We start from the raw sequence: 230,686 nt of genomic DNA on the forward strand, positions 1-230,686 counted from the left end.
TGGGGGTGGAAGTGCAGTAATGCATGGAGCTGACCAATACTAATCGGTCGAGGGCTTATCCTAAAAATAAAACGCAATGAGTTTCGGATCCAGTTTTCAGGGTGTAAGTTTTGTATTGTATAAGCTCAAGTGACTTATATGAAACAAGCGAACACACAGCATTTGACGATGCTGATTCCTGAAAAAGAATTTACGATGTAAATTCATGTTTGGTGGCGATAGCGGAGGGGTTCCACACGTACCCATCCCGAACACGACCGTTAAGCCCTCCAGCGCCGATGGTACTTGGACCGCAGGGTCCTGGGAGAGTAGGACGTCGCCAAGCAAGATAAAAGAGCACAGCCTTAACGGGCTGTGCTCTTTTTCCTATAACCGATTCATTTATCATTCACATGAAAGATCTTTCTCATGGATTCGGTCAAAAGTTGTACGGTATCCTGGTTGTCCTTTGTATAGTGGTGCTTAGTCAGCATTTTTAACTGAGGACAGTATTAACTGGGGAAGTTAATCTATTTCAACCTGTTCTGTCTGAAGGACACTCAAGGCTTGAAGTTTACGGGTAATTTCTTTTTGCCACTTGGTATCTCCGACTTGTACGGCAAGATTGAGAAGGTCCAAATAATCATCAATATGCAGGGAGGTTTTACTGAAAGTTTCTTTCACTGCGGTCCTGCCTCCTTTAAAGTCTATGTGTATTTATCATTTAATAATGATAATCATTATCAAAATATGATCTTATTCATATTATGCCTGTGTTCTAGATAAATTGCAAGTTATGATATGAATGAATTTTGAAGCACGCAAATGAGGGCTTGAAAAAACAAACCCTTCTCCTTAAGTTCACGCATTGTTCACGTCTTTTCTATGGAACATAATGAAAAGAACAAGCGGGCATTGAGTGTCCACCAATAAGGAGGGCAAATTGCGCAATGCTTCAACAAGAGGAGGAAAAGGACCATGAGCAGAACAAAAATGAAAGCGTTTGCCGTTGTGATGGTGAGCGCCTTGGCATTGACGCTGGCAGCTTGTAATAACGGACAAAGCGCAAGTCCGGGAAATTCAGGAGAACCGAGCAGAAGCACCGAAATGAAAGATGTTACGATTACCTTTCAGAACATTAATCCTGATCCGAGCACCCCTTCGTATAAAATGATTAAGCAAATTGTAGGTCAATACGAGCAGGATCATCCTCATGTCAAAATTGAATTGGATTCGCTAAATACAGATCAACAAAAGCTTAAGCTGAAGACACAGGCAGCGGCGAAGGAAGTACCTGATATCACGATTGTAAACCCAGCTGCACAGATGAAGCCATTCGTAGATGCCGGGCTGCTGGCTCCATTAAACGATGTGGCTGATAAAGAGGGGTTAAAAGATACATTTCAGAATGGACTTCTTAATTACTATAGTTTCGACGATAAGCTCTACGCTTTTCCGGATGGCAACAATATAGAAGTGGTGTTTTACAATAAGGAACTGTTCAAGCAGGCGGGAATCCAGAAGTTGCCGACCACCTTTGACGAGCTGATTACGACGGTCAAAACGCTGAAGGCGAAGGGTATTACTCCGATTGCCATTGGGGAAAAGGATTCATGGACGGGGTCTCTCCTTTTTATGAACATTTTGTTGCGTACGAATGAAGGACCGAATTTTCTCAATGATGTACTGGACGGCAAAAAGACGTTTAACGACCCGGCTTTTGTGGAAGCGGTGGATGCATTTCAGGAATTGGTGCAGGCAGGAGCTTTCCCGGATGGAGCTACATCTATTGACTACAATGCAGGCGGTAATATTTTTAAAACAGGAAAAGCCGCGATGTATATCATGGGTACATGGGAAACGGGGTCAATTGATGCTTCTTCGGTAGCGGGTAAGGTAGGAGCGTTTCAATTCCCTACGGTGAATGGCAAGGGTGATGTGAATGAGTATGTAATTGCGCCGGGCAGCGCATTTGCAGTATCTGCGAACAGTGAACATTTACAGGAAACGAAGGATTTTCTGCACTATTTTATTAAGGAGATGCCCAAAATTCAGTTTGATCTAAAAAATGCGATTGGCAGCGGTCAGAAAATGAAAGGTGATCTGAAGGAAGCGGGCTACTCCGAGTTAGCGATTAGTCTTAATGAGCTGTTCAAGAATGTAAAAGGGGGCGATCTCGCTTTTGATAATACGATGAATCCGGCTATTGCGCAGGCGCATCTGAGTAGCATTCAAAACCTGTTCGTGCAAAAGGAAGACTCTGCACAAGTTGCCAAGGAACATCAGAACACTTTTGAAGCGAATAAATAAGTGAGGATTTTGCAAAAATCCAATAAGCGACTCCCAATGAACAATATATAGATCGAAATGGCCTAGTTCGTCTAGATATTGCACTTTGGAGCAACTGGAATCGAATTTTACAAAATCCTGAAGTAGCAGGCACTAGGGAGGGGGCGAAATGCTCCTTCCCTGATTGGAAATCATGTAGGTTGTGCATCCTCAGAAGATGTTCAGAATCAACACAAAGGAGATTAGAGCATGAATGTACTGAAGATGCCAGCACGTACCATTGCCGTTTTCGTGCTACCCTGCCTGTTGTTGTATACCTGTATGGTATTTGTTCCGATTCTGGTGTCGGTGTATTGTGGATTGCTGGATTGGAACGGTATTGCCGAGGCAAAGTTCGTGGGGCTGGCTAATTTTGAGCGGATTTTTACAGCAGATTCAGTATTCTGGCCATCCGTGAAACGGACTATGATGTTTGCTGTGTTTTCCATGCTGGAGATTCCGTTCTGTCTGCTGCTGGCGATCTTGCTTAATCGTTATGTGCGTAAGGCCAATACGCTGGTTACGATGTATTTTCTGCCGGTTATTCTGTCGGTGGTCATTATCGGGCAGCTGTGGAAGACGATTTATAATCCGGCCTCGATGGGTGGAATGCTGAACGGTATTTTGATGGCGATTGGGCTGAAAAGCTGGACACGCTCATGGCTGACGGAACCGCAGATAGCGATGTACGCCCTCTATTTTGTATCGTTGTGGCAGTATTTTGGCTATCATTTGCTTATCCAGTTTACCGGGGTGCAAAATATACCGAATGAGCTGTACGAAGCAGCCAAAATTGATGGAGCTGAAGGATTCAAAGCAGACCGCTATATTACGCTGCCGCTCATTGTACCTATTTTCAAGATATCAATTGTATTAGCATTTATCGGCTCCCTGCAATCGTTTGATTTGATCTGGGTGATGACGGGTGGAGGACCAGCCCATGCGACGGATACAGTATCCACGTATATGTACAATATGTCCTTTTTATCGATGAAATACGGATATGGCAGCGCATTGGCTTCAATTCTCGTAGTGATTTGCTTGTCATTTACATTTGTGATAAATTTTGTTTTCAAACGAATCGAAAATAAGGTAAGCTAAAGGAGATGGAACTGTTGAATGCCTTGAAAAAAACGGGAGTCTTTTCCTTATTAGCAATCTTAATTGTCACGCAGCTGTATCCACTCTTTTGGCTGCTGACCTATTCGTTGAAGACGAATGAAGAGATATTGAGCTCCAGCTTCTTTGCACTCCCTCAAGTGCCTCAGTGGCACAACTATCAGGAAGCCTATGAATCAGGGAGCTACTTGCGTTATTTAGGAAACAGTGTGCTGGTGACCGGGGTTACGATGATTTTCGTCATTTTATTAAGCTCGATGACTGCTTATGCGATTACACGTTTTCGTTGGCGCTTCGGGGCTGTTGTGCTGACTTTGTTTCTGATCGGGATGATGATCCCGATGCAAGCCACACTGCTGCCGCTGATGGTGGTGTTTAAAAACGTCCATATTCTGAATACGTATTTCTCACTGATTTTACCCTACATTGCTTTTCAGACACCGATTGCGGTCTTCATCCTATCCGGCTTTATGCGGTCCATTCCCCACGAAATTGAAGAATCCGCTTACATTGACGGAGCAAGCATTTATCGTATTTTCCGCAGTGTAATCTTACCCATCTCGATTCCGCCTATCATGACGGTATGTATTTTAACTTTCATTAACATCTGGAATGAATACATTATGGCTGCCACCTTTATCTCATCCGAGAAGCTCAAAACTCTCCCTTTCGGCGTATATACGTTCGTCAGCCAGTATTCTGTGAACTACGGTAATATTGGTGCTTTTCTAGTCATGGGTGCCTTACCGGTCATTATTATTTATTTTGTTCTGTCCGAAAATATCACCAAGGGCATGGTTGCGGGAGCGGTTAAAGGATAGGCGGCCGATGCGAAAGGAGCGCACGGAGGTATGATGCGCCGTTTTCAATCCATTCAATACCGCTTGTTTGTTCTGTTCCTATTGAGCATGTCCGGCATTGTGCTGGCAGTCAGTCTATTATTTTACAACCGTACTACGGTGCAGTTCCATGATAAGGTCAGCGAGCTGGCGCGTAAAAATGTATCCCAGACGGCAGGCCTATTCGAATTGCTACTCGGCAGCTATAACAGTCTCTCCAAATCGATCAGCAACAATATGGATTTGGTTCGTCTGTTGACGACGGATAGTAGTGATTTACCTGCTGTCAATTACATCAACGAACGTACGATTACGAATATTCTGGGGGCTATCTATTATTCGCGTGAGGATCTGATTGGCATCCATGTCATCACAGACACAGGCAAGGTATATAACTATGGCAATTATATGAATGTCATTGATACTCATTACGAACATACGGAATGGTATAAGGAAATTCGAAAGTCGGCGGGCAAAATTGCATGGCTGGGCGTGTATCCTCACTCTGTCATTGATCAGGTGGAAACCAGACCCGTGTTTGCGTTTGGGCGGCAGCTCTATGATCTGGATGAACACAAGCCGATTGGTATTGTCCTGTTTGAGGCTGAGCCGCGTTCTGTTTTGTCCGCTCTCCACAATTTGCGGTTAGGCACCAATAGTCAGGTATATTTGTTGGGTCATGAAAATCGAATTGTGTCGGCCACTTCCTCTGATCCGCCACCGGATTTGCAAAATCTAGAGCAGCAGGTACCGGAGGAGGATGTTATTGTAAATCGAAGTAATGAAAGAGTTGTAATCGCTTCCAAGTTGCCGTTTGCCGACTGGTCTGTGATTAGTGTGACACCTAGTGAGGATCTGAACGTGGAGCTGGTGCAAAATCAAAGGTACTTATTTATCGTGGCACCTATACTTATTATTGTGTCGGCGTTAATTGCATCTATCGTCTCCAGGGGCATCTCCCTTCCACTCAAGCGAGTCATTCGGGAAATGAAGCGGGTAGAGACAGGAAATTTCCGTCATACGGTAAACACCAAATCCTATGAAGAAATCAATCAACTAGCTACCTCTTTTAACCATATGGTAAGACGGATTGCAGAGCTAATCGAGCTGGTGCGTATATCATCGGTCAGTGAAAAAAATGCGGAGCTGCACGCGCTACAGACGCAGGTCAATCCACATTTTCTGTATAATACGCTGGATATGATCTATTGGATGCTGGATGAAAAGGGACAAGATCAGCTCGGAGAGGTGGTTCTCTCCTTATCCCATATGTTCCGTTACAGCAGCCATTGGGAAGAGGGGACCGATGTAAGCCTTCGTGAAGAAGTGGAGCAGGTTGGCCACTATCTTACCATTATCCAAGCCCGGCTGGAGGGCAGGGTATCCGTAGACATCAATATTGAAGAACGATGGATGGATATCCGCTTGCCGAAAATGACCTTACAGCCATTGATTGAAAATGCGGTGAAGCACGGACTGGAGCCTCTTCATGCGGATACAGGTGGCAAGTTGCTCGTCAGAGCGGAGGAATATGGCGGTGTATTGAGCCTGCACATCATCGACAACGGTGCAGGGATGGAGTACGAACGATGGGAGGTGGTCCAGGTCGCTTTGGCAGAACCCGGCAAACAGGCGGGCAGCGGGCAGGCGGGAGGCATCGGCCTGCAAAACCTAAATTTACGGCTACGGCACATGTTCGGAGAAGAGTACGGCCTACGGATCTCTAGCGCACCTGGGGCCGGAACAACAGTCACTGTAAGTGTGCCTCTGCCACAGAAGGAGGAGAAACATGAATATTCTGATAGCTGACGATGAAAATATGATTCGGCAGGGGATTCGGCGTACCATTGGCCAAGCTCTACCAACCTGCGGCATTCATCTCGCTGCTTCCACCGAGGAGGCAGCAGGCATTCTGGCGGAGCATCCTGTAGATATTGTATTAACTGATATCCTGATGCCCGGTATGGATGGTCTGGAATTCATGCGTATTTCTAAGCGAAAGCATCCTCATCTGCAGTGGGTTGTCATTTCGGCCCATTCCGACTTCCATTATGCACAAAGAGCAGTAAAGCTGGGTGCCAAAGACTACCTGTTAAAGCCGATTGGTAAAAGAAAGCTACTGGAATGCATTGAAATACTGGCAGCCGAAGCGCTTGTGGCCTCGCAGCAGGCGAACGAGGGTAGGCTTCTCAAATCCAATATGGTTTATTTGCGTGAAGCCGTTTTCCAACGCTATGCCCTTGGACTGGACACGGGCAAGCTGGATATACAGCCTTTTGTCGAAAATTATCCAGAATTCCATCTCTTCATGGTTCGCATGGAACCTGATCACAAGCAGACGCATCTGGAGCATTTTATGATTGAAAATGTACTGTCCGAGCTCATTGAGGCAGGAGGCAGCGGCTTTGTCGTCAGTCTAGACCGCCATAGTCTCCTGGGCATTGCAAGGCTAAGGGATGAGGCAGAGGCCGCACGGCTAGAGACGTTGCTCGAATCCCATTTGAAGCGTTATGTGAAGGTGCCCCTACAAATTACACGTTCGGGTGTTCATCACAATTTTGCCTCCATACCTGAAGAGGTGGCGCGACTAAGACGTACGCCAGAGGAGATTGCAGCCGCAGCAGCGGATACAGGAGAATGTCTCCGCAAAGGCATGCATACGGTAGATGTGGCATTGCAATACATTCGGGCTCACTTTACAGAGGAGCTGTCGCTGGAGAAGGTGGCTTCAATCGTATTTTTGAATCCGGTGTATTTCAGCCAGTTATTCAAGCAAAAGATGGGACAAGGCTACAAGGATTACGTCATTTGCTTGCGTATGGAGGAGGCGAAGCGGCTGCTCAGTGATCCTCATCTGCGGCTGGCTGATATTTCAGAGCGGATCGGTTATCAGGATATGAGGCATTTTACACAGGTATTCCGGCGCAAATGTGGAATGACTCCAACCGAGTATCGACATCAAGGAGTCAAATAAGGCGGTATCAACGACCGAATGAAGGAAGTTCTTCAAGCATCAGACTGTTTCAGGAGTAGAGCGGTAGAGCATCTACTCGGGAGCAGTCTTTTTCGTGTCTCCAGCTTGTAGCAGTTCAACAAATTTGCGAGCTGCATTGGATAAATAACGATCTTTGCGCCATACGACGGCAGGCCGTGTGAAGGGGAATGGCTCCTTAATGGAGAGTGTGCGAAATCTGTCCCCGTATTCTTGTCCCAAGCCAGCGTCTGGAATAATGGTAATTCCCATGCCTGTGGAAACGAGCGAGAGAATGGTCGATATTTCTGGACAGTCTAGTACGACGCGCGGAATAAGATGGTGTTCCTGAAATTTGCGGATGACGGTTTCGTATAGTCCGTGTCCTTCTGTTCGGCGTCCCAACAAGAGGTCATAGCTGGCAGCTTCCTGTAATGTAATTTCCCCACTGGGATGGCGATCTGCCCATTCACACGGAAGAACCGCAACAAAAGAAACGCCCTCCAGTTCAATCGTATGGTACGATTTGTCATCTACCGGAAGCAGCAGCAGGGCCAGATCAACTTTATTTTGGTGTAACAGCTCTTCCAGATGATGTGTGTCTCCGTGTCCTATTTTAACGTATACCTCTGGATAAACCTGATGAAAGCGACTGAGTTGTTCAGTAATCAGAGACATACAGGCGGATGACGTGCCTATAGCAAGTGTGCCGGTTACTTTGTTTTCAAACTCCCCAATTTCTCTACAGGTGTCCTCCATTTCAGCCAATAATCGTTTGGCGCGTGTATACAGTGTATACCCGGCCTCGGTAACTTCCCACTTCTTTCCTTCACGGTAAATCAGCTTTACGCCAAGCTCGTCCTCCATATTTTTGAGTTGTTGACTCAGTGGAGGCTGGGCCATGTTGAGCGTTCTGGCGGCCTTGGTGATTTGCCCTTCCTCCACGATGACGCAAAAGTAATGCAGATGCTTCAAGTCCATTGGGGATTCCTCCTCATTTCTAAACAACGCTTCGATTTGAATACTTTTAAAGTATGCATTACATATATTATATATATTTTTCGTGTGCAGGGAACGGGCGTATAATTTTTGACAGTAATGCATGGGTGAACATAAAACGATGGGATGGAAGGAGGGGACATATGAAGAAAATCATTGTAGGAATATCGGGAGCGACAGGGTCGATTTTTGGTATCCGTATATTACAACAATTACGAGAGGCTGGAGTCCAAAGCCATCTGGTGCTATCCCCGTGGGCTATTGCGAACATCCCCTATGAGACAGGCTACACGGTGAAGGAAGTGGAGGCAATGGCGGATGCGGTCTACTCGTATAAGGATCAGGCTGCGCGTATTTCCAGCGGCTCCTTTCGAGTAGACGGCATGGTCGTCGCTCCTTGCAGCATGAAGACCCTTGCCTCCATTCGTATTGGTATGGCGGACAACCTGCTTACCCGATCAGCGGATGTGATACTGAAGGAGCGAAAGAAGCTGCTGCTCATGACCAGAGAAACACCATTAAGCAGTATCCATCTGGAAAATATGTTGGAGCTGTCACGTATGGGCGTGATGATCCTGCCGCCGATGCCTGCCTTTTATAATCATCCTGCAAGTATCGAGGAATTGGTGGATCATATTGTTTTTCGTGCATTGGATCAGTTCGGTATTGTCACAACCGCAGCCAAACGCTGGGATGGAATGAAGCAGAATGACTCCAGGCTGCACCAGAATTGAGAAATCGAAAGACGAAGGAGAATGAATGATGGCCTATAAAGATTTCCGCGATTTTCTACACACCTTGGAAAAGGAGGGACAATTACTCACGATCAGCGATGAGGTAAAGCCGGAGCCGGACCTCGCAGCAGCTAACAGAGCATTAAACAATCATGGAGATAAGACGCCTGCTCTCTTTTTCAACAACATCTATGGATATACGGATGCTCGTATTGCAATGAATGTGATGGGCTCCTGGCCCAATCATGCCCTCATGATGGGAATGCCCAAAAACACGCCGCTCAAGGAGCAGTTTTTTGAATTTGCCAGACGCTATGAACAATTTCCGGTGCCCGTGAAGCGGGAAGAAACCGCTCCTTTTCATGAAGTCGAGATTACAGAGGATATTAATTTGTTTGATATTTTGCCGCTGTTTCGTTTGAATCAGGGGGACGGAGGGTTTTATCTGGATAAAGCAATTCTAGTTTCACGCGATCTGGATGACCCGGACACCTACGGTAAGCAAAATGTCGGTTTGTACCGGATGCAGGTAAAAGGCAAGAACCGTTTGGGCATCCAGCCTGTACCACAGCATGATATTGCGATCCATATCCGTCAGGCTGAGGAGCGCGGCGAAAATCTGAAGGTCGCTATTGCCCTCGGATGTGAGCCTGTGATTACAACGGCTGCTTCTACGCCGCTGCTGTACGATCAATCCGAATATGAGATGGCGGGCGCCATTCAGGGTGAGCCTTACCGTGTGGTCAAAGCGAAGGATGCAGATTTGGATCTGCCTTGGGGAGCTGAGGTCATTTTGGAAGGCGAAGTGTTAGCAGGTGAACGTGAGTATGAAGGTCCATTCGGTGAATTCACAGGTCACTATTCCGGCGGTCGCGCGATGCCAGTCATTCAGATTAATCGTGTATATCACCGCAAACAGCCTATCTTTGAGCATCTGTACATCGGGATGCCTTGGACGGAAACGGATTATATGATCGGTGTGAATACAAGTGTACCGTTGTTTCAGCAGCTTAAGGATGCTTTTCCTAATGAAATCGTAGCCGTTAATGCCATGTATACGCATGGGCTGGTCGCTATTATTTCCACGAAAACCCGGTATGGCGGCTTTGCAAAGGCTGTGGGAATGCGTGCGTTAACAACTCCGCATGGATTGGGGTATTGTAAGCTCGTGATTGTGGTGGATGAGGAGGTCGATCCGTTCAATCTGCCGCAGGTCATGTGGGCTTTATCCACCAAGCTTCATCCAAAGCATGATGCTGTCATTGTTCCTGGCTTGTCTATTTTACCGCTTGACCCCGGCTCTGATCCGGCAGGTATGACTCACAAAATGATACTGGATGCGACGACACCTGTAGCACCGGATATTAGAGGCCATTACTCGCAGCCGCTCGATTCCCCGTTGGGTGTAGCAGAATGGGAGAAAAAGTTGAGCCAAATGCTTCGTTGAATATTTTTAAAAATAAAGAAAGATTAAAGGAGTGCTGACAGATGCATATTTGTCCCCGTTGTGAATCTAATCGTTCGGAGGTTGTTACCCGCTCGCCAGTTAAAGGCGCCTGGGAGGTTTTGTTGTGCCCTGTATGCCTGTTCACATGGCGGACCTCAGAACCGGATAGCATTACTGATCCAGCAAAGTATAAATCGGCGTTCAAGGTAAACCCCCAAGATATTCCGAATGCTGCTCATGTTCCTCCTATTCCAGAGCGGATATAGGGTCGTTCGTAAGTAGCCGTAAATTATGGTACTTTGAAGTTATAGGCCAAATGTAAAGGGGATTATACTTCATGCAGACACCAAGGATCGGTAAGGAACTGTTCACGCTACTGGACGGTAAGGTATTGGAGGACAAGCAGCATGAAGCAATGATGCTGCTGACGGTCACGGAAGATCAGTGGCCGCACATAGCGATGATTAGTGTGGGCGAAGTTGTAGCGCTGGACGAGGGGAATTTGCGTCTGGCACTATGGCCAGGCACGACCACGACGGGCAACATGATTCGTACCGGGAAGGCGACGCTTGCGGTGTTTACCGGGGGGAAGGCGCATTATGTGCGGTTGTCGCTGGAACATCTGCCTGCTTTGCCCGAAGCCAAGCATGTACGTGAGCGATTTGCGGCTCATGTTGTTGCATCCAGAGAAGATTCGGCCCAATATGCGGATATCTTGACGGGTGTCACGGTCCGTCTCAAGGAACCGGAATCGGTGATCCATCGTTGGAAGGAAACGGTGGCCGAGCTGTTAATGTAAAGCCATCTGATTATGACAAATAATCTATGTATTTACCAAGTTTACCGTTAAAATAAATGCGGGGAATAAGCGCTTACAAGGGATCGCGCTGAGCTTGTTGGAACAGGAAATTAGAGCGCGAGGGGAAGCCTGTTTCTTTTGAAGGAAAAATAGGAGGGATGAATATGTCTCGTTTTGACAAAGTAGATCAGCTATTGAAACATTTCGTAGCAAATGGGCCAGCAGGTTGCGGTTGTGCCATTGCCCAGAATGGTAAAGTGTTGTATGAAGGATATCATGGATATGCTGATCTGGAAGCCCGAAAGCCAATCACTGAGGATACAGTGTATCGCTTGTTTTCCATGACAAAAGTTGTTGTCTGTGCGGCTGCACTTATGCTGTACGAACGCGGGCAATTTTTGTTGAATGAGCCTTTGTATGAATATTTTCCCGAATATCGTAATGCGCATGTATTCAAAACCGCTCCTAACGGATACACCTATGTGGATAAGGCGGAGAATCCCATTTTAATTAAGCATATATTCAATATGAGTGTGGGTCTTCCTTACGCTTCCGAGCCTTCAGAGACAGGACGGGCAATGCAAAAGGTCCTTAGAACGTTAAAGGAAAAGCAGGGGAAATATGATCTGCGCACAGAAATTAAAGCGCTTTCTGAGATTCCACTTTCATTTGAGCCGGGAACACGCTGGTTATATGGATATGGACATGACCTGGTTGCAGGTCTTATTGAAGTGATTTCAGGTAAATCATTAGGGCAATTCCTAAAGGATGAAATATTTGATCCGCTTGGAATGAACAATACAGGTTACCGATATTGTGGAGATATTGAATCGCGAATGGCCTCCTTTTACCAACGGACAGACGCCGGAGAACTAGAGAAAATAGAGGGTTTCTTGGATGAATATCATCAGCCAGATGCTCTATATGAAAGTGGGGGCGCAGGTCTGTATTCGACAGTTAACGAGTACCTTACATTTTCACAAATGCTGTCGAATGGAGGTATGGTAGATGGTGTGAGGCTATTAGGGAGGAAAACCATTGATTTAATGCGCACCAATCATCTGAATACAGATCAATTATTGGATTTTACTAATTCATATCATACAGGTTATGGTTACGGACTGGGCGTGCGCACGTTAATTGATAAAGCGGCTGGGCATGCAAATAGTTCTATTGGAGAATTTGGCTGGACGGGAGTAGCAGGCACTTGGGTTTCTATAGATCCAAGCGAACAATTCTCCGTCGTTTATATGCACCAACTGGCTCCTAATATGGAAGAATACCATCATTTGAGAGTTCGCGCAGCAGCTTATAGCTGTTTGTAAATGCGAGGTTGTGGGTCTGTTGGGTAAACTCTTCACTATGGCTCTGAAGCTACACAAATTGTAATGTCTAATCTTTATCAGAAATGATCTAGTTAATAAGGACCAAATTTCCTTCGAAGCCTAAACTATTCTTTTCCATATGACGACATAAAACGTAGGTGTAAGGATTTTGCGAAATCCTTAATTTAAGTTTTGGAATGGGAGGGAATTAGATTTTGAAGAATAGATGGTCCGGTTTTCTGGCGTTGGTCATCCTGATTTCAAGTTTTACATCATATGCAGGGTTTGCATCTGCTGCGGATGCGGTGCTTTCCAAGATTGTCCTTTCCTCTAACGAGGTAACTTTGCAGCAGGGAGATACGGCTGCGTTGACGGCTACTGCTGTTTTTAGCGATGGGACAACCTCGAATGTAACCGTAAGCACGGATTGGAAAAGTGATAATACAGCTATTGCTACTGTGTATAATGGTACAGTTTCGGCCAAGGCTGAAGGGGAAGCCACCGTGGTTGCGACCTATAAAGAGAAGGTGCAATCGGTTCAGGTACATGTAACGAAAAAGGTTAAGGCGCTGACATCCAGTGTACAAAGCCTGAACTTGCGTTCAAGCGGTACAGGACAGGTTGATTTGACAGCGACATACAGTGATAATACAACAGCTCAGGTTTCGGGTGATGCTACTTGGACCTCCGATAATCAAAAGGTAGCCACAGTAGTTAACGGATTGGTTACCGCTCAGGGAGCAGGTACAGCCAATATTAAGGCCGTATATGGTCAACAGACCGTAACCATTGCTGTGCAGGTGGAGCAGGTTAAACGTCTTGATGTCAGTTCATCAGAGGTTTCTCTTTTGTTGAAGGATACTGAGAAGGTTAAACTTTCAGCGACGTTCCCGGATGGATCGGTACAGGACGTGACAGAGTCCGCCGAGTGGAGTTCCAGTAATGCAGCCGTGGCGGATGTACTGAAAGGCACTATTACCGGCTATAGTGCGGGGAAGGCGACAATTACAGGTAAATATGGCACGATGTCTGCTACGATTTCGGTGGATGTCGATCAAACGAATAAGCTGAAAGCCAGTGAATCCAATATTTTTCTCCGTCTGGATGAATCTAAAAAAGTACAAGTTTCTGCCGTTTATCCGGATGGGACGGTAACGGATATCACAGATAAAGCTACTTGGACATCAAGTGATGAAAAAATTGCGACTGTGAATAAGGGAACGATTATGGCGATTGGAGCGGGTTCGGCTACGGTGACCGCTAAGTATGGAGATAAGACCGTTTCGATCAAGACAGATGTCGAAACCTCCAGATATCTGGATTTGAGTGAGGACAAGCTGAGCCTGAATGCCAAGGAATCCAAAAGGCTCAAGCTGACCGCAACGTATGTAACAGGTACGGAAGAAGATATCACAAGTAAGGCAGAGTGGAAGTCCAGCAATGAAGACATCGCTTTTGTCAGTGCGGGAGAAGTCACGGGTTATAAAACAGGTGAGGCTACGATCACCGCTTCTTATGGTGGCAAAACAGTTACAGCTACGGTATCCGTAAATGTACCCGGTGATCTGTCTTTGTCCTCCAAAACGGCAACGATTGATATTGATGAGGACTATACTGCAACTTTGACGGCTACTTATGCGGATGGACGTAAAGAAGATGTAACACAGGATGCAGAATGGACTTCAAGCGCAGAAGATATTGCCTCTGTGTCCAAAGGAACGATTACGGGTAAATCCGCTGGTAAAGCGGTTATTACAGCGACCTATAATGGCAAAAAACTGACGATTAACGTGCAAGTAGGCCTTGTAGACCGTCTGGAAACAGACTCGCGTGTAATTGCGCTTGGTGCTCAGGAAACGAAGCAACTGAAAGTAACAGGAGTTAAGAGTGGCGGTACAAAAACAGATGTAACTAAGGACGCCACCTGGACAACTAGCAATGTAAAAGTGGTTGAGGTTAGCGAAGGTTTGATCAAAGCGAATGGTAGCGGTAAGGCAACGGTGACTGCTTCATATGGCAAGCAAAACATTACGTTTACGGTAGAAGTGGACGTAGCGCAAAAGATTGAAGCGGATGCAATCGCGTTGTCACTTAAATCCGGAGATCAAAAAACCATCGCGATTGTGGTTAAATCGAGTGATGGTAAAGAAAAGGACGTTACGGCCCAAGCTGAATGGAAAACGTCTAATTATAAGGTAGCCACTGTTAAAAAGGGTCAGGTTACTGCGGTTAGCTACGGTAAAGCTAACATTCAGGCGAAGTTTGGCGGGAAGGTAATCAGCGTACCCGTGGATGTTGATACGCTTAAATATCTGCAAACAGACGAAGTTGCTTTGAATTTGAAGGCAGGACAGCTGGCCAAGGTTACGGCTACAGCCACGTATAAGGATGAGTCGGAGAAGGATGTTTCCAAACCGGCTGTCTGGTCCTCGTCCAGAATTGTTGTTGCGACCGTCAAAGACGGTAACATTAAGGCACAGGGCAAGGGCAAAGCAGTAATTACTGTGAAATATGCAGGTAAAATGACGAAGATACAGGTAACCGTTCAGTAAAAAAGAGAGCAAGCATACGTCCAAGGACGACATGCTTGCTCTTTTTTTTAAGGAGGCTACCGCTTATAAATTATGACTTATCCTTCTTGGTCGGTGTGTTGCGTGTAAGTGATTCGGTCAAACGCTTGCCAGTCGGCGTCTGAGCCAAGCCGCCTTTGGCGGTCTCGCGGTGCTTCGACGGCATCGCACTGCCGACTTCAAGCATCACGTCAATGACTTCGTCAGACGGAATAGCGCTGCGCACACCCGCCAAAGCCATATCCGCTGCGGCAAGCGCAGTCACGGCTCCCAGCCCGTTGCGCACGATGCACGGAATCTCCACGAGTCCAGCGACGGGGTCGCAAATCAGGCCGAGTGTGTTCTTAAGAGCGAGGCCCACGGCGTGAACAGCCTGTTCAGGCGTACCACCACGCAGCTCGACCATAGCGCCAGCAGCCATCCCGATAGCTGAACCAATCTCAGCCTGACAGCCTCCCTCCGCGCCAGAAATGAAGGAGTTGTTGGCGATCACGTAGCCAATGGCTCCAGCGGCGAACAGGCCGTTCACCATATGCTCATCATCCCAGCCGAACCGCTCCTGCGCACTGATGAACACACCAGGGATAACCCCACATGAGCCTGCGGTAGGCGTGGCGACAATGCGACCCATGGATGCATTAACCTCCGACACGGAGAGGGCATAAGCCATGGCGAGCGCGGAGGCATCACCGGAGCAGGTTTCCCCTGACCGCAGATACTCGGCTAGGCGCTTGCCGTCACCGCCTGTCAATCCACTGCGGGATACGGTGTCTTGTGTTTGACCGCGATGAACGGCTTCCTTCATGACTTCATAATAATCAGACATTTGGCGAAAGATTTCTTCCTCCGTTGTATTCGTCTCTTGTACCTGCTCTTGAATCATCAAGCGGCCAATTGTGGTGGATTCTTCAGCGCATAAAGCGCTGATTTCATGTAGATGGCTAAACCGCATCGGATTCAGCTCCTTTTTTCAAATTAATCATCTTAATTTCATACATATGAGGTAAAGAACGCAGTTCCGCAATCAGTTCAGCCGGAGCAGAACTGTCCGTTTCAATGGCGGTGAGTGCTTCACCATCCCGGCCTTTGCGATCTACGTGCATATAGGCAATGTTAATGTGGGCCGCGCCCAGCGCTGAAGTTATCGCGCCCAATGTACCGGGCTTATCCGAGTGGAGAAGCACCAGCGTAGGCAGCTCCCCGGTCAGATTGACCCGGAATTCGTTAAGCTGCTGGACATGGATGCTGCCGCCGCCGATGGAGGAGCCCAACAGTGTGCGCTGATCCTCGCCCTTCCACAGCTCGAAACGGACAGTGTTCGGATGAGGCGCGGGGAGTCCGCTGACGGCGAATTCCACGGCCATCCCGGCTTGCTCTGCCCATTGCTCGGCATCCGGAATCCGGTGATCGTCCGTATCGTAATTAAGCAGCCCTGCGATGAGCGCCAGGTCTGTACCGTGTCCTTTATACGTGTCGGCAAAGGAGCCGTACAGTGTCATGCGGGCACGGTCAGGCTGCGTCCCGAGCCAGTGCCGGGCAACGCGTGCGAGCCGCACCGCGCCTGCGGTGTGTGAACTGGAAGGTCCGGTCATGGCCGGACCGATAATAGAAAATACATCTTTGAAACGCATGGTGTGGCCCCCTGTATGTTCTAATACCATACTATATGGTATTTCCGCGTCTTTGCGCGGTTATGACGGTTCCTAATGCTGACGCACAATGTAAGCACAAAAAAGGACAGGATAAGGAAGTTTCCCTTATCTCTGTCCTCGTTACCTGAGAGTTTCGTGCGGTGTTCTTACCGCCTTACCCCTTGGGTGGCTTGCGCTCTCTCCAGAGTTGCGTCAGATGACGATACATGGACCTGAGAGATTATCCGCCAGCCGGGTGCTGGCGTCTTGCTCCTTCGGTGCCGCCAGAGCGTAGGCTCCCTGGACAGACTCTCCCGTCATCTTCATTCGCGTATACCGTTCTACATGTCTTTCTTAGCGTAATGTATGCCGTGCTCGGTGTCAATCACAGGTTTAATTTTTACATAAACAGGTGCGTTCCCAATAAAAAAGATTAAAATTTACATAATTATGGATGAAATCAGGAAGGAATTAGAAGATTGGCGGCTAATCTGATAAAGGACAAGTATATTTATGGAAATCATAGGAGGGATATTGACGTATGGTAAAAGGCTTGCGATTCACAGGTTCACGCTTAAAAGGGATGTTGCATCTAGCAGCGATCGTATCACTGCTGATTGGGATCTTCGTTCCATTCGGTCAGGTCAAGGCGGAGGGAGCATTGACAGTAGCCGAAGCACTTCAGCGCCAAAGCAGTGGAGGTACGGTGACGGTGGAAGGTTACATCGTCGGACATGCTACCGGATCGAAAACGGCTAATTTTTCTTCCCCGTTCGCGAATGATTTTAACGTACTGATTGCCGATCAGGCAAATGAACGTAATACGTCTAATCTGTTGGATGTACAGCTGACTTCAGCGTACAGAGGGCAATATGGGCTATCAGGCCATCCTGAGCTGATCGGCAGCAAAATTCGTGTGACGGGTACACTCGGCGCCTACAATAATTTTGGTGGAGTGAAAAGCCCAAGCGCTGTTGAACTGGTGAGCGGAAGCGAGCCGGGGGAACCAGGCGAACCTGGCAACCCGGGTCAACCCGGTACTACACTGCCGGATGGAAAAGGCAAAAAGGTGCTGTTCGATAATACGCACGCACAGACCGCTGGCGCAGCAGATTGGGTCATTGAAGGCGCCTTCTCCGACTTTGCCAATGGACTGCGTAATGTAGGCTTTACGGTAGACCAATTGAATCGTCCCATTCCTTTTACTTATGGAGAGCAGGCCATAACATATGATAAGCTGCGCCAATATGATGTGTTCATTATTGGTGAAGCGAATGTTGCCTTTAAGGCATCCGAGCAGGCTGCTCTGCTGCAATACGTGAATAACGGGGGGAGCGTCTTCTTCATCTCCGATCATTATAATGCGGACCGTAACAAAAACCGTTGGGATTCCTCCGAAGTTATGAATGGCTACCGTCGTGGAGCCTATACTAATCCGGCCAAAGGCATGACTGCAGAAGAAGCTGCATCACCGGCGATGCAAGGATTAACAAGCTCCGATTGGCTGGCGACCAACTTTGGTGTTCGTTTCCGTTATAATGCGCTTGGTGACGTGAATGCTACTGACATTGTAGCCGCAGATCAATCTTTCGGTATTACCAAGGGTGTGCGCTCGATTGCAATGCATGCAGGATCTACGCTGGCTATTATTGATCCTACCAAGGCTAAAGGCATTGCTTATATCCCTTCAGGCACGAAAAAATGGGGGAATGCTGTAGACCAGGGAGTTTATAATGGCGGGGGCCGTGCAGAAGGGCCTTATGCCGCTATCTCCAAGGTAGGTCAAGGCAAGGCAGCGTTCATCGGTGATTCTTCCCCTGTAGAAGATGCTACACCGAAATATGTGCGTGAGGAAAACGGACAGTCGAAGAAGACATATGATGGTTTCGAGGAAGTGGATGATTCCACCTTTCTGGTGCAAACGGTCCAATGGCTTGCATGGAAGCAGGACTACACGAAATTGTCCGATGTGGAAGGTTTGACTCTGGATCAACCAACGAAGCTTCTGCCATTCGAGGAGCCTGCGGCTTCCACGGAACCGCAGGCTGAGCCTTGGTCTGCTCCGGCAGCAGGCTACAAATGGTATGATCCTAGAACGTTCAAGTCTGGCTCCTATGGAGCGGCTTCGTAATTATCGTGAGGAGCTCAATGTGAGCTGGTGCTAGTTAGTCGTTTGATCCCTGTAGAGGGATCAGGCGACTTTTTTTGTGATGAAAATTAACCTGTGGTTGGTTATTTCATTACATTTTGTGCCAGAAAGGCCGCGCTACTGCTGGATCATTGATTTTTTAAATGAAGTTGATAGCATAATCTTAATTGATATATCCATATACTGGTGATAGGATGTATTCAAATTATTCCGACAAAAACGGTATGTAATGTTCATGAGAGGTTTTAAACATCAAACATGGTGAGAATAAGCGGGACAAGACCATGGAGAATGGAGGAAGCGCGCATTGAATACCGAACCCGTGTTGGAAATTAAAGGATTATCCGTCTCTTTTCGCATCAAGGATCAATATCACCCCGCAGTCGACCATCTGGATCTGACGGTCAACCCCAATGAAGTGCTGGCTGTAGTCGGAGAGTCTGGCTGTGGCAAAAGCGCGCTGGCGCTTTCTATCCCGCAACTGCATGACATGGAACGCACACGTGTAGAGGGAGAGGTCCTTTTTAAAGGCACGGACCTGAACCGTCTTTCTTCAGGGCAAATGAATAAAATCCGCGGAGCGGGCATTGGCATGATTTTTCAGGATCCGCTGACAGCACTCAACCCGTTGATGAGCATTGGCAAGCAGATTGAGGAAAATCTTGATTATCATACGTCACTATCTATGAAGCAAAAAAGGGAACGTGTGCTGGAGCTGCTGGAAAGTGTAGATATACCGAATCCTGTGCGTGTGTATGATCAGTATCCGCATGAACTGTCAGGAGGGATGCGGCAGCGTGTGATGATCGCGATTGCCATAGCTTGCCGACCTTCTCTTATTATTGCAGATGAGCCGACGACTGCGCTCGATGTAACGATCCAATCGCAAATTCTCGACTTGCTCAAACAGCTTCAACAGGAGACTGAGAGCGGAATTATCCTGATTACGCACGATCTTGGTGTTGTGGCAGAAGTAGCCGACCGCGTGGTGGTCATGTATGCCGGAGAAATCGTGGAGAGCGCTGATGTTTTTGAATTATTCAGGCATCCACAGCATCCGTATACACGTTCTTTGCTTGCTTCTATGCCGGGATCGCATACCAAGGGGGAATCACTGCATGTCATCGGCGGTATTGTTCCCTCATTACAAGATATCCCCCGCAATAGCTGCCGCTTTGCTCCGCGTATTCCTTGGATTCAGGAGAGAGTGCATGAAGACCATCCCCAACTAAATGAAATTTCCCCTGGACATTGGGTCCGTTGTACATGTTATCAGCATTTTCATTTTGAAGACGAGGCAAAGGGGGAGGCTGCTCATGGCACTACTGGAGTTAAATGATCTGAGGGTCCACTATCCGGTGCGCGGTGGTTTCTTCCAGCGTGTTATCGATCAGGTGAAAGCAGTGGATGGCGTGTCGATCAGCATTGAGGCAGGCCAGACATACGGGCTGGTGGGAGAATCCGGTTGTGGAAAAACGACGACAGGCAGGACGATCATCGGTCTAAATAAGCTGACGAGCGGACAGATTCTGTTTAAAGGAAAGGACCTTGCAGCTCTGAGCCGTAACAATCGCCATCCACTGCGTAGAGATATTCAGATGATTTTTCAGGACCCATACTCTTCGCTCAACCCGCGTAAGCGCGTATTAGATGTCATTGCTGAACCGCTGCGAAATTTTGAAAGGCTGAGCAGTGAGGAAGAACGAAGGAAAGTACAGACGTTGCTGGAAAAGGTCGGCTTGAATGCCGATGCAGCCTACAAATATCCGCATGAATTTTCCGGGGGGCAGCGGCAACGGATCGGGATCGCGCGTGCGCTTACATTAAACCCCAAGCTGATCATTGCAGATGAGCCGGTGTCGGCGCTGGACGTTTCCGTGCAGGCACAAGTGCTTAATTTTATGAAGGATGTGCAGCGGGAGTTTAATTTAACGTATCTGTTCATTAGTCATGACCTAGGTATTATCCGCCATATGTGTGACCAAATCGGTATTATGTATAGAGGACGTCTAGTGGAACAGGGGAGCGAGCAAGACATTTATGAGCGTCCACAGCATCTGTATACCCAGCGCCTCATTGCAACCATTCCCAATATTGATCCTACAAAACGACTGGAAAATGCCCAAAAAAGGCGAATGCTTTTATCCTCCTACAAAACAGAGCTACCCAAACATCTAGACGCGAGTGGAAAGCCGTTTGCACTAAAATCAGTAAGTCCATCCCATCAAGTCGCGCTACCATAAGGGGGGTACAGAATATGTGGAAATTTACACTGCGTCGGCTGCTGGTTATGATCCCTCAACTTTTTGCACTGAGCGTGCTTATATTTTTCCTAGCTAAGGCTATGCCGGGGGATGCCCTGACAGGACTTATTACTTCGACACCCAATCTGAATCCGGCCGCACTGGAAGAACAGCGACAAAAACTGGGACTGAATGATCCGGTGTGGGTGCAGTATGGGAACTGGCTCGTCCAGCTTGCTCACGGGGATCTGGGCAAATCTTATGTACATAAAATTAGCGTTACCGATCTGATTGGCAGCCGTCTGGGGAACACGTTCTTTCTGGGCGTAGTAATTCTGGTTCTGACGTATCTGATCGCCATTCCGCTCGGCGTACTCAGCGGTCGTTATCAGCATAGTCTGCTGGACAAAACCGTAGTGGGCTATACCTATCTCAGCTTTGCGACACCTTTATTTATACTCGCGTTGTTGCTGCTGTACGTATTCGGATTCAGGCTCGGCTGGTTTCCAACCAGCGGCAGTGTGGATGTAGGCGTGGAGCCGGGGACATGGTCATATTACGTGAACAAGTCGTATCATCTCATTTTACCGGCGGTTACAGGTGCATTGCTCAGTACAACGGCTACGATTCAGTATTTGCGCAATGAGGTCATTGACACAAGACTGAAGGATTTTGTGAAAACAGCGCGTTCCAAAGGGGTGCCCGAAGGTAAAATTTATTCCCGCCATATTTTCAAAAACTCTCTATTGCCGATTGCTGCCTTTTTGGGCTATGACCTGACGGGGGTAATTGCAGGCAATATTTTTCTTGAATCTATTTTCGGTTATCCGGGGTTGGGCCAATTATTTCTCCAGTCCATCACTCAACGGGATTTTTCAGTCGTGAACGCGCTGGTCATGATCTCTGGCTTCTTGGCGCTATTAGGAACTCTTTTATCTGATGTTATCCTAAGCAAAGTCGATCCCCGCATTCGAATTGAATAGCGAACAAGTCTAGAGAAAGGGAGGGATTATGGTGTCTATACAGGTGGAGGAGGTCTTCACGCCGGAAATCATTCGTAAATCACCATCCAGTTGGTCTGTACTGCGTCGTGAGCTGGTGCGTGACAAAATGTCCTTGGCTTCCATTGGCTTTGTAATTCTGTTCTTGATCTTTATATATGCCTCTGTCCTGTTTGTAAATCAGGATGTAGTCACGACGGTCGATTTGGGCGCGATCCGTGAAGCTCCAGGCTCAGTGCATTGGCTGGGGACAGATCGAGCGGGCAGGGATATTTTCGGTCAGCTGGTCATTGGAGCCCGCAATTCCTTCACTATCGGCTTTACGATTACATTGTTATCCGCCGCTATTGGCTTAACGTTAGGTTTGCTGGCTGGTTTTTATGGGGGACTGGTCGATAACATCATCATGCGAATCATTGATTTTATTCTGGTGCTTCCGTTTTTGATGCTGGTTATCGTATTTGTCAGCATTGTACCCAAAAGCGGCATAGGGTCCTTTATTTTCATTATGACTGCCTTTTTATGGATTGGGAAAGCACGTCTGATCCGAGCCAAGGTGTTGTCGGAGCGCGAACTGGATTATGTGCAGGCTTCCAAAACCCTTGGCACACCCAATTGGAAAATCATCTGGTTTGGCGTGCTGCCCAATCTTAGCTCGGTCGTGATCGTCAACCTAACCCTCAGCCTCGCGGGGAATATCGGGATTGAGACCGGGCTTTCTTATCTCGGCTTTGGCTTACCGGAATCTACGCCAAGCTTGGGTACACTGGTGAGTTATGCCAATGACCCGGATGTTTTGCAGAATAGCTGGTGGATGTGGTTGCCAGCCTCACTGCTTATTTTGGTGCTAATGCTGGCGATTAACTTTATTGGCCAGGCGCTCAAACGCGCCACGGATGCCAGACAACGATTGGGTTAACTGAAGTTCAAGGATAAGGACAATGACAAGGAGGGATTTACAATGGTTAAACACTGGAAAAAAGGAATTCTGCCTGTTCTATCTGCAATTTTGGTATTTTCACTGGCCGCATGCAGCGGTTCGCCTTCCGCTTCAAATGGAGGGAAATCGTCTGACGGTACAGGCGGCTCAGGGTCCGACAGCAAGCAGGTGAATGCGACAGCGCTAGCGAAGGCGGTCAAGAACGATAAGACGCCGATTAAGGGTGGCATCATCAATTATGCACTCGTGTCTGATACCCCTTTTGAAGGTATTCTGAATCCTGTATTTTATGATGGCAATCCTGATTTTGAAGTCTTCCAGTTTTTCTACCCTTCTATGTTTTCGATTGACTCCAATCTAAATATTGACGATAAAGGGGCGGCGACGATTTCCTTTTCCCCAGACAATAAGGCTGTGACTGTCAAAATTGATCCCAAGCTGAACTGGACGGATGGTAATCCCGTAACGGCAGAGGACTATGCTTTTTCCTATGAAGTGATTGGTCATAAAGACTACGAAGGTCCGCGTTATGATAGCTTTATGACCAACATTGTGGGCATGGAGGATTATCACGCGGGTAAGGCCAAAACCATTTCTGGCATCAAGGTGCTGAATGAGAAAGAGGTTACCATTCATTTCAAGGAACCTAATCCTTCGGTGAAATCGGGACTGTGGTCTACACCACTGGAGAAAAAGGTATTTCAGAATATTCCCGTGAAAGATATGGCCGGATCTGATCCTGTTCGTAAAAATCCGATTGGCTATGGGCCATTCAAAATTAAATCTATGGTCACAGGTGAATCTGTGGAATTCGTCAAAAATGAAGATTATTTCCGCGGTGCGCCCAAGTTAGATGGCCTTCATCTGAAGGTGGTGAACCCGAATGTCATTACCGAGGCGCTGAAAAGTGGAGAAGTCGACTGGGCCAGCTATCCAACCACCCGTTACAATGAGGCCAGCAATCCGAAAAATGTACAGTTTCTCGGTCAGGAGGAATTATCTTATAGCTATGTAGGCTTTAAGATGGGCAAATTCGATCAGGCCAAGAATCTAAATATCATGGACCCGAACGCCAAGCTGGCGAACAAGTCATTGCGTCAGGCCCTCGGCTATGCGCTGAATAATGAGCAGGTCGGCAAGCAGCTCTATCATGGACTTCGGATTCCAGCAACATCCCTGGTTCCGCCTGCCTTTAAGGGATATCATGATATAAATGCAAAGGGCATCGCGTATGACCCGGATAAGGCGAAAAAGCTGCTGGACGAGGCAGGCTATGTGGACACCAATGGAGATGGATACCGTGAGGACCCTAAGGGCAAGGAACTGGTACTCCATTATGCAGCAATGAGCGGGGATGCGACAGCCGAATCGCTGGCGAAGTTTTATTTGCAAAATTGGAAGGATGTCGGACTTCATGTCGAGCTGGTGGACGGTCGTCTGCTTGAGTTCAATTCTTTCTATGACCGTGTGCAAAAGGATGACCCCGGCATTGATATTTTTGGCGGCGCATGGAGTACAGGTACAGATGTAAACCCTAGTGGGCTGTATGGACGCGGAGCCAGCTTTAACTACTCGCGCTTTACCAGTGAAGAGAATGATAAGCTGTTGCAGGAAGGGGTGTCTGTGAAAGCCTTTGACGACAATTATCGTAAAGATATATACAATCAGTGGCAGGCGTATATGAGCGAGGAGGCACCCATCGTACCTACGTTATTCCGTTACTCGTTAGAGGCAGTGAATAATCGGGTAGCCAATTACGATATTACTCGTGGCAAGGAGTATGATGCAGACACGTTTGCGAATATTACGTTGACTGCGGAAAAAGCAGAAGTAGCCCAATAATCTAAAAAAGCGCAATAACCTGAAGAAGAAGCGCGAACCGGATGGATCCGATCTTGCGCTTCTTTGACCTTTTCATGCAATCATTCTGGGGATTCTCGAGAGGAGAGAAGGAAGACGGAAATACGTCAGCTTCAATACTTCATTGCCGTATGCGAGGAACTGCATTTTACGAAAGCTTCGGAAAAGATCGGAATCTCCCAACCCACGCTTAGCTTGCAAATTAAGGCGTTGGAGGAGGAATTGGGCATGACGCTTTTTGACCGTGCAGGCAAGAAGATTAAAATGACAGATGCCGGGAAGTTGTTGCTGCAACACAGTGCACATGCGCTCAAGGATTTACAGCAAGCAAAGGCTTCCATTGAGGAGTTGCGCACCGAGCAACGCGGGAGTTTGCGGATTGGTATTGCATTACCGGAGCTGGAGGAACCATTGCAAGAAATGCTTATCCATTTTCATCAGTTATTTCCTAGAGTCAGCCTGCACATCCATCCATCATTTGATGTAACAGAACAGTTGCTGGATAACCGAATGGATGTTGGCATTACGTTGCATTCGGGTACGGATGAAAGGCTTGTCCAGCTTCCTCTTCGTACGGAGAACTACTGTCTTGTTGTTCCGGTAGAGCATGTGTTTTCCAACCGTTCTTCCATTACGCTGGACGAATTGAGGCATGTACCCTGGGCGATGCAGCCAGAGTGTCATCCCGGCAGGAAGCTGATTGAGAAGTGCTTCCGGGATCGCGGGTATCCCTTTGCAACCGTCTTGGAGACAAATTCCATACCTTCAATCCTGCGCTGGGTGCAGGAGGGACTTGCCGTAACCCTACAGACGGAGTCCCTTGCGGCAGAATTGGATCGCTCACAATTTTGCACTGTACCTATTTTGTGCGGCGTGCTCCAGGGTCAGCTAGAGTTGATTTATCGGTCTGGCCGTTATCAGGGAGAAGCATTGAAGCGATTAATTGAAAAGATACAAGCTGTACTAACAGTGCGTTCCAACTAGTGGCAACGCTGATGAGTATCACGAGCTTTAATGTGTACGAACTTCCAGCCTGCGTGCAATCAGTGACATACTGTAATTGACAGCAAAGTACAGGAAAGCTGCGAACAGCAGGGCTGGAATGACAAAGGATTGATTTTGCCCACCGACAATCTGAATGTTATGCGTCAGCTCCGGCAAACTGATAATGACAGCCAGTGAGGTATCCTTGAATAGGGAAATGAACTGGCTGACAATCGGGGGCACCATGCGACGAAGCGCTTGGGGCAGAATGATATGCCATAAGGTTTGGGAGTAGCTTAGACCGGAGGAACGTGCGGCTTCCACCTGTCCTTTATGGACCGAATTCAGACCGCTGCGCACAATCTCGGCGATCATGGCTCCCTCGAAGATCGACAGGCCTGTAATGGCTGCCCACTTGAGGGAAATCGACAATCCGATGGATGGTAAAACCATACCGATGAAGAAAATAATGAGCAATAATGGAAGATTGCGAATGAGATCAATGATAAAGGCTGCAACCTGTGAAATGACAGGTAAGCGAGTATAGCGCAGGATGCCGAATAAGATACCGAGAACGAAGCTGAACACGATAGAGTAAATAGCAACCTCCAGCGTGAGCAGGAAGCCCTCCAGTATAAAACGCACATTAGGCCATACAAACAATCCACCGAAATCCATACGGGCTTCCCTCCTTAGGATGTTTTGGACAGACGCCGTTCCATATATAGTACAAGAAAGCTAAGCGGAACCGTCAAGATAAGATACAACAGCGCCGTGATGGCGTAGACTGTGATGGGCAGGAAGGTATCCGAGTTAATGAGGTCCGAGTAATACATTAGGTCCAGTCCGGCCACAATAGCCAGCACGGAAGAGTTTTTGACCAGATTAATGAATTGGTTGCCGATCGCAGGCAGTACAATTTTGATGGCTTGCGGTAAAATAATGCTGATCATCGTCTGGTTGTAACTCAACCCGGAGGACCTTGCCGCTTCAAATTGCCCCTTGGGCACAGATTGAATGCCGGCACGTATGGCTTCAGCAATAAAGGAGGCCGTGTATACGGTCAATCCAAGCGTTCCAGATACGAATCCGTCCAAAGGGATGCCCAAAGTGGGAAGCCCGAGATAAAAAAACAGTACGACGATCAGCAATGGGATATTGCGGATGACCTCTACATAGACGGTACCGATCCAGTTCAGCCATTTAAAAGGCGCAATTCGGAGGATGGCAATAATAGCCCCCAGAATAAAGCTTCCAACCAAGGCAATGACACTAGCTTGAACGGTATGAAGCAAGCCTTCTCTGAAACGGTCGCTATGATCAAAAAGTACGTTGATATCAAAAGTAAGCATCTGCGAATTTACCTCCTTATCCAGACCTAAGAAAGGAAGGAGCTCGCAATCGCGGCTCCTTCACAAGAATACTATTCGGGTTTAACCCCAAGCCATTGCTCGTGGAGCTTATCGTATTCACCGTTGCTTTTCAGTTCCTTGAGCGTATCATTAATGGCTTGCAGCAGTTCGGGTTGTCCCTTCTTCACTGCAATGCCGTAAGGTTCCTCTGTGAAGTTCCCCCCTACAAGAGTATAATTCGGGTCTTGCTGCTGCATGCCGAGCAGAATAGAGTTATCCGTAGTCAAGGCTTCTCCTTTACCTGCTTTGAGGGCGTTGAAAGCATCCTGATAGTTTTCGAATTCCAATATCGTTGCTTCAGGTGCTTTTTCACGGATATTTTTGGCGGAGGTAGAGCCTTTCACGGCGAGCACCTTGGTTTTTGGGGTCAGAGACTCCAGCCCGGTGATGGGGCTCCCCTTTTTCACGAGCAGAGATTGCCCGGCGTTAAAATAAACGTCGCTGAAATCAACCTGCTTTTTACGTTCATCCGAAATGGTCATCGTCGCGATAATGGCGTCAATGTCCCCATTTTGCAATAAGGTGATTCGTGTTTTGGACGTGACCTCTTTTAGTTCAAGTTTGGTTTCATCGCCAAAAATATGTTTGGCTACAGCCTTAGCGATGTCGATATCAAAGCCTTCTACTTTTCCGCTAGCCGGGTCTTTCAGTCCGAACAGCTTGGTATCGTATTTCACACCAACGACCAGTTTGCCACGCTGTTTGATCGCTTCCAGCCCGTTGGCTGCTGCCGGCTCATTCCCCGACGTTGCCGCTCCTTCTTTGCCTCCACAGCCTGCCAAGACGAGCAGACAAGATAAAGCTACCAGCACCAAAGTACTCCATTGAAATCTTTTTCTCATCAGAACATTCCCCTTTCGATTTACGCTACATTGGTAGTCTGTTTAATGATGAATCAGACGGCTCAGGAACAGGCGAGCCCGTTCTTCACCCGGATTCTGAAAAAATTCGGCAGGTTGGCTGTCTTCCAAAATCTGTCCTTTGTCCATAAAAATCACGCGGTCTGCTACTTCACGTGCAAAGCCCATTTCATGAGTGACAATGACCATTGTGATGCCCTGATGGGCGAGCGAGCGCATAACATCCAGTACCTCTCCGATCGTTTCGGGATCAAGTGCTGAAGTAGGCTCGTCGAACAACATAATTTTTGGATTCATCGCGAGCCCACGGGCGATCGCGACCCGCTGCTGCTGTCCACCGGACAATTGGGCGGGGTAGCTTTGTGCCTTTTCTTCGATTCCGACGCGCTTTAGATAGGTGATGGCTGTTTGAGTAGCTTCTTCTTTCGAGATGCCCAGTACCTTCATAGGTGCCAGTACAATGTTTTCAATCACCTTTTTGTGTGGATACAGATTGAAATGTTGGAACACCATCCCGATGTTGCGGCGGAAGGCATTAATATCAATCTTTTTGTCATGTACAGGGACCTCGTTAACGATCAGCTCCCCATCCGATATCGTTTCCAGACGATTGATGCAGCGAAGCAGGGTGCTTTTACCCGAGCCGGAGGGACCGATGATTACGACGACCTCGCCCTCCTTAATTTGAAGATTGATGTCTTTGAGTACATGGAAGTGACCGTAATGCTTGTTGACATTGCGAAACTGGATCAGAGAGCTCACCCCTTTTAGGCTTGGATACATAGCTTAGTAGACGGATTGACATGATCAAGCTCTATTAGAATTTCAAAATTTCTCTCATGATACTATAAGCTTACAATAAAAAACAAGATTTTATGTCATAAAACTTTACGTGTATTATATTTTGGTATGTCCTTTTGCTTGTTAACTGCTATTTATATGATAAAATTAAATGAATATTCACAATTTAATGTTATTTAATTTTACATGGAATAATAGCGTTCGACATGCCAAGGGAGAAACGTGACAAAAGCAACGCTATGTTTTACAGTAGGGAAGAAGGAATTTAGGGTAAAGGAAGGTTAGACAATGACGAAAGCTATTTCACCGCTAGTAACGGCATTGGGCATGGAGCCCCATCCAGAAGGCGGCTGGTACAAAGAGATGTGGAAGGCCCATTTCCAAATTCCGAAGCCTGTACTGCCGGATGTGTATTCCGGTCCGCGCTTTGCAGCTTCGTCTACGTATTTCTTGCTACATCCGGGCGAGTTCTCCGAGTGGCATGTGGTCCATTCTGATGAGCTGTGGTTATATCATAGCGGAAGCCCTGTAGAGTTGAAATTGGGTGGAAGCGGAGAAGAGCCTGGTGAAGAAACTGTGATTATCGTCGGTGCGGATGTGGAGGCAGGACAGCATCCACAAGCACTCGTCCCAGGAGCAGTATGGCAAACGGCACGTCCGCTTGGGGATGAGCCCGTGCTGGTAACCTGTGTGGTTGCACCAGGATTCCACTTTGATGATTTCAAGCTGATTGCCAAGAATCCAACTGAATCATGATGTGAGCATTGGCGGGTGTATTTCTGTAATGAACAGGAATGGCCCGCCTGATTTATTTTTACTCATAGAAATAGGTACTTTAAAATGGCTTTAGGTGCTTAGTTTGGCCTGAACAATGAGACGATGGGTGGGGTTGACGAGAGGGTCACATGTAATCAGCGTGAGCAGCTTTTGTTTTTTGAAGCTTTTTAGAACAGACACGTCCGTAGGATCAACCACCTTCAGGCTATAAACGCTATATACATATTGGTTACCCCGAGTGTTGACAACAATCTTATCCCCAATCTTCAATTCATTTAGACGATTAAATAAACGTCCAGAGGTACGGGCTCGATGAGCAGCAATGGCGGCATTCCCCACTTGTCCCAGCGTCCCCGTTTCCGGCATATGTACAGCCGCGTGTCTCATATTTATCCTCGTTGCGCCTTCCAATACAGGGAGCTTTAAAGCAATACGACTTATACTAATAGTGGCTATGGGAGTTTGTTCATTAGCGCTTGCCATGGGAGCAGGAGGTGGGGAAGTATTTTGTCGTGCTTCACTAACCGGAACTTTCGTAAGACGAGTGGACAAGCTAGCATAGCTGTCTGTAAGACTGGCGGTGCTAAGCGCATCGCTTTTTCCTGATGGTAGCTCGGCTGCTTTTAATAGCTTGCTTTGTTCCTGATCCTCATTCCATTCCGTCGCTTTAGGAAACAAAATAAAAAGTAAGCCTAACACAATAAATACGTAGGAAAGTTTACGCAGACGCAGCAATCTCGCCTCCCCTAAGCAAAGTACGGATTATACATACTTTTTTAAAAAATGCCCCATTCCCGGCTCATTCCAATCGGGAATGAGCCGGGAATGGGGCAGGTGATTAATTTTATTTTTTGTTTGTCCGTCTAAATTTCAAAAATACGCCCCATATAACCATCGCTATGCCTGTCAAATAGAACGGAACGGGGCTGCTTTCACCTGTTTGGGGTAATTGATGTACCGCAGGTGTATTCTCCGGCTCTTCAGGTTCTTTCCCTGGAACCTTGAGACGGATCTTAGGTTCGGGATCGTCTTTCGAATCCACCGGAGGAGGAGGATCTTGATGAGGCATGACGGCTGGCAGTTCCGGCGGTATAGGCGCAGGTTCCTCCTGTGGAGAGACTATGTCCTCCGGAGACTTTGGCAATGACGGAGGGACGATTATAGACGGAATATCGGGTATTTCCGGATCTTTGTCATGTTTTTTACCTGAGCCTCCGGACGGGGGTGAGGGGTTTGGATGAGTAGGCGTTCCTGGTCCTGAGGGATTCGTGGGGTCTGTTGGAGTTCCCGGGTCTACAGGTGGTTCAGGGTCGTTTTTCTTTTCTTTACGATTGGTGATCACAACCCTCTTTACGCCAGAGCTTTGTCGCAGTGTTGCGTCTATTTTGATCTCGAGCTTGCCCTCGGTGATTTTATAGCCCTCCGGTGCTGCCAATTCTTCCAAGATGTAATCGTCATGAAGCAAGGAAGAAAAGATGATTTTGCCTTCCTGATTGGTGGTCTGAATGAGAGGGGCTCTTTTTTGACCTTTATCATAGAGCGCAAACTGTGCGCCAGGCAGTACCTTGTCAGGCATATCCTGATCTACCTTGGTCAGCTCAAGACTTTCGGTCACACCCCCGCCAGAACCGGAGCCGGAAGACGTTCGTACGATGATTTCCTGGCTGGTTTCCCGCAGTTCTGTCGTCAAGCGATCCCCCTCAAAGGCAACCTTATTACTCACTTTGGCTTTGTCTTCAGCATGAATGAACGATTGGTATTCAAGTATAAAAGCAGTGGAAATATCCTTAGCAAAAGTAAGTTCAAAAGTTTGCTGGCCTTGAGCATCTGTCTTGATATACAGCTTGTAATCTTGGTTTCTAATCAACTCGGTGCCCTTGGTGGTATTTCCGTTGGCAGCGATGATTGTAGAGTATAAATGAAAGGAATCCTCAATTAAGATTTGATTGCTGCTAGGCTGATCTATAATTTTAGCGTTGGATACATGGGACTGTCCTTCATTGATACGGATGCTCCAGTCAATCTTATTTCCATTTTGTGTACCGACTTTAGATACATATTCTCCGCCATGAGGTAACGTGACTTGCGCTGTCCATTCGGAGACAGTTTTTTGTCCATCCAGTAGAAGGGCTTGATTATGGATTTCCTTTTCAATCAGTTCTCCTTCCAATGAAGTTTGAAAGGTAATCCAATAGGGAGTCTGTATCTTATTTTTGAACTGGATACGCAATTCATTACCATTTTGCTCGGAGGGAGGAATAATGGTGTATTGATCTGCTGGGATTTCAGCCCCTTTTTGTACGCCATCCCACCATCCCAGCAAGGTCATATCGTATACTTTTACGGAGGCGGGCAGTAACTTCTGACCTTGCAACAAGGGGTCTCTCACTTCCGCGTGATTCAGGATCTTGCGATTGTAGTTAGCTTTAATGTCCCAGGTAATGAGCTTGGAGGTCGCATTATAGCTTCCTTGCTTGGCACCGTTTCGTTGTGTCATAAAGTCCGGCCAGATCGGGCACTCCACTTCTTGCGATGATCTTTCCCCGTCTTCAAACTGGTATTCTATATGGGATTTATTACGAAACTCGGGCTTCGTCGTATCCGTTTTCCAGTCATTATTATAGGTAGTTGAATACTTGATTGTATAAGCCTCCTGAATGGCTTTATGAAAAATGAGCGTAAATCCTTGTTTATAGTCCTGTGATAGAGGAATCAGCTCATAATCCGTGGGTGCACGTAACTCCGTTGTTCCGTCAACACTTTGAATTTTCAGGGTGTCCGGTAACAAGGCCAAGCCCCCGTTTGGAAACATATCCTGAATGACAATATTTTTCATGGTGTACAAGTCTGTATTGATGGTAATCACCCAAGGTATGATTTTGGTGTTGTAATTGGGTGTGTCATACATTTTAGTCATAACTCCACTTATGATTTCCGTCGATACGATCTTCTGGGTTCCATCTGAGGTTATGATGTTTGTAACTTTTTCATTTTCATAGACACGGCCTCTGGCTTGAGTCTGGTATCGGATGGTATAGGCTGAATCTACGTCGAAGTTAAATTGAAGTTTGAAGCCGTTGCGGTCCGGATAATCAACTGGGATGACAGTATACGCCCACGATGGGAGTTCCTCCAGTGTGTTTCCTTTAAATACTTTCAAAGAACCGGGCAGCAATTCTTGAGTTTTATTGAAATGATCAATTAAAAGAGCTTTGGCTTCGGGGATTTTTGTCTCGCTGAAGTTATATCTTATGGCCCACGAGAGTGTTTGTGTGGCATGATCATATTTTTCAACCTTTTTGGACAAAAATTCACCACGTTCCACCTGAACCGTAGCGGTAGCAATAACGTTCTCTATCGTATCTCCTGAAAGCGTTGCTGTGTTGGAGAAACGAGTTTCATCGCCAATAATACGCGTGGAATATTGAATCTGATAGGCCGTGTTAATGCTATCGTCTTGAAAATGAATCACAAACCCTGTCCCGGCTTGATCTGCTTCAATGGCATATTCACTTGCATTCACTAGGTCTCGAACAACGGTCGAGCCGTCGATATTGACTTGTAGATGATAGAGCCGGATAGAGTCTCTTCTGAGTTCCAGCCCTGAAGGAATTGGATCGGTGATGAGGGCATGCTTTACGGTGTTTAGCTGTTTGTTCACATCAATGGTCCAGTCGATCTGATTGGTGCCAGCTATTTTCCCTTGTTTGCTTAGGGTTGGCCCTGACTGGGGTTTTACATTCACGATGACCGTTTGTACCCCGCCTTTGATCGGAATCGCAATGATGATCTCTGTACTGCCTTTCACCGTTTCTTTCGTAAACTCGGTTTTGATTTGCAGTTTGCCGCTGACATTGGAATGATTCTCTACATATTGGTTAAAGGTCATGATCACCTTGCCCTGACGATCTACTGTGAAGTATCCCACGGTTCCGTCGGTAGTGACTAACGGAGATGAGATATCAGTGTAGATGATAAACTGTTCTGGTAAATGAAAGGTGAAGGTGTCCCCTGACTTATAGGTATTGTCAGGAAGCTCCCATTCATAGCCTAGTTGGATGGCTGATCCGATGTCGAATTGGCTGTCTGGACTATATACCGCATCAATGACACGCCCTGCTTCGTCGGTCAGGCTCAACTTCGTTAATATGCTCTGCGGAGCTGCATCATGTTGAGACTTTGAACTGGTTGCTCCTTGAACGAAGGGAACCGTGTTTGAAGGAATCTCCCTAGGAGGTTCAAGGTTTGGGGCAACGTATACAGCATCCGTAACGGTATGGTTAGGATCGGATACAGCACTCTGCGGCAGTTCTGGGGCTGGAGCATCTGCGTAAGCCAGCGTTACGCTGAAAAAGCTTTGGACAATGAGCAATAAGGCAATGATCATTACATTTATTTTTGTTCTCATGCTCCAAGTGATTCTCCTATTCATCGTAATATGGCAATGCTTCGGCGGTTATGTTTTTCCTTCCCTCCTCCTAGTTCGAAATTAGTATATTCAGCATGCTAGGCTGACATGACTATCCCAATAGAAAAAAAGCCCTGATCATAGCGATCAGGGCTTTCTTCGAGAGAGGTAAAGCAATTTGTGATGGATCTATGTAAAAAAGACATAATAAAAAGCTCGTTCATCTGGTAGCTGGCTGCCATCTGGAAAGGAAGGCCCTATAGTTTTGCGTCACTGCCTTTCGACAGTTTTGCCATTAACTTGAATAGCTTGTGCGTCTATCATCTATCAAACTGATTTCATGTAACCTCTCATCTACAACTTTGAACGGTTCCCCCATTTTTTGCGGAAGGAATGAGGTGTTTCTCCTACATGCTCCTTGAATAGGTTAATAAAATGGCTCGTATTGGGAATCCCTACGTACCTTGCGATATCCACAATGGACATGTCACTGGTTTTAAGCCAGCTTTGAGCGGCTGTGATGCGGACATTAATGAGATAATCAATCGGAGAGAAACCGATCTGCTTTTTGAAATTTTTAGCCAGATTAAACTTGTTTAATTCAAACATATCTGCCAGCGAGTCCAGTGTTATTCGCTCACAGTAGGACTGATCCAAATATTGCTGTACCCGACGTACTTCGCTCAGGGTTTCAGCATTCACACACGGATGATCATAGGGATGTTGCAAAATGCACATTAGTATTTCACCAATGAGCCTGGACGTTAGTAGCTCAGCGGAAAGACTTCTGTCAGACTGCCCACAAATCAGAGCATGGAGCTTATCCAATATAATATGCGGATTATGCATGGAAATGACCGGTTTATTATGCTTGGCAAATTGTTCGTAAAAATTTTCAATCAGGTTGCCATACAGGTACAAGCTGATAAACTCCCAGGATTCATGACCGGAGGTGCTGTATTGAACATATTCCTCGCAATTAACAAAGAACAAATCTTGAGGTTTTAAGATATATTTCTTGCCCCGGTACAGTAATTCTCCCTTACCAGACAACGTAAAGACAAGCAAAAAAGAGGAAAGTTCTTTCCTTTCCATCGTAAAAGCAGAAGTTTTTTGGAAGTAGCCTAATTCCTGGATATATAAAAGGGATTGCTTGGCAAAAGCGGAGGGAGTGCGTACAATTACGACCGGATCGCCATTCCAGAGGCCCACGTTGTTTTTTTGGTCTGTTGTCATATTCAATTCCTTTACAAAAAAGCAATTTTATCTAGCATATCTTGGTTTGAATTACCAATATATAATGGCTGATTAAACATGATTCCCTATTTATAAAAGTTTATTTTATCACATCAAATATGTCTATATAGCAAAATATGTGTTTGAATTTTATGGGAGTATCACTTTTTATGGATATATAACCTGGTAATCCATAGGAAAAAGTCGAATGCTGTTGAAAGAATCTGGGGTTATCATGGATTCAAATCCTTTCTGAGGTCAAATACCAACATGGTACTGAAAAAAGGTATCTTATGCCCATTCAACTTTCTTGTTCACTTCTCCTTTCGGTTTAAAAAAAATGGGACTTGGTTCTGATAAAATGGTTCGTAAGGCTTATTATTGAAAATAAGAGTTTGGGCCCAGTGCTGTGATTTTGTTCACAAACATGAATGTAAAAAAGAGAGATATATGCATAAAAAATTACGCAAAAAGTGCCCTTGCGCGTTTCATCTCAAGTGCTTTCAACTTTGGAAATGACACGGGCAATGATATGATGGGTAATACAGGTATAGTGCTTTACTTACTCGACAGTCAGTTTGGAGGATTACAGGATGGGAAAACCAAAAAATACGAAAACCGCAGCGGCTTGGTCGCTCGTTATTCTAGGGGCAGGCTTTGCAGCCACATTGCCCTTCCAGCAATATGGCTGGGCTCGTTTGTTAGCCGGAGCTTTTGAGGCAGGACTTGTAGGGGGACTGGCAGACTGGTTCGCTGTCACTGCTTTGTTCCGTCATCCGCTAGGCATTCCGATACCACACACCGCGCTGCTTCCTAAAAATAGGGACAAGCTCACGAATGCATTGGTAAGTACGGTGGAAAATAACCTGCTAAACAAAGACAGCATCGCGTCTAAAATTGCAGATATCCGTTTGGCCGATTTGGTGCTGGGAGGTGTGGAAAAAGGATTGCGCACGCCGGAGGCGGCGGCATCCATAGATGTTCTTGCCAAGCGGCTTGTCCAGTCCCTCCCGCTCGCGGAATTGGCTCCGGTCATCGTGGCAGAGCTGAAGCGGCAGATGACTGACTTTGACGCCGGACCGCTGCTGGAGGCGCTTGCTCGTCAGACCAGCGAGAAGGGCTATGATCGCCGCGCACTGGATTACACGCTGAAGCAAGCCGAGTCCTGGCTTTTGCGACCCGAAACGGGTTATACGCTGGGCACCTTAGGGATGCAGGCTGTCAGTGGTTTGCAGGTGAGCGGGCTGATGCAGTTTGCTTTGAACGCATTCCTCGGCTATCTGAACGAAGAGCGTATGGGTGAAATGATTCGTCATTTCCTGCTGGATCAGGTAGCAGAACTGCAAAGGGAAGAGCACCTGCGCCGTCAGGCTGTGCTGGATGGTCTGAAAACACAGGTGACCCGATTGGCGACGAAAGATACGGTTCAGGAAGGGTTGAACGGCTGGAAGGATAGCCTTGTTGAAGCCTGGGAAGGCGATGCGTCAGTGCTGGGCAAAATGGAAGAGCTGCGTATACGCTTATTGGACTACATGGAAGACGGAAACTATGTGCAGACCTATATTTTACCGCTATTGGATCGGATGCTGACTGATTTAAGAGGGAATACCGAGCTGCTGGACAAGATCAATGTGCGAATTGTGGAAGGTATTACTGGACTGGTGGAAGCTAACCATAGTCGGATTGGTAACTTGGTGCGCGAAAATGTAGACAAGATGGATAACAAATCCCTGATTGCACTGATGGAGGACAAACTGGGACAGGATTTGCAGTGGATACGTATTAACGGCGCAGTTACAGGCTTCCTGATCGGCATTGTGCTGACAGGTATCCGTATGCTAATCCAATAGACCAGAAAAAGCTACAGATAGGGTTGTGGAAGCATGAGGCTTTGGCATGAACATTTAATCGACAAGTTACCCCGTCCGCAACTGCTGGGGCAACATCGTGAGTGCTGTGCCCTGCGTGGGAATGGGTGGGGCAAGCCACACGCCACCGTGAATTATGTGTTCGATTATCACCCCATGCTGCTGGTGCGCTATCATAGGCTCATTATGAACGAAATGAAAAGCAGAGGGTACAATGTTGATCCACTATGGGAACAGCCGTTGTATCGCGGTAAGCAGTGTGAGCCTTGGGAGGCGGAGCTGGGTGAGGAACTGGCAGGCGCGGGTGCATATGTGGAGCATGACGATGAGTATATGAAGGAGTGCTTGGACAACCTGGCTTCCAAGGGTATTTTAATAGAGATTGAAGTGACCTAAAAAGGCGGGCTGCGGTAGGTTCATCATTCAGATGAAGTGCCGCAAGCCCGCTTTTTATGTGCTTCAATGTTCAGGGTTTGGGAAGAGGTTCGGGATATTAGATTACAGGATCCAGCGTGTGACCTTTTCCAGTGGTTGTCTGGATTTTTCCCGCTTGGGTTCATGAGCACGATAACCGAAGGCAGCAATGACTGAAATATCGAACAGCCCGTTCTCCAGCAGTCCTTCTTCCTCCAAAATGGTATGCACCTGATCGTAGTTAAAGCCCTCAATTGGACAGGAATCAATACCGATCTGAGCCGCTGCTGTCATCATATTGCCTAAGGCAATGTAGGTTTGCTTGGAAGCCCAGTCAAATAACGTACGTTCGTTTTCCAACAGACGTTGACTTTCACCCTGGAAAATCTTATAGCGGCCTGGCAGTGAGGCAAAGTCCTCCTCAGACATACCTTTAACCTCTTTATACATATACTCCACGTAAGGAGAATCATAACGAACATCCTTGCGCGCCAAAATCAGGACGACGTGGCTAGCCGTAGGAATCTGCTTTTGACCGCCGCTGGAAACTGCAGCCAGCTTTTCTCTCAATGCCTGATTTTGCACAACTACAAACTGCCATGGTTCAAAACCGACGGAGCTTGGAGAAAGTCGTCCGGTTTCGAGAATGAAGTGAAAATCCTCTTCCGGTATGATGCGATTGGGATCGAATTCTTTCGTGGCGTGCCTAAACAGAAAGGCGTCCAGAATTTCCTGTTTTTTAGCTGATGTATTAGACATAAAATGTACTCCTTTGGGTATAGGTTTAGTTGGTACTCTATGGGTTTTCTGCTACTATAATGAGAGCTGATATCGAATATATAGTTATCATATAGAAAGTTTTTGCAGGGAACAAGTACGCACATATTTGTTCCTTGTCATACGTCTGGGGCTATTGGTTTACACATTCTACCGAAAGAAGGGGTATACATGGCACAGGAGATGGAACATGCAATTAGCGTTAATTTTGGATGTCCGGTAGCGAAAACCGTCGGGGTTATAGGCGGCAAATGGAAGGGAGTCATCTTGTATCATTTGACCACAGGACCGCGGCGCTATAACGAAATTCGACGGACCTTGCCTAATATTACACAGCGGATGCTAACCTTGCAGTTGCGTGAATTGGAGCGAGATGGCATTGTGCACCGTGAAATTTATAACGAGAACCCACCGCGTGTGGAATACTCGCTTACCCCGTTGGGAGATACGTTAAGGCCGTTGCTGGATTTTATGAGAGACTGGGGGATCTTCTATGGAGAACAGGGTTGCGAGCCTGTAACAACAACTTCCAAATCAGGCAAGCACTTTTGTTAAAGGGCATGAAGAAAGCCCGCCAAATGATTTCATAGAAGACGCATAAGAAATCATTAGCGGGCGGAATAAGGTCAGATACACTTATTTAAACTCGATGGCTTCGTTCATCTGTGTCCAGGCTGTTTCTCCAATGATACCCAAGCGCCAGATAGCGATTCCTTTGAGGTCATAACGTTTGGCTAAACAGATCTTGGCGTTAACGGTGCTGTCTTTTTCGCTACCCATCGAAATCCCCAAAATGAGCTTGTCCCGCGAGGTTTCCTTCAAGGCCAGTTGTATGGCTTCATCCACTTTTTCCAAAGGCTCAGGAGTAGCCTTCTGTCCGTAATCATAGGCCATGATGATCAGATCGTCCGCCAGATTGCCCAGCGTTTTGTAGTCATAGCCAGAGTAAGAGCTGTTCAGCGGATGCAGAACGACGGTGAGCTTGAGCCCGGCCTGATGCGCTTTGGCCGATAGCTTTTTATTAAAGGCGTTGTAGTCTGAACGCGCTTTGGCTTTATCGCCGCTCCAGCCCAATCCTTCCAGGTCTAGCGTAATGCCTTTAAATTGTTTGTCGGTGGCGGTGCTGACGATTTGGGAAATGGTCTGTTCTTGAAGCTGCGCATTTTCCAAAACTTTGGTCAGCTCGTGATTGCCATCTCCGGAATAGACCATCAGGTAAGGGGAAGTCCCCTGGCTGTCTGCCTCCTGTACAATGGATTCAGGTGTTACGGTTCCAGCGGCTTGAGGCCATTTGTATTCCTTGCCGTTTGTCGTAAATTGTCCGTTCGTATCAATTCGACTCCAGCCGAAGGCAACTGCGTTAAAATCCGGTATTTTGGATTTTTGGTCAAAGGAAGACAGCGCATAGAAGCCTACTGTATACATAGCTTCACGTGGCGATGTAATGGAGACCGCCCGTGTTCCCTGGTTCCAGTTCACCGTGGCTCCAAACTGCTGCCCGAAAAAGCCCAGCGGAATCATGGTGCTGCCGTGCACGGTTTGCGGAGCGGCTGTTAGTTGAACCGTTTGTCCGTCCACTGTGGCATTGCGGCTACCCATCTTTAGAACCACCTGCTTGGTAGCAGAGCCTTGCGCTTTGGTAGCGGTGATGCTTTGGCTGGCTTGATCCCATTTCACTGTAATGCCAAGAGCCTCAGAAATAGCGCGAAAGGGAACCATGGTCGTGCCGTTCATCATGGCAGGTTGTACAGGGAACGGTAATGGATATCCGTCCAGCATAATGCTGATCTTGCCAGCCTCGGCTTGTGCCAAGGGGCTATAGATACCGACTGTGGTACTCAGAAAGATAGCACTAGATAACAGAGCCTTATTTACGATTTTCATCCTATGATCTCCTATGCTCAATAGATTGCAATGCTATCATGTTAGAATCGTGAGGGTTCTACCTATTTTACCAAAAAAATGATAGAAAGGTGAATGCGAAATAATAGGATGAGATGAACCTAAGTATGTATTTAAGCTGAATATTAATCGTTTTCTTTCATACCAAAAAAGCTGACCCCTTTTAAATAGGTGTCAGCTTTTCTTTTTAAAACGGTCTTAACCTTTATCCGTAACCCAGATTACTTGCGGCGCTTGAGTGCAATGCCGACAGCTGCGGCACCAAGAACGACTGCAATGATTGAGAGGACGAGTGCTGTCGTTTGTGCAGCAGAGCTGGCTGGAGCAGAAGCGGCAGGTGTAGCTTCTACAGCATTGTTCGAAGCAGGTGCGGGGCTGCTGCTATCTTTAGCCGCATCTGTGCTCGTATGGCCTGCTGCCGTGCCCGCTGAATCGTGTCCGCTGTCTGCGGCAGGGGCAGGAGTTGCTGACGTGGCATCCGCCGTGATTTCAGTAATGGAATGTGGATTATTACTTCCTTCGTCACCTGTCCATTCCACGATACTTCCGTCACTGTAATATTGGAAGGCGTCCCAGGGTGCTGCGGTATTTTGGTCTGCATTTTGCGCTACAAAGCTGAAACGCTGATACTGACCCGCTTGAATACCGTCTTTTTCAGTCGTCCAGGTCACGGTGGTTACTTTGCCAGAGCTGTCTTTTTCGGTGGCTACTTTCCAATCCGGTACAGGCTCGTATTGTTTGAAAACGACCTCTTTCGGAATTTTCAAGGCGACTTTGGTGGTTGGAATGTTTTTTTCCACGGGTACTTTCAATGTGTACGTTTCCCACGCATTAGGTTGTGAAACAGAAGGCTTGACTGTCACATGTGCACTGGCCATACCTGCAAAAAGTAAGGCACCCGCCGCAATTAGACCCATAGAGGTCGCAAACCTGGAAAATCTGGATTTTGCTGTTTGAATCGTTGTATTCATAATCAATTCGCTCCTTTTAAACATAAAATAATTATTTTTTACCGCCTACATGCAGGGTGAAATCAGCATCAACCGCATCGAGTGATGCCGTCAGAGCATGTACTTTTACCGCCCATGTTCCTTCGGAGGTTATCAATTCCTGACTGTGGAATGGCTGTTGCTGCTTTACGGGCAGAACAAATTCCTGTTGATCTTGGTCAGGGTCTGCTGGAGTGAGCGTTAACGTGACCTGCTGGATTCCCGAAACGGCAGCACCTTTGCTATCCTGAACGGATACCTTGAATTCATTGCTGCCTACAGCATTGGGGCTGACTGACAGCGTAACGTTGTATCCGCCCGTAGTGCGAGTCTCCTCAAACGGAACAGCAGGTGCCTGGCCGGGTGACAGGTGAGTGAGCACCGCAGTCAACAGCATCACGAGCAGGCCGACGGACACCTCGGCACGCAATCCCCGGGCGGCTCGCTTGCTGGGCGCCGCTTGCCTTGCGCTGCGGAACTGGCTGGCCGCAAAGGCAAGCATGACTAGCAGCAGCGCTGCCTTGCCGAGCAGAACGAGTCCATAGGACGTGTTCAGCAGCATGGAGGGAGCCGGAATGTACAGCACGGCTCCATATATACCGGTGGCAAGTAGCGCTGCCACCATAGCAATGCCCCAGCCGGCAAAGCGGCGCAGGGCGGCTTGCCGCAGAGTTGCCCGCTCCGATACGGGCAACTCCGCTCCGGCAACAGGCAGGCACACGACCATGACGGCAAGTGAGCCGATCCAAAAAGCTGCTGCCGCGAGATGGACAAAGTCCGCCGCAATGGCCGGAGCTGGATGGGTAGCCGCTGCCGGATGACCGACAAAGGCTTTGGACAGCATGAGGCATAGCGTTAGGAGAGCTGAGCTGTAGCCCCAAAGACGGCGCTGGCGATTCGAAATGCTGTAATCCAGCGCGTAAATCAGCGTTACGCTTAGGAGCAGCACGAGAATCATCTGGATAAACCAAATTTGCCCGGCTCCAGTAAACTGGAGAGCTTCTCCCAGAATAGGGAGTGAGAAGCCCTCCCTGATGGAAACCCCGGCATCCCATGAAGCCTGAAGTGGCAGGCTGATCAGAATGGCGGCAGACGTTATGCCGTAGCCGCTCCATAGCAGCTTAGTCCAGCGGGGCAATGTGTCAAAGGGACGCTGATTTTGCTGATGCTGTTCACTTCGATTCTTGTCTTGGCTTATGCTCGGTAAGATGAACAGCCGGAAACAAATCGCTCCAAAAAGCAGCGATAGTCCTATGTAAAGAAACCAACGGACAGCGATTAAGTCGATTCGTGATGTCCCTGAGCCTTCAGATGCGGCAGCTTGATGGGTAGGCGCATTGGAACCGCTGCCTACTTGAAATGGAATAACTCCATTAACCGGATGTCCGTCTGCGGATAAAGCTCTCCAATTGACGGAGTAAATTCCATTTTTCATCCCTGGAATCAATTGGATTTCCATGGTGGATTTGTGATTCGGGTCAAGCTGTGCTTTTCCTGTGTCGACCCGCTTGCCTGTTTCATCGGTCACTTTGATCGACATGAAGGCAGATTGCAAATCTTCATTGAAGGTGATGGTCACCTGAGAAGGCGACTTGTCCAAAACCTGATTTTCGGTCGGACTGGATTCAATGACAAATGCATGAGCCCACGAAGAGTGAGGAAACAGGATCAGAAGGGGGAGACACAGCAATAAAAGACAAGCCACACGGGCTGGTCTGGACAGGTACAACATGCCTGTGAAGTCACCTTCTCTCGATTACTTGAAGCGAGGATATCCCCATTTGTAACATTTTATACGGACAAACCCATTCCTATCTTAATCATAGTGCATATAGCGTGAATAGATGGAGCGAATTATGACATTTATATGAAATTTGAAATAATAAGCACTATGCAAAATACCAATCATATAAAAACCCCTAGCGTGGTTGAATTCAGGACGATTTCAACCACGCTAGGGGCAAAGAGGAAGAGCCTATGAAGAAATTAGAGCCCTGTTTCCATGAGATCCGTGAAAGCAGGTTGCTTATGTTGAATATAATGGATAAAAGTAGCCGTTAGTTCGGGATCGAATTGGCTACCCGAGCAAGCATGTAGTTCTTCAATGGCCTCCTCGAACGTTTTGGTGGGTTGATAGGGGCGCTCAGTTGTCATCGCATCAAAAGAGTCGATGATCGTCAGCATCCGACATAGACGTGGAATTTGCTCGCCCTTAAAGCCAAACGGATAGCCTCCTCCGTCATAACGTTCATGATGCAGCTCCACAAAAGGAACCAAATCTATGAATCGTTCGTTGGCTTCGACAATTCGTTTGCCCCACATGACATGCGCTTGCACCATCTGCCATTCCTCACCGGACAGCTTCTCTTTTTTATTGAGGATATTCCAGGGAATCTCCAGTTTACCAATGTCATGAATGAGGGCACCTAGTATGAAACGCCGCTTATCCTCTGGTCCGAGTTGAAGCACATCGCTCATGTCTGCTGCATATCTGAATACCCGTTTGGAATGCTTGAAAGTGTTAATATCCTTGTACAAGAACAAATTAAGCTGCTGTTCAAGATCACGAATATCCTGCCCCAGATCGACCTCGCGCTCCACTTCATTTAAACTTCCGTGCGTATGAACGATGTTTTTTCCCTGTTTCTTGGCGTAGTATAGGGCTTTATCCGCCAGATCGACCAGCTGTGATTTGTCGTAGATGTCAATGCGACTTTGTGCAATGCCTGCGGAGAAGGACAGACATCCGTGTGGAAAAATTTCAACACCCTCATAACGAGAATCATTTAATCTTTTTCGAATAGCATTAACTATTTCGTATGCTTGTTCAGCGGTATGATCGGGCATCAGCAGGGTGAATTCTTCTCCACCATAGCGGGATACGGTGATGTGGGTGCCGGAGGTTTCCTTTTTAAGAAACTCACCGAGAAATCCCAGTAGCTGATCGCCTTTGAGATGACCGAAATGATCATTGTATTTTTTGAAATCATCTATATCAATCAGAGCCAGACTGAGAGGAGTATTCTCGGATCTGGATATATTTAATTCAGCTTCAAGTGTATTTTCAAAGTAGCTGTGATTGTATAGCCCTGTTCTGCGATCCATGTTCGCTTTTTCTTCGATTTCCCGATACAGCGTGAACATTTGCTTGAATGCGTGAGACAGGAGCATGCTTAGCCCAAGGAACAGCAAAAGTCCTAAAATGCCATTGTCATAAATCAGTGTAGTCAATACCAAAGACAGAATGAGTGTACATAAGTATACGAGCAGAGATTCAGCCAAAAAAGCCTGTTTAAGCTCATTGAAGGACCCTTTGTATGCGATATAAAAGTAGATGCCCAGTGTGATGGTGTTCACCGCAAAGTAGCAAATCAACGCCAGCAGGTAGGAAACAAAATGATCTTGGTTTAAAGCTCCCTGCGTTCCGCCGCTTAGTTCAAATACGGTTGAAGACAGGGAAATGGAAAGGGCGTAAATGGAAAAATTGACGGTATGCTTCCACCAGGACAACTCTGTGTGCCGGAACATAGCGATGATTACATTTAACAGCAAAATTAGAATAGCAATTTCGGTGCCATGCACAAAAATACAAGCCAGATACACGGAGGAATCCATGGACTGCTTGTTACTGGCGGGGGGTAGCTGGAATGTAAAATGCTCCAGAATCAGAACGGCTCCCAATAGGGAATAGATCGTGACCCACTCTGTTGTTGTATAGTGCAAAAAGGACCATTGGTTCGTATACAAGAGGACGATCATGCCTACCATACATATGCAAAACACGTATATTCCCGTCGCGGTAACCCGTTCTTGCAGCTTTTTTATTATACTCATCATTTCTTCTCCTGCCTTGTCGTATCTTGATGTCAAAGCTACCAGGGGTGAATGGGATAATTTACAATTTTGTAATCGAAAATTTCACATGAAAAAACAGGCCGGAATCCAGCCTGTTTTGTTGAGCCTGTGCTTCCTTTTTTTCTTATCGGTGACTAGCCCCCGATTTTGTAACCGGAAGTCAAAGCAATAATGACAGAAGCCACGATAATAGCATTGATAATCACACGGGAGTATTTCAAGTTTTTCATAGGGTTCCCTCCCTTCCTTGGAATAAGGTGCGTACTAGGCGTGGTGGGGATTGGTTTCTTGCTGCTTATCCTTAGTTCTCTTCACGACCATAATGCTTTGGATAAACAGGAACATCCCGAAGTTCATGACCACATCTCCAATACTAATTACCTGCGTGCGGGGATAGGGCTTGGAGAGAGGAATAATGTCACCAAGCAATGATAGACGCGTGCTCGCATCCATCATGTAATGTTTCGAGATGACACTTCCGGATTTAAGCATATCTGTATAATAGGGACCCAGCACCTCCGAAGCGCTCAACGAGACCGGCATCCTGCCGCCATTCACCGCCATAACGATAAAATTCATCAATACGCCGATTATAATAAGCTTGAATCCCTTATGATGTCTGTTCAACCAGAGAAATATCAATCCAACCACGTAGACTCCCATAAATAGATACCCGTTAATGGCTGCCAGCCAAGCCCACTTTTCCTGGGCATAAAAAATAATGAATTGTACCAGTAGCAGCACAGGGAACATCCAGCCGGCTATAAGGCGAATTTGACTGAAACGGATCAGACCTTGCCGCCAGCCTCCTCTGAACAGACCTACAATGAGACCCAGTAGCACTCCATCATAGACCATTATCATTCTCCAGATTCCACAAATTTTTTTTTTTGGTTATCGTATAATTCGACCTGAAATTGGTAAATTCCTGCCTGATATATAGCAGTTTTGAAAAAAAATTGCGGATTAGCGTGTAATTATTCGAAGCTAGACGAAATGAGTGATATCATGATGTATTGAAGTGATTATTTATATTTTTGTGAAAAGGATGATTATTATTATGAACCGGTTATCCAATACTGTTATGGTTGCCGCAGATATGACCAAATCGCGAATATTATGGATCGCCTTTGTCCTGGGTGCATTGAGTGCTTTCGGGCCGTTGTCCATAGATATGTATTTGCCGTCGTTGCCTACATTAGCCGACAATTTGCATACGACCGCTTCGCTGGCACAGCTTAGTTTGACCGCCTGTCTGTTGGGATTGGCCGTTGGCCAGATCGTTGCTGGTCCGCTTAGCGACGTAAGGGGTCGCAGAGGACCGCTGGTGATCTCGCTCATTCTGTACGCTGCTGCTTCGCTGTTATGCGTATTTGCGCCGAATATCGGTATGCTCATTGCGCTTCGCTTTATTCAAGGGCTTACGGGATCGGCGGGGATCGTGATTTCTAGAGCTGTAGCCCGTGATCTTTACTCGGGCAAAGAGTTGACACGCTTTTTCTCACTGCTCATGCTGGTGAACGGCGTGGCACCCATTGCTGCACCAGTACTGGGCGGTGTCATATTGAACTTTGTTTCCTGGCGTGGTGTATTCATGGTGCTTTGTGTAGTCGGCGTGGTTATGCTGATTGCCGTCGTGTTGGGTTTGCCAGAAACGTTGGCAACTAACCGCCGCTCGTCCGGTGGCTTGAAGCAGACGCTGGGAACACTCGGTCATCTGTTTGCCGATCGACGCTTTATGGGCTATGCCCTCTCACAGGCGCTGATTACAGGAGCGATGTTCGCGTATATCGCTGGCTCACCATTCGTGCTTCAGGATATTTTCGGGGTTTCCCCTCAGACGTATAGCATCATTTTTGCAGTGAATGGTTTGGGGATTGTACTGTTTTCGCAGTTGACGGGTAGACTCGTAGGTCGCTTCAGCGAACGACAGTTACTCTTGTCGGGTCTGGTAATTGCGGCTGTAGCCGGAATCAGCTTGCTTACTGTAGCCTTTACCGGAGGCCAATTGTTTGCTGTTTTAGTTCCTCTGTTTTTTATCGTTTCCTGCGTAGGGATTGTAAGTACAACGACGACTTCATTGGCAATGCAGAGTCAGCAGCGCTCCGCAGGCAGTGCGTCCGCCATGCTTGGTTTGTTGCCTCTATTGCTGGGTTCCATCGCTTCACCGCTAGTAGGCTTGGGGAGTGGAACAACCCCCGTACCGATGGCGGTCGTTATAGCTATAGCCGAGATTGGCGCGCTATTAAGCTTTGTCGTACTTGCTAAGGGAGCACGCTCAAAAGTATAAAATAGGGCGAAAAAGTGACATTTTTCTGGAAGGTTGACATACCCCATGGGGGTATATTATGATAGGGGTATAACAAATGCATATATACACCACACAGGAGGCTGATGTATGGCTGAGGAGCAACCTGTTTCCCACACTGAAGTCCATGAGAATCACTGTGGAACAGACGGGGAAAAGACAGTTAGAAAAAGTCATCATTCGGCAGAGTTCAAGAACAGCCTCGTATCCCGGTTGAACCGTATTGAAGGTCAGGTTCGCGGAATTAAGGGCTTGATTGAGAAGGATACCTACTGTGACGATGTACTGAACCAGATTGCGGCTGTCCAGTCCGCACTGAATGGTGTCGGTAAGCTGCTGCTGGAAGGGCATATGAAAAGCTGTGTCATTGAGCGCATGCAGGCAGGAGAGCAGGAAGTGATTGACGAGCTGCTGGTTACGGTCAAAAAGCTAATCCGTTAAGAGTAGTATTCATACACATTATGGGTATTTAAGTACCCTGAGGAGGAAAAGAAAATGGCACAAGTTACATTGAACGTAGAAGGCATGAGCTGCAATCATTGCGTGAAGGCAGTAGAAGGAGCTTTGGAGAAAGTTGGCGCTACCGGCAAGGTCAGCCTCGAAACGAAACAAGTGAATGTAGAATATGACGAGTCCAAGCTGAACGTTGAGGCTCTGAAAACAGCCATTGAAGACCAAGGCTATGATGTTGTTTAAGCTGAAGTTGTTTTATGTGTGAACAGACTTGTTTCGAAGGAGAAGCTTCCATATTAGAAGCTTTTTCTTTTTGGATATGATATACCCCACTGGGGTATAGGAGGAGGGTTACCATGGAAAACCGTGCGACCGACGGTGACAAGCAGACAACGCTTCATATTACGGGGATGTCCTGTGCCGCTTGCGCAAGCCGTATTGAGAAAGGTTTAAATCGAATAGACGGTGTAGCACAGGCTAATGTAAATTTGGCTTTGGAGCAGGCGTCGATATCCTATGATCCCAAGCAGGTGGAGATCCCTGAGTTTCGTGATAAAATTGCTTCTCTTGGGTTTGGAACTGTAAGTGAAGAAGCCAATCTGAATGTAACGGGCATGACTTGCGCGGCCTGTGCAACCCGGATTGAAAAGGGATTGAATCGGATGCCTGGTGTAACAGGTGCCACGGTAAATTTGGCGATGGAAACAGCTCATGTGGAATATGCCGCGGGGAGTATTGCGGTTGGTGATCTGGTGAGCAAGATTGAACAGCTAGGCTACGGAGCGATCCCGCAAAGCGTTGAGGACAATATCGCGGATGTGCGCAGTAAGGATATCCATCGAAAAAAATGGAAGTGGATTGTGTCCGCAGTGCTGTCGTTTCCGTTGTTGTGGGCGATGGTGGCTCATTTTTCCTTTACATCATGGATTTATGTGCCGGAACTGTTCTTGAATCCCTGGTTCCAACTAGTGATGACAACGCCGATTCAGTTCGTCATTGGTTGGCAGTTTTATGTGGGTGCGTACAAAGCGCTTCGCAACAGAAGTTCGAATATGGATGTGTTAGTTGCACTGGGTACGTCGGCGGCTTATTTTTACAGTTTGTACCTTACTCTGCGTCCGTCTGATGTCATGGAGGGAATGGCGGGAATGCCTGTCATGACCATGCCAGAGCTGTATTACGAGACAAGCGCGGTGCTAATTACGCTTATTTTGGTTGGTAAATGGTTCGAAGCAGTAGCCAAAGGGCGTTCGTCCGAGGCGATCAAGAGCCTGATGAGTCTACAGGCGACAACGGCACGTGTAGTACGTGATGGACAAGAGCTTGATATACCGATCGAACAGGTACGTGTGAAGGATATCTTTATTGTACGACCCGGCGAGAAAATTCCTGTCGATGGTGTGGTCGTGGACGGACGTTCCGCAGTGGACGAATCCATGTTAAGTGGTGAGAGTCTTCCGGTTGAAAAAGAAGCAGGTTCCGCAGTTACAGGGGCGACGCTTAATAAAAACGGGGTACTACGTATTCAGGCTGAGCGTGTGGGTGGTGATACGGCGTTGTCCCGTATTATTAAGGTCGTGGAAGATGCGCAAAACTCTAAGGCCCCGATTCAGCGGATTGCGGATCAGATTTCCGGTATTTTTGTCCCCATTGTTGTTGCTATTGCTGTGTTAGCCTTTATTGTCTGGTTTTTCCTTGTGACGCCGACTGATTTTGCAGGCTCACTGGAGAAAATGATTGCAGTTCTCGTCATTGCTTGTCCTTGTGCGCTCGGATTGGCTACTCCAACGTCCATTATGGCAGGCTCGGGACGTGCCGCTGAATACGGTATTTTGTTCAAGGGCGGCGAGCATTTGGAAATGACCCGTTCAGTCAACGCCGTGGTATTGGATAAGACAGGTACAGTTACGAATGGCAAGCCAGAGCTGACGGATGTTATGGTTGGTGCAAGCGGCTTGGCTGAAAACGATTTGCTGCGGTTGCTCGGTGCAGCTGAAAAAAGCTCGGAGCATCCGTTGGCGGAAGCCATTGTAAAGGGGATTGCAGATCGAGGAATTGAGCTGGTAGGGCCGACAGATTTTGAAAATATTCCGGGTTATGGTGTGAAGGCGCATGTGGAAGGTAAGCAGGTATTGGCGGGTACACGCCGATTGATGAGCAGGGAAGGCATCGCGATAGATGACTCAGCCGAGCAGTATATGAATGAGCTGGAAAACGCAGGGAAAACCGCGATGCTTGTTGCTGTGGACGGTTCCTATGCCGGACTGGTGGCCGTGGCGGACACGATTAAAGAAACGTCACGGGAGGCCGTTGCCCGTCTGCGGGCGATGAACATTGAAGTCATCATGATTACGGGTGACAATGAACGGACTGCGCGGGCTGTTGCCGCCGAGGCCGGAATTGAACGAGTGCTGGCGGAGGTGCTGCCTGAAGGAAAGGCTGAGGAAGTGAAACGGCTTCAGGAACAAGGCATGATCGTAGCTATGGTTGGGGATGGTATTAACGATGCGCCTGCGCTGGCTACTGCTAATATTGGGATGGCGATGGGCACGGGAACGGATGTGGCCATGGAGGCGGCGGATATTACCCTCATGCGTGGCAACCTGAACAGCATTCCTGACGCGATCGAAATGAGCCGCCGGACTATGACAAACATACGGCAAAATCTGTTTTGGGCGCTCGGTTATAACGTGATCGGTATTCCGATTGCCGCTTTGGGCTTCCTTGCTCCATGGTTGGCGGGAGCAGCCATGGCATTTAGCTCTGTTTCGGTTGTGCTGAATGCACTGCGTCTCCAACGGGTAAAGCTGTAAATGTATGGATGCACCAGCAGGATAGCGTGCTGTCGGACATCTGTTGCGAGATAAAGTTATTATCAGAGTATAGAGCAAGTACGCACAATTGGTTTTCTGCGTGCTTGCTTTTTGTTGTGTTTGTTTTTTTAAACCATACTGTTAACCTTCGTCACGTCAGGTTGCTTATCATTCACGAAAGTTCCATAATATTTGTAGGAGTGCCATGCAAGCATGCAAGAACTTCTTCGTATACTCACAGCTTGAAGTAGATAAAGAGCTTATATTATGGATTAGGAGAGTGAAGCAGTCATGAATGATACGATTTCCTTGTTGATGAATCACCGGTCTGTGCGAAAGTTCAAGTCAGACGCCGTTACCGACGAGCAGCTCGCAGCTATTGTGGCAGCTGGCCAAATGGCATCCTCGTCCAGCAATGTGCAGGCATATACCGTTATTGCTGTTACCGAGCCTTCTTTAAAAACAAAACTGGCCGAGTTGGCAGGAGGGCAGGCTTACGTTGAGCAATGCCCCGCGTTTCTGGTATGGTGCGCAGATCTGTACCGTTTGAAGCAGGTGACGATTCACCACCAGCCAGGCCAGCCTTCCTACGAAGGGTCCGTCGAAAATTATACGGTTGCCACCATTGATGCCGCGTTAGCTGCACAAAATGCAGCGGTAGCCGCTGAATCACTGGGCCTGGGCATTGTCTACATTGGCGGCATTCGTACTAAAATAGCAGAGGTATCTGAGTTATTAGGCTTGCCGGAGCTGGTGTATCCAGTGTTCGGTATGTGTATTGGTGTACCAGATCAGGAAACGGGCTTGCGCCCACGTCTTCCGCTGTCCGGTGTTTTGCATATGAACGGCTACGACAAAAATCAGACGATGAAGGCTGTAGAGGTATACGACCACACATCAGCCGAATATCTGAAGGAGCGTACGGACGGTCAACGCTCTACGCCATGGTCTGAGCAAATGGCCGCGAGACTGACCGAGCCAGCACGTTTGCAGTTGAAGCCATTTTTGGAACAGAAGGGTTTCTTGAAGCAATAAAAGCTGAGTAGCGACGAAAAACTCTGCAAAATACAAGAGCCTCCTTTATTTACGCATGATGAAGTCCCGCGTAAATAAGGAGGTTCTTTGCTTTAGTTGCATGTTGTGGTTGTAAACCCTCCAGTTAGTAAATAGCTGGTATCCTTTATCAATCAGATAGTGAGTAAAAGCGTCTCGTATTTTCATGAAATAATTGACGGACGGCAGATTCATCTTGATGGGTCAGCTTGCTATACGCGCGAATGACGTTGGCAGTCATCCGTGGATGTGTCTGTTGTCCGGTAAAAGGCCCCTCGAACGGCCAGGGACCATCTGTCTCTGCCATGATCTGATCAGACGGATACTGTCTTGCCAAACTGCGGATCTCTTCTTCGTACAGGAGATCCGGTGTGAAGGAGACATAATAGCCGTTCCGCGCCATACGTTCGGTTGTGGCGGCAGAGCCTTTAAACCAGTGAAAATGCGCCTGCGTGACGCTGTGACGTTCCAGAAGGTCACAGGCGATGTCTGCATCCTCATAAACGGCGTGTAGGATAATGGGCTTGTTATGCTTGCTTGCAAACTGGATAAAACGCTCCAGCAGCGCTATGTAGGGAGCGAGGTCAAAAGGTGAACCGCTCTGTGAGGCTTCCAGCCGATTGTAATAGGGCAAGCCGACTTCACCCACGGCGACCATCTGCTGTATATGTTCGTCCATCCAGTCGAATAAGAGGTCAAGCTCAGCTTGCGGTGGAAGAGCCTGTTCGGGATGAAAGCCAAAGGCTGGCCGTACCAGCCCGGGGTAACGCTCAGCTAACCGTAGATTGGCTCGGCTGGAGCCCAGATGCATCGACACGGCTATCACGGCTTGGACGCTGCTATCGGCAAGTGAAGCGAGCAATAACTCCTGTTGTTCAGGCGGGTAGCTGTCTACATGAATATGCGCGTCGATCAATGGAGCGGGCTCAATTGCGGTCAAATCCAAGCCTGGCTTTGTTTGGCTGTTCCATTTCAATGCACATCGAACTTTTACGTCACTCATGTCGATTCAATCCATCTTCCGGGATATTCTTGTGGACGCTCTGAGCATTGTCCATGTCGCCGTCCAGTTTGTACTTTTCCACGCGCATCCAGCTGGTCATGGTCCTCTTCCATTCAATAAAGAGCGGATCGAGGGTGATTTCTTCCCTACGCGGGCGGGGAAAAGGGACATCTACGACATGCACCACCGAAGCAGGTCGCGCCGACAGCACATAGATGCGGTCGGAGAGCAGCAGTGCTTCTTCAATGCTGTGGGTAATAAACAGCACAGAACGGCGGTTCTTTTCCCACATCCGTAATAACCATTGCTGCATGTCTGCACGTGTCAGCGCATCGAGTGCGCTGAACGGCTCATCCAGCAGCATTAATTCCTGCGGGCTGAGTAGTGCTCGTAGAAAGGCTGCGCGCTGTTGCATTCCACCAGACAGCGTATGTGGATACGCCTTGGCGAATTTACCAAGTCCAACCTGTTCGAGCCATTGCAAGGCTTCTTTGCGACGCTCGCGTTCACTGGCGTACTCAGGGGGGACTGCTGTAGTTTTACGTGGAGCATTTTCCTGCCCAAGCAGTACGTTGTCCAGCGTGGCACGCCACGGAAAAAGGGCGGGCTGCTGCGGCATATAGCTGATATGCCCACGTTCACCAGTCATGTCCCGTCCGTGCATACGGATACGTCCCTGCTGGGGTTTGAGTAGCCCGCCGATGATGTGAAATAGCGTGCTTTTGCCGCTGCCTGACGGACCGATGAGGGAAACGAATTCTCCTGGATTGACTGTGAGGGATACATCCTGCAGTACGGGCAGTAAGCTTCGCTTTTCGCGGAAGGCGAGGCTGATCCCGTCCAATTCCAAAGCAGGAGGAGCAGTTGAAGGACTTTGTTGTTCCCCGGCTCGTTGTTCATTAGCCACGTTGTGTGATGATAAGTCAATCGGATGCAGACTCATACGCGCCACGTCCTTTCTTTGCTGTATTTAATTCAAGGAGGAAGCTACTCTCGATCGGGTTTCCAGCGAACCAACCATTTCTCCAGTAGTACAATAACCACAAACATGAGTAAGCTGAGTGCAACAATAATGCCGATGGCAGCAAAAATGAGGTCCGTCCGATAGGCCGATTTTTGCAGCAGCATATAATATCCAATTCCTTCACTAGCTCCGATCCATTCGGCAATGATCGCGCCCATCACACTGTAGGTAGCAGCAATTTTAACGCCAGAAAAGACTTGCGGCAGGGAATGTGGCAGCTCCAGCTTCATAAAAATAGCCATGCGGCTTGCACCCGACATCCGCATATAGTTCATCATCGTACGGTCTGTTCGAGTCAACCCGTCCATGGCCGCTACAGCCACGGGAAAAAAGCATACTAAAGTAATGACCATAAGCTTGGGCAGCACGCCAAAACCAAACCATACCATGAGCAACGGACCCAGGGCGATGATCGGAATGTTTTGGCTCAGGATAAGCAGCGGATACAGGGCGGATTTGAGAAAAGGAATCGTATGAAGAACGATGGCAATCAACAGTCCCGTTGCTGTCCCTATAGCAAATCCCGCAAGCGTTAGGCGAATCGTAGCCCATGTATGGGTGCCAAGCAACGCCGATTGCGCCATGCCCTCTTGTACGATGAGGGATGGAGCTGGCAGCAGCCAGGATTCAATATGTAAATAGGAAACCGCCCCCTGCCAGGCCGTTAAAAAGAAGAGGACCGCCACAAGGGGCGGCCATACGCTTTTCCACCAGGATGCGTTCTTGTCTTTCGGATTCATGGGCGATATTTCTCGGTCAGCTTGTTCATGCTGATGCCTTGTGGGTTATGTGCGATTTTGATCTGTGAAATGACGCTGGGACTGCCCGCTTCCGTCAAAGCCTCGTGCATTTCTTTAACCACTTTCAGCAACTCGTCGAGCTCGCCCTCCATGGTCGTATCCAATGGATTCACCTGATGTTTGACGCCGGAGCGCTGAATGACCTCAATCGCCTTATCTACATACGGGTAAGAGTCCTCGTTATTAGGAGTTTTAGGGATTACTTGAATACTAAGCAGTGTGTTAGCCATGAAAATTCACCTGTCCTTTATTGTTTAAGTTATAGGAAAATAAATTGGTTTAAGGCGGGTGAGACCGCTCCGCGTTTCATTTGATCTTACGATCGCTGTTGCCGTGGGTTTCTTTGAATGAATTTTAAAAGGTAAGAATCCCACGGCAAAGGCGAGCGCTGCGCTTCTCCAGATTCAAATGAACCGCTACGCTGCCAACCGCCTTAAAAGCACCTTAGTTTTTGATAGGTTGTGTGGCATTTTTACACACAAGCGCATCTGTTTTTGCGCTTTAGATACTATGAGACTAAAGAATAAACCAAGTGGAACGAGAACGAAGTGGGCGGAATGGTGCTGTACAAGCGTTAACATTCGCCTTTGTACCCAGATTTCAACTTCTGGATATTCATAAAAGAAATCTGGGTACAACAGCGATGGGAGGCACCATCCGACTGCGTAGTGGCGCTTCGTTCACTTCTCTAGTTCAGTCTTATTTAGTGGTTTAACAAATGATCAACGCTTGGGCAAGAAGTCGTTTGTGAAGGCTTTATCCACTTCCAAAGGCTTGCTGAGCAGCTTGCGTTCGTACATCCAGTCCGAATAGTTTTGCCATACCTCCGCTTTTTGCACACCCCATTGCGCGGCATCGTCCTGATAACGCAGGCTTAGCCATTTTTGGCTGGCAAGTACCAGTTTTTTATCCAGCTCCGGTACAGCTTTGCTTAAGATGTCCGCGGCTTCTTCTGGATGGGCGATAGTGTATTCATAGCCTTGTGCGGTAGCGTCCATGAACGCTTTGACCAGTTCTGGATCATTTTTTATTGTCTGTTCGTTGCTCACAATTACAGGTGTATAGTAATCGAGGCTTTTGGAATAATCTTTTACATACAGCATATCCAATGGCTCACCTCGAAGCTGGGCCTCAATTCCGGTCCATGCGTAGAAAATCCAGGCAAAGTCGATATCTCGCTTCACGGCTGTAAAATAGTCTGCATTGCCCATGTTGACGATCTTCACTTTGCTCACATCGCCTTTGTCTGAATCCATGATGGATTTCATGACCGCTTCTTCTACGGGAGAGCCCCAACCGCCGTATTTTTTACCTTCAAAATCTTTGGGGCTCTTAATTCCGCGATCTACTGGGGCTGCGAAGCCTGAGGTATTATGCTGAATCACCGCAGCGATGGAAACAAGCGGCACGCCTTGCATACGAGCCTGTGTGACGCCTTCTTGGTAGCTGATACCAAAAGGTGCAGCATTAGAGGCAACCATTTGATCGGCTCCGCCTGAACCAGGTTGAATAATTTGGACATTCAAACCCGCTTTTTCGTAAAATCCTTTGTCCTTGGCAACATAGAGTCCCGTATGATTCGTATTGGGTGTCCAGTCGAGCACGACTTTAACATCTTTGAGCTCCTTTGCCGGAGTAGACGTTTGAGTGTTGGTAGCGGGAGCCGCTTCTTGGGATGTGGAGGGACTTCCACCGCAAGCGGTCAGGGTCAGGGCCATGAGCCACAGACTGATCAGTCCCAGGCTTAACATTTTCATGCGCTTCATCGTTGTGTTCTCTCCTTTAATTACCCGTTATCCGTCCAATCAGACAGCTTAGGTTTCCCATTTTCATAAAAATAACATCTGCCGGACGCGATCTTTCCAACAACTTAATCTTCAACAAAAAAGCGCCCCGAGGTTCCGGGACGCTTGCGCTTGTATATACCAAAGTAAGGGATGGTCCTATGTAAAAAAGGCACATCTTGCTTAAGCATTCCTACGCTGGCATTACCCAGATCAGGTTGTAAGGGTCAGTGTCTTGGGACACACTCTCAGCCGGCCGATTCCAGCACCCCTGGCATTGTATGGTTTAATGGGTTCATTTATTCGGGTTTACTACGACGATTATATGCCTTGAATGCGGGTCTGTCCAGCATGGAGGAAGAGAAGACGGTTCATTTGCCGAACGACAGGGTACACTTTTACTGTGAGCTTTGATCTGAAAATGAGTATGCATCAATCCGATCTGATCGGGTCATGTTATTTTCAGAACAGCTGCGCAGGTAGGTTCAGATGGGCTGGTGCCCAATGGCATGGCCGTAGAGAATTCTAATTCGTGAAAAGGAGTTGTTGTACTGTGGGTAAAACGGAAACATTGGATCGTAGCCAACTAGAACAAGCCATTGTGAAGGCTTTGGATAACAACAAATTTTGCTCGTTAGGTACGGTAGAGGGTGGCAAACCGAAAGTACGCTATATGGCCCTTTTTAACGATGGAATGAACATTCATCTGGCGACAGATCGTAAAACGCATAAAGTGGATGAGCTAAAGGATAATCCGAATGCTTATCTGCTGCTGGGTTATGAAGTTGGCGGTACAAAGGAAGTCGTAGAAGTGGAGGCTACTGTCCAGATTACAGCTGATGAGGGGCTACGCAAACAAGTGTGGAACGATTCCTTGAAGGAATGGTTTTCCGGACCGGATGATCCCGATTATGTCATTCTGGACGTGAATCCGACTCGCATTGAGTATGTGGGTCAGCAAACGGAGCGCCAAGTGTGGAATAAATAATGAGAATATAAATGGATAAACCAGTGAATCTCCGAGTTTTTTAGGAGGTTTGCTGGTTTTTTATTTTTGAGAAAATTAATTATTTTTTCATAAATAATTTAAGTAAATGACTACTCTTTTGTCTGGCGTTGGATTAAAATAGAAATGGTGGGTTCAAGGCTTACATATATGTGCAAAAGTATGTATATGAGGCATACACCTTAATGAGGAGGGGTATATTTTGTTATTTCGTAAAAATTGGTTTAAAGGGTTTACAGCAGCCGTTGTAGCTTGTAGCATGCTGGTGTTTTCAGCCGCTCCAACCTGGGCAGCTAGCAATTCTCGCGATAGCGCTACAGTGAATTTGCGGATCATGGAAACAACGGATATTCATGCATCCCTGATGAACTACGATTACTATTCGGACAAAGAAACCAACGAATATGGCCTGATTAGCACAGCCAGTTTGATCCAACAGGCGCGTAGTGAAACGAGAAACAGCATGCTGTTCGATAACGGTGATTTGCTGCAGGGCAATCCATTAGGCGATTATATGGCCAGAAATAAAACCTTCGAGAAAGAGGGCGGTGTCCATCCGGTCTACAAGATGATGAACTTGATGGGCTATGATGCGGCGACAGTGGGCAACCACGAATTCAACTACGGCCTCGACTTTCTGGAGAAATCGCTCAAGGGAGCCGATTTTCCTTACGTAAATGCGAATGTTTATGTTGATAAGGGGGGGCAAGCTACTAAAAATTATTTTACCCCTTATCGAATTCTTGATAAAACGGTAACGGATGAGAAAGGTGAAGAGCATGCGCTCAGAGTGGGTGTCATCGGCTTGGTCACACCTCAAATTATGCAGTGGGATGAAGCCAATTTGAAGGATAAGGTCGTTACGAAGGATATTGTGGAAACGGCGAAAAAGTTTATTCCTCAAATGAAAACGGAAGGTGCTGACATTATTGTCGTGCTTGCGCATACGGGTTATGAGGATGTGCCACAAACGCCAATGATGGAGAATGCCGTTAAATATTTGAGCCAGGTGGACGGAATTAACGCTATTCTGTTTGGGCATGCTCATAAATCTTTCCCAGGTCCTGATTTTAAAGAAATGAAGGGCGTAGATCTGGATAAGGGAACCATTAATGGCGTGCCGGCTGTGGAAGCTTCTTCATGGGGCAAGGAGCTGGGAATTATTGACCTGAGCCTGGAAAAGAAAAAAGATGAGTGGCACGTAACGAATTCTCAGTCTGAAGTGCGTCCGGTTGTGAGTACCACAAACCAGGCTGTGCAGTTTACTCCTGACTACAAACTGACAGATTCGATCAAGGAAGAGCATAAAGGAACGCTGGATTATATTCGTCAACCTGTTGGAACAACGACTGCACCGATTACCAGCTATTTTGCATTAGTGCAGGACGACCCTTCCATTCAAATTGTGACGAATGCACAGAAATGGTATGTGCAAAACCATCTTAAAGGAACTGAATACGAAAAACTTCCAGTATTGTCGGCAGGCGCTCCATTCAAGGCCGGTGGTCGAAACGGAGCCGAGTATTACACCAATATTCCTGAAGGTACGGTAGCGATTAAAAACGTGTCCGACCTGTATGTGTACCCGAACACGGTTCATGCTGTAGAAGTGACCGGTGCTGAAATTCAGGAATGGCTGGAGTGGTCTGCGGGTCAGTTCAACCGTATTGATCCAAAGCAAACTGAAGAGCAATCGCTGATCAACAAAGATTTCCCAACCTACAATTTTGATGTTATTGACGGTGTGAACTACCAGATTGATGTAACTCAGCCTGCACGATATGATGCCAAGGGAACGATTATTGATTCTTCAGCGCATCGCATCAAGGATCTGCAATACAATGGAAAGGCTATTGATCCTGCGCAGAAATTTATTGTAGCCACCAATAACTATCGTGCTTCCTCATCCAAACTGGCCAACCCAGATGGCAAACGAATTGTGATGGCAGCACCGGATGAAAGTCGTCAAGTCGTTATTGACTATATCCGTACGAACGGAACGATTAATCCATCGGCGGATGGCAACTGGTCTATTGCTCCTTTTGGTCAGGCAAAGGTTACTTTCGAGTCCTCTCCTGATGCCAAAGACGTGCTGGCAGGAAATCAACAAATTTCATTCTTGAGCAGCGCGGCAGACGGCTTTGCCAAATACAGCTTAAAAGCTGGCGCTAAGCCTAGTGCAGCAACGACTCCTGTAAAGGAAGCTGTGGCTCCCGCGAAAGCAACAGCAAAGCCAGCTGTTAAAACGACCAAACCCGCGACTGTTAAACCAGCTAAAACAACGAAGCCAAAGGCGTCCAAATAACTTCGAACTTTAGTTTTTAATCAATATCAGAATGAAGCAGCAAGTCTCTTTAACCAAGAGATTTGCTGTTTTTTTTAATGCCAAAAACAACAGCCCCCGAATTTATCATGAGTGCAAAAAGTTTTCTGTTTTTGTCGAATATACACTTAAGTCCTAAGTAGTCGTTAAGAATAAGCTAGTTTTTTGTAAAAACACGTAGTTATATAGTACTTTTGTTCTAGTTATTTGTGATATAATGGTGAAAAAACCGGAAAATTGTTCCGAGGAGGACCATTATGACATGCAGCAATTGCAGCATCATATTACCTATTAAGGATCAAGGATTTCTCAGAATTAGGCATTCCAGGGTGTCGCTTACTCCAGCATTAGATGGTTTGGGTATGCTATCGGAACAAATGAAGCAGGAACATGAGCGTGAGGGTGGCATAGAGTTTCGCTATGACAGCCGTTCAGAGCTGGAACAGCTGGTTAACGGACTGGCTCGTCTGCCGCAGGAATACTTGAACCATATGCAAATTGTGGTGACCGGCTTGCATCATGTCGAAGGATATGAGGACTGGCTTTTATTTAGTCAATTGCAAGCCAGACTGCAACATCCGGATATCGTCAATATCATTAAGGATCAAAGTTTTTCCAGCCATATGCAACCTATTGTTGACCATAAGTTGGATATTATCGGGTTTGAGTTTTTACTGCGTCCGTCACATGCGGAGAGACCATTTCAGCCTTTCCGACTGTTTGAAATCGCCCGTGAAGCTGGTTTGCATGCTCATCTGGATCGCTCGGCTCGTATTTCCGCTATTGAAAAAAGTGCAACATGCCTTCCGGCGGGAATTAAACGTTTTATTAACTTTCTCCCTTCGACCATTTATAATCCGGCTTATTGCTTGAATCACACCTTTGAGACGATTGATCAGTTATCCATGAATACGAAGGATTTTGTATTTGAGGTCGTAGAAACGGAAGAAATAGACGACCTTAATTTTTTGCATCATATCTTTGATCAATATCGCAATCGAGGAGTTTCGGTAGCCCTGGACGATGTGGGGGCAGGTTATTCTACGACAGAGCTTATGAATTGCCTTCAGCCGGATTATGTTAAAATTGACCGCAGTATAATTGACGGCTGTCATAGTAACAGTGATCAGAAGCGGCAAATTACAGGGATTGTAGAATCGGCTTTTCGTTTTGGAGGCCAAGTGTTGGCTGAAGGCGTAGAGCAGATGGAGGATTTTGAATTTTGCCGTGAAGCAGGTGTATCACTGGCTCAGGGTTATTTGTTTGGCAAGCCGGAGCCCGGTCCGCCCTCTAATTTTATACTTAGTAGCGTAATATAGTCAGGAACAATTTTAAGTAGACGTAGTTTATAAAAATTGGAGCTTAAATAAGGCTGTGGCATAAGCAAATTCCAATTCTATTGGACAGTGCTTATATCACCATTAATGTAAAAAAACGCGAGTTGCAGAGGTTATCTCACCTTTGCAACTCGCGTTTTTTGGTCATGCTTGCCCACCTGAGCAAGTTCTGGACAAGCGAAGCCACCCAGTCTCGAATTTACTTGGTAAGGAACGTTAAAAGCCTGGAACAGTTTACGACCATTTTTATTTTTAAAGTAAAGATTGACGTTTTGAAGACAATTGGATACAGTGTATTACATAGGAAACAGTGTTTCTTGTGTAATACACTGTATCCATACTAGGTAAAAAGTTTAACATTACAGGGAGGACAACCAAAATGAAAGCAGTGCAACTGAAAAATGGTTTTGGCTTTGAAGAGTTAACCTTGACGGAACTTGACATACCGGTGCCAGGACGGTTGGAAGTTCTGATCCGCATAAGGGCAGCGTCTCTGAATTACCGGGATTTGGTAATCATTAACGGAGTAATGCCAATCGGCATTCAATTTCCCTTCATTCCGTTATCTGATGGAGCGGGTGAAATTGTAGCTGTGGGCGAAGGGGTGACAAAATTTCAGATTGGACAAAGGGTAGCGGCAAATTTACAACAGAAATTCATTGGCGGGAGCACGAGAGCGGAGGTCTTAAAGGACAGTCTGGGAGGCCCGCTCAGTGGAGTGGCGTCTGAATATATCGTTCTGCATGAAGAAGGGGTCGTCGCCATTCCGGATCACCTTTCTTGGGAGGAGGCTTCCACCTTGCCGATTGCAGCATTAACCGCATGGAGCATGCTGATGGAATCCGGCGGGCTGCGAGCGGGGGATACGGTGCTCTTGCAAGGAACAGGCGGTGTTTCCATCTTTGGGCTTCAATTCTCTCTGATGGCGGGAGCAAGGGTAATTATCACATCGAGCAGCAATGACAAGCTGGAACGGGCAAAGGATCTCGGCGCATGGCAGACAATCAACTATTCGGAAGTTCCCGAGTGGGATAAGGTGGCTCTGGAGCTGACAGACGGCGGAGTCGACCATGTCCTGGATGTAGGGGGAGCGGCAACAATGGCGCAATCCATCAATGCACTTCGTACCGGAGGGACTGTGAACATGGTCGGCTTCTTATCGGGCTTGACTATTCCTGAGTTCGATGTCACCAGCATTTTGCAGAAGGCTGCGACGATTCGCGGCAGCCAAGTCGGTAACCGGGAACATTTCGAAAATATGAATCGTGCCATTTCCCGCCATCGTTTACATCCTGTCATTGACCGGGTATTCCCGCTCAGCCGAATCGGCGAAGCCTTCGCACTTTTGGCTGAAGGAAAACAGTATTTCGGTAAAATCGTCGTTCAAATATAAATGAGCATTTTGCATAAATCCCAAGAGCGATTTCAAATCAGCAATATATAGATCGAAACGGTTTAGTTCGTCTATATAGTGTACTTTCGAGCGTTGGGAATCGAATTATGCAAAATGCTGAAATATTATTCACATCACATAGGAGGCAATCTAATGCCCAGTAAACCTGATTTATCTGTCAAAGATTCTCAAGGAAGAAAGAATAAGAAACCGCGTAAATGGGTACGCAGAACCGGATTATCGCTGCTGGCGGTAATCCTTCTGGGAGTGGTTATTTTTATGCTCATCCCTTCCCCTGTCCAGCCTGCAAAATGGTTTGCACCTTCGGCCCCCTCATTTGAACAAGCGGGTCCATGGCAACAAAACAACAAACTCAGCTCCGCAGAGCTTGTTACAGATGCCCCTAAGTTTCCGGAATTTATCACCTTTGACAAGGTAGGAAATTTATATACGGGAGACTCCGACGGGAAAATTTATAAGGTTGCCTTTGATACTAAGGGCAATCCGCAAAAGGCCCAGCTATATGCAGATACCCAAGGAACGCCCAATGGACTTATGTTTGATGCAAGTGGAAATTTGATCGTTACGGATGTTAAGAAGGGGTTGCTGTCGGTAGATCCTTCCGGAAACGTGACGGTGTTGGCCAATCAAGTCGACGGCACACCGATCTATTTGGCCAACGAGCTGGATATTGCCAAAGATGGTACCATTTATTTTTCTGACACCTCCAATTATGGCAGTGTAGTCTTCAAAGAAATCGCCGAGAACAAGCCACATGGACGTTTGCTGAAATATGATCCGGTGACCAAGCAGACGACAGTTCTGTTGGAAGGCCTTTATTTTGCGAACGGGGTTGCCTTGTCTGCGGACGAAGATTTTGTGCTTGTGGCAGAGTCGTATCACTACCAATTGACCCGATACTGGCTCAAAGGGCCGAAGAAGGGGACTTCGGATATTTTTGTGGATAATCTTGCCGGTTTTCCGGATAACATTACGCGTGATGATCAAGGCCATTTCTGGGTCGGTCTCTTCACAACACGTATTCCCTTTGTAGATCAGATGCATGGAAGCCCGTGGCTGGCTGGAATGATGGCCAAATTGCCTCAATCGCTGCTCAGCGGTGCAAGCGCACCTGTGAAGCATGGGCTTGCTGTGGAGCTTAATCCGCAGGGTAAACTCAACGGAAGCTGGCATGATCCTGAAGGCTCGCTTTATGGGGTAACCACGGCTGTAAACCATGACGGATATTTATATATAGGTACAGCTCCTGGAGGCAGCCAGGGTGTTCATCGCGTGCTTTTAACCAAATAAGCTTGGGGAGGGTATAACATGATATTGGATGAGTTGAGATTATCCTGGAAAGCGAAGGAAAGCCTGGCCGGGAAAGTAGCTTTGGTAACAGGCGCAAGCAGCGGCATTGGGGCATCGATTGCAAAAAAACTGGCAAAGCGAGGCGCGTATATAGCTGTATTGGCACGCCGTCAGGAACGATTGGATGAATTGGTTCGCGACTTGCACCAAGAGGAATTGTACGAGGTCATGGCAATACCTGCCGATATCCAAAAAGCTGAAGACGTACAGCAGGCGGTCCGCGCCATTCTTGAACGCTGGGGACGGCTTGACATTATCGTTGCCAATGCTGGCTTCGGGTATCGAAGCCCACTGGCAGAAGTGGAACTGGAAAGGTGGGAGGAGCTTTACAAGACGAATGTGCACGGTCTTGTTCTGACACTGAAGTACGGACTTCAGCCAATGAGGGAACAGGCCAAGGGGGATGTTGTCATTGTCTCCTCTATTGCAGCGAAGGAAGTGGTTGCCGGAGGAGGACTATACAGCGCTACCAAGTACGGTGTTAGCGCTATAGCCTCTGCATTGCGTTTGGAGACCAGTACGCAAGGAATTCGTGTAACTGCGATTCACCCCGGGGCGGTGGCGACGGAATTTTCGCAGGTGGCCGGATATCCCGAGCAGGAAATTCGGGCGTTTGCTTCGAGCGTTTTGCCGCTGCATCCCGATGATGTCGCAGAAGCTGCCCTTTATGCACTAGAGCAGCCGGAGCATGTCAATATTCCAGAGTTGACCATTATGCCTTCGAGGCAGGTCCAGCGGTTCAAATAGAGCGATATTTATTCTGACACAAACCGGGTAACCGGGTATGGTCATCGCCGATGCCGGGTATGGCGGCGATGAGGACTACATGCCTTCGCTTGACCATAACCTGCTCAGATGGATGAGCATGAACCAAAAAGCGCGAGCTACAGGGGGAATAACCCTTGCACTCGCGCTTTTTATACTAATGACGAAGCGTGACTGTCCAATAAAATTTAAAACCAGCTTTGGGACAGCTCCATTTACTATTGAGCAGACCATCCATATCCTGTGAAAATTCTGGCCCCACGTTCGCTCATCCAGTCATCGTGAGCACAGCTATAGTGTAATGACATACAGACCTAGCGGCGTAGTTGCACTGCCGGCGACCATGAAGCTCAGATTATAGCTGGATCTGCCGGGAGGGACGCTGATATCAGCCAATCGGCATACCTTGGTATTATCTCGTAGCAAAGGGATACCATATACACGATCATCTACGCGTACAGATCCGGCGAACGCACCCCCACGTGGATTGGCGTAGATTCGTACGATACGTACCTCGTCACTGTCATTAACGATGGGAATGGTCGCGTTGTATATGGTTCCGAATTGTCCGCGATTATCTAGCGCAGGCCCCAGCTCGCTGCGTGCCCCGGTAAACAGCAGATCGGCAGGAGTCTCGCCGTTCAGCTTTTTGGTGGCACACGCCCGATAGTTGGCGCTCTGCCCCACCACGTACTCTGGCATCCGCGCATTCGTTTCGGAAAAGGACCACACCCCTCGTGGATGCGCCTGGGGTGGAGGTACGGGAGGAAGCGCGTCCATATGAATCTGGCGCAGATCGGTCTGCGTATCCTTGCTGATCACGGTGCGAATCACATAATCCAGCGTACCGTGGCCTTCAGCAAATTCTACTGTGAGGTCATAGATGAATCCGGCCAGCGATCCTTCGGGCAGCTCAAATTCCTCCAGCAGGGAGGTGCCTTTGCCGAATTTATGACGGTCTGCTGGCTTTAGACGTTCCATCGTACCCGCCAAACAGCTTTTGGCAATAGACTGCCCGACATCTATAATCCAGTTGCCATCCTCAGGCACAATCTTAAGGGCACGTTCAATATGACGTACTTCTAGTTTAGCAGCGCTTCTGTTCTCTACGGTGATGCCCAGTTTAACAGCGCTGCCGATTTTGTTATAATGCCAGCCGAAAATGCGATGTTTGACTGTTCGCGTTGTCGTGCGAACCACGTCATGCCACAGGGTGGCTTGCTCGGTAGGTACCGTCACGTGGGTAAGCGTCTCCGGGTTATCGCTAAGCATCAGGCGGCGTGTTCCCCCCTCAGTGGCTGACTCCACGTCCACATGGATATTGGGCGGGATCACAGCAGTTTCCACAATCAGATCCTTTGGCTCCTTGGGTCGATGGTTCATGTAAATTCCTCCTTTTATTCAAAAATGGCACCGCTTTGGGTACATGTATATGGGCAGTTCATAAATATAGGTAACGCCAGATACACTTTTACAACCTGTTTTGCAAAATATTTTTTTAAAATAAACCTCCGTAGGTTATAGCGGCTCTGCTGATGCATGGAAGCAAGCTTACAAGACTCTTGTTTCCCTTCACTAACGATTCGCAGACAGGTATTGCGTGTATGTTAAGAGCATAAGCTATTGGATGTACAGAGAAGCTACAGGAGGGAAACATGCCTAGAAAAATATGGTGGAAGGAAGCCGTTGTATATCAGATTTACCCGATCAGTTTTCAGGATTCTGACGGAGACGGTAAAGGGGACTTGCGAGGTATTTTGTCCAGGCTGGATTATTTGTGTGAGCTGGGTATTGATGTAATCTGGATTTGTCCGGTATATAAATCGCCCAATCACGATAACGGATATGATATTAGTGATTATTATGCCATTATGGATGAGTTTGGAACAATGGAGGATTTTGACGAACTGCTTCACCAGGCGCATGAACGAGGCATCAAAATCATGATGGATTTGGTATTAAACCATACATCGGATGAGCATCCGTGGTTTACGGAGTCACGCTCGTCCAAGGATAATCCGAAGCGGGACTACTACATATGGCGAACAGGCAAAAATGGCGGATATCCGAACAACTGGGAATCGTATTTTTCCGGTTCAGTGTGGAAATATGACAAGCTTAAAGACGAATATTACATGCATCTATATTCCGAGCATCAGCCAGATCTGAACTGGGAAAATGAAGAGATGGTGAGCGAACTCTACCGCATGGTGGAATGGTGGCTGAAAAAGGGAGTCGATGGCTTCCGTTTTGACGCCATTGCCCATATTGTCAAAGCGGAGGGGCTGCCGGATGCCGATAATCCTGACAAACGAACCTTGGTACGTGCCTATCAGCTCTTTTCCAATCTGGAACAGGTACATGTACTTCTACGGATGCTGAATGAAAAATTACTGGAGCGTTATCCCTTAATGACAGTTGGCGAAACGTCTGGTTTAGGACCGGAACAGGCGCTTGATTATGTGGGGGACCAGCGGCATGAGCTGAATATGGTTTTCCAGTTTGAACACATGTTTATTGATGCACAAGGGCTAGGGACGGAAAAATGGAAACCCAAGCCGTGGACACTGGTGGAGCTGAAAAAAATAATGAGCAGCTGGCAGACAGTGCTTCATGAGGAAGGATGGAATGCCAATTATCTGAACAATCATGATCAGCCGCGGGCCCTCTCGCGATTTGCGAATGATGGACAATATCGTGTGGAGTCGGCCAAAATGCTGGCAACCTTCACGCATATGCTAGAGGGTACGCCTTATATTTATCAGGGTGAGGAAATTGGGATGACGAATATTGCATTCCCGTCCATTGATGATTATCGGGATGTGGAAACGTTGAATTATTATGAGCAACAACGGAAGCTCGGTGAGTCTGAGGAACAGATTATGGCAGAGATCTGGCGGAAAAGTCGGGATAATGCGCGTACTCCCATGCAATGGAATGCTGGACCCTCAGCCGGATTTACCGATGGAGAGCCGTGGATGAAGATTAACGATAACTACACACATATTAATGCAGAGGCAGAAAGAAATAATCCGGACTCGATTTTCCACTATTATCACAAGTTAATTGCTCTGCGCAAACAACATGAGGTTATAGTCTATGGCGAATACAAGCTGCTGTTGCCGCTAGATACGGAACTGTATGTATTCACTCGTATACTAGGAGAAGAGCGGTTGCTGGTCATTTTGAATTTCTTTGACCGTGATCCGGTGTACCACTGGCCTGAGGAGGACTTTCCTGTCGCTAAGGCGGAGCTGCTGCTGTCCAACTACAAGCCGGTTCAAGGAGAACAACTGCATGCCTTGAAGCTGCGCCCTTATGAAGCCAGGGTGTATAAGCTAACCATGCAATAGGTGTTGCTATCTTTAGAATGGTAAAAGGAAGGGAAGGTTCATAGAGAGACCTTCCCTTTCTTGGCGTTTGGCTAAATGGTAACCATTTCAGCCAACTCACGTATTTTGGCGATAATCCGGTCTTCTTGATTTTCCCCCTCATTAGGGATCGATTCAGTCGCGAAGGCAGCCAGTTCAGGATGGTGATGAATCATGACGGCATGGTGTGCCTCCCTGAACATCGGAATATCATTCGCATCATTGCCGAAGGCGATAAATTGACGGGGCTGCACACCAAGCTTCTGAAGCGCGTTCCATTTATGGATATTTTGTGGGCTGATGTCCAGCACTTGTTCATTACGGTGTTGATGGATGACCACGCCGAGCGGCGAAAGCTTGGCGGCCAGCTCATCCATATCGTTATATCCATTACCTTCCTTGGTCGTAAACTAAAAAGCCCGATTCACACTGGCTACCATGGGCAGTTGTGGATCGGGCTGATAACGTATCGACTCATTAAATTCAATTACTATTTAGTGATAATGTTTCACCTTAAGGTCGTCTAGACTTTTAAACTCATACCCTTGCTTGCGAGCCTCGTCGATGATAGAACCAAGTGCCTCGACATTGTCCTTGGATACGGAGTGGAGCAGAATGACCGCACCAGGGTGGAGCTGACCAATCACTTGACGATAGGCATAGTCCGTTCCTTGCTGAATATTTGTGTCCCAGTCCTTGTAAGCTACAGACCAGAACACGCTCGTATATCCAGCTTCTCGACAGGAAGCCAATGCTTTTTCATTAAAAATGCCGCGAGGCGGCCGGACGTATTTCATTTCTTTTTGCCCGGTTAGCTCTGCCGATGCATTTCGTACCCGATCTAGCTCAGACCGGATCTCTGTCGAAGAAATGGTGCTCATATCAGGATGGCTCCATGAATGGTTTCCGATAATATGACCCTCACTGGCCATGCGTCGCATCAAATCAGGCTGGTCTTTTACAAAATGCCCTGTCACAAAAAAGGCGGCTGGAACCTTTTTGGCCTTCAATACATCCAGCACTTTGGGAGTATACCCATTCTCATAGCCGTTGTCGAAAGTGAGAAATAATTCTTTTTTAGTCGTATCCCCCAGAAAGATGCCACCTTGCCTTTCGATTAGTTGCATAAAACCTTCTTGTGCGATGGAAGGCAGCTCCCCTCCCTTACTTTTTTTGAACCCAAAATGATAAGGCTGTCCGTCAACAGTCTGAGTAGCCCATGCGGGTTCTGCCGTAACTGTCAACATCCCTATAACTGCAACGCATAGCCACAAGGTAAATATTCGCTTCATCTATCTTCCTCCGCTTCCGTCCCGTTCGGGCAAGGTGTGTATGCTTCGGCATATTTCATACCATTTGCAATATCATGCTGATTTATGCAAGGACTGAACTAACCAAGACTCAAAACACATATTGACATGAATATTAAATCGAAGTAGTATACTTTATAAAACTTACTAGAATACTCGGATTTAATTCGATCATTCATGCCAAAGAAAAGCAATCAGCTTAGAACATCTTACATACTTGTGAGAACGGAAGGAGTTAGGACTCATGATTGAACTTAGGAATGTATCCAAAACCTATGTGAGAAAAGGTCTAAGTATTGAAGCGTTAAAAAATATAAATATCAAAGTGGATAAAGGAGATATTTTCGGATTTATCGGATTCAGTGGCGCTGGGAAAAGTACGCTGATCCGTTTGGTCAATCGTCTGGAGAAAGTAACCAGCGGAGAGGTTCTTGTTGAGGGGGAACAGTTAAATACCTACTCGACCTCTGGGCTGCGGAAGGTAAGAAAGAAGATCGGAATGATTTTTCAGCATTTTAATCTGCTGGAATCGAAAACAGTGTTCGACAACATTGCAATTCCGTTGGTGCTGCTTAAGCGCAACAAACGGGAAATAGAGGGGCGTGTAAAGGAGCTTTTGGCGTTCATAGGATTGTCGGACAAGGCGAATAGCTACCCCAGCGAGCTTTCCGGCGGACAAAAGCAGCGTGTGGGGATTGCACGGGCGCTTGCGAGCAACCCGTCCATTTTGCTCTGTGATGAGGCAACCTCGGCACTTGATCCGCAGACCACACAGTCAATTCTCGACTTGCTTCGTAAAATCAATAAGGAATACAAGATCACCATTTTGATCATCACCCATGAAATGTCGGTGATTCAGCGGATTTGCAACAAGGTAGCCGTAATGGAAAAGGGGGAAATCATCGAGCAGGGCAATGTCCTGGAGGTATTCGGGCAGCCGCAGCACCCGACGACACAGAGCTTTGTACGCACGGTCATTCACGATACGGTACCCGAGAGTGTGCTGCAAACGTTCGAACAGCAAGAATCGCAGCGAATATACAAGCTGGAATTTATAGGGCAGGTTGCTTCTGATCCGGTGGTTCATGAATTGATTCGGCAGCATGATATCCACGTGAACATTTTGTTTGCCAACATGACGGAGATTCAAGAAACGACGATTGGCTATATGACGATTCAACTGCGCGGTGGACAGCATGCCGTTCAGCAGGCTGTTGATTTTCTCAAGAGCAAAGGAGTTCATATTCAGGAGGTAGAGAGTCTATGATGATTACAGGAACTACGATCACCTGGGATCAACTGTGGGAAGCTTTGTATGAATCCGTGCTCATGGTCAGCATATCATTATTCATTGGCGCCCTGATCGGTATCCCTATCGGTATTTTACTCGTCATCACCCGTCCAGGCGGAATTCTGGAGAACAAATGGCTGCACAATATTTTGAATCCAATCATTAACATTGTTCGTTCCTTACCGTTTATTATCTTGCTGATTGCGATCATTCCGTTAACCCGTCTGATTGTGAATACATCCATTGGGACCAGTGCGGCAATTGTCCCCTTGATTATATACATTGCGCCATATATCGGAAGGCTGGTCGAAAACTCGCTGTTGGAGGTAAATCCGGGGATACTGGAGGCAGCAGATGCGATGGGGGCGACCCCGTTTCAGGTCATTCGATACTTTTTGCTTCCTGAGGCATTCAGTTCTCTGATTTTGTCGTTAACGACAGCAGCCATTGGTCTGATTGGTGCTACTGCTATGGCTGGTGCGGTCGGCGGAGGCGGAATTGGCGATCTGGCGATCGCATATGGCTATCAACGTTTTGATACGCTGGTTATGCTGATTACCGTCATCATTCTAGTCTTGTTTGTACAAGGTGTTCAGTCCTTGGGGAACCTATTGTCCCGTAAAGCACGCAGGGGTTAAATTAGATGTTTTTCTTTTTCACCTATTGTCTGTTCATAGCTTGTAATTTTATAATCCATGCGTTCCAACACATTTTCCATATCTTTCATTTTTGCAATGAGCTGCTTGCGCTGCTCTATTAGGAGTTCTTTTCTAGCATTCATCGTTTCATCACCTTGCTGGAATAACCTAACATACTTAATCAAAATTTCAATGGGAAGTCCTACGCCTCGCATACATTTAATATATTCAACCCATCTGCAATCTTCTACCGTGTAATCCCTGATGCCACTTTTATTACGGTTCACACGCGGAATAAGTCCGATGCGTTCATAATAGCGGAGTGTATCCTGAGATAGTTCAAATTTTTTGCTTACTTCTGCGATCAACATGCAGACTTCACCTCCTGATTTCTGATCAAGAAACGCCCTATGTAAATGGATAGGGCGTTCTTGTCGTTGCTTATTTTGAAACTGTCATTTCATCCATATTTACTGAGCGCCAACTACCGGATGAGGAACATACGGCTCTTCCAGCAATGCGATTTCTTCAGGTGTTAACGTAATCGAAAGAGCAGCTACTGCATCTTCAAGATGAGACGTTTTCGTAGCACCGATAATCGGAGCTGTTACCGGTTCTTTCTGTAGCAACCAAGCAAGTGCGATTTGAACGCGAGGAACTCCACGTTTTTCTGCGATGGCCGCAACCTGCTCCACGATCAATAGATCGGTATCGGCAGTCGCATCGTATTTAGATTTCGCAACCTGATCGGTTTCGGAACGATGTGTTGTTTCCTGTACATCACGCGTCAACCTTCCACCTGCAAGCGGGCTGTATGGAATCACACCGATTTTTTCTTCCTTACAAAGCGGCAGCATCTCTCTCTCCTCTTCACGATATAAGAGATTTAAATGATTCTGCATTGATACAAATCGGGTCCATCCATTCTTTTCAGCGACATGTAACGCCTTTAGAAACTGCCATGCGTACATGGCAGAAGCACCAATATATCTTGCCTTCCCGGCCTTCACAACATCATGTAATGCTTCTATCGTCTCTTCAATAGGGGTATTGTAATCCCAGCGATGGATTTGGTACAGATCCACATAATCTGTCCCCAGTCGCTTAAGGCTCTTATCTATTTCACTCATGATAGCCTTTCGGGAAAGTCCCGCACCATTCGGGCCTTGATGCATACGGAAATGAACCTTTGTCGCGAGGACAATTTCATCTCGATTCGCATAATCCTTTAAAGCCCGTCCAACAATTTCTTCGCTAGTTCCATCTGAATATACATTCGCGGTATCAAAAAAATTAATACCTAGCTCCAGGGCATTTTTTATAATGGGACGACTGCGCTCTTCATCTAGTATCCATGGGTGAATCCACCGTTCTGCAACCCCAAAGCCCATACACCCAAGACAAAGCCGGGATACATCCAAGCCGGTATTTCCAAGTTTCACATAGTCCATTTGATTATACCTCGCTTTCCTAGATATTGTTTTCTTCAAATGTAGTCTACTCCAGCTACTTACACCGGATATTATTACATTTGGAGTTCACTCCAAGTCAAGCAATTTTGCTCCGGAATGATTCGTATAGGTCTAATTGTTCAGAATCGGTTCAGTGGGGTTTCGTATACTTCTCTTAGCATAGTTCCTTGGTTGCATAAATCGTAGAACTAAACATGACTAAAGCCTTTGATATAACAGGATATATGCCAATAAATAGTGTCTAGGAGTTGAAATGTTGAAACTTGTAAATCGAAATAAATGGATTGCATCTGCGATGGTATTGGGTATTGCCTCAGGTTCAATCGTATCTCTGCCTTGGGTGGGCGGCGTCCAGACTGCTTATGCAGCGACAGCAGATACGCAAAGCGAAACTGGATTTGTAACACAAGCTCGCACCTTGGGTTTGATGACAGGCGGTAAGCAGGGCGATTTTATGGCACAAAAGAATTTGACCCGCGCAGAAGCGGCTAAAATTTTGTGCAGTCTGTTCCAACTGGAAGTTAACAATCAGCCGCAGACTTCTTTTATGGATGTGTCATCCGATGCATGGGGCGCTCCCTATATTGAGGCTGTACGTGCAGCCGGGTATATGACAGGCAATGGCGAACTGTTCCGTCCGGGGGATGCCATTACCAAGGAAGAACTGATCGTATCGCTAGTACGTGCAATGGACTTACAGGATGTCGGCACAGCGAATGCACAGCAAAATGCAGTTCAAGTTGCCCGCTCTTATGGTCTGTTATCAGAGGATGCTTCTACAACGGATTTGAAAAATCCATTGAACCGGGAGAGTGGTGCGGAAGTATTCGTCAGCCTGCTGGATCATCCGGTAGGAGAAGTGAAATCAGAGGGCAATACTGTTCGCATCGGAAATATCCCGTACCAGTTGGAAGGATCTTTGCAAGGTTTGTTTGGTGAAAATAACAAAGCTGTATTAAAAGGGGCAAAATTCGACCTTAACCGTAATTTGCGTACACTCACAGGTGTGAATAAGCTGGAAATTAACGCAGACGGCGGCGTTTTTGACGGTAAGGGTGTATCTTTTGAAGGACGCCTGATCGTCAATGGCTCGGTAACCTTGAAGAACATGTCCTCCACAGGCGTATTGGAAATCAAAGGCTCAGGGACTCAGCCTGTATCGGCCATTTTGGAAAATACGGCATGGTCTAGTGTGGAGCTGGGCTCCAAGGATGCCAAGCTGACAGCAACCGGGACGACGAAGATCGACAACCTGACGCTGAAAAATGATGCATCGATCGTGACCGAGGGAAATGCCGCGATTAGCCGCGTTTCGTTGCAACAGGGACTGGGCAAGCTGTTGGTTAGCGGCAGTATTGGTTTGCTGGATGCATCACAATATGTGGGCGTTCCTTTTATTACGCTGGCTAAGGGAGCTACAATCAACCGGCTTAACCTACCGGAACAAAAACAGCCGCAGGATGTTATCATTAACTATGATGCGATGAAAGAAGCTGTTAGTCTCGTGAATGGCACGACGAACTCGTCCTCTACTGGATCGGTTGTCACGGAAACAGAGAGCAAAGATAAGAAAAAACACAACAGTGACATTGTCAACGTAGACCGCAGTCAGCTGGAGGCAGAAGTCCATGCAGCCAAAGATCTGCTGGATCGTGCAGGTGAGGGTGGACCGGATCAGGCACTCTACCCGGCTACGGCCAAGGAAAGCCTGTCGGCAGCAATCCACCAGGCTACGCTGGTACTGAACAATACTACAGCTACACAGGCAGAGGTAGATCAAGCGCTCAGCACATTGAAACAGGAAGTTTCTGTGTACACAGATTCAGCCACAGAACCGATGATTGGAACACAGGAATTAGTTAGGCTGATTCAGGTAGCTTCGACTACCCTTGAGCAAAATCGAATGGTTAGCGACGAATTCCCACCTCTTTGGGATGATTCATTAAGTCAAGCAATTCAATTTGGCAATAATGTGTTAGAAGGGAATGCGCCCCAAAATATAGTGGATCGGGAAGTAGTAAGCCTGCGTCGAGTAATTAAAGTATACGAAGCATCGGTAAGACTCAGAGATGCCTATCTGCATTTTCTCGATGTAACGGATCATGTGGAGAATTTGAAAACAGACAAAGCGCGTTACAAGTCCTTAGTGAGAGAAGGATTAAATGTATATGTGAACCCATTAACTACAACGGAGCAGTTGGACGAATGGACACGAAAAATAAAAGATACGACAGAAGCATTCATGGCACTGCAAGCAGCGGACTTCTCAGTGCTTAAAAATACTTTACAAGAAGCGGAGGTTATCTACGATCAGAGTGGCTCTCAAAATGCCGAACTGGCCAACCTCATTCAGGAATATACAGAGAAGATGCATACGGCTATGACGCAGCAGGACGTATTGACCTTGAACATGGAGCTGAGTCAAAGACTTGCGGAATTCACTGCGCCAGTACCTGCTACAACTCGGGAAAAACTGCACCAGCTGGTTCAAGACATTCATCTAAAACTGCTGTCCAACCCTATTGCTCGTAATTACTTAAATACGGAAATGCTTCCTTTAGAGCAACTAACAGAACAAGCCAACTTTGCACTCATGATGCCGTTTACTCCTGAGGAGCAATTGGTGATCTCTTATAATCAATTAAGTCAGGCTAAAGGGACCTATATTGAAAAATATAACGAGAAAAGGCTACAATTGAGAGCCGAAATCATTGAAATGCAGGCATCGATCAATGGAATTTTGGTGCAAAATTCAGGCTCATTAAGCGCTGAAGCCCAGCAAGCCTTGTCTTCTGCTTCAGAGCATGCCTCCATCTTCTTAGGTTTGCCTAGCTTTGAATTGCAAGACGTGGTTCCTGTATACGAGGAGTTGCAACGGGTACAGAGCCAGTATGCTGCACCAATAGCAGTGGATACCATGTTGTTAAATTTCAACATAAGTATAGCTAATAATGAAGTTCAGACGTTCGGCCGTCATTATACCCAACAAGATAACGAAGAACTTCAAGGGCAAATTAATCAGGCAAACCTTGTGCTTAATACTCCGGATATTACACAGCTTCAGGTAGACCAGGCTAACACAGATTTGATTACAGCACTTTCGAACTACCAATCCAAATGGATCGTAACTGATCTTGATATCAATGAACTCAAGAACATTGCGAACAATCTGCTTACAGTAAATGGTACAGATCCTACGACGGTCTACTTTCACAGAGTAGTGGATGCATTCAATCGTCTGGACCAGTATTATCCTATGCCGGAAATCAAGAAAAATTATATGAATCTGGAAGATGCGATTCAGGAGTATAAAGATTTTGTAGCCAGCCAGCAACAAAGCAGCGGAACAGGAAGTGGCGACAGCAGTGGAGGAACAACACCACCAAGCGACAACAGCGGAACAGGAAGCGGCGACAGCAGTGGAGGAGCAACGCCACCAAGCGATAGCAGCGGAACAGGAAGTGGCGACAGCAGCGGTGGAGCAACGCCGCCAAGCGATAGCAGCGGAACAGGAAGCAGCGACAGCAGTGGAGGAGCAACACCACCGAGCGATAGCAGCGGAACAGGAAGCAGTGACAGCAGCGGTGGAGCCACGCCGCCAAGCGATAGCAGCGGAACAGGAAGCGGCGACAGCAGCGGAGGCGATTCAGGCTCGATTCCTGGCGGTGGTAATGATGAAGGCATGATTCCTTAATAAGGGAAATGCAGGAAGTACAAGGGTGTATAAAAGGGGACGATTCCACACAGATTTTTGTCTGCGGCGGGCGTCCCTTTTTGCATGGGCAGCGCTTCTAATACAGCTGGTTAGAATAACCGATACTAAAAGATAGACGATATTGAAAAGAGCGGGGGATTTATGAAAAAACAGGGGGTTTTATTTTTTATTATACTTCTGCTTGCGGTTGCGTTGCCGGTGTATCCGTTAGTGTCGGGTGTTTTATCCGGGAACAGTCATTGGAAAGCTCACAACGGTATTATTGATTTGCGTAATTGGGACCCTGATAAGGAAGGCCCTGTACAGCTGGGAGGGGAGTGGGAATTTTACCCTAATCAGCTTGTGCAACCTTTATCCTTTCATGAAATGCAACAAGATAAGGATTGGGAAAATCATCAGAGTTCTTCAGAGTTGGGGGTGGAAACGAGATCTTCTGCCAAGATTGTGGATGTGCCAGGTAGATGGAATCAGTGGATGCCTAAGGGACAGGCGACCGGATATGGAACCTATCATATCCGTGTGCTGTTGCCTGAAAAAGCGGAAAATCTGTACGGCATCTATATGCAAAACATTCGCAGCGCCAGTCAAGTATGGATTGACGGAGAAAACGTGGGAGCAAGTGGTATTCCCTCTGTTTCTGCCGACAAGGGCAAGCAGGGCAATGTTCCCTATGTTGGATTTGCAGCGATAGATGGACATTCGGCTGATATTACCGTGCATGTGGCTAATTATAGCTACTCCTCCGGTGGAATCATTTATCCACTGTTATTTGGGGATTACGAGAGTATTACGCATAGCCGGGAAGTTGCAATGGCAGAGGACACCGTACTGATAGCAGGATTTTTTATTCCTACCGTATTTTTTATCATGCTATACCTTTTACGTAAAAAGGAGAAGGCATTGCTTTACTTAGGATGTTTTTGTATCTCGGCTTTATTTTATATTCTGACACATGGAGAAAAGCTGCTGGTTTGGGGAATACCGGACTTACCTTATGAATGGATACTAAAAATACAGTCGTTCTCTTCAACGCTGTTCTACTATTTTCTGATCCGCTATGTTCATCTTTCGACGCAGATTGTTATGAATCGGATCGTGCTGCGCCTCTATAATATTACAACCGCACTGATGCTGGGTATGGGACTATTTTTGCCTACATTGGTACTCTCATCCTTTGAAGCGTTTATTCTTCTTTTTGGTGTAGTCAGTGTGGGATATGTATTACTGATCTTGATCCGTGGGCTCCTTCAACGGACGGATGACGCTGCACTGCTAGTCATTAGTATTATGAGCATTCTTATGATTGTAGTGACTAGTTTTGTGTACATTCTGGGCTGGGGAGATGTGCGTGGGGTGACAGCCTATGAAATGCTCATATTCGTATTGGCTCAAACGCTCCTGCTGGCCAAACGTTTTGTGCATTCGTTTATGGAGGTTGAGAACCTGTCACGACGGTTGCTAACACTGGATGGGTTAAAAGATGAATTTCTGGCGAATACGTCACATGAACTGCGCACTCCTCTGCATGGAGTTATTAATATCGCTCAATCCATGCTAGACCGCTACGGGACACAATTCAATGAGCCGCAAAAGCACAACTTGGCCTTGATTGCGAATGTAGGACGCAGACTTTCGTATTTGATTAACGATATTCTGGATTTTTCTAATTTGAAAAATGGCAGATTAGCCTTAAATCGTCGGCCTGTCAATGTACAGGCAGCTGTGAATTCCGTGCTGGAGGTATTGGGTCATACGGTGGGTAAGAAAGAGATTCAATTCGTCAAAGAATGGTCCAATTCGTTGCCCAAGGTGGATGCGGATGAGGATCGGCTGATTCAGATTCTGTACAATTTATTGGGTAATGCGGTGAAATTTACGGAGGAAGGCGAAATCGTAATCTCTGCCAAATCGGGGAACCGTGAAATGGAAATCAGTGTGAAGGATACCGGGTCCGGTATTGCCCAGGAGCATCTTTCGCATATATTTGAACCTTTTAACCGAGGGGCGAATGCTGAGGATGAAGGATACAGTGGAACAGGGCTTGGATTAGGCATAGTTCGTCGTCTGGTGGAGCTGCATGGTGGTCATATCCGGGTAGAATCTAGATTGGGCAAGGGTTCGACCTTTTATTTTACACTGCCCTTAGCGCAGACTGGAACGTTGGCACATGAAGCTCAAAAAGATGTTTCGTCTGCGGTTATATTGCAGCCTGGTGTGACGTGGGGTCAGAATGTGATTTCGCATGAAAAGGATGCACTGGAGCAAGTTCAGACTGTTCCTTACAAAGTGCTGGCTGTAGATGATGATGAGGTTAATCTTCGGGTGCTGGAGGAGCTATTATATACCACAGGTTGTAGCGTGGTGGCGGTGGATCATGCCGAGGAGGCACTTCACATACTGAATGGCCGTTCCCGATTTGACCTAGTCATTACGGATTGGATGATGCCGGAAATGTCCGGTATTGAGCTGTGCCGACGGATACGGGAACGGTATTCCCTGTCCGAGCTACCGGTGTTGCTACTGACGGCACGCGACCTGCCCGGGGATATCCGCGCAGGTTTTATGGCGGGAGCTAATGATTTTCTACGTAAGCCTGTTGATGCTGAGGAATTAAAGGCGCGTGTGCGCACGCTGTTGAACATGCGTCATTCTGCGGAGGAAGCGGTGCGTTCGGAAATGGCCTTTTTACAGGCACAAATCAAGCCGCATTTTCTGTACAATGCCTTGAATGTCATTGTTTCGACCGTAGCCGTAGACCCGGACAAAGCAGCGGAGCTACTCATGGAGCTGAGTCAGTATTTGCGGGGCAGTTTTGATTTTCAGAACAGGGAGAATACGGTGCCATTATCCAAGGAGTTGGAATTGGTAGAATCGTATGTGGCACTGGAAAAAGCACGATTTGAAGAACGTTTGCAGGTGACCGTAGAGGTAGGAAGGAACATCCGGTCGCTCATCCCGCCATTAAGCATTCAGCCCATCGTGGAAAATGCGATACGGCATGGTGTGATGCAACGGGCAACAGGTGGAACCGTGCGAGTGGTTGTGCAGGAGGATGGAACCGATTTTGTGGTCAGCGTGACCGATGACGGCGTAGGGATTCCGTCCGAGCGACTGGAACAGCTGCTGTCGGAGGATCATGTATCTTCCAGCGTGGGACTGCGTAATATCCATCGCCGTCTTATCCATATGTATGGAGAAGGATTGCGAATTGAAAGTAATCCTATGCAAGGGACGACGGTAAGCTTCCGTGTGCCGGAAACGATCTCGCCCCGGCATACCGATGAATAAAAAAAAGTACAGTACATTTGTCGGAAAAGCTAAAGTCACGTCCGCAATGATACGATATATAAAATATAAGAAATTAAAAACCGTAAGGATAAAGCAGATAGCATGTAAATAGAGCATCATGATAAATGGTTGCAGCAGGAAGGGAGTACGGACACAAATGAAGGCGATTTTGATTGATGATGAGAGGTCGGCATTAACCTACTTGGAACGGTTGCTGGAGGCGGACGGACGGTTAACGGTAATGGGCAAATATACGTCTGCACAAGCGGGGCTGGATCATCTGGCGGCAGAACGTGCGGATATTGTTTTTATAGATATCGGAATGCCAGAGATGAATGGTCTGGAGGCCGCCGAGTGGATTCAACAGTTAGATTCTCATATTCATATCGTCTTTGTGACCGCGTACTCGGAATATGCTATTGAAGCGTTCGAGCTGCAAGCACTGGATTACTTGTTAAAGCCCGTTCATGCCCGGCGGCTATCCAAAACGTTAGATCGGATTGCAGCCACGCTGGCTGATCCCCGTTCTTCTAGTTTGGGAGCTTCAGCAGAGCAATCCCCCAAGGTACGTTGTTTTCAAAAACTTGAAATTTTGGAAGATGGACAGGAAGCCGTAGGTGCGAAACCATTCAAATGGCGCACATTAAAGTCGCAGGAGCTATTTTCCTTTTTATTACACCATGAAGGGGAATGGGTGAGCAAAGAACAATTACTGGATGCGCTGTGGCCTGAATATCATTTGGACAAGGCTGTTGTTCACCTGCACACATCCATTTACCAAATCCGCAAGGCGTTGAAAGAACGGATGCAAGATACGAAGCTGGAATATAATCTGGATCGCTACCGCTTGAACCGCAATGGCTGGATTACAGATGTGGAGCTATTCGAGCGGGGAATATCCGAATGGGCTGCATCCGGTACCGGCGGTAAGCCGCGTATTGAGAGCCTGTTGGCACTATACCGTGGCAACTATCTGGAGGAGCACGATTACCCGTGGGCATATGCAAAAAGGGAGAAGCTGCGCAATATGTATCTGGCATGTGCTTCTGAGCTGGCGAGAGAAGAGCTTCGCTCAGGTCGTACCCGGCAGTCTGTTCAGCGCTTACTCAGCCTACAGCAACGGGAGCCGTACTCAGACGATATCTGCAGTCTGCTGCTGACCGCCTACGCCCAACTGGGCGATTATACCGCTGCGCAAAAGCATTATGAAAGCTTCGTCAGAATACTGGAAGATGAGTTGGGTATTGAGCCGCAGCAGGTGACGCACCAGTTGTACGTGCAATTGAAAACACAGACGCTACCTGCGTAAACTGCTGTACTACCTGTCTTCTTCAGTGGCATATTCATATAGCATATCTCTTCGCGGTTGAGTCGTAATTGAGAGGTTTTAGGGTGGACGTCAGACAATCTTCTTCAGCTCAGACAGGACAAGGCGGTAACCCTATTTCGATCAATGCTTCGGATGTTGGGGTAGTAAGAACAGATGTTAAAAATAAATAAACAGCTTGGATAGAAGTTCTTATTCGACGTAAAGAGACCATCAGGAACAAGTAAACATCTTGTTCCCGGTGGTCTCGCTTTTTTTGCCGTTATTCGGCAGGTACTTTCATCAGCATCCTATAGAGGCTTATGCCTTTCTTCTACTGAGCAGGTGCTGCCTTCAGCACAGCGTATCCGTAGGGTGGAAGCTTGGCGTGCAACCCCTTCGCTCCTTTGGACCACTGGCTTTCGCCAAAAGCTAATTGCCATTCCTGCTCAGGAATGTCCAGTTCAAAAACGTGATCCTCATCGGAACGGTTGAGCAGCACGAGCAGTACTTCTTCCTCGCTGCGGCGCTCGTAGGCAAGTGAGGTGCCCTCTGGCTGTGCCTCCAAAAAGGTGATGCTTCCCTGATCACGGAGGACCGGGTGCCCCTTACGAAGCGCAATTAGCTCGCGGTAAAAGTCGAACAACTCGCGGTCCTGTTTGTCGGTGTCCCACTCCATACATTTGCGGCAGCCTGGATCGGCATCTCCATCCAGGCCGATCTCATCGCCGTAATAGATGCAGGGTGCGCCCATGTACGTGAACTGGAACAGGGCGGCCAGTCGCATCAGCCGCTTGTCATCCCCGCACAGTGTCAGCAGGCGCGGTGTGTCGTGGCTATCCAGCAGATTGAAGGCAACCTCGGATGCTTGCTGTGGATAGCGGGCCAGCTGTCGTCCGATGGCGAAGGCAAAGCTTTGAGCATCGGTCACTTTTTTGACGAAAAAATCATTTACTGCGTAGGTGAACGGATAATTCATCGTTGCATCGAATTGATCCCCCTGAAGCCATTCAGATGATTCATTCCACATTTCACCCAAAATGTACGCATCTGGATTGGCCTGCTTGACCGTAGTGCGGAATTCCCGCCAAAAGGCGTGATCCACCTCGTCTGCCACATCCAACCGCCAACCATCGATGCCGATTTCTTCGATCCAATGCTTTGCTACATCCAGCAGGTACTTTTTCACCTCAGAATGTTCGGTGTTCAGCTTGGGCATCATCGGTTCCAGCCCGAATGTATCGTACGTCGGTGTGCCATCCACCACTTCCAGGGGAAAGCTATGTACATGGAACCAGTCCTTGTAAGGCGAGGCTTCGCCTTTTTCTTGCACGTCAACGAACGGTTTAAACGTACGCCCTGAATGGTTGAACACCGCATCAAGCAGCACCCGAATTCCTCGGTCGTGGCAGGCATCGACCAGTTTTTTTAATGTTTTTTTGTCCCCGAAATGCGGGTCCACCTCCATATAATCCTCTGTATCATATTTATGATTGGTCGTCGCCTTGAACACAGGAGTCATATATATGGCGTTAATCCCTAGCTCGTTCAAGTGATCCAGGTGATCCAGAATCCCCTGAAGATCACCACCGAAAAAATTGTCTCTTTGTGGTGTTCCGCCCCATGTCTCTGCACCTTCTGGGCTGATAGAGGGGTCACCGTTCGCAAAACGTTCCGGGAAAATCTGATAAAATACAGCATCCTTCACCCATGCAGGTGGCTTCAGAATATCAATCGGGTTCAAAAACGGATATTGGAACAGTTTATCTGCATTTTGGGGTTCCTGGGTGGTGAAGTCGTCCTCGTTCATCCAAATACGTTCCTCACCGTCTTCTAGCAAAAATCCATATTTCAGCCGACGGTGAGTAGGTTTTACGCTGCATTCATAGTAATCAAACCTGCCATCGGTAGCGAATTTGGACATCGGGACAAGCTGTCGGGTACGGTCCCAATCGTATTTATCTCCGGTGAGAGCATGAACGGTATTCAGGTCATTTTTCTTCGCACGTAGCCGTAGAAATATCGTTTCATCATTATAACCAAAAGCCCAATTTCGTTTCGGGTGATGGTATATCGCTTCTAGCAGCATCGGGTAGTCCTCCTTTTTTCACGAGCATTCAAATTTGAAAATGTGAAGCGTATGTCGTATAAGGTAGTTATTAACCTTTTTAAGTGGGTCATGTACCATAAATGCTATAATGCCCATTACATAAAAGAAAAACGATAAGTAGGTGTCTATTATGAAAACAAATGTGTTATACATCGAAGATGATCAGGATATCGGTGCTTGGACGCATCAGTATTTGGAAGAGCGGAATTACGCTGTAGTATGGCTTCGCAGCGGGGAGGGGGCTGTGGAAGCAGCCCGTACGTGCCAACTCGTGATTTTGGATGTGATGTTACCCGGTCTGGATGGATTCACCATAGGGAAGCGGCTCAAGAAAGAGTACCCGGAGCTTCCCATTCTCATGTTGTCTGCCCGTACATCCATTGACGATAAGCTGCAAGGACTGGATTTCGCCGACGATTATGTAACCAAGCCCTTTCACCCGGACGAGCTCATAGCACGTATGGAGATTTTGCTGCGCCGATCGGGAACCGTGCCCGAAGAGTCTTTACAACTGGGGCATCTCTCTGTGTTCTCTCCTGATAATCGTATTGTGAACCGTGATACCGGGGAGGAAATTACACTGACAGGTAAGCAATATCACATTTTTGCTTATTTGCTACGGCACTTGGGCCAGATTATGACGAAAGAGCAAATATATGAAGCGGTGTGGGGGGATCCATATATCGACGGAGACAAAACTTTAATGGTCCATATCCGACACCTCCGCGAAAAGCTGGAGATTGATCCTGCGGCACCCCGCATCATTGAGACGATCCGTGGTGTAGGATATCGGGTGAAAGCATAATGAGCAGGACGCGCAAGGATTGGAGGAGGCTACACCCCAGATCTAGGCCGGGTCAGGGAGGTCGGTTTCGCAGTTCACTGTTGTTCCGTTATCTGGTCATTATTGTGGTTGCTATGATGCTGTTGCCCATTGTGTTGCCTGCTACAGCCTTGATATATAGCGTGTTATTGAATTGGGGGGCGGAGTTCAAGCCTAAAAACGCTTACTATCCCTCTGCTTCTCATACCGAAAATAGCTGGCATCGCGAAGCTGTAGCTTTGAAGGGAGCCACACCAGAGCAAATCTCAGCCCATCTGCGCAAAATACAACAAGATATGTTCCCTAACTCACAAATATTTTGGGTGGATCCCGCAGGTAAAACAAGGTTGGAGTTACCGACACAACCTAACATGCCAAAACAATGGAACGCTGCGCAGGCTATAGAATTTATGAAACAAGCAAGCTATGAGGGGCCGTTTACGGTAGTAGCCTTTATTGGTGGGGGCAAGAATGATGTGAATCAGGGCTATATGGTGTTAAAAGTGCCCCGTTCGTTCTTTGAACAGCCACCTACAGATAGTAGCATGTTCATGTACTATCTCTTTTTTATCGTATTGGTTTTGGGCGCTTTTATATTCGTATCTCTTCTGTTTTTTGGAGGCATTCGGCGTAGACTGTTGCAGCTTCAGGCCGCCATGTCGCAGCGAGGAGAGGATGGCTTGCCTATTCTTGTTACCACTGGACGCCCGGATGAAATCGGCAAGCTGGAAGAAGCATTTAATCAGATGGTTGAGCAGTTGGCAGAAAGTCGGGGACGTGAGCGTCAAGAGGAAGAGCTGCGGAAGAGACTGGTCGCGGATCTGTCACACGATATTCGGACGCCGCTTACGGTCGTGCGTAGCCATCTGTATACACTAGATAGTGAAAATCTGAGCAGCAGAGGGAAACAGTCGATTACACTGATGGAAAACAAGCTAAAAGACCTTGGGAGTCTGATCGACAATCTGCTCACCTATAATCTGCTAGCTAGTGGGAAATACACTATGAATAACACACCGCGTGATATCCTACGGCTAGTGCGGGAGTGTGTAGCCAGCTGGTATCCGGTGTGGGAAAAGGAGGGTTTTGAAGTGGATATCGACCTGCCCGAGCATAGTATGGTGTGGAATGTCGATGAGCAAGGCTTCCGCCGTCTGCTGGACAATCTCTTTCAAAATGTAGTTCGCCATGCTGCCTCAGGCCGATATATCGGTGTTCAAGTACAGAAAGATAATGGGACAGAGGCATTGATTATCAGAGATAAAGGGCCCGGTATGGAGCAACAGTCCAGTGAAAAAGGGGCTGGGATTGGTTTGGCGATTACAGAACTGCTGGCTCGCGAAATGAATTTGGAGAGGGAGATTATCAGTTCATCAGCCGGGACCCGAATCCGTTTTTTAAACAAAACTTAAACTCAGAGTTCCCTTGGCTTTAAACTTGGCACGTTACGATAGGTGTCGAGGTGAGGAACTTGAACGAATACATTATTGAAACGAACAGTCTCAGCAAAATATACAAAGGCCGCGCGGCGGTTAATCAGCTGGACCTGAAAATAGCTCAAGGAGATATTTACGGATTTCTGGGTCCAAATGGAGCGGGGAAAACGACAACGATCCGTATGCTGCTTGGACTTATTCGCCCAACTCGAGGAACGATCCGTATATTCGGCAAAGATATTCGCAGACATAAGCTCGATATTTTGCGTAAAGTCGGCTCGTTGGTGGAGTATCCTTCGTATTATGGTCATTTGAACGCAATTGAAAATCTGGAGGCCATTCGCCGTATTTTGAATGTACCCAAGCAAAACATTGCGGAAGTGTTAGAGGTCGTCCGACTGACCAAGCATGCCAAACGTCCAGTCAAAGGCTACTCGCTGGGCATGAAGCAGAGACTGGGTATTGCAGCAGCCCTGCTTGGGAATCCCGAAGTGCTCATTTTGGATGAGCCTACGAATGGTTTGGACCCAGAGGGTATTCAGGAAATGCGCACATTGATTCAGGCGATGCCTAAGGAACGGGGGATCACCGTGCTGGTATCCAGCCATCTGTTGAGCGAGGTAGAGCATATGGCGAATACCGTGGGTATTATCCGTGAAGGAGAGCTGGTCTTTCAAAACACGATTCATAATCTCCGTCAGGAATCCGCAGGCGGGATTCGGATCGTAGTGTCGGAACCGGAAGCAGCCCAATTGATTGCGCGTGAGCAGGGCTACCATTCAGTGAAGGACGGATCGGCGCTGGATTTCGAGAACATGAATGATGCGGCTGTTGCGCTGCTGGTCAGAAGATTGGTCGAAAATACGCATGCCGTATACCGTGTGGAGGAACGCCGCAAATCGCTGGAGGATATGTTCATGCAGGTAGTGGGCAAAGGAGGGGCTTCCTTATGATGCTGCGAGCGCTCACGGCGGATCTGCTCAAAGCACGCAGAAAGGGAATCTGGTTCTTGGTGTTCCTCGGTCCCCTAGGGCTGGTAGCGATGCAGGGACTGAACTTTGGGCTCCGCTATGACTATCTGATTCCGCGATACAAGGGGCGTTTATGGGAAGGCTTGATGGATAACATCGCTATTTTTGTCCCCCTTGCGCTGGTGTTAGGAGCCACGATGGTCGCTTCCATGCTGGCGAATGTGGAACATTCGTCTAACTCTTGGAAGCAGCTGCTGGCTTTGCCTATTTCCAAATTTAGTGTTTATATGGCCAAGCTGGCGCTGGCGATCGGGATGCTGTGCGTGTCCTGTCTACTCCTGACGGTAGGGACGTGGGTGTTGGGAATGATTCTTGGCTTCGGGGGAGAGCCTGCACCCGTAGGGGAACTGCTACGACTCGGGTTTTGGCCCTTGGGCGGCACGCTGCCTATGCTCGTATTATTGTTGTGGTTAACGGTCACGTTCCATAATCAGGCGCTGCCTGTAACACTGGGCATTACGTTAGGCATCGGCAGCTTGTTTGCTTCACAGCTGTCCGAATGGTTTCCGTTGGCATGGCCGCAATTCGCATGGGTTGCACCTCAGGCGTGGATGTTTGCGTCCGTCGGGTGCGGAACGGGCATGCTTCTCAGTCTGCTGACAGCGGCCCATTTTAGCCGAAAGGATGTGGCGTAATGTTCGGAGGATATGTGCGGCTACTTTCTGTTGAACGTATGAAAATGGCCAAATCGCCCGTCTGGCTCCTTGCGCTCGTCAGCCCGGCGATTGCCGTCTTGATTGGCTTGCTTGCGAATCCGGGAGGGAACTGGCTGTTGCTGTTGACTGCCATGCTTACATTACATGCCATGCTGTTCATGCCGATGCTGACCGCCGTATTTGGATCTCTAGTCTGCCGATTCGAGCATGGGGGCGGCGGTTGGAAGCAACTCATGTCATTGCCATTGTCCCGCACCAGTCTGTATGCGGCCAAGTTGACAATTATTATGGTCTTGGTCGGATTGACTCAGCTACTGTTCGGAGGAGCGCTGCTGGGTGTTGGAGCTGTGCAGGACATGAACGGACCAATCCCTTGGGCCGTGATCGCTCAAAGTTTGCTCGCAGGCTGGGTAGCCTGCCTGCCGCTGGCTGCGTTGCAGTTGATGGTGTCCTTCTTGTGGTCCAGCTTTGCCGCACCGCTTGCTTTGAATTTCGTCTTCACCGTGCCCAATATGCTGATCGCCAACTCTCAGACCTATGCTCCGTATTATCCGTGGGTACAACCTTTATTGGCGATGATGCCGAGTGGGGGAGACGACTTCGGGGCGTTCATGGTGCCGACGGATACACTCTTGACGGTGGTACTGGGTAGCTTTGTCCTGTTTGCATTGGCTGGCCTGTCGATATTTCGTTATAAAGAGATATAAGACGAAATATAGGAACTAAAAAAGCTCCTTACCCTAAATGAGGGTAAGGAGCTTTTTTACTGTACTCAGGTTCGTGTTCTGAATAAGGTACTGGCTCTATGGGGTTATACTAAGCCTGAAATGGCACGGATATTATTGCTGATAAGGTGGCAAGAGGCGTCGAACTTCGCTTGTTCTTCCGGACTTAGCTCCAGCTCGATGACCTCTTGGATTCCTCTGCTGCCGATAATCGCCGGAACGCCCGTGCAGACATCGGTGTGCCCGTACTCGCCGTCCAATACAGCAGAGACCGCTATAATTTTACCATCATCATTTAAAATGGAACGGGTAATGTACGCCAGCGCATTGGCAATACCAAAATAAGTGGCGCCTTTGCGGGTGAAGATCTCCCAGCCTGCATCCCGAGTTTTACGGGCAATGTCGTCCAGATCGACGTGGCTGAATCGTTCCTTATGCTGACGCAAAATGTGCAAGAGCGGCTTGCCGCCAATCGTGACGTGTGACCAGGCAACGAATTGGGATTCACCATGCTCCCCAAGAGCATACCCTTGCACGCTGCGCGGGTCTATGGAAAACACTTCGGAAAGCAACGTCTTAAGTCGGGATGAGTCAATGGAGGTGCCCGTGCCGATCACCTTGTTGCGCGGCAGACCGGATATACTTTGTACCATATACGTTACAATGTCGACAGGATTAGCGGCAATGACGAATATACCGTCGAAGCCACCCTCCATAATCGCTGTTACAATCTCTCTGGTAATAAGCACTGCGTCGTCCAGCACAGATAGGCGGTCTTGCCCCGGTTTAGGGTTGGCTCCAGCTGTTATAATCACAACGTCCATATCCGTGCAGTCTGCATACGTGCCGGCACGCACCTTGGTACGTGTGGACGTAAAATCCATACAATGGGACAGATCCAGTGCATGGGCCAAAGCCCGATCATACGTGCGGTCAATCATCATGATCTCATCACAAATGGACTGATTAACCATTGAGTAGGCACAGCTCGAACCGACCATTCCCGCGCCGACAATAGCTACTTTCCTTGCCTTCCCCTTCATCTATGTTGCCTCCTCGTTCCAGCGAACGTTAATATGCTACAAATTATGCCTGAAATACATTTTACGTTACATAACATAACATATTGCTGATCTTTTGAAAATATCCATTTTTTTGCCTCCATTCCGGGAAATTAAAAATAAACTGTGAATAGGGCTGTTTCTTAGGATTACTTATAGAATGAACGTGAATTATCAATACTTTTACTGGAAGATAGGAGAGCATGTTTCAATTTATTTTTAAGGTGACTTCTGTGTAAATTATAACCTGAACTATGTTTATGGAAGGAATAGTGCCATGGAAATAATGAAAGTATGACATTTATGTGACGTTCTTTAAAGAGTTTCAAGGACATACAGAACGGAAGTATGCTCTGCAATGTCGTTTCTTGTATATCTACAAATATTCCGTTATGACAAAGGTTCTTAGCAGTCTGCAATATTAGAACATTTTTGCCAAAGGGTTTCCAATGGATTTCGCGAATTCTACATATACAAGCTTATTTCTTTCCATACCATCCGGGGAGGTAATGATTAAATGGAAGAAAGCAAATCGACGACGGAAGCAGCAAAACAGTTGGGAATCGGGGCGAGTACCCTTCGTAAATATGCAGCGGCGCTGGAGGAGCAGGGGTATGTGTTTCAGCGTTCCGCGAATCAATCAAGGATGTTCAGTGCTGATGATGTTGAGTGCTTGAAGGTGATGCGGAGGGCGTTGCGTGAGCAGCATATGACGATGGAGCAGGCGGTTCAGGTGGTCCTTGAGAGAGTGACCGCTCCCTTTCAAATGGATGATGAAGAATTCCGATTGCCACCCATCTCGGATGCTGAGTCACTAACCGCAACCTGGGAAGAAATAATGGCGGCGGCTGAGGGCAGGGAAGAGACGGTCATGCAGGCGCAAGCAGCTGCTACGGTAGAACTGACAGAGTTACAGGATGAAATGAATGCTCAGGAACCGTCAGAGGAACCCATGCAGCTACAGTCGCAGGAAGAGTTGCAGACTTTGGAACCAACCATTGAGTATAGATTGGAGCAAGCACCTGTATCCGTACAAACGCGGGAGTCCGTAGAGCCGCAAGAACTGGCGCAGATGCAGGACATGGTGCAAACCGCTTTGTTGGAAATGCGGAGCCGTTTGGAGGAGCTGGAAGCAGAGCACAGTCGTTTGATGGAAAAGAATATCAGCCTGTCTAACCAACTGGAGGATCAAAAACGCTGGATGAAAGAAAAGGTTGACGAGGAACGAGATCGGCAGCTAATTACTAATTTGCGTACCTACCAGGGCAGGCAACGCAAATCGCGTGGTTCGTTGTTGTCCTGGCTTGGTCTGACACCGCGCAGACGCAGAGAGGCATAACCAGCATCTTTTCTGATAAAGACCATCAGACCTTCCCGGTTCTGATGGTCTTTTATCGTGGATGGTATAATAACGGAATACAAGAATACGAGAACAAGCCGTATAAGAAACGTTGCTGCGGCATGTAGAGGAAAGGATATAAATATGTTTGCTTGGTTGCGAAACGCATATGAATCATGGATGGATTATCCGAAACAGCCTGGCGATTTACTGAGCGGACGTTATGATGTTCGTTCACTTTTAGGCATGGGGAGCTATGGTCTAACCTACCTCTGTCTGGATCGGCACAGCGGACAAGAGGTGGCAGTGAAAATGCCCAGACCGAGCAAACGGGCGAAGGCAGTTCAGCTATTGCAGCGCGAGGCTCATATTATGCGGCAGATGGAACACCCCTATATTCCGAAGCTGCTCGAAATTGTCGAACATTCGAACGGAATAGTTGTGGTTATGGAATACATCTCCGGCATGACGTTGGAGGAGCTTATATTTGAACAGGAGCGTTCCTTTACGGAACAGGAATGCATTGTCTACATTTTGGAGTTAATGGAGCGAGTTCTGCATGTGCATGAACGGGGCTATATCCATCGGGATATCCGCATTCCCAATGTGATTCACCGCGAGGGGAAGCCTTACCTGATCGACTTTGGTCTTGCTCTGGCGATGGGAGAGCGACAGGAAGATGTATTTACCGAATCCATGCTGGAAAAGCGCGCACCTGAGCGACAAGATGTCGCCGTCTACAGCGATTTGTACGATGTCGGACATTTAATGCTTTTTATGCTGTATAGCAGTTACGAGCCTCAGCCAGATCAACCGCCAGCAAGCTGGCAGGAAGAATTGAAACTGAGTTCACCTGTGCGTCAAATGCTGGAGCGTCTTTTTCAGATTCGGCCACGTTATGAGAATAGCCGACAGTTTATGCAAGAGCTGGAGGAAGCATTGTTGCTGCTTGAGATTAACCCATAGATAGTCCCTAAAAATAAACAGGCATTCGCCGCAAAAATGGGGGAATGCCCCCCTTACGCATTTGACTAGGTCTACATACAATGATTCTGTAAATGAGCGAAGGGAGTGTTGTAAATGAGTCATATGTGTGGAGTAGGCGGTATGGGTTGCGGCGTAGGAGCATGGACCTCTGTAGGAGCGATTCTGGTTCTGTTTATTTTGCTGGTGATCATCTCTAAAACCCTGTTTCTGTAATTTCGGTCATAACCGATTTCCTGTAAAATGCACAGATGTTGCCCTGCATAACGAAGGGCGCACAACAATAAAGCGAAGGCCCTTGAGATAAGAAGGGTCTTCGCTTTAGTTACGCTCTATTCCGTCGCTACTTCTTGTTGTTTGGCTAAGAACTGGAGTGATGACGGCGTTTATCTTTGTAATATCGGTGCCCATTGTGGCTATTCTTGTAACCGTCTGAAGAAGAATGGTGTTTACGTTCACGTTCGTAATAATGGTCTGAGCTGCTGTATCGCCGCTTATGAGAATGAGAGGTGGAATGTAGCAGGCGGTGCAGTAATTGTTTAAGCATCGTCTAATCCTCCTTCTTACCCTGCCCAACTGACATAGACAGGTTTTTATAAAAAGGTAATACGCAGCAGCGTTAGAACAGGTTCCACTAATTTAAGATTGTAGGGACTTGGCCTGAAATTCCGCAATATCCTTGAACTCTTCTTCGAATTTACGTGAAATGCGGATATAAATCGGTAGTAAATCGCGATAAATATCCACGTGTTCTGCTACAGGTTTGTGCTGGTGAGTGGTACCGATCATACCGGACACAGCATCCAGCGAATCAATCCGTCCCAGTGCGTACAAGCCCAGAATAGCTGCGCCCAGACATGAGCTTTCCAGACTTTCGGGGATAATGACTTCCTGATCGAAAATATCCGCCATGAGCTGTCTCCATAGCTCCGAGCGTGCAAATCCACCAGTGGCGTGAATGACTGACGGTCTGTCGATGACTTCTTCCATGGCGAGCATGACGGTATACAAATTGAACAGCACACCCTCCAGAGCGGCGCGAATCATATGCTCTTTTTTGTGACGCAGGGACAGACCGAAGAAGGAGCCGCGAGCATTTGGGTCCCACAGGGGCGCACGTTCACCGGATAAGTATGGAAGAAAGAGCAGACCGTCGGAGCCAGGACGTACCTGTTCCGCAATTTGGGTCAGCACATGATATGGATCAAGTCCCAGTCGTTTGGCCGTTTCCACCTCGGAGGCTGCAAATTCATCCCGGATCCAGCGGAAGACTATACCTCCATTGTTCACCGGGCCGCCGATGACCCACAGCTTTTCGGTTAAGGCGTAACAGAAAAAGCGCCCTTTGGCATCCGTGAGCGGCTTATCAACTACGGTACGGATGGCTCCGCTGGTGCCGATGGTAACCGCGACAACTCCAGGTTTGATCGCATTCACACCGAGGTTGGACAAGACACCGTCGCTGGCCCCGATCACAAAAGGAGTCGTCTTCAGTAGACCCATGTCATGCGCATAGGTCTCATCCAGCCCTTTAAGCACATGAGTTGTCGGCACCAGCTCGGATAGCTGCTCCTTCGTCACACCTGCAAGGTGCAGTGCTTCCTCATCCCAGTCCAGCTGCTGCAAATTCATAAGTCCGGTTGCAGAGGCAATCGAGTGGTCCACGACATATTGGTGGAATAACCGGGCAAAAACGTACTCCTTAATGGAAATGAATTTATACGTCTGGGCCGCAATATCCGGTAAATCCCGTGTAATCCACATCAGTTTCGTTAGCGGTGACATGGGATGAATGGGCGTTCCGGTACGTAAGTAAATGTCGTGTCCGTTGTATTCATGTTTGAGCGCTTCGGCCCATTTGGCGCTACGGTTATCTGCCCAAGTGATGGAGGCGGTCAGTGGTTTGCCGTTCTTATCCACCGCCAGTACACTGTGCATGGCCGAACTAAAGGAGACGAACAGCACATGCTCGGCTGACACTCCGCTTTGTTTCATGACCTCTTGCACCGTCGTCACGACAGCTTTGAAAATATCTTCCGGGTCCTGTTCTGCCGCATCCGGCTCAGGTGTATGGAGCGGATAGCCCACATGGTGCTGGGCGGCAATATTGCCGTTTTCTTCGAAAAGCACCGCTTTGGTACTGGTTGTGCCGATATCGACGCCGATCATATATCGGGTGTCTGTCATATTTAATCTCCCCTTCACTTACCGTTATTAGCTCATTATCGTTAAATTAACACACTCAGCAGCATAATCAAACCGAAAGCGACCAGGGAGAGGATGGTTTCCATAACGGTCCATGATTTTAGAGTCTGCGGAACCGTCATATTGAAAAACTCTTTAATCATCCAAAAACCGGCGTCATTCACATGAGACAAGATCAGCGACCCGGCTCCTGTAGCAAGGACGACCAGTTCGACATTCGCGCCGGGAGTAAGTGCCAGCACAGGTGCGACAATACCGGAGCCTGTCGTCATCGCGACTGTCGCTGATCCAGTGGCTACACGAATGAGCGCAGCGACCAGAAAAGCAAATACAATCACATTCATATGGGCTCCTGTAGCGACCGCTGCAATGGCCTGACCTACACCGCTGTCGATCAATACCGTTTTAAATGCACCGCCGCTCCCGATAATTAAGATAATAGAGGCTGTTGGTGCCAGACATTCACTGGTAAAACGGGACAAGTCCTCTTTCTTTAGACCACGTGCATAGCCTAGCGAGAAAAAAGAGAACACAGCCGCAATCAGCAATGCCATAACCTCATCACCAATGAATTTGAAAAATACAGTGAGCGGATGTGTATTGGCCGGGTCTACGATTTCAGCGACTGATCCGCTAAGCATTAGAATAACAGGCAACAAAATGGTGAACAAAGTAATCCAAAAAGGAGGCAACGACCGTCCCGTCGTATTTCTGAACTGCTCGTCCAGCCTCTCGGAAGGTCTGACCATGATTCTTTTGCCAATCCAAGCGCCGAAGACCGGGCCTGCAATAATGGCGGATGGAATGCCCACGATGAGTGCATATCCTATCGTGCGTCCAATATTGGCGTTAAAGGCTTCAATCGCGATCATCGGAGCCGGGTGGGGCGGTAAAAGGCCGTGTACCGTCGATAGTCCTGCCAGCATTGGAATACCGATTTTCAGCAGAGACATATTCATTTTACGGGCAACCGTGAACAGGATGGGAATTAATAAAATAATACCAACCTCAAAAAATACTGGAATACCCACGATAAAGCCTACGATCATCATCGCCCAATGAACGCGTTTTTCACCAAAACGATCCATCAGTGTGGTCGCGATGCGTTCGGCACCGCCGGATTCTGCCATCATTTTACCGAGCATGGTGCCTAAACCGATCACGATGGCGATGGAGCCGAGCGTACTGCCGAGCCCCTTGGTGATGGAGGCAGTAACTTCATGTCCCGGCATCCCGTTAACCAGTCCGAGAAATACCGACGAAAGCAGCAGTGAAACGAAGGGATTCCATTTGAATTTGGCAATCAGCAAAATCAAAAGAATGACGGTAACTAGCGCCCATATGAGCAGGGACGCGTTATGACTCAAGCCGAGTAATGTGTTCATGAAGTAATGCCTCCTTATTCATATATGTGTAGCTAAATGTATACTTGTCGACAACTTTAATGTAAAAGAGAACCGCGCCAGCAAGAAACGCATGAAGCGCGGTACATCGGTTCTTTGTCACGCATGTTGCGGCTAGGACGACGTCTTTCTGTAGGGAGACAGGACGCTGTCGTTAACCGCGTTGCGGGTATCTCGGTAATGATCCTCAATAAATCCCGATAACTCCTGAGCATTCCCTTGACTTAAAGCGTTTGCAAAGGTTCGATGTTTGTGAATCGTGACTTGTGATTCTTCGATGTTAGACGCAAATCGTTGTTCTGTCGCAGCTAACATGACCGTCAGGATTAGCTGTCTCATACCGTTCCAGGTATGAAGAATACGGGTATGGCCTGCTTCCAGAACCAGAGCCTCATGAAAATTAAAATCCTGAAGAGAAAATTCAACGACATCCCTGTACTTGAGAGCGACTTCCATTTTGTCAATCATCTGATTCAAAACAGTCACCAATGTGGCATTATCACTATGTACATACCTTTGTACAACAAAATGCTCAATCAGCATTCGCACATCGAATAGCTCCTCCATATCACTGGGTGTCATGCCAACGACAATCGCACCCATGCGCTCTAAACGGATCAGTCCTTCGCTCGAGAGTGCCTTCAAGGCTTCACGCACCGGAGAACGACTGGTACCAAAATCGGCAGCAATCTGATTCTCAGATAGAACAGTGCCTGGCGTCTGAATACCCCGTATAATCTGAAGCCGAAGTTCACAAGCAATCCTTTCCCCAAGCGATGCGCCCTGTAACCAGGTTGTTGGATATTTCATAGGATACTCCTATCTTGGAAATAATTTTGCATACTGGTATACAAGTTATGGAATATTATATACCCCGTTTAAGATCCTTGTAAACGGTGTCAGTTGACATCGGTTCCATTTCGCTGCTTTTAGCGTTACAATAGAAGCAGAAAAAAGAAACAGTGAAAAGTGGAACGAACACGGAAAAGAAGGAGACCGTTTAATGATTATCATTAAAACCAAAGAACAAATTGAAAATATGAAAAAAGCTGGAGACATTTTGGCTGCTTGCCACCGGGAAATTGCCAAAATGATCAAGCCAGGCATTACGACACTGGAAATTGACGCCTTTGCGGAATCCTTTATGAAGAAGCATGGCGCAACACCGGAGCAAAAGGGCTATAACGGCTATCAGTTTGCAACTTGTGGCTCACCTAACGATGTGATTTGCCACGGCTTTCCGAATAAGACACCGTTGAAGGACGGGGACATCGTGACGATCGACATGGTTGTGAACCTGAATGGCTGGCTGGCAGATTCCGCTTGGTCGTATGCGGTGGGTAATGTGTCTGAGCAGGCGCAAAAGCTACTGGATGTTACCAAGGAATCGCTGTATAAAGGGATTGAGCAAGCCGTTATCGGTAACCGGATCGGAGATATTTCCCATGCGATACAAACCTACGCGGAAGCGGAAGGCTTCTCGGTCGTACGCGAATTCATTGGGCATGGCATCGGGGAAGAAATGCATGAGCAACCGCAAGTTCCTCATTATGGACCTCCGCATCGTGGACCACGCTTGAAAGAGGGCATGGTCATTACAATTGAGCCGATGCTCAATACAGGCACATACCGCAGTAAAATTGATGCGGACGGCTGGACCGCACGCACGTTGGACGGCGGCTTGTCTGCGCAATACGAGCATACGCTGGCCATTACAGCAGATGGTCCGATCATTTTGACCCAGCAATAAAAGCAGGCACCCCTCGGGAGCATACAGACTACCGTGGTGATGGGCTAGACATATTACAGAAAAGGGGCTGTCCAGAGGACAGTCCCTTTTGCTACGTGCATTCTATAAAAGTCTAGTACATGCGGGGAATAAAAGTTCACCTCTAAAAAACCGATTTTGGCCAAAAGGCGAATATCAGTTTTTTTCGTTTCATGAGTGCCATGCCAACATTTTAACGAAAATGTACGCTATGCCTTCAGAGTGACCAGCATAGTTCTGATAGATGTAGTGCTCCACCGTTGCTAACTATTCTACACGTGTGTTTATTTTCTAGGCTATCGCTAACGGGATACGTTAAGTGTGTGATTATGAATCTTCTATATAGTACTAAAATATCAATAATTTGAATCCAAATTCATAAGAATGAAATGAAAAAATTTCCTTTATTACACACTTAGCCTCTACCATATTTTGCAGTAATTGTTTGTTCATTGTTATATGAATTATTTTTTTTGCTCTAATAGAACTATTTCAACTTTTTTCCTTAATGTCGATGTAATTTAGGGTCACAAAAGCGTATTCCTTTAGGAAGATGGAGATCAACTCGCTAAAACGAAAAGCATGTAGGTTGCGAATCAGAATTATCTTAGGGGAATATCAGTCACATCTTAAGTCTTGCGATTACAAGCAGCAAGATATAAACATTAGGAGGATAACCAATATGAATTCATTCAAGAAAACGAAGAGCTTGATCAGCGTCCTGACCGGGGCTGCATTATTATTCTCGCTACCAATGACGGCAGGCGCGGAGAGCAATATCAACTATACTGGCATGTTCCTGGGCTATGACGGAAGTGTAAACACCAGTCCTGTCTGGACCTACAACCCTGACATCGTCTCCTATGATCTGCTGAACTGGAACCAGGGAGGAACCGATGCAGCCTCCATTACCTCCAATAGCGTCTCCGCCATCCAAGCCTTGGGGAAAATCGTCACCGTTTCCACCCACATGCCCAATCCGCAGGGTGGAAATGTAAATGCCCCGATGTCTGATTCCGATTTCGAGATCTTGGCTAATACAGACATTTCATCCATCAATTCGTCCAGTCCCGCATGGCTGCAAAATTATAAGGCCCAGGTTGACAATGTAGTGACCGGCCTGCAAAAGTTTAACTCATCCCCCGTTTACTACAGACCCTTCCATGAAATGAACGGAGGCTGGTTCTGGTGGGGAGGCAAAAACACGACGGACTATAAGAACCTGTACATCAATCTGTACAATTACATCGTGACGACCAATGGCATGTCCAACGTCAATTTTGTCTATGCCCCTAATAAAGGAGCCAACGCGGCTGCTTATTACCCCGGCTCCAGCTATGTCACCTGGATTGGCATCGACGCCTACAGCGACGATCCGTCCAATGACAATGAAATCAAGATGGCTTACAATGACATCAAGGGACTTGGCAAAACTTATGGCTTCTGCGAAATTGGACCAGCCGTGGGTGGCGACCATGTGGATCGCAACAATAATCAGCTCAAGGAATTCGATTATTCGCTTTGGAACAAGGCACTGAATGAAATCTACACTGGAGCAAGCTTCTTTATCACCTGGGACGGCGCTTATGCTCCGCAGAACAACACAAACGGCAGCGCGCTGTTTACAAAGCAGAGCTCCCAGTAAGTGCCTGGCGCCAATGTAGCCTCCGATAGACTAAAAAGACCGAAAAGACCAAAAAGACACGGCTCCTGTTGGGAGAACGTGTCTTTTTGGTCTATACAGCAACATGCGAGCATGCATGTTAAAAAACCGTTTGTCAGATCCGAACTTCCGTCTCGTTCGGAACGAACTGACGATATTGGAAATACATACGAAGCCGCCAGTGTAACAAGGTCCCGAAGGCTAGGATGAAAAATAGCCCTGCTGTCTGCGGAATGGTAATGTAATGCTGAATAAATTCATGCAGCAGCAATCGGACGATCAGCAGGCTGATCAGGATAAAAAAGAAGGTACGTGAGCGTTGGACGAAAACCAGCCCTTCTTGCGATTCAAATTTGGTGCTGCGGATCAACGGGTAAGAAAAAATAAACCAGCCGACCAGAAAAGCGCCCAGCGCCCAAAGCCAGGGAACCCGTACTTCCGGCACCACAAACATCATAAAACCGGTGCTCATGCCGAGCGGAGGAATGATGATTTTTTTGGCATTAATCGGGCGATGACCTGTCTTCATACGGATGAAAATAGCCGAAATAGCGATTACGATCATACCGAAGGTTGCGCCATATTGCAGCAATGGGGTGCTAATATGAAACATGGACTGGCCCCCTCTATAAGGAATATAAGCGTTATTGGACAGACTGCAAACCTTTTACATTATACCACATATGCAATGGATATATTTAGTTACAGTCTTTCCTCTGGCAAGCGTATTATACGCCTCTTGGTGGTAACGGGTCCTATAATTAGGTCTCTTTCATACTTATGCGAGTTCCTTTGCTTGTACCTCTCCTTGAGCTGATTTTTTCTCCTGACGCATGATATAACCCATGGCTGCAATAATAAGGATAAAAGCGATCAGTGCGAGAAAAGGAATGGTAATAAAATCGAACCAGTTCAGGTAATCCTGTTCACAGGATACTCTACCGCAGGAAGTTGAAGTTTGCGCAGCTGCTTTGGCGGCTGCATGGATGCGCTGAATGATAAAATGATAGGCTGAAATTGCGCCTCCAATGATAGCCAACGGCATGACGTAACGACGTATCCCCGAATCCCCTCGAAAATAGGCGATCCCGAGCAGAAGGGTCAGGGGATACATCAGAATGCGCTGAAACCAGCACAGCTTACAAGGCTCATACCCCAAAATCTCGCTGAGATACAGACTGCCCAAAGTTGCCACACAAGCTACAACCCAGGCGGCAAACAAAGCAATATCCGTTTTTTTAAAAGATCCAATCATAGTAACGCTCCTTTTTTAATTCAAATGAGAACAAAATGAACTCACCCGTGTCTTGTCCCATCGGCAGGCATCTGCCGATTGTATGTCTTAATCCGTATTGTACTGTATTTTGAGTGCAGGGTCATACTTAAACATATTGACATCATTCACTATCATTTTTATAATTGCAGTAGTTTGGGAAGTTAATGAGGATTCAAGTTAGATATATATTTAGAAATTAGGAGTGTGCCTAGAATGTCGAGCAGTCCAAAAAATGAAACTCTATCTACTATTAGTGAAAGACACGCGGTAAAGAGCTATGTTAAGGATTTTAAATTGCCAGAGGAAGATTTGGAGGCTATTTTGACTGCGGCGATAGAAGCTCCTTCCGCTTGGAACCTTCAACACTGGAAATTCCTTGTCATCGAAAGCGAAGCGGACAAACAAAAATTGCTACCTATCGCCTACAATCAGGGTCAAGTAGCGGAAAGTTCCGTTACGATTGCCGTATTGGGTGATTTGGAAGCGAACCGCAACACCGTCATTTATGATCAAGCGGTAGAAGCAGGCGCACTGCCAGCGGAAATCCGTGACGCATTGGTAGGTCAAATCAACGGCGCATACCAAAACCCGCAAGTAGCTCGCGATGCAGCCATCCTGAACTCTGCTCTTGCAGCACAAAATATTATGCTGGCTGCTAAATCTCTGGGTTACGACACTTGCGCAATGGGCGGTTTCATTCCAGCACAATTGATCGAGCAATTCAATATTCCAGCACGTTACCTGCCAACCCTGCTTATTAGCGTAGGTAAGGCACAAGTGCCAGCGCGTCCATCAGGACGTTTTCCACTTTCTGAAGTTGTTGTAAAAGGCAGCTTCTAAGAAGATTTGTGAATAAAAAGGGTGTTCCTGCAACCGTTCGTGGTTGGGAACACCCTTTTTTACGTTGTGTTAGGCTATTAAAATTCCTGTTGTCAGCCCTTTGTTTAGTCCGATCGTTTGGACACAAGATAAACCAGCTCCAGCGTCAGGATCGGTAGAAAGACAGAAGCCGGATAGGCCAGATAGCGCGGCTCCCATTGGGGCTTGAACTTATCCTTAAAGCGCCGAAGCCCCTGAAAACCGTAAAAATGTCCCCCGTATTGGAAAACAAGTCGAGCCAGCTTTTCCTCGCGTAATGCCTTTTCGCTTTGTCCTACCTGGGACAGCGGTGCCATTCCCAGATTAAATGTCGTATATCCACTCTCCTTGGCCCACTCAATGACCCGTGTGAATAAATAATCCATCGTGCCATTTGGCGTGTCAGGCAAGTGGCGCATCAGGTCAATGGAGACCGTCCGTCCATGATCGTAGGCAGGCGCCATCGTAGCGAAAGCGATGACCTTCCCTTCAGAGTCCTTTAGCAATGCAATCGGAGCCAACTGAAGATAGGGTTCTTTGAACCAGCCGAGTGAATATCCCTTCTCCTTGCGCCCGTCCAGCCAAATATTGGAAACATACCGCATCTCCTCAATCAGTGACGCCTCTAGAGGCGGTTGAATGATTTCGAATGAGTAGCCATCGCGGTCAAAGCGGTTTTTGGCGCTGCGTAGCGCCTGATTACTTTTGCCCGTCAGTGTGAAGGACTCCAGCGGCACCAGTGCTTCCTCGCCCAGTTTGAAAAAGCGATAGCCGTTCTCGTGATAGATGGACAAATACTCCGGCGAGGCCTGATAAAATACTGCCGTTAACGCATACCGATCTGCGAACCGCTGGAATTCCTGAATGGCTTCACTTACACGTTCTTTTGGACCGAGTGGGTCACCTAATACAATCAGTTTGTCCCGACTGCGAGCATAGGGAATGACGACCTGTTCATTTTTGGTCCAATACAGATATTTATCGCCCAAAAAAAGCATATGAGATACGAGATTACCACCCTGCCGTTCCAAAAATTCTTTTAGCTTATCCAGCTCTTGTTCGTCGGGTAAATTGGCGATGCTACGCTGAGGTCGAAGAAAGAAATACACCGTTAGGAATACCCATGCCAAAATTAGACTAAACACGGCGGTAACTCCGTAATCGCTGCGGTTCATAAAAAAGTCTAGATGGACCTTCGCATGCAAATGGCGCATAAAAGGAGTGTTGGAGCCTGCCCCAATGATAAAATAAGCCCCGGTTACGAGTAGAGATAGTCCACCCCATATTAAAATGTTGTGCCGATTCAGCGGAGCACTGACCCGATAAAACCGCGAACGCGAGATCCATAGCATTAACGCCACAAACAGTAGGAATAAGGCTTCTTCAAAATCCAGACCTTTAGTGAAGGTGAAAATAGCTCCTGTCAGCAGCAGTATCAATGTCAGTCGCAATGCTCTGCGAATACGCAGAGAGATTCCATGGGACAGGACGACAAGCATAATTCCGATGATGACTGAGATTTCATGCGACAAGCGCATGACGGGCAGGCTGAGCAAGTGCTCAGCAAAACGAAGCCGATATAACAGACCTGGCGTAGCTGCCGACAAAAGAAGCACCACGCCAGAGATGAGTACCAGCTTACCAAGCGCCCATACCCCTAGATCTGCCAAAAACCGAAATTGCCCAGGCCAGCCCCATACCTTCTGCCAGGCATTAAGGGAGTAGTCCCAACCCGTCTCAGCTAGCTGATTCAGGCGCTCGTTACGCGGAATCATTTCCAGCGCCGCTAATACCAAGCCGATGAGCCACGGGATGATGTAATAAAAGACGCGAAAGACCAGCAGCACAGCCAGTGCCCGATCTGGGTTGGCTCCCGCCATTTGCAGCCCGAGCAGGGCAATGATGTCGAATGCCCCGACCCCTCCGGGTGCAAGACTGATCAACCCGGCAATCGCGGCTATCACATAAATGCCGAACACAGCATGGATCGGAAGTTCATGGAGCAAGTGCGAGCCGATCCATGCAAAGGTAAGGCCAGCCAGCAGCCATTCCAGCAGAGAAGCACTAATGGAAGCGGAGATAGTGGACCAGGAAAGCTGTCCTTCTCCCTTGTTGAACCATGTGGAGTACCGTTTGGAGCGCTGCATGATCAGAAATAGCGGCAGGTACAATGCCATTCCCCACAGCGCCCAATGAAGCCAAGGATGAGCATCCAGCACAGGCTGTACCGGATACAAATGGACAATGGCCCCCCAAGCCAGCAAAGATAGACCGGTAATGACGACCGGCGAAAGAAACACGACGGCAGAGGTGATGACACCTAACGGAACACCGCTTTTTTTATACAGTACGGTGCGAAGTCCCGCTCCTGTAAAGCCTGCAAAACCAAAGACATTATTGAAGGTATTGGAGATCCAGGCGTAGCGAAATGTCGTCCCAGGCTTGACCTGAAGCTTGAAATGATGCCTGATTACGTAATCGTAGGCGCTCATAGCCGCCACGGCAGCCAGTGAGAACAAGCCAATTTCGATGAGAAACGTGGCATCCATTCGCCGCAGCTCATGAAACATACGCGCCAGATTAAAGTCATTTAGTTCTCGTCCGGCCTCCCATATAATAAAAGCCAGTACAGCCAACGGTAGCAGAATACGTGTCAATCGCTGCCTGTAGATGGTCATCAAGAACTGTACGATTTTAAAGGATTGGGTCGGTTTGTGATTTGACTTCATAGATTCACCTGCTTGAAAAGAATGAGATATACACGAAATAAAGTAATTAGAAATCATGCCCAATGAACATTACTATACATTATACCTACAATAATCGCTTGAATAACAACAGAAGGGTTACGAAATGGGATTTCCGATTGATTGCTGTAAATAATTCCAATATAATGATGGAAAACCTAGTGAATTGCTTGGCAATGGAGCTGAACTGGACATGAGTATATGGGACCGCAATCTTTTCATACGTCGCCTGGAGTTGATATGGCCTCCAGATGCTGACGAGAGCCAATATCCGTTTAACTTAAAAGCCCTGCACCAGTGGAACGAACTGAAATTCCATCCTTCCGTCACCTATATTATTGGAGAAAATGGCGTAGGTAAATCGACGCTTATGGAGGCAATCGCGGTCGCGTGGGGATTTAATCCAGAGGGCGGTACTAAAAATTTCAATTTTTCTACCCAAGCCACGCATTCCTCGCTGCATGAGCATATCCGGCTGGTGAGAGGGATAGAAAAACCGAGGGATGGTTTCTTTTTCCGAGCGGAGAGCTACTATAATGTGGCGACTCATATCGACGAGCTGGATCGCGAAGGTGGAGGCCCACCGATTCGAAACTCCTACGGGGGCAAATCGCTGCATGAGCAGTCGCATGGCGAGTCTTTTTTTGCTGCCTTTGTGCATCGGTTTGGAGGACAAGGATTGTATATTTTGGATGAACCGGAGGCTGCGTTATCACCTTTGCGCCAGATGGCCATGCTTGCACGGATTCATGAGCTGGTGCAGCAGGGCTCGCAGTTTATCATTTCTACTCATTCCCCTATTTTGATGGCTTATCCAGATTCCATCTTGTATCATCTGACACATGAAGGGATCGACACCCCGACGCTGGAGGAAACCGACCATTTTATCATTACGAAACAATTTCTGAATAACAAGGAAAAGATGATACAGGAGCTATTCGAAGATCCACAATAAGGATCGTAGGGATCGCCAGATCGTTCCAGAGATTTACCCTGGTCGTTCGTTATGAGAGGGACAACATCGCCATTTCAGGTTGTTCCTTTTTGCTGTACTGCTAAAGGAAAGATTCAGGGTTATCGGAAGTATTTTATGATTGTTATTTGTCTCACACTCTATTAATATAATGGAGAGTTTTGCTGAAATGGTTGCAAAATAAGATTTTCGTATACGAAATAAAGAACCTGAGGAGGACAAAACGCTACATGTCAGATTCACAACAGTTGAAAATGGGGCCGCTGGTCATTTTGATGATTAATATGTTTATTGCCATGCTGGGGATTGGCCTCATTATTCCGATCCTTCCCAAGTTTATGAGCTCCTTGGGAGGTAGTGGTGAAACGGGTGGTTATTTGGTTGCCGTGTTTGGCTTAACCCAATTCCTGTTTTCGCCGCTAGCGGGAGAATGGTCCGATAAATACGGACGTAAAAAAATGATTATTATCGGTTTGGTAATCATGACGGCGTCTTCTGTATTGTTTGCGATGGGGGAATCGTTGACCATGCTGTATATCTCCCGTTTGTTGGGAGGTGCAGGGGCAGCTTTTATGATTCCTCCGATGATGGCCTATATTGCTGACATTACAACGGTCCACAATCGCGGTAGAGGAATGGGGTTGTTGGGTGCAGCCATGTCTCTTGGCTTTGTGATCGGTCCTGGTGTGGGCGGCTTGCTGGCAGATATCTCGATTCGTACGCCCTTATATGTTTCGGCGGCCGTATCGGGCGTAGCTGCACTGATTTCCTTGATTATGCTGCCCGAAACCTTGTCGCTGGAGAAACAGTTGAAGTTTCGGAATGTCAAGGCCAAACGGGATAATGTGATTAAACAGTTTGCCCTTTCTTTCCGCAAGCCTTACTTTATGCTGCTGATTATGATATTCACGTTAACCTTTGGATTGACGCATTTTGAAACGATGTTTCCTTTCTTCGTGACGGGCAAGTTTCATTACAATGAGCGTGATATTGCTATCATTATTACGGTAGGAGCACTGGTCGGAACCGTGATTCAAGCTGTGGTCATTAGCCCGATGTTGAATCGTTTTGGCGAAAAAGGCGTCATTATCGGTTCCTTCCTGTTTTCAGCGATTTCCCTTGTGCTTATGCTGCTCTCCGGCAACTTTTATTATGTACTCGGGGTATCGCTCATCTTCTTTACCGCTACGTCGTTGCTGCGGCCAGCCATTAATACTGCTTTATCCAAAATGGCGGGGGATGAGCAGGGAGTTGCAGCCGGCATGAACAATGCTTATATGAGTATTGGTAATATTCTAGGACCTGCGCTTGCGGGTACATTGTTCGAGGTGCATATCAATTTGCCATACATTTTTGGGGCAGTCATTCTCATTCTTAGTTTGGGGCTGGCTGTAAAATGGAATAGCAGAGATACGCAAACCACAGCGGTTTAATATTGTATTCTTCGTAAACTTAGTCTCTTTTGGAGTGAACTGTGACGTTCTTGTGAACCACAGTTGGCGCCGAAGGAGGCTATTTTTTTGCATATATCGCGAAACGTTAATGAAACAACAGAATCTTGGGTAATAATGCATGATGAGTTTACAACAAGACAAATAGTAGAGCTAAAAGTCAGATCATATGTAAAAAACAGCTAGAAGGAGATGAGAGCCGATGGAAGAGCGAAATGAGCAGTTATTTTATACAGGAACTTATGCGTCTCGTCAGGAAAGAGGAATATATGTATGTACTTTGCATGTGAACAATGGTGATCTGCGCATGGTTGGAGGTGTGGAAGGAATTGAAAGGCCTTCTTTTCTGGCGCTACATCCGGATGGGACGAAGCTGTATGCTGCCAGTGAAACAGAAGAAGGCGAGCTGTATGCATATCAGGTGAATGCCCAGACGGGGGAATTACACCCTTTGGATCGAAAAGGGACGGAGGGAGCGCATACTTGCTATGTTTCCGTAACAACCGATGGACGATATGTGCTGGCTTCCAACTATTCAGGCGGCAATGCCGTTGTGTTCCCTGCGACGGAAGCTGGAGGATTAGGAGACATGTCGGGGCAAGTTCAGCATACTGGCTCAGGTATTCGCCAGGACCGCCAGGATGCGGCACATCCGCATTCGATTATTCCAGATCCTTCAGGACAGTATGCCCTGGTATGTGATCTGGGACTGGATCAGATTGTGGTATACCGTTTGACAGAGGATGGAAAACTGGTGACCCATCGTGAGACAGATTTGCCACCTGGTTCTGGACCGCGTCATCTGGTTTTTCATCCTTCGCGTCCATATGCTTTTATCGCCAATGAGTTGAACAATACAGTCGCTGTATTTAGTTATAACGAACGTAATGGTGAGCTTACATTGATGCAAAGCCTGTCCACACTGCCAGAAGGCATTATAGATGTAGAAAATACAGCAGCCGATATTCGGATTACGCCCTGTGGACGCTTTTTGTATGTGTCAAACCGCGGCCATGACAGCATCGTGCTATACCATGTCGATCTGGACAGCGGCAAGCTGAAGACGGTGGAATGGGTGGAAACCTTGGGCAGCACACCGCGTAACTTCAACATCTTGTCCGGTTATCTGGTAGTGGCGAATCAGGATGGAAACAACATCGTATCCTTTGCCATCCATAGTGAGGATGGACGGCTGTCCCGAACGGGATATGTGCTGGAGGTTCCTTCACCTGTATGTATTGAACCTATACGCTAATCGCATAGCATGTGGCAAACGAGTACGATATAAGTGGATGAAAAAATAAAACACGGCGCTTTGTTTCCCATGAAAGGTATGGGCAAAACGCCGTGTTCAGGTCTTGAAGTGGCCTAAAAGCTATTTGCTAGTATCGCCAGCTTCTACCGTTACTGTTTTGGTATGATTTTCTGCATGTTTGTAGTACAAACGGAACAGGATGTCCTGATTGTAGTTACCAAATCCGGTACCGAACAGAGTAACCCCTCCAACATGCTGGGCATCATCCAATATGGCAATACGGAATTTCCATTGCTTCTGATCAATCAGTACTTGGCTTAAAGTCACGTCGGATATCTGCTTGCCATCCATAAAGGTACCTTCGGAGGTAACGCGAAGTCTTTTAAGGAGACCATATTGATTGATAAAATCAGGCCACCATGCAGGTGTGTATTTACCCCGGTTATCCCCGAAATCCCCTGGGCTGGTCCATGTACCCAAATTCACATCATTTAGGAAAAAAGTGATATCTGAAGGCCAATTATCATTGGTAAAAGGGGCCTCGGATGATAGTTCCATCGAAATTTCCAGTTCCTCAGCTTTTTGGCTGGACAGTAGGAAATTCGGCACCTTATAATCCATATATCCTTGGCTGAACCACAGAATTTTGGAATTGAAGCGCTCAGGGTCCAAGAACGAACGAGGCTCATCGAATTCACCAATGATCTTTTCGACGGTAGCCAGTCCGCAGGTCGCCTGTATTTCAAAATCTGTAAAGTGTCCGACAGAAATCTCCGTCTGATGGAATTGTCGTACATCCTGCTGGTAGCGTGGCATGGCGATTTCAATTTTGTCTGTAGCCAGTGAGCACACTTTCTGTACCCCGCCTCGTCCAGGCAGCATTTTGGTCGAAATAATGGACGCTCTCTCCAGTTTCTTGACATGCATCGTCATAATCGCACTGCTGAGCCCCAACGCTTCCGCCAGCTCACGTATATTCATAGGCTTCTCCGCAAGCAGAACAATCATGTTTAGCCGAACCTCACTGGCCAGCGCTTCATAAACGGGAAGTGATTTTTCAGAAATGTCCAGTTGCATAGTTCCTCCAATTCTAACGCACATCATAAATTGATGGTAGTTTAACATATATGGATTTTTTTCAATATTCATACATAAAAAACGATATGATTTACATTTATATAAACAATATACCCTTTCCTTGATCACTGGCACAAGCCTAACCCCTCAAAAAGCCAAAAATTGTTCAAAAAACAGGACACCCCATAATCTCTTTCTTTGTTGTTGGGATGTCCTGTGATGGTATGTGATATGCAGGGTGGATACGGGAATAGAATCCTGTGCCATTGGTGTTTAGGACCGGATATGTTCTTCTGCCAAAGAAGAGTCAGCCGTTTTATCTTTATCTGCTGCGTGTAAATCCTGATGTTGAGAAGCATCTGCCTTGATCAAGCCGGGATGACCAACATAAGGACGATCACTGCGCGAGCGGCCGCGGGTAAGTCGGAAGCCAATCAAGAACAGCACAAGCTGAACAGCCAGTATGTAGGGAGATGCTTCCGGTCCGATCCATTGAAACAGAGCGACAGCGGCGATCACTAAGCACAACAGGCTTGTTGGAAAATGGGATGCCGTCACGTCCAGATCATTTTGCCTACGTAGGGTCATCAGCCGGTACACATACAGTAGGGCGATCAAGCCGGAAACGAACCTCATCCATGCACACCCTATGAGCCATGAGGCAGATTGTGTAGTATCGGGCAGACTAACATCGACATGGCTGGAGGCTATCAGTTCCATAACCAGCCTTGTGACCAACCAGACGATTCCTGCCAGCGCCAACGGACCAGCTGCTGGGCGCAATAGCTTCCACAATGCTGTTCCCCAGCCCGGAGCATGAGATTCCAGCAGAACAAGACGCCGTTCCTCGATGAGTTTGTTCATTTCACGCTCCAGTGATTTGAGAAGCAATTCTCTGCGGAATGTATCACACTCCCGAAGGGATGCTTGAACCTGCTCTTGAAGGTGAGGGGTCAAATAGGGAGCAGCTTTGGCTTCCTGAAGAGCGTGGATGAGTCCGTTCTGGTACTGCTTTTCGCTGTTATTGAACCCGTCCTGGGTAGCGGTTTGGAGACAACCAGCTAATCGTCCATAGATACGCAGCGATTCCTGTAATTCTTCCAGCCGCTGCTGACGTGAATTTCGAAGCTGGGCTGCACTGTGAACATACAGCCATACCAGCAAAGACAACGCCAGCAGGAAGGCAATCAGACCGGGTGAGATATATGCGGCTAACGCCGCGAAGTCCGTCGGGGACACCCGCAATCCCTCCTTCCATTGTTCTTTCTACACTATTGCACAGACCATACAGGCATTTCAAGGGCTTGTATCCCTTTGACCAGGATATATGAAGTATTTTTTGGTAAAATAGACAAGATTACAAGCAGGAGGAGATTCGGCATGGATAAAAATGTAGAAATTACAACAGAACATCATGAGACATCGAATCAACCGTACGGGCAGCTTTGTGACGCTGATCGCGGATAAGCCGGTCGACCGCTTGTATGCGCAATTCGGCGTCTAATTGGTCAGTTCGAGGTCGGAAGGGATGTACTGGCGACAGCCGGGGGGACTGTAAGCTGACATGCTTTACGGGTTTAAGCTGGACATAAAACGGATAAATAACAGTAAGTAAATTATAGACAGGAAGAGGGCACATTTATATGAAAGTTATTATTTTCGGAGCAACAGGAACCATTGGTCAAGCGTTAGTAAAGGAAGCAATCAAGCGTAAGTATGAAGTGACGGCGGCGGTGCGCGACCCGCAACGTGTGACGGAGCAAAGTGAATATTTGACGGTGGTTCAAGCGGATATTCTAAATCCGAATTCCGTTACGGATGTGGCCAAAGGGCACGATGCTATCATTAGCGCATACGGTCCCAAGTTTGGAGAAGAGGAAGAACTGCTCGAAGCGACTCGTTCTTTGCTGGAAGGAACTCGGCGTTCCGGCGCAGAGCGCATACTTGTCGTTGGCGGAGCGGGTAGTCTGAAAACAGAAAACGGTGAACGCCTCATGGATACCGCCGAGTTTCCGGAGGAAGTAAAGCCACTGGCGGCTGCCCATGCAGATGCACTGGAGCTGTACCGCGCTGCGGATGTAGACTGGACCTATTGTAGTCCTGCCGGAATAATTGAATTGGGAAAACGTACAGGACAGTTCCGTATTGGTTTGGATCATTTGGTGGTTGACGAATTAGGCCATAGCCGTATCTCGGTCGAAGATTATGCGGTAGCCCTGATTGATGAGTTAGTAGAAGGGGAATTTGTCAATTCCCGTTTTACGGTTGGATATTAATAAGCAGGGATAGCCATACGGGAGGCGAAAAGCATGTATATGGTGACCGCCGAAGAAATGCGGCAATTAGATCGGTACACAATTGACAAGCTGGGTATCCCGGCCCTTACCTTGATGGAAAATGCCGGGCGCGCGGTAGCTGACGAGGTATTGAAGCTATGTGCCGAGAGAAGTGGGAAGAGCAATGGCGGCGGCTTCCCAGTAGACACTGCTGATCTAACACGTGGAAATGATCGTGCTGAAGTGTTGGGGTCGCAGTGGACAGAAGAGGTTACACACACAGGTCCGGGGGATATACCGGGACATGGCGGTGTTATACGGACAGAGACGTGGAGTCAAGGACGACATGACTTACGGGAACGAGAACACTGGTATATCCTCGTAGGCAAAGGCAACAACGGTGGTGACGGATTGGTGGCAGCCCGCCATCTAACGGATGTAGGGCTACGCGTCACCGTTGTGTACGTCGAGTCGCCAGACACGCTACGCGATGAAGCGGCTGCGCAACGCGATATTATCGCGGCTCTGGGTATCCCGGTGATCCTCTATGGCCGGGATACCCTCGACCTGCGCGACGCCTCCGGCATCGTCGATGCCCTGCTGGGCACGGGCACGCAAGGCCCGCCGCGCGAACCCTACGCCTCGCTGATCCGCGAGGCCAATGCCAGCGGCGCGCCGCTCGTGTCGGTAGACGTGCCTAGCGGCCTCGACGCCGACACGGGTGCGCTGCACGAGCCGTGCATTCGTGCGCGCGTCACCGTATGCCTCGCTTACTTGAAGCGTGGGCTCGTCCAATATTCGGGCGCCGGGACCGCAGGCGATGTGGTGGTACGCTACATCGGTATTCCACCCGGCCTTGCCCGTGAGTGCGGCGTGCAGCTGCGGCTCTTGACCCGTGACACGCTGCGCGCTGCGCTGGACGTGGATGTAAGCCGTAGCCGCGTGCCGGACGGGCACAAGGGCACCTACGGCCATGTTCTCGTCGCGGCCGGAAGCCTGCGCATGAGCGGCGCGGGCTTGCTGGCCGCACGTGCAGCCCTGCGCATCGGCAGCGGCCTTGTCACGTGGGCGGTGCCCGAGGCGTTGTTGCCGCGCGTCATTGGCGCCGCGCCGGAACTGATGCTCGCTGCCGCAGCAGCAGGCGGAGACGGCGAATGGAATGCCGACTCCGCAGACGAGCTGCTACAGCTCGCGCAGGCACGTGATGTACTGGCCGTCGGCCCCGGCCTCGGCCGCTTTGCAGGGGACACCGGCTGGCTGCGCCGCCTGTGGGAGGAATACGGCGGTCCGCTTGTGCTTGATGCGGACGCCTTGAACATCCTCGCCTCGGCGGGGCCTGAGCTGGAGGCTTGGAAGCCGAGAAGTGCGGCGGTCGTACTAACGCCGCACCCCGGTGAAATGGCTCGTCTGCTGGGCATACCGACAGCAGAGGTGCAGCGTGACCGCATCACCCATGCCCGGGAGTACGCCCGGACACGTGGGGTCACGCTGGTGCTCAAAGGAGCACGCACCGTCATCGCTTGTCCCGACGGAACGGCCTACGTCAATACCACAGGCCATGCTGGGATGGCGACAGGCGGTGCGGGCGATGTGCTGACAGGTATCATCGCAGGTTTGCTGGCTCAGGGCTTGAATGTGTCGCAGGCAGCAGCCTTTGGCGTGTATCTGCATGGTGCGGCTGGAGAAACAGCCGCACGTCATCGCCAGCATCTTGCCTCTGTGATAGCTGGCGACATTATTGAAGCCCTATAGGCCATAGCAGCAGTGGCAGGAGGAAGGCCAGCATAATCTGTAATCCATATTCACGGTTTAGCCAGTGCCTTCCTCCATAATACAGCAATGTAATCCCTGCACCTGCTATGCCGTTGCTCCATAAAATGCCCGTTCCGGTAGGCGACATCAAAGAACCTAGTAGGAGAAAGACACTGAATCCTGCAGCGAGGTATAGGGTGAGCTGCTCGGGCTTGCGAAGCCAGGGTAAAAGATCGCGTAGCGCATCGGCGGCAAGAGCCGCCGGAAGGGCAAAGCCATAGGCCCACAGCTGCGTGGTCAGTTCACCACTATTGCCTGCTATAGTCAGAGGGATTCCTGTTATTTCCTCTGTCAGATAGCAGTAGACCCATAAGAGACCAAAAACCAATCCTCCACAGGCCAGTTTATTCAGCGCATAACAACCAAGCTCCATCCGCCAAGGCATTTTGGAATTAAATTCATTCCAAGGCTGTCTCATGTTGCGACTCCTCCTCTTATTACACTCGGTATTCACAACCAATCAAGGAATTTATTTTCAATTACAATCCGCTTACCGTTTACGACATTTCAGTTTACGTTAGCTGTGTATCATGTTCCTAAGCAAAATAAAGATTGCGGATAGCCGCGGTACGGAAAGGCGGGGATTGCATGATACAGGCGGTTATTTTTAATCTCGAAAGTACATTGCTAGACCCCGGAGGACGAGGCTTAACCCAGGGAATGCGTGACATTTTCAGATGGAAAGGTATACAGGTAACTGAAGAACAGGTATCTCATGGGCGAGGAATGCCGATCCGGGATCATATTGCGAATGTGCTGGGACTTTCAGAGGTTCGGAAAAAATGGCTGGAGTGCTTTGGTGCGCATCCTGTCAGAGTGGATATTGAGCATATTTATCTCGAGCTTGTCCCTGTTCTCCGCTCCTTGATCCAAGGGGCTGAGCCTGCTATCGGTATAGACAGGGCGCTGCAGGAGTTGCAGGATCGTCGCATTCAGTCAGGTGCCACTGCATCCTGTCCGATGGAGATGCTCAGTCACGTATTTACGCCTGCACAGTCACCCTATACGCTGGATTGTATGGTAGCCCCTTGTGAAGTTTCGCAGGGGAGGCCATATCCGTGGATGATCTATGAAATTGCACATCGCTTGCAGGTATTTCCGCTGAGCGATATTGTGAAAGTAGGAGATACAGCAGCCGATATGCAAGAGGGACGGAACGCCGGTGTATGGACGATTGGTGTCTTGAACCATAACGAAAGCGTGACGACCGCAGCTCAAACGACCAGCCATGAAGCGGACGACAGAGTGGCTGAGGAACGGCGCAGACAGAGTGTATATGGTTTGAAAAGGGCAGGAGCCCACATCGTGATGAACTCGGTCGCTGACTTGCCGCGTATTTTGCGTGAAATCGAAATGCTCCAGCATACGGGAGGATATCCTCCTTATACGAAACAGGTGAAAACAGCGGCGCTACCCCCATCATAAGAACGGGTATGATTCTGGAGTGCTTGAATACACACTTCTAGGTTATATGTATGCACCTACTCGGATAAAGGTGAACTCTGCTCGGCTTTCAAAACATAATAATGGAGCATTCGCTACGTTAGCGAATGCTCCATTTTAGTTTACTTCTTTTCGTTTAGTTGAATCGAATCCAACATAATATTCACTATTCAGCAGTTTACACCTGGAACTGGTCGGCATGACGCTGCAGATTGTTTGATAGTGTAGTGAGATTGCGGGCTACTTCGGATAGTTCTTTTACTGCTAGGGCCTGCTTCTGAGCGCTTGCTGATACATCTTCGGTCATTCCGGCAGTCTGCTGTGCCGCGCTGGCTGTGTGATTCAAATGTTGATCTACACTGTGACGTACCTCTTGCATTTCTGCCGTCAATTGAGCCAGATGTGCAGCTAACTCCTGAACTTCCTGTGAAACCTGGGTGACTTTGTCAACAGACTGTAGACATACCGAAATTTGGATTTCTTGTTCATTGACGGTCTTTATGTTTTCATCAAATTGATCACCCATTTGCTCAATTTGCTCAACAAAGCTTCTTAAGATTTCATCGATTTCCCGAATCGATATGGCAGATTGCTGAGCAAGTTGTCCCATTTCATGAGCAACTACAGAAAAACCCTTGCCAGCTTCGCCTGCACGTGAGGCTTCAATAGATGCATTAAAGGACAAAATCTGCGTCTGCTTTACGATGCCCTGTACCTGCTGACCGATGTTAGCCGCCTCGCGCGATTTTTCGGTTAATGCGTGTGACATACGCTGCATCTGCTTGATACGCAGGGCGCTTTCTCGTCCTTTCTCTAATAACAGTTCATGCTCACTGGCTACCTGATTACGAACCTCATTGAGATGATGGGCCGTATCCGTAAATTGTTGCACATGGCTTCCGACTTCATCCAGCGTTTGTCCTAATCGGTCAGATTGTTGAACCGATTCCACTGCTTGATCCGCTTGGTTAATAGAGACATCGGCAATTTGCTGGAGTGTGCGGGACAGTTCCTCAGTTTGGTGGAGTGTCCCCTCCGTTGTCACGACGATATTCTCCGATGCGTGCTGGAGTGTGCTTGAACTGCTTTGAATATCCACAATCATATTGGACATGGCTTCCACCATTTTGTTCGTCAATTTGCTGATTTCGCCTAACTGATCATATGTTACTTGCGACGATGTAACCGTAAGGTTGCCGTCGGCTACTTGCTCCAGTGTATTTTTAATAAATCTCACCTGACGCAGTATACGCCGGGTTACCAGCATCATAGCCGCAATTGAGATGATCAGAATGATAGAGATAACAGGAATAACTAATCGGTAGGCCTCGGGCAAGGTATGCTCGTATACTTCAGTCACAGAGGACAGGGATCTATCGATTCCCAAATAACCAATGATGGTTCCATCTGTATCCTTAATGGGAGTAAAGGAGGAAAACATCGTCCCCCACTCAGGGTCCGTTGTAATATCTGTAGTCACTGTTTCCCCTTGTTTCAATTTCTCTTCCGTTTCTTTAAGGGTAAAACTTACAGGAGTTCCGAATGGACTGTAGTCTTTGTCGTCCCATGCGGCTCCATCCACCGTAATTTTCCACTCATTGCCCACACGGTTATACATATAGATGTACAGGATTCCAGTTTGCAGCCTGAGCGTATTTAACTCGTTACGAAGCTGTTTATACTCGCTACTTTGCTCAGATGAATCAGTATTTAAGCTCTTGACTGCGGATTTGTCCAATAGCTGGGCCGTGTTCTTTGCCAGCGTTTCATTGTTTAGCTGCATGGTTGATAGAGAAGCATTCTGGATAGATTGATTGGTCGTCCACAGAACAATGACGCCAATCACTATTAAAGGAATGAGCAAGATGAAGTAGAGTTTGGATTGTAATCCCATTCTTTTTTTAACGCTGCTTTTCATAATATACTCCTTACTATGTTTTTTTTACCTTCATATATATCGTGTACAAATAGGAAAATATGAATAGTAATTCAGATGTTTCATGATTTTTTTGCGTATTTGCGTAAATTCTCATGAAAAAAGCCTTAGCCCGGTAAGTACCGAGCTAAGGCTGTATCTTATGACTTACAAATCGTCAAATCCGTTGTCATCTCCGACCTTGCCATAATTGCGTGATTTTGCTTCAAAAAAGTCCGTTTTTGTCGCATTCAGCGCTTCGTCTGAGAATGGTTTAATCCAAGGCATACAGTTTACATCTACGCCTTCGTACGCTTTGTCCATACCAAGCAATCTCAGGCGCATATTTGCCATGTATTTGATATAATCGCTCAGCTCGTTCAAGTCGATGCCGCGAACCTCTTTGAGCGTATAATGCGCCCAATTCGTTTCCAGCTCCACAGCGCGGCTAATCATACGATAGACATAGTCCGTATTTTCCTTGGTGTTCAGCTCAGGGAAATCGGACAGTAGCTGCTTAAACACTTCGGCAAAGAAGTAGCAATGCTGATTTTCATCACGCTGAATATACGAGATCATTTGGCTGGTTGCCATCATTTTCTGATCACGGGCCAAATTGTAGAAGAAAGCAAATGTGCTGTAAAAGAAAATGCCTTCCAAAATCAAATCGGCTACCATCGCTTGGAAAAAGGTTTGTGGGTTCTGCTCATCGCGGAACTCCTGATAAATGTCCGAGATGAATGTGTTACGCTCCAGCAGGACAGGATCGTTTTTCCAATATTCAAAAATTTCCTTCTGTTCCTGATCTGACACCAAAGAAGACAGAACGTAGGAGTAGGACTGGTTATGCACCACTTCCTGCTGCCCGATAATTGCTGAAATAGCTTCCAGCGAGGAATCGGTAAAATAGCGTTTTACATCCCCGACAAACATTGTTTGCATCGAATCCAGCACAGCCAGCAGGCCGATGTTAATTTTGAAGGTGCGCTGTTCTTCGGCATCCAGCACAGGGAACTGGGACGCGTCCTTGGACATCGGAATTTCATCTGGAATCCAGTGGTTCAGCAGCAGCACTTTATACAATTTGTACATATGCGGCATCCGAATATCGTTCCAATTCAAAATACCGGAGTTTTCGCCTTCAATAATACGGGTAGAGCGATTTGGTGCTTCCGTGTTGAAAATCTTTTGTAACTGCATGGGAGATTCTCTCCTTTAATTTAGGATGCGCAGCTATCACATTCTTCAATCGTCAGTGCGCGGCTGCGTACATAATAGGTCGATTTCATACCTGATTTCCAGGCATGGATGTGCAGCTCTAAAAATTCAGTTGCTTTAATATCAGGCCGTACATACAGGTTAAAGCTTTGGCCCTGGTCAATATGACGCTGACGTGCAGAAGCCATGTTGATCGAAGCGTGTTGATCCAGCAAGAAAGCCGTCTTGTAGTACCAGATGGTTTTTTCGTTCAAATCTGGTGCAGGGTTAGCAATCTTGTAAGTTGTTTTCTCTTCATAGGAAAGCAGCTCGTACAATGGATCAATGCTGGCGGTAGAGCCTGCAATAATAGACGTGGATCCGTTAGGCGCGATGGCGAACAGCCATGCGTTGCGGACACCATTTTGTTGGACTTCTTCTGCAAGCTCGCTCCACTCGGACGTAGTGACAAATTTGCCTTCACGTGTACCATCCGTATAGCCACGGGAAGTGAAATAGTGCCCAGTAGACCAGTCAGAACCCTCGAATTTGGCATAACGGCCTTTTTCTTTCGCTAGCTCCATGCTGGATTTGACTGCCAGGTAGTTAATTTTTTCATACAAATGATCGTTATAGGTTACCGCTTCATCGGATTCCCAACGGATACCTTCCAGTGCGAGTAGATGATGCAGTCCAAATGTACCCAGACCGACAGCGCGATATTGGCTGTTCGTATATTGTGCTTGCAGTACTTCAATGTTGTTGATATCAATAACATTATCCAGCATACGTACCTGAATCGGTACGAGGCGATCCAGCACACCTGCCGGAACCGCACGAGCCAGATGGATGGAGTTCAGGTTGCACACCACAAAGTCGCCAGGAATTTTGGAAATAACGATGCGTGTTTGTCCGTCCTTGGTGACCAATTCTTCTTTTTCTACTACAGTTGCAGATTGGTTTTGCATAATTTCCGTACACAAGTTGGAGGAATATACCATACCATGGGCGCGGTTTGGGTTCGCCCGGTTTACCGTATCACGGTAGAACATGTAAGGTGTACCTGTTTCCAGTTGTGACTTCATCAGGCGCTTCATAATGTCGATGGCAGGCACTGTAATACGAGAGAGAATGGGATGCTGTGACGCCTCCTCATACTTTTCGCGGAAGGTACCTGAACCGAAGGTTTCATCATAAAAATCTTCCAGGCCCAGTGGACGACCCTTGTCATCTTTCCAGCCCATCACTTTCTTCACTTCATGCGGACAGAACAGATTCCATTCACCCCGTGCTTCGACCCGCTCCATGAACAGATCAGGCAGACATACGCCATGGAACACGTCATGTGCACGCATCCGCTCGTCACCGTTGTTCAGCTTCAGGTCAAGGAACGCGAGGATATCCTTGTGGAATACGTCCAGATATACGGCAATTGCACCTTTGCGAGTACCCAATTGGTCTACGCTAACAGCTGTATTGTTCAACTGGCGAATCCACGGAATGACGCCGGAACTTGTATTTTTATGTCCGCGGATATCGGAGCCACGCGCCCGTACTTTACCGAGGTATACGCCGATGCCGCCGCCCATTTTGCTAAGACGGGCTACATCCGTATTGGAGTCGAAAATGCCTTCCAACGAGTCGTCTACGGTGTCGATAAAGCAGCTGGAGAGCTGTCCGGCCACCTTTTTTCCGGCATTGGACATGGTTGGTGTAGCTGCTGTCATGTACATGTTGCTCATCGCCCAGTATGCTTCCTTCACCAGCTCCATCCGCTTGTCGGCAGGCTCTTGGTGCATCAGGTACATCGCAATGATCATGTAGCGTTCCTGTGGCAGTTCCATTACGCGTCCGTCAAAATCATTCGCCAAATAGCGCTCAGACAGCGTTAACAGCCCGATATAATCGAACAACAGATCATTTTTCGGCAATATGGAATCACCCAACTCATCAATCTGCTCCTTGGTATAGTAGTCGAGCAGTTCTTGACGGTAAATTCCTTTTTGGACCAAATCAGTGATCAGTGGATAAAAAGCACCGTAAGGCTCGTCCGCATAGGATTTATAACGGCGGTGAGTGGCCGCTTTTTTATACAAGGAAGTGAGCAAAGCACGCGCAGCGGCAAATTTCCAGTCCGGTTCTTCCTTACTAACCAATTCAAGAGCAGCCATCGCAAACGCGTTGCTGATGTCATCCCCCGTGACTTCGTCCCGGCGCAGCTTGCTAGTTACACCACGAATGAGACGATCTTTATCCAGCTTGTCCAGCCCGCTGAGTACACGGTCGGCATATACGGAAATGCGTATTTCATCAAAAGCCAACTGGCGATTGTTTGGTTTGGTTACGAGTTGTGGCATAGGATTAATTCCTCGCTTTCCTGATTTGGAATCATACTTGGGAATAGGCATGAAAATGATCATAATGAGAAGATAATGGCGAAAAAAGCGATGGTCAGACAGCATTTGGGGGCTGTATGTAATCCAATAACATAGAAATAGCGATGCACCTGCCAATGAAGGGGGAAAAGATGGTTCCCGTACGATTTATCGGCTACATCACTATATTTAGACGTGTTATGAATATTTAACCCAACATATTGTGTATATAAACTTAAAATTTCAAATAAGTGCAAGGAGTATTATAGCAACATTCGAAGCCATACGTAAAGGAAAAGGAATGGAAAATCAAAATATGCAGAGAAGTCGCGGGCTGTATTTGAATTGAGGCAGTTTGAACGGTACAATGAATGATAGAGTGTTTCCTGCAGAAACAAGCAGCATACATATGAACTATTTTTGTGAAATCAGGTTGCTCGCTCTATCGGACTGAAATTTTAGATTTTTAAAGAAGCGACGACTTTAAATTAAAGGAGGAACTTGGCGATGGCTATTGCAGAAGTGACAGTGATCCCGATTGGAACGGGGAGTACAAGCCTGAGCGACTACGTTGCCCAGATGCAAAAAGTGTTGAAGACGCAAAAAGGAATTACCTATGAGCTTACCTCCATGAGTACGATTATTGAAGGTTCGTTGGACGATGTGTTCACCGCCATTGCTGCGCTGCACGAAGCGCCATTCCTGTCTGGAGCCAAGCGTGTTTCCACCTCGGTTAAAATTGATGATCGCCGTGACAAGCCTTCCTCCAGTCACCAAAAGCTCCGTTCCGTCGCAGAGAAACTATCTGGCACCACGACAGGAAATGTTACCGAACTAAATCCAAATCCTAGTTGAAAAAGTTGATGTAAGTGATTGATTTTTATGTAACTAAGAGTATAATAGTTTTTGTTGTCAGTTACACTGACCTGCTGGTGTAGCTCAGGGGTAGAGCAACGCACTCGTAATGCGTAGGCCGGGGGTTCAATTCCCTTCACCAGCATAGCTATCAACTCAAGCACAGCGCGACTTCCAAGCTTTTTGGAGGACGCGCTTTTTTGTGATTCTGGGCAATCTTCTAACAATCTTCTAACCTTTAGTATAGTAAAGTGGTTTTTTCAGTGTTCATGAGTTCCCTGTTATGAGCGTGTCTTAGATCATAGAAACGAATCCGCGGAAAGTCAGGTTGCTCTTTTACGATTGTGTCTAAAATACGATAGTAATGTCGTGATTCGGTGCAGTGATTGCTTATATTCTGGCTGAGGCTTATGTGGATGGTAAGTCGGCTGACAGTCCAACTACAGATAATGAGGAATAATCACAAGCGTTTGGAAATACGAAACACCCTGCTGGCTTAATGTCGGTGGGGTGTTTTTTTGTTTACAGGGGTGCCCTTATGACAAACGTGGCTTTTCCACATGATTCGCAAAAAAAGATATTGACAACTGTTAATTACTGGACAAAAATAGTAAATGATTATAAAATACTGGAATTTCTATGCGAAGGGTGGCTATGGCATGAAGCATACACCTACGATTCGAGCAGAATTAGACAGATACCTACAACAAGAAGGATTGAGTTTAACACAATTTGGTCATATTGCGGATATGAATAGGGGAGCAGTAAGTGCTATCGTGACAGGAAACAAGCCTTTGTCTGTTAACCAACTGGATCGAATTACTGAGGCTATGGGTTTACCAGAAGGTCACTTTTATGACTTGTTCATAGAAAACTACATCATCGACCATCCTCCGAATATGAGGCGAATCGAGCCATTTTTGTTTCGCTGTGCGGAGTTGGACAAGTTGGATGCGATCCGTCGAGTGGTGGGAGCCATCATGGACAATCTACTGTATTCACCCAAACTATTTGAAATTGCAGAAGAATTGTTGGCGCAAGGAAGACATGCGGCTGCATTGCTGCTCTATGAGGGGGTAGCTGAAGCGGAGAAATATCAACATTCAGAACGATTGGCAGTCTGTCAATATCGTATATTTACGATTCAAGTTGGAGACGATCAAAGCCGTAATCTTAGTGCAGCTACGATTTTTGAAGTTTTTGTTGAGCGCCTTGATGAAATAGACCAACTTGATGCTTTAAAGGATTTAGCGAACGTATACAGGTCTTTGCGTAAATGGGACAAGGTTGACGAAATGGCGAAGAAAATGAGAGCTAAAGCCGAAATCCAATATACACTGAAACATCAACAGAACAGTCGAGAACACACTGACTCTACTGATAAGCTAAGCCGTCCATTGTTTGTATACATTTCCTATGCTGACCTGTTGTGTGCAAGCGTCTGTGAAGCCCAAGGCGATTATCAACAAGCTCTAGACTATACATACACCTACGCTAATTTAGATTGGGTAATGGAGACTGACGAAGATACCCGGCACTGGATTAGCTTGTTCAAAAGTTGGGCAGAAGGTAATACTTACGTATATAAACTTTTATCAGGAGATATAAATGTGCTGCATGATTATGTTGAATATATTGTAGCCACATCAGCGACTAACGAAAACGAGAAGATATCAAAACTACTCAATGTTATAATTGCCGCAAACCAATATAGCATAGATGTAGACGATATACTCAAACGAATTGAATCGGAGATTAATTCGTTTTCTGAACATCCTCTATCCGATGATATGTATACACAGCAAGTGATACCGGACTATATCGCGTGGTTTGGTTACGAGTTAGCTTATTATTATTTACATCGAGGCTCCTACAATGATGGTTTTAAACATTTGATGTATTCAACGGTAAGTTATCATACACTAAATAATGAGACTTATTTCATTAATTGTATGGGGCTATTTTTACATTTTCGGGATCATGCTGTTCCTGAAACCAAAACTGGTTTTTTAAATCTTATTGAAAAGGTGTGGATGACTAATGTTGAAAAAAACGGTACTGCTGATTATCGCGGCTAGCTTTTTGTTATTTATTATAACTGTGCCGGATCAAGCCTTAAACCACCATAGTATCCAGCCTCAGGTTACCATTGGAGGAGCTTAAACATCAGTCCCAAAAATCCCCGCAAACCTTAACTGGTGGGCGGGGATTTTTGTTGAACGATCTGAGGAAACAGTGTGTTTAACGAATCTAAGGACAGTGTATTGAACAGTACCCCTTTCAAAACCTCTCCTTGTTTATTTATGATTCCCAAAACTGAAGAATTAATGTGTAATTAAAAGCAATGCTGCATTACAAATAATGTATACAAAATAAGCTCTCTGTTATGATTAATTGAATTGGCAGGTTAAGACAAAGTGACCATAAAGATCAGATTAATAGTTGTAAAATGACAAGACATGCTGATTTTGGTGCCAACATTTGGAAGCGTGTCTTGGTAAGTGTGAGACGTGTACTGGAAGTCCTAGTCGCTGTGAACGACCAGTCCGGTCACGTCTTTTTGCTTGGCAAAGGCTTTGGCGAACGTCTGTACAATCAATTCGATTGTCGTTATGTTCGCTGAGTTGGTGGGCTACAATTTCATTGTTGAATAATCTTTAATCGCAGATAGATATACCCAGCAATTCCCTACACGATATTGCGTGATATCTGTGCCCATTTTTGATTAGGTTTGTGCGCCTTGAAATCCTGTTTTAGCAGGTTTTTCGCCACACGACCTTCCGTAGAAGAAGTTTCAACCGGTGCGGAAAATCAACATGCTCATGACTACAGTAGCTGCTAACTATATGCCCGTCTCTTCTTCTTCCGAATTAGCATGGTCAGGAAAAGGAGGACAGGCAGTGCAATCTGAAAAATAGGCCAGATTTGAACCAAGGCTACATGAAGACCAAACCATAAAAATTCGGTTAACCTAGGGGAGAGAAGCGTAAGAGCGTATATGATGATGCTTAGCAACAGTAAAGCAGGCTTATATCTAAAGGGGGTTATCGTTTGCAGTCCAATGACGGCACCAAACATAAAACCAGCCGTTTTGACTCCGATTCCAATAAAAAGAATCATCGAAAACAGGACATCAGCTCTCTCAACGATCTTCGGAAGCTGAATTAGTTGAGTAACCTCGAATAAGGGATAGGTACTTGATGCTGCCCATTCTGGACCTAGAACAAGGACTGATAGTTCATTCATAACGATAAGGAACACAGCAGTGAACCAGTAGACAATGATGATCGACCGCTTTAATTTACGTTTATCCGCGACGATCTTGAACAGCACAAGAAAAAGAATTGTCTGACCGAAGGGAAAAGATATGATCTCGGGAATGGCAGCCTTCACTACGGGAGTTAAACCGTTCTCCAATACAGGAAACAAAAATTCAAAGTGAATGAGTCCTGTAAGAGGAGTAAGCAATAGTAGAATGACGTAACCAAACGCCAAAAGAAGAAGAAATATATGACATAGAAGGAACCAAACTTTCGGTCCAAACCTAACCACATCGGCGCAGACAATTAACGCTATAAACGTAATGACTTCGGTAGGGGTTCTGTTCAGCAAAGTCAATGCTCCGAGCTCACCAATGTCTCTGACACTCCTGGAAGCTTCGTAAGTAAAGTAACCGATGAACAGAAACCCACCCAGACTGCCAACCCATTTTCCCCAATAATGGCATAGGAGCTCGTACAAATCCCGATGTGGGTCAATTTTATGCATGAATAAGTACATCATTAGCAGTACGAAGCCCGCAAGTGCACCTATCAACATGGCTAGCCATGCATCCTGTTTGGCTGTTGCTCCCAATAAGAATAATGTTGTACTGCCAACCTGAAACAAGGAAAAGGCGATAGCTAACCCGGATACTCTAGTAACGGTTTCACGCATGCTTTTAAAGCCCCTTCATATAAATGAGTTAGGTTTCACTTCCGATATGCTTCTGTAGGAGTCCAGGACGCTGAATCCGTGCATCCACTCGAATGTCCAGTTCTATCTTCTTAAACTCCTGATCCCAGTTATTTTCTAAAGTCTCCCACTCCCTTGGGAACTTTCGGTGAATCCGATCAGCAAAACCGGTTGCGTCCACACCAAGTTCCTGGAGTTTAGCCCAGCCCTCATTTATCGTTCTGGTCACTTCTTTTGAAATCTGTTCTTCCAAATCATGTATGGTCTCCGTCTTGGAAATATCCTTAGTGCATGTGGTTTCATTTAAAGTTCCGTTAATTTTAACTCTAACCTGCATGGTGTAATGAGAACTCGTTTTTCTGGGTGTAAGCTTTACAACCGCAGAGTTTACTAGTAGGGAAGAGTACATTTTCCTGCCAAGTTGTTCGCTGCAAGGGAATGAAATTTCGGTGTTTTTAACCTTTTGAGACAGATAAGATACTCCCAGACTCTCTTCCTTGTTGAGAAACCCTTTGAGCTTTCCTTTTTGGAATACCGCCAATTTAGTCAATGCCAGCTTGAGTGGGACCGAGGTTTTTTTGAAGACATCCAGACTCTCTGCTTCCTTCTCGTCCTGATAGTCCCTTTCTCCGGTCAACTCGGCGACCGGTACTCCAATGGATTTGGAATCCGAGTTCATGCTTAATACGAAATCATAAACCCTAACTTTTGGAAACAACGATAAAATATCGCTCTCTTTGTCGACCAATTCACCCATGGCGACGCCTTGAAGTTTTTCAGGCGGCAATAATTTCTTTAATAGATCGGATGCTAGTCCGTCCGTTACAATCATATTTACCATCTCCCTCGCTTCCGTATTACGAAGATAATAATCGATTAAACGGTCCATTCCCTTCTCAGCTGCTCTTTTACCGATAAATACAACACGATTATGTGCTAAGTAAATTCGTCTTGATGTTTTTAAATTGCTGTACGATAAGGCCTGGTTATAGGTTTTGGACTTTACAGAGAGTACATGGGATGCCGGTTGGGAAGACCCTCCCGTTCCTCCTCCGGTACCACTTGCAAGGGCGGAGGGAACAATAATCTGATAGGACACCATCCACTGTCCGTCGTCCATCATATCTACTCCTGTAGCTGCAGTTACCCACAGCTCATTCAGTTCGACTCGGTTCCAGCAACCCGCCAAAATGAACAACACGACCAAAACCATAAAAAACCTTCCTAATTGGGACATACCGGTTCCTCCTTAGGCCATGGGATCTCGGCCATGTTCCCCTGCCTGCTCTGCAAATGATTCCTGTTCCGTTGCCTGCCTTACTGGATTGGAATCCCCAATCATTACCGGCCGTTTCTTCATCTTCCACCAAGGTACACGTACAAACAGGTCTTTCATATTGCTCTTATAGAAAGGTGCGAGCGGCATCATATAAGGAACACCGAACGAATTCATAGATACTAATCGAACGAGGATGGGAACCAAGGCCGACAAAACGCCGTATAACCCAAATAAACCCGCCAGCAGCATGAGTACAAACCTGAGTAAACGAACAGCCCCCGCCATATTGAACGCAGGTAGCACAAAGTTGCATATAGCCGTGAATGATACCACAATCACCATAGCTGCGGAAACCAACCCCGCCTGGACGGCAGCTTGTCCAAGAACCAAAGCCCCAACAATAGAGATTGCAGGCCCTACAGCACGCGGCATTCGTACTCCTGCTTCGCGGATAACCTCGAAGGTCAGCTCCATTAGCATTGCTTCAAGCAGTGCTGGCAATGGTGTATTCTCTCTCTGTGCAGCCAGAGTGATGAGCATTGTTGTAGGCAGCATTTCCTGGTGAAACGTAGTTGTTGCAATAAAGAATGAGGGTAATAACAATGCCAAGAAAAAGGATACCATCCGAACGATCCGAAGAAAAGATGCCAAATCATATCGCTGGTAGTAATCCTCACTGGATGCGATAAACCGAAAAAGGGTTACGGGAGCAATCAGCGCAAATGGGGTCCCATCAACCAATATTGCTACCAGCCCTTCAAGCAAGCTACCTGCTACAGCATCCGGGCGCTCGGTGTTATGAATGGTTGGAAAGGGTGTCCATACCCCATCTTGAATAAATTCCTCAATATATCCACTTTCGAGAATACTATCAGTGTTGATGGAATCTAATCGTCTGGAGATTTCCTTAACTACCTCTGGATCTGCAATGCCTCGAATATGTGCTACCGATACCTTCGTCTGCGTGTATGATCCGATAATTCGAGAATCAATGTGGAGTTCAGTTGATTTGATCCTTCTCCGGAGGAGCGCGATATTGGTGGATATATCCTCCGTAAACCCCTCTTTAGGGCCGCGGATTACTGTCTGCGATGTGGGCTCCTCAACCGCTCTTTTAGCCCCCCCGCTAATAGAAGCAGCAAAGGCCTTGGTGCTGCCTTCGACAAGGAGAGCCACCTGTCCATAAAGAACGGCATGGATAAGTGCTTGCTCATTTTCAAGGCAAGTGATGCCCCCAATAGGAATACGATCCATCAACCAACTTTCAACATTACGATCAGAGAGATCCCCATTTCGAATACCTGCAGTGAGCTCCTCCAGCAGTGTCGTTAAAATTTGCTGATCAATCAGGCCTTGAAGAAAAGCTACAGCGAGAACCGGATTGCCCTGTTTATCGTTCAAGGAACGAAGAATGAAATCCGTGCTATGTCCTATTTCGTGCTTCAGCATGGTCACGTTGCCTTTAAGCGTGCCACTCAGCTTCTTGGATAACTCATTCGATTTTTTGTCATTAACTGATTTAGGGCTCCTGCCATTTTTGGATCGTAAAGGATGTTTAAACAGCCATTCTTTTAACTTGTCAACCACAGCAATACAGTCCCCTTCTAGTTAGCAGTCAACTGTAATATGCTACTATTCCACGATTTGTATGTACGGTTCTTGTCAAAAGTGCTTGCATACCAATCCAATGCAACTATGATTACAATTGTGGAGACCCCCGTTCCCTAACGACGTATTGTAGTCTACAGGTTTATTCATACTGAACCATATATTAAAATCCACAGTATTAGAGCAACAGAATCAATTTAAGATATAAGTATACAGGCCTCTGATTATGATATGATCACCTCATTGTAGACAGAAAAAAGCAAACGCTACATTGGTTTTTCAAATTGTCATACCGTCCAAGTTCATAAAATAAGTTTTAAACTGACTCTAGAAATTGAAACAGCGACAGCAAAGGACGGAGAAAATAAAGTCCTAGACTGTCGCTGTTTTCATTGAACTCACGCTTCTGTGTTTAGTGCAATCTAGACTGATGTAAATCTTGTTCATCCTAAGCCAACCAGGAGTTTAAAAAAGAGTATTTTCTTCGAGCAGTTGTGTTTCACGTAGATCTCTAGCCTTCCGAACAGAGGGCGAGTAAAAAACGTCACTATGCATATGCTGAATTTTATCCCAGTTGCCAGGATTGGTCGTGTCTGGAGAACGATGCTCCAGAATGGCCTGATATAGGGCCGTTTTTTGTTCCAAATGGGCAACGTGCTGTTTGGCTTCTTCGAGCTTAACGAGCGCCGCTTTCTTATGCTCCATCATGAGTGTGTAGCGCTGCGGAATGGTCGAATCCCCTTCGAGACAGAAATCGACGTACATTTTAATGATTCCAATCGGCATCCCGGATTGCTTGAGACATTTGACGCCATGCAACCAGTTGATCGATTCTTCGTCGAACATCCGAATGTTGTTTTGATTGCGCTGTACGCTTGGTATTAGGCCTTTATCCGTGTAAAAGCGTACAGCGTGCTCGGTGAGTCCCGTTATCTGGGCGGCTTCTTTGACTGTATACATGTGGAATCCTCCTTGGAAAAATAAATTTTTTTTTGAAGACGGTTTGACTTCGTGTAACACGAAGGCGATAGGTTTATTGTAATGCAAGTCGACCGTAAGCGGAATCCCACTTAGGTGCCCGATTTCCCAGTTCCGCGGCCGTTTGCTTTACATTTGAACAATGGGAGGAATTACAATGCAAACCGTGACATTAAACAATGGTGTGAAAATGCCGATTATCGGCTTTGGTGTCTACCAAGTTCCAGATGTTGAAGAATGCGAGAACGCCGTATATGAAGCGTTGATGGCTGGTTACCGCCTGATCGACACCGCCGCCGGTTATCTGAATGAGGAAGCGGTCGGTCGTGCGATCAAGCGCAGCGGCGTACCGCGTGAGCAGCTGTTCATCACGACCAAGCTATGGGTTCAGGATGCCGGCTACGAGAGAGCCAAGCTCGCGTTTGCCAAATCCTTGAATAAGCTGCAACTCGACTATCTCGATCTGTACCTTATTCACCAGCCGTTCGGCGATTACTACGGTGCTTGGCGTGCGATGGAAGACCTGTACCGGGAAGGCAAGATTAAGGCGATCGGTGTCAGCAACTTCCTACCCGACCGCCTTATGGACCTCATCGTTCATAACGAAATCGTGCCCGCCGTCAACCAGATCGAAACGCACCCGTTCTACCAGCAGACAGAGAGCGCAGCTTTTATGAAAGAGCAGAGAGTTCAACACCAGTCGTGGGCCCCGTTCGCTGAGGGACTTAACAACATGTTCAGAAACGAAGTGCTGGTCTCGATCGCAGAAAAACACAAAAAGTCCGTCGCTCAGGTCGTATTGCGCTGGCTTGTTCAGCGTGAAGTCGTTGTAATTCCAAAATCGGTGAGAAAAGAGCGGATCGTTGAAAACTTTGACATTTTTGATTTTGAGTTGAGCGCGGACGATATCGAACAAATTTCGACCCTCGATACGCGGAAAAGTCTTTTCTTATCGTACCGCGACCCGGAAGTCGCCAAGATGATGGGCAACTGGAGATTCGATCTGTAAACCTTGAATCGAACCGTAAACTGATCACGCGTTTATCCTCATCTATAAAGAAAGGATAGGGCGGTCACCCCTGTCCTTTCTTTACTTGGATTGACCCTTGGATTCGCTCTTCTGCTTTATAATGATGTCATCTTTGGCTTAATCATAATAAAACCTCCTATTAGAGCAATTATTTAGTGTTCTCTCCTGTAATTGAATCGCCAATGTTTTTTAACACTTTTAAATCTTATTGAAAAGGTGTGGATAAAAATGTTGGAAAAATCGGTACTGCTGCTTATTGTGGCTAGCTTTTTGTTTATGGTTAATGTGCCGGATCAAGCTTTTAACCACCATCATAGCATTCCCCCTCAAGTTACCATTGGAGGAATTTAAAGCAAAAGCTCTGCTAACCTTATGGTTGGCAGAGCTTGTTCGTTACCGGAACTCCGTATTTGTTTTCGCAGCCCCTATCGTTAGATACGCTTAATTTATTTCATTATATCGTTCGACTGCCTTGCTTAGCTTATAATTGAAATTCTCAGGTGTGCCATCCGTAGTGTTCAGGAACTGGCCGTTCAGGTCAGAATCAGATACAGGTTCCTTCTTATTGATGCGTTCAATGACTTTCGAAGCAGCCGCTTTTGCCTCAGTGGCTGAATCAACATAGTTCCTGATACTGAAGCTGTTAATCCCTTCTTTTTGAACTCGATTCTTGTCTTTTGAGATTGTCATGAGCGCACTCAGATCTGCGGTCATAATGTCGTATTTGGCTTTAAACTTCGTCATATCAAGCTGCAGCACATTGTCGGCGGTGATACCCTGCTCATCCATTTCAATGGCCGTAGCCTCGGCATCTATCATGAACTTCAAGGCATTATATCTGATCTGCTGGTCTGAATCCTTGAGTTTTTGCAGTTCAGCCAGACGCTGCTCGTTACCCAACTTGTGCATAGCCGTGAAGTATTGTTTGGAGACCGTCTCGTAAGCGAGATTGGCACTTACCAGCTTGGTATGCAGCTGTTTTCCTTTTGCGAAATCATCATCCACGTAACCTTTTGTATCATAGTAAACTTTCATCTCGTCCAGGACGGACAACAGATCATTGATGACCGGTGTCAGTTTGATCACTACGGGGTCTGCGTTGGCAAAAGCAGGTTGGCTTGCGGTATAGCCGTTCGCTTTATCAATAACTTCCCGCTCAGTTTCAGCAACGCCGAGCATGATGAAGCTGAAGTTCTTCTCGACTACAGGCTGTGAATCAACTCCGAACTTCTCAAAATAATGAACCAGAACCTCATTGATTCTGCCTGTCATCAAGTTATTCAGCCTCACATACGCATTGTATTTTTCGATTTCTTTGCTCTCGCCGGACGTAACACCTGCAGACGCTTGATCCACGGTGGATGTAATGGCAGAACAAGCGGACAACATTGCACCTAACATGATAATGGCAATAAAGAATGATAGCTTTCTCAAAATAGTGATTCCTCCGACTGAGTAATTTAACGTGCTTTTCTTTTGTAATATGTCTGAATAGGAGAGAGAACAACTGACCTCTTCTGGTCGATTAAATTCCCTCTTCGCCGCATATCAATGTTGATTGTGAACAATCTATTCAATTTTAAAATTATTTGGTGAATAGGTCTTGAGACTTGAGTAGCATAATTTTATAAATTTCTTTGTTGTTGACGATTGTTCTGCCAACTTCCTAAAAGCTTGTATTCCATTGGAACTGTCCTGCTCGTTAGCTTAACGTCGCCGTTCAGTCTACTAGCTTTCAGCAGGCCGCGTAAGATCCAGCTATTAAGGATCTGGAGATAAAGACGGGGGGCGCACAGAGGACATAAAAATTAGGCTGCTTGCTTTAGAACAAGATAACTATATTTATGGGACGGATAATTCTACACTACGGGACTAGGTTATCATACACTAAATAATGAGACTTATTTTATAAACTGCTTGGGCTTGTTTTTACATTTTCGGGATTATACGGTTCCTGAAACCAAAGCAGCGTTTTTAAATTTTATCGAAAAGGTGTGGATGACCAATGTTGAAAAAAATGGTACTGCTAATCATCGCGGCTAGCTTTTTGTTTATTGTTACTGTCAGCCTATAACCACCACAATAGTATTCAGCCTTACGTTACCATCGGAGGTGCTTAAACGTAGGCAAAGCAAATCCCCGCAAACCCTTAACTGGTCGGCGGGGATTTTTGTTGAACGATCTAAGGAACAGTGTGTTGAAGAATTATGCTGGAATTTTAGGCTTTAACTGGTTCAGGTCTTTTTAATTGAAGAGGGGGAGGTATTAGCCAACCCTTTTCTTTGTTCATTTTTAGAATACGGACTCCCAAAGCAGTCTTAGTTAGATGATATTTCGCAAATAAAGCCCCGATGTCTTCTCTAATGGATTGACCCATAGCTTGGCTGCAAGATGTCAATCCTACAGAGGTATCTAATGCGATTTTAGCTGCGATTTCGGGATCAGTAAACCTTGCACCAACCGGGATATCCTCAAGTTTCACAGGGGGTCTTTCAGGCAAAATAGGAGCTGGGGCAATCCCATTATCAGTAAGCATTGCGTCGCATTCTTGGATTTCCAGTTTAGCTTGATCAATAAGATCATCTAGTATTTTTTTGAGTTCTTTGTCTCCTGCGTGGTTTAAACATGCTTGGTAAAATGAAACGCTGCCTTTCGCTAACGCTGAAAACTGCCACACACTATAAACTTCTCCGTAATGCATGGGCTCGTCTTTTGGATTCCCGCTTAGGATACCCATTATAAAAACCACTCCTTTTTTAATTTTAATGATGTACAAATTTATGATTCCCAGTAGTGAAGATTTAATGTGTGTATACGAAATAAGTTCTACTGGGCATGCTAAATACATTAAAGAATTGATTGCAAACACAAATCTAAAGGAGTGGTTTAGGTATGTTGAAAAAAATGAAGATAATGGTTGTTGTTGCATTAATGATTTCAAGTTTTGGAGCGGCAGTAGCATTTGCTGAAAACGGTGAAACCAATATGGGCACAAACGACAATGGTAGAACACAAATGCTGACTACTAATAATAATGATGACGATAATGATAATGATAATTGGGGATGGCTTGGTCTGTTGGGGTTAGTTGGATTGGCAGGTTTAAAACGTCGCGAGCCTGAAAACCACAATAAAAGATAATCGTAAATACAACTCAAAAACAACTTAACAATCCCCGCTAACCATACTTGGCCGGAGGGGATTGTTTTTATTCGAACTATGTCTTTAGACGGAAAATAAAGATTAAGACACCACTTTTGATCTCTGCGATGATGGCAAGTTTCTCTTTCGCGTTCAAAATATCGGCAACCTTTTGGTTTTGACACTACCTGTATAAAATCAGATATTTCACCCATAATAAGACAGCCTGTTTTATTCCAAAAGTATGATCAAGCCTTAATATGGGGAAGCCGCCGGTAATAAGCTGGCTGATCTTCTGAGGGAGCATATTCTAATCGCGGGGAAAATTGTAGCGGCTGCCAAAGTGGGTAATCAGGCAAATGTGAAAAAGCTAGAGGCGGATTGGCATAAGAACGCCGATGATATCGCCAAATTTTTAAGTGCAGCGAATCCGAACTGGCAGTTTAAAACGCTACGAGATATGCTGTATACGCACCTTCAGTTGATTACGGAATTAGTTCTTGATTATATCAAAGGAGATTGGAAAGCGGGTATTGCATCAACCGACAAAAACGAGATCCATATGATTCATTTAGCGGACATCCTGACAGAAGGCATGGTCAAACAGTTTCCTGAAAAATTTTAAGTGAGCGCTATAGACGCTGCCAAGCAGATTAGCTTTCTATAATCACCCCAAAGGGTGGTATAGAAAGCTTTTTTATCGGTTTAATGATCCGTTAATACAATTATAAATGCAGTTCGGCATGTCGAACTGAAATGCGTTCTCCCGCAAGCTCAATGTTATTGATTTTCCTTCGTGAGATAAGAAGCTGCTAACAATGTAGTATTCGTATAGCCACCTGAAATATTTTCATATGAAAAATTAGCAATAGGAACTCCAATAACTGAAGCAACGTCTCCTTCAAAAATTTCTCCACTTGCTCCCGGATAAACTGCCATTACTGTATTATCATTTTCATCACTAATATAAACGATCGCCGTTGTCCCTATAGGAATGTTATCTTCTTCTATGTCTATTACATCGCCGGTTATTTTTACAAATTTGTTTAAGTATAAATTCAGATTTTTATTTAAGTGTTTTGTTGTTACGGATTTGTCTACTAGATTAATGACTTTGCTTTTATCTGTGGAAGGAAATAAGTCACTGTTTTTAGCAATGAAGTCATAAGAGGTTTGTTCCATAGAAGCTTGATCTTCTGTTAACACGGGTGTTCCATCTTTCAAGAATTCAGCAAATAAATATTCTTTATCTGTGACCTCATTTGTAGAAGCTTGCTGGGCAGTACTTTCATTGCTTGCTGTTTGTTCAGTAGCAAAGGATGTACTTGAAGACCCAGACCTTGTCGTTGTTTCCTTAAAATTGCTTCCACAAGCTGTTAAAGCTACAGAAAGTAGAGCAATAGATAGAACTTTTTTTAACATGACGAATTCTCCTGTGTATCCTCATCGGTTGAGGTAGTTGCTCATTTTATCTTGTTACCTTTATTATCGAATATTAATGTTGAATATATAATACTTTTAAGTTTTAACAACAAGGATATAAACAGTGGCTCAATCTTTTCTAAAGGTATTTTTTTAGTATACAATATCGGATGCACTGTATTGTTAGAAATTGTATAAATGACTCATTCTATCAAATTAGGCAACGTCGCAAAGACTGGGGCTAATCCCCTTCGATAGTATCTAAAAAACTCAAGCAAAGCGAGGTCTATACGCTTTTGGAGACCGTTTTTTTTGTATAAAAATGGAGAGTGTTATGGTATTAAAAAAAATAAATATTTTATATTTTTGGTTTGTGCTAATATATCTCTATTCAATTACAACTAGAAAAGAGGATACTGTGTGCACCATGACAAGGAATTAAAGCTTGCAGAAACAAATATTGCAAAAGGTATTGCTGTAATACTACTTTTGATCCATCACCTCTTCGCTTTTCCTGATAGATTAAAGTATGACTATGTTTCATTATTTAGTTTATTTCATGAAAGAGGGGAATTTTATTTAGGACATTTTGGTCAAATAGCAATATCTATTTTTTTGTTTCTAAGTGGTTATGGATTATATAAGAGCAATGTTCAAAATCCACATCATTTAATGCAGAAAAGCTTTACAAGATTAAGCAAAATAATGATAAATTACTGGGTTGTTTTTTTGCTTTTTATCCCAGCTGGTCTATACTTCTTTGGAAATTCTGATAGATTTCAACATAATTCAATAATGGATTTTTTGCGGAATTTTATAGCCCTATCCAGTTCATATAATGGTGAGTGGTGGTTTTTATATGATTATATTCTGCTGCTATTAATTTTTCCGGTCACCTTCCAAGCCTTTCAACGTAACGCATGGGTAACTCTACTCATTTCCGGTCTTGTTTTTTATAATTCATATTCACAAGGCAATTATTACAGTATTATGTATTGGCAGCTGCCGTTTATGATAGGGTTGTTCTTTGCTAAATATAAATTGTATTCATGGATGAATAAGATTTATAATTCCATCATATTTAATAACATACTGTTTGATATTATAATAATTGTAGTGTTATTTCGCTTTCGTACCACGAGTCAACTATTTGAGAAGACAACGATTGATATGATAATTGCCCCTTTATTTATCCTCGTTAGTATTCATTTAATGAATAAATTAAAACTAACCAGACCTTTTGCTTACTTAGGCAAGAATTCAATGAATATTTGGTTAACCCACACCTTTTTTTGTTATTATTATTTTCAGAGTATTGTTTTCTTCCCCAAGGTATCTATCTTGATCTTGTTGTGGCTAACGTTGTTAACGGTACTTACTTCAATTGTAGTTAACAGCATCATTAGTCTCATTAATACCAAAGTGTATACAAAAAATATTGATCTCAATCCAAACAAAGTTGGGGGCCAAGTGTAAAGTCTTACTATCTGTTTGGAAAAGACTACTGAATTGTACTTCACGGACACTCATTCGAGAGTATTTTATTTAACTTAAGCACAGCTTCCAGGCTTTTTGGAAGCCGTGCTTTTTTTGTTGAAACAAACGATTTGCAAACCTTTAGTCTAGAAAAAATGTATCGTCCAGTATAGCAGTTTAGGCGTGATCTCGAGATTACAGTAAATGTAAAGAAGGACTTCATCGGCATGTTAACCGACATGAAGCCCTTCATATGTTTATTTAGTTGAATATTCGCTTACTTCAAATGTGAGAATTTTGTTGAAGATTACGTAGTCTTTGCGATTGCTGAATGGACCTTTGTTGTTATTATGCTTGTCAATGGCAAAGAAAGAGGCACCTCTACCAGCATCTTTAGCGTCATACCAAGCGATGAAGGCATTGAGTTCTTTTTTACTCAGATCGAATTCTTTATCAAATCCATTGTCCATCGTTACAGTCAGAATAGCGCGATCACCAGTTGGTTGGGAGGCCCCATCATCTGTATCTGACGGATCCGGTGTAGTAGATGGATCAGGCTTTGTAGATGGATCCGGTGTAGTAGACGGGTCTGGTGTTGTAGATGGATCCGGTGTAGTAGACGGATCTGGTGTAGTAGATGGATCAGGTGTTGTAGATGTACCCGAATCTTGGTAAGGCAGAAAACCTTCAGGCATTGGATATCTAAACTCACTAGCTCCAAAATTAGCAGTATATACAACAGAGCCATTTAATTGATCGTTTCTTATGTAGGGATATACAGTATCACCTAATAAAGAAGGAGTGTACTTAGAAACACCTTGTGAAACTCCATTTTTGTAAAAAATAATTGTATTATTACTTAGATCTAAAGCGACCGAAATGACATCATTTACTGTATAAATGGCCCCGTAATCATAATTTCCTGTACCAAAAGATTGGCTGGTAGGACCATGACCACCTCCATGATAACCAGTGTACCTGATTTGTTTTTTCTTGTCTGAATTTGCGACTCCAATATCGCCGCTTCCTTTATTAAGGGTTACTTCCCAATACCATTTCCCTGAGCTTTTACCTACATTAGCAATATCGGTTTGATTCCATTCAGGAATTGTTTTTGTTAAAGATCCATCTGACCAGGTCACATTCGCAGTTTCTGCTTTTGTAACAGTAGGGAACAAGGAGAACACCGAAGCTCCAATGAGAAGGGCTAAAACTATTGTTCCTAGTTTTTTGAATATAATATTTTTCATGACTTCCTCCTAAATATATGTAATAACAACTGAATTATAGAATCAAATTGGGATAATTGTCCAAACATTAAATGATATATATTCAAATATGAGTATTATTATGGAATTAAATTTGTTTCAGGGGAACGTAAGTCGTCGAAAGTATAAAGGCACTAGTTATTAAGTAGATGAAATTAGCTGAGGGTCGAGGACACCACTTTCAATGCTCCAATAGGGTCACTGCAGTTTAAGGAGACTTCTGGTTAAACATCGTAAGAAACAATGGATACATATACAGGAGGCGTAGGATTCAATATTCATAATGACAAGGCATATCCCATATGACTAAGTAAGTGCTTTTTTGCTCACATAGAGGAGGGATATGATTGGATGCATTCGTTTCACGCTCATTAGATGAAATACGATTTTGGTCCAGGATCATGAAGGAGCATTCCTTTTTTCTGGGGTTAGGTTTTCGAGCGGAAGATACTCAACTTAAAACAGAAGCCAATCGGTTCTACGCCATTTTTGAGGATATTGAGAAAAGGTCGAATGAATTTAATACCGAGACAGATCCTTATACAATCAAAGAGTTTAATACGGAAGTTCAGAATGCGGCGACGAATATTTGGGCATTTAAGAGAATGGTATTGGGCCTTATATTACAATGCAAGCTTCCTGGACAAACCAATTTTCCTTTACTGGTAGATCACATAAGCCGGGAAGCCAATTATTTCAGAAACCGTTTAGGAGAACTCAATTCAGGGAAGCTTGAACCATTACCCGATGCAATTATTGATGAAAATGTATTTTTCTTAAAAATCATGGCCGATCACGCAAAATTTATAGGCCATTTGCTTGATCCATCCGAGCGTAAACTGGTTGAACAAGCTAGGGAGTTTAGTAATGATTTTGATGCGCTGATGTTTCAAGCGATTGATTTAAGTCATATGCGGCCACAGTCACAAACCGTTCCACTCCTGAGTCAATTTGTTGATGAAAACCGTGTCTCTGTGAAGTCTTTGCGTGATTTTAAGAAAACAGCGCGTGATTTAATCGACGAGTGCCGAATAAAAAGCATTATCCATCCTTTATTGGCCGATCATGTATTTCGTGAAGCGGAGAGGTTCCTTTTTATTCTCGATATGTTTGATCAATCCTTATCAGGTGTTAAGGTGAACAAGAGAGAAATCATGCACTGAGAGAGCCCAGTAAAAAGAGTACAGTTTCTGTAAAATATCCAGTGGAAATAAAGCTTTGAACAAAAATCAAACAGCGGCAGACTAAGACTTGAAAATAAAGTCTTAGTCTGCCGCTATTGTCATCCAACTAACGTGTATAAGTACATAGAAAATCCAATATGTCAGCATGGAGCATCCTATGGAAATGTTCGCGATCAAAGCCGGGAGGGTCTTGCGATGGGAGAAAGGCCGGAGTCCTCATCGATTCCGGGAAAGGACTCAGAAAGAAGAAATGTCCGGCGTTTTTACGGTATATATTTAAATCCAAATATCATTGACTGCCGTTAATTCTGACTCCGCTCCTCCAGTATTTACTACACCTCTCGGCTCTACTAGCATGATATGGCACTCTTCATGTGCGAAAGGCTTGTGTTCGACTCCCTTAGGCACAATAAACATTTCTCCCTGAGAAACCTGTACCCGTCCATCTCTAAAATCAATGAACATCTCGCCTTCAAGTACAAAAAAGACCTCGTCGGTATCTTGATGATCGTGCCATACAAAATCCCCAACTATTTTCACCAATTTAAATTGATAGTCATTCATTTCACCAATAACTTTGGGAGACCAATGATCACTAAATTTAGATAACTTTTCATGCAGTTTGATTGATTGATACTTCATAATACCCTCCTTTTAAACTAGATATCCTCAGACGGATTTATAATCGCCAGTACCTGGTGATCCTCCCACTTTCCGTTGATCTTTACGTTGCTTCGAGAGATGCCTTCTTTGTGAAAGCCAGCCTTCTCAAGCACACGGATGGATCCTGGATTCCGAGGAGAGGCTTCCCCGAAGATCCGGTGAAACTTTAGCTCATCGAAAGCATAGCGAACCACCTGCTTCACCGCCTCCGTCGTATAACCCTTGCCGTTATATGCTTGGTCTAGGCTGTATCCGATCATACAGCTCTGAAGCGGTCCTCTCACCACAAAAGATAGACCTATGCTGCCTATAATCCGGTCGTCCTCCTTGTGGCATACCACAAAGGAATATTTCCGATCCTCCATCATGTCGGTCTTGCTCTTAATAATCGTCTGGAGCTGGTACTCCTCCGTATAGTACTTCTCTTGGTTGTTTGGCGAAAACTTATCAAAGAACTCCTGATTGCGCTTGTACATTGCTGCCAACTCTGCGGCGTCCGTCTCCTCAGAGAACCGGATGTATACTCGCTGCTCCGACATTTGCACCATCCTTCCAAACTGTAATATTGAAAGAATTATATCACAGGCTGAAGATTGGGAAATGATTTGATGAATGGTGTATATCAGGCAGCATTCCTTTGAATGTTAACTAAAAATATATACCGTAATTATTGGATTGGATATAATGTTTTCTAAAAAAGGAGGATATATTGTAATGAATAATGCTTACGCAGTGCTTGAGGAGCGCATATCCGAATGGGGACTCTCTAATGAAGAAATTACTGCGGTTTATATCGTTGGGTCCCGGGCAAGAGAGGACAAACCTTTTGATGAGTTTTCTGACTTGGATGTAGTCGTCTTTTCAACGAATCCAGATTACTATCTTCAAAATGATCAATGGTTACTAAACATCGGCAAAGTTTGGACCAGCTTTATGTTTCAAACGGCAAAAGGAGATCCGGAAAAACTCGTTCTCTTTGACCAAGGGGCTGAGGTTGATTTTCTATTCCGTCATACTTCTGATCTGGATCATATAATCAAAAATGGGCGTATTCCTGAAGGATTTCAGCGGGGGGTCAGGATGCTGCTCGATAAGACGGGAAATGGAAACCAAATCGTCCCTCAAACCACTACGATCCCGGGTACTCCTCCGATATCTGAAGGTGCTTATCTACAGGTTGTTAATATGTATTGCTTCGCCTCTCTATATGTGGCTAAACAAATTTTGCGCAATGATCTGTGGGTAGCTAAGCAAAGAGATATGGACTGTAAACAATTATTGCTGCAAATGATAGAGTGGCATGCAAAAGCTGTACATGGATCGGAATATGATACTTGGCATGCAGGGAAATTCATAAATGAATGGGCTGATCAAGATGTCGTTGCTGATTTGAAAAAATCTTTTGGGGAATATGATCCCAATCATAGTTGGGAAGCACTGGTCGTATCCTTTGAGTTGTTCAAACGGTTATCCTCGGAAGTGGCAGCTAAGTATAAATACGCGTATCCGGATGAATTATTTTCCCATATCCAATCCTGGTTAGGGGGACAACATGATAAGCATTGATAAAAAGTCGGACACCCTAATTGTTGTGCTGCATGAGATTTATGGGATTAACCAGCATATACAAAATTTTTGTAGCTTATTATCAGATCAGGGTTATGACGTCATTTGTCCAAATTTACTAGGCAAAGAAACGCCTTATGACTATTCGCAGGAGGAAACTGCCTACACCAATTTTATGGATAATATAGGATTTGACCGGGCTTTCTATCATATTGAAAGTTTATTATTAAGTATTCGAGCTCGTTATAAAAAGGTATTTATTGTCGGCTTTAGCATAGGGGCAACGATTGCCTGGCTGTGTAGTAAAGAAAAGTATGTTGATGGAATCGTAGGATACTATGGCTCTCGTATTCGAAATTATTTAGAAATAGCTCCACATTGTCCAACATTGCTTTTTTTCCCACAGGAAGAACCATCATTTAATGTGGATGAGCTCATTTCAATTTTAGACAACCGTAATATCCGTGTAAATAAATTCAGTGGACAGCACGGATTCAGTGACCCGTACTCTCCCCGATATAACGTACACTCAGCTCAGCAATCATTTGAAGAAATGGTAGAGTTCTTCAAGGAAGGTTGATCAATGAACAGTTCATCTAGCCCACACCTTTTTCATTGTTCTGGGGAAACGCACAGTCAGGATGTGCGGATTAGTCATATGTATATACATCATTGACTATGAAAAGGGGATGTATGTGGCTTTGGCTACCTTTTTTTCATAATACCATTCAACCTTCTCCGGCAGATGGGGCAAAAGCGGCGGATCAGAGCGGGAAAGCTTCTTAATTCATCCTGCTTACTACGACAGGAGTTAACTTTCAGGACTCCGCCATTGCTATTGCCCAATTCAAACAGTCTGCTTAATTTGAGGTAATGCGAAATAATAAAAGGACCCTGATGATTTAGTCGACCTCTATCGAAAATATCTCTTTAAAACCTCTTTTACCATCGGCTGTAATACGTATCGCGCGGGTTGTGGGCAGACGCTCGATCCAATTTAATTCGAATAATCTGTCCAGAAGTGCATTTCCTAAAGCCCCTGCAAGGTGATGGCGGCGTTCACTCCAATCCAGGCATTTATGTGAGAAGGAGCGGCGCTTGTGTCTTGTTTGTGTAAGATCAATCTGAAAGTCAGTGAAGAAAGTCTCTCCTTGTTCCGTGATATGAAGCCCGTCCTGATCCTCGAAAAGAATCCCCTTTTGAATGAAAAAATTCATGAGCTGTACGCCTAATTGACCCGCAACATGATCGTAGCAAGTTCTTGCCAACCGTAGGGCCTCGTTTTCGGAGGCATGTTTGAATGACTTGATTGGAACAGGTGGAGCTATGGATAAAAGTGACTCCATCACCTGGGCAACTTCGGGGTCTTGAATGCCAAAGTAACGGTGCCGCCCCTGTTTTTCCACAGTAACGACTTGTGCCTCGGTCATTTTAGCCAGATGGAAGCTGGCCGTTTGCGGTTTGATGCCTGCCATATGGGCCAATTCGCTTGCCGTATGGAACCTGCCGTCTAATAAAGCGGTGAGAATGGCTGCACGGGAAGGCTCGCTGACGAGAGAAGCGATCATGGCTATATTTGATTTGGTGCTCATGGCACGGTTATCCCCCTTTGTAATCCATACTTCGATGAAGGTTGAAATATTTATATTTTACAATAGGGAGGTAGATCTGAATAGAAGGAGAAGAGATGATGAACCCAATACATCAGATGAATGAGATGAATCATAGCCCAGATGTTATAACGATTAACCCTAGCATTTTATATTACGGAACCCCTGTAATTTTACTCAACACGCTGAATGAGGATGGAACAACCAATATTAGCCCCATTTCCTCCTCGTGGGCATTAGGAGATTGTGTGGTACTAGGTATTGGAATTGGTGGCAAAGCATTAGAAAATATGGAGCGGCATCCCGAATGTGTAATCAACGTCCCGGGGCCTTCCATGTGGGAAAATGTAGAACGTTTGGCTCCTTATACAGGCAAGAATCCTGTTCCAGCGGAAAAGAAGGAAAATGGATTTATGCACCATAAAGATAAGTATGAGATCAGCGGACTAACTTCGATTGAGTCGAATAGGGTCAAGCCCGCCCGAATCAGGGAATGTCCTATTCAAATTGAAGCCAAGGTGAAGGATGTAAGAATTCCTGACCATTCTCCTTATTTTGCGATCGTCGAAACTCAAGCCATCCAGGTGCATGTTCATCAGGATATGATCCTCGGTGAGAACCATATTGATCCGACAAAGTGGAGCCCACTCATCTATAATTTCCGTCATTACTTTGGTCTGGGTGAGCATTTGGGCAAAACATTCCGATCTGAAACCTGATATTTCAATAAAATTATAATATCCTACCTGAATAATGAGAATTATCTTCCCAAATCGTTCTTTTTGTGCGAGAATGATTGAAAAATCATCCATGAGTACGCATACAGGAAGAGACGATTCATACAGCACGTATAACAAGGGAGGAAATAATCATGTCAGAAGAACGCAAGCTGTCATTCGAAACTCTCGCTGTCCATGCCGGACAACAAATTGATCCTACTACCTTTGCCCGCGCCGTTCCGTTATACCAAACCACGTCGTATGGATTTCGGGATGCCGAGCATGCGGCTGATTTGTTCTCGCTGAAAGAATTCGGCAACATTTATACGCGTCTGATGAATCCGACTACGGATGTGTTCGAACAACGGATCGCAGCGCTGGAAGGTGGGGCTGGCGCGTTGGCAACGGCTTCGGGAGCAGCGGCGATTTCCTTTTCCATCCTGAACATTGCGGGAGCTGGGGATGAAATTGTGTCGGCCTCCAGTCTGTATGGCGGTACATATAATCTATTTTCTACCACACTGCCGAAATTGGGCATTAAAGTACATTTTGTCGATTCGGATGATCCGGAGAACTTCCGTAAAGCCATTACAGATAATACGAAGGCATTATTTGCCGAAACGATTGGCAACCCGCAGGGCAATGTGCTGGACGTGGAAGCGGTGGCGGCGATTGCACATGAATACGGTATTCCGTTAATTGTGGATAACACGTTCCCAAGCCCGTACTTATTGCGCCCTATCGAATACGGAGCGGATATTGTCGTGCATTCTGCAACGAAGTTTATTGGCGGACACGGTACGTCTATTGGTGGGGTGATCGTGGACAGCGGCAAGTTTGACTGGAAAGCGAGTGGTCGTTTCCCGGGACTGACTGAGCCGGACCCGAGCTACCACGGGGTTGTATACACCGAGGCGGTGGGGCCTATCGCATATATTATCAAGGCACGGGTGCAATTGCTGCGGGACTTGGGAGCGGCCATTTCTCCGTTTAATTCATGGCTGCTGCTTCAGGGCTTGGAGACACTTCATCTGCGGTTGGAGAGACATAGTCAGAATGCCTTGAAGGTAGCGCAATATCTCGAAGGCCACAAGGATGTGGAGTGGGTCAGCTACACCGGGTTGCCAAGCCATCCGTCCTATGAATTAGCTCAAAAGTATTTGCCGAAAGGGCAAGGAGCAATCCTGACCTTTGGTATTAAAGGTGGAAGCCAGGCGGGAAGCAAGCTGATTGCGAATGTAAAGCTGTTTTCTCATTTGGCGAATGTGGGTGATTCCAAGTCTTTAATTATTCACCCGGCAAGCACAACGCACCAGCAGTTGAATGTGGAAGAACAGGTTGCTGCCGGAGTCAAACCAGAGCTGTTACGCCTATCTGTCGGGACAGAAGCGATAGACGATATATTGTACGATCTGGAGCAGGCCATCGCGGCCAGCCAGCAGTAGTAGCAGTAGACTCTTCTTAGACTAAGTGTGACAGAGCAATCGTGTAGCATCGCAAGTGATTTTTCGACCCAGATCAGTATTCGTTCAATGTTTATCAGGCGGGGGGCAATCTCCGTCTTTTTTTGCGTGTTGACATCATACCCCCATAGGTATATATTATACCCCATAGGGTATATGAGGAGGGGAAGAAATGGGTAGGAAAATAGTTATTATTGGCGGGGTAGCAGGTGGAGCTTCTGCTGCTGCGAGATTGCGTAGATGGAATGAGGAAGACGAGATTATTCTGTTTGAACGCGGAGAGCATGTTTCTTTTGCGAACTGTGGTCTCCCCTACTATATTGGCGGGACAATCCATGCGCGGGAGAAGCTGTTTCTCCAGACGCCTCAAGGGATAAGAGACCGTTTTAATATAGATGTGAGGGTACTGAAAGAAGTGATACAAATAGACCGCGAGCAGAAGCTCGTCCGCTTCCGCGATATGATTACAGGGGAAACAGATGAGCAGCCGTACGATATTGTGGTATTGTCGCCGGGAGCCAAACCGATGATACCGGACATTCCCGGATTACATGAAGCTGTGAATGTATTTACATTAAGAAACATTCATGACACGGACGTCATTAAAGCATATGTAGATGAAAGACATCCCCAGCATGTCACGGTGATCGGGGCCGGATTTATTGGGCTGGAGATGGCCGAGAATTTGCGGGAGCGTGGACTTGCAGTAACTATTATTGATATGGGTCAACAATTATTGAATCCGCTGGACCCTGAAATGGCCAAATGGGTAGAACAGCATATGAGGTTGAACGGGGTGGAGGTGCGTTTAGAGGAAGGAGTCACGGCTTTTGAAGAGCAGGGGACACAACTTCGTTTGACCTCCGGGAGTGTACTTCAGACGGACATGGTTATTCTGGCGATCGGTGTTGTTCCTGAAAATGAGTTGGCCAAGCAAAGCGGGTTGGAACTTGGTTTTCGCGGCGCCATTCAGGTCAACGCCCAACTGCAAACCAGCGATCCAGCTATTTATGCGGTGGGGGATGCCATCCAGGTCAAGGACCGCAATCATGGGTTTGCAACGATGGTATCGCTAGCCTGGGGAGCCAATCGTCAGGGGCGTTTGGCAGCGGATCATATTAACGGTCAGGCAATTTCTTATGATGGGGCGCTCGGAACGTCCGTAATTAAGACCTTTGCATTGACTTCAGCTTCTACAGGCAATAATGAAAAAACATTACAGCGGCTGGGCGTTCCTTATCAGGCTGTTCATATTCATCCTGGTTCACATGCCGGCTATTACCCTGGCGCATCACCCATTGCTATGAAGCTGCTCTTTAATCCCGAAAACGGGATGATCTATGGGGCGCAGGCTGTTGGAGCTGATGGAGCAGACAAAAGGATTGATGTGATTGCGACGGCTATTCGTGGTCATTTGAACGTCCGTGAGCTGGCTGATATTGAACTTGCTTACGCACCTCCCTATTCTTCAGCAAAAGACCCTGTGAATATGGCGGGTTACGTGGCTTCGAATATCATGGATGGGCTGGTCCAAACGATACAGTGGCATGAAGTTGACGATTTTCACCGCAAGGGTGGTCTTATTATTGATGTTAGGGATGCAGTGGAGCTACAGGCAGGAGCGATTCCAGGTTCGATTCATATTCCTCTGGCCGAGATTAGAGAGCGGATGGCGGAAATCCCTAGTGATCTGGAGATCGCGGTATCCTGCCAAGTTGGTCTGCGAGGCTATATTGCGGCCCGAATTTTGACTCAATACGGTTATCGGGTGAGGAACGTTGATGGTGGCTATAAGACGTATTCGGTTATGGCTGAACGTGATCATCTCTTAAAATAGTTCATCACCCATCCAATCTGGTTGAGGTGATCCGTTACTTCGCCGTGCAGCGCACCAAAGAAAGTATCTTGTAGCTCCACGGTAACGGTACCTTTTTCTGCTAGTGCGCGGTAAGCTTGCTTAAGCTCGTCCTCACTTTCACAGTCGAGAATGATTTGGACATGCTGCGCTTTGAGCGGTTTACCGTAGGAATCTGAAAAATGGATATGACTGCTACCCAGGTGAAGTTCAGCGTGCAAGAGTCTGCCTTCCTGCTTGTTTAGCACTTTGATTTTCCCGCCTAACACCGATTGGTAATAATCAATGGACTGCTGCACATCGTTTACAATGACAAAAGGACTTGCACTTCTCATGGAATCATTTCCTTTCATGTCTTTGGTGTAGGATCGCTACTGTACATTATTTACGTTATTCGCAGGGTTTACCCCTTTTCTGATCAAATTATGGCTTGGTTCACTGTGTGACGTCTGTTACAATAGAATAGGCATATACGAATGGATAGAAAAGAGGTTGAACAGGTGGGCACTTCAGTGATTTGGGAAGCAGTTATTTATTGGGTGATCTTGGTGATTTCCGCTCTGTGCGTGATCGCAGTATCTGGTACTCGGAAGACAGCAAGCACGATTATTTTAGCGCCCGTTGTTTTGTTCTGTACCATATTTATGATGCAGGGATCAGTGTTTACTGCAATGAATCACCCGACGATGGGGTCTAATGTCGGTTTGGGTATGGCATTTCTGACAACATGGGTGGTCAGCGGAATATTGTTTGCTGTAGCGCTTGTAATTGCCTTTATTAAATATAACAAGAAGAACAAGGCGTAATTTAGCCTTAACCTCAGATGGATAAAGGCTTTCGGTGATGTGCCGAAAGCCTTTTTTTGTATTTTTTTAACGATGGAGGATGTCTCTGCTTATCTGCGTCTTCTCATAAGCAATACAACGATCAGCACGACGATGATCACGATCAATAGGAATTTCATATTCAATAACCTCCTTGGTCTGTCTCATATTTGGTATTAACCACTTTGAGTTAGTATGTACCGATGGATCTCAAGCAAGTATCTATTGTCGAGGGCTTGGGGAAAATTAGAATGTGGGACTAAAAAGAGGTTTACAGGCTTAGCTGGAAAGTGTATACATAAAGTAAGGAGGCGATTGCCATGAGTGATCGTGCATTTCATTTGTTCTATATTATTTTCTTAACGGTTCTGGCACTTGGAAGTGTTGGTGGAATCGCCTGGTGGTTACGCTCTATTGGTCGTCAGGAGAAGGAAAAAAACTAAATTCAACATGGGCATACAAGCCCGAATGCATCTTCCAGTAGGAGGGTGCATTTTTATATGTTATAATGGGAACATATGTTCTTTGTAGGAGGGAAGACGATGTTGCCAGATTTGGAACGAAAGCTGCTACGTATTTTGTATAATTATTTCGCCCAGCATCGCCACATGCCCACAATGGCGGAATTGACCGTAAAAACAGGCAAGCGAGACGCTGAAATTACAGTCGCCTTGCGACATATGGAACAGGAGCGTTACATCACTTGGGAAAACAATTCAGGTACTCAGCATGTTGTTTTACTGGAAGGGTGGGAACGTCCCTCGACCCAAAGGCGCACCCAAGCGGAAACAAGACGTTCCACTACGCAAACGATGCCGCCCGATGGTACAGAATATTGGACGAATTATTAGAAGGTATATAAAACTGGAAAATTAATGAGTTTTTAAGGTGCATATCATTTAGTTTTAAGAAAGCGAGACTATAATGACCCTATTAACCCCTTTTTGATCAAGCTATAGGCCCTGCCGATGTATCGGCAGGGCCACTTTTTTGTTCATAGATATGCTTTCCGTATATGAAAAATCCCCCGGGGATCATCCGGAGGATGGTGCAGTTTGCATATACTGCACGGCCTGCTCAAACTTCATCGTTTGATGGCATAATATATATTCAACCCCTGCTACCTTGCATTATATGGTCAGCATGTTCATAAGGGGCAGTGTGATTCCACTGTTCATTTTCCAAACGACAAAAGCCCTACCTCTCTTTCGTCCTTGCGGCTCCGATGACCGCGCCAGTGTGAATGTGAAAATCTTCGGCAAAAGCTCAAAATTCTACATTAGGGTTATACATAAAATTTGGAGAAGCTCCATACGGTGATTAGGAGTAATAGCTTGTTGCGTGGAATCTTATGGGGTTAATACATATTCTAATAGTATAGCAAGAATGATTATAAAACACAAGTCATTTTTTGCTTTTTGATGATAGACTGGAAAAAATGTTGTCTAAAATGTCCTTCCCTCGCGAGTTTCTTAATTAAGAATAAGATGATTTTCCATCTATAAATTGCAGATTAAAAGCCGTCCTCGTATTTATGTAAAATGCTCGAGCAAGAAGGTAAACTTTTGATGGTTGGACTCCGATATTGAATACACAAGATATTTTAGAGTGTACGGATGAAAAGAGGGGTAGCAATTTGCCGACCTATAAGCGCTTTATTCAGCATGTTATCCTGAACTATATTATAGGTTCGTTTATCGCTGTATTGTTGGTAGGTATGATTTTTGTATTTTCCACGTTAAATGTAGCCCACTATGAAATTCTGGGTCTTGTAAAAATTATTGCATTTTCCAGCGTCATTATGATTGCTTGTGAAATCATAGTGTTTCGAATGCATTTGAGACCCGTTCATCGTTTTTTTCTAGGTAACCAGGAAACGCTTAAGGATGTAGAAGCGGTGTATATCCGGGTTCATCATCTGCCTAATTTGTCAGTTTTACGTATTGTTGGACCGCATTTGTTAGGCTTCTCTATCCCGGCAACCGTTATTGCGCTATGGATGATACATAGTGGACAACTTACTTTTCCCTTTTATTATGTAGGAATCGCCTGTATAGGAGCTTGTCTGGTCGCTTCCATGCACGCATTGGTTGAATTTTTCCTGACAATGAGAGCAATCAAACCGCTTCTGGAGGAAATTCGTGATCGAACCTACCAGCAATATGGAATAAACCTGTCCCTGCGAGGACGAGTCCTGCTATCGCTTCGGCATAAATTTCAGTTAAGCGCGACGCTCATTGGTGCTTTTCCTTTATTTTTATTTTGTTTAGCTACACAGATTCGCCTGGAACGTTTGGAGGCGACGGATTCTAGCTCCTATTGGGCTTGGGCGGGTACGATTTTAATTTTTGGTGTAGCCTTTGCTTATCTGGGAGGAAGGTTGTTGACCCGTGAGATCGAACAGCCGATCCACCATCTGCTGGAAAAAATGAATGAAGTGAAGGAAGGCCGCCTGAACAGTAATGCCAGCGATTTGTATTCAGACGAATTTGCGGAGCTGGTCGAAGGATTTAACATGATGATCGAGGGCCTGAAGGAACGGGAAGAAAAGAACGGTCAGCTATTGGACAGTTACTTCGCCACCTTGGCGGCAGCACTGGATGCGCGAGATGCCTATACCGCAGGACATTCTTTGCGTGTAGCTGAATATTCCGTACTCATTGGGCGCAAGGGAGGTTTGAATGAGACGGACCTCGACTTGCTGCGCAAAACAGCCTTGCTGCATGATATCGGTAAAATCGGCGTGGCTGACGCTGTGCTGCTCAAGGACGGCAAGCTGACGGACGAGGAGTTTGATCAGATTAAAATGCACCCGGTTATGGGAGAGAGCATTCTCCGGCAAGTTGAGCCGGCTTATGCTATGGCCCCTTATTTGCCCGGCGTGCGCTCGCACCATGAGCGTTATGATGGCAAGGGATACCCTGACCAGCTCGCAGGGGAAGATATCCCCTTATTCGGGCGAATCATTGCTGTAGCGGATGCTTATGATGCGATGACGTCTGATCGTCCCTATCGGCAAGGTATGAAGGAAGAGAAGGCGGTTATGATATTGGAAGAGGGAAAGGGAACCCAATGGGACCCTTATTTTGCCGAATTATTTGTCAAAGAGTGGCGCCGGAACAAAGGCATCACAAGCTGACTCTATAGGTATCAGCACTAGGGCGAGCCATTGAGGTTCGCTTTTTTTATATACGGATATAAGATCTTTTGACATGTCGAAAGATGGGGCTTCATGTTATGATGTACAAGAAAGGCAGACGCGGTTAACATAGGCCTGGCATCCAATTTTTTGCGCTATGGGAGTGTGAGTCCATGCAATTTTCAATGATGTTTTTAATGAATTTAGGGATGCTGATTGCCGTTGCCTATGTGGCGAACGTGATTTATAAATATGGTTTGAGTCGTACCTCTTCGCGGTTCAAATATGTCAGCTCGGTGCTGCTAGTGATATTTGGCGGATGGGTCAGCTCTTGCTTTGGTTTTAACTTTAGTGAAACAGTTATTTTTGATCTGCGTTTCGTACCGCTGATTATCGCGGCGTTGGTGTATCCTCGCTCTTATACGCTTATTATTATTGGGGTCGCAATCGGACTTACGAGATTTACCTTCGGCCTGCATACGGCGGCGTGGGTCGGCTTTTTGAATATGAGCATTCTGGGCGTCCTGTGCGCCGGATTGAATTACTGGATGCGCCGTTCCACCTGGCGTTTGATTATCAAGGCATCGGTAACCATTTTAGCGGTTAATATCGTAAATACGTTAAATATTGCCTGTCTAGGCGTCATTCCCTGGCGCTATTATGTAGCGGAGGTTGTTCCTCTTACACTGCCTATCGGCATCGTTCTCAGTTTTTTATTTGCTCTGATTTTACGTGACTTTCAGATGGAGCAACAGCGGAATCATCAGATTAAGCAGGCGAATGAGTTGTTATCAGAGCAGCGAGATGAGTTGCAGAAGGCAAAGGTCATTCTAGAGGAACGTGCCAAGCAACTGATGATGGCTTCCCAATATAAATCGGATTTTATGGCAACGATGTCGCATGAGTTACGTACACCTCTTAACAGCATCATTAATCTGGCGCAAATTATCAACGAGCAGGGAAAAGATCTGGATGAGGACGAGCTAGACCAGTACAGTGATCTAATTTATGCCTCCGGGCATGATTTGCTCCAATTGATCAACGACATTCTGGACCTATCCAAGGTCGAGGCTGGGCACATGGAAATCGTAAGTGAGCCAGTCAGTGTACGTGAGATTGCGCAGGTGATGATGATGCATTTTGAAGTCACAGCGAAGGATAAAAATCTGGAATTCAGCTTGAAGGAGCATGAGCCTATACCGAATGAAATCCGGTCTGATTCCAAACGCGTACAGCAAATTTTGCGTAATCTGTTGTCCAATGCTTTTAAGTTCACTCATGAAGGACGTGTATTGCTGGAAATCAGCACACAACATTTGGATCGAAAGGGACAAGAGGGAGATTGGGTTGTATTTGCTGTAAAAGATACGGGCATCGGCATTTCCAAGCTTCAGCAGCATGTTATTTTTGAGGCATTCCAGCAGGCGAACGGTTCCATTAATCGTAAATATGGAGGAACTGGGTTGGGATTGTCCATCAGCCGTGATTTTTCCCGCTTGTTGGGCGGGTTTATCCGTCTGGAGAGTGAGGAGGGCAAGGGAAGTACATTTTCCCTGTACCTACCTATGTGTCCGTCCAAAAGCAAGGAGGCGGACGAACAGCCGTTTAAATTAACCTAATCGCAATTGTAGGAGCAGGAGCGCTATGGCACAAAGGAGGTCTATCATGGAACGCAAAGCGGTCGTTGTGGGTGCAACAGGGCTTGTCGGGGGTTATGTTGTACGAGAGCTGCTGGTGCAAAAGGAATACAACCGCGTCATGGTTATGGGCAGACGTCCATTGGACATCAAGCATCCCAAGCTGGAGCAGGCGCTCATCGATTGGGAACAGCCGCAGAAAGCGGCGTTCGCCTTCGAAGGGGTGGATGATGTTTTTTGCTGCCTTGGGACAACAATGAAAAAGGCGGGCTCCAAGGAGCAGTTCCGTCAGGTGGATCTAGACTACCCGGTGCTGACAGCCCAGTTGGGCAAAGAAGCTGGAGCGGTACAGATGCTTGCGGTCTCTGCGATGGGTGCCGATCCAGACTCACGCGTGTTTTATAATCGCACCAAGGGTGAGGCTGAAGAGGCGCTTGCTGCTGTCGGATTGCCTGCGCTGCATTTGTTCCGTCCGTCGCTGATTTTGGGCGCGAGACCTGAACGACGTTTGGGTGAAGCCGCTGCCGCTGTTGTCATGAAGGCACTGGACGGCCTGATGACGGGCAAGCTCGCTTCCTACCGCGCCATCCCGGCCCCGGTCATCGCACGAGCCATGGTACGAATTGCTCTCGCGCAGGCGAGCGGCGTACATATTTATCCGAACGACATCATTCGAGTCATCGGAGGAGAACTAACATCCGATGATGAGAAACCCGGTACAGGAGCAGCTCCTGATGAGAACGTGTAAAACCACGGCTAGGGTTTAAAATGACAATAACGCCGCTGTTGCCCGATGATTCGGGCAGCAGCGGCGTTATTTGTGTTTTATTGGCGGTTTGTATGTTGCGACACATCTATCGTAATCTCTAATTCATCAATATAATGACGTGTCCAGTTGCCATTAGCATCGAGTAGGGCACTGCCTCCTGGTTGTGTTGGCAAGATATAAGGCTTGAAGATGATCTTCTGGGGAGTGTCCACAAAAGGAGTAAAAAGGGTGATCATTTTGCTGTTACGTTCTTTGGTAAGGGGAACTCCAGAGCCGCTTAGGAGTTGGAGTTCTCTTCCCTGCTCGTCGAATACAGCATAATCAAGCATATCCAATTCCTTTTTGGTGTACTGGATCGTTTGTCCGTTTTTGATGTCATTGTACTCTCGCTCCACGGTGTAATCATCCGGCATATGTGCAATATCGGTCAGCATTTTGAATGACGTTGTGATCTTGGTCGTGATGGGTGTGATTTCTACCTTTTCTGCCATAAATGCAAGATACGGATTAGACTTACTCATTTGCAGCTGAAGTATCTTGTTATTTATTTTAGTTTTGTGAACCGTGGCTTGTATGCGAAACGGCTCGGCTACACCTTTTAACTTTGCATATATCTCTAGCTCAAACTGATCTGGTAAGGCGGGTTTACCACTGGCAGGGTCACGCATATACGCAATCAGCATAGAATTACTATCTTTGCCTGGGCGGCCATACATGAAATTAAAGGCGCCGTTATTCCTATTGACCGATGTCCCATTGATGAACAGGTCCACTTTCTCCAGAATGTCCTCTTCGGGCTGTCCTTGCGTTTGGATCGCCGGATATAGGGTTTGATGTTGTGAATCTCCGCCGCTCTTTTCCAACGCCACGACCAAGCGTGTCCCGTCAAATATGATTTGTGGTACCTTTAATGTAATACCGCTATGGGTAACACTGAGATTCGAGGAAGTTGCCAATCCTTTCTGATCAGCGGTTTGCAGCCCGAGATCCCCAGCAAGCTTGAACACGCTATCTACAAGGGGGACCTGCTTTAATGATTCTGCCATTGTAGGCGAAACAAAGGCGCTACCGATGATCATAACGCTAATGACAGCCGCAGAAGCAGCGGCAATTGCGGTTCCCCGGAGAAATTTTTTGCCCGGTCGATGTAAGGAAGGAGACTTGGATAACGGCCCCCCATCCGATTCCATTTGTGTGTAAAATGCATCTAAGCGTTCTCTTACCAAATCGGGAATCATTACCGTGTCTGCGTCCAAGTTTACTTTTTCTGATTGTAATTTCCGATCCAGCTCTTGATTCTGTTTCTCAATCTCTGAAGGGCTCATTGAAAGGTCACCTTCCTTTCTCCACGATTTTGTAGCAGGTCCATTAATATTCTGCGAGCACGGTGCAATCGTGTTTTGACGGCCCCCTCTGATACATCCAGTACCTCTGATATTTCTCTGATCGGCATATCGCGCAAATAGTGCAGGGAAATTACGGTTCGCATGGATTCCTCCAAGTGGTCGATGGCCTCGCGCAGTTCGATTTTTTCATATCCGCCCGAGGTGGAGGGTTCCTTTATAAATTCCGCCACGGGTAAGATCCGTTTTTGCTTGCGGATAATGAGATGGCACTCATTAATGAGGATACGAAGCAGCCATGTTTTAAAATAACGAGGTTCACGCAGCTCACCCAGAGACTGGTATGCCTTGAGCATCGCTTCTTGCATCGCGTCCGCGCAATCTTCATTGCTGCGAAGAATGGAACGCGCCATGCCATACATATCGGATTCCATATGTTTCATCAAGGCGACGAATGCCTTGCGGTCTCCCTGCCTTGCTTGGTGTAAGTTTGTTTCGAGATTCAAAGGATGGTGCCCCTTTCCCGTCTATACTAGCTATGTTCATTGTACCTGTATCTGGATTTATAAAATTTATTTTGTAGCTGGTTATAGGAGTTAGATGATACATAGATGCTAAAGGTTACAGCGGAAATAAAAAAATATAGCACCTTCCCAATGAGGTGTCTTAAAAGAAACCCTGTGCGTTATTCCGTCGCACGGAATAGTGGCTTTGGACTGCACATGCTATAATACGGTGAACCAGTATCAGGAAGGAGAATCCAACCCATATGAAAAAAACAATTGCTACTGAAAAAGCACCCGGTGCTATCGGCCCTTATAGCCAAGCGGTAGAGGCAGGCGGGTTTATTTACACTTCGGGACAGCTTGGACTGAATCCGGCAACAGGTGAGTTTGGTAAGGATGTACAGGAGCAGGCACGCCTGTCCTTGAGCAATGTACAAGCCATTCTGGAAGAGGCAGGCAGCAACATGAACCAGGTTGTGAAAGCGACTGTATTCCTGAAGGACATGAACGATTTTGTCAGCGTCAATGAGGTGTACAGTTCTTTCTTTGAACAACCCTACCCAGCACGCAGTGCGGTGGAGGTAGCTCGTCTGCCTAAGGATGCACTGGTAGAGATTGAAGTCATTGCATTGAAGGGCGAATAGTCTGAAAGATCCGTTCATAAAATAAAAAGTTTGCATGACAAACGGGTGTCCCTATTAAATAGAGACACCCGTTTGCTCAAATTTAATGTGTTTTGTTCTTTTAAAATACAGAGCGGAGGTGGAGATGATTAATAAAAAAATAATTTTGACTGGTGGAGGCTCTTCAGGACATGTAGCAGTAAACCTAGCTTTGATTCCTCACTTACTGGAACAACATTGGAGTGTCCAATACATAGGCTCTGAACAAGGGATTGAAAGAAAATTGATTTCCGGACTAGAAGATGTGTGTTATTTCAGTATCTCAACTGGAAAATTGCGTAGATATTTTGATTGGGATAATTTTAAGGACCCTTTTAAAGTACTGAAGGGGATTTCTCAAGCGTACCGGATTATAAGTAAAGAAAAACCGGATGTTATTTTTTCAAAAGGCGGATTTGTTTCGGTTCCTGTGGTATTGGCTGGGTGGTTGAATAAAGTCCCTGTAATCATTCATGAATCAGATATTACCCCTGGATTAGCTAATAAGATTTCCAGCACATTTGCTACAGAAATTTGTACTACCTTTCCTGAAACCACTCAGTACTTTCGCTCTAAGCATACTCGGTATGTAGGTGCTATTGTGAGAGATGAACTAAAAGATGGGAAGGCAGCCAAAGGTTTGACCTATTGCGGTTTTACTCGGAATAAGCCGATCATTCTGATCATGGGTGGGAGTTTAGGCTCCAAGAAGATCAATGAGATGGTCTGGATGAATTTAGAGGATTTGCTCGTTCATTTTCAAATCGTGCATATTTGTGGTAAAGACCAAGTGAATCATTCCATTCATATGCATGGCTACAAGCAATTTGAATACATAAACGATGAACTGGCGGATGTTATGGCGATGGCAGATATGGTTGTTTCTAGGGCGGGTTCAAATTCCATTTTTGAATTCTTGACGCTGCGGAAGCCTATGCTATTAATCCCTCTTTCAAAAGCGGCCAGCCGGGGAGATCAAATTCTAAATGCAAAATCATTTAAAGCACAAGGCTTTTGCGAGTTTTTAGAAGAAGAAGAGTTGGAATCTGAACGATTTGTTGACATGATTCTTCGTATGTATGAAAAAAGGTCGGATTACATTTTCAATATGAAGAAAACAAATGCAGATCACTCGACAAGCAAGCTTATAGATTTGATTAAAGTCTATACCTAATCATATTGGATAAAATGAATAAACAAAGCAAGCGAGCTTGGGCTAGATGATTCAGACCTAAACTCGCTTGTTCTTGCTAGAGATCATATTCGTTTTCTTTAATCCCGGTCTCGATTACGGGCAAAGAATAGCCATAGCGCGTACACCAGAATGATTGCCGCCAAGATCAATGCGGCTAGCCGTGCATTTTCATTGTTCGGATGCTCGACGGCGATGGCGACATAGGCCCATACAAATACGAGAGGATAAATGCTGTCGCGATAAGGGAAGCTGACCATGATCGCCAATGCGGTGCCTATGAGCAGGATAATAATCGCCCATGTCGTATCGCTGAGTCCCCAGCCACTCCATTCATTCTTTTCCAGTGCCACTGCAATGTTGATAATAGTAGCAATGGATACCCAACCGAGATTGAGGCTGAACGGTAGCTTGACGAACCACATTTCTCCAAGGGTTGGCTGCGGCGTGCGGGTACGTACATACACGACGCTCAGGGAAAGTAAGTATAGAATAATGACGATGACACACAGCTCTACGTATACATACTGCCAGAGGAAAATCCAGATGATATTGAAGAGACAGCTTAGAATAAAAAAAATACCGATGGACTGAACGCTTGTCTTGGATTGCCCTGTAGGTGTAGCTTGGTACACGACAAAGCAGGCGAGCAGTACGTAGATGACCGACCAGATGGAAAAAGCATAACCCGCTGGTGTGATCAAGGTAGGGTACATGTTGGATACAGCAGCAGTGCTTCTGCCGCCGATAGGAAGTGTAGAAGCCAGAATGTTAACGAGAACGACAGCGATAAATGCAATAATATTCCACCATTTATACGGATGACTTCGTGACATAGGGATATCTCCTCCTCAACGAATGATGATCCAAAATGACCGACTGGTCACAACTTCTATTATGAATATACCCACTTTGCTTTCGAATATGTCCTAACGGGAAAAAGTTTCTTGATCCCAGTATAATCATAAAAAGTTGTATGTATATGCAGTCATATGTAGTACAATGGTGAAAATTTTAAGCACTATATAAGCTGAAATTCCTCAGATTCAACTTATATAGAAGTAAGGAGATAAGTAGAATGAATGGCTTGGAGAAAGTAGGGAAATTTGTAGGAGGAACCTTTTCCATCTGGGTACTTTTATTTGCATGCTTGGGATTTTTCTTTCCTGCGGCGTTTACAGGGTTGAAAGGATACATACAGTTATTTCTGGGCATGGTCATGTTTGGGATGGGATTAACTTTATCTGCGGCTGACTTTCGTGAAGTATTCCGGCGCCCAGTGGATGTGGCTATTGGTGTGGTCGGGCATTATCTGATTATGCCGTTTCTGGCCTTTGGATTGGCATTAGTATTGCAGCTGCCACCGGATATTGCGGTAGGTGTCATTTTGGTAGGCTGTTGTCCGAGTGGAACTGCCTCCAACGTAATGACGCTCTTATCCAAAGGCGACGTGGCATTGGGCGTGTCGATTGCTTCGGTGTCAACGCTGATTGCTCCACTGGCTACTCCGGCGATGATTAACCTGCTTGCTGGACGTTGGATGAATATTGATGCGAAGTCGCTGATCATGGATATTCTCATCGTAGTTATTGTCCCCATAGTGCTGGGTGTTATCGTTAAGTCGCTATTTCGCAAACAGGCAGAAGCCAGTGTTCAGGCGCTGCCGCTCATATCAACACTGGCGATTGTACTCATCGTGGCTATTGTGGTTGCAGGCAGCAAAGGCAAGATTTTGGAGACAGGTCCGATTATTTTTGGTGTGGTTATTTTGCATAATGGTATCGGGTTCCTGCTTGGATATTGGTTTGCCAAGCTATTCGGTATGAATCTTTCCAAGCGTAAAGCTGTTACGCTGGAAACGGGAATGCAGAATTCCGGACTGGGCGCTGCGCTTGCAGCAGCTCACTTTAACCCGATTGCTGCTGTACCAAGTGCGATTTTTAGCGTGTGGCATAATATTTCCGGCTCGTTGCTCGCGACCTGGTTTTCCCGCCGGGAGGAGAAGAACAGCACAGCCGGGAACCATTAAAAGCTTTGTCAGTGGCTTGTGATAAGTAGCTGCGGTTCAGCTTCTTCGAACAGTTTAGAGAAGGTCAGAAAGGATAGATTTGACTTTGTAGTTGCGGATCTTTATACTGTGGTTATTACAACCACTGTATTTAAGTAAGCAACAGGAGTTTAAGTTCGTTATGGAAGGAAAACTGCATCGTATTCGGCTTCATGCTCAACAGCCTTATATTATCTGATCTGATTTAAACTGAAGGAGAGAGAACGAATGAACCCAAAATATAAGTCTCTATTTGAAGCTTTTACCCTGCCATCCGGTGTTACGTTGAAGAACCGTATTACCATGGCACCTATGACTAACTTTGCTTCCCACGAAAATGGTGAAGTCAGTGACCAGGAGCTGGCATACTACCGTGAACGTTCCGGTGGTGTGGGCGCGGTTATTACCGCTTGTGTGTATGTAACTCCAGATGGCAAAGGCTTTGTTAATGAGTTCGGTGCGGACAAGGATGAAATGATTCCGAGCCTGCGTCGTCTGGCGGATACGATTCATCAAGAAGGCGCAAAAGCGATCCTGCAAATTTATCATGGTGGCCGCCTGTGTCCACCAGATCAAATTCCAGATGGACAGCCGATCAGTGCAAGCGCAGTAGCCGAGGAAAAAGAAGGTGCGCCTGTGCCGCGTGAAATGACCTCCGATGATATCCACCGCGTCATCCGTGCCTATGGCGAAGCAACTCGCCGAGCGATTGAAGCAGGCTATGATGGTGTGGAGCTTCACGGAGCGAACGGTTACCTGGTCCAGCAGTTCTTCTCCCCGCACTCCAATCTTCGTACCGATGAATGGGGAGGAAGTCTTGAAAAACGATTGACCTTTCCGCTGGCGGTTGTTCACGAAGTGAAGAAAGTGATCGCAGAACATGCAAAGCGGCCATTCATCTTTGGATACCGCTTGTCTCCTGAGGAAGGACACACACCAGGCATTACGCTGGAGGATACGATGGTGCTTGTAGACCGTCTGGCGGATCAAGGGCTGGATTACCTGCACATTTCCGTAAATCATTTCTTCGGTGGTTCATTCCGTGACCGCAGTGACGAACGGTCACGTACGGTTCTCATCCATGAGAAGGTAGGTAACCGTGTGCCGATTATGGGAGTCGGGTCGCTGAATACACCGGACGAAGCGCTTGCAGCACTGGAGACAGGTGTACCGCTTGTATCGCTGGGACGTCCGCTTTTGATGGAGCCACAATGGGTTCAGAAGGTACAAAACGGCACAGAAGATACCATTCGCACGACATTATCCAAGCAAGCCCAGCAGGAGCTAGTCATTCCTGACTACTTGTGGGGTGCGTTGACGACCCTTCCAGGCTGGATGCCTGTTACGGACTAAATTTTGAATGATGGAGATACCCTAGGCTGCTCTCATGCACCTGGGGTATTTTCCTGTCTCATGACCGTGAACACAATAATATAGGAATAACTGAGAAAGAAGGAAAATGACAATGTTACATAAAGCTAATGGCGCCATTTTGATAAAGTCCACCCATCCGGGGCTACAGATTCGATTGTTACAAGTAAGTGATGCAGAACGTTTATTAGAGATCAGACGTGAAAATTTTGATTTTTTCAAACCGTTCGAGCCAGAACGACCTGAAATTTACTTTACGCTGGAAGAACAGGCGCGTCTGATTTCTAACGGTTTGGAAGCGGCACAAGCCGGACAGGGATATACGTTTGGACTTTTTTTGCCGGAAAATGATAAGCTGATCGGCAGAATGGAGCTGTCGGGTATCGCTAGAGGCCCCTTTCAAAACGCCAATCTGGGTTACTTTGTAGATCCTGCATACCACGGACAAGGCTATGCCACTTCCGCAGTGAAGGATATTGTACGCTACGCCTTAAATGAGTTGGAATTACACCGTATTCAAGCTGGAGTGATGCCAAGAAATACGCCTTCCAATCGAGTGATGGAAAAGGCAGGATTTCGCCGCGAAGGGCTGGCTCTCAACTATTTGAAGATTAATGGTGTGTGGGAAGATCACGTGTTGTATGCGGTCACGGCTGAGGATTTGCAGAATGGCGTTTTCTGAATTCGCCGGGCGTGACCCCCTCCAGTTTTTTGAACACCTTGCCAAAATATTTTTCATCCTGATACCCGACCATACCGGCAATATGATGAAGGCGCAGCTTGTCATTCAGCAGCAATAGTTTTGCCTTGCTCATCCTGATCTGACACAAATAGTCTGACAGATTAACCCCGTACTCCTGCTTGAATTTACGTGAAATATATTCCCGACTGAGATAAAAGCGGCTCGCCATATCCTGTAGAGAAATGTCCTCGTCATAGTGTGCATCCAGATAGCGGGCAATATCACGGATGGTCGGGTTGTTTGGGCTATGGTTTGGTGTAAGTGCCTGACCGGCTGCTAGCAGTCGGTTTTCAACCTGTCTTTGCCATAAGGGCAGGGAAAGCATGCCACGGTTGTCGACCGGCAATGCATGAATGGAGCCAGACTCATCTGCCAGTTCCTCGCCATCGGTATCTCCGGGTCTGTCATTCAGCCAACGGGCCAGCATCCAGTCCAACTCCTGATTCCAACTGGCTAGCTGCTCTGCTGTCACCGAAGGCAGCTCGGCTACGGCTGCTATCCAGTGGCCTACCGCTATCGACACACGATTGGCATTACAGCTGAGCGCACTAAGCCGTAGCTCTTCTTCCATCTCAGGCAACTGGGGAAGACGAATGTTCTGCCGTGTCTGGGAACTCTGGTGCATCCAGTCGGCGGTTTGCAACACATCCCGTTTCCACAACGCTTGCCGTGCCTCTTGGTAGGCAGTGGCTGCCGCTATGGGAAAAGCGCCAAAAGAGCCATAAGAGCCAACCCCGATGTGCATGTAACACCGCAAAGCCGTTTTGATCCCTGTGTGAATATCCTGCAAGAGCAGCGGCCAACGAGATGGCTCGCCCCAATATAGCAGAATAATTTCGTCCATACGCTCCAGATGACGGAATGCAATTCCGGTTTGAGAAGTTCCAAGAAATTCGTTGCAGATGTTAATCAGGGAAAAGCTCAAAAGCGCACGACGCGTTTTATATTTGTCCAGTATATCGGCATCCAGCTGCGTGGTACTCATCACAGCTGCATTACATATCTGAATAGCTGCGGGAAGACGTAACTCCTCACGTAAGGGCGTAATGGAAAGAGGGGTACTCGCTATACCGGAAACGATCTCAGTCAGGAGCTTGTCAGCATAGTGCGGCCTCATCCGGTTGACCTCCATGGCCTGCATCGTCTGCCTGTTCCGGTCTTGCTCCGCTGTCCGCCAGGCTTGAGTGGCTTTATTTAGAGCCTCGTTAATCTCCACTGGATCTACGGGCTTAAGAATATAGTCCATGCCTCCCCGGCGGATGACCTGTCGAACCAAGTCAAAATCATCATAACCACTGACCACCACAACTCGGGTTGCTGGGGAATTCACTTGAATCCACTCCATCAGTGCTACTCCATCCTTGCCGGGCATCCGCATATCCGTAAGTACAACGGGTGGGGAAAGGGCGGTAATGACCTCAATCGCCTGATCGCCCGACTCAGCTTCAAGTACCTCGCTCACACCGCACGCTTCCCAATGTACGAGCATCCGAATGGCATGGCGTACATGCTTCTCATCATCCACAATCAGGACTTTCATTGACAGATCACTCTCCCTTAATATGAATTTCTGCAGGGGCTTCAGTGCGAATTTCGAGTGTATAACGGACACCATGAGGCAGGATGTTGTCTACGCACAGGGTGTTGGAACCATCCTCCGAGTGAAGCTGAATACGCAATAGAACATTACGGAGGCCAATGGAATCCTGCTCGCTAGTGTCCGGCTCTTCGTAGGCTTTCAGCGGACGTTTTAACATATGCTGGAGCTGCTCCAATTCGGCCTGTGGAATGGAAGTTCCGTTGTTTTCCACGGTTATTTTCACAATGCCTTCCCGGATTCGTCTGCCTGTAATGCGAATTTCACCGGGCCCCAGCCGGGGATCGGCACCGTGTTTAAAGTAGTTTTCCACCAACGGTTGGAGAATCATTTTAGGCACCCGATCATTCAGGACCTCATCCTCCCACCGGTAAGTAACCTCTAATTGCTCACCGAAGCGTTCCTTTTGTAAATCAAGATATTGTTTTACATGTTCGGCTTCTTCCTTAAGTGTAACGACCGTATGGTCCCTCATATTATAGCGCAGCATTTTGGCAAGGGAAGAGAGCAACGAATAAATTCGCGGTACCTCATGCTGTAGAGCCAGGGTTCCAATAGACTGTAGCGTATTATATAAAAAGTGAGGATTAATCTGTGCCTGAAGCGCTTTCAATTGATGTGTCTTGTTAGCCAGCTCCAGCTTGTATTCCTGTAAAATGAGGTTATTGATGGTATCCATCATCTGTCTGAAACGGCGCGACAGTACTCCGATTTCATCGTTACTCATGGCCCGAATGTCTACATCCAGTTGACCGGACTGAATCTGGTTTATGTAGCGAGTCAGTCGCTTAATAGGTGCCGTGATTTTTATCGAAATCCATAACGTGGCAACAATGGCAAGTAGCAATGCTGCGCCTGTAATGACCGCATTGATCTGAGTCAGGCGGGTAGCCCGTAAATACAGCGTACGATGTGGAATTTTCTTGACGAGCGTCCAGCCTGACAGGTTGGCATCCAGCTTGCCGTACACGTGCAGTGCCGTATCATCCTCAATCACTCCGTGCTCGCCTTCTTTAGAAATTCGATTAAGCAGGTCAGATTCCTTCCAGTGCGTTCCAATCGCTGCTTCTTTTCCGCTATATATGATTGTTCCGTTCCGATCGATCAAAAACAGCTCTTCTGTATCCGCATCATACAATTGACGGCAAATACTGCGCAGCGGCTCCAGATCAACATCTATAGCCAGTACCCCAAGTGTCTCTGAGGCAGGAATGTTCCGAATCGCCCGATGAAGTGTAAATACCTGCTGCTTTGTGCTGTGCTCCGCATAGGAAACCGCCGAAAAGCCGTACAAATGCTTCATGTGCGAAGGCTGTATGAATAGTCCAGAAGGGCCGTAATGAATAGAACCAGTAAAGGGCTCCAGTCGGAATTCCCGTAGCGGGACTGTACTGGTAATCAACGTGGATTGCCCAGCCTCAAAAGAATGCAAATACACTTGGTCAATGCCTGCCGAAGCATTCATCATCGTTTGCAGTGTGGTGTAAATTTCAGCGACGGCCCGGTAATCATCTGGAATTTTGGCCAGATTACGCAGAAAATGGGGGTCATTATAGACTCCGATGGACGCACGATTCAGTCCCTGTAAATAGTTATCCAGATTCGTAATTCCCTGAAAAATAAGCCGTTCATTTTCTTGTGTGGCCTGCTCCCGCAAGGATTGCTTGGTGAGAACGAAGGTCATAGTCATCGACAGCAGTAGCGGCAGAGTGACCGCAATGAGCAAAAACCAGATCAGGCGGGAACGAATACTGTGAAATTTCATGCAGTGAGCTCCTTTCACAATTCAAGGCGAGCCAGAGGTCAATATTTTCCCCCCTAATGGTTCACGATCCTACGTGTTCTCCAGAGCGCTTATTCGACATAATGAACATGTGAATCGCATATCCGTACGGCCCAAGCATCATGCTGCTGAAAGAAAGCCGTAAGGGAGCGTTCCAGACACCAACAGACAACAAAAGGGGGGGATCGGATTGAATCGCGCCAAGTCGTCGCAATGGCTCCAGCAATGCATTTTTGTAGGGCCGTCGACGTTATTTTTCGTTATCATTATTGTAATCCCTTTTATGCTCGGAATGTACTATTCTTTTACAGAGTGGAATGGGGTAGCCAATGAGGCAAAGTGGGTCGGGCTGGATAATTTCAGTCACATTTTATGGAATGATGACAAATTTGGGACAGCGTTCTGGTTTACGGTCCGTTTTACGGTGGTAGGAGTGGTGGCTGCGAATATTTTTGGCTTTCTGCTGGCGTATTTTCTAACCAAACCGCTGAAAACAAAAAATGTACTCAGGACCATCTTTTTTATGCCTAATGTGATCGGAGGTCTGTTGCTGGGCTTTATCTGGCAGTTTATTTTCGTCAAGGGATTTGCAGCAATCGGAGAGAGCACGAACTTGTCCTTCTTCAACCTGTCCTGGTTGGGAGATGAGATCACGGCCTTCTGGGGCATTGTAATCGTGTTTATCTGGCAAACTGCCGGGTATTTGATGGTTATTTATATCTCTTCCCTGACCAATGTGCCCCGCGATATGCTGGAAGCAGCCGAAATTGACGGAGCAAGCCGGATGCAAATTTTGCGGTCGATTATACTTCCTTTGATCATGCCTGCCGTTACGGTATGTCTTTTCCTGGCGATATCATGGTCATTCAAAATGTTCGATCTCAATTTGTCACTGACCAAGGGCGGTCCCTTCGGGTCCACAGAGTCGGTTGCACTCAATATTTACAATGAAGCGTTTGTGAATAATCGTTATGGGCTGGGAACAGCTAAAGCACTCATTTTCTTTATCATTGTTGCTCTGGTTACGAGCCTTCAGGTACGACTGACGAAAAGTCGGGAGGTGGAAGCGTAAATGGAAACAAGCAAGCGCTACCGCTTTGGAACATGGGCGACCGAGATGGTGATGATCCTCGTCGCATTGTTATTCCTCGTCCCGTTTTACTTTTTATTCGTGAATTCGGTCAAAAGCTTTGGTGACCTGCTCACCGATTCTGCGGCCTGGCCACAAACCTTTGTATGGAGCAACTACGCTAGAGCGTGGAGCATCACGCGTTTTCCCGAAGCTTTATGGAATTCACTTGTAGTTACGGTAGTTAGTAATCTACTGCTCGTACTGATCAGCTCAATGGCTGCTTACCGAATGGTCCGGCGTCCGACGCGTTATAATCGAGTGTTGTTCAGCCTGTTCGTAGCTGCCATGGTCATTCCTTTTCAATCGGTGATGATTCCTTTGGTCAAGGTTGTAAGTACACTGGATTTAATGAACAGTATAAGTGGTCTGGTAATCTGTTATCTGGGATTTGGAGCCCCTATGTCGATCTTTCTCTTTCATGGATTCGTCAAAGGTGTGCCAGTCGAGGTGGAAGAAGCAGCTACGGTGGACGGATGTACGCCTTACGGAGTGTTTTTCCGAATTGTGTATCCGTTGATGCTGCCGATGATGGTAACTGTTATTATTTTAAATACGCTCTGGATTTGGAATGATTATCTCCTGCCTTCTCTGGTACTGCAAAAGGCTGAACTGCGCACGATTCCGATTGCGACCTATGCCTTTTTTGGACAATACACGAAGCAGTGGGATTTGGCTTTGCCTGCTCTGGTGCTGGGCATCCTGCCAGTCATTGTATTCTTTCTGGCCATGCAAAAATATATTATACAAGGTATTATGGCTGGTTCGGTCAAAGGTTGAGTGTGGCGATGAGCTGAAAATGTACACGGTGTGCCACTCCGCAAACGGATGGTGCTTACCATCGCTGTTGCCTCCAGATTCCCCTGAATAAACGAATAAAGGTGGGATTCTAGAGACAAAGGCGAGCGCTATCGCTTGTTCAGCACCATTCCGTTTGCTCCGTTTCCACATGAATTTTTCGAGTTCATCTGATATGAATTTAGAATAGAAAGGAACATGAAAATGAAAACGCATACTTTTAAAAAGAAAGCTCAAGCACTGATCTTGCTTCTCGCGGCCTTTGCCCTGGTTTTGGCAGGTTGTAACAGCAGTGGCGGACAAAACGCAGGCAAAGAGGAAGTGAAGGAAAAAACAATTCACATTTTTCAGTTTAAGGTAGAGATTGCAGAAGCACTAAATCGCATGAAAGCGGAATACGAAGCGTCTCATCCAGGGATCAAGCTCGATATTCAGACCGTGGGCGGGGGCAGTGACTATGGAGCGGCGTTAAAGGCGAAGTTCGCCTCCGGGGAGCAGCCGGATATTTTTAACGTAGGAGGTTACCGCGAGCTGGATACGTGGCTTGAATATTTGGAGGATCTGTCTGACCAGCCTTGGGTTGGCGATGTGGTTGATGTCGCCAAAGAACCGATGACCAAAGACGGCAAGCTGTATGGACAGCCGATGAATCTGGAGGGGTACGGCTTTATTTATAACAAGGATTTGTTCAAGAAGGCGGGGATTACGGAGCCCCCTAAAACATTGTCCGAACTGGAGGGAGCTGCGCAAAAGCTCCAAGCCGCAGGGATAACTCCATTTTCTAATGGATATCAGGAGTTTTGGGTGCTGGGCAATCATTTGCTGAACGTGGCATTTGCCAATCAGCCAGACCCTTCGGCCTTCGTTAAGGGACTGAATGATGGAACTGCAAAGATTCCGGGCAACGCTGTATTCGCCGAGTGGGTTAAGCTGTTTGATCTGACAATGAAGTATGGCAATTCGAAGCCGCTCACGACCGATTACAACACGCAGGTAACGAACTTCGCCACTGGAAAGGCTGCCATGATGCAGCAAGGGAACTGGACTCAGGTCCAAATTGACGGTATTAATCCGAAGCTGAATCTGGGTATTTTACCTATGCCGATTGGTGAAGACGCAACAGCCGGAGATAAGCTGTTTGTAGGTGTCGCCAACAACTGGGTGGTTAATAAAAATTCGACTGTCAAACCCGAGGCGAAGGAGTTCTTAAACTGGATGGTGACATCCGAGCAGGGTAAAAAGTATATCACCAAGGAATTCAAGTTTATTCCAGCATTCAAGAGCATCGAAGGGGCAGAGGCTGATATGGGCCAACTGGGTGCGGAAGTGGTGAAATACAGTAAGGAAAACAAACTGTTGGGCTGGTTCTTTAGCCGCTATCCTGAAGGAGCACAGCAAGAATTCGGAAGTCAGATGCAAGCTTATGTGGCAGGTAAATCGGATGCCGGGAAGCTATTCGAGGATTTCCAGAAAACATGGGATAATTTGAAGACCAAATAAGAACAAAAGCACGCGATAAAGCCTTCTTATTTCAGGGAGATTGTATGGTCCTGAAATATGAAGGCTTTTTTGCAAAATTAATTATATATGGTAATGGAGAAGAACAATATCCCCGCGGCGTTCTATTTCTTGGAGTTCAAACGTACTTGGTAGCGTTCCCTCTGGAAATAACGGTATTCCTTGTCCAAGCACTTTGGGAATGATCGCAATGATAGCTTTCTCCAGCAGTCCAGCTTGTAAGAAGGCCTGAACTAACTGGCCCCCACCGACTAGCCATACCGCACCTTCCGATTGTCCTTGTAGACGTGGAACCAGTTCAGTCAGAGCTTCGTCCGTAAATGTAACATGTGGCGCCTGCTGTTGCTCCGTTAATGCTCGTGTGAACACATAGCATGGCTTTCCAGCATAAGGGAAATCATCTGAGAGCTTCAATACTTCCTCATACGTCAGCCTGCCCATCAGCACTGTACCAACGGTGTCGTAAAAGTCGGCATATCCATTGTCCCCGCCATCCCCTTTAACATCATACAGCCAGTCCACCGAACCGTCCGGCAAAGCGATATACCCATCGAGACTCATGGCAATATACAGCACAACTGCGTTTGATTTCAAATCCTTCATAGTTCATTCACTCCTTTCTATATCCTAATGTTACAATGTATTTATGACATAGTATGTCGTAGTTAAACGTTCATTTTAAATTAATTTTTGAATCGAGGGGTACCTTATGAACGAACGCAGGATTGCTCTTATGAGGATACTGGATTCCCGAAAAAAATATACGGCGCGTGAGTTGGCTGAACGTTTTGGTGTCTCCGTCAGAACGATACAAAGAGATCTCGACTATTTGCAGCAGACCGGGTTACCCCTTTATACCGAAATGGGTCCTCATGGCGGGTATCGGGCACTCCCCAATCGGCTTCTTCCTCCCCTTCATCTTGCTCGCGACGAGGCTCTGGGTCTTTTCCTCATGCTGCAACTGTTGGAGAACATTCCAGATATCCCTTTTGGCTCGGTTCGTGGACATGTATCCGAGCACTATTATGCCGAGCTTCCACAGGATGTGCAGGACAGTATTGATCAATTAAAGGAGTACATTTCTTTTCGTATGCTACCCACTCACGCAGAGTCACCCTACACCTCAATCATTTTGGAGGCTGCGTTGAATAAGCGCCGGGTGAACATGCATTACCGCTCCGCTTCCGGTGAAAAGTGGACTGAAGTATATCCGATTGGACTGTATTTTGATCACGGATATTGGTATATGCCAGCGCATAGCAGAGATCGCATCATTCTGTACCGTTCAGATCGGGTGATCACAATAACGATGCTGGAGGAAACCTTGGACAGCCTTCCCACACTTCAGGAATGGTTGGCTTCGGAGGATTCCCGTATAGGAATTCCAACCAAAATAAAATTTACCGCATTGGGTGCCAGGCTGGCCGGATCAGATGCTCTCTTCCAAAGTGTCTCCCATCAAGAAGGGCAGGGTCAGGAATGGCAGGGATATATTCCGGTCGAAGAGTTTAGATATGTGTCACGACTTTTGCTAAAATACGGGCCAGAGGCCGAGGTCATATATCCGAAAGAACTGCGGATGAGGGTCAAGGAATTGCTGCAAGACAGCCTGAACCCTTATCTGAAGGATGCAAAAGCAGATGATGAAGAAAAAGACAATTAATCCTGTAAATTGATTCTCTTATTTATAGTTAACCACATGAATATTTAAGGTTATTAACTTATGACTTTCCATTTATTTTTGTGATAAAGTTTTGAAAAGAGCCCGTTTTCGTATATGATGAAGAGTAATAATTCAAAAGGCTGGACGGGAGACAGATATGAATCAACCGCTTTATGGAATATGGCTCGGAGATGTGTTTTTTTGCTTTTCTGGTGAGACGTCGGAACCACGTATCGATGCGTGGAGCAGTGTAATCCGCAGGCTGACGCTAAAGGGAGACCTTCGGCCGTTTCGGCAGGCTGCGTTGCGTCTTGCTGAGGTACGGATACCGAACACTGCTCGTGTGGAAACCGCGGGCAGAGGTGGCAAAAGACGTTCCATGCTGGGGCGTACATTGGAGGGTTTGGCGCTGGAACCGCGCGAGACGATGGCACTGTTGACCCGCATGGACGAGAAGGGCTGTGCGGCATCGGGCATTACGCTGGGCGAGGAAATGCAATATTGGCAAAAAGCTGCTTATTTCGCGCTAGAGCTGATGCAGCGGGGCGAAATTGCGCCATCGCTTACAGAGGCGCGTCCATCGGGACCGCGCCGTCGTGGTCCGGAAGCGGCTATCGGGGTGTGGATTCCTCGACTGTGTCAAGAGGAGGACATACGCCGCTTTTATGAGCTGGCTGCTGCGATGCCAGCTGTTTGTATGGCAGCTCCGGCCGTTTTTGCGGGTAAGGAGCCTGAAACACGCGAGGATGCAGCCGGAATCGTGCTGTACTCCTTCTTGTGTGCGGTCATCCATGCGGAAACGACCGCGGTGCTGGCAGCATCAGACCGTGAGCTGGGTCGATATCGCGCAGAGTATCGGCGCGGAGGATCACCGCTGGCGGAGCTGTGGTGGAACAGTCTGCTGACAGGTTCCCGCCCGGTGGCGATTCAGGGAACGCCCGCGGAGATGGAGGAGCTGGTGCTTCAAGCGTCCTCTGTTGAGGGAAGCGCAATGCCTGTCACGGAACGGGAAGACAAGGAGCCGATAGAAGGGCAACTGCGGTTGTGCCTTCGTTTGGAGCCTTCCCTGGAAGAGAGTGTCAAGGATTGGCGCATTACCTTTTGGGCAGAAAGCGATGCTGAGCCGGGGTTGCGACTGCCTGTTCTGGCACTGTGGGCTCATCCTGAGCGTGATCTGGTTCGAGGCGGAATTGTATATCGTCAAGTGCAGGTGCAACTGCTAATGAGGCTCGGACAGGCGGCTGAAGCAGCACCTATATTGCAAGAAGCGTTGAATCGTCCTTATCCCGAGGGGCTGACACTGGAGCCAGAGTTGTTCTTCCGCTTCCTGACGGAAGCCGTTCCTGCATTACAAAAGAACGGTATCACCGTGCAAATGCCTTCACGCTGGAGCCGGGAGGGCCGAAGACGTGCAGGCTTGCGGCTCAAAATGCGTTCGACAGAGCAGGGTGCCAAGCCAGATGGTGTGATTGCCGATACATCGTCTGTCGGCATTAACCGCATGATCTCGTTTGATGCCGAGGCTGTGCTGGGTGATACGACTTTGACGATGGAGGAACTGGAAAGCATCGTCGCGGCCAATTTGCCGTATGTACGTCTCGGAGGGGAATGGATCGAGGTCGATCCCAAGGAAATCCGTCAGGTGCTGCGCTTTATCAAGCGCGGGGAAAACGGTGAGATGAGCTTGTCCGAATGGATGCATCTGGCTGCAGAAAATGAAAGTGCAGGCGAGGCCTCATGGAAAGGCTTGTCCATCTTTGGCGCGGAATCCGCCGGATTGCTTGCGTCTTTGGCTGAGGGCGGCGTACTCCGTTCGGTAGAGCCGCGGCCTGTGCCGGAGACACTGCACGGCGCATTACGGCCCTATCAAGAGCGCGGCTTTCAATGGCTGGCTGCGATGCGTGGATTGGGCTTTGGCGTCTGCCTTGCGGACGACATGGGGCTTGGTAAAACGATTCAGGTCATCACCTGCCTGCTCGACGGTGGCATCGGTGCAGATGATCAACGTCCGGCGTTGATCATCTGTCCGACGTCCTTGCTCGGCAACTGGCAGCGCGAGCTGAAGCGCTTTTCACCGGATTTGTCGCTGTATATTCACCATGGCAACCAGCGACTCCACGGTGAGCTGTTTCAGGAAAGTGTACGTGAGTATGATATCGTCCTCACTACCTATCATTTGGCGGGCCGGGACGGCAGCGATTTATCTGCGGTATACTGGTCCTCTATCGTGTTGGATGAGGCGCAATATATAAAAAATGCACGAACAAAGCAAGCACAAAGCGTCATGAAGCTGTCTGCTCCACACCGGATTGCCATGACAGGTACTCCGGTAGAAAATCGTCTGAGCGAGCTGTGGTCTATTTTTCAATTCCTGAATCCAGGTTACCTCGGTACGGCGTCTTCGTTCCGCCAGCGTTACAGTTTGGCGGGAGAAGAGCGGGGGTCCGCGTTGCGCGAGCTTCATCGGCTCGTCTCCCCGTTCATGCTGCGTCGACTCAAAAGCGACCCAGATATACGCAAGGATTTGCCAGAGAAGCTGGAGTTGAAATCCTACTGTGTACTGACACCAGAGCAGGCCGGATTGTATCGGGGCGTGGTGGATCAATTATTGGGAACACTGGATGGGCAGATCGGTATGGCTCGCAAAGGACTTGTTCTGTCTTCACTGACCAAGTTGAAGCAGATTTGTGACCATCCGGGTCTGATCATTCCGGGTCGGGCTGATAGTGGTAAAACGGAAAACTCGGGCAAAATGGAGCGACTGCTGGAATTGGTAGAGACGATTCGCGAGAACGGCGAATCGGCGCTGATATTCACCCAATATGTGTCGATGGGAGAATTGCTGGTCTCTCGTTTGGCCAAAATCTTCGGGGAAGAGCCGTATTTTCTGCATGGAGGACTAGCGAAAACCAGACGAGATGAAATTGTTCACAACTTCCAGCAGGGAGAAGGCCCGAATATATTCGTACTTTCCCTGCGTGCAGGTGGCGTGGGCCTGAACCTGACACGCGCCAGCCATGTCATTCACTATGACCGCTGGTGGAATCCTGCAGTGGAAAACCAGGCGACGGACCGCGTATTCCGTATTGGTCAAAGCCGCAATGTACAAGTGCACAAGCTGATTTGCCAAGGTACACTGGAGGAGCGGATCGACGAGCTGATCGAGAGCAAAAAGGCACTTTCCGAGCAGGTTGTCGGCTCCGGTGAACATTGGCTCACCGAAATGTCTGATGATGAATTGCGCGGTCTGATTGCGCTGCAAAATGATGTATGGATTGAGTGAGCAGAGAAAGGATGAAGGCGATGACGAGGCCGCGAGTGAAGCTAAAAGTAACTGACGGTCAATGGATAGCGGAATTAGACGGATTGGGGTTGGAAGGCGAATCAACGGGTGTACCTTCCACACATGCTGTCCAATGGACTGGCCCAGCGCCTGTACTTAACCCCGAACAGCGGAAGGCATGGCTGGAGCAGCTAAAAGCAGATCCTTTGGATATCTACCATTTTTTGCAAGGGAAAACCTGTCTATCGCTGGATGAGATCGTTCAGCTAGCAGCTGAGACAGCCACTTCCAGCATGGAGGATGGCGTGGGTGTAGTCGACGAGGTGAAGAAAGCTCTTCAAGCCGGTCTGGAAAGCGAGCCGCAGACCTGTCTGGAACTAATCGGAATGACGCGGGAAGAGCTGCTGGAGTTCGTATTTAGTGCTTGGGCCGGAGAGTTATCCCATGTGCAGGGGACATCCCCTGCGCTTGAGTCTACCTCACGGCAGGAAGGCGGACGCAGCGGATCGGCAGCGATTAGCGAATGGATTGCAGAGTCTGCGGCAGAAGGAGCATTGCATCGTCCCGGTGCGGGCTTTCATGCGATTGAGATTCGTCTGCCGCAGAAGCTTGCTCCTAAGAAGGAAGCGGATATTACGGCTTTGCTGCCGGGTTTACCCCGTGCGGAAGAGGCATTGAAACTCATACGTGAACGGGTAGCCGAGCGGGCCCGAGCTGCAATCCCGCAAAAACGTCATACTCCGTAACAATTCGGGTATATACTTCCTTTTTCGAGTCTATTCGCCTTCATCGAACGGGATAATGGCTTCGAAGAGTGCCAAAAGTTCAGTTACAATGGGGAAACGGAAAAGTGACGGCAAGTCATGCATCAATTGCAATATTGGAGGAGATACCAGCATGAAACGACATATACAACAGACGCGAGCATCTAAGCGCTGGACCAAAGCACTCATTCCAGGGCTGATCCTGCCAGGGCTATTACTGGCAGCCTGCCAGCAGGGGGGATCAGGTGGACAGGAAAGCGAGCCGTTGAAGTCATCTACAGCGGTACAGGAGAATGTACAGCCTTCCGCCCAGCCGGATACGGGCAATGGCAGCACTAGCGCTGGACAAGCCTCTGCAGGTACAGAAAGTGGACAAGCCGACCCTGTGATGGCGTTGCGGAGCCAGAGTGCGCTGCAAGCCACGGTTAAGCAAGAGGATGGAACCGCGATCGTCACTAATGCGACTTCTGATACAGTCGTTGTGAACAAAAAGCGCAGCTTGCCTGTAGGCTATGTCCCCGATGACCTGGTGGAGCCGCAGGTGCCATTTTCCTTCGAGGGACCGCATGAAAAGCGGCATTTGCGTAAGGAAGCGGCAGAGGCACTGGAGAAGCTGTTCGACGGTGCGGAAAAAGACGGCATTGAGCTGCGTGCGGTATCGGGATACCGTTCCTATAAGCGTCAGGTATCTATTTTCAACAACAATGTAAAGACAAAGGGGCAGGAATATGCCTCTAAAGTTAGCGCTGTACCGGGTACGAGTGAGCATCAGACAGGATTGTCCATTGATGTATCCAGCCCAAGCGTAGGTAATGTGCTGGAGCAATCCTTCGGAGCTTCCAAGGAAGGCGAATGGCTGGAAAAACATGCACCGGAATACGGATTTATTATTCGTTATATGAAGGGTAAGGAAGATGTAACCGGCTATGTGTACGAGCCTTGGCATATCCGTTATGTGGGAATAGACATTGCGGAGGATGTAGCCAAGCAGGGGATGACGCTGGAGGAATATTTCGACGAGAACAATATCAAGCTGTAGCAGTGAAAACCAAGCCGTAATCCTAGGGATTGCGGCTTTTTGTCGTGTTTTTCTTCCAAATTGAACCTTTTCAAGGTAGAATCTCGTATAGTGAACGACGACATAAGCGCTTTGATTTGTTGCAAACCTCATGACAGAAGCGTACAGGAAGGGAAGGGAATCATCATTTATTATTCATTGACGTATCGCGAATGGTCGGAAGACACTCAAAAGGAACTGCGCAGCCTGACACGGGAATCCGTATCGGGAGATGAGCTGTTTCTACGCAAGCTTGTAGACGCTACGCGTCTCCATGACAAACTATGGTCGCATATCTCGAATGAAAGTGAGGAACATACGGATCATTCCGTCTATGTGACTGAATTTACAGGGGAACGTGCAAAGCCTTACGGTGCGTCCATCACAGACCTCGTGCTTGCCAGTGAGGGAGGTTACACTTCCACATACAGTGCAATGTACTGGATATGGCATGAACCTGCATTCCGTAGTATGGATCAGCGGGAAGGTTCGGTATTTACTTTGGAGTTGGCCCAACGGCTATTAGATCACTATACAGTACTGGGTGGCAAAACATATGAATTTATATATTCGGTATTGGACCCTCAGCTGAAAAAGGTACATCTGTTTGTGAAGGAGGTCGATCTGTGATGGAGCATTCTTGGGAAAAGATGAAATCCAAGCCCGGCTCTCGTACACGGATGGCGGCTTTTGCCCTGATGTTGGCTGTCCCAGCTGCTCTGACGGGGTGCGGTGACGACGAGTATTATGACTGCGATGAGCTTCCTGTATCGGAACAAACGGCGTGTCGGGATTCAGGCAGCAGCGGGTATTACTATGGCGGATCGACTTATTATAGTGGAGGCTCCTCATACCATAGCAGTCGTTCATCTTCCAGCTCATACCGCAAAAGCTCATCCTCATCTTCCAGCTCACACAGCGGTTTTGGCAGCAGCGGCTCACGCAGCGGCTTTTTCTCTGGGGGTTAAGATGAGCATGCGTACGATTCGGCAATTGCCTTATGAACATGATGAGCTTTTTAAGGGTGAAATCAGCCGTATCATCCCGTATCACCGCATGTATGGCAAATCCTATTGCGTGCCGGCCTTAACGGTATATCGGGAAAGCGAGCTGGCAGAGCTTCAGGTTGCTTCTGAGGCGGTACATCGTATTTATCGCAAGGTTCAGCAATTCGTTCAGCGCTATTTGCCTGATGAATACCTGGTGGAACGGTTGGGGATTCATCCGGGCTTGCTGCGTGCTGCACGTATGGAGGCCGAGCCGGATGGGATAACCCGCCAGGACTGGATTGTGGGGGAAACGGGTATCAAGTGCATTGAGAATAACACCGATACCCCAACCGGGATTCCCGAGGTGGCTTATCTCGAAGGAAAGCTGCTGGAGGTGCTGAGTAGGGATGGAATGTCGGAGGATGACAATGCACTATATGGACCCTCAACTGGAATGGACGAGGCGATTCAGTCTGCCTTGACGGAGTTCATTCATTTTTATAGCCTTAAGGGATTAGGAACAAAGGTGTATTTCACTTGCTATGACTGGCACATCGAGGATCAGACGAACACCAAATATATTATGCATTTATGTGAACAAGCCGGATTCGAAGTCGTTTATGCTCCTTTGGAAGAACTGGAGATTATCCCGAATGAAGGATTGTATCACCGGGGAGAGCAGATCCACATTCTTTATCGCTTGTATCCGCTGGAATATCTAATTGATGACCGGGAGGAGAATACGGGGCTTGAGGTGGGGCAGGCGCTAATGGATATGGTGGCAGACGGGAAAATAGGATTAATCAACCCGCCACAGCATATCATTACCCAGAGCAAAGGGTTCACCGCAACCGTGTGGTCACTGTATGAGCGCAATGAGCAAACACCAGAGTTCTGTGGCTTTCGTTTGTTTGACGATCGCGAGCTGGAGGTGATACGAACCTACCTGCTGCCTACGTATTTTGAGCCCTCGGTGTTTATGCAAAATAAAGAGCCTTATGTGGCCAAAGGTATATGGGGACGGGAGGGTAAAGGGACGCACTTGATTGAACATCCTCAATCCGAGGAGATGCTGAAAGGCGCCTTGGGAGAGGTTGAACCTGCGGAGATTGATAACCCTGATCTGCTTCACCAAGCTGACGCTCCACGAACGCCTGAGCAGGAGGAAGCTGCACATATTGCTGCTTATTACGAGGGACAGCCTAAGATTTATCAGCGGCTGTGGCCGATGCAGAGCGCAGAGGTACAGACCGACGAAGGATTATTTCATGGCTATGTGTTAACAGGTATATTCGTGATTGGGGGGCGTTTTGCGGGTGTCCTGCCGCGAATCGGTGAAAAGGTAACAGGTGATATGGCCTACTATTGCGCCGCCGCCGTTGCCACCGCACCTCCTAATCCGCACGTTATATAAGCTGAATTAAAAAATGTACAATATTCGAACGTATCTGTTCATTTACAAGTGAGGATTTGGCAAAATCCTGAAGTATCATAAGGAGGAAGAAAATTGGACTCTTATATCAGTTTGGGCAACGCATTGGGCAATGTAGGTATCGGCCTGCTTATCCTGTTTGCCATCTTAATCGTAGGTTATTTTGTGTTCAGCTTGCTGACACGTTATAACGATAATCAAGAAATCGCACGCGGCAATGAGGCGGCAGGCATCTATATGGGTGCAAAGCTGCTAGGTCTGTGTATCATCGTGGGGATGGTGTCGTACAGCAGTCATTCATGGCTCGAAATGCTGACCTGGTCGGCTGTGGGCATTGTAGTGCTGTGTCTGGTCTATGTGATTTTTGATCTGGTGACGCCGCGTACCAAGGTGTGCGAGGAAATTGCCAAAGGCAATGTGGCTCTGGCACAGCTGCTGCGCTCGATCATCGTCGGGGTGTCTTTTGTCGTAGGTACATTTTTGATGTAGTCGACATAGAGAAGGAATACAAGGATCTGCAATACCGGACAACGGAGCTGCAGATCCTTTTTTTGTGGAACATTGTATTCACTGCCCGGCATCAGAATGTTGAATTGAAGGTTGCAACGATCACTTCCTGTGGGGACTATTCTATAAAGCAACGGGTGATACTGCATAGCAAAAGGAATTTGCTACAGAGTTCAAACCAAATAGAAGAGAAGGGAATTCTGAACATATGAGTACCTCCATCTCCCCAACCAAACAAATTCGGATGGGTATCATTGGCCTGGGTCTTATCGCTGAATATCACATAAGATCACTGCACACCATCTCGGGGGTATCTATTGTGGCTGTTAGTGATGTGAATCCCAATCGCCTTCAAGCCATCGGAGAACAATTGCAACTGCCTGCTTCCAAGCGGTACGCCCATTATGAAGCATTAATCCGTGACCCAGAGGTAGATGCGATTCTGTCGCTGACACCCAATGATGTGCATTTTGACATTATTCGTATTGCGCTGGAAGAACACAAAGCTGTACTGGCAGAAAAACCATTGACTCTCACATGGGAGGAAACGGATCAGTTGAAAAAGCTATATACAGCGAATCCGGTGCCTTTGCTGGTTCACTATAAGCATCGTTACGGCGCGGCCTTCCAATATACCAAGCAACTGCTGGATGAGCACAAGCTGGGCAAAATCTATAACATTCAATTTCGTTATCTAATGGATGCATTTGCGCCGTATCGTCAGCATCCGTATACATGGCGTCACAATTTAGCCAAGGCTGGTTCTGGAGTAGTGGGGGATACAGCATCACATATCATTGATCTGGCCCGTTTTCTGGTGGGTGAATTTAAAAGTGTCGCAGCGCTGCTACATACCATTACACCCGAGCGGTTCGATCCGATCACGGGTCTGCCTGTAAAAGTGGATGTGGAAGATCTCGCTGCCTTTCATGGCATCGTAGGCGACAATACCGTGGGAACCTTTATCACTCATAAAAATGCCATCGGCATACGGCACGATATCGAAGTCGATATCTATGGAGAACTTGGTACGCTGCACGCCAGCCTCAATAACCCGGAAAGTATCCGCATTGTGCTGCGTGACCTGGAACACCCGGGTGCCGAATACGAGACTTGGGCTGTCCCTGCAATCTATAATCACACGGCCTATGAAGATTTTGTTGAGCTGGCAAGGGGAAAGTCTGTCGATCGTGCTCCCTTATTCGAGGACGGCTACAAAAACCAGTGGGTACTTGAAAAAATACTGCAATCCTGGAAAGAAAATGGACGTTTAGTAGAAATGTAGGGATGTGAGGGGAGTCGCTGAAATTCCAGCAATGACAAAAAGTACAAACATGCTGTGACCCGCAAGAGGGTTCCTTGGAAAGAGCAGCCATCTTGCGGTTTAGCAATTCAATATCTGTAAAGACATCTTTTTCATCATTTTCGCATCGCCACGCTTATATCACTTCAAATCAATCCTGCCTCAATCTTTTCAATAATGGTCAGCAAGAAGGATTCAGCTAAGCTGTTTTTCAAAATAGCTTGCTTGGCTTCCTCCAGTGTAAACCAACGTGCTTGATCTACCTCCGTACTAAGAACATCCAACTGATCGTCATTCACAATGGATACAAAATTCAGCATCAGTGTATTGCTTCGTTCAAAATACTCGCTGCGCATATATTGATACTCATCGACTTGTAATCCTACTTCTTCCTTAACTTCACGCACCAATGTCTGCTCGGCGGATTCACCCTTGTTCACATAACCTGCCAATAAAATGAAGCCTTGAATATTGTACTGCTGTATGAGCAGCACCTTATCTCTCTGACTATTCAATACAGCGGTACTGATCGCAGTGCTGAATATCGGGAAACGAAAGACCTGGCATGTATGACAAAAGGGGATAGGGCCTTCGCCTTCACACTCCTTCACCATCAGTTTTGTTCCGCATTCATAGCAATATTTCATGTAAGCTCCACCCTTGTATCCCATTTTTAAAATTGTAAATGTTGCTTTTAATGCCGTGTTTGTACTGCAATACTCATCATCTTAATTCTACGATCATTGTTCTGTCTACGGACGCTTTATTTCTTCTCTTGGTCTTTATCCCTTTTCTTGCTGCGTTCTTGCCCGTCTAGCCCCGATCAGCCGCCAGCCTGTTAACAATGCCGCCACAAGACAGATGGACGCGGACGTCATAAAGACTACATGCATGCCTGACAGAAAAATTTCTGGATGACCCGAGACCAAGCCGGTGACCCGATAACCAGCCTCTTTACTCATAATATAAAAGAGGATCGATGTGGCCAAAGTAATCCCCACAACCATACCGACGTTGCGAACCAGCGAATTGACACTCCCGGCTGAGCCGAGCTGTGTGCGGGGTACTGTAGACATAATCAGCGAGTTGTTCGGCGATTGAAATAAACCACTGCCAATGCCCAACATGGCAATCCACAGACCCACGAGCGGGATAGAGCTGCCTGCATGCAATTGGGCCAATCCAATTTGGGCAATAACCATAACGACCAGCCCGGCGAATGTAAGCAGTTCAGATCCGATTTTATCGGAAAGCGCACCGCTGAGAGGGGCCACAATAACCATCGAGATGGGGAGCAGCATCAGCAGGAACCCGGCATGAAAAGGCGACAAGTTCAGCATATTCTGCGCATAAAAGGGCGAAATGATGTTAAAGCAAAAGTTAGCGACGAACACCAGAAAAGCACACAAAATACTGAGCGAAAATAACGGATTTTTGAATAGCGCGAGCTGTAAGAGCGGCCCAGGACGACGAAGTTCCAACCTAATGAACATGGCAAAAGCAACTACAGCCACCACCAGCGAAGCAACGATGCGTTTGTCGCCATACCCGACCTGCTGTCCCAGCAACAATCCGACGAACAAAGTGAGAATAAAAATAGCAAATACCAAGCTACCGGGAACGTCAATTTTATCTTTCACCTTGATCAAATCCTTCGGCAGAAGCTTCCAGCCAAGAAAGACAGCGACCAGCCCTACCGGTACATTGACCCAGAAAATGTACTGCCAGCCCAGCGACGAGACAATAATACCGCCCAAGCTTGGCCCGGCGATACTGCCCAGAGAAACGAAGGTTCCAATGAGGCCAAGTGCTTTGCCCCGTTCATTGGACGGGAAGATATCTGTCACGATCCCCTGGCTGTTCGCCATGGTCATGGACGCTCCAAATGCTTGAATAATGCGGGAAATCAGCAGCATAGAGAGCGAAGAGCTAAGACCGCACATTAGGGAGCCAAGAATGAATACGATTGTGCCGATTTTGAATATTTTGATTTTACCGACGATATCTCCAAGCTTGCCAAAAAATAAGATAGCGGTACATATCGCCATTAAATAGGCGGTTGTCACCCATTCAATCTGTGCCACGGGTAAATGTAGCGTGCGAGACAACACAGGAAGAGCGATATTGACGATGCTTCCATCCAATGTGGACATAAATGTAAACAGATTCAAAACAATTAAAATTAGCCAACGTTTCTTCTGGACTTCGATATTCTCTTGATAGGTTGTAGCAGCTGTAGCAGTTGAACTCATCATTACACCTCGTTATCGTTAACAATTTCTATTTAGTTGCACGCGCAACTAAATGAACGGTTCTAGTGTACAGCAAATTAGTTGCGTGCGCAACAATATTGTTGTAAACTTTGCTTTGGTCCCAACTGGGGATTTGTCATTTTCAAGCCAATGAGGTGTATTTGATGAGAAAAAAACCGATTGGAAAGCTAATTTCCCACTTGTACCGTCGAAATCAAAAAATACTGTCCAAAAAACTGGCCCCTTACGGAATCGGCAGTGGAGGACAACACAGCTTTTTAAAGCTCATTTTGCAGCGGCCAGGCATTACACAAGAGCAGTTGACGAATGAACTTAAATTTGACAAGGCAACCACGGCACGCTCTGTAAAACAATTGGAGGAATCAGGCTATATTGAACGGAAAACGGACCCAAATGACCGCCGTTCCTATCTTGTATCTCCCACGGCCAAGGCGTTAGAGTTTGCCCCTGTCTTACAAGGAATATTGGATGAGCTCAATGTCAGCCTTGTCCATAAACTATCCGAAGAGGAAGAGGATCTTCTTATCGACTTACTGCAAAAGATTAGTATAGACCCTGACGAATAAACAAATAAATAAGGAGTTAGCCAGAGGATCGTGGCAGGTAAAAGAAAAAGCAGCCCTCACAGAGGATACTCTGTGAGGGCTGCTTGATACCACGTCATTCAGTCCAAGCCAATTCCTTTGAACGCATTCGTGACTAATTGTCGCACATAGGAATCGTCTAATGGATAACCGGTTACCAGCAATCGATAAAAAACCGGCCCATAAATGAGATCAATACATAATTCAATATCGAGATTTTCCTTCAATTCTCCGCGCTCTATTCCGCGCTCAATAAGAAGCCTGGCCTCAAGTCGCCGAGGGTGGAAATATCGGGTCCGGTATGCCTCTGACAATCCTGAATCAAGTTGCCCTTCGCCTATTAACTCCGTAATGATTTTACCCTCTCGGCTTATTAAGAACCGCATTAAATTCGTGGCATGAATGAGAATGTCATCTAATACACAACCCGTGTCGGGCACGGGCAATCTTGCTATGGTGGCTGACAGGAAGCCATCCATTACTACTGCAGCTTTGTTGGGCCACCATTTATAAATGGTGGCTTTGCTAACTTTCGCTCGCTCAGCGATTTTTTCTACCGTCACCGCCCCAAAGCCTTGCTCCAACAGTAGATCATAGGAAGCGTTAAGGATAGATTTTTGCGTCTCGACATTACGTGGACGTCCTCTTTTGCTCTGCACTGGAATGCTCACCTTCTTAACAGATATAAGTAAACGCGTAAAATAAACTATACGTTCAGTATATCAAATATCATGTGAAATAAAAAAAGTTGATTTTGCCTATTTACAAAACGAAACGTTCAGTATATTATTTGATTATCGAATTAATGAACTATACGTTTAGTATTTAAATTAATGAGGAGGATTATCATGCAAAGAGAACAACAAGCCTTAGAAAGTAACCGTATCTCAAATTGGATGATGTTTTTGTTGGCGGCCGCATGCGGCCTTATTGTTGCCAACCTGTACTATGCTCAAACCCTTGTAGGACCTATTCACGTTGCTATGGGTCTTTCTTCTACAGCAGCGGGCTTCATTGTCACCTTGACTCAAATCGGTTATGTGGTGGGATTGCTATTTATCGTACCGCTCAGCGACATTATTGAAAATCGACGGCTCATGGTCATATCGTTAATCATTACAGTCTGTGCCTTGGTTGTTGCCGCTTTTGCCACCAATGCCCCGTTGTTCCTGACCGCATCCTTATTCATTGGAATTGGATCTGTGGTAGCCCAAATACTGGTGCCGTACGCCACCTATTTAGCATCCGAAGAGCAGCGCGGCCGCGTTGTTGGGAATGTCATGAGTGGACTCTTACTAGGCATTATGTTCGCACGGCCAGTAGCAAGCTTTATCACCAGCATCTGGGGATGGCAAGCCGTATTTATTTTGTCAGCCATTGTCTTGACGCTGTTGACGATTCTGCTCTCCCGAGCTCTTCCAGAGCGCAAGCCTGTGCCTACGGTATCTTACAGTAAATTAATTTTCTCGCTAGCCACTCTTTTAAAACAAACGCCTGCACTGCGCCGCCGTGCCCTGTATCAAGCCTGCCTATTTGGTGCCTTCAGCCTATTTTGGACTGTTGTTCCTCTACGTTTGGCGGATGATTTCGGAATGTCTCAACAAGGGATTGCATTGTTTGCTTTAGTAGGCGTAGGCGGTGCAGTAGCTGCTCCGATTGCCGGGAGATTGGCTGATAAAGGTTGGAGCAAAGGTTTAACCGGGTTAGCTATGATCATTGCAGCCTTGTCTTTTTTGCTCATCTATCTTTTTCAAAGTCATTCGACGGTTGCGCTCGTACTTCTCTTTATTTCAGCGATTACACTGGATATGGCTGTATCGGGAAACCTTGTACTTGGACAGCGTGTGATTTACTCCTTGGGAAGTGAGGCGAGGGGGCGTCTGAACGGATTATTCATGTCTATTTTTTTCATAGGCGGAGCGATTGGATCATCATTAGGCGGTTGGTCGTATGCGTTAGGAGGTTGGAATTTTAGTTCTCTGATTGGAGTCGTCCTGCCTGTGCTGGCTTTGCTGTACTTTTTCACTGAGAAAGAAACGAGTGGAGACGTGCGAAAGAAACAAACCACCTGATAGAGGTCAGCTTTAAGCTATGCCGTACGCAAAAACATAATGATTAAAATGGCTGTTCCCAAGAGAAAACAAAGGGGCGAGTAGAGCACAGTGTCCCACTTTGCAAAACAGTTCCTTTTTTTCTCTTGAAAAACCCTACCCATTTGAAATCTCCTATAGAACGTAAAATAAATACGCACGACAACAAGCCTGCACCGTAGGAATGAAAGGTACTGAAAATCAGGAATTGTGTAACTCCACCTAGTTCTAGGACGAACCAAGCGGCTAAAGCTAGTAGAATAGCTACAATTGATGTCCCTATCTTGGAGGGCTCAAAGAGCAAAGCCGTTCCTGTGCTTGGGATCGCTGCCTTTGCACCTTTTTGTCCGCCAAATACCCAATATAGATGCATGCCGCTCAGTACCCATAGAATTCCGCCAACTGCCCATGTAAGTAACTCCAACATGTGGCATCCTCCTTAATTGAATTCATTCGAAATCCACTTTGTCCAAATCATGTGAATATGCTGTTGAATGGCTTCGTCACTTAATGTCTCTTGCTTGTGACGCTCATACCAGCCTAAGTAGTAATGGTACAACATCCATGATCTCTGAAAGGCTTTCTCTGGCTGCATTCCCTTCTGTATTAGAAGCTCTTTCATAAACTCCATTCTCATCTGTTCAACTTCATTGAGCAGGGAACGGTAACTATCATCCTTCAATGACAGTTTTCGCAGATAAAACAGAAAATCTCCTCGTCTCGTTTTCCCGAACATCTGGGTTAACAACTCTCTGATCCGCTCATCTGCGGCAGCATGGATGATGGACGCTGCAATAATCTGTTGTGTCGTCTGTTCCTTCCATGTCTCCACAATCTGTCTAATGTAGCTGCTGCGATTGTTAAAATACCAATAAAAACTGCTCTTACTGCACCCTAGAGAAACGGCCATTTTCTCAACAACAAGTTGATCAATTCCACCCTGTTCAAAACGTTCGATTCCTTTCTGAATCCATTGTTCTTCTGTGACAATAATTTTAGGCATCTCTCCTTCTTCCTTTCTGTACGATATCGTCTAGATAAGTGTATATTATAGTGTTTTTAGAGCTGTGTAAATATGGGCACATGAGCTCCCTTAGCCAGCTGATGCATAGGAGGCATGAAATTACATAAACGCCCACTTGAAATACCTGCAAATTTGATCTATAATGCTGTAGCATATAGTGATATTCAAGGCATTGACCAAAGACATGATTTCCTTGAAGGGCCGTTCAGAGAGAAAAGACGAGGCTGAGAGCTTTTCCGGCAACCGCATGTGAAGTTACCCCTTTGTAGCCGTGACGTTGAACATGTAGCTGTGCAATCTGGCAGTAACATCAGTAAGCGCCCACCGCTTTATCCCCGTTAACGGATACCAATGGAGGGTCACGCATGTCGTGCATGAGCATGTTCCGATGAACATAAATGTACGCACAGGAGCGGGCCGAACTAGGGTGGAACCACGAGCTGAACGCACTCGTCCCTTGAGGGAGAGAGGCGTTTTTTTGCGTTCAATTTTGATATAGAACACAATTTGAAATGGAGGCTTTAATCGTGAGTATTCAAGTGAAATTGCCAGATGGAGCCGTACGCGAGTACGAGCAGGGCGTAACGATCGCCGACGTGGCGGGTTCGATCAGCTCCGGGCTGAAAAAGAACGCCGTAGCAGGTAAAGTGAACGGGAAGGCTGTAGATCTGAACACCGTTTTGGATCAGAACGTTGACCTTGAAATCATTACGCTGGACGGTGCAGACGGTCTGGAAATTTATCGCCACAGTACAGCGCATTTGCTCGCTCAGGCGCTCAAACGCATTTACGGTGAGAAAAACGTGAAACTGGGTATCGGTCCGGTCATCGACAGCGGCTTCTACTATGACATTGATATCGAAAATCCATTGTCTGTTGACGACTTGGCCAAGATCGAGAAGGAAATGACGAAGATCGCACAGGAAAATCTGCCGATTACACGTCGTGTAGTCAGCCGTGAGGAAGCCACTCGTATTTTTGGAGAGCTGGAAGATCCACTGAAGCTGGAACTGATTCGTGATTTGCCGGAAGATGCGGAAATTACAATCTATGATCAAGGCGAATTTTTTGACCTGTGTCGTGGCCCGCATTTGCCATCAACTGGCCGCATCAAAGCTTTTAAACTGTTGAGTGTAGCGGGCGCATACTGGAGAGGCGATTCCAACAACAAGATGCTGCAACGTATCTACGGAACAGCATTCCCGAAAAAAGCACAACTGGATGAGCACCTGCATTTGCTGGAGGAAGCGAAAAAACGCGACCATCGCAAGCTGGGTAAAGAGCTGGAACTGTTCATGTTCTCCGAAGAAGCACCAGGCATGCCGTTCTATCTGCCTAAAGGTATGGTTGTCCGCACTGCATTGGAAGATTACTCCCGTGACATTCAACGTCTGCATGGCTATGAGGAAGTACGTACGCCACTGATGATGAACAACCGTCTGTGGGAACAATCGGGACACTATGAGCATTACAAGGAAAACATGTACTTCTCCGAAGTGGATGAAACTACATTTGCTCTGAAACCGATGAACTGCCCAGGGCATATGCTTGTGTTTAAAAATGAGCTTCACTCTTACCGCGATCTGCCAATTCGTATAGCCGAATTTGGACAAGTGCATCGCCATGAGCTGTCCGGCGCGTTGAACGGTATGATGCGTGTTCGTACATTCTGTCAGGATGATGCGCATATTTTCGTCACACCAGGTCAGATTGAACAAGAAATTACAGACGTAATTAAGCTGATTAACGAAATGTATAGTGTGTTTGGCTTTGACTTCACAGTGGAATTGTCCACACGTCCAGATGACTTTATGGGCGAGCCAGCACTGTGGGATCAAGCGGAACAAGCTCTGCAAAACGTGCTGGATCACCTGGGCATCAACTACCGTATTAATGCGGGAGATGGAGCATTCTACGGTCCGAAAATTGACTTCCACATTCTCGATGCGCTCAAACGCAGCTGGCAGTGCGGAACGATCCAATTGGACTTCCAAATGCCTGAAAAATTCGACCTGACTTATGTGGGCGAGGACAACCAGAAGCACCGTCCAGTCGTTATTCACCGTGCCATCTATGGTTCGATTGACCGCTTCATGGGCATCCTGACTGAGCATTTTACAGGTGCATTCCCATTGTGGTTGGCTCCTGTTCATGCGAAGCTGTTGCCAGTATCCGAGAACTATATCGAGACTGCCAATGAGATACAGGATGCGTTGCTGAAAGCAGGTCTGCGCGTCGAAGTGGATACTCGCAATGAGAAGCTTGGTTATAAAATCCGCGAGGCGCAATTGGAGAAGGTTCCATATATGTTCGTTATCGGGGAAAATGAAAAAACAACCGGTACTGTAGCGGTTCGTAAACGCGGCGAAGGCGATCTGGGATCACTCAGCATTGCGGACATCGTAGAGAAAATCAGCACAGAAATTCGCGAGAAACAGTAATATTTGATCAGAAAATGTGTAAAAGAGCCATCAAAACCATGATGAACGTGGTTTTGATGGCTCTTTTTTGTACCCAATACATAAGAATCCGGCGTAAGACTGAACCATAGTTTTTGCAGCCTCAACTGAATTCTTGAATTATCTTATACACAAATACTTAGCAGGTTTGTGGCCGTGAAGTGGCGTGATCTGCTGGGAGGGAGAGTGTCTTCAAGGACGTCTCTTCGGATTGTTTGGCCGGGGATTCTTCCGCATCCTGTTCCTCGCTAAGCGATAAAATTTCGCCGCGCAACTTCAGCATTTTCTGATCCAGCTCGTAGGTTGCACGTGCAGCTTCGGTCAATCCATTAACGACATGTTCAGGCACTTTCTTATCGAACTTATAGTACAAAATATGCTCCATACTGGCCCAGAAATCCATAGCCAATGTGCGCAATTGAATTTCAACCTTGATCCAGCGTGTGCCTTCAAACAGGATCAGCGGAATTTCCACAATGACATGCAGGCTCTGATAGCCGTTGGGCTTAGGATGGGCTATATAGTCCTTGACCTCCAGAATACGAATGTCTTCCCGTGTGTGAAGATGATCCATCAGACGATAAATATCTTTCACAAAAGCGCATACCACGCGCATTCCCGCGATATCATGAATTTCACGCAATATATTGTCCAAGGTGACTTCATGCCCTTTGCGCCGAACCTTTTCCACGATGCTGTGGGGCTCTTTGATCCGGGTTTTAATATGCTCAATCGGGCTAAAACCGTCTAACAGCTTCCATTCCGTCTGGATTAGCTTAATTTTATTCTTTAATTCCTCCAGAGCCAGCTGATAAAGGACGGGAATCTTTCTCCACTCCTCTAGTTGCTTGGCGTCGACACTGTTTTGATCCAGCTGTAGCTGAAATTCCTGCAAGGGTAATGGGACAGCATTCAGGTGCTTCCAATCCGGTTCATTCACAGAGCATTCTCCTAAATGAGGCTTATGATGTCCTCGATCTTTTTCGTAAAAATGCATTATCGTATACATTGTACACTATGTCAAAACCTACAGGCAAAGGAGAGACGGTCACAGAAAAAAAGAAATACAACAAGAATTATAGTGGTAAAACCGAGTAATCCGATGTATAATTACAAAAATGCTGATTTGGAGCATTTAATTCTTTAAAAAAACACAAATGTAGAGTATCCATCATTAGATTAAAAATATAAATTACAGAAAAGAGGAAAAGAAAAATGGCAAAAGTAGAAAGTTTTCAATTAGATCACACGATTGTAAAGGCTCCTTATGTAAGAGCAGCGGGAGTAGAGCATGACGAAAAAGGAAGCACAGTACAAAAGTATGACTTGAGATTTTTGCAACCCAATGAAGATGCACTTCCGACGGCAGCTGTACATACGCTGGAGCACTTATTAGCAACGTACCTGAGAGATGAAATCAAAGGAATTATTGATATCTCTCCTATGGGATGCAGAACGGGGTTCTACTTGATTTTGTGGAATGAACACGAGCCGGAGGAAATTGCACTCGCTTTGGAAAAAACTTTGAAAAGAATTCTGGAAACGACAGAGGTTCCGGCTGTTACTGCTTTGGAATGTGGGAACTACAAGGACCACTCTCTTTTTTCCGCGCAGGAATATGTGAAGATTGTATTGGAAGCTGGTATTAGCCGCGATCCTTTCGAAAGAGTACTTTAAAATCTATGATTTCGATTGACCTATCTCATCAGACAGCGGTAGTGACAGGCGGCAAGTCAGGCATAGGCAAGGGAATTGTAGAGCTTTTCATTCAAAGCGGAGCTAAAGTGATTTCTGCTGATATTTCTTATGAAGAGCCGTATAGAGTGGTCAATCCACAGTTGGTTGAAACGCAATTGGACATATCCAAACCGGATGATATCGAAAGATGGTGCGATCTACTAATCAGCGAGGCGGGAGTTCCTGATATATTGGTGAACTGTGCTGGTACTTCTACGATGGATTATGTCATTGATAGTGAGTTAGCTGATTGGGAGAAAGTATTTTCGATCAATTCAACTGGGCTGTATGTAGCGTCCAAACGGTTTGCCAAGGAAATGGTGGATGCGCGCAAACCAGGACGAATTATCCAAATTGCTTCGCAGGCTGGAAAAAATGGATATCGGGCCATGGGCGGATACTGTGCTTCCAAACATGCGGTTCTTGGCTTGACCAAGGTGATGGCCATTGAGCTTGCTCCGCATCAAATTTTGGTGAATGCGGTTTGTCCAGGTATCGTAGAAACGCCGATGAAACATCGTGAACGGATTGAAGGGGGCGTCATTCGCGGAATGACCGCTCAAGAAATATACGAAGAAGATTGTTCACAGGTACCTTTGGGGAGAACGGCCGAGGTGGAGGATGTCGCCAATGTGGTGCTGTTTCTGGCCAGTCCGCTCTCAGCATATATGACAGGACAAGCGATTAATGTTACAGGTGGAATGACGATGCACTAGCATACATGATCTGGGGGAAAACAACATGAAGAAATCGTTCGTTTTACTATTAGGGATTAGTTTATTATTGGTTGCCGCAGGATGCGGTAATAAAAGTTCAGACAGCAATGGCTCCAGCGCCGCTTCCGGTTCGGAAACGCAAAAAGTAGTCATCGGCTCCATGGGCTCTGACGCCCAGATCTGGAAGCATATTGCCCAGTCTCAGGCCGCCAAGGATGCCAAGCTGGACATTGAAGTGAAAGAAATTAACGGCGGAATCGAAACGAACAATGCGACCAAAGAAGGCGAAGTAGACGTGAATGCATTCCAATCGTGGGCGTACCTGGTTAGCTATAACAAAGAGAGCAAAGCTGATTTGAAGGCTATAGCCACAACCTACCTGGAACCCATGGGGATTTATTCGCAAAAATTCAAAAGCATCGATGAAGTGACCGACGGGGCTCTGGTAGCTTTGGCAGATAACCCAGCCAATACGGCAAGAGGTTTAAAGTTATTGGAAGCATCCGGTTTGATTAAGCTTAAGGCTGACTTTAATGATGCCTTGGGTACAGTCAATGATATTACTAGCAATCCTAAAAACCTGAAATTTGAACTAATTGATGACAAAACAGGACCACGAGTGATTCAAGATGTAGGCTTGGTGCTAATTGGGAATACGATTGCTTTAGAAGGGGGCCTGAATGTACTGAAAGATTCCTTGTTCCATGAGGAGATCAGTCAGGCAACCAAAAATAATATTAACGTTCTGGTTACTTCATCTGATAAGGCGAATGACAAAGGGCTGCAAAAGTTAGCGGATCTCTATCATAACGAGGATACTCAAAAATACATTAAAGATGAATTTGGCGGCACCAAAGTAGAGGTTAAAGAGCCGGTTTCTTATTTGGAAGGACAAACTACAACAAAATAAACTTATGAGATCAGCCAGTTTTTCTGGCTGATCTTTTTTGTTCGTAAGAGCCCCGTACCGGTAGTCGGGTAGAAGTCATCTCTGCTCTTAGACTCCACGCCGAATATGTGACAAGCGTTGAGTTGATGTCTCCCATCTTCCACATGAGCCAGTGATTGTATTTTTAGTAGTCGACTTGAGTTTGAGTATGGGTTTCGGTTCGATAATGTTTGGGGGAGAGTCCCTTTACCTTTTTAAAAATTTTTGAGAAGAGTAAAGGGTCGTTATAGCCGACTGAACGGGAAATATCACCGATCGAAAGTTCAGCGTTTCCCATCATTTCACATGCTCTGTTGATCCTATAGCGAACCAAATAATCCTGAATACTTGTGTTCACTTGTTGTTTGAATAACGAACATAAATAGCTTCGATTGAGTCCGATAAAATTTGCAATGTGCTCAATGGTAATTTTCTGAGCATAATTCATTTCGATAAAATCCTTCACTTTTTCCACGTAAATTTCCGACCGGCTTTCCTTTTGTTCGGGAGGTGTTACCGGACCGAATTCTATAAGCTCCGATAACATTAAGCAAAGCAGACCGGTCAGTCTGGTTTCCCGAGCTTTATGGCATTCACTTGATTCGTTCATTCGCTGCAAATACTGATGAATCAAATGGTCTCCTTCAAAGTTGAGGATTGGACGCGTCATCGTTAGGCCTGCTTGCTTGAGGAGTGTTTCTGCCAGTGCCCCGTCAAATCCAAACCAGCAATAAGACCAAGGATTCACTACATCGGCTTGATAATAAGTAATGACCTGGGGGCAGATTAGAAACCACTGTCCTTTTCGCAAGCGATAACTGAACCCACCGACCTCGAAGGTACCTTCTCCGTCCAAAATATAATGAAGCAGATAGTGATCTCTTATCGCAGGTCCAAAAAAGTGACTCGGTATGCATTCCTCTATGCCAAACTGAGTTAGATACAATTCAGAATGCTGTTTACTACGCGGCAAATATTCTATCACGCTAAATCTCCTTATGTAAATTATCAAGCATTATAACATAAATAGTGAGCACCATGCCATGTACTTCATATCTAAAATTAATATATGATTTCTGTAGAACCTACTGCTATATTGTTGAATCTTATCAAGCTTTACACCATATGAACATAGTTGATGGCTGTTACAAAATGCTTCTTCTGAGTGTCTTTTTGGTGTGGAACTCCGATGATTATTATCTAAGAGAGGGGTTATTTTCCCAATGGGTATCATTGTTCAAGAGCAAACAGGGCTGTTTCATTTACAGTCGTCGGGCATGAGTTATATTATTCAGATTGTGGATGGATTTCCTGTCCATGTATACTGGGGAGACAGGTTGAAGCACCGCGAACCCATGGCTGACCTATTGCTTCACACTCCCGCGACGGCTGGATTGGATCGGCTACCGCAAGAATATCCGCAGTATGGGAGCGGGGACTTCCGTAACCCGGCGTATCAAGTAGAGCTTGAGGATGGAACTCGTATCACGGAGTTAAAGTATATTGGCTACCGGATCACTAAGGGAAAGCCATCATTAACCGGGCTTCCGGCCGTATATACCGAAAATGAAGACGAAGCGGATACGTTGGAACTGGAGTTACAAGATGACTTTTCAGGCCTTAAAGTTGTTCTTCTTTATACCGTCTTCACGGATCGAAACGTAATCGCTCGTTCGGCTCGTTTGAGTAATGCGGGAGCCAAGAATCTTCGGCTTCTCCGTGCTCTAAGTGCCAGTGTCGATTTTTCAGGTAAAAGCGATTTAGAGTTCATGTATCTTTCGGGAGCATGGGCTCGGGAGGGGAATATTACCCGCAAACCGATTCTTCAAGGTGAAACCCGAATTGATAGTAAAAGGGGCATGAGCAGCCATCAACTCAACCCTTTTGCTGCATTGGTCACTCGGGGAACAACGGAAAGCTATGGTGAGGTATTCGGCTTTAGCCTCGTGTACAGCGGGGGCTTTGAGGCGGGAGCAGAAATAGATTCATTCGGCTCTACACGGTTTAGCATCGGCGTGAACTCCTTTGATTTTTCGTGGTTACTGAGCCCAGGGGAGAGCTTCCAAACGCCAGAAGCCGTTATGGTTTACTCCGGTCAAGGACTGGGAGATATGTCGCGGACGTATCATCGCTTGTATCGGACTCGACTTTGCCGAGGGAAATATCGGGATGAAGAACGCCCTATTCTGGTCAATAACTGGGAAGCTACCTATTTTGACTTCAATGCAGATAAGCTGGTATCGATAGCGAAGGAGGGGGCAGAGCTAGGCATCGAACTTTTTGTCTTAGATGACGGTTGGTTCGGAAAACGGGATTCCGACAATTCGTCTCTCGGCGATTGGTACGAGGATCGTCGGAAGCTGCCAGACGGACTCGCGGATGTCGCGAACCGTATCAATCGGCTGGGCCTTAAGTTCGGGCTCTGGTTTGAGCCAGAGATGATCTCTCCAGACAGCGAGTTGTACCGGGAGCATCCAGATTGGTGCCTTCACGTTCCAGGACGGCGACGCAGTGAAGCCAGATGGCAGTTGGTGTTGGACTATACTCGCAAGGAAGTACGCGATTACATCTACGATTCGCTGGCTGCCATTTTCTCCAGCGCCCCAGTTTCTTACGTGAAATGGGATATGAATCGCTGCCTGACGGAAATCGGTTCCGCAGCTCTGCCGCCAGAGCGCCAATCTGAGACTGCCCATCGCTATGTTCTTGGATTGTATGAGCTGCTGGAGCGCGTCACCACCGAATTTCCGCATATTCTTTTCGAGAGCTGTTCAAGTGGCGGAGGACGTTTTGATCCAGGCATGCTTTACTACATGCCTCAAGTCTGGACTAGTGATAATACCGATGCGGTGGAACGTCTGAAGATTCAATATGGAACTAGCCTTGTCTATCCTGTAAGCGCAACCGGAGCACATGTGTCGGCAGTTCCGAACCATCAGGTTGGACGCATAACACCCCTTGATTTTCGAGGTGATGTGGCCATGTCAGGAAATTTTGGATATGAGCTTGATCTCACGAAATTCACCGATGAGGAAAAAGAGACGGTCAAACGCCAAATCGCAGTATACAAGCAGATACGTGGCTTAGTACAAAAAGGTGACTTGTATCGCTTAAAGAACCCGTTTGAAGATAACGAATCGGCTTGGATGTTTGTTTCTGAAGACCAAGAGGATGCCATCGTCTACTATTTCCAAGTGATGGCTGTCCCGAACGCGCCTTGGCGAGCCCTGCGCCTTGACGGACTAAATCCAGAGCTCGAATATGAAGTTAAGTCAGGAAATAGCGGGCAAAAGTCTATCCATGGGGGGGATCGGCTTATGAAGTTGGGCCTCCCTCTTCTCTACAGACAGAAAGACTATGAAAGTGGATGGTTCAGGCTTCGGGCAATAAAGCCTGGTAAGGCTTAAGGATCAGTACAACAGTATAATTGCCGAAAGAGAGAAAACAATCGATGGAGTTATGCCCCTTTTTATATGAAAAGGGGCATTTTGCGCGCATCAGCGTACTGTTTGGGGAGGGGCAAGCCATGTTTTTTATACGAATGATGAATGACATGAAACTGAGAAAGAAGATGACGCTTACATTCATTTCGGTAGCTGTTCTTCCCTTACTGTTATGTGGCCTGTTTCTGACGGGGAAGCTTCGAGAGGCCGTCATTAAAGACGCCTTTATGCAAGTGTCCAACAATGTTGAGCGGGTCCGAAATCGTACAGAAGAATTGATCAAAGTGCCGCTGGATATCTCGTACCGGCTGACCAATGACAATCGGATGAAAATGGTAGCCAGCCAGAAGTATGACAGCTACATCGAAGTCATTCGGGCATACCGGGAGTATACAGGTATTCGTGACTACCTCCAGTTGTACAAAGAGATATCCGGCATCCGTGTCTATGTCTCTAATCCTGGAGCACTTAATAATTGGGAATTTATCCAACCGGATGATAGGATCACAACCGCAGATTGGTACAAGGAGGCCATCGCGCAGAAAGGATTGGCCGGCTGGAATTTAATCAAGGATGAGAGGGACGATGCCGATTATCTCAGCCTGATTCGATCATTTTCAGTGGATTCACCAGGACGAAAAGGGGTTCTGGTCATAAATGTTAACCAGCGCCAATTAAATTCAATCCTGAATCAGGAATCGTTCCCTACCTTGATCGTGGATAACCGGAATCAGATTGTCGCGTCCAATGAAGCAGAGTTGTTCGGGAAGAATCTTTCTGAAATTCATGCCGACGAAAATATACTTTTCCATCAGGAAGGAAGTTATAACATGCTCATCGATGGAAAAGCGTCGAAGGTGGTTATCGCCAATCAAGCTCCACAGAATAGCTGGAATGGACTTCGCATTATTTCCATTTTTTCCGTTTCTGAGATTACCCGAGATGCTAATCAAGTGATATGGCTCGGCGGAATCGCGATCACAGCCAGCCTGATATTTGCAGCCTTGCTTATCTATGCTTCTGCTTCGCTATTATCCAGAAGGCTTCTTCGCTTAAGCAAGCATATGACCCAAGTAGGGGCGGGCTCATGGGAAACCTATCTCCATATCGATGGGAAAGATGAAGTGGGTCTATTATCGAGGGAATTTAACGCGCTCGTCAGCAGCGTAAACCATTTGGTCCAGGAGGTCCAAGAGACGAATCGCCAGAAAAGTCTCGTGGAGCAAAGACAAAACGAGATCAAGTTCAAAATGCTGGCAAGCCAGATCAATCCGCATTTTCTCTTCAATTCTTTGGAGTCTATCAGAATGGAGGCCCACATTCGCGAACAGGACGATATCGCTAAAGCAGTCTGGCAGTTGAGCGCGTTGTTGCGCAGCAGTCTGGAGGCTGGTAACGACAAGATTCCACTGGGTAAAGAGCTTGAGCAAGTGTGCTGTTATCTTGATCTTCAAAAGTTTCGGTATGAAGACCGTTTGGAGTATCGCTTAAACGTTGATCCAAATTTGGAGGAAATGTTGGCTCCACCTCTGATTATCCAACCATTGGTGGAAAATTCTATTGTACACGGTCTGGATAATCAAGCAGAAGGAGCTGTCATTGAAGTGAAAGTTAAGGAAATCCCAGAGGGGGTTCGAGTTATGGTATGTGACAACGGCGCTGGTTTCACGGCCGATCGTCTCGCCCTAGTACAAGCAGAGCTTGCTGCATCCGTACATGAACAGGAGGTCCAGCGAATTGGACTACGAAACGTAAATGATCGTCTAGTCTTACTGTATGGGACCTCAAGTGCTTTACATATTGAGAGCGAGCCTGGGAAGGGCACTTGTATTCAGTTTTTCATACCTGGGGGTAAATCCAAATGATTAAGGTAGTCATCGTTGACGATGAGCCGAAGCTTCGTCAAGGGCTTCAAACGCTGATCCCATGGGAAAGCCTCGGATTTATCGTTACAGCTACGGCAGCCAATGGAAAGGAAGCACTGGAAGTCATCGAGGAAAAGGCTCCTGATGTCGTAATCGTCGATATCCGCATGCCGGTTATGGATGGCCTGCAGTTGATTGAGCACTTGAGATCCAGCGGTCATCATTTGCACTTTATGATCCTCAGTGGATATGCCGACTTTGAGTATGCCAAACAAGCGATCAAATACGGGGTGTTCGGCTATCTCGTTAAACCGGTCGACATTGATGAAATGTCGTCCAGTTTAAAACGGATACGCGAGCGGATCGAAGAGGAGCGTCTTCAAGGGGAGTGGCGTAAGAGAGAGGTTATAAATCGGGATTTATACCTGCATAGCCTGCTCGTCCCTCAAGAGAGAACTGAAGATCCGGCCAAGTTGAGAAGTAAGGCAATAGAAGCGGATTTGTTGTGGAGCAACTACGAAGTCGTGGTCGTCTACCCGCGTGTTTCTGAAGTGGACCGATCTGATGTCGCATACCAGCTTTTGAATGGATTGAAGGCAAAGATAGAGGGGCAGATGATGGGACTTGTCACAGTAATCCCCCCGTATACAGTCCTGTTGCTCAACGCGCCGCTGCGCGGAAGAGAACGGCGTGAAATTCTGCACAATGAGATTCGTAATGTTGCGGATAATGTCCGGTTCGCCGCTGCAACCGGAGGGGTAGTATCTGCTCCTGAAGATATTTTTAAATCTTTTTTAAAGGCCCAGGAAGCGGTAAAACAATCCTTTTTCAGCGAGAAGAACCGACTGCTAGGTCCGTATCCTTTCTTTTCTTCTTCGCTGGATTCTCCCCGTTTGTCTGCTGATAAAGCTGAGGAAACGATGGAGGAATTCATCTTCCGCCTGTATTACAGTCTGGAAGTAGGAAACCAAACCGCAATACTGCCATTATTGAACGAGGCGGCTGCATTTTTTCTCAAACAGGGGCAAGATGAGAAGTCGATCAAAGAGTCGTTCTTTTTTCTGTCCAATGCAATCATTCATAAGCTGACCGCGGGTTTCTGTATCGAGTTGAAAGAGACGGAGGAAGTTTCCCGTTTTTTAAATGGGATATACCAGCACGATCATCTATATGATCTTTTGGAAGAGACCCACCGTTTCCTGCTAACATTGGCGCAAGACTCTGAACACCGTGGAAAGGAGCTGGAATTCAAAAAAATGATCGACTTCATTCACAAGCATTATGCAGACAACCTGAGGCTGGAAGCGTTAGCCGGACTACTAAACTATAGTACCGCCTATTTGGGTCAGCTTTTCAAGAACAAGACGGGGGAGTACTTTAATACCTATCTGGACCGAGTCCGTATTCAAAAGGCCAAGGAGCTGCTGGGTCAGGGAATGAAAGTATACGAAGTCGCCGAAAGCGTCGGCTATACAAGCGTCAACTACTTTTACAGCAAATTCAAAAGATACGAAGGCCGTTCACCGTCGGAATATAGAAATCCATAATTTGTGGATGATTTTTTCCGAAATCCGTTGTATGGGTTCTGACTCTCCTCTGTTTTATGATTGGTTTTAAGAGAGGGGATGAAAAAAATGAAAGCGGTAACAGCAAATTCGGAAAACGTATACAAAAAACCGAAGCGGAATGCTTGGAAGGTATTTAAAAGCCAGAGGTATCTTTATTATATGTCCATTCCGTTTGTAATCTGGGTCTTCATCTTTCAGTATTTGCCGCTATGGGGCTGGACAATGGCATTTCAGAAATACAGACCTGGTTTGAGTTTTTTTGAACAGAAGTGGGTGGGCTTGGAGCATTTTCGTACTTTGTTCCAAGATGATCATTTCTACCAAGTACTGCGGAACACGCTGGCTATGAGTCTTATGGGACTGGTCGCTGGTTTTATTGTACCCGTTGTCTTTGCTCTATTGCTCAACGAGGTCCGCATACAAGTGATAAAACGATTTGTTCAGACCGTATCTTATCTGCCGCACTTTGTTTCATGGGTGGTTGCTGCAGGCATTGTCACCAAAATGCTTTCAGCGGATGGCGGTGTCGTAAACGATATGCTCATGGGTCTAGGCATCATCGATCAGCCAGTCCAGTTTATGGCCCAAGGTAAATTATTTTGGTGGGTTGTAACTTTCGGAGACATCTGGAAGGAAACGGGGTGGAACGCCATTATTTATCTGGCTGCCATCGCCGGGATTGGTCCTGAATTATACGAGGCTGCGCGGGTGGACGGCGCTAGCCGATTACAGCAAATGTGGCATATCACGCTGCCGGGGATCCGGCCGACTATTATCATTCTCCTAATTATGTCTATTGGTCATTTGCTCGGTACAGGATTCGAGAAACAATTTCTGCTGGGCAATCACCTGGTCATTGATTACTCAGAAGTACTTGATTTGTATGCGCTTAATTATGGTCTGGCGATGGGACGTTACTCTTTCGGAACGGCCATTAATATTTTTAATTCGGTGATAAGCCTGATCCTATTGTTTGCGGCTAATGGAATCTTTAAGCGCTATACCAACGAGAGCATTATGTAAGGAGGAAAATGGACATGGAGGCTGTCAAAAGCACTACGCCGGTCGGCGGATTAAACAACAAGCTTCAGGCGAAATCACCACAAGACCGAATCCTGGGGATAGTTGTTTATGTTTTCATGATTGTGGTCACCGTTCTGACGATCTACCCGTTCTTAAATGTGCTAGCTATCTCTTTTAACGATTCGGTAGACACCATTAGAGGTGGGATCACCATCTGGCCAAGGCAATTTACGTTGAAGAATTACGACTTGATTTTCACCTATGAGGGGTTAATCACTGGATTCAAGATCTCCTTTCTGCGAACCGTCATTGGCACCGTAGCGGGCTTGGTCAGCGGCTCGATGCTTGCCTATACGCTTGCACGAAGTGATTTTCAAGCTAGAAGGTTCATCTCAATCTTTCTGGCCGTCACCATGTATGTTTCTGGAGGGTTGATTCCAGGTTTTATCCTGATGAAGGAATTGCATTTAATTGATACATTTGCCGTCTATATTTTACCAGGTCTTGTAAGTGCGTTTAATGTCTTCATTATTCGTTCCTTCATTGATGGTCTGCCTTATGCGTTACAGGAATCAGCCAAGCTGGATGGTGCCAACGATTTCACGATCTACTGGCGCGTTATTCTTCCTCTTTGCAAACCGGCATTAGCGACCGTAGCGCTCTTCTTGGCAGTTGGGCAATGGAACTCTTGGTTCGATACTTACCTGTTTAATGGGTCCAACGAATCGTTGACGACCCTGCAATATGAATTGATGAAAATTCTGCAAAGTACGACAACAAGCGCAACCAATTCCCAGGACGCTGCCAATATGGCCGAGCGTATGGCACAGGTTTCACCGGAATCCGTCAAAATGGCAATCACCATCATTGTTACAGTGCCGATTCTTATCGTCTATCCTTTTTTACAAAAATATTTTGTTAAGGGTATGACGCTCGGAGCGGTAAAAAGCTAACACGAGGCAACATTCATTATAATGGGAGGTTTTGCTCCATGAAGCCAAGAAAAAATAGAATGGTCGTATCTTTCGTAATGTCACTGACTTTAGTCGCGACCCTTGCAGGGTGCAGCGGTAATAATCCGTCTGAGGCTACCAAGGCCGTAACAACAGGAGACATCACACTTACTTATTTTTCGGAAGACTCCAGCACAAATTGGAATAGCATGAAGGATCAAGTCGGTAAGGTCATCGCTGAAAAAACCGGAGTAACTCTAGATGCTGAATTCGCTGTCGGAGACCCGGTCCAAAAGATTTCGTTGATTGCAGCCACAGGAAACTATCCTGATTTAATCGCTGCTAAGGCGGATGTCGGCAAACTTGTCGATGCTGGCGCAATCATTGATTTGACAGATTTGATCGACAAGCACGCACCGAACATCAAAAAAATGCTGGGTGACAAGCTTGTTCGGACAAAGTACAGTTTGGACGACCCATCGATCTATGTGATTCCGACCTGGTCCGCTGTCGAGGAGAAAAAAATTAAACCCGACGTAGGATTTAAACTCCAGCATCGTGTCGTCAAGGAAGCGGGATACCCGGACATTCGTACGGTACAGGATTTTGAAAAAGTCATTAAGGACTATATCACCAAGCATCCGACGGACGAAAATGGCAATAAAAATATCGGATTGTCCCTTAATGCCGACGATTGGCATATGTACCAGGTAACAAACTCAGGATTTCAAACGACCGGGGGACCAGACGACGGCGAATACTACATTGATCAAAAAACACACCAAGCGACTTATCATTTCCGCCGACCGGAAGAAAAGGAATATTTCCGCTGGTTGAATCACATGAACTCCATTGGATTGCTTGACCCGGAAAGCTTCGTGCAGAAGACCGATCAGTTTAAGGCGAAGGTGGCTTCAGGCCGCGTACTTGGCCTTGCCGATCCAGAATGGGACTATGGCGACGGGCAAAATGCGCTAAAAGCGGAGGGCAAATTCGACCAAACGTACGGTCATTATCCAGTCACCATGAGCAAGGAATATAAGGACACCAACTTTTGGCTTCCTGGCTTTGATGGGGGATATGGAATCTCGATCTCTAGCAAGTGCAAGGACCCGGTACGCGCTATCCAGTTCCTCGACTTTCTGGCATCGGAAGAGGGGCAAATCCTGAATAATTGGGGGATTGAAGGAAAGCATTACACGGTTAAAGACGGCAAACGGACGATTATTCCGGCTGTGCTGGAACGGATGAACAATGACAATGCAGCTTTCCAAAAAGAGTCTGGAATCGGTCTATATTGGAACTTGTCGGTCCATTATGGTGATGGCATCAAGGATTTAACAGGCAACTATTTTACTCGTAGTTATCCGGAACTGCTGACAGAAACTTACAACAAGTCGGAGAAGGAAGTCCTAAAGGCCTATAAGATTGATCATTGGAAAGATCTATTCCCAAAAGAAGAAGAATTCCAACCGAGAGCATACGGAGCAGCCTACACGATGTCTCTCCCCAATGACGATCCGGCTGTTATTCTCGGAGCCAAGATGAAGGATATTACATGGAAACGAATTCCGGAAGCTGTCATGACCAAGCCGGAAAACTTCGATAAGGTTTGGGATGCCTATATGGCAGAGCTGGAGAAAGCCGGAGTACAAGAAATGGAACAATCCTTTACCAAACATATTCAAAACCGGATTAAGCTATGGTCCACCAATTAATTCGTTTTGCATAAAGAACGGGTCCGTTTCCACTTTCCAATTGGAGAGGAGACGGTCCTTTTTCATTAAGGTTTGCTATAGACTGCATTCATTGAAGTTACAAACCAATAGCGGCCGCCTCGGTTATTTTCTGAGGTGGCCGCTGTTCGTTAGGGGCAGGCTTCTGCGTTACTTCATGGTGCTGGGTGGGACGGTAAAATTACAGGCACGTTCAAAGTAATTACCAATTTGTCGACGTTGTTATCAGAATCCAGCCACATACCCATCGTCCGAATATCTGCTACCTTCCGTGATATGGTGAGCCCCGTAAGAGCGCCTTACTCCGCTTCATTCTTGGAGGAAGTAAATAGGTCTTGAGGAAGCTCATCCCTCGTGATCACGTAATCGCTGTTGAACACTTTTATGAGATGATCCAGGGAGTTATATTGTCCGTTGCGGACGAAATCGCCCGTCCATGTGGTGAAAAAGAGCCAATGCGCTGAATATGCTTGAAGCAATTCGGGATCGCCAATCGGGCCGTTTTCGGACAGACCAACCAGTTTCTTGCCTTGCACGAGTTTTACCAAGCTGTCGTACTTGCCGATACTTGGGTTATAATTAGCCGCCGGGTTGTAGATATCCACACTTACAATATCGACGACATCGTCCCCCGGATACCATTCGGGGCTCTCGGAGTTCCATACCCAGATCAGATTGTTCAGGTGATGGTAGTGTGTTAGACGGTCGTACATGATACGGTACAGCTGCTTGGCGGAGTCTGGCCCTTGGGCGCCCCACCAAAACCATTTGCCTTCCGCCTCGTGCAGTGGTCTCCACAGCACCGGAACGTGAGCGTCTTGGAAGCGTTTCAACTGAGCGGCAATGGCATCAATGTCCCGCAGGATTAGCTGATATTCTTCCGACTCGGGATGATTAAGCGCATATTGAACGTCGAATGTAGTAGCCTCGGTGTAAAATCCGCGATACCATTCTTTGCTTGGAATGTCATGTAGTCCCTTAGGGGCATTCCAGTGCCATACAAACGTGACAATTCCACCTTCTTTGGCCCATTGGATCGCCTTGTCCACCTCAGTTGAGGTGGCACCATGCTCGACGCGAGAGGGGGAGTAATCCATCATGTCCGTTGACAACATCGCAGGATACTTTCCAGTTTGGTCTTTAATCCACTGGGCATCCTCAAGAGTGTGCTGACCGGAAAGAATTTTGTCCCCGTAAACATCCACGAGATAACCCATGAGTGCCTTGGTTTCCATAGTCGCATCCGGGTTTACCGGCTTTTTCTCAATCTGATGCAGTTTCGAGGGGAGCACTGCTGCCAGCTTGATGTAGTCGATATGATACTGGCCCAAGTCGACATTGAACTGTATTGTATTGTTTCCCGAATTCAACATGATTTTACCGCCGGATACCTCGGAATAGCTTGCTGTTGTCGGAAGGGATATTTCGCTTGTCTGACCGTTGACCACCATATGGGTCTTTTTGTCACTATTTGTATTACTGTAACCGATTGCAATATTGTAAAGGCCACTTGAAGCTGCGTTATAGGCAAGGGTTAACGACCCTGTGCCTTTAAAGGCTGCGTAACCGGTACCAGAATAGCCTGTGCTGGCGGTTTCGGTGCTGACCTCACCAGTAATGACTCCGTCTTCGGCTTCAATTTTGCTGTTTGTAGCAGGCAAACTGGCGAATTCAACCTTCACGTATTCGATCCCGTAATATCCCCAGCCTCTTGAAAAAGTAACCTCGTTTGTACCGGCTTTCAACATGATTTTGCTTACCAACTTCTCGTTTACAACCGCACCTCCCGGAGGGGGAACCAGCGTTATGCTTTCAGCCATTGTACCATTGACCTCGAAGCTGGTATCCTTGGAGCCGGTGTCCGCCGGAATATAGTAACCGAGGCTCAGCTTATATAGACCTGCTGTCGGCACATTCACTTTAAACGTAGCCGTCCCGTCAGACTTGCCCGAATTTGGGTCATAATCATAAAAGAAGGATACATAGCCGTCGCCTTTATAAAGTGTATCGCCTGTATAGGGAGTATCCCGTTTTTCTACGCCGTAACCTTGAATAATTGCATCTTTGGAGCTGACAACTGTAGAAGGAGATTTGCCATTAGTGGATAAATCTTGACTTGCACCCATCGTCGTTTCGTCTTCAACATGGGTGACCAAGTTAGTTGATTCTGCTTTTGCTAAGCTTGGAATTAAATCGAGAGATACCAACAAAAAAGATAAGAGAACAAAACTAAGAATACCGAAAAATCTTCTTTTCCACGGATCTGGCATATGACTCACTCCTTGAATTTAGATGTTACCACCCTAATTGTCCTGCGGCGCAGCTTGAAGAAACCGTTTTCAAAAATAAAAAAAATAAATAATAAACAACTGCTTCCATAATCCCATCTTTATTTGTATGCGTTTTCAATATTTCCTTTTAAGTTTTTTAGTTCATCACCTCGCTTTAATTTCATCATAAATTAGAGGCAAGGCAGGAACCATACAATGAATTTCGGAAGAAATCATCCTTAAATTATGGATTTTTAACTCCGATGGTAAACAAACTTCATATCTTCTGAATTTGTCTGGGCGAAATTTGCTGAACGAATTCTTCCTTAATTGATGAATTCATTTCTAAATTTCCGGAATTCTTTAGGTGTTTTTTTATGATGTTTCTTAAAAGACTGAATGAAGTGATTTACATGATTGAACCCCACTCTGTGGGCTATTTCAGTTATTGTAGAATCTGTTGAAATTAATAACTCGCTGCTTTTCTTGATACGGTACTTAATTAAGTAGTCGTAAGGTGTCATATGAATGGTTCTCTTAAAACTACGAGTGCATTCCGAAATACTTAAATGTGCTACTTCAGCAATTTCTTGCAGTGTTATATTGTCTGAATAGTTTTGATGGATAAAGCTGAGCATCAATTGAAGTCTTTCCTGTTGCAGTTTCATGTATTTAGGTGCTTCCTCAGAAGACAGAGAAATATTAGATATTAAGACTAACCATAATTGTGCCGTTTTGATGGAAACCTCGTATTCCCAGCCCCATTTTTTTTTCATATCAAATTTCTGTTTCATATCCCAAAGCATTTGCAGTATTTGAATTTGCCATTCAACATCTCCTTTGATTACGAATGACAATAAGAGAGAGTTTGTATAAGGAAGTACATAATTTTTTTCCATCGCACTATCTGCATAAAAGGCCAGCAGCTTCTCAGGGAAATTAAAACTGACATATTGACCGTTATGTGTAAGGTGTGTAGTAACGTGAAGGACACCCTTATTAATTAAAATGGCCTGACCTGTTTCTAATTCATGATCAATCCCGTTAACTTGTATCACTAGCTTTCCTTTGGTAACCAAAGTGATTTGTAGTTCCTCATGCCAATGTAAATCGTTGAATCCTCTACCTTGAGGATTACTTGCATGAATAGTATGGGTGTACATGATGTATGGAAATGAAATATCAGGATATAGAATGGTCTCATGCAATTGTTTTTCCATTTTAGAGAGGTCCTTTCTGATGACGATATTTCTATATAAATTAAAGATATAGTTACACAAATAAAACAAAAGTGATGATATTATTATACCAGATCTTCGGCTTATCATTACAATCCTGTGCACAGGCGATTGGATAAGACATCTTGGAGGCGTACATGTGAAAATAAATCAATCGTCGTTACCGTTTCATCCGTATATTTTGCTTTTAATTAGCATACTGTCTGTTTCTATCTCATCCATCATGATAAAATCCTCAGATACTCCAACCTCTGTGGCTGGGATGTACAGATTGTATATGTCAGTACTCATAATGCTTCCTTTTGTACCTTGGAAAATGTTCCGTTCCTTAGAAATGAACAAAAAAGATTGGAGTACTGTTTTCATAGCTGGTCTTTTTCTCGGGTTGCATTTCTTATTCTGGATGGAATCTTTAGTATATACCTCAGTTGCGAGCTCCATGGTCATCTTATCCTTACAGCCTTTATTTGTAATGATGGGTTCATACATTATGTTCAGAGAACGAGCAAATATATTAACCATTCTTTGTTTGATCGCCGCTCTTGTCGGTTCAATCATTATAGCTTGGGGAGACATTGGGATTTCGAGAGAGGCATTAATCGGAGATGGATTATCTTTAGTAGGAACAATTTTGGTTTCAGCATATATGTTGGCAGGACAGAAAGTAAGTCACAAAATAAATGCAAATGTATATAGTGTTATTGTTTTTTTTATTGGTGGCAGTGTCATGCTGGTCTACAATTTGTTGAATCATTATGCCTTGATCGAATATGGCTCGTCGGATTGGATGTATTTCTTGTTACTTGCAGTAATCCCAACTATTTTTGGACAATATATTTTTAATCTGTTGTTGAAATCAATGGGTGCAACTACGGTCTCAGTTGGTATTATTGGAGAGCCTGTTCTTGCCATAATTCTCGCTTACTTATTCTTGGGAGAAATAATCTCTGCATTTCAATTCATAGGTGGAATCATGACTTTATTCGGTATGGGGATGTATTTTTGGGCAAAATCTTTAAAGTATACTACGGTTGCAAAATATTAAATTTGAAATTCATTATCGCGAAATTGAAGAAAACAATCGATGAGGAGAATGTTTAGATGGCAACGATTGATGATTTTTTGAAACTAGATATTCGAGTTGGAACCATAATTAAAGCTGAGTTTTTTGCAGAAGCAAAAGTACCTGCTATTAAACTTGAAATTGATTTTGGACAAGATATCGGAATAAAAGCTTCGAGTGCACAAATTACAAAAAGATATGTGGCTGAAGATATTATAGGGGAACAAATCATAGGTGTAGTCAACTTTCCACCTCGACGGATAGCAGGCTTTAAGTCAGAGGTATTGGTCCTTGGAGGAATTCCCGAAAAGGGGGATGTGGTTCTATTAAAACCAGATATCAAACTACCTGACGGAACACCTATTGGGTGATAGAGCGCTTGTTTAATGTTTAAAATATATAACTTCACAACAGGCAAGGCATTGAACTAACGGGATACGATCGTTCGATAGCAAGTGAAAACAGATAGCGGCAGACGAGGATTTTATTTTCATATCCTAGTCTGCCGCCTTTTCTTTTATTGGTCTGTCTACAACTTAACTTTTTTGATTCATTAATAATCTGCAACAGTTAGGCTGGAAATCACGAGTGTCACCAGTCCAGCAAAAGAACAATTCTCCATACCAGCTATGCGCCTTATGCCTATCTGGCTGGGATGCTGCGTGTCCCCTCTGTCATCGGGGAGGCGCAGAGCGGGCACACCGGCGGCGTGCCTGTGCTGGCCGCGCTTGTACGGCGTCCGCTTGTTGTGTCGCGACGCATCCACGCTTTGCAGGCACCGTCGGTGCATTTCCACACAGGCACGTTGATGCGTGGTTCCGCCGGAGACCCTGCCACCGATGAGGTCGGCCGTACCGTAGCGCTTCCTGGTCCCGGCCTGCTGCTCACGCGGGTCGCTGTGCTAGACGCTGGCGATCCAGCACCAGCACGGTTGCTATACCCTGAAGCACCCTTTGGTTGGCCGAAGCTGCTGCGGCGTGCTTCCGGCTTGGAAGCCTCAGGGGTGACCCCATAGGCTTCCAGCAGGAAGCGTGACACGGCGGCAGGCTTGCCATGATTAGAGGCGGGAGAGGTGATGTACAGCAACTCCTTCGCCCGGGTGACGGCCACGTAAGCGAGGCGGCGCTCTTCTTCAAGCGCTGCATCGTTATCCACAGCCGTAGTCGGGGCGGCGCCTGCCCGCCGATCCTCCGGAAGCTCGCTGTGCAGCGCCGAGCTGTGCGGCAGGATGCCCTCGCTGGCTCCGATCCAATATACGCAAGGGAATTCCAGCCCCTTGGCGCGGTGGATCGTCATGAGCCGAACAGCATCGCTGTCTTCTTCTCTGCGCAGCGATTCCATTTGGCGGTGACGCTCGGAAAGCTCGTCCGCAAAGCTGACGAACGCCTCCACGGTGTCAAAGCGCTTGGCTGCCGTTTCGAGCTCCTCCAGACTTTCTTGCATCGTTTCCTTATAATGAGTCCACGCGCCCGTATCTCCACTTTCCAAATATTTGTCATAAAAAACGCGCCGCATTTCTTGAATGGCATAGGCAGGTTTCATTGTAGTGAGACTGCGAATCAGACGAATACGCTCTTTCACCTGCTCACGCTGAAAATCACGTAGTCGATCCCAGCGGCTGAGATGAATCAGCGGGTATTTTTTAGCCTGCTGTTTCTCCTCGCGCATAATCCATTCCATCCCCGCCTCACGGGATACGTACAGCGGCCCGAGGGTGCTCGGAATGGATTCCATACGCCGGGGATTTAGCGACAAGCGCAGGTGATCCATTAAGGGACGAATCAGGGACTGATCATAAAATACAGCCCCTGCTCCGTACTGAATAAATGGAACATCCCGCATAATTAATTGCTCAAAAATAGATCGGCTTCCGCTGGCTGTCCGGTGCAAAATAGCGATATCCCGGTAGCGCAGCCGACCTTCCTCTACCTGTCCGAGTAGATGGGTAACAATATGCCCCGCTTCCTCCTCGGGTCCGGATGGGGTGGCAAACTGCGGCGGCAAGCCTTCACGCCCGGCAGCTGAAAGACGCTTGGAGCGTCGATGAACATTTTTGGCGACAATGTTAGAACCAAGCCCTAAAATCCGCGCATCGCTGCGATAATTAATATCCAGGGTAATGACCTTTGCATCCTTATAGACCTTGTCAAACTCCAGAATGGATTCCTGGCGTGCCCCATTAAAGGTATAGATCGTCTGATCATCATCTCCGACGACCATCAGATTGCGATGTCGGGCAGCCAATCGCTGCACCATCTCATATTGCAGGGCATTCGTATCCTGAAATTCATCGACCATGATATGTGAAAAACGCCGCTGAAGCGGCTGAAGCACATCCGGGTCACGCAGCAGTGCGGAGGCACGCAGCAGAATATCGTCAAAATCCATTTTATTGCGCTCCTGTTTCCACGCTTCATAGGCGAGCATGGCACGCTTGGCATCCGATTCCTCGCGCACGGTTTCCGGTAGCTCGTCCGCGCTGCGGCCTTCCGCTTTCCAGGCGGAGAGGGCAGACAGCAGGCTTTCTGGCTGGAAAGCCTCGCTGAGCCCAAGCTGCCGCAGCATCATTTTCATGACGGTATGCTGGGCCTGCGTTTCGCCGAACACTTCATCTTGCACGCCACGATGACGCAGCATCGCCAAAGCGAATGAGTGAAATGTGCGTGCCTGAATTGCGCGTGCAGCGGCAGGGCGCACACCGGGCAATCCCGCGATGCGCAGTTTCATTTCGGCAGCTGCCTTGCTGGTGAAGGTCACCAGCAGAATGGACGATGCAGGGACATCCCGCATCGCCATCAGGTAGCCTGCGCGGGCAGCCAGCACTGTGGTTTTGCCGCAGCCAGCCCCTGCAAGGGTTAGAAGGGGGCCTTTGCCGTGGCGAACGGCCTGAATCTGCGGGCGATTCAGGTGAATGCCGGCGTTCTCTAAAGCACGAAAATAGGCCGAGTCTTGGTCGGTGTCGGGCACCAGCGTTATACTGGTATCCATGGAAGCACGACGTGCCTGAGGGCTCGACGTTGAATAAGGAACCCCGATGGGTCGGGGGTAAAAAGAAGGATTTGGGTCCATAATCCTGAAACCCCTTTCGTTCTTAAAATCTTCCATTTTCACAAATGGGGGTAGTTTTTGGTATGATAGAGTTCTAGTCAGCTTTAGCTGACGATAAGAACAAGGCGATGGACTAAAATAATGCTGAAATTCATGCGGATCTTGGCGGAGCAACAGAACGTCAATACGTTGACGCTAATGCCTATAGCCTTCAATCAGGCGATATGACCGCATTCCATTATACAGGAGTTCGAGGTTTGCCAACAGAAAAAAACTTTGGGATATACGGACGGTACAGTGAAATCCGGCTGGATATGGGGAGGAAATAACGATGAAGCTGATTCAACGTATAAAGGAAGGCGCTAATCGCGCAACAGAAAAGGCGCAGCATGCTGTCGAGATTAGTAAGATCAATTCACAAATTACAACGATTCAGCAGGAAATGGATGTTCATTTCTTACGAATGGGTCAGATCTTTTACGAAGGCTACCGAGCATCCGACATGTCGGTGGCAGAAACCGAGATGACACAGCTATCCACCGCATGTGATGAGCTTCAGGATGAAATTGACGAGCTGCGCAGTAGAATTGCAGAATTGAAAAACGCTCATTTATGCACCTGTGGAGCGGTTGTGCCTCTGGATGCGAACTTTTGCCCCAAATGCGGACGCAAGCTCAATGAAGGACAGGCTGCTTCCAAACAAGTGGCTGCTGTGCGTGAAGAGGTGCCAACGGACGTCTATTCTTTTGATCTGCGCAAGCCAGAGGTAGTGAAGGATGCTGCACCTGCTTACACGGAGTATGCAGAACATGAAGTAGTCGATCGGCATGAACAGGAACAGGATGAGCGGTATGAAACACACGAACCAGCGGGACTAGACCGCGATTACACAGTGTCTGATTTTACACCGGAAGAAAAAGCGGCATTCGACGCTGAGTGGGAGCGCCGTCGTCAGGAAGAGCTGGAAAAAGAACACCGTCGTCTTGAAGAACTGGCACGTGAGCGTGAGCGTCAGGAAGAGCTGGACGAGCGGATTCGATATTGGAAGGCCAACAACTCCGGGGCTGATAAGCCGGCAACGCCGTCTGCACAAGTACGTGAAAATGTAAAATGCCAAATCTGTACTGCAGAACTACCCAAAGGGTCCAAATGGTGCCCGCGTTGCGGAGCTGAACAGATTTGACGCAGCCGAACAGGCTGCTGCAGGACACAGACATAACGCCGGGCAGCATAGGGGGAACAGAATATATGGAGCGTTTGCTGCATCATCTGCGGAATCTGGGTTTTACGGAAATGGAAGCCAAGGTTATGGTCGAGCTTTCGAGGCAAAATGCGGCTTCCGGCTATGAAGTGGCTAAGCGTCTGGGTGCATCGCGTTCCAACGTGTACGCGGCTTTACAGCGTTTGGCCGGGCAGGGATACCTCAGAACCAGTGCTGGAGAGCCTGTTCGTTACAGCATGCTGCCACCGGGTGAATTGACCCGGATGATCGAAGGACAAATGCAGGAGTCCCTGCGTGCGGTGGAGAAGGAAATGCCACGAACAGAACCAACCAAGCCGACCTTTTATAATGCGGAAGGCGATCGGAAGGTGCTGGAAAGTCTGACACGTGAATTGGAACGGGCAGAGCATGAGATTGTGTTGGATTTGTGGCGCGAGGAAGCCGAACTGCTGCGGACAGAGTTGGAGAAAGCCGAGAGTCGAGGTGTGCGTCTGCTCTGGTCCTGCGATAACGGGGAAAGCATGATGGGACCGTGGTTACCGCTTAGGTCTGGTACAGACGGACAGGAACCAGCAGGACGCAAGTTTTCTTTTGTTATTGATCGGCGTTGGTGCATGCTGGGTATGCGGGGAGAGAATTGCCTGACACAGGCGCTTATTACCGAGCATCCGGTAATGACAGGTCTGCTGCTTAATCATTTTGCTCAGGATCTTATTCTGTATGAGCTGGAGCATGATATGGGCAGAGAGCTGTCGACCCGGTATGGCTGGCGGTATGAAGGCATTATCGGCAAATATATGTCAGCTGGAGAATAGCTAAAGATTACCGGTTAGGAAGTTCCATCAGTGCCCGGCATATAGATGTAATATAGCCCGCCTTATGAGGCACGAATTGATCCGATGTAATCAGGCGGCGAGTTTTTTCTGGGTTCGGCCCTGACGTAATGCCTTGGGCTTCGATAAAGGGAATATGGCCTTCAAAAAGGGCCAGTGCTTGGTCAAGATCTGCTTCGTACAGTCCGGCTACTTCTTCTTGCTGGAGGTGATAAGCTTCCAATGGCTGGTTCGATAGCAGTCCAAACACCGAGCTAACCTCCCGGTCCCAAAAAGAGGTGCCTTGTGCGGTACCTTTGCTTTCATACCGAACGGTCATCAGCGGTGTTAATGAGGTAAAGGGAACATGAATACCCAGTTCTTCCTCCAGCTCACGAGCCGCCTGAGACATATCTTCGCCTGCCGTCAAGTGACCGGCTGCTGTAATATCGTAGCATCCGGGGAAGGTGTCCTTCGTATCCTGACGCTGTTGGAACAGCAAGCGACGGCCTGTCGAAGTGTCTCGTGCTAGCCAGCAGTGAAAGGTATGGTGCCAGTATCCCTTGGCATGTGCGTCTTGTCGCGAGGCTGTGCCAAGAGAGTTGTCTTCATCATCGTAGATATCTAGAAGCTCGCTAGTCATCGTGGTTCCTCCTATAGTAAGCAGAAATTCAAAGGTCTACTTTACAGTATAACGTGTTTTCTGTCCTGACGATATGAAGGCGGGTGTGGAATGTGGAGTGGCATTTGGGGTATGCTGGGAACATAAGGATTTGCAACATTACACAGGTTTATGATTGAAAGGAGCGATTTTACATGGAATGTATAGTACATTTTCGAGTCATGCATCCGGAGGAACCCAAGGAACTTCGTGGGTTAATTATGCTGGAAAGTGGGGGCAAGCCGGGGATTGATCAAATCACGGATATGTTCAAAAATATGGGCTATGATGTCCGCCCAGACAATCCGGACGAATTGATTTTTAAACCAGTCGATGTCAGAGCCAATTATACATATATCCGGGTTATTGAGCTGGATACGGGTGAGGAAGTCTACCAGGAAGATAGGGATTTGCGCGCGATTTTGGAAACTTTGCTGAATAAACGTTAAAGATCAGGAGAACTAATCGATGAAATGAGATAGAGCGATCCTGTCGCCATTCATAGGAACGGAGAACAATGATGAGATTGTATATTATCCGACACGCTGACCCCGATTACCCCAATAACACCATCACACCGGAGGGACATTTGGAAGCCCAGGCACTAGCCAAGCGGCTTTCCAGTCACGGACTGGATCGAATTTATGCCTCTCCTTTGGGGAGGGCTTTGGATACGATGCGCTACACCGCCGACTCTCTGGGTATGACTCATGAAGTAGAACACTGGACGCAGGAGCTGGCTCTAAAGCTGGAGGAAACCCCATACGGCCGTCTTTCCCATTGGGATTTGCCTGGTGAAGTGATCCGTTCCGAGTTGCCCCTGCCCACTCATGACTCTTGGCAGGAGATTTCCTATTATCAGGGAACGCAAAGCCCTGAAACCTTCGAGCGGCTGAAGCTTCATTCCGATGAGTTCCTGAAACGGCAAGGCTTTGAGCGGGTGGAGGGCAGGTACCGGATTCTGAAGCACACTGAAGATCAGGTGGCGGTATTTTGTCATGGCGGCTTCGGGCTGACCTGGCTTGCTCATCTGTTGGAGCTGCCATTGCCCTTGGTCTGGTCCGGTTTTTGGATGCCGCCTAGCTCCGTAACCACGATCTTGTTTGATGAGCGCTCCCAAGAATGGGCAGTTCCCCGTTGCATCGGCTTCGGTGATGTTTCCCATCTGTACGCTGAGGGCTTGCCCGTCAGACCCCGTGGCATTATCACCAATTTCAACTAATTGGATTTTTTATACCATGCCAAAACGGCTTAAGACGATACACCGTCTTAAGCCGTTTATTGTAGTCATATAAATGGGTTGAGTCAGCGTGCTTCCACGTACCCTTCCAGCTTGGAAGTGCAATGTGCGCAACGGGTAGCGGCTACAGGAATTTCGGATAGGCAATGTGGACATTCCTTGATCGTTTTTTCCTGAGGAGGTTTTTCTTCCTCTTTGCGTTTCAGCATGTTAATCCCTTTGACCAGCATGAACACACAGAAGGCCACGATCAGGAAGTCCAGCAGGACGTTAATGAACTGACCATAGGCGAGGACCGCAATCCCTGCTTCTTTGGCCTGTGCCAAAGTCATGCGTGTACCGTCAGCATTTAAAGGACCGGCATTTTGTAAAGCTACATACAAGTCTGGAAAATTCATGCCGCCCAGAAGTTTACCAATCGGAGGCATGATAATATCGTTTACCACAGAAGTGACAATCTTGCCAAACGCTCCACCGATGATAACACCGACCGCGAGGTCAATCACGTTACCCCGTACAGCGAATTCTTTAAATTCTTTTATAATACCTTTTCCGCTCATGTGAGTGCTCACCTTCTTTGCATAAAATCATTTATCTATAATACATGCTATGTCAATTGAGGGCAATTCCAAATTGATGTATTGCACTTTGTCACAAAATCACATGTTCATTTGTCTTCTATATGTAAACCAATAATGGAGGCGATGTATCGTGAGTTTAAGATTCAATCACAGAGCAGTGAGTCCTAGCACGTTCAAGGCAATGATGGAGATGGAAAAATATATTTCCGGTCGTTTTACAGACAAAGTATTGTACGAACTACTGAAAATTAGAGTATCCCAAATCAATGGATGTTCCTATTGTCTGGATATGCATGCGAAGGATTTGCTCAAGCTGGGGGATTATGCTGACCACATTTTGCAGCTAGCCTTATGGCGGGAGGTTCCTTTGTTCACGGAAAAAGAACGTGTTATGCTTGAATTAGCTGAAGCGGTCACCCGTATTTCTGAACAAGGGGTACCTACGGATTTGTACAATAGGGTCAGAGAACAGTTTACAGAGGAAGAATACGTAGATTTGATAACCGCAGTTAACGTGATTAATAGTTGGAACCGGATTGCAATTGCAACGGGGATGTATCCGGGCATTCTTTAATGAACAGGGGGCTATGCTTTGTCTGGCAAAGAACATAGAATTGAACAACAATCGGTGGATTTAAATCTGGAGGAGCTGTATCAAAGATATCGCAAATATTCTTTTGCCATTGCTTATCGCATGCTTGGAACGGTTACAGATGCCGAGGATGTCGTTCAAGACTGCTTTGTCGTGCTGAAGAATAAGCCCCTGGATGATTTACACAATCCCAAAGCCTATGTAGCCAAAATGACGATGAATCGGTGTCTAAATCTGTTGAACTCTGCACGCAAGCAAAGAGAGACATATGTAGGACAGTGGCTGCCGGAGCCGTTGGGTGAAAGTGCAGATCTTCCTGCGGATTGGTTAGAGCGTAAAGACATGATATCTTACGCTTTTCTGGTTTTGCTGGAGCAGCTAAAGCCGATAGAGCGGGCTGTTTTTGTGCTGAGGGAAGCTTTTCAATATGATTACAAAGATATTGCGGAATTACTGGGGAAGACGGAGAGCAACTGTCGTCAGTTGTTCAGTCGCTCCCGTCGTATTCTGTCTTCGGGAGAATCTGCCCTTGAGGCTCAGTCCAGTCGCAATGTGAATAACTCTTCCCGAATAAAACTACTAGAACGTTTTACAACCGCCTTTCTTGCCTACGATGTGACTGCTATGCTGGAACTACTGGCTGAACAACCTGTATTCGTGTCAGATGGCGGAGGTAATGTGCATACGGTGATGAGACCGATGGTTGTACGGAAAGGTGTTCTTGCCCTGTTGACTTCTCGTCGGGTATTAACCGTTTTACGAGAAAGAGATGTGTTCCACACCGTCATCAATGGCGAGGTCCAGCTGGCATTTCTGGAAGACGGAAAAGTGAGAGAAACCTTATGCCTCATACTGACACCGGACGGGGAGCATATTCAGAGTTTTTATTTAATGGTCAACCCAGATAAGTTGGGATACATTCATATAGGACAGAAGAAGCAAACATGCGATAAAAAGTAATCATCGAAACAGCAAAAACCTTGAATCCTGCTAAGGATCAAGGTTTTTTTTGTTGTTTTCACAACTGCCGGGCTTGATGAAGAGCCAGATCGCCTACCCAGGGAAGCTTGAGCCACTTTCCTTGGCCCGCACGAATTAACAAGATAATCCACAAGGCAAGGCTTGCCAGCGTTAGCAGGGAAGCGAGGAAAGGACCGAGTAGCGGAATGAATCCGACCAGCACATGTCCGATCATGAGGGCTACAAAAAGAAGTATGGATTGCAGTGCGTGAAATAATACGAATCGGCTTTTCTTTTCCAGCATGACAAAGGCCAGCGCGCCAATAAAGGCGAACAAATAGCACAGGACAGCTGCTATATTTTCATCCAATCCTGTGGAAGACTTATAGACTGACATGTCAGGCATATCCTCCTTTATAAAAGATTCAAGCTAAGTCTCCGTACTATACAAGCTATGAGGGCAGGATTGAAGGATATGCCCGATCTCGGTAAAAAAATTGGCTCTACACAAAGGATAAGCGGTCAAGCGAATGGATATACTCGAATTTGGCGATAACCTTTTTTTACTTTATTGGTTTGCAAATGACCGATAAAGTGCCACCTTCCGTGGTTGAAAGGTCTCCCATTTGGACTGCGCTTCTGTCGCATCGCCCACAAGCTTCGCAGATTCGATGTTCGACTGCAGGCAGACGAGCTTGCAGACTCATTGAACCACTTCCACCTTACGAATTGCCTGATAGTCTTTCCCGAGAATCCGTTTCGGTTCCCGCCAAACGTTTTAGAAACGTATTTCTCCAGTTTAAGGACAATTCTTCCACTTCGAGAATTTGTTTAATACCCTCGATATGAGCCTTCTCTTGATGCATAATTCGATTGGCAAATGAAACCGTAATTGCTTTCGGATGGCGATGAAGGAGGGATAATCCCTCGGTTTTAGAGACAACTCCCTCTTCCAGAACGCGGAAGTAGAATCCCGTGTAGCCTGTTTGCTGTACCTTCAAGGGCATGTCCGGTACGCCGTACTTGATGGACAACTTGTAGCAAGGCTGTCTCGGCTGGCTAACTTGAACGATAGCTTTGCCAAGCTTAAAGACGTCTCCAATGCAAACGTCGGATTCTAGCAAACCCTTTATCGTTAAATTTTCCCCGAACGCGCCGTAATCGAGCGGTCTCCGCAATTCATTTTCCCAGAACGGATAGTGCTCGTAGGGATATACGCATACAGCTTTCTCTTTACCCCCGTGATGAACTAGATCGCCCTGCCCATCCCCTTCGAAGCTTAGATAAGATAAATACAAATATTCATCTGTGGCCGACTTGAATATCCCCGTAGAAACGTCCTTCTGATTAAACTGGATCTGTTTGGGCATGCCGACATTAAGTGAAAGGATTTTAATAGATGCCATTCGGATCACCCCTACTTCTAAATTTTGGTCAACGAGTTTTGCTAGATGCTTCTATATACTGCGTTCCTGCATATGTTCGCCCGCCTGAAGCGAGAATTTCTATGATGATTACGCCTTTTACATTTCGGTAATTCCTCTTTTGACTCTGTTCGTCTCCGTTTCCATTTTACACTCCTCTATGCGCTATTTGCGAATTTTCGATTAGTCTCCGTTAATGGGATAGAGTCCTTTTTGGGCAACTCATCGTTCCGGGAGCGATATTCTCGTTCGAACATACCCGATCTCGGTAAAAAAATGAATTAGATAATGTGTATAAAAACACGAAAAAGGCTGAACGAAAAAGATTCGCTCAGCCATTTACATGGTTACACACAGGTTTTGCACATGTTGTACGCACTTTATCCACCGCATATTAGTGTTTATCCACAAAAACAACATGATTTATACACAAATTGTGCACAAACTGTAGACAATATTACGATAATTCATACTTTGCACACAGTTTGTCCACAAACTATCAACATATTGGGTGTAATTGTGGATATACTTCCGTAATTATCGGTCACCAGTTTTTAAATGGCGGCGTGGGTGTGTGATTTTACCCATTTTATTCTTGTCATCCTCTTTGGGGATAAGTCGTTCATCGGTACGTCCTTCGTGATGATTATCAAAGGCATATTCGGTCATTTTCCACTCGGAAGTACCCAGAACAACATCAGCGGGAAAATGCTGGCCTCTGTGCAAATGCTGCTCATGTCCATCCTCATCAATATAAACACCGTCCACTTCTACCTTTTCACCCGTTAGCGGGAGTAAATCCTTTCCTTTACGTTCCATTGGTATCCCCTCCGTCTGGCTTATTCTTCGTTAATTTGTCCGTACGGAAGGTCTTTTATCCACAAGCTGATGCAAAATATCCTCGGCAATCTGGTCTGCGGGATGAGGCTTGCGGAGCAACTCAATCGCCTGCGTCATCTCTTCGGCAAGAGAGGGGGTGGAAATCAGGTCGAGACAATGCTGAATCAGCTCCTCCGTCGTGCGGGCAATACGGGCAGCTCCTTTTTGCTGCAGATACAGAGCATTATTTAGCTCCTGACCGGGTACGGGCTTGAACACAAGAATAGGCAAACCGGATGCAATGCTTTCCGAGAGTGTAATGCCGCCGGGCTTCGTAATCACCAGATTGCTCGCACGCATAAGTGCTGGAACAAAGTCCACGAATCCATAGGTGTAAATGTCCGGGTGGTCTGCATATAGCGCATCCAATTCTGCTTTCAGTTGCTGGTTTCGTCCGCAGACGATGAGTAGCCGCAACTGAGGAAACTGGCTTAATTGCTGACAGATATCCAGTATGCCGGATAGCACACCATAGGCGCCTGCCATAATGAGTAGCGTAGTAGTCTCAGACTGTGGTGATGGAATTACCTGTTCCTGAACAGGAACTTCGTTAGCAGACATGTTATAAAAAGAAGCGTGAATCGGAATACCCGTAGCGATAATACGTTCGATAGGTATTCCCCGCTGGGCGGCTTCCTGCTGGATATCCTCAGTGGCTACATAGTAGCGGTCAATATCAGGATGCAGCCAGCGCCCATGCAGATCGAAATCTGTAACCACGTTGACAATAGGCAAATTCATTCCCATTTTGCGGCGTAACGCTGGGAGCGCGAGCTGAGGGAACGTATGTATCACGAGATCCGGCAACTCCTTTTTCAGTGTGAGCGTAAGTTGACGCATTCCGAATGAATGCAATACATGGCCGAAGGCGGATTTTGCCTGCATACCGCGGGTGATGTTATAGACCCAGCCGTAAAGCTGAGGAATGGTTTTGAAGCTTTGCATATATACAAATTTGGTCAGACCGTTCAACCAGGGATGAGATTCAGCCATCAGATCGAGAAGTTGTACCTCGCAGCGTCCGAGTCTTCGCAAACTGTCCATAATCGCCCGAGCGGCCTGCACATGGCCTTCCCCGTAACTGGCGTATAATATTAGAATTTTTGGTGCTGAGACTTCCATGATTGTTTAGCCTCCTATATTCAATAAGCACATTAAAGCTCATTTCAGGAACGTTTCAAGTTGAGGGAGGATACGGCTGGCAAAACGTAGCGCTCCAGCAGTGTTCGCGGATTTTTCCAACGGCTCACCTTGCTATCTGCTGTAAATACTGCGACTGCGTTCGCTTCTGGCACAAGATAAATTTGCTGTCCTCCATGTCCGTGCGCACACGCGTAGTTGATGCCATGGAGTCGTCCTGTCCACCATTGGAATCCGTAATCTCCGAATTCTGGATACCCTTCAACCTGTCGCTGTGTCGCCTGATGCAGCCAATCGGCCGGAATCAATTCTGTTCCGTTCCAGCTGCCTTGATGAAGGCAGCAATCGCCGAATTTAGCCATGTCACGCGATGTCAGATATAGCCCGATGTGTCCCATGGTGTAGCCCTCTGGATCTTGTGCCCAACCACTTCTCCCGAAACCTAAGGGTTCGAACAGATACTGGAGAGCGTACGTATAGGCGTCAATCCCACAACAATGGGTCAGCAGCACGGACAACAGGTGCGAATCAACACTACGATATTGGAATACACCGAGTTGATCCTCCTGTACAGGTAAGCGCAGGGCAAAGGACGGCCAGCTTTTGCTGCGATGAAAACGGTGGATAAAAGCTTCTCCGAGCTTTTTACCCGTCTGCCAATACAAGCCGGATGTCATGGTCAACAGATGGCGAATCGTAATCTGCTCTAGCAGTGTTTCCTTCCGCCTAGGTAAATACTCAGGCAACAGCTTATGCACAGCCGTCTCTGGCCCGGGCATATCACCGCGAGCCATAGCTATGCCGATGAGCGTGGAAGTGAAGCTTTTGGTCGCGGATCGCAAATCGTTCAGAGAGCTTACTTCATGCCCGTTATAATAGCGTTCCCAGATCAGTTTGCCGTGGCGTAGTAGCAGGAAGCTGTGCATTTTAGGAAACTTGGCTTGGATTTCACGGTCTGCCTGATCAAGTAGGGAGACATTGACGCCCTCCTCTTCACAAGTTCCTATGTTCAGGGCAGACATACGGGCAACAGGTGCAGTGAACAGCGGAGCAAAGCGGCTCATCCTTTTCCCTCCTTGTTATGTTTATTTATTTTACCCCAAACACATACACTCCAAAAACCGATAAATAAGGTATACCCCCTGTGCAACAGCTGATTGAGACCCCAAATGACATGATGCGTAAAAGATAGGTAAAATCAATGTAAATTTACTGGAAAGCTGAAAGCTGTATCTGAATATGTTATAATGGGGTAGTGATTCAGCCAAAAGAAATTCGGTTAATAATAGTGTCAGGTACATGCCTTGTATAAGGTGTTCCCGACCTAAGCTGCAATTAGACATACTACTTCACTGCATAAGGACATCAATACTTTTCGGCATTCTCTTCAACGGAGCACTTATTTTCAACGTTTTGGGAGGGAGTTACATGGCAACGAAAGGTCACAATGAAGTTAAGGAAAGTCTGCGGGAAATGACTCGAATTTTCCGGCCTAAGGATCCCAAAAAATTTGTAAAGGAATATGTGCGAAAATACCGGATTACAGGAGGGTATGAGGAAGAGTTGACCATGGTGGTGGAAAACGAACTCGGTCGCATAAATTCTTCAGTATCTTAAAGGGTTCGATTACCCGAAAAACTAGAAATACGACTTTTATAAACCGTCTATCCACAGAGGAGACGGTTTTTTTGTGTCCGCCTTGCATACAATGGGATAGGTTTAGTGAATTTGTATGCTCAAAGGAGGCGGATTCCAATAGAGATAGCAATACGAACACCGGAGGAAATCGGCTACATGAGGGAGGCCGGACGTATTTTGGCAGATTGCCATCGTACGCTGGAAAGTCGTATTCTTCCGGGAATCACAACGCTTGAAATCGATGCTTGGGTGGAGCAGTTTTTAAGCAAGCGCGGAGCTACGCCTGAACAAAAGGGCTATAAAGGTTTCCCTTATGCCACCTGCGCTTCGGTCAACGAGGTGGTATGTCACGGTTTTCCCTCGGAGCGGGTGCTTCATGATGGGGATATTGTGACCATCGACATTGTGGTTAACAAGGACGGTTGGCTGGCTGACCGAGGATGGACCTATGCGGTAGGTAACATTAGCCGCCCGGTAGCACGACTGTTGCGGCAGACCCATAAGGCACTGATGCGCGGGATCGAGGTTGCCCGCCCGGGGAGGACGTTGGGGGATATCGGGCATGCTGTGGAAAAAGTGGCAGGCTGGCGGCGGTTCGGCAACGTCAAGCCTCTGATCGGGCATGGCATTGGCCGCCAAATGCATGAGCCGCCAGAGGTTCTGCACTATGGTCGTCCCAAAACGGGATTACCGCTGCGCGAAGGGATGGTGATTACCATTGAGCCGGTATTTACCCTCGGAACCGAGGGGGCCGTGCTCTGGGGGGACGATGGCTGGACCATCAGCACAGCAGACGGCAGTTGGGGAGCTCAATACGAGCACACGATTGCGATTACAAAGAACGGTCCTTATATTTTGACCTCGTAAAAGAGAGATGTGCCATAGGGAGTCAATGTGCGGGGCGTTAGCATAAGGCTCTCTAGGTAAGTTTTTTCAGGATGACACATTCATCGTGCTTGTAGAGATTTTTCGATAAAGCAACAGATAAATCCCCAGCTCGACAGGCGAGGAAACAGCCATCACAATTCCTGCCACTTTGCCGTCCAGTCCTGGAAAAAAGCAGATACACAGAATAAGCGCGAGAATCGCAAAGCTCACAGAAAACAGCCTACCAATAAAGATAGGTTTAGTATTACCGATTAATATCGACCGTCCTATAAAATATTCCACCCAAGGATAAAATGCAACATAGACAGCCAGTATGCGAAGCAGTCCTCTGGTTTCTAGCAATAGTTCTCCTTCCAATCCCAATACATTCCGTAACACAGGATCACCAGCAAATCCGAAGGAGAGTAACAGGAGTAGCATTGGCGACAGGATAGACAAAAAGCTTAAAAATATCAGCACTTCCCTGCGCTTGGTCGTATAAAATTGAATCACAATTTGATGCAAAGAGCTGCAAAACCAGACAAATAGATTCAGGATTTGCAGTGCTACAGAAAAGGATGCCACGGCCAACAGTGGATCAGTTGTATTGTTCAGCGCTGCTTGGATGGAAGGATTCAGGATAACCAGCACCAGCGCCGAATATAGCAAAGGAAGGTAAAAAGGTAGGAGATGCTTCGCGTGATGGATGGTTTGCTCCCCGTTGTCAGGAGGCAGCTTTCTTTTGAGAATCCGGCCTTCTAAAAAAGTAACGACCAGCTCTATGAGAATACCTGCAATAAAAATGGCGGCACCGACTCGTCCGTCATTCGTCCAGCCAGCACGGATCAAAAACCAGGAAGCAATTAGCATCACGATAATACGTATGGACGAGCTGAATGTCATCCATGCCGTTCGGTGCTTGTTAATAATAAGTCCCTGATATATGTTACGGACAGCTACTAATATGTATAGTAAAGTAAGAACCTGAAATACGTTCTTGGTGGGTTCGATCAATACTGGGGACACACCAAATACATATTGAAAGACCAGATTGCCTACGGGCGTCAACCCGATGCTCCAGCCGATGATCAATACAGCCACAGCCACGAACGTACATAAAATACCGATAGAATGAACGGACTTGCGATCATAACCGAATTTCGTGGTCATCTGCCGTACAGCGGTTAACGGAGTTTCCAACAGCAGGCACAGGCTGACGGCGACCGCATAGCTGCTTAATGTAAACGAAGGATGCTCCGAACGAGCAAGCACAGCATTGACGATAACATGCGTTAGTGCAGCAATTAATGACGAAATGCCAAGCGGCACATAAAATGAAACAATTTTATTCAAGTCGACTCCCCCAGTAATGAACGAGTAGTGTAGTGAACGGGTTATCCTATCCAACTTCACTAAACAATGAATATCCTTATTATAGATCAAGATTTGGATCGTCGATATAATAGAGTGCATAATATTGGAAACTAGGAGTGGAACTTACATGAACATCAGGGAAGCAACGATATCAGATGCCGAGGGCATCGCCAAGGTGCACGTAGATTGCTGGAAGACGACCTACAAAGATATAATGCCTGCCCAGGTTCTGGAACAGCTTTCCTATGAGCAAAGAACAGAACTGTGGAATGCGAATCTATCCAGTGAAGACGGTCATCGGGTATATGTTGCTGAAAATGAGAAGGGGGAAATCATCGGATTTGTGAGTGGGGGGCCGGAAAAGTCAGGTGAATATCCCCCGTATGGGGGAGAAATAACGGCTATTTACGTTTTGAGTGAATACCATAGTTTAGGCTTGGGGAAGAGACTATTTTTACGTCTGCTTCAACATTTTAATAGTATGGATATTCACTCTGTAATCGTATGGGTGCTAGCAGATAATCCAGCATGTACTTTTTATGAAAGGCTGGGGGCCAAACTTATAGTAGAACAACACATTATAAATATGGGTAGCAAAAATCTGAACATGGTGGCTTACGGTTGGATACTATTCGGATAGAATACGCTTTTGTCCTTCCAAAGCACGAATCGGTGCGATATTTTGCGTAAATTCCAACGTTCCCAGATAGCGGCCCTCTGCATCACGGATGGCAAAATAACGGATGTAGACAAATTTGTCCTTGATTGGAATCCAAAAATCTTCAACATCCTTGCGACCTGCCTTAAAATCTTCCAGCAGCTTCTCAACGACATGCACGCTTTGGGGTGGGTGGCAATTCTGTACGGTACGACCAATGACGGCTTTCGTGCGCGCGAAGATTCGTTCTTTACCATGGGAAAAATAGCGAACAACATCATTTTCATCTATAAAAGTCAGGTCAACGGGTAGATGATTCAACAGTAGTTCCAATTGTTGTACAGATATAATCCCTGTCTCGAATCGCACGAACCCTTGCGGTGTTCCGGATGTGCCTTCTGTTTGCTCAAGGGCTTCCGCAGGTTCCTCTGCCCGTTCGGGTATCCATTCACGTTCAGGAGCAGTCAGGCAGAACCCGATTTCCTCGCTTTCCCGGGCTATTTTCAGCCACTCATCCTCTGTCAGCTTACTGAGTGCCATCGGCAGCAAAATATTCTCTTCCTTGAATATCATTTCATTCACTTCGCTCATGATATGGGCAAGTGCCTTCCCGATCTGTTCACGATCTCCGTTATATTCGGTGAGCAGACTCTTCGCTTCCTTGATTGCGGCACGAATGCTGTCGTCCACACCCCACATGACTTTGGTTGGACCAAAAATCCCATAGCGTTCTAGATAAGGAAAGACCAGATTTTCTTTGCGGCTATAGTGCTTATCGAGATCGAGCAGCAGACTTAAATCTTCCAGTAGCTTGTAGATAATTTTGGGACTGTCGTCCTTTTGAAATTGGTCCGCGTGCAATGCCAGCTTAAAATTGACCAGCCGTTCGATCTCCCGATTTTCCAGCTTGAAGGTATGAACAGGATGTCCCGGTTGTTCCTCTGGTCCTGAAGGACGATGAATATCCTCAATGGAACCCTTGAATATCGATGTATGCACGGAACAAAGACGCTGCACTTCCGATACGGGAATCCCCTCCTCGGTCATCAATGCATGCTCCATAGCTGAAATTTCCGCTACGCTTACTCCGCCAACAGCCTCTGCGAAACGCGCTTTGACTTCCTCCACGCTTTTCCCGGCATGTAATTCTTTTATAATTTCCTTTAGCGTTTGTTGGCGTTCCGTTAATTCCTGTGCTGTATGTTCACGGTTGTTAATTAGCTCGCTCATGATTGTTAGCTCCTTTATTTTTGAATGGTAAAACCATGTTGCAAAAACGTGCTTTCCACGGTTTCCATAGCTACTTTTTTCATTGCAATACCTTTGGACAGTGTCATAAAACGACCTGCGGTCTGTAACATGCCAGGCTTGGCGATATCGTGAAAACCCAGCTCTACCATAATGTCCTTCACTTCGGGATAACGATTAACAAGGTTAAATATGGGCTCATCCCAGTGCAGTATCTTATCCATCTGTTCATCCCCTTGATTGAGAACGTTTATCATTTACAGAGTAGCATAGGTCCTGACGAGCTATTGTGATTGTACGCACAATTTACATTCAGGTGTTGACAGTTGTAATTCATGGTTTATATACTGTGTATAAAGATATATACAGTAATAACACTGATTACTGTAATAATAACTTCGTATGAAGAGAGAACGAGGTCGTCATTACAGGCAGTGCAGAAGGGATCGGGATAAGAAAATGACAATCATCAAGCAGGCATGGAAGATTACCCGGCAGGATTTTCGCAACAATCCATATGTCATGCTGTGGACATTGCTGTTTATTGCGTATTTGGGATTTACCATGAGTTTTGCTGTAAGTGTGCAATGGGGTGAACCTGGAAACTTGAGTCCAGTAGCCGATTTTATCATGCTGGTGTTGATTCCGTTTCTCGGATTCATTTATAACCGTCGTGCATTTAAATATCTTCAGGAAGATTCCTATACGCATATGCTAGCCTTTTTCCGCACCTTGCCTATACCGATGAATGCGGTGATTATGAGTCGAATTCAACAGGCGCTTTTGGCGTTTGTTATGAATAGTGTAATATTTTTCACTCTCTTTTTTACGTTGTCAGCTACGTTTCGGGTATATGCGAGTACAGGTTTCTTTGTATCGTTTGCACTTACCTGGATAGGCTACGGAATGCTGATTCAAGCCATTTATATTCATTTGGAATTTCTTAAAAAAGGAAAATCCTACTTTTGGCTATCCATTGTCATTATGCTCATTTGTGGGATAGTTACGATTATAGTTCGAGTATGTGGGGCCAATCTGGTATTGATAACGGCATTTTATAGTAAGGAATGGCAGCTGTTGTCTCCGGTGATGTGGGGAGCGTTGCTGGCAGGAGTTCTGGGTATGTGGGTGTCCTATAAGGTGACACAGCGTAGGCTTATGAAACGGGACTTAACTTAGCGGTATGTGTACAAAGATAGATAAAAAGGGGGGAGAAGCAGGTGAATATACCAGTGCAAATTGATGAGAATAGCGCGGAACCGCTGTATGCACAAATTGAAAAGCAACTTCGTTCACTCATCGTAACCGGACAGATTGCAGCGGGAACGCTGCTTCCCTCCATTCGGGAGTTTGCAGGGACGCTCCGCTGCAGCGTCATCACCGTCCGGCGGGTCTATCAGGATTTGGAGAACGAGGGCTTGCTTCGTACCCGGCAGGGGACGGGCACCTTCGTAGCTCTGGTCGAGGACGATAAGCGCTCAGGTTACCGCCTTAAAGCAGTGACCGAGGCGTTGGAAACGGCGATTGACACAGGCATTGCTGTGCAGATGACAGAACAGGAATTGTTGGAGCTTTTCGCAGAAATGGTGAAGAGAAGGTATGAAGTCCAAGTGAAGGAGTGAAGCCCGTGAAGAACGATGTAAACCATCATATGGAAGTTCCTATGGAGATACAGATAAAAACACCGATTATTGAGATGAGCCAAGTCTATAAAACCCGAGGTAACCGGGAAATTGGACCGATTAATCTAACCATTGAACCGGGATATGTAGTTGCTTTGGCTGGACATAACGGATCGGGCAAAAGTACATTGATTCACCTGCTGACTCAGCTTATCCATCCGGATTCCGGTGAAATTCGTTGGTTCGGTCAAGCGTATCCAGACGGCATGCCGGCAGATACACGACAATGGGTTGGGTATATGTCAGAACAGCCGACCCGTGAGGAAGATCGACTCACAGCAGAAGCAGCAGCGGCTTTTCGAGCCTTGTGGTATCCCGGCTGGGATGAAACACGTTTTCAGCGTCTGATGGAACGATTTCAGGTTCCTCAGCATACGAAATTATCGCGCATGTCCAAGGGAGAGCGCCGTAAGTTTGAGCTGGCTGTAGCCTTGGCACCTCACCCTCGTTTGTTGCTGCTGGATGAGCCTTCGTCGGGTTTAGACCCTTTTGCCTGGAAAATCATGCTGGAAGAACTGCGGGATTGTATGGAGAACGGCAAAACGACGGTCATTATTGCTACTCATATTATAGATGAGATTAAGCGTTTGGCGGATTATATTGTTCTGATGCATGATGGCAGGCTGCTCGGCAAGCTGGAAAAAGACCATTTGCTCGAAAATAGCAAGGAAATGTGGTTTGAAGGCACGCCAGAGGAGGCATCGGAGCTTCCGGGAGTGGTAGAGACGGAGAGCGAAGGCGGATTGCAGCGAATTGTAACGTTGGCAGCCGGAGAGACCAGCGCCATATTGGAACAAGCGGGCATTCGCCCTATCCGTGTGCGGCGTTTGGAGCTGGATGATATTTTAATACATTGGTCTGCTGGACAACTATCAGAAGATGCGGAGATACACACGCAGAAAAAAGGAGCGGAGTAATCATGAGCATGCTGCAATTGAAAGAGGTCGTGAAGCAATATGGGAACCACACGGCGGTGAACGGAATTTCGCTGAATGTGAACGGCGGGGAGATTTACGGACTACTGGGAGGCAATGGAGCAGGCAAAACGACAACGATGCGCATGGTGCTCGGCCTGATTTACCCTGATGGAGGAAACATTCAATATGAGGGCAAGCCCTACAGCAAGGAGCTTCAACGGACGATGGGTTATTTGCCTGAGGAGCGAGGGTTGTACCCCAAGGTGAAGGTGAGCGAGCAAATTAACTATTTGGGCAGGCTGCGCGGCATGTCGGCCAAGGAGGCGGACAAAAGTCTACGCTACTGGCTGGAGCGCTTTGGAGTGCCGGAATATTACGACAAGCGGATAGAGGAGCTATCCAAGGGGAATCAGCAGAAAATGGGTTTTATTGCTGCTGTAGTGCATCGCCCGACGCTGCTTATTTTGGATGAGGCCTTCAGTGGGCTTGATCCGGTGAACGTTGAATTGCTTAAGGATACGGTGAAAGAGCTGCGGGATGATGGGGCTGCGATTTTATTCTCGACCCACCGCATGGAGCATGTGGAGGAACTGTGCCGCCATATTACGATTTTGCATCGCTCCAATACAGTTGTGCAGGGAAGTGTGCAGGAGATTAAGGGTCGTTACCCACGTGAAAAAGTTCGTCTCATTACTACAGGTGAAGTGAACGGACTGGAGCAGCTGTCCGGCGTGCGCCGTGCAGAGCCTATGGATCGCGGCTGGATGCTGCATATTGAGCAGCCGGATGCGGCGAAGTTGATTTTACAGACGGCGTTGGAGCAAACGGATGTAGAGCATTTTGAGATCAAGGAACCTACGCTGAACGAGATTTTCATAAGAGAGGTGGGTGATTCCCATGAATAGACTGGGTACGGTGATCGGTTTTACGTTTCGTCAGAAGGCGAGAACCAAATCTTTTATCATTACAACGCTGGTACTGGCCTTGCTCATTACGATTGGTATGAATCTGCCGTATTTGATTTCTTTGTTTAAAGGAGATGGGGCAGGAGGTTCGGGTACAACGGCAGGCGAGCATCATCGCTTGGGACTGATTGCCGGGAGCCGGATAGAAGTGGCGAATCAGCTGGAGCAATTCACCAAGGAGCAATCCAACCCGGCAGCCATCTGGGTGCGTTATGACAACGTACAAACGCCGGCCATGCAGCAAGCCTTGAAAAACGGGGAGCTGCAAGGTTACGTGCAGTTCACGGAGCCTGCCACCAAGGGAGACACGTTTCCTAAAGTGGAGTACGTCTCTGTAGAGAAAGAGCCATCTCCTGCTGTAATTACATTGTTGCAGACGGGACTTCAGGAAGCTAAGGTCAAAGCCATTATGGGCGGCAATGCATTGACCAGCGATCAAATTCGTGAAATTAGCACACCTGTAATGGTGGATAGCAGGGAAGTAGACGGTCCGTCTGAGGCAGGGGGAGCCGTGGGGACAGAGAAAAAAGAGACCTCTATGATTAACTATGGTTTGGTCTATGTACTGATGATTTTATTCTTCACCTCCTCCATGATGACGGGGAATATGATTGCTGCAGAGGTGACATCGGAAAAAAGCTCACGTATCATGGAGATTCTCATCACAAGCGTCTCACCGTTGACCCAGATGTTCGGAAAAATTATCGGTATTTTCCTGGTCGGTCTACTGCAAATTGCTGTCTTTGCAGCCGTTGTATGTGCCAACCTTATGCTGCCGCATAATAATGTCATCCTTAGCTCAGCCGGGCTGGATCTGTCGCAACTGAATATCGCGGTATTGGGCTATGGTCTGGTATTCTACATCCTCGGCTACTTTCTGTACGCAGTATTGTTCGCTGCGGTGGGTTCTATCGTTAGCCGTACCGAGGAGTTGGGACAGGCGATCATGCCGATTACCGTGCTGTCACTAGCAGCCTTTTATATCGGTATCTTCAATATCGCCGCACCTGATACGATTTTCGTAAAGGTTGCTGGGTACATCCCATTTTTCTCGCCGACTGTCATGCTGCTGCGGATTGGTCTGGAGCGGGCGAGCCTGCTGGAAATCTGGCTGTCCCTTGGTATTCTGGTCGCCTCCATTTTGTTGTTCGGTTGGCTGGCTGCCAAGATCTACCGTACGGGTGTCTTAATGTATGGTAAACGTCCTTCATTCAAAGAGTTAAGAAAAGCTATGAAGGCTTACAAGATTTAAGAAGCTGTTGTCGATGTGTGAGTAACTATTAGAAGAGGAGTTACTGAATAAAAATTATCTGCAATTATAATTAAGATTAATTATAGTATGCACCGAGTCTAAACGGGAGAAATAGTTTGTTTAATAATTACTAGTTTGTAAGATGTCATACTTGTTGGAAACATGTGATGATATTTTCCTTGAATTTATTGGATCGCTAAAGCAGCCTCCTTTTGTTTCCGAATATTTCATAGCTCTCTATGCTGTAATCAAAACCATGCGCAGTCATTTGCGCGTGGTTTTTTACGTAAAAACATTTACAATATACATTTGATTGTTTTCCCCTGAATGATTAATATAATGGACAATGTCATAAACCTGCCGTATTAAAAATAGAGATGAGGATTGCTATGAATAAAGCAAAGATTCTTATTATTGAAGATGATGCCCCGATTGCCGACTTGCTTTCGTACGGGCTTTCTATGGAGGGGTTCCAGACACGCACAGCGGCCAGCGGAGCAGCGGGAATGCATGAGTTGCAGTCGTTTCAGCCCGATTTGCTGCTGCTGGATTGGATGCTGCCTGACCAGAGCGGTCTAGATATTTGCAAAAAGGTGACTATGGACTATAACATACCGATTTGCATGATTACGGCCAAATCGGATATTACCGATAAGATTCTCGGCCTTGAATTCGGTGCCGATGATTATATTACCAAGCCTTTTGATCTGCGCGAAGTTGTTGCACGCATTCGAACCATTTTGCGCAGAGTGGAGCAGGCGAGCAGCCCGGACAGGGAAGAAGCTGCGAAAGCCGTCATTAGGTTTGAAAATATTGAAGTGATCGAAGAAGAACGGCTTGTCCAAAAAGAGGGCCGTCCCGTTGAATTGACCCCCAAGGAATTTGACCTGCTTATGATGCTGGTTAAACATCCGGGCAGAAACTTTACACGTTCCGAACTGCTTGATCTAGTATGGGGTTATCATTTTGCCGGAGATACCCGTACGGTTGATACGCATATCCAAAGACTCCGCAAAAAGCTGGATGCCACTGGATGCATTACTACCGTCTTCGGAATCGGGTACAAATTTAAAAAAATGGGTGGATAAGCATGATACGTAAAATCAGCATCAAATTTCTGATCGGTTTTTTTCTGATTTTTTCGTTTTCTTTTGTCGTGCTTAATCAGACAGTCAAGGAATTTATCCGGACAAGCAATCAGAATTTGGTTACCTCCGAATTGGTCGGACTGAAAAACAATAGCAATGTGTATGTGCGCCAGGCTTTCCTGATTAACCATTTCAGCAGCAATGAGCTGTATTTTGGAGAGATTGCCAGGGAGATAGCAACTGATCTGAACCATACCACGGACAGCAGTGTTGGCGTATATACGGTGAAAGGCAAATTGCTTTATGCCCCGGACAGCTCCTTATTTCAGCAGCAAATGCAAAGCGATCTACAGCAGGCGATTGATGGCAATACAGCGTACAGCATTACTTATGATCGTAATAAGACGACTGTCCTTTTCTCCTATCCGGTTGTTATAGACGGTTCAAAGGTGGGCATACTGCGTTTTTACAAAGATTTCAGCTCACTCTACGAACAAACCGGACAGATTCGGCAGATTACTCTCTATATTGCCTTGGCGATTTTTGCGGCAGCCTTTCTGTTTTCCTATATTCTTTCCAGGCATATTACCATCCCGCTGACCAGACTGACGCAAGCATCCACCGAGGTGAAAAACGGGAATCTGGATATCCGCCTTCATTTTAAACGCAGAGATGAAATTGGCCGACTGGCTGAAAATTTTAACGATATGATTGATCAAATTAGTAGACAGATTCATATTATTGAGAAGGACCGGGACCATTTAAAGCAACTTCACCAGCAGGAAAAGCGCTTTTTTGACAATATCACTCATGAACTGAAAACGCCGTTAACCTCCATTCTGGGATATGCAGAACTGATCAGGCTGAACGGTGAGAAAGATCGTGTTTTTTTTGATAAAGGAATGAATCATATTATCGAGGAGAGTAGGCGCCTGCATGCGATGGTGCTAAAACTGCTGGAAGTTTCACGCAAAAATATCATGATCAATGAGCTTGATCGGGTGGATATCGGGCTGATCCTGCGGGATGTGTGTGAATCGATGACGATCCGGGCACAGCGCTATAAAAAGACCATTGAATATGAGATTAGTGAGGAATTGATCATGTTGGCCGATGGGGACAGAATCAGACAGCTGTTCATCAATTTGATAGATAATGCGATAAAATACAGTTTGCCGTTTTCGGCAGTATCGGTAAAAGCGATGCGGTCAGAAGAAAAGATCCGCTTGATCTTCAGCAATCCAAGCGATCCGATTGAGGCAGAACATCTGTCACGCTTGTTACAACCATTTTACCCGGCTTATTCCGACAGCGCGGAAGAAGGCAGTGTAGGCTTGGGGCTCAGTATTGTGAAATCCATCGTTGAAGAATCTGCAGGTTCCATCATGATTACAAACGAGCATAATGAAACAATCGTAACGGTGGAATTTAAAGCTCTGGAAACCGCGGGGAACGGAGAATGAATAATGGGCAATAAATATAAATATTTTGTAATGCTGCTGGTCGTATCTCTTGTGGTATTACTGTTGTCAGGATGCGGTTCAGAACCAAAAACAGAGACCGTCGTCATCACCGACAGCAATGAAGTTTCCAGTGCCGATCAAAGCTCTCGGCCGTTTCAGGTCCAAAGAATATATCGGCTTCCGGATCGTTTTGCGAATACGGGTCAGCTGCTGGGCTGGTCGTCTGCAGATGCTGTCATCGCTTCGTTCGGAGCCATGACCATACTGAAGCGAGGCACGCTGGAACGTTTAACTTATCCGTATGAGCAGAGCAAGGCCATACCCGGAATCGGCAATGTAACTTCCAATACTATACTTTCTCCCGATGGTAAATATATTTGCGAATTTTCTCGTTCTTCCTCGGAGACAACCTTAAAGCTTATTTCCTTGCATGATGGCAAAGAAAAGGAAATAGACAGGATCAGCACCAGAAACGACTCTTATGTACAATATGTTTCCTGGTCTGCCAACAGTTCGTATATCGGCTACCTGGTAGAAAACCCGGTTGATAATGGAGCTGATAGCCTGTACATCTACGATATGGGGGCTCAAACTTCCAGCAAATATCAGTTAAAAGGTATCCTAAAGGGAGACACGCTTTTGAGTGTTAACCTTGCAAATGATGGTCGCAGCGTACTGCTGCAGTTATTTCGTGCAAAACAAGGTCAGAAAAAGGTGTTAACCATGGGGAAGGTTTCCGGGAAGAATATTGAGTTTCAATACGAGCGTCAGTTTGGTGGAGATTCAGTAGCCTGGATGAATAACGACCAGTTTGTGTTTCTCGGAACGGATAGTTCATTGTACGAATATGATCAGCGAAACGGAGAGCTCTCCGTCATTCTGGAAAAAGTGCTTGATTTTGAATTCTCGCCTGACAGGAAAAATATCGCATACACCGTGTATGATCAAAATGTCACTTACGTAGGCAAGGTGCAAGGAA

The 230,686-nt window shown here is 46.7% G+C and carries 204 protein-coding genes, 1 tRNA gene, 1 rRNA gene, 3 pseudogenes and 3 riboswitches (1 of these 212 cut by a window edge); of the genes and pseudogenes, 128 read left to right on the plus strand and 81 right to left on the minus strand.

What is annotated here, in order from left to right; all coding sequences use genetic code 11:
* Positions 1 to 208: 208 nt before the first annotated feature.
* A 5S ribosomal RNA gene (gene rrf, locus G9G54_RS15595) occupies positions 209 to 325 on the plus strand.
* Between the two features lie 179 nt (positions 326 to 504).
* On the opposite strand, the gene G9G54_RS15600 is transcribed toward rrf, so the two are convergent.
* Complete coding sequence (locus G9G54_RS15600; RefSeq protein WP_165147892.1) at positions 505 to 663, minus strand: hypothetical protein; 159 nt, start codon at positions 661 to 663, stop codon at positions 505 to 507.
* A gap of 294 nt (positions 664 to 957) precedes the next feature.
* Here G9G54_RS15600 and G9G54_RS15605 point away from each other — a divergent pair, with 294 nt between their 5' ends.
* From G9G54_RS15605 to G9G54_RS15625, 5 genes are all read left to right on the plus strand, one after another.
* A complete protein-coding gene (locus G9G54_RS15605) occupies positions 958 to 2,289 on the plus strand; it encodes an extracellular solute-binding protein (protein ID WP_165178763.1) in 1,332 nt (443 codons plus the stop codon).
* A 228-nt stretch (positions 2,290 to 2,517) separates the two neighbouring features.
* The gene (locus G9G54_RS15610; protein WP_165178764.1) at positions 2,518 to 3,408 is read left to right on the plus strand and encodes a carbohydrate ABC transporter permease; all 891 of its coding nucleotides are present in this window, start codon (positions 2,518 to 2,520) and stop codon (positions 3,406 to 3,408) included.
* Positions 3,409 to 3,422: 14 nt separating this feature from the next.
* Entirely contained in the window at positions 3,423 to 4,247 is an 825-nt protein-coding gene (locus G9G54_RS15615) for a carbohydrate ABC transporter permease (RefSeq protein ID WP_165178765.1), read from the plus strand.
* 30 nt (positions 4,248 to 4,277) lie between these two features.
* Complete coding sequence (locus G9G54_RS15620; protein WP_165178766.1) at positions 4,278 to 6,074, plus strand: sensor histidine kinase; 1,797 nt, start codon at positions 4,278 to 4,280, stop codon at positions 6,072 to 6,074.
* A complete protein-coding gene (locus G9G54_RS15625) occupies positions 6,055 to 7,239 on the plus strand; it encodes a response regulator (RefSeq protein ID WP_076159136.1) in 1,185 nt (394 codons plus the stop codon). The genes G9G54_RS15620 and G9G54_RS15625 overlap by 20 nt, the downstream gene beginning before the upstream one ends.
* A 72-nt stretch (positions 7,240 to 7,311) precedes the next feature.
* Here the strand turns inward: G9G54_RS15625 and G9G54_RS15630 are convergent, their stop codons facing one another.
* A complete protein-coding gene (locus G9G54_RS15630; RefSeq protein WP_165178767.1) occupies positions 7,312 to 8,217 on the minus strand; it encodes a LysR family transcriptional regulator in 906 nt (301 codons plus the stop codon).
* Between the two features lie 161 nt (positions 8,218 to 8,378).
* Between G9G54_RS15630 and G9G54_RS15635 the strand changes: the two genes are divergently transcribed.
* From G9G54_RS15635 to G9G54_RS15660, 6 genes are all read left to right on the plus strand, one after another.
* Positions 8,379 to 8,969 carry a flavin prenyltransferase UbiX gene (locus G9G54_RS15635; RefSeq protein ID WP_013369033.1) on the plus strand — a complete coding sequence of 197 codons (591 nt, stop codon included), beginning with the start codon at positions 8,379 to 8,381 and terminating at the stop codon, positions 8,967 to 8,969.
* 28 nt (positions 8,970 to 8,997) lie between these two features.
* The gene (locus tag G9G54_RS15640) at positions 8,998 to 10,416 is read left to right on the plus strand and encodes a non-oxidative hydroxyarylic acid decarboxylases subunit C (RefSeq protein ID WP_165179023.1); all 1,419 of its coding nucleotides are present in this window, start codon (positions 8,998 to 9,000) and stop codon (positions 10,414 to 10,416) included.
* Positions 10,417 to 10,457: 41 nt separating this feature from the next.
* On the plus strand, positions 10,458 to 10,682 hold the full coding sequence (locus G9G54_RS15645) for a non-oxidative hydroxyarylic acid decarboxylases subunit D (RefSeq protein WP_028541239.1): 225 nt from the start codon (positions 10,458 to 10,460) through the stop codon (positions 10,680 to 10,682).
* 71 nt (positions 10,683 to 10,753) lie between these two features.
* Entirely contained in the window at positions 10,754 to 11,215 is a 462-nt protein-coding gene (locus tag G9G54_RS15650) for a pyridoxamine 5'-phosphate oxidase family protein (RefSeq protein ID WP_068941003.1), read from the plus strand.
* A 164-nt stretch (positions 11,216 to 11,379) separates the two neighbouring features.
* A complete protein-coding gene (locus G9G54_RS15655; protein WP_165178768.1) occupies positions 11,380 to 12,540 on the plus strand; it encodes a serine hydrolase domain-containing protein in 1,161 nt (386 codons plus the stop codon).
* A 215-nt stretch (positions 12,541 to 12,755) separates the two neighbouring features.
* Positions 12,756 to 15,092, plus strand: coding sequence for an Ig-like domain-containing protein (locus tag G9G54_RS15660; RefSeq protein ID WP_165178769.1), 2,337 nt, complete (start codon positions 12,756 to 12,758; stop codon positions 15,090 to 15,092).
* A gap of 70 nt (positions 15,093 to 15,162) precedes the next feature.
* On the opposite strand, the gene sdaAA is transcribed toward G9G54_RS15660, so the two are convergent.
* A complete protein-coding gene (gene sdaAA, locus G9G54_RS15665; protein WP_013308429.1) occupies positions 15,163 to 16,062 on the minus strand; it encodes an L-serine ammonia-lyase, iron-sulfur-dependent, subunit alpha in 900 nt (299 codons plus the stop codon).
* Positions 16,052 to 16,741, minus strand: a complete 690-nt coding sequence (gene sdaAB, locus G9G54_RS15670) for an L-serine ammonia-lyase, iron-sulfur-dependent subunit beta (protein ID WP_013308430.1) — start codon at positions 16,739 to 16,741, stop codon at positions 16,052 to 16,054. The genes sdaAA and sdaAB overlap by 11 nt, the downstream gene beginning before the upstream one ends.
* A gap of 211 nt (positions 16,742 to 16,952) precedes the next feature.
* Positions 16,953 to 17,068: riboswitch (glycine riboswitch) on the minus strand.
* Positions 17,069 to 17,282: 214 nt separating this feature from the next.
* On the opposite strand from sdaAB, the gene G9G54_RS15675 reads away from it, so the two are divergent.
* From G9G54_RS15675 to G9G54_RS15705, 7 genes are all read left to right on the plus strand, one after another.
* The gene (locus G9G54_RS15675) at positions 17,283 to 18,872 is read left to right on the plus strand and encodes a DUF6359 domain-containing protein (RefSeq protein WP_165178770.1); all 1,590 of its coding nucleotides are present in this window, start codon (positions 17,283 to 17,285) and stop codon (positions 18,870 to 18,872) included.
* A 325-nt stretch (positions 18,873 to 19,197) separates the two neighbouring features.
* Entirely contained in the window at positions 19,198 to 20,229 is a 1,032-nt protein-coding gene (locus G9G54_RS15680; protein ID WP_165178771.1) for an ABC transporter ATP-binding protein, read from the plus strand.
* Positions 20,207 to 21,133: an ABC transporter ATP-binding protein gene (locus G9G54_RS15685; protein ID WP_165178772.1), complete on the plus strand. Its 927-nt coding sequence runs from the start codon at positions 20,207 to 20,209 to the stop codon at positions 21,131 to 21,133. Before G9G54_RS15680 ends, G9G54_RS15685 begins: the two co-directional genes overlap by 23 nt.
* Positions 21,134 to 21,147: 14 nt before the next feature.
* On the plus strand, positions 21,148 to 22,116 hold the full coding sequence (gene opp4B, locus G9G54_RS15690) for an oligopeptide ABC transporter permease (RefSeq protein WP_061831945.1): 969 nt from the start codon (positions 21,148 to 21,150) through the stop codon (positions 22,114 to 22,116).
* 28 nt (positions 22,117 to 22,144) lie between these two features.
* Positions 22,145 to 23,053 carry an ABC transporter permease gene (locus G9G54_RS15695; protein WP_165178773.1) on the plus strand — a complete coding sequence of 303 codons (909 nt, stop codon included), beginning with the start codon at positions 22,145 to 22,147 and terminating at the stop codon, positions 23,051 to 23,053.
* A gap of 42 nt (positions 23,054 to 23,095) precedes the next feature.
* Positions 23,096 to 24,916, plus strand: a complete 1,821-nt coding sequence (opp4A, locus tag G9G54_RS15700; protein WP_165178774.1) for an oligopeptide ABC transporter substrate-binding protein — start codon at positions 23,096 to 23,098, stop codon at positions 24,914 to 24,916.
* Between the two features lie 63 nt (positions 24,917 to 24,979).
* Positions 24,980 to 25,918: a LysR family transcriptional regulator gene (locus G9G54_RS15705; RefSeq protein ID WP_238808130.1), complete on the plus strand. Its 939-nt coding sequence runs from the start codon at positions 24,980 to 24,982 to the stop codon at positions 25,916 to 25,918.
* A 27-nt stretch (positions 25,919 to 25,945) separates the two neighbouring features.
* On the opposite strand, the gene G9G54_RS15710 is transcribed toward G9G54_RS15705, so the two are convergent.
* From G9G54_RS15710 to G9G54_RS15725, 4 genes are all read right to left on the minus strand, one after another.
* Positions 25,946 to 26,596, minus strand: a complete 651-nt coding sequence (locus G9G54_RS15710; RefSeq protein WP_039270255.1) for an amino acid ABC transporter permease — start codon at positions 26,594 to 26,596, stop codon at positions 25,946 to 25,948.
* A gap of 14 nt (positions 26,597 to 26,610) precedes the next feature.
* Positions 26,611 to 27,270 (minus strand): amino acid ABC transporter permease, encoded by a 660-nt coding sequence (locus G9G54_RS15715; RefSeq protein WP_165178775.1) that lies wholly within the window; start codon positions 27,268 to 27,270, stop codon positions 26,611 to 26,613.
* Between the two features lie 71 nt (positions 27,271 to 27,341).
* A complete protein-coding gene (locus tag G9G54_RS15720; RefSeq protein ID WP_165178776.1) occupies positions 27,342 to 28,172 on the minus strand; it encodes a transporter substrate-binding domain-containing protein in 831 nt (276 codons plus the stop codon).
* A gap of 42 nt (positions 28,173 to 28,214) precedes the next feature.
* On the minus strand, positions 28,215 to 28,973 hold the full coding sequence (locus G9G54_RS15725; protein WP_165178777.1) for an amino acid ABC transporter ATP-binding protein: 759 nt from the start codon (positions 28,971 to 28,973) through the stop codon (positions 28,215 to 28,217).
* Between the two features lie 306 nt (positions 28,974 to 29,279).
* Between G9G54_RS15725 and G9G54_RS15730 the strand changes: the two genes are divergently transcribed.
* A complete protein-coding gene (locus G9G54_RS15730; protein ID WP_013308442.1) occupies positions 29,280 to 29,747 on the plus strand; it encodes a cupin domain-containing protein in 468 nt (155 codons plus the stop codon).
* Between the two features lie 90 nt (positions 29,748 to 29,837).
* On the opposite strand, the gene G9G54_RS15735 is transcribed toward G9G54_RS15730, so the two are convergent.
* From G9G54_RS15735 to G9G54_RS15745, 3 genes are all read right to left on the minus strand, one after another.
* The gene (locus G9G54_RS15735) at positions 29,838 to 30,503 is read right to left on the minus strand and encodes a class D sortase (protein ID WP_165178778.1); all 666 of its coding nucleotides are present in this window, start codon (positions 30,501 to 30,503) and stop codon (positions 29,838 to 29,840) included.
* 109 nt (positions 30,504 to 30,612) lie between these two features.
* A complete protein-coding gene (locus G9G54_RS15740; protein ID WP_165178779.1) occupies positions 30,613 to 34,176 on the minus strand; it encodes an LPXTG cell wall anchor domain-containing protein in 3,564 nt (1,187 codons plus the stop codon).
* Between the two features lie 223 nt (positions 34,177 to 34,399).
* A riboswitch (cyclic di-GMP riboswitch) is annotated at positions 34,400 to 34,480 on the minus strand.
* A gap of 50 nt (positions 34,481 to 34,530) precedes the next feature.
* Positions 34,531 to 35,412: an AraC family transcriptional regulator gene (locus G9G54_RS15745; protein ID WP_165178780.1), complete on the minus strand. Its 882-nt coding sequence runs from the start codon at positions 35,410 to 35,412 to the stop codon at positions 34,531 to 34,533.
* 593 nt (positions 35,413 to 36,005) lie between these two features.
* Between G9G54_RS15745 and G9G54_RS15750 the strand changes: the two genes are divergently transcribed.
* On the plus strand, positions 36,006 to 37,262 hold the full coding sequence (locus G9G54_RS15750; RefSeq protein WP_165178781.1) for a DUF445 domain-containing protein: 1,257 nt from the start codon (positions 36,006 to 36,008) through the stop codon (positions 37,260 to 37,262).
* A 33-nt stretch (positions 37,263 to 37,295) separates the two neighbouring features.
* Positions 37,296 to 37,676, plus strand: a complete 381-nt coding sequence (locus tag G9G54_RS15755; RefSeq protein WP_165178782.1) for a TIGR02328 family protein — start codon at positions 37,296 to 37,298, stop codon at positions 37,674 to 37,676.
* Between the two features lie 102 nt (positions 37,677 to 37,778).
* Here the strand turns inward: G9G54_RS15755 and G9G54_RS15760 are convergent, their stop codons facing one another.
* Positions 37,779 to 38,453, minus strand: coding sequence for an NAD(P)H-dependent oxidoreductase (locus tag G9G54_RS15760; RefSeq protein WP_165178783.1), 675 nt, complete (start codon positions 38,451 to 38,453; stop codon positions 37,779 to 37,781).
* A 189-nt stretch (positions 38,454 to 38,642) separates the two neighbouring features.
* Here G9G54_RS15760 and G9G54_RS15765 point away from each other — a divergent pair, with 189 nt between their 5' ends.
* On the plus strand, positions 38,643 to 39,026 hold the full coding sequence (locus tag G9G54_RS15765; protein ID WP_165178784.1) for a winged helix-turn-helix transcriptional regulator: 384 nt from the start codon (positions 38,643 to 38,645) through the stop codon (positions 39,024 to 39,026).
* Between the two features lie 81 nt (positions 39,027 to 39,107).
* On the opposite strand, the gene G9G54_RS15770 is transcribed toward G9G54_RS15765, so the two are convergent.
* The 5 genes from G9G54_RS15770 to G9G54_RS15790 all read right to left on the minus strand — a co-directional run bounded on the left by G9G54_RS15770 (position 39,108) and on the right by G9G54_RS15790 (position 46,075).
* Positions 39,108 to 40,355, minus strand: a complete 1,248-nt coding sequence (locus G9G54_RS15770) for a stalk domain-containing protein (RefSeq protein WP_165178785.1) — start codon at positions 40,353 to 40,355, stop codon at positions 39,108 to 39,110.
* A gap of 239 nt (positions 40,356 to 40,594) precedes the next feature.
* On the minus strand, positions 40,595 to 41,344 hold the full coding sequence (locus G9G54_RS15775) for a YcnI family copper-binding membrane protein (RefSeq protein ID WP_165178786.1): 750 nt from the start codon (positions 41,342 to 41,344) through the stop codon (positions 40,595 to 40,597).
* Positions 41,345 to 41,375: 31 nt separating this feature from the next.
* Positions 41,376 to 43,094 (minus strand): copper resistance CopC/CopD family protein, encoded by a 1,719-nt coding sequence (locus G9G54_RS15780; RefSeq protein WP_165178787.1) that lies wholly within the window; start codon positions 43,092 to 43,094, stop codon positions 41,376 to 41,378.
* 254 nt (positions 43,095 to 43,348) lie between these two features.
* The gene (locus G9G54_RS15785) at positions 43,349 to 45,199 is read right to left on the minus strand and encodes a bifunctional diguanylate cyclase/phosphohydrolase (protein WP_165178788.1); all 1,851 of its coding nucleotides are present in this window, start codon (positions 45,197 to 45,199) and stop codon (positions 43,349 to 43,351) included.
* Between the two features lie 282 nt (positions 45,200 to 45,481).
* Positions 45,482 to 46,075 (minus strand): DUF5317 domain-containing protein, encoded by a 594-nt coding sequence (locus G9G54_RS15790; RefSeq protein ID WP_039270279.1) that lies wholly within the window; start codon positions 46,073 to 46,075, stop codon positions 45,482 to 45,484.
* Between the two features lie 202 nt (positions 46,076 to 46,277).
* Between G9G54_RS15790 and G9G54_RS15795 the strand changes: the two genes are divergently transcribed.
* The 5 genes from G9G54_RS15795 to nfsA all read left to right on the plus strand — a co-directional run bounded on the left by G9G54_RS15795 (position 46,278) and on the right by nfsA (position 51,826).
* Positions 46,278 to 47,507: a multidrug effflux MFS transporter gene (locus G9G54_RS15795; RefSeq protein WP_165178789.1), complete on the plus strand. Its 1,230-nt coding sequence runs from the start codon at positions 46,278 to 46,280 to the stop codon at positions 47,505 to 47,507.
* Between the two features lie 108 nt (positions 47,508 to 47,615).
* Positions 47,616 to 47,966, plus strand: coding sequence for a metal-sensitive transcriptional regulator (locus tag G9G54_RS15800; RefSeq protein ID WP_013308456.1), 351 nt, complete (start codon positions 47,616 to 47,618; stop codon positions 47,964 to 47,966).
* 54 nt (positions 47,967 to 48,020) lie between these two features.
* Positions 48,021 to 48,221: a copper ion binding protein gene (locus tag G9G54_RS15805; RefSeq protein WP_013308457.1), complete on the plus strand. Its 201-nt coding sequence runs from the start codon at positions 48,021 to 48,023 to the stop codon at positions 48,219 to 48,221.
* Between the two features lie 113 nt (positions 48,222 to 48,334).
* Positions 48,335 to 50,791 (plus strand): heavy metal translocating P-type ATPase, encoded by a 2,457-nt coding sequence (locus G9G54_RS15810; protein WP_165178790.1) that lies wholly within the window; start codon positions 48,335 to 48,337, stop codon positions 50,789 to 50,791.
* A gap of 291 nt (positions 50,792 to 51,082) precedes the next feature.
* Positions 51,083 to 51,826, plus strand: a complete 744-nt coding sequence (gene nfsA / locus G9G54_RS15815) for an oxygen-insensitive NADPH nitroreductase (protein WP_165178791.1) — start codon at positions 51,083 to 51,085, stop codon at positions 51,824 to 51,826.
* Between the two features lie 148 nt (positions 51,827 to 51,974).
* On the opposite strand, the gene G9G54_RS15820 is transcribed toward nfsA, so the two are convergent.
* From G9G54_RS15820 to G9G54_RS15835, 4 genes are read right to left on the minus strand one after another with little or no spacing between them, the layout of a single operon-like run.
* Positions 51,975 to 52,847 carry a TatD family hydrolase gene (locus tag G9G54_RS15820; RefSeq protein WP_165178792.1) on the minus strand — a complete coding sequence of 291 codons (873 nt, stop codon included), beginning with the start codon at positions 52,845 to 52,847 and terminating at the stop codon, positions 51,975 to 51,977.
* The gene (locus G9G54_RS15825; RefSeq protein WP_165178793.1) at positions 52,840 to 53,790 is read right to left on the minus strand and encodes an ABC transporter ATP-binding protein; all 951 of its coding nucleotides are present in this window, start codon (positions 53,788 to 53,790) and stop codon (positions 52,840 to 52,842) included. The genes G9G54_RS15820 and G9G54_RS15825 overlap by 8 nt, the downstream gene beginning before the upstream one ends.
* A gap of 44 nt (positions 53,791 to 53,834) precedes the next feature.
* Entirely contained in the window at positions 53,835 to 54,611 is a 777-nt protein-coding gene (locus tag G9G54_RS15830) for an ABC transporter permease (RefSeq protein ID WP_165178794.1), read from the minus strand.
* Positions 54,608 to 54,901 carry an MTH1187 family thiamine-binding protein gene (locus G9G54_RS15835; RefSeq protein ID WP_016818835.1) on the minus strand — a complete coding sequence of 98 codons (294 nt, stop codon included), beginning with the start codon at positions 54,899 to 54,901 and terminating at the stop codon, positions 54,608 to 54,610. Before G9G54_RS15835 ends, G9G54_RS15830 begins: the two co-directional genes overlap by 4 nt.
* A gap of 302 nt (positions 54,902 to 55,203) precedes the next feature.
* Between G9G54_RS15835 and G9G54_RS15840 the strand changes: the two genes are divergently transcribed.
* Complete coding sequence (locus G9G54_RS15840) at positions 55,204 to 55,386, plus strand: hypothetical protein (RefSeq protein ID WP_165178795.1); 183 nt, start codon at positions 55,204 to 55,206, stop codon at positions 55,384 to 55,386.
* Positions 55,387 to 55,393: 7 nt separating this feature from the next.
* Here the strand turns inward: G9G54_RS15840 and G9G54_RS15845 are convergent, their stop codons facing one another.
* Positions 55,394 to 56,437, minus strand: a complete 1,044-nt coding sequence (locus G9G54_RS15845) for an ABC transporter substrate-binding protein (RefSeq protein ID WP_165178796.1) — start codon at positions 56,435 to 56,437, stop codon at positions 55,394 to 55,396.
* A 191-nt stretch (positions 56,438 to 56,628) separates the two neighbouring features.
* Positions 56,629 to 56,738: riboswitch (TPP riboswitch) on the minus strand.
* Between the two features lie 270 nt (positions 56,739 to 57,008).
* On the opposite strand from G9G54_RS15845, the gene G9G54_RS15850 reads away from it, so the two are divergent.
* The 6 genes from G9G54_RS15850 to G9G54_RS15875 all read left to right on the plus strand — a co-directional run bounded on the left by G9G54_RS15850 (position 57,009) and on the right by G9G54_RS15875 (position 64,632).
* Complete coding sequence (locus tag G9G54_RS15850; protein WP_061831133.1) at positions 57,009 to 57,443, plus strand: pyridoxamine 5'-phosphate oxidase family protein; 435 nt, start codon at positions 57,009 to 57,011, stop codon at positions 57,441 to 57,443.
* Positions 57,444 to 57,663: 220 nt separating this feature from the next.
* On the plus strand, positions 57,664 to 59,766 hold the full coding sequence (locus tag G9G54_RS15855) for a bifunctional 2',3'-cyclic-nucleotide 2'-phosphodiesterase/3'-nucleotidase (RefSeq protein WP_165178797.1): 2,103 nt from the start codon (positions 57,664 to 57,666) through the stop codon (positions 59,764 to 59,766).
* A 275-nt stretch (positions 59,767 to 60,041) separates the two neighbouring features.
* Entirely contained in the window at positions 60,042 to 61,103 is a 1,062-nt protein-coding gene (locus G9G54_RS15860) for an EAL domain-containing protein (RefSeq protein ID WP_165178798.1), read from the plus strand.
* Between the two features lie 397 nt (positions 61,104 to 61,500).
* Complete coding sequence (locus tag G9G54_RS15865; RefSeq protein ID WP_061831136.1) at positions 61,501 to 62,514, plus strand: zinc-dependent alcohol dehydrogenase family protein; 1,014 nt, start codon at positions 61,501 to 61,503, stop codon at positions 62,512 to 62,514.
* A gap of 153 nt (positions 62,515 to 62,667) precedes the next feature.
* Entirely contained in the window at positions 62,668 to 63,825 is a 1,158-nt protein-coding gene (locus G9G54_RS15870) for an SMP-30/gluconolactonase/LRE family protein (RefSeq protein ID WP_165178799.1), read from the plus strand.
* 18 nt (positions 63,826 to 63,843) lie between these two features.
* Positions 63,844 to 64,632, plus strand: coding sequence for an SDR family oxidoreductase (locus tag G9G54_RS15875; protein WP_165178800.1), 789 nt, complete (start codon positions 63,844 to 63,846; stop codon positions 64,630 to 64,632).
* A gap of 309 nt (positions 64,633 to 64,941) precedes the next feature.
* Here the strand turns inward: G9G54_RS15875 and G9G54_RS15880 are convergent, their stop codons facing one another.
* A complete protein-coding gene (locus tag G9G54_RS15880; RefSeq protein WP_165178801.1) occupies positions 64,942 to 66,033 on the minus strand; it encodes a hypothetical protein in 1,092 nt (363 codons plus the stop codon).
* 272 nt (positions 66,034 to 66,305) lie between these two features.
* Between G9G54_RS15880 and G9G54_RS15885 the strand changes: the two genes are divergently transcribed.
* On the plus strand, positions 66,306 to 68,003 hold the full coding sequence (locus G9G54_RS15885) for a glycoside hydrolase family 13 protein (RefSeq protein ID WP_165178802.1): 1,698 nt from the start codon (positions 66,306 to 66,308) through the stop codon (positions 68,001 to 68,003).
* Positions 68,004 to 68,074: 71 nt separating this feature from the next.
* Here the strand turns inward: G9G54_RS15885 and G9G54_RS15890 are convergent, their stop codons facing one another.
* Both G9G54_RS15890 and pdaA read right to left on the minus strand, forming a co-directional pair.
* Positions 68,075 to 68,398: an HAD family hydrolase gene (locus tag G9G54_RS15890; protein ID WP_238808133.1), complete on the minus strand. Its 324-nt coding sequence runs from the start codon at positions 68,396 to 68,398 to the stop codon at positions 68,075 to 68,077.
* A gap of 117 nt (positions 68,399 to 68,515) precedes the next feature.
* Positions 68,516 to 69,313, minus strand: a complete 798-nt coding sequence (gene pdaA / locus G9G54_RS15895) for a delta-lactam-biosynthetic de-N-acetylase (protein ID WP_165178803.1) — start codon at positions 69,311 to 69,313, stop codon at positions 68,516 to 68,518.
* A gap of 262 nt (positions 69,314 to 69,575) precedes the next feature.
* Here pdaA and G9G54_RS15900 point away from each other — a divergent pair, with 262 nt between their 5' ends.
* Together G9G54_RS15900 and G9G54_RS15905 are read left to right on the plus strand one after the other, a co-directional pair.
* On the plus strand, positions 69,576 to 70,598 hold the full coding sequence (locus G9G54_RS15900; RefSeq protein ID WP_165178804.1) for a methionine ABC transporter ATP-binding protein: 1,023 nt from the start codon (positions 69,576 to 69,578) through the stop codon (positions 70,596 to 70,598).
* Positions 70,595 to 71,260, plus strand: a complete 666-nt coding sequence (locus G9G54_RS15905) for a methionine ABC transporter permease (protein WP_061831143.1) — start codon at positions 70,595 to 70,597, stop codon at positions 71,258 to 71,260. Before G9G54_RS15900 ends, G9G54_RS15905 begins: the two co-directional genes overlap by 4 nt.
* On the opposite strand, the gene G9G54_RS15910 is transcribed toward G9G54_RS15905, so the two are convergent.
* Together G9G54_RS15910 and G9G54_RS15915 are read right to left on the minus strand one after the other, a co-directional pair.
* Positions 71,257 to 71,631: a MerR family transcriptional regulator gene (locus G9G54_RS15910; protein ID WP_165178805.1), complete on the minus strand. Its 375-nt coding sequence runs from the start codon at positions 71,629 to 71,631 to the stop codon at positions 71,257 to 71,259. The genes G9G54_RS15905 and G9G54_RS15910 overlap by 4 nt on opposite strands.
* Positions 71,632 to 71,730: 99 nt before the next feature.
* Complete coding sequence (locus G9G54_RS15915) at positions 71,731 to 72,711, minus strand: aldo/keto reductase (protein ID WP_165178806.1); 981 nt, start codon at positions 72,709 to 72,711, stop codon at positions 71,731 to 71,733.
* 274 nt (positions 72,712 to 72,985) lie between these two features.
* Here G9G54_RS15915 and G9G54_RS15920 point away from each other — a divergent pair, with 274 nt between their 5' ends.
* From G9G54_RS15920 to G9G54_RS15930, 3 genes are all read left to right on the plus strand, one after another.
* Complete coding sequence (locus G9G54_RS15920; RefSeq protein WP_165178807.1) at positions 72,986 to 76,426, plus strand: S-layer homology domain-containing protein; 3,441 nt, start codon at positions 72,986 to 72,988, stop codon at positions 76,424 to 76,426.
* A 162-nt stretch (positions 76,427 to 76,588) separates the two neighbouring features.
* Positions 76,589 to 79,735: an ATP-binding protein gene (locus G9G54_RS15925; protein WP_165178808.1), complete on the plus strand. Its 3,147-nt coding sequence runs from the start codon at positions 76,589 to 76,591 to the stop codon at positions 79,733 to 79,735.
* 157 nt (positions 79,736 to 79,892) lie between these two features.
* Positions 79,893 to 81,044, plus strand: a complete 1,152-nt coding sequence (locus G9G54_RS15930; protein WP_165178809.1) for a response regulator — start codon at positions 79,893 to 79,895, stop codon at positions 81,042 to 81,044.
* 331 nt (positions 81,045 to 81,375) lie between these two features.
* Here the strand turns inward: G9G54_RS15930 and G9G54_RS15935 are convergent, their stop codons facing one another.
* Entirely contained in the window at positions 81,376 to 83,130 is a 1,755-nt protein-coding gene (locus tag G9G54_RS15935; protein WP_165178810.1) for an alpha-glycosidase, read from the minus strand.
* Positions 83,131 to 83,281: 151 nt separating this feature from the next.
* On the opposite strand from G9G54_RS15935, the gene G9G54_RS15940 reads away from it, so the two are divergent.
* From G9G54_RS15940 to G9G54_RS15960, 5 genes are read left to right on the plus strand one after another with little or no spacing between them, the layout of a single operon-like run.
* Positions 83,282 to 83,956, plus strand: coding sequence for a response regulator transcription factor (locus G9G54_RS15940; RefSeq protein WP_165178811.1), 675 nt, complete (start codon positions 83,282 to 83,284; stop codon positions 83,954 to 83,956).
* Positions 83,956 to 85,386, plus strand: a complete 1,431-nt coding sequence (locus tag G9G54_RS15945) for a HAMP domain-containing sensor histidine kinase (protein WP_165178812.1) — start codon at positions 83,956 to 83,958, stop codon at positions 85,384 to 85,386. The genes G9G54_RS15940 and G9G54_RS15945 overlap by 1 nt, the downstream gene beginning before the upstream one ends.
* Positions 85,387 to 85,445: 59 nt before the next feature.
* Positions 85,446 to 86,363: an ABC transporter ATP-binding protein gene (locus G9G54_RS15950; protein ID WP_165178813.1), complete on the plus strand. Its 918-nt coding sequence runs from the start codon at positions 85,446 to 85,448 to the stop codon at positions 86,361 to 86,363.
* Positions 86,360 to 87,076 carry an ABC transporter permease gene (locus G9G54_RS15955; protein ID WP_165178814.1) on the plus strand — a complete coding sequence of 239 codons (717 nt, stop codon included), beginning with the start codon at positions 86,360 to 86,362 and terminating at the stop codon, positions 87,074 to 87,076. The genes G9G54_RS15950 and G9G54_RS15955 overlap by 4 nt, the downstream gene beginning before the upstream one ends.
* On the plus strand, positions 87,076 to 87,804 hold the full coding sequence (locus tag G9G54_RS15960; RefSeq protein ID WP_165178815.1) for an ABC transporter permease: 729 nt from the start codon (positions 87,076 to 87,078) through the stop codon (positions 87,802 to 87,804). Before G9G54_RS15955 ends, G9G54_RS15960 begins: the two co-directional genes overlap by 1 nt.
* Positions 87,805 to 87,908: 104 nt before the next feature.
* On the opposite strand, the gene G9G54_RS15965 is transcribed toward G9G54_RS15960, so the two are convergent.
* Positions 87,909 to 88,865 (minus strand): L-lactate dehydrogenase, encoded by a 957-nt coding sequence (locus G9G54_RS15965; protein WP_023986728.1) that lies wholly within the window; start codon positions 88,863 to 88,865, stop codon positions 87,909 to 87,911.
* A gap of 535 nt (positions 88,866 to 89,400) precedes the next feature.
* Here G9G54_RS15965 and G9G54_RS15970 point away from each other — a divergent pair.
* From G9G54_RS15970 to G9G54_RS25725, 3 genes are all read left to right on the plus strand, one after another.
* Complete coding sequence (locus tag G9G54_RS15970) at positions 89,401 to 90,222, plus strand: MerR family transcriptional regulator (protein ID WP_165178816.1); 822 nt, start codon at positions 89,401 to 89,403, stop codon at positions 90,220 to 90,222.
* Positions 90,223 to 90,366: 144 nt separating this feature from the next.
* Complete coding sequence (locus tag G9G54_RS15975) at positions 90,367 to 91,188, plus strand: serine/threonine protein kinase (RefSeq protein WP_165178817.1); 822 nt, start codon at positions 90,367 to 90,369, stop codon at positions 91,186 to 91,188.
* A gap of 114 nt (positions 91,189 to 91,302) precedes the next feature.
* Entirely contained in the window at positions 91,303 to 91,422 is a 120-nt protein-coding gene (locus G9G54_RS25725; RefSeq protein ID WP_013369112.1) for a hypothetical protein, read from the plus strand.
* Between the two features lie 145 nt (positions 91,423 to 91,567).
* On the opposite strand, the gene G9G54_RS15980 is transcribed toward G9G54_RS25725, so the two are convergent.
* From G9G54_RS15980 to G9G54_RS15995, 4 genes are all read right to left on the minus strand, one after another.
* Positions 91,568 to 91,753 carry a hypothetical protein gene (locus G9G54_RS15980; protein WP_165178818.1) on the minus strand — a complete coding sequence of 62 codons (186 nt, stop codon included), beginning with the start codon at positions 91,751 to 91,753 and terminating at the stop codon, positions 91,568 to 91,570.
* A gap of 92 nt (positions 91,754 to 91,845) precedes the next feature.
* Positions 91,846 to 93,393, minus strand: a complete 1,548-nt coding sequence (gene gntK / locus G9G54_RS15985; protein WP_165178819.1) for a gluconokinase — start codon at positions 93,391 to 93,393, stop codon at positions 91,846 to 91,848.
* A gap of 41 nt (positions 93,394 to 93,434) precedes the next feature.
* Positions 93,435 to 94,796, minus strand: coding sequence for a GntP family permease (locus G9G54_RS15990; protein ID WP_025722432.1), 1,362 nt, complete (start codon positions 94,794 to 94,796; stop codon positions 93,435 to 93,437).
* Positions 94,797 to 94,928: 132 nt separating this feature from the next.
* The gene (locus G9G54_RS15995; RefSeq protein ID WP_165178820.1) at positions 94,929 to 95,624 is read right to left on the minus strand and encodes a GntR family transcriptional regulator; all 696 of its coding nucleotides are present in this window, start codon (positions 95,622 to 95,624) and stop codon (positions 94,929 to 94,931) included.
* A 193-nt stretch (positions 95,625 to 95,817) separates the two neighbouring features.
* Between G9G54_RS15995 and map (G9G54_RS16000) the strand changes: the two genes are divergently transcribed.
* Entirely contained in the window at positions 95,818 to 96,564 is a 747-nt protein-coding gene (gene map, locus G9G54_RS16000; protein WP_023986734.1) for a type I methionyl aminopeptidase, read from the plus strand.
* Between the two features lie 700 nt (positions 96,565 to 97,264).
* Entirely contained in the window at positions 97,265 to 98,227 is a 963-nt protein-coding gene (locus tag G9G54_RS16005; protein ID WP_165178821.1) for a glycoside hydrolase family 26 protein, read from the plus strand.
* Positions 98,228 to 98,360: 133 nt separating this feature from the next.
* Here G9G54_RS16005 and G9G54_RS16010 read toward each other — a convergent pair whose 3' ends face one another.
* Both G9G54_RS16010 and G9G54_RS16015 read right to left on the minus strand, forming a co-directional pair.
* On the minus strand, positions 98,361 to 98,858 hold the full coding sequence (locus G9G54_RS16010; protein WP_069290935.1) for a CcdC family protein: 498 nt from the start codon (positions 98,856 to 98,858) through the stop codon (positions 98,361 to 98,363).
* A 165-nt stretch (positions 98,859 to 99,023) separates the two neighbouring features.
* Complete coding sequence (locus tag G9G54_RS16015; RefSeq protein ID WP_053324504.1) at positions 99,024 to 99,500, minus strand: disulfide oxidoreductase; 477 nt, start codon at positions 99,498 to 99,500, stop codon at positions 99,024 to 99,026.
* Positions 99,501 to 99,734: 234 nt separating this feature from the next.
* On the opposite strand from G9G54_RS16015, the gene G9G54_RS16020 reads away from it, so the two are divergent.
* Positions 99,735 to 100,361, plus strand: coding sequence for a nitroreductase family protein (locus G9G54_RS16020; protein ID WP_069010781.1), 627 nt, complete (start codon positions 99,735 to 99,737; stop codon positions 100,359 to 100,361).
* 104 nt (positions 100,362 to 100,465) lie between these two features.
* On the opposite strand, the gene mprF is transcribed toward G9G54_RS16020, so the two are convergent.
* The gene (gene mprF, locus G9G54_RS16025; RefSeq protein ID WP_165178822.1) at positions 100,466 to 103,108 is read right to left on the minus strand and encodes a bifunctional lysylphosphatidylglycerol flippase/synthetase MprF; all 2,643 of its coding nucleotides are present in this window, start codon (positions 103,106 to 103,108) and stop codon (positions 100,466 to 100,468) included.
* Between the two features lie 211 nt (positions 103,109 to 103,319).
* On the opposite strand from mprF, the gene G9G54_RS16030 reads away from it, so the two are divergent.
* From G9G54_RS16030 to G9G54_RS16040, 3 genes are all read left to right on the plus strand, one after another.
* Positions 103,320 to 104,081: an AAA family ATPase gene (locus G9G54_RS16030; protein ID WP_165178823.1), complete on the plus strand. Its 762-nt coding sequence runs from the start codon at positions 103,320 to 103,322 to the stop codon at positions 104,079 to 104,081.
* 248 nt (positions 104,082 to 104,329) lie between these two features.
* Positions 104,330 to 105,532 (plus strand): MFS transporter, encoded by a 1,203-nt coding sequence (locus G9G54_RS16035; RefSeq protein ID WP_165178824.1) that lies wholly within the window; start codon positions 104,330 to 104,332, stop codon positions 105,530 to 105,532.
* A 220-nt stretch (positions 105,533 to 105,752) separates the two neighbouring features.
* Positions 105,753 to 106,805, plus strand: coding sequence for a lactonase family protein (locus tag G9G54_RS16040; RefSeq protein WP_165178825.1), 1,053 nt, complete (start codon positions 105,753 to 105,755; stop codon positions 106,803 to 106,805).
* Between the two features lie 120 nt (positions 106,806 to 106,925).
* Here the strand turns inward: G9G54_RS16040 and G9G54_RS16045 are convergent, their stop codons facing one another.
* The gene (locus tag G9G54_RS16045) at positions 106,926 to 107,882 is read right to left on the minus strand and encodes an ArsR/SmtB family transcription factor (protein ID WP_061831167.1); all 957 of its coding nucleotides are present in this window, start codon (positions 107,880 to 107,882) and stop codon (positions 106,926 to 106,928) included.
* Positions 107,883 to 108,155: 273 nt separating this feature from the next.
* On the minus strand, positions 108,156 to 109,121 hold the full coding sequence (locus G9G54_RS16050; RefSeq protein ID WP_165178826.1) for a hypothetical protein: 966 nt from the start codon (positions 109,119 to 109,121) through the stop codon (positions 108,156 to 108,158).
* Between the two features lie 404 nt (positions 109,122 to 109,525).
* Between G9G54_RS16050 and G9G54_RS16060 the strand changes: the two genes are divergently transcribed.
* Both G9G54_RS16060 and G9G54_RS16065 read left to right on the plus strand, forming a co-directional pair.
* The gene (locus G9G54_RS16060; protein WP_061831169.1) at positions 109,526 to 110,158 is read left to right on the plus strand and encodes an NAD(P)-dependent oxidoreductase; all 633 of its coding nucleotides are present in this window, start codon (positions 109,526 to 109,528) and stop codon (positions 110,156 to 110,158) included.
* A 33-nt stretch (positions 110,159 to 110,191) separates the two neighbouring features.
* Positions 110,192 to 111,910 (plus strand): NAD(P)H-hydrate dehydratase, encoded by a 1,719-nt coding sequence (locus G9G54_RS16065; RefSeq protein ID WP_165178827.1) that lies wholly within the window; start codon positions 110,192 to 110,194, stop codon positions 111,908 to 111,910.
* Here the strand turns inward: G9G54_RS16065 and G9G54_RS16070 are convergent.
* Complete coding sequence (locus G9G54_RS16070) at positions 111,894 to 112,388, minus strand: hypothetical protein (protein ID WP_165178828.1); 495 nt, start codon at positions 112,386 to 112,388, stop codon at positions 111,894 to 111,896. The two genes, G9G54_RS16065 and G9G54_RS16070, sit on opposite strands and share 17 nt — an antisense overlap.
* Positions 112,389 to 112,558: 170 nt before the next feature.
* Here G9G54_RS16070 and G9G54_RS16075 point away from each other — a divergent pair, with 170 nt between their 5' ends.
* On the plus strand, positions 112,559 to 113,395 hold the full coding sequence (locus G9G54_RS16075) for an HAD hydrolase-like protein (RefSeq protein ID WP_165178829.1): 837 nt from the start codon (positions 112,559 to 112,561) through the stop codon (positions 113,393 to 113,395).
* Positions 113,396 to 113,591: 196 nt separating this feature from the next.
* Here G9G54_RS16075 and G9G54_RS16080 read toward each other — a convergent pair whose 3' ends face one another.
* The 3 genes from G9G54_RS16080 to G9G54_RS16090 all read right to left on the minus strand — a co-directional run bounded on the left by G9G54_RS16080 (position 113,592) and on the right by G9G54_RS16090 (position 118,882).
* Positions 113,592 to 115,331: a methyl-accepting chemotaxis protein gene (locus tag G9G54_RS16080; protein ID WP_165178830.1), complete on the minus strand. Its 1,740-nt coding sequence runs from the start codon at positions 115,329 to 115,331 to the stop codon at positions 113,592 to 113,594.
* Between the two features lie 165 nt (positions 115,332 to 115,496).
* Entirely contained in the window at positions 115,497 to 116,528 is a 1,032-nt protein-coding gene (locus G9G54_RS16085; protein WP_165178831.1) for a ribonucleotide-diphosphate reductase subunit beta, read from the minus strand.
* Between the two features lie 20 nt (positions 116,529 to 116,548).
* On the minus strand, positions 116,549 to 118,882 hold the full coding sequence (locus G9G54_RS16090) for a ribonucleoside-diphosphate reductase subunit alpha (protein ID WP_165178832.1): 2,334 nt from the start codon (positions 118,880 to 118,882) through the stop codon (positions 116,549 to 116,551).
* A 525-nt stretch (positions 118,883 to 119,407) separates the two neighbouring features.
* On the opposite strand from G9G54_RS16090, the gene G9G54_RS16095 reads away from it, so the two are divergent.
* The 4 genes from G9G54_RS16095 (at position 119,408) to G9G54_RS25730 (ending at position 122,378) form a co-directional block, all read left to right on the plus strand.
* Positions 119,408 to 119,755 carry an MTH1187 family thiamine-binding protein gene (locus tag G9G54_RS16095; RefSeq protein WP_165178833.1) on the plus strand — a complete coding sequence of 116 codons (348 nt, stop codon included), beginning with the start codon at positions 119,408 to 119,410 and terminating at the stop codon, positions 119,753 to 119,755.
* Between the two features lie 73 nt (positions 119,756 to 119,828).
* Positions 119,829 to 119,900, plus strand: a tRNA-Thr gene (locus G9G54_RS16100).
* Positions 119,901 to 120,414: 514 nt separating this feature from the next.
* Positions 120,415 to 121,833 carry a helix-turn-helix transcriptional regulator gene (locus tag G9G54_RS16105; protein WP_165178834.1) on the plus strand — a complete coding sequence of 473 codons (1,419 nt, stop codon included), beginning with the start codon at positions 120,415 to 120,417 and terminating at the stop codon, positions 121,831 to 121,833.
* A gap of 371 nt (positions 121,834 to 122,204) precedes the next feature.
* A complete protein-coding gene (locus G9G54_RS25730) occupies positions 122,205 to 122,378 on the plus strand; it encodes a hypothetical protein (protein ID WP_238808144.1) in 174 nt (57 codons plus the stop codon).
* Positions 122,379 to 122,593: 215 nt separating this feature from the next.
* On the opposite strand, the gene G9G54_RS16110 is transcribed toward G9G54_RS25730, so the two are convergent.
* From G9G54_RS16110 to G9G54_RS16125, 4 genes are all read right to left on the minus strand, one after another.
* Complete coding sequence (locus G9G54_RS16110; RefSeq protein WP_165178835.1) at positions 122,594 to 123,691, minus strand: GerAB/ArcD/ProY family transporter; 1,098 nt, start codon at positions 123,689 to 123,691, stop codon at positions 122,594 to 122,596.
* A gap of 28 nt (positions 123,692 to 123,719) precedes the next feature.
* The gene (locus tag G9G54_RS16115) at positions 123,720 to 124,946 is read right to left on the minus strand and encodes a Ger(x)C family spore germination protein (protein WP_165178836.1); all 1,227 of its coding nucleotides are present in this window, start codon (positions 124,944 to 124,946) and stop codon (positions 123,720 to 123,722) included.
* A 12-nt stretch (positions 124,947 to 124,958) separates the two neighbouring features.
* Positions 124,959 to 126,575 (minus strand): spore germination protein, encoded by a 1,617-nt coding sequence (locus tag G9G54_RS16120; RefSeq protein ID WP_165178837.1) that lies wholly within the window; start codon positions 126,573 to 126,575, stop codon positions 124,959 to 124,961.
* A gap of 486 nt (positions 126,576 to 127,061) precedes the next feature.
* Entirely contained in the window at positions 127,062 to 127,556 is a 495-nt protein-coding gene (locus tag G9G54_RS16125) for a MerR family transcriptional regulator (protein ID WP_165178838.1), read from the minus strand.
* A gap of 175 nt (positions 127,557 to 127,731) precedes the next feature.
* Here G9G54_RS16125 and G9G54_RS16130 point away from each other — a divergent pair, with 175 nt between their 5' ends.
* The gene (locus G9G54_RS16130; RefSeq protein ID WP_165178839.1) at positions 127,732 to 128,583 is read left to right on the plus strand and encodes an aldo/keto reductase; all 852 of its coding nucleotides are present in this window, start codon (positions 127,732 to 127,734) and stop codon (positions 128,581 to 128,583) included.
* Between the two features lie 249 nt (positions 128,584 to 128,832).
* Positions 128,833 to 128,955 carry a hypothetical protein gene (locus G9G54_RS26040; RefSeq protein WP_274597346.1) on the plus strand — a complete coding sequence of 41 codons (123 nt, stop codon included), beginning with the start codon at positions 128,833 to 128,835 and terminating at the stop codon, positions 128,953 to 128,955.
* A gap of 90 nt (positions 128,956 to 129,045) precedes the next feature.
* Here the strand turns inward: G9G54_RS26040 and G9G54_RS16135 are convergent, their stop codons facing one another.
* On the minus strand, positions 129,046 to 130,038 hold the full coding sequence (locus tag G9G54_RS16135; RefSeq protein WP_165178840.1) for a YiiG family protein: 993 nt from the start codon (positions 130,036 to 130,038) through the stop codon (positions 129,046 to 129,048).
* 438 nt (positions 130,039 to 130,476) lie between these two features.
* Here G9G54_RS16135 and G9G54_RS25735 point away from each other — a divergent pair.
* A pseudogene (locus G9G54_RS25735) lies at positions 130,477 to 130,647 on the plus strand (transcriptional regulator); the annotation flags it as partial.
* Positions 130,648 to 130,822: 175 nt separating this feature from the next.
* On the opposite strand, the gene G9G54_RS16140 reads toward G9G54_RS25735, so the two are convergent.
* Entirely contained in the window at positions 130,823 to 131,341 is a 519-nt protein-coding gene (locus G9G54_RS16140; protein WP_029516021.1) for a DUF3231 family protein, read from the minus strand.
* A gap of 155 nt (positions 131,342 to 131,496) precedes the next feature.
* Between G9G54_RS16140 and G9G54_RS16145 the strand changes: the two genes are divergently transcribed.
* Together G9G54_RS16145 and G9G54_RS16150 are read left to right on the plus strand one after the other, a co-directional pair.
* Positions 131,497 to 131,745: a WGxxGxxG family protein gene (locus G9G54_RS16145; protein ID WP_165178841.1), complete on the plus strand. Its 249-nt coding sequence runs from the start codon at positions 131,497 to 131,499 to the stop codon at positions 131,743 to 131,745.
* Between the two features lie 259 nt (positions 131,746 to 132,004).
* A pseudogene (locus tag G9G54_RS16150) lies at positions 132,005 to 132,370 on the plus strand (glycosyltransferase); the annotation flags it as partial.
* A 155-nt stretch (positions 132,371 to 132,525) separates the two neighbouring features.
* On the opposite strand, the gene G9G54_RS16155 reads toward G9G54_RS16150, so the two are convergent.
* Positions 132,526 to 133,167 (minus strand): hypothetical protein, encoded by a 642-nt coding sequence (locus G9G54_RS16155; protein WP_165178842.1) that lies wholly within the window; start codon positions 133,165 to 133,167, stop codon positions 132,526 to 132,528.
* Between the two features lie 420 nt (positions 133,168 to 133,587).
* On the opposite strand from G9G54_RS16155, the gene G9G54_RS16160 reads away from it, so the two are divergent.
* Entirely contained in the window at positions 133,588 to 134,643 is a 1,056-nt protein-coding gene (locus tag G9G54_RS16160; protein WP_165178843.1) for an acyltransferase family protein, read from the plus strand.
* Positions 134,644 to 134,900: 257 nt separating this feature from the next.
* Here the strand turns inward: G9G54_RS16160 and G9G54_RS16165 are convergent, their stop codons facing one another.
* Complete coding sequence (locus G9G54_RS16165; protein WP_165178844.1) at positions 134,901 to 135,893, minus strand: SPRY domain-containing protein; 993 nt, start codon at positions 135,891 to 135,893, stop codon at positions 134,901 to 134,903.
* 365 nt (positions 135,894 to 136,258) lie between these two features.
* Here G9G54_RS16165 and G9G54_RS16170 point away from each other — a divergent pair, with 365 nt between their 5' ends.
* Positions 136,259 to 137,074, plus strand: a complete 816-nt coding sequence (locus G9G54_RS16170; RefSeq protein ID WP_165178845.1) for a DUF2935 domain-containing protein — start codon at positions 136,259 to 136,261, stop codon at positions 137,072 to 137,074.
* A gap of 127 nt (positions 137,075 to 137,201) precedes the next feature.
* On the opposite strand, the pseudogene G9G54_RS25740 reads toward G9G54_RS16170, so the two are convergent.
* From G9G54_RS25740 to G9G54_RS16185, 3 genes and pseudogenes are all read right to left on the minus strand, one after another.
* Positions 137,202 to 137,360 (minus strand): annotated as a pseudogene (locus tag G9G54_RS25740) (alpha/beta hydrolase family protein); the annotation flags it as partial.
* Between the two features lie 11 nt (positions 137,361 to 137,371).
* Entirely contained in the window at positions 137,372 to 137,737 is a 366-nt protein-coding gene (locus tag G9G54_RS16180) for a cupin domain-containing protein (RefSeq protein WP_165178846.1), read from the minus strand.
* A gap of 17 nt (positions 137,738 to 137,754) precedes the next feature.
* Positions 137,755 to 138,297, minus strand: a complete 543-nt coding sequence (locus G9G54_RS16185) for a GNAT family N-acetyltransferase (RefSeq protein WP_165178847.1) — start codon at positions 138,295 to 138,297, stop codon at positions 137,755 to 137,757.
* Positions 138,298 to 138,472: 175 nt separating this feature from the next.
* Between G9G54_RS16185 and G9G54_RS16190 the strand changes: the two genes are divergently transcribed.
* Both G9G54_RS16190 and G9G54_RS16195 read left to right on the plus strand, forming a co-directional pair.
* Positions 138,473 to 139,324: an aminoglycoside 6-adenylyltransferase gene (locus G9G54_RS16190; protein ID WP_165178848.1), complete on the plus strand. Its 852-nt coding sequence runs from the start codon at positions 138,473 to 138,475 to the stop codon at positions 139,322 to 139,324.
* Positions 139,311 to 139,904: a dienelactone hydrolase family protein gene (locus G9G54_RS16195; protein ID WP_165178849.1), complete on the plus strand. Its 594-nt coding sequence runs from the start codon at positions 139,311 to 139,313 to the stop codon at positions 139,902 to 139,904. The genes G9G54_RS16190 and G9G54_RS16195 overlap by 14 nt, the downstream gene beginning before the upstream one ends.
* Before the next feature lie 322 nt (positions 139,905 to 140,226).
* Here G9G54_RS16195 and G9G54_RS16200 read toward each other — a convergent pair whose 3' ends face one another.
* Entirely contained in the window at positions 140,227 to 140,916 is a 690-nt protein-coding gene (locus G9G54_RS16200; protein WP_165178850.1) for an ArsR/SmtB family transcription factor, read from the minus strand.
* Positions 140,917 to 141,014: 98 nt separating this feature from the next.
* Here G9G54_RS16200 and G9G54_RS16205 point away from each other — a divergent pair, with 98 nt between their 5' ends.
* From G9G54_RS16205 to G9G54_RS16215, 3 genes are all read left to right on the plus strand, one after another.
* Entirely contained in the window at positions 141,015 to 141,653 is a 639-nt protein-coding gene (locus tag G9G54_RS16205) for a flavin reductase family protein (protein WP_165179026.1), read from the plus strand.
* 152 nt (positions 141,654 to 141,805) lie between these two features.
* Positions 141,806 to 143,098 carry a homocysteine synthase gene (locus G9G54_RS16210; RefSeq protein WP_165178851.1) on the plus strand — a complete coding sequence of 431 codons (1,293 nt, stop codon included), beginning with the start codon at positions 141,806 to 141,808 and terminating at the stop codon, positions 143,096 to 143,098.
* A 190-nt stretch (positions 143,099 to 143,288) separates the two neighbouring features.
* On the plus strand, positions 143,289 to 144,953 hold the full coding sequence (locus G9G54_RS16215) for a CoA-disulfide reductase (protein WP_165178852.1): 1,665 nt from the start codon (positions 143,289 to 143,291) through the stop codon (positions 144,951 to 144,953).
* Here G9G54_RS16215 and G9G54_RS16220 read toward each other — a convergent pair.
* The gene (locus G9G54_RS16220; RefSeq protein WP_103046838.1) at positions 144,938 to 145,306 is read right to left on the minus strand and encodes a VOC family protein; all 369 of its coding nucleotides are present in this window, start codon (positions 145,304 to 145,306) and stop codon (positions 144,938 to 144,940) included. The two genes, G9G54_RS16215 and G9G54_RS16220, sit on opposite strands and share 16 nt — an antisense overlap.
* 141 nt (positions 145,307 to 145,447) lie before the next feature.
* Here G9G54_RS16220 and G9G54_RS16225 point away from each other — a divergent pair, with 141 nt between their 5' ends.
* The 6 genes from G9G54_RS16225 to G9G54_RS16245 all read left to right on the plus strand — a co-directional run bounded on the left by G9G54_RS16225 (position 145,448) and on the right by G9G54_RS16245 (position 151,319).
* Positions 145,448 to 145,777 carry a hypothetical protein gene (locus G9G54_RS16225; protein ID WP_023986776.1) on the plus strand — a complete coding sequence of 110 codons (330 nt, stop codon included), beginning with the start codon at positions 145,448 to 145,450 and terminating at the stop codon, positions 145,775 to 145,777.
* A 338-nt stretch (positions 145,778 to 146,115) separates the two neighbouring features.
* Positions 146,116 to 146,238: a hypothetical protein gene (locus G9G54_RS26045; protein WP_257785344.1), complete on the plus strand. Its 123-nt coding sequence runs from the start codon at positions 146,116 to 146,118 to the stop codon at positions 146,236 to 146,238.
* A 99-nt stretch (positions 146,239 to 146,337) separates the two neighbouring features.
* Positions 146,338 to 146,646, plus strand: coding sequence for a hypothetical protein (locus G9G54_RS16230; RefSeq protein ID WP_023986779.1), 309 nt, complete (start codon positions 146,338 to 146,340; stop codon positions 146,644 to 146,646).
* A 785-nt stretch (positions 146,647 to 147,431) separates the two neighbouring features.
* Positions 147,432 to 148,934, plus strand: coding sequence for an HD-GYP domain-containing protein (locus G9G54_RS16235; protein WP_165178853.1), 1,503 nt, complete (start codon positions 147,432 to 147,434; stop codon positions 148,932 to 148,934).
* 173 nt (positions 148,935 to 149,107) lie between these two features.
* Positions 149,108 to 150,553: an ATP-binding protein gene (locus G9G54_RS16240; protein WP_165178854.1), complete on the plus strand. Its 1,446-nt coding sequence runs from the start codon at positions 149,108 to 149,110 to the stop codon at positions 150,551 to 150,553.
* 46 nt (positions 150,554 to 150,599) lie between these two features.
* Entirely contained in the window at positions 150,600 to 151,319 is a 720-nt protein-coding gene (locus tag G9G54_RS16245; protein ID WP_165178855.1) for an NAD(P)H-binding protein, read from the plus strand.
* 77 nt (positions 151,320 to 151,396) lie between these two features.
* Here the strand turns inward: G9G54_RS16245 and G9G54_RS16250 are convergent, their stop codons facing one another.
* A complete protein-coding gene (locus G9G54_RS16250) occupies positions 151,397 to 152,665 on the minus strand; it encodes a DUF4179 domain-containing protein (RefSeq protein WP_165178856.1) in 1,269 nt (422 codons plus the stop codon).
* The gene (locus tag G9G54_RS16255; protein WP_165178857.1) at positions 152,662 to 153,189 is read right to left on the minus strand and encodes an RNA polymerase sigma factor; all 528 of its coding nucleotides are present in this window, start codon (positions 153,187 to 153,189) and stop codon (positions 152,662 to 152,664) included. Before G9G54_RS16255 ends, G9G54_RS16250 begins: the two co-directional genes overlap by 4 nt.
* Before the next feature lie 263 nt (positions 153,190 to 153,452).
* On the opposite strand from G9G54_RS16255, the gene G9G54_RS16260 reads away from it, so the two are divergent.
* Together G9G54_RS16260 and G9G54_RS16265 are read left to right on the plus strand one after the other, a co-directional pair.
* Complete coding sequence (locus G9G54_RS16260; RefSeq protein WP_061830007.1) at positions 153,453 to 153,833, plus strand: RidA family protein; 381 nt, start codon at positions 153,453 to 153,455, stop codon at positions 153,831 to 153,833.
* Positions 153,834 to 153,960: 127 nt separating this feature from the next.
* Complete coding sequence (locus G9G54_RS16265; RefSeq protein ID WP_185156310.1) at positions 153,961 to 155,025, plus strand: undecaprenyldiphospho-muramoylpentapeptide beta-N-acetylglucosaminyltransferase; 1,065 nt, start codon at positions 153,961 to 153,963, stop codon at positions 155,023 to 155,025.
* Between the two features lie 98 nt (positions 155,026 to 155,123).
* Here G9G54_RS16265 and G9G54_RS16270 read toward each other — a convergent pair whose 3' ends face one another.
* Positions 155,124 to 155,879: a tryptophan-rich sensory protein gene (locus G9G54_RS16270; RefSeq protein ID WP_165178859.1), complete on the minus strand. Its 756-nt coding sequence runs from the start codon at positions 155,877 to 155,879 to the stop codon at positions 155,124 to 155,126.
* Positions 155,880 to 156,121: 242 nt separating this feature from the next.
* On the opposite strand from G9G54_RS16270, the gene G9G54_RS16275 reads away from it, so the two are divergent.
* The 3 genes from G9G54_RS16275 (at position 156,122) to G9G54_RS16285 (ending at position 159,143) form a co-directional block, all read left to right on the plus strand.
* On the plus strand, positions 156,122 to 157,072 hold the full coding sequence (locus tag G9G54_RS16275) for a bile acid:sodium symporter family protein (protein ID WP_165178860.1): 951 nt from the start codon (positions 156,122 to 156,124) through the stop codon (positions 157,070 to 157,072).
* Positions 157,073 to 157,318: 246 nt separating this feature from the next.
* Positions 157,319 to 158,443, plus strand: a complete 1,125-nt coding sequence (locus G9G54_RS16280) for an NADH-dependent flavin oxidoreductase (RefSeq protein ID WP_165178861.1) — start codon at positions 157,319 to 157,321, stop codon at positions 158,441 to 158,443.
* Between the two features lie 112 nt (positions 158,444 to 158,555).
* A complete protein-coding gene (locus G9G54_RS16285; RefSeq protein ID WP_061830002.1) occupies positions 158,556 to 159,143 on the plus strand; it encodes a GNAT family N-acetyltransferase in 588 nt (195 codons plus the stop codon).
* Here the strand turns inward: G9G54_RS16285 and G9G54_RS16290 are convergent.
* Together G9G54_RS16290 and G9G54_RS16295 are read right to left on the minus strand one after the other, a co-directional pair.
* A complete protein-coding gene (locus G9G54_RS16290) occupies positions 159,109 to 160,743 on the minus strand; it encodes a response regulator transcription factor (RefSeq protein ID WP_165178862.1) in 1,635 nt (544 codons plus the stop codon). The genes G9G54_RS16285 and G9G54_RS16290 overlap by 35 nt on opposite strands.
* Before the next feature lie 7 nt (positions 160,744 to 160,750).
* Complete coding sequence (locus G9G54_RS16295; protein WP_165178863.1) at positions 160,751 to 162,565, minus strand: sensor histidine kinase; 1,815 nt, start codon at positions 162,563 to 162,565, stop codon at positions 160,751 to 160,753.
* A 208-nt stretch (positions 162,566 to 162,773) separates the two neighbouring features.
* Between G9G54_RS16295 and G9G54_RS16300 the strand changes: the two genes are divergently transcribed.
* From G9G54_RS16300 to G9G54_RS16310, 3 genes are all read left to right on the plus strand, one after another.
* Positions 162,774 to 163,655, plus strand: coding sequence for a carbohydrate ABC transporter permease (locus tag G9G54_RS16300; protein WP_025721893.1), 882 nt, complete (start codon positions 162,774 to 162,776; stop codon positions 163,653 to 163,655).
* Positions 163,656 to 164,492, plus strand: a complete 837-nt coding sequence (locus tag G9G54_RS16305; protein WP_025721894.1) for a carbohydrate ABC transporter permease — start codon at positions 163,656 to 163,658, stop codon at positions 164,490 to 164,492. It begins immediately after the preceding gene.
* Between the two features lie 222 nt (positions 164,493 to 164,714).
* Entirely contained in the window at positions 164,715 to 166,010 is a 1,296-nt protein-coding gene (locus G9G54_RS16310; RefSeq protein ID WP_165178864.1) for an ABC transporter substrate-binding protein, read from the plus strand.
* Positions 166,011 to 166,091: 81 nt separating this feature from the next.
* On the opposite strand, the gene G9G54_RS16315 is transcribed toward G9G54_RS16310, so the two are convergent.
* Positions 166,092 to 166,631: a dihydrofolate reductase family protein gene (locus G9G54_RS16315; protein WP_069079825.1), complete on the minus strand. Its 540-nt coding sequence runs from the start codon at positions 166,629 to 166,631 to the stop codon at positions 166,092 to 166,094.
* A gap of 106 nt (positions 166,632 to 166,737) precedes the next feature.
* Here G9G54_RS16315 and G9G54_RS16320 point away from each other — a divergent pair, with 106 nt between their 5' ends.
* From G9G54_RS16320 to G9G54_RS16360, 9 genes are all read left to right on the plus strand, one after another.
* A complete protein-coding gene (locus G9G54_RS16320; RefSeq protein ID WP_165178865.1) occupies positions 166,738 to 167,691 on the plus strand; it encodes a helix-turn-helix transcriptional regulator in 954 nt (317 codons plus the stop codon).
* Positions 167,692 to 167,848: 157 nt separating this feature from the next.
* Entirely contained in the window at positions 167,849 to 170,974 is a 3,126-nt protein-coding gene (locus tag G9G54_RS16325; RefSeq protein ID WP_165178866.1) for a DEAD/DEAH box helicase, read from the plus strand.
* Between the two features lie 20 nt (positions 170,975 to 170,994).
* A complete protein-coding gene (locus G9G54_RS16330; RefSeq protein WP_165178867.1) occupies positions 170,995 to 171,720 on the plus strand; it encodes a phosphoribosylglycinamide synthetase in 726 nt (241 codons plus the stop codon).
* A 151-nt stretch (positions 171,721 to 171,871) separates the two neighbouring features.
* Entirely contained in the window at positions 171,872 to 172,777 is a 906-nt protein-coding gene (locus tag G9G54_RS16335; protein WP_069079829.1) for a M15 family metallopeptidase, read from the plus strand.
* Positions 172,778 to 172,954: 177 nt separating this feature from the next.
* A complete protein-coding gene (locus G9G54_RS25745) occupies positions 172,955 to 173,425 on the plus strand; it encodes a hypothetical protein (RefSeq protein ID WP_238808148.1) in 471 nt (156 codons plus the stop codon).
* A complete protein-coding gene (locus tag G9G54_RS16345; RefSeq protein ID WP_023986799.1) occupies positions 173,425 to 173,763 on the plus strand; it encodes a hypothetical protein in 339 nt (112 codons plus the stop codon). The genes G9G54_RS25745 and G9G54_RS16345 overlap by 1 nt, the downstream gene beginning before the upstream one ends.
* Before the next feature lies 1 nt (position 173,764).
* Positions 173,765 to 175,198, plus strand: a complete 1,434-nt coding sequence (locus G9G54_RS16350; RefSeq protein ID WP_165178868.1) for a glutathionylspermidine synthase family protein — start codon at positions 173,765 to 173,767, stop codon at positions 175,196 to 175,198.
* A 93-nt stretch (positions 175,199 to 175,291) separates the two neighbouring features.
* A complete protein-coding gene (locus G9G54_RS16355) occupies positions 175,292 to 175,705 on the plus strand; it encodes a DUF350 domain-containing protein (protein WP_165178869.1) in 414 nt (137 codons plus the stop codon).
* 226 nt (positions 175,706 to 175,931) lie between these two features.
* A complete protein-coding gene (locus tag G9G54_RS16360; protein WP_165178870.1) occupies positions 175,932 to 177,008 on the plus strand; it encodes a Gfo/Idh/MocA family protein in 1,077 nt (358 codons plus the stop codon).
* Between the two features lie 164 nt (positions 177,009 to 177,172).
* Here the strand turns inward: G9G54_RS16360 and G9G54_RS16365 are convergent, their stop codons facing one another.
* Both G9G54_RS16365 and G9G54_RS16370 read right to left on the minus strand, forming a co-directional pair.
* The gene (locus G9G54_RS16365; RefSeq protein WP_061829990.1) at positions 177,173 to 177,673 is read right to left on the minus strand and encodes an NAD(+) diphosphatase; all 501 of its coding nucleotides are present in this window, start codon (positions 177,671 to 177,673) and stop codon (positions 177,173 to 177,175) included.
* Positions 177,674 to 177,808: 135 nt separating this feature from the next.
* Positions 177,809 to 179,278 carry an MFS transporter gene (locus G9G54_RS16370; RefSeq protein WP_165179027.1) on the minus strand — a complete coding sequence of 490 codons (1,470 nt, stop codon included), beginning with the start codon at positions 179,276 to 179,278 and terminating at the stop codon, positions 177,809 to 177,811.
* Positions 179,279 to 179,442: 164 nt separating this feature from the next.
* Here G9G54_RS16370 and G9G54_RS16375 point away from each other — a divergent pair, with 164 nt between their 5' ends.
* A complete protein-coding gene (locus G9G54_RS16375) occupies positions 179,443 to 179,865 on the plus strand; it encodes a MarR family winged helix-turn-helix transcriptional regulator (RefSeq protein ID WP_069290990.1) in 423 nt (140 codons plus the stop codon).
* Between the two features lie 98 nt (positions 179,866 to 179,963).
* On the opposite strand, the gene G9G54_RS16380 is transcribed toward G9G54_RS16375, so the two are convergent.
* Positions 179,964 to 180,542, minus strand: a complete 579-nt coding sequence (locus tag G9G54_RS16380) for a TetR/AcrR family transcriptional regulator (protein WP_104497208.1) — start codon at positions 180,540 to 180,542, stop codon at positions 179,964 to 179,966.
* A gap of 189 nt (positions 180,543 to 180,731) precedes the next feature.
* Between G9G54_RS16380 and G9G54_RS16385 the strand changes: the two genes are divergently transcribed.
* A complete protein-coding gene (locus tag G9G54_RS16385; RefSeq protein WP_165178871.1) occupies positions 180,732 to 181,955 on the plus strand; it encodes an MFS transporter in 1,224 nt (407 codons plus the stop codon).
* Positions 181,956 to 181,998: 43 nt separating this feature from the next.
* Here G9G54_RS16385 and G9G54_RS16390 read toward each other — a convergent pair whose 3' ends face one another.
* Together G9G54_RS16390 and G9G54_RS16395 are read right to left on the minus strand one after the other, a co-directional pair.
* A complete protein-coding gene (locus G9G54_RS16390; RefSeq protein WP_238808150.1) occupies positions 181,999 to 182,400 on the minus strand; it encodes a DUF3995 domain-containing protein in 402 nt (133 codons plus the stop codon).
* A gap of 12 nt (positions 182,401 to 182,412) precedes the next feature.
* Positions 182,413 to 182,976 (minus strand): TetR/AcrR family transcriptional regulator, encoded by a 564-nt coding sequence (locus G9G54_RS16395; RefSeq protein WP_165178872.1) that lies wholly within the window; start codon positions 182,974 to 182,976, stop codon positions 182,413 to 182,415.
* 548 nt (positions 182,977 to 183,524) lie between these two features.
* Between G9G54_RS16395 and thrS the strand changes: the two genes are divergently transcribed.
* Entirely contained in the window at positions 183,525 to 185,438 is a 1,914-nt protein-coding gene (gene thrS / locus G9G54_RS16400; RefSeq protein ID WP_165178873.1) for a threonine--tRNA ligase, read from the plus strand.
* Positions 185,439 to 185,595: 157 nt separating this feature from the next.
* Here the strand turns inward: thrS and G9G54_RS16405 are convergent, their stop codons facing one another.
* Positions 185,596 to 186,396 carry a GTP pyrophosphokinase gene (locus tag G9G54_RS16405; protein WP_061829985.1) on the minus strand — a complete coding sequence of 267 codons (801 nt, stop codon included), beginning with the start codon at positions 186,394 to 186,396 and terminating at the stop codon, positions 185,596 to 185,598.
* A gap of 275 nt (positions 186,397 to 186,671) precedes the next feature.
* Here G9G54_RS16405 and G9G54_RS16410 point away from each other — a divergent pair, with 275 nt between their 5' ends.
* Genes G9G54_RS16410 through G9G54_RS16420 form a run of 3 tightly spaced genes read left to right on the plus strand, consistent with a single transcriptional unit; the run spans position 186,672 to position 188,819 of the window.
* Positions 186,672 to 187,133 (plus strand): S-ribosylhomocysteine lyase, encoded by a 462-nt coding sequence (locus G9G54_RS16410; protein ID WP_029515967.1) that lies wholly within the window; start codon positions 186,672 to 186,674, stop codon positions 187,131 to 187,133.
* Positions 187,134 to 187,138: 5 nt separating this feature from the next.
* Positions 187,139 to 187,909: an SDR family NAD(P)-dependent oxidoreductase gene (locus G9G54_RS16415; RefSeq protein ID WP_165178874.1), complete on the plus strand. Its 771-nt coding sequence runs from the start codon at positions 187,139 to 187,141 to the stop codon at positions 187,907 to 187,909.
* A gap of 25 nt (positions 187,910 to 187,934) precedes the next feature.
* Positions 187,935 to 188,819: a MetQ/NlpA family ABC transporter substrate-binding protein gene (locus tag G9G54_RS16420; protein WP_023986814.1), complete on the plus strand. Its 885-nt coding sequence runs from the start codon at positions 187,935 to 187,937 to the stop codon at positions 188,817 to 188,819.
* 163 nt (positions 188,820 to 188,982) lie between these two features.
* Here the strand turns inward: G9G54_RS16420 and G9G54_RS16425 are convergent, their stop codons facing one another.
* Positions 188,983 to 189,822: an AraC family transcriptional regulator gene (locus G9G54_RS16425; RefSeq protein ID WP_165178875.1), complete on the minus strand. Its 840-nt coding sequence runs from the start codon at positions 189,820 to 189,822 to the stop codon at positions 188,983 to 188,985.
* A 238-nt stretch (positions 189,823 to 190,060) separates the two neighbouring features.
* Between G9G54_RS16425 and G9G54_RS16430 the strand changes: the two genes are divergently transcribed.
* From G9G54_RS16430 to G9G54_RS16455, 6 genes are all read left to right on the plus strand, one after another.
* Positions 190,061 to 192,244 carry an alpha-galactosidase gene (locus G9G54_RS16430; protein ID WP_165178876.1) on the plus strand — a complete coding sequence of 728 codons (2,184 nt, stop codon included), beginning with the start codon at positions 190,061 to 190,063 and terminating at the stop codon, positions 192,242 to 192,244.
* A 119-nt stretch (positions 192,245 to 192,363) separates the two neighbouring features.
* A complete protein-coding gene (locus G9G54_RS16435) occupies positions 192,364 to 194,145 on the plus strand; it encodes a cache domain-containing sensor histidine kinase (protein WP_165178877.1) in 1,782 nt (593 codons plus the stop codon).
* The gene (locus G9G54_RS16440) at positions 194,142 to 195,692 is read left to right on the plus strand and encodes a response regulator transcription factor (protein ID WP_165178878.1); all 1,551 of its coding nucleotides are present in this window, start codon (positions 194,142 to 194,144) and stop codon (positions 195,690 to 195,692) included. Before G9G54_RS16435 ends, G9G54_RS16440 begins: the two co-directional genes overlap by 4 nt.
* 87 nt (positions 195,693 to 195,779) lie before the next feature.
* Positions 195,780 to 196,736 carry an ABC transporter permease gene (locus G9G54_RS16445; RefSeq protein ID WP_069010822.1) on the plus strand — a complete coding sequence of 319 codons (957 nt, stop codon included), beginning with the start codon at positions 195,780 to 195,782 and terminating at the stop codon, positions 196,734 to 196,736.
* Between the two features lie 14 nt (positions 196,737 to 196,750).
* Complete coding sequence (locus G9G54_RS16450) at positions 196,751 to 197,689, plus strand: carbohydrate ABC transporter permease (RefSeq protein ID WP_165178879.1); 939 nt, start codon at positions 196,751 to 196,753, stop codon at positions 197,687 to 197,689.
* A 38-nt stretch (positions 197,690 to 197,727) separates the two neighbouring features.
* Positions 197,728 to 199,407, plus strand: a complete 1,680-nt coding sequence (locus tag G9G54_RS16455) for an ABC transporter substrate-binding protein (protein ID WP_165178880.1) — start codon at positions 197,728 to 197,730, stop codon at positions 199,405 to 199,407.
* Positions 199,408 to 199,724: 317 nt separating this feature from the next.
* On the opposite strand, the gene G9G54_RS16460 is transcribed toward G9G54_RS16455, so the two are convergent.
* Both G9G54_RS16460 and G9G54_RS16465 read right to left on the minus strand, forming a co-directional pair.
* Entirely contained in the window at positions 199,725 to 201,695 is a 1,971-nt protein-coding gene (locus G9G54_RS16460; RefSeq protein ID WP_165178881.1) for a glycosyl hydrolase, read from the minus strand.
* Positions 201,696 to 202,021: 326 nt separating this feature from the next.
* The gene (locus G9G54_RS16465) at positions 202,022 to 202,915 is read right to left on the minus strand and encodes an AraC family transcriptional regulator (RefSeq protein ID WP_165178882.1); all 894 of its coding nucleotides are present in this window, start codon (positions 202,913 to 202,915) and stop codon (positions 202,022 to 202,024) included.
* Between the two features lie 241 nt (positions 202,916 to 203,156).
* On the opposite strand from G9G54_RS16465, the gene G9G54_RS16470 reads away from it, so the two are divergent.
* Positions 203,157 to 203,978 (plus strand): DMT family transporter, encoded by an 822-nt coding sequence (locus G9G54_RS16470; RefSeq protein WP_238808174.1) that lies wholly within the window; start codon positions 203,157 to 203,159, stop codon positions 203,976 to 203,978.
* 56 nt (positions 203,979 to 204,034) lie between these two features.
* On the plus strand, positions 204,035 to 204,367 hold the full coding sequence (gene csaA, locus G9G54_RS16475; RefSeq protein ID WP_025719785.1) for a chaperone CsaA: 333 nt from the start codon (positions 204,035 to 204,037) through the stop codon (positions 204,365 to 204,367).
* A gap of 271 nt (positions 204,368 to 204,638) precedes the next feature.
* On the opposite strand, the gene G9G54_RS16480 is transcribed toward csaA, so the two are convergent.
* Positions 204,639 to 207,065: a UvrD-helicase domain-containing protein gene (locus G9G54_RS16480; protein WP_165178884.1), complete on the minus strand. Its 2,427-nt coding sequence runs from the start codon at positions 207,063 to 207,065 to the stop codon at positions 204,639 to 204,641.
* A 310-nt stretch (positions 207,066 to 207,375) separates the two neighbouring features.
* Here G9G54_RS16480 and G9G54_RS16485 point away from each other — a divergent pair, with 310 nt between their 5' ends.
* Complete coding sequence (locus tag G9G54_RS16485) at positions 207,376 to 208,227, plus strand: zinc ribbon domain-containing protein (RefSeq protein ID WP_069010833.1); 852 nt, start codon at positions 207,376 to 207,378, stop codon at positions 208,225 to 208,227.
* Positions 208,228 to 208,292: 65 nt separating this feature from the next.
* The gene (locus tag G9G54_RS16490) at positions 208,293 to 209,081 is read left to right on the plus strand and encodes a TrmB family transcriptional regulator (RefSeq protein ID WP_165178885.1); all 789 of its coding nucleotides are present in this window, start codon (positions 208,293 to 208,295) and stop codon (positions 209,079 to 209,081) included.
* 7 nt (positions 209,082 to 209,088) lie between these two features.
* Here the strand turns inward: G9G54_RS16490 and G9G54_RS16495 are convergent, their stop codons facing one another.
* Positions 209,089 to 209,721, minus strand: coding sequence for an NUDIX hydrolase (locus G9G54_RS16495; protein WP_165178886.1), 633 nt, complete (start codon positions 209,719 to 209,721; stop codon positions 209,089 to 209,091).
* A 173-nt stretch (positions 209,722 to 209,894) separates the two neighbouring features.
* Here G9G54_RS16495 and G9G54_RS16500 point away from each other — a divergent pair, with 173 nt between their 5' ends.
* Together G9G54_RS16500 and G9G54_RS16505 are read left to right on the plus strand one after the other, a co-directional pair.
* Entirely contained in the window at positions 209,895 to 210,188 is a 294-nt protein-coding gene (locus G9G54_RS16500; RefSeq protein ID WP_025719794.1) for a hypothetical protein, read from the plus strand.
* A 71-nt stretch (positions 210,189 to 210,259) separates the two neighbouring features.
* Positions 210,260 to 210,961 (plus strand): histidine phosphatase family protein, encoded by a 702-nt coding sequence (locus G9G54_RS16505; protein ID WP_025719795.1) that lies wholly within the window; start codon positions 210,260 to 210,262, stop codon positions 210,959 to 210,961.
* A gap of 83 nt (positions 210,962 to 211,044) precedes the next feature.
* Here G9G54_RS16505 and mscL read toward each other — a convergent pair whose 3' ends face one another.
* Complete coding sequence (gene mscL / locus G9G54_RS16510) at positions 211,045 to 211,539, minus strand: large conductance mechanosensitive channel protein MscL (protein ID WP_165178887.1); 495 nt, start codon at positions 211,537 to 211,539, stop codon at positions 211,045 to 211,047.
* Positions 211,540 to 211,690: 151 nt separating this feature from the next.
* Here mscL and G9G54_RS16515 point away from each other — a divergent pair, with 151 nt between their 5' ends.
* Both G9G54_RS16515 and G9G54_RS16520 read left to right on the plus strand, forming a co-directional pair.
* Positions 211,691 to 212,134: a carboxymuconolactone decarboxylase family protein gene (locus tag G9G54_RS16515; RefSeq protein ID WP_069010897.1), complete on the plus strand. Its 444-nt coding sequence runs from the start codon at positions 211,691 to 211,693 to the stop codon at positions 212,132 to 212,134.
* Between the two features lie 18 nt (positions 212,135 to 212,152).
* On the plus strand, positions 212,153 to 213,112 hold the full coding sequence (locus G9G54_RS16520; RefSeq protein ID WP_165178888.1) for a sigma-70 family RNA polymerase sigma factor: 960 nt from the start codon (positions 212,153 to 212,155) through the stop codon (positions 213,110 to 213,112).
* 58 nt (positions 213,113 to 213,170) lie between these two features.
* Here G9G54_RS16520 and G9G54_RS16525 read toward each other — a convergent pair whose 3' ends face one another.
* The 5 genes from G9G54_RS16525 to G9G54_RS16545 all read right to left on the minus strand — a co-directional run bounded on the left by G9G54_RS16525 (position 213,171) and on the right by G9G54_RS16545 (position 217,619).
* Entirely contained in the window at positions 213,171 to 213,509 is a 339-nt protein-coding gene (locus G9G54_RS16525) for a DUF4870 domain-containing protein (RefSeq protein WP_165178889.1), read from the minus strand.
* A gap of 325 nt (positions 213,510 to 213,834) precedes the next feature.
* Positions 213,835 to 214,518 (minus strand): MOSC domain-containing protein, encoded by a 684-nt coding sequence (locus G9G54_RS16530; protein WP_165178890.1) that lies wholly within the window; start codon positions 214,516 to 214,518, stop codon positions 213,835 to 213,837.
* A gap of 555 nt (positions 214,519 to 215,073) precedes the next feature.
* A complete protein-coding gene (locus tag G9G54_RS16535) occupies positions 215,074 to 215,355 on the minus strand; it encodes a transposase (RefSeq protein ID WP_134904816.1) in 282 nt (93 codons plus the stop codon).
* Between the two features lie 30 nt (positions 215,356 to 215,385).
* Positions 215,386 to 216,537, minus strand: coding sequence for an MGDG synthase family glycosyltransferase (locus tag G9G54_RS16540; protein WP_165178891.1), 1,152 nt, complete (start codon positions 216,535 to 216,537; stop codon positions 215,386 to 215,388).
* Positions 216,538 to 216,581: 44 nt separating this feature from the next.
* Positions 216,582 to 217,619 (minus strand): serine hydrolase domain-containing protein, encoded by a 1,038-nt coding sequence (locus G9G54_RS16545; RefSeq protein WP_165178892.1) that lies wholly within the window; start codon positions 217,617 to 217,619, stop codon positions 216,582 to 216,584.
* 364 nt (positions 217,620 to 217,983) lie between these two features.
* Between G9G54_RS16545 and G9G54_RS16550 the strand changes: the two genes are divergently transcribed.
* The gene (locus tag G9G54_RS16550; RefSeq protein WP_007428354.1) at positions 217,984 to 218,172 is read left to right on the plus strand and encodes a hypothetical protein; all 189 of its coding nucleotides are present in this window, start codon (positions 217,984 to 217,986) and stop codon (positions 218,170 to 218,172) included.
* A gap of 105 nt (positions 218,173 to 218,277) precedes the next feature.
* Complete coding sequence (map, locus tag G9G54_RS16555; RefSeq protein WP_238808152.1) at positions 218,278 to 219,060, plus strand: type I methionyl aminopeptidase; 783 nt, start codon at positions 218,278 to 218,280, stop codon at positions 219,058 to 219,060.
* 66 nt (positions 219,061 to 219,126) lie between these two features.
* Here map (G9G54_RS16555) and G9G54_RS16560 read toward each other — a convergent pair whose 3' ends face one another.
* Complete coding sequence (locus G9G54_RS16560) at positions 219,127 to 220,413, minus strand: hypothetical protein (RefSeq protein ID WP_165178893.1); 1,287 nt, start codon at positions 220,411 to 220,413, stop codon at positions 219,127 to 219,129.
* A gap of 148 nt (positions 220,414 to 220,561) precedes the next feature.
* On the opposite strand from G9G54_RS16560, the gene G9G54_RS16565 reads away from it, so the two are divergent.
* Complete coding sequence (locus G9G54_RS16565; protein WP_165178894.1) at positions 220,562 to 221,074, plus strand: GNAT family N-acetyltransferase; 513 nt, start codon at positions 220,562 to 220,564, stop codon at positions 221,072 to 221,074.
* On the opposite strand, the gene G9G54_RS16570 is transcribed toward G9G54_RS16565, so the two are convergent.
* Together G9G54_RS16570 and G9G54_RS16575 are read right to left on the minus strand one after the other, a co-directional pair.
* Positions 221,063 to 222,322 (minus strand): DUF438 domain-containing protein, encoded by a 1,260-nt coding sequence (locus G9G54_RS16570; RefSeq protein ID WP_165178895.1) that lies wholly within the window; start codon positions 222,320 to 222,322, stop codon positions 221,063 to 221,065. The genes G9G54_RS16565 and G9G54_RS16570 overlap by 12 nt on opposite strands.
* A 14-nt stretch (positions 222,323 to 222,336) precedes the next feature.
* Positions 222,337 to 222,564: a DUF1858 domain-containing protein gene (locus G9G54_RS16575; RefSeq protein ID WP_069291011.1), complete on the minus strand. Its 228-nt coding sequence runs from the start codon at positions 222,562 to 222,564 to the stop codon at positions 222,337 to 222,339.
* Between the two features lie 235 nt (positions 222,565 to 222,799).
* Between G9G54_RS16575 and G9G54_RS16580 the strand changes: the two genes are divergently transcribed.
* From G9G54_RS16580 to G9G54_RS16615, 8 genes are all read left to right on the plus strand, one after another.
* Positions 222,800 to 223,519 carry a hypothetical protein gene (locus G9G54_RS16580; protein WP_165178896.1) on the plus strand — a complete coding sequence of 240 codons (720 nt, stop codon included), beginning with the start codon at positions 222,800 to 222,802 and terminating at the stop codon, positions 223,517 to 223,519.
* 41 nt (positions 223,520 to 223,560) lie between these two features.
* Positions 223,561 to 223,962: a GntR family transcriptional regulator gene (locus G9G54_RS16585; RefSeq protein WP_039270421.1), complete on the plus strand. Its 402-nt coding sequence runs from the start codon at positions 223,561 to 223,563 to the stop codon at positions 223,960 to 223,962.
* Between the two features lie 41 nt (positions 223,963 to 224,003).
* The gene (locus G9G54_RS16590) at positions 224,004 to 224,939 is read left to right on the plus strand and encodes an ATP-binding cassette domain-containing protein (protein WP_185156311.1); all 936 of its coding nucleotides are present in this window, start codon (positions 224,004 to 224,006) and stop codon (positions 224,937 to 224,939) included.
* 2 nt (positions 224,940 to 224,941) lie between these two features.
* Positions 224,942 to 225,844, plus strand: a complete 903-nt coding sequence (locus G9G54_RS16595) for an ABC transporter ATP-binding protein (RefSeq protein WP_165178897.1) — start codon at positions 224,942 to 224,944, stop codon at positions 225,842 to 225,844.
* The gene (locus G9G54_RS16600) at positions 225,837 to 227,156 is read left to right on the plus strand and encodes an ABC transporter permease (protein ID WP_165178898.1); all 1,320 of its coding nucleotides are present in this window, start codon (positions 225,837 to 225,839) and stop codon (positions 227,154 to 227,156) included. The genes G9G54_RS16595 and G9G54_RS16600 overlap by 8 nt, the downstream gene beginning before the upstream one ends.
* A 389-nt stretch (positions 227,157 to 227,545) precedes the next feature.
* Entirely contained in the window at positions 227,546 to 228,244 is a 699-nt protein-coding gene (locus G9G54_RS16605) for a response regulator transcription factor (protein ID WP_028541108.1), read from the plus strand.
* 2 nt (positions 228,245 to 228,246) lie between these two features.
* Complete coding sequence (locus tag G9G54_RS16610; RefSeq protein ID WP_165178899.1) at positions 228,247 to 229,707, plus strand: sensor histidine kinase; 1,461 nt, start codon at positions 228,247 to 228,249, stop codon at positions 229,705 to 229,707.
* Positions 229,708 to 229,710: 3 nt separating this feature from the next.
* Positions 229,711 to 230,686, plus strand: the 5' portion of a protein-coding gene (locus G9G54_RS16615; RefSeq protein ID WP_165178900.1) for a hypothetical protein. 170 nt of this gene lie beyond the right edge of the window; 976 of the gene's 1,146 nt are visible here — the first part of the coding sequence; the start codon lies at positions 229,711 to 229,713; the stop codon falls past the right edge of the window.

The sequence above is a fragment of the Paenibacillus sp. EKM212P genome, assembly GCF_011066115.1.
Classification (GTDB): Bacteria; Bacillota; Bacilli; order Paenibacillales; family Paenibacillaceae; genus Paenibacillus; species Paenibacillus polymyxa_B.

Excerpts from the sequence above, each read along its gene's own strand:
- G9G54_RS15605 (WP_165178763.1), top strand. The coding sequence starts at position 958 with ATGAGCAGAACAAAAATGAAAGCGTTTGCCGTTGTGATGGTGAGCGCC.
- G9G54_RS15610 (WP_165178764.1), top strand. The coding sequence starts at position 2,518 with ATGAATGTACTGAAGATGCCAGCACGTACCATTGCCGTTTTCGTGCTA.
- G9G54_RS15620 (WP_165178766.1), top strand. The coding sequence starts at position 4,278 with ATGATGCGCCGTTTTCAATCCATTCAATACCGCTTGTTTGTTCTGTTC.
- G9G54_RS15625 (WP_076159136.1), top strand. The coding sequence starts at position 6,055 with ATGAATATTCTGATAGCTGACGATGAAAATATGATTCGGCAGGGGATT.
- G9G54_RS15630 (WP_165178767.1), bottom strand. The coding sequence starts at position 8,217 with ATGGACTTGAAGCATCTGCATTACTTTTGCGTCATCGTGGAGGAAGGG.
- G9G54_RS15635 (WP_013369033.1), top strand. The coding sequence starts at position 8,379 with ATGAAGAAAATCATTGTAGGAATATCGGGAGCGACAGGGTCGATTTTT.
- G9G54_RS15640 (WP_165179023.1), top strand. The coding sequence starts at position 8,998 with ATGGCCTATAAAGATTTCCGCGATTTTCTACACACCTTGGAAAAGGAG.
- G9G54_RS15645 (WP_028541239.1), top strand. The coding sequence starts at position 10,458 with ATGCATATTTGTCCCCGTTGTGAATCTAATCGTTCGGAGGTTGTTACC.
- G9G54_RS15650 (WP_068941003.1), top strand. The coding sequence starts at position 10,754 with ATGCAGACACCAAGGATCGGTAAGGAACTGTTCACGCTACTGGACGGT.
- G9G54_RS15655 (WP_165178768.1), top strand. The coding sequence starts at position 11,380 with ATGTCTCGTTTTGACAAAGTAGATCAGCTATTGAAACATTTCGTAGCA.
- sdaAA (WP_013308429.1), bottom strand. The coding sequence starts at position 16,062 with ATGCGGTTTAGCCATCTACATGAAATCAGCGCTTTATGCGCTGAAGAA.
- sdaAB (WP_013308430.1), bottom strand. The coding sequence starts at position 16,741 with ATGCGTTTCAAAGATGTATTTTCTATTATCGGTCCGGCCATGACCGGA.
- G9G54_RS15675 (WP_165178770.1), top strand. The coding sequence starts at position 17,283 with ATGGTAAAAGGCTTGCGATTCACAGGTTCACGCTTAAAAGGGATGTTG.
- G9G54_RS15685 (WP_165178772.1), top strand. The coding sequence starts at position 20,207 with ATGGCACTACTGGAGTTAAATGATCTGAGGGTCCACTATCCGGTGCGC.
- opp4B (WP_061831945.1), top strand. The coding sequence starts at position 21,148 with ATGTGGAAATTTACACTGCGTCGGCTGCTGGTTATGATCCCTCAACTT.
- G9G54_RS15695 (WP_165178773.1), top strand. The coding sequence starts at position 22,145 with ATGGTGTCTATACAGGTGGAGGAGGTCTTCACGCCGGAAATCATTCGT.
- opp4A (WP_165178774.1), top strand. The coding sequence starts at position 23,096 with ATGGTTAAACACTGGAAAAAAGGAATTCTGCCTGTTCTATCTGCAATT.
- G9G54_RS15710 (WP_039270255.1), bottom strand. The coding sequence starts at position 26,596 with ATGGATTTCGGTGGATTGTTTGTATGGCCTAATGTGCGTTTTATACTG.
- G9G54_RS15715 (WP_165178775.1), bottom strand. The coding sequence starts at position 27,270 with ATGCTTACTTTTGATATCAACGTACTTTTTGATCATAGCGACCGTTTC.
- G9G54_RS15720 (WP_165178776.1), bottom strand. The coding sequence starts at position 28,172 with ATGAGAAAAAGATTTCAATGGAGTACTTTGGTGCTGGTAGCTTTATCT.
- G9G54_RS15725 (WP_165178777.1), bottom strand. The coding sequence starts at position 28,973 with ATGTATCCAAGCCTAAAAGGGGTGAGCTCTCTGATCCAGTTTCGCAAT.
- G9G54_RS15730 (WP_013308442.1), top strand. The coding sequence starts at position 29,280 with ATGACGAAAGCTATTTCACCGCTAGTAACGGCATTGGGCATGGAGCCC.
- G9G54_RS15740 (WP_165178779.1), bottom strand. The coding sequence starts at position 34,176 with ATGAGAACAAAAATAAATGTAATGATCATTGCCTTATTGCTCATTGTC.
- G9G54_RS15745 (WP_165178780.1), bottom strand. The coding sequence starts at position 35,412 with ATGACAACAGACCAAAAAAACAACGTGGGCCTCTGGAATGGCGATCCG.
- G9G54_RS15750 (WP_165178781.1), top strand. The coding sequence starts at position 36,006 with ATGGGAAAACCAAAAAATACGAAAACCGCAGCGGCTTGGTCGCTCGTT.
- G9G54_RS15755 (WP_165178782.1), top strand. The coding sequence starts at position 37,296 with ATGAGGCTTTGGCATGAACATTTAATCGACAAGTTACCCCGTCCGCAA.
- G9G54_RS15760 (WP_165178783.1), bottom strand. The coding sequence starts at position 38,453 with ATGTCTAATACATCAGCTAAAAAACAGGAAATTCTGGACGCCTTTCTG.
- G9G54_RS15765 (WP_165178784.1), top strand. The coding sequence starts at position 38,643 with ATGGCACAGGAGATGGAACATGCAATTAGCGTTAATTTTGGATGTCCG.
- G9G54_RS15770 (WP_165178785.1), bottom strand. The coding sequence starts at position 40,355 with ATGAAAATCGTAAATAAGGCTCTGTTATCTAGTGCTATCTTTCTGAGT.
- G9G54_RS15775 (WP_165178786.1), bottom strand. The coding sequence starts at position 41,344 with ATGAATACAACGATTCAAACAGCAAAATCCAGATTTTCCAGGTTTGCG.
- G9G54_RS15780 (WP_165178787.1), bottom strand. The coding sequence starts at position 43,094 with ATGTTGTACCTGTCCAGACCAGCCCGTGTGGCTTGTCTTTTATTGCTG.
- G9G54_RS15785 (WP_165178788.1), bottom strand. The coding sequence starts at position 45,199 with ATGATGAGTATAATAAAAAAGCTGCAAGAACGGGTTACCGCGACGGGA.
- G9G54_RS15790 (WP_039270279.1), bottom strand. The coding sequence starts at position 46,075 with ATGGTCTATGATGGAGTGCTACTGGGTCTCATTGTAGGTCTGTTCAGA.
- G9G54_RS15795 (WP_165178789.1), top strand. The coding sequence starts at position 46,278 with ATGAACCGGTTATCCAATACTGTTATGGTTGCCGCAGATATGACCAAA.
- G9G54_RS15800 (WP_013308456.1), top strand. The coding sequence starts at position 47,616 with ATGGCTGAGGAGCAACCTGTTTCCCACACTGAAGTCCATGAGAATCAC.
- G9G54_RS15805 (WP_013308457.1), top strand. The coding sequence starts at position 48,021 with ATGGCACAAGTTACATTGAACGTAGAAGGCATGAGCTGCAATCATTGC.
- G9G54_RS15810 (WP_165178790.1), top strand. The coding sequence starts at position 48,335 with ATGGAAAACCGTGCGACCGACGGTGACAAGCAGACAACGCTTCATATT.
- nfsA (WP_165178791.1), top strand. The coding sequence starts at position 51,083 with ATGAATGATACGATTTCCTTGTTGATGAATCACCGGTCTGTGCGAAAG.
- G9G54_RS15820 (WP_165178792.1), bottom strand. The coding sequence starts at position 52,847 with ATGAGTGACGTAAAAGTTCGATGTGCATTGAAATGGAACAGCCAAACA.
- G9G54_RS15825 (WP_165178793.1), bottom strand. The coding sequence starts at position 53,790 with ATGAGTCTGCATCCGATTGACTTATCATCACACAACGTGGCTAATGAA.
- G9G54_RS15830 (WP_165178794.1), bottom strand. The coding sequence starts at position 54,611 with ATGAATCCGAAAGACAAGAACGCATCCTGGTGGAAAAGCGTATGGCCG.
- G9G54_RS15835 (WP_016818835.1), bottom strand. The coding sequence starts at position 54,901 with ATGGCTAACACACTGCTTAGTATTCAAGTAATCCCTAAAACTCCTAAT.
- G9G54_RS15845 (WP_165178796.1), bottom strand. The coding sequence starts at position 56,437 with ATGAAGCGCATGAAAATGTTAAGCCTGGGACTGATCAGTCTGTGGCTC.
- G9G54_RS15860 (WP_165178798.1), top strand. The coding sequence starts at position 60,042 with ATGACATGCAGCAATTGCAGCATCATATTACCTATTAAGGATCAAGGA.
- G9G54_RS15865 (WP_061831136.1), top strand. The coding sequence starts at position 61,501 with ATGAAAGCAGTGCAACTGAAAAATGGTTTTGGCTTTGAAGAGTTAACC.
- G9G54_RS15870 (WP_165178799.1), top strand. The coding sequence starts at position 62,668 with ATGCCCAGTAAACCTGATTTATCTGTCAAAGATTCTCAAGGAAGAAAG.
- G9G54_RS15875 (WP_165178800.1), top strand. The coding sequence starts at position 63,844 with ATGATATTGGATGAGTTGAGATTATCCTGGAAAGCGAAGGAAAGCCTG.
- G9G54_RS15880 (WP_165178801.1), bottom strand. The coding sequence starts at position 66,033 with ATGAACCATCGACCCAAGGAGCCAAAGGATCTGATTGTGGAAACTGCT.
- G9G54_RS15885 (WP_165178802.1), top strand. The coding sequence starts at position 66,306 with ATGCCTAGAAAAATATGGTGGAAGGAAGCCGTTGTATATCAGATTTAC.
- G9G54_RS15890 (WP_238808133.1), bottom strand. The coding sequence starts at position 68,398 with ATGGATGAGCTGGCCGCCAAGCTTTCGCCGCTCGGCGTGGTCATCCAT.
- pdaA (WP_165178803.1), bottom strand. The coding sequence starts at position 69,313 with ATGAAGCGAATATTTACCTTGTGGCTATGCGTTGCAGTTATAGGGATG.
- G9G54_RS15900 (WP_165178804.1), top strand. The coding sequence starts at position 69,576 with ATGATTGAACTTAGGAATGTATCCAAAACCTATGTGAGAAAAGGTCTA.
- G9G54_RS15905 (WP_061831143.1), top strand. The coding sequence starts at position 70,595 with ATGATGATTACAGGAACTACGATCACCTGGGATCAACTGTGGGAAGCT.
- G9G54_RS15910 (WP_165178805.1), bottom strand. The coding sequence starts at position 71,631 with ATGTTGATCGCAGAAGTAAGCAAAAAATTTGAACTATCTCAGGATACA.
- G9G54_RS15915 (WP_165178806.1), bottom strand. The coding sequence starts at position 72,711 with ATGGACTATGTGAAACTTGGAAATACCGGCTTGGATGTATCCCGGCTT.
- G9G54_RS15920 (WP_165178807.1), top strand. The coding sequence starts at position 72,986 with ATGTTGAAACTTGTAAATCGAAATAAATGGATTGCATCTGCGATGGTA.
- G9G54_RS15925 (WP_165178808.1), top strand. The coding sequence starts at position 76,589 with ATGAAAAAACAGGGGGTTTTATTTTTTATTATACTTCTGCTTGCGGTT.
- G9G54_RS15930 (WP_165178809.1), top strand. The coding sequence starts at position 79,893 with ATGAAGGCGATTTTGATTGATGATGAGAGGTCGGCATTAACCTACTTG.
- G9G54_RS15935 (WP_165178810.1), bottom strand. The coding sequence starts at position 83,130 with ATGCTGCTAGAAGCGATATACCATCACCCGAAACGAAATTGGGCTTTT.
- G9G54_RS15940 (WP_165178811.1), top strand. The coding sequence starts at position 83,282 with ATGAAAACAAATGTGTTATACATCGAAGATGATCAGGATATCGGTGCT.
- G9G54_RS15945 (WP_165178812.1), top strand. The coding sequence starts at position 83,956 with ATGAGCAGGACGCGCAAGGATTGGAGGAGGCTACACCCCAGATCTAGG.
- G9G54_RS15955 (WP_165178814.1), top strand. The coding sequence starts at position 86,360 with ATGATGCTGCGAGCGCTCACGGCGGATCTGCTCAAAGCACGCAGAAAG.
- G9G54_RS15960 (WP_165178815.1), top strand. The coding sequence starts at position 87,076 with ATGTTCGGAGGATATGTGCGGCTACTTTCTGTTGAACGTATGAAAATG.
- G9G54_RS15965 (WP_023986728.1), bottom strand. The coding sequence starts at position 88,865 with ATGAAGGGGAAGGCAAGGAAAGTAGCTATTGTCGGCGCGGGAATGGTC.
- G9G54_RS15970 (WP_165178816.1), top strand. The coding sequence starts at position 89,401 with ATGGAAGAAAGCAAATCGACGACGGAAGCAGCAAAACAGTTGGGAATC.
- G9G54_RS15975 (WP_165178817.1), top strand. The coding sequence starts at position 90,367 with ATGTTTGCTTGGTTGCGAAACGCATATGAATCATGGATGGATTATCCG.
- G9G54_RS25725 (WP_013369112.1), top strand. The coding sequence starts at position 91,303 with ATGAGTCATATGTGTGGAGTAGGCGGTATGGGTTGCGGCGTAGGAGCA.
- G9G54_RS15980 (WP_165178818.1), bottom strand. The coding sequence starts at position 91,753 with ATGCTTAAACAATTACTGCACCGCCTGCTACATTCCACCTCTCATTCT.
- gntK (WP_165178819.1), bottom strand. The coding sequence starts at position 93,393 with ATGACAGACACCCGATATATGATCGGCGTCGATATCGGCACAACCAGT.
- G9G54_RS15990 (WP_025722432.1), bottom strand. The coding sequence starts at position 94,796 with ATGAACACATTACTCGGCTTGAGTCATAACGCGTCCCTGCTCATATGG.
- G9G54_RS15995 (WP_165178820.1), bottom strand. The coding sequence starts at position 95,624 with ATGAAATATCCAACAACCTGGTTACAGGGCGCATCGCTTGGGGAAAGG.
- map (WP_023986734.1), top strand. The coding sequence starts at position 95,818 with ATGATTATCATTAAAACCAAAGAACAAATTGAAAATATGAAAAAAGCT.
- G9G54_RS16005 (WP_165178821.1), top strand. The coding sequence starts at position 97,265 with ATGAATTCATTCAAGAAAACGAAGAGCTTGATCAGCGTCCTGACCGGG.
- G9G54_RS16010 (WP_069290935.1), bottom strand. The coding sequence starts at position 98,858 with ATGTTTCATATTAGCACCCCATTGCTGCAATATGGCGCAACCTTCGGT.
- G9G54_RS16015 (WP_053324504.1), bottom strand. The coding sequence starts at position 99,500 with ATGATTGGATCTTTTAAAAAAACGGATATTGCTTTGTTTGCCGCCTGG.
- G9G54_RS16020 (WP_069010781.1), top strand. The coding sequence starts at position 99,735 with ATGTCGAGCAGTCCAAAAAATGAAACTCTATCTACTATTAGTGAAAGA.
- mprF (WP_165178822.1), bottom strand. The coding sequence starts at position 103,108 with ATGAAGTCAAATCACAAACCGACCCAATCCTTTAAAATCGTACAGTTC.
- G9G54_RS16030 (WP_165178823.1), top strand. The coding sequence starts at position 103,320 with ATGAGTATATGGGACCGCAATCTTTTCATACGTCGCCTGGAGTTGATA.
- G9G54_RS16035 (WP_165178824.1), top strand. The coding sequence starts at position 104,330 with ATGTCAGATTCACAACAGTTGAAAATGGGGCCGCTGGTCATTTTGATG.
- G9G54_RS16040 (WP_165178825.1), top strand. The coding sequence starts at position 105,753 with ATGGAAGAGCGAAATGAGCAGTTATTTTATACAGGAACTTATGCGTCT.
- G9G54_RS16045 (WP_061831167.1), bottom strand. The coding sequence starts at position 107,882 with ATGCAACTGGACATTTCTGAAAAATCACTTCCCGTTTATGAAGCGCTG.
- G9G54_RS16060 (WP_061831169.1), top strand. The coding sequence starts at position 109,526 with ATGAAAGTTATTATTTTCGGAGCAACAGGAACCATTGGTCAAGCGTTA.
- G9G54_RS16065 (WP_165178827.1), top strand. The coding sequence starts at position 110,192 with ATGTATATGGTGACCGCCGAAGAAATGCGGCAATTAGATCGGTACACA.
- G9G54_RS16070 (WP_165178828.1), bottom strand. The coding sequence starts at position 112,388 with ATGAGACAGCCTTGGAATGAATTTAATTCCAAAATGCCTTGGCGGATG.
- G9G54_RS16075 (WP_165178829.1), top strand. The coding sequence starts at position 112,559 with ATGATACAGGCGGTTATTTTTAATCTCGAAAGTACATTGCTAGACCCC.
- G9G54_RS16080 (WP_165178830.1), bottom strand. The coding sequence starts at position 115,331 with ATGAAAAGCAGCGTTAAAAAAAGAATGGGATTACAATCCAAACTCTAC.
- G9G54_RS16085 (WP_165178831.1), bottom strand. The coding sequence starts at position 116,528 with ATGCAGTTACAAAAGATTTTCAACACGGAAGCACCAAATCGCTCTACC.
- G9G54_RS16090 (WP_165178832.1), bottom strand. The coding sequence starts at position 118,882 with ATGCCACAACTCGTAACCAAACCAAACAATCGCCAGTTGGCTTTTGAT.
- G9G54_RS16095 (WP_165178833.1), top strand. The coding sequence starts at position 119,408 with ATGGCTATTGCAGAAGTGACAGTGATCCCGATTGGAACGGGGAGTACA.
- G9G54_RS16105 (WP_165178834.1), top strand. The coding sequence starts at position 120,415 with ATGAAGCATACACCTACGATTCGAGCAGAATTAGACAGATACCTACAA.
- G9G54_RS25730 (WP_238808144.1), top strand. The coding sequence starts at position 122,205 with ATGACAAGACATGCTGATTTTGGTGCCAACATTTGGAAGCGTGTCTTG.
- G9G54_RS16110 (WP_165178835.1), bottom strand. The coding sequence starts at position 123,691 with ATGCGTGAAACCGTTACTAGAGTATCCGGGTTAGCTATCGCCTTTTCC.
- G9G54_RS16115 (WP_165178836.1), bottom strand. The coding sequence starts at position 124,946 with ATGTCCCAATTAGGAAGGTTTTTTATGGTTTTGGTCGTGTTGTTCATT.
- G9G54_RS16125 (WP_165178838.1), bottom strand. The coding sequence starts at position 127,556 with ATGTATACAGTCAAAGAAGCCGCCCAGATAACGGGACTCACCGAGCAC.
- G9G54_RS16130 (WP_165178839.1), top strand. The coding sequence starts at position 127,732 with ATGCAAACCGTGACATTAAACAATGGTGTGAAAATGCCGATTATCGGC.
- G9G54_RS26040 (WP_274597346.1), top strand. The coding sequence starts at position 128,833 with ATGTTGGAAAAATCGGTACTGCTGCTTATTGTGGCTAGCTTTTTGTTT.
- G9G54_RS16140 (WP_029516021.1), bottom strand. The coding sequence starts at position 131,341 with ATGGGTATCCTAAGCGGGAATCCAAAAGACGAGCCCATGCATTACGGA.
- G9G54_RS16145 (WP_165178841.1), top strand. The coding sequence starts at position 131,497 with ATGTTGAAAAAAATGAAGATAATGGTTGTTGTTGCATTAATGATTTCA.
- G9G54_RS16155 (WP_165178842.1), bottom strand. The coding sequence starts at position 133,167 with ATGTTAAAAAAAGTTCTATCTATTGCTCTACTTTCTGTAGCTTTAACA.
- G9G54_RS16165 (WP_165178844.1), bottom strand. The coding sequence starts at position 135,893 with ATGAAAAATATTATATTCAAAAAACTAGGAACAATAGTTTTAGCCCTT.
- G9G54_RS16180 (WP_165178846.1), bottom strand. The coding sequence starts at position 137,737 with ATGAAGTATCAATCAATCAAACTGCATGAAAAGTTATCTAAATTTAGT.
- G9G54_RS16185 (WP_165178847.1), bottom strand. The coding sequence starts at position 138,297 with ATGTCGGAGCAGCGAGTATACATCCGGTTCTCTGAGGAGACGGACGCC.
- G9G54_RS16190 (WP_165178848.1), top strand. The coding sequence starts at position 138,473 with ATGAATAATGCTTACGCAGTGCTTGAGGAGCGCATATCCGAATGGGGA.
- G9G54_RS16195 (WP_165178849.1), top strand. The coding sequence starts at position 139,311 with ATGATAAGCATTGATAAAAAGTCGGACACCCTAATTGTTGTGCTGCAT.
- G9G54_RS16200 (WP_165178850.1), bottom strand. The coding sequence starts at position 140,916 with ATGAGCACCAAATCAAATATAGCCATGATCGCTTCTCTCGTCAGCGAG.
- G9G54_RS16205 (WP_165179026.1), top strand. The coding sequence starts at position 141,015 with ATGAACCCAATACATCAGATGAATGAGATGAATCATAGCCCAGATGTT.
- G9G54_RS16210 (WP_165178851.1), top strand. The coding sequence starts at position 141,806 with ATGTCAGAAGAACGCAAGCTGTCATTCGAAACTCTCGCTGTCCATGCC.
- G9G54_RS16215 (WP_165178852.1), top strand. The coding sequence starts at position 143,289 with ATGGGTAGGAAAATAGTTATTATTGGCGGGGTAGCAGGTGGAGCTTCT.
- G9G54_RS16220 (WP_103046838.1), bottom strand. The coding sequence starts at position 145,306 with ATGAGAAGTGCAAGTCCTTTTGTCATTGTAAACGATGTGCAGCAGTCC.
- G9G54_RS16225 (WP_023986776.1), top strand. The coding sequence starts at position 145,448 with ATGGATAGAAAAGAGGTTGAACAGGTGGGCACTTCAGTGATTTGGGAA.
- G9G54_RS26045 (WP_257785344.1), top strand. The coding sequence starts at position 146,116 with ATGAGTGATCGTGCATTTCATTTGTTCTATATTATTTTCTTAACGGTT.
- G9G54_RS16230 (WP_023986779.1), top strand. The coding sequence starts at position 146,338 with ATGTTGCCAGATTTGGAACGAAAGCTGCTACGTATTTTGTATAATTAT.
- G9G54_RS16240 (WP_165178854.1), top strand. The coding sequence starts at position 149,108 with ATGCAATTTTCAATGATGTTTTTAATGAATTTAGGGATGCTGATTGCC.
- G9G54_RS16245 (WP_165178855.1), top strand. The coding sequence starts at position 150,600 with ATGGAACGCAAAGCGGTCGTTGTGGGTGCAACAGGGCTTGTCGGGGGT.
- G9G54_RS16250 (WP_165178856.1), bottom strand. The coding sequence starts at position 152,665 with ATGAGCCCTTCAGAGATTGAGAAACAGAATCAAGAGCTGGATCGGAAA.
- G9G54_RS16260 (WP_061830007.1), top strand. The coding sequence starts at position 153,453 with ATGAAAAAAACAATTGCTACTGAAAAAGCACCCGGTGCTATCGGCCCT.
- G9G54_RS16270 (WP_165178859.1), bottom strand. The coding sequence starts at position 155,879 with ATGTCACGAAGTCATCCGTATAAATGGTGGAATATTATTGCATTTATC.
- G9G54_RS16275 (WP_165178860.1), top strand. The coding sequence starts at position 156,122 with ATGAATGGCTTGGAGAAAGTAGGGAAATTTGTAGGAGGAACCTTTTCC.
- G9G54_RS16280 (WP_165178861.1), top strand. The coding sequence starts at position 157,319 with ATGAACCCAAAATATAAGTCTCTATTTGAAGCTTTTACCCTGCCATCC.
- G9G54_RS16285 (WP_061830002.1), top strand. The coding sequence starts at position 158,556 with ATGTTACATAAAGCTAATGGCGCCATTTTGATAAAGTCCACCCATCCG.
- G9G54_RS16290 (WP_165178862.1), bottom strand. The coding sequence starts at position 160,743 with ATGAAAGTCCTGATTGTGGATGATGAGAAGCATGTACGCCATGCCATT.
- G9G54_RS16295 (WP_165178863.1), bottom strand. The coding sequence starts at position 162,565 with ATGAAATTTCACAGTATTCGTTCCCGCCTGATCTGGTTTTTGCTCATT.
- G9G54_RS16305 (WP_025721894.1), top strand. The coding sequence starts at position 163,656 with ATGGAAACAAGCAAGCGCTACCGCTTTGGAACATGGGCGACCGAGATG.
- G9G54_RS16310 (WP_165178864.1), top strand. The coding sequence starts at position 164,715 with ATGAAAACGCATACTTTTAAAAAGAAAGCTCAAGCACTGATCTTGCTT.
- G9G54_RS16315 (WP_069079825.1), bottom strand. The coding sequence starts at position 166,631 with ATGAAGGATTTGAAATCAAACGCAGTTGTGCTGTATATTGCCATGAGT.
- G9G54_RS16320 (WP_165178865.1), top strand. The coding sequence starts at position 166,738 with ATGAACGAACGCAGGATTGCTCTTATGAGGATACTGGATTCCCGAAAA.
- G9G54_RS16325 (WP_165178866.1), top strand. The coding sequence starts at position 167,849 with ATGAATCAACCGCTTTATGGAATATGGCTCGGAGATGTGTTTTTTTGC.
- G9G54_RS16330 (WP_165178867.1), top strand. The coding sequence starts at position 170,995 with ATGACGAGGCCGCGAGTGAAGCTAAAAGTAACTGACGGTCAATGGATA.
- G9G54_RS16335 (WP_069079829.1), top strand. The coding sequence starts at position 171,872 with ATGAAACGACATATACAACAGACGCGAGCATCTAAGCGCTGGACCAAA.
- G9G54_RS16345 (WP_023986799.1), top strand. The coding sequence starts at position 173,425 with ATGGAGCATTCTTGGGAAAAGATGAAATCCAAGCCCGGCTCTCGTACA.
- G9G54_RS16350 (WP_165178868.1), top strand. The coding sequence starts at position 173,765 with ATGAGCATGCGTACGATTCGGCAATTGCCTTATGAACATGATGAGCTT.
- G9G54_RS16360 (WP_165178870.1), top strand. The coding sequence starts at position 175,932 with ATGAGTACCTCCATCTCCCCAACCAAACAAATTCGGATGGGTATCATT.
- G9G54_RS16365 (WP_061829990.1), bottom strand. The coding sequence starts at position 177,673 with ATGAAATATTGCTATGAATGCGGAACAAAACTGATGGTGAAGGAGTGT.
- G9G54_RS16370 (WP_165179027.1), bottom strand. The coding sequence starts at position 179,278 with ATGAGTTCAACTGCTACAGCTGCTACAACCTATCAAGAGAATATCGAA.
- G9G54_RS16375 (WP_069290990.1), top strand. The coding sequence starts at position 179,443 with ATGAGAAAAAAACCGATTGGAAAGCTAATTTCCCACTTGTACCGTCGA.
- G9G54_RS16385 (WP_165178871.1), top strand. The coding sequence starts at position 180,732 with ATGCAAAGAGAACAACAAGCCTTAGAAAGTAACCGTATCTCAAATTGG.
- G9G54_RS16390 (WP_238808150.1), bottom strand. The coding sequence starts at position 182,400 with ATGTTGGAGTTACTTACATGGGCAGTTGGCGGAATTCTATGGGTACTG.
- G9G54_RS16395 (WP_165178872.1), bottom strand. The coding sequence starts at position 182,976 with ATGCCTAAAATTATTGTCACAGAAGAACAATGGATTCAGAAAGGAATC.
- G9G54_RS16410 (WP_029515967.1), top strand. The coding sequence starts at position 186,672 with ATGGCAAAAGTAGAAAGTTTTCAATTAGATCACACGATTGTAAAGGCT.
- G9G54_RS16415 (WP_165178874.1), top strand. The coding sequence starts at position 187,139 with ATGATTTCGATTGACCTATCTCATCAGACAGCGGTAGTGACAGGCGGC.
- G9G54_RS16420 (WP_023986814.1), top strand. The coding sequence starts at position 187,935 with ATGAAGAAATCGTTCGTTTTACTATTAGGGATTAGTTTATTATTGGTT.
- G9G54_RS16430 (WP_165178876.1), top strand. The coding sequence starts at position 190,061 with ATGGGTATCATTGTTCAAGAGCAAACAGGGCTGTTTCATTTACAGTCG.
- G9G54_RS16435 (WP_165178877.1), top strand. The coding sequence starts at position 192,364 with ATGTTTTTTATACGAATGATGAATGACATGAAACTGAGAAAGAAGATG.
- G9G54_RS16440 (WP_165178878.1), top strand. The coding sequence starts at position 194,142 with ATGATTAAGGTAGTCATCGTTGACGATGAGCCGAAGCTTCGTCAAGGG.
- G9G54_RS16445 (WP_069010822.1), top strand. The coding sequence starts at position 195,780 with ATGAAAGCGGTAACAGCAAATTCGGAAAACGTATACAAAAAACCGAAG.
- G9G54_RS16450 (WP_165178879.1), top strand. The coding sequence starts at position 196,751 with ATGGAGGCTGTCAAAAGCACTACGCCGGTCGGCGGATTAAACAACAAG.
- G9G54_RS16455 (WP_165178880.1), top strand. The coding sequence starts at position 197,728 with ATGAAGCCAAGAAAAAATAGAATGGTCGTATCTTTCGTAATGTCACTG.
- G9G54_RS16460 (WP_165178881.1), bottom strand. The coding sequence starts at position 201,695 with ATGCCAGATCCGTGGAAAAGAAGATTTTTCGGTATTCTTAGTTTTGTT.
- G9G54_RS16465 (WP_165178882.1), bottom strand. The coding sequence starts at position 202,915 with ATGGAAAAACAATTGCATGAGACCATTCTATATCCTGATATTTCATTT.
- G9G54_RS16470 (WP_238808174.1), top strand. The coding sequence starts at position 203,157 with ATGATAAAATCCTCAGATACTCCAACCTCTGTGGCTGGGATGTACAGA.
- csaA (WP_025719785.1), top strand. The coding sequence starts at position 204,035 with ATGGCAACGATTGATGATTTTTTGAAACTAGATATTCGAGTTGGAACC.
- G9G54_RS16480 (WP_165178884.1), bottom strand. The coding sequence starts at position 207,065 with ATGGACCCAAATCCTTCTTTTTACCCCCGACCCATCGGGGTTCCTTAT.
- G9G54_RS16485 (WP_069010833.1), top strand. The coding sequence starts at position 207,376 with ATGAAGCTGATTCAACGTATAAAGGAAGGCGCTAATCGCGCAACAGAA.
- G9G54_RS16490 (WP_165178885.1), top strand. The coding sequence starts at position 208,293 with ATGGAGCGTTTGCTGCATCATCTGCGGAATCTGGGTTTTACGGAAATG.
- G9G54_RS16495 (WP_165178886.1), bottom strand. The coding sequence starts at position 209,721 with ATGACTAGCGAGCTTCTAGATATCTACGATGATGAAGACAACTCTCTT.
- G9G54_RS16500 (WP_025719794.1), top strand. The coding sequence starts at position 209,895 with ATGGAATGTATAGTACATTTTCGAGTCATGCATCCGGAGGAACCCAAG.
- G9G54_RS16505 (WP_025719795.1), top strand. The coding sequence starts at position 210,260 with ATGAGATTGTATATTATCCGACACGCTGACCCCGATTACCCCAATAAC.
- mscL (WP_165178887.1), bottom strand. The coding sequence starts at position 211,539 with ATGAGCGGAAAAGGTATTATAAAAGAATTTAAAGAATTCGCTGTACGG.
- G9G54_RS16525 (WP_165178889.1), bottom strand. The coding sequence starts at position 213,509 with ATGTCAGTCTATAAGTCTTCCACAGGATTGGATGAAAATATAGCAGCT.
- G9G54_RS16530 (WP_165178890.1), bottom strand. The coding sequence starts at position 214,518 with ATGGCATCTATTAAAATCCTTTCACTTAATGTCGGCATGCCCAAACAG.
- G9G54_RS16535 (WP_134904816.1), bottom strand. The coding sequence starts at position 215,355 with ATGGAACGTAAAGGAAAGGATTTACTCCCGCTAACGGGTGAAAAGGTA.
- G9G54_RS16540 (WP_165178891.1), bottom strand. The coding sequence starts at position 216,537 with ATGGAAGTCTCAGCACCAAAAATTCTAATATTATACGCCAGTTACGGG.
- G9G54_RS16545 (WP_165178892.1), bottom strand. The coding sequence starts at position 217,619 with ATGAGCCGCTTTGCTCCGCTGTTCACTGCACCTGTTGCCCGTATGTCT.
- G9G54_RS16550 (WP_007428354.1), top strand. The coding sequence starts at position 217,984 with ATGGCAACGAAAGGTCACAATGAAGTTAAGGAAAGTCTGCGGGAAATG.
- G9G54_RS16565 (WP_165178894.1), top strand. The coding sequence starts at position 220,562 with ATGAACATCAGGGAAGCAACGATATCAGATGCCGAGGGCATCGCCAAG.
- G9G54_RS16570 (WP_165178895.1), bottom strand. The coding sequence starts at position 222,322 with ATGAGCGAGCTAATTAACAACCGTGAACATACAGCACAGGAATTAACG.
- G9G54_RS16575 (WP_069291011.1), bottom strand. The coding sequence starts at position 222,564 with ATGGATAAGATACTGCACTGGGATGAGCCCATATTTAACCTTGTTAAT.
- G9G54_RS16580 (WP_165178896.1), top strand. The coding sequence starts at position 222,800 with ATGACAATCATCAAGCAGGCATGGAAGATTACCCGGCAGGATTTTCGC.
- G9G54_RS16590 (WP_185156311.1), top strand. The coding sequence starts at position 224,004 with ATGGAGATACAGATAAAAACACCGATTATTGAGATGAGCCAAGTCTAT.
- G9G54_RS16595 (WP_165178897.1), top strand. The coding sequence starts at position 224,942 with ATGAGCATGCTGCAATTGAAAGAGGTCGTGAAGCAATATGGGAACCAC.
- G9G54_RS16600 (WP_165178898.1), top strand. The coding sequence starts at position 225,837 with ATGAATAGACTGGGTACGGTGATCGGTTTTACGTTTCGTCAGAAGGCG.
- G9G54_RS16605 (WP_028541108.1), top strand. The coding sequence starts at position 227,546 with ATGAATAAAGCAAAGATTCTTATTATTGAAGATGATGCCCCGATTGCC.
- G9G54_RS16610 (WP_165178899.1), top strand. The coding sequence starts at position 228,247 with ATGATACGTAAAATCAGCATCAAATTTCTGATCGGTTTTTTTCTGATT.